This is a genomic window from Allokutzneria sp. A3M-2-11 16 (genome assembly GCF_024213555.1).
Classification (GTDB): Bacteria; Actinomycetota; Actinomycetes; order Mycobacteriales; family Pseudonocardiaceae; genus Allokutzneria.
This window is the reverse complement of sequence record NZ_JANAVO010000008.1, coordinates 54,678-249,391: the sequence shown is the minus strand read 5'-3', so window position 1 is coordinate 249,391 and position 194,714 is coordinate 54,678. Positions and strand designations below refer to the sequence as shown.

Sequence of the window (194,714 nt, the reverse complement as noted above, 5' to 3'; positions counted from 1 at the left end):
GGCCCAAGGGCACGCGCAAGGGGCCCCCAGGTCAAGCCGACCCCCACGCTGGAAGCCCAGCGCCCCCCGCTGGAAGCTCAGCCAACTCCGCTGGAAGCCCAGCCCACGCAAGCAGGAAGCCCAGCCGACCCCGCTGGAAGCCCCAGCCCGCACAAGCTGGAAGCCCAGCCCCCTCACGCCGGAAGCCCACACAAGCCGGAACCCCACCAACACCCCCCCACACCCCCAAAGCGATAAAATGCCCCGACCCCAACCCCGAGGAAGTCGGTGGAAGACACAGAAGACGGCTACCTGGACGACGTCGCCTGGGACCGCCTCCCCGCTTACCGCCGCCGTGCCGCGCTCTCCGAGACCAACATGAGCACGGTCTACCTCGCCGAGGACCGCACGCACCACGACCGCCTCGTCGCGCTCAAGGTGCAGGCGTCCTCCCCCGGGCTCAGTGAACGCTTCGAGCGCGAGTCCCGCATCGCGGTGACCCTCAAGCACCCCAACGTGGTCCCGGTGTACGCGGCCGGGGAGATCGGCGAGCTGCGCTATCTCGCGATGCGCTACGTCCAGGGCCGGAATCTGCGGCAGTTGCTCAACGAGCGCGACGGTGTCCTGAGCTTCCAGGAGACTCTGCGGATCGTCGGCCAGGTCGCCGCCGCGCTGGACAGCACGCACGCGCTCGGCCTGATCCACCGCGACGTGAAGCCCGCGAACATCATGATCGAGGAGGGCACCGGGCATGTGTACCTCTGCGACTTCGGCATCGCGAAGGACGTCGGGCTGACGGGGCTGACCGCGGCGGGGGTGTTCGTCGGCACTCCGGACTACTCGTCCCCGGAACAGGTTCGGGGCGGCACGATCGACCACCGGACCGATGTGTACTCGCTCGCGGTGGTGATCCAGCACTGCCTGACCGGCTCGCCCTCCACCCGGCTCAGCGCGACACCGGCCGTCAACCGCGTGCTGGCGAAGGCGTTCGCGCCGAATCCGGCTGACCGCTACGACTCCTGCGCGGAGCTGGTCAACGCGCTGGCCACCGCGAGAGCACGCCGCACCAGGGCGGTCACCATCACCGCGGTCGGCGTCGTCGCGGTGGTGACCGCGGCGTCGGTGTTGTTCGGCAGCAACAAGACCCCGGTCCCAGTGGAACGCATCCCGGAAGCGCTGCGTGGCGACTGCACGGCGACGACACCAACGACAATCGCTTGCCACACCGGCGAAGGACAGGAAGCCGTAACGGACCTGTTCGCCGATCAAGCCGGAGTCGATCAGGCTTACACGCGAGCAGTACAGGCAGCCGGTGTCACCAAGGGCGGTGACTGCACGAGCGGGAGCGGCGGCGAACACCGCTATCCGTTGACAGGCAAGGCGAAGGGGCGCGTTCTCTGCTACACGCGGGACGGCGTGACCAACGTCGTCTGGACCGACGCCGCCGCGCGCACGGTGACCCGCATGGAATCGCGGCAGGACGAGCCGCTCCTGCGGGCGTGGACCACGTGGACCGGTGCCGCTGCGGCGTTTCCGACTGAGGAGGAGCGAGCCACGATCGCGGTGGCCTCTGGCGCGAACTGCGCGCGGGCGAACCTGGACGCGTTCCCCACCGCCGTCGCCGCAGTCACCTGCACACCGCTCGGCATGGGGCCGCAGCAGGTCAGCTACTACCGCTTCGCGTCGCTGCCGGAGCTGCGCGGCCAGTTCACCGGCATGGTCGACGAAGCCAAGGCGCCCGTAGGCGTCTCGTGCGCGTCCGCCCCGGGTTTCCTTGGCACGCAACGACATGACTGGCTCGGCACGGACATCGGCCAGCTGTTGTGCCGCCCGGCTCCCAACGGCGCGTTGAGCATCGCCTGGACGACGGAGCCGCTGTCGATCATCGGCGTGGTGACCGGTGCCGATCCGCGCGCGGTGCACGGCTGGTGGTCGCAGTGGCACCTCGCGCCGCTGGACCGGATCGTCGCGGCGACCAACGCGCAGTCGAGCCCGCCGTTCCCGACCGCCGAAGAACGGAAGCTGCTCGACCACGTCCCGCCAGCGTCGCGGAAACACTGCGTGCGCACGGCACCCGGCCTCAAGTGGCAGGACGTCGCGGCGGTTCCGGCGGTCGGCATCGCGTGCGGCCGGACGAGCGGCGCCGAACTCGTCGCGTACTACCAGTTCCAGGACGTCGCGGCCATGCGCACGTCGCAAGGCCCCGGCGGTTCGGGCGACAAGGACTGCCGGAACTTCCCCGAGGGCTTCAACGGCGAGAGCAGTTACTCGCGCGGGGGCAGCACCGGGAGCCTGCGGTGCTACACCTACAAGGAAACCGGCGAACGCGGCATGTCGTGGACCGACGAGCGGCTCGCGATCCGCGTCGTCGCGCACCGCGGCACCTCACCGGTCGCGATGATCGACTGGTGGACCCACGACGCAGGGCCCATCTAGCCCCTCTCCTGCAAGTCCTCCAAGCACTCCGCACACCAAGTAGACTGTGCTCATGCCCCACACCCGCCCGCACATCCAACGCGAGGCGGCCTCAACCTAGAGAACCCCGTTTCGTACTCATAACGGGAAAAAGAGCGCTCCAAAAACCCGTTAAGAGTACGAAACGGGTTGTTCAGGCTGCGCTGGCTGATGTTGGGGGCGAGCGCGAGGGGCGTTACGGTCGTTGGCGACCACTTGCAGGACGCAGGACCCGGCCTAGCCGTTCACCCTGCCGCCGATCGACGCGCCGCCCGTCATCTTCGTGTTGCCGGTGCCGCCGCCCCCGCCCGCGGTGCGGCCCATCTCCTTGCCGTCGTAGAGCGCGAAGACGTCCAGCTTGGCGCTGCGACCGGCCGTGTAGGTGATCGACAGCTCCCAGGAGTGCGGCAGGCCATCAGCGGGCACGCTGAGCGACTTGCGCCAGGGCAGCTGTGTCGCCCCCTCCTCCTGGACCTGGCCGTCCAGGCTGTACTTGATCTTGTTCAGCATCGCGTCGCCGCTCCCGGTGGCGTTGAGCACCAGCGTGTGCGGCTGGCGGTCCGGGATCGGCGGCGTGGTGGTCACCGCGACCGTGGTCGTGACGACCGGCGGCGCGGGTGGCTGCGGCGGCGGTGGCGTGCCGCACGCGACGACGGTGAACAGCAGCAACGGCAAAGCCGACAATCGCATGCGCACAAGCTATCCCTGGGTTCGTAGGATCATGAAGGTGAACGTCGCACGCATGGAGGGTCCGGGCGAGCTGCCCCGGGCCAAGCCGTGGACCCTGCCCGGCGCGCTCGTCGTCCGGACCGTCGCGGGCGCAGCGGCCGCGGCACCCGTCGAGGGCGCTCGGGTGCGGTTCGGCCGCGGCCGCCCCGACGACCCGGACAAGCCCGCCGACGTCACGGTCGGCGCGGACGACAAGAAGATCAGCAGGCAGCACGGGTTGCTCGTGCACCGCCAGGGCTGGTGGTACCTGAGCAACACCGGCAAGCTGCCCGTCGAGGTCGGCGAGTACGTGCTGCGCGGCGACGGCGAGTCGGTGCCGCTGCGCGCCGGGGTGACCTCGGTGTTGATCACCACTCCCGCGGGCCGCCACCACGTGGTGGAGCTGTACGTCAACGGCGGCGACGGCGCGCTGCCCCCGCCGCTGTTCGGCCAGCACACCGCGCCGGGGCACGTCTGGTCGTTGAGCGAGCGGGAACGGCTCGTGCTGGCCGTGCTCGGCCAGGAGTACCTGAGGAACAACCCGCGCGCCCAGCCGATCGGCCGCAACCAGGCCGCGACCCAGCTCGCCGAGCTGCGGCCGGAGGACGACTGGAACGTGCGGAAGATGGACCGCGTGGTGGAGGCCGTGCGCCTGCGGCTGTCCCGCAAGGGCGTGTTCGGGCTGGTCGAGGCCGACCTGCCGCAGCCGATCGGCAACCTGCTCAGCCACAACCTGCTCTCCGAGCTGATCGTGCGCACGCCGAGCATCACCCACTCCGACCTCATGGTGCTGGAGGATGACGACTAGTCCCGGGACCCCTCCCGGGCGTCGACGGTAAGGGGCATCTCCGCGAGCAGCCGCGCGAACCCGTCCTCCACCACCACGGGAACGCGGTAGTCCCGCGCCTTGCGGGCCTTGGTGGACAAGGAGTCCGGGTCGGCCGCGACGAGCACCCTGGTCCACTTGCAGATGTTCGGCGGGGACACCACGAGCCCGGCGGCGCGCGCCTCGTCCTGCCACAGCTCGCGTGGCTTGACGGTCTCGCCGGTGAACGCGATCCGATCGCCCGGCCGGAGCGCGAAGGTCCCCCACACGGCACCCTCGGCAGGACGGTCGGCCAGTTCCGCGGGAAGGCCGAGCAGGTCGGCGACGGCCGCGCGGTCGGCCGGGCTCGGCGGCGCGAACTCGGCGAGATACCTGCGGTGCAGCGCATCGGCCGTGGTGCGGTCGATTCCCCGCAGTACCGCCGCTTCCACCAGCTCGTCCTGTTCGCTGGCGCTCAGCACGCGGTCAATCAGCGTGCGGTCCAACACTTCCAAGTAACCGTCCACATCGGACAGTCCACTCGCGACGTGCGGTATGCGCTCGACGAACAGCCCTGTCTCAGCCGCTCCCCTGCGCACGGTCGGCACGGCCGGACCATCGGGACTCAACGGCCAGGGCCGGAGCACCGCGCCGTCCACCAGGTCCGCCCACGGCTCTGGGCGCGCGGCCTCCAAACCGAGATAGGTCACCATCAGCCCGGCGGCCGCGTAGGCGTCGTCAAGCGCGGAATGCGCGCGCTGCAAGGGAATCCCGGCCACCGCGCAGCACGCCGCGAGCGAGCGGGACGAGGTCTTCAAGTAGCTCTTCGACAGCTCCATCGTGCACAGGCCGAGGTCCGAGCGCACCGGCACCGCCATGCCCGCCCTGGCGAACTCGGCGGCGACGAAACGCGCGTCGAAGGCGAGGTTGTGCGCGACGATCACCCGCCCGGCGAGCAGCCCGGCCAGCTCGGCGGCGATCTCCGGGAAGGCGGGTGCCCCGCGCACCTCCGCGGCCGTGATGCCGTGGATGTGCTGCGGCCCCAGGTCGCGGCCTGGATTGACGAGCGTGCACCAATCCCCCGTGACCGCGCCGTCGCGGTCGAGCAGCACCACGCCGATCTCCACGACGCGGTCGTGCCACCCCGAGGACAGGCCCGTGGTCTCCACGTCGAGCACCGCGTAACCGCCCGCCATGCCCCTCCCCGCTCGCCGTGGTGATCCACTTATCAATACCGGGCGCTGCTGCGACCGTCGCACTCCGGGTGGCGCAGCGGGGCTTACGGCGGACGGCCCGAGTTGGCGATTCCGGGCCGCCACAGCGTTTTCGCAGGTAGTGTCCGCACGTGCGCCTCCCTTGGACCCGTGCTCCCCGCGCCGCGCTGGCCAGCGTCTCGACCGTGCTCGTCGCCGCGCTGGCCGGACTCGTGCTCGCGTTCGTGGTGACGGCCGCGATCAGCCACACGGTGGCGAGCGGTTCGGCCGCGGTCGCCTACCAGACCGGCCGCGGCTGCCCGATGATCGTCACGCCCACGGTCGACGGCGACCGGCTGCGCCCGGCGCAGGTGGAGCGGGCGGTGCGGATCGGCGCGGGCGCCGCGGCGCGCAACGGCTTCGATGGCGTGCTCACCGGCCGCTACACGGCGGTGGCGCGGATGGACTTCAACGGCAAGACCCCGTGGCTGCGGCTCGGCCACCGCGACGGCGCGGCCGACCACGTCAAGATCATCTCCGGTGGTGAGCGCTCCGGGGTGTGGCTGCCGAGGAGCGTGGCCGAGGCCGGTGCGGTGAAGCTCGGCGACCGGGGCCTCGGCGGCCTGCTCCCGCCGGTGACGACGATCTTCGAGGACATCGCGGCGCCGAGCGGGAACTGGTGGTGCAGCGAGGAACGCTACGTCGTGGCCAATCCCCTCGCGGGCGAGGGCACGACGGCCGCACTGGGATTCCTGCCCGATCGTGCGGAGTTCGACCGGCTCATGGCGAGGATGCCCGTCCAGTACACGCTCACGATGCGCTTCCCGCACCAGCTACCGGCGACGCTCAGCGAAGCTCACGAGCTGTCCGGGCGATCGACCGCGCTGCTGAACGAGATCAACGAGGCCGGGCTCACCAAGACCGATTCGCTGCGCCGGGGCATCGAGCTCTCCGAGCAGGCCCGGACGAGCGTGCTGCTCGCGGTGCTGCCGCTGACGGCCGTCACCGTCCTGGTCGGCATGGTCGCGGTCGGCGCGGTCGCCGTGCAGTGGTGTCAGCGCCGACGCGCCGAGGTACGGCTGCTGTGGGTGCGCGGGGTCTCTCCCGCCGCACTGGGCGGCAAAGCCGTGTTGGAGCTGATCGTGCCGTTCGTGCTCGGCGGCGCGGCCGGTGTCGGGCTCGGCAGGCTCGCGCTGCCGTTGTTCGCGCCCAGCACCGCGTTGGAGCCCGGCACGCTCGGCCTCGTCATCGCGATCGTCGCGGGAGTGCTCGGCGTCGCGGTGCTCGTCGTCGGAGCGACCACGGCCGTCCACGTGCGCCACACTTTCCAGGCCAAGCCCCGGAATCGCCGCGTTCTGCGTTGGATTCCTTGGGAGCTGGGCACTTCCGCGCTCGCGGTGTGGTCGTGGACGCGGCTCCTGGACGGCGCGCTCACCGTGCAGCGCGGCGAGGTGCTGCCGCGAATCGACCCGATCGCGCTGGCCTTCCCGCTGCTCGTGGTGCTGACCGCCGCCGGGCTGATCTCGCGCGTGCTCGGCGTCTCCCTAGGCGCTTCGCACCGGCTCGACGCGTGGTCCTGGCCCGCGGTGCAGCTCGCGGTGCGGCGGCTGGCGATCTCCAGGACGACCGCGACCGGAGTGCTGACCGTGGCCGCGCTGGCGGTGGGCACGGTCGCGGTCGGCTACGGCGTCGCGAGCGCGCAGCAGAACGCCCTCAACGACAAGTCCGGCATGATCGTCGGCGCGAACACCGCCGTGCAGCTGCCGCTCGCGGTCGCGGAGGGCAAGGTCCGGATTCCCCAGGAACTGAGTTCCACCACCACGTTGGTCGGTGACGCGCCCGGTCTGGTCAACGGCAACCAGGTCCGCGTGCTCGTGGTCGACCGCGCGAGCTTCAAGCGGATCTCCTCGGTGGACATCGGCGACGCGCTCACCAAGCTCGGTCCACGCGACGCGTCCGGCACCGCGCCCGCGCTCCGGGTCGGCAAAACGCCTGAGGGCCAATGGGAACCGGTGAGCGGGGTCAAACTCCGCACAGTCGCGTCGGTGCCGCAGTTCCCCGGTTTCGGCGTCGACAAGGGCTACGTGATCGCGCGCGAGGCACTGCCGAACGCCTATGACGCCGCGGCATGGCGGCTGTGGAGCACATCCACCGACATCAACGAGTTCACCGCACAGCTCACCGCGGGCGGGGTTCGCTACTTCAACCCGCAGAGCCGGACCAAGGTGATCGACGCCCTGCCGTTCTACGTGGTGAGCTGGACGTTCTCGTTCATCACCGCGCTCGGTGCGGTCCTCGCGGTGCTGGCGGCCTGCTCGCTGCTGCTCTCCGTCGAAGTGCGCAGGCGGCAGAACGCCTTGTTCAGCGCGTTGGCGACGCGGATGGGGCTGCGGCGGCGAACCCTGGTGTCCAGCCACCTCGTGGAGCTCGGCGTGATCGCGGCGCTGGCCACCGCGGTCGGCACGGCGGCCGGGGTGATCAGCGCGGCCCTGTCGGCGGCCCGGCTCGATCCCGCGCCACGGCTGGCCCCGCTCCCCGCTGTCCCGAACCCGGTCCCGTTCGTGCTGCTGACCACGCTCGCCGCCGCTGCGGTCGTGGTGCTGGCGGGCGCGATCGCCGTCCGGGCGGCCCGAACCGCACGAGCCGGGGAGCTGCTGCGTGGCTGAGCAATACGCTGGGAACGTTCTGGAACTGCGCGGAGTCCGCGTGGACTACCCGACACCGTCCGGCCCGGTCACGGCCGTGGACGACGTGCACCTGACGGTGCCAAGGCGCGGGCTGACCGTGCTCGCCGGACCGTCGGGTTCGGGGAAGTCCACGCTGCTGCGCATGCTCGGCCTGGTGGAGCAGCCGACCGCGGGCACCGTGTTCTACGGCGGCGAGGCGGTGACCGGGCTGCCCCACCGCAGGCTGCGGCGGCTGCGCAGGGACCGCGTCGTGATGATCTTCCAGAATCCGGCGGAGAACCTGTTCGACTACCTCACCGTCGGCGAGAACCTGCTCGCGGCCGCGCAGCTGGCCGGGCGCTCGTCGGCACCGCCGGACCTGTTGGCGCGCTTGGGTTTGCCGGGCACCGAGGACTGGCGGACCAGCGCGCTCTCCGGTGGCCAGCAGCAGCGGCTGGCCTTCGCGTGCGCGCTGGCGACGGGGGCGGAGGTGCTGCTGGCCGACGAACCGACCTCCCAGCTAGACGCCCGTTCGGCCACGCTGGTGCTGGAAACCCTTGCCGAGCTGGCAACCTGGGACGTGACCGTAGTGACCGCCTCGCACGACGACCGGCTGATCGAGCTGGGCGAGCCGGTGGTGCGCCTGCGCGACGGGAGGATCCACCGATGAGCACTGTCCTGAGCGCGCACGAGATCCGTCGATCGTTCGGCACCGTCGAGGTGCTCAGCGGCGTGGACCTGGAGGTGGCCGCGGGCGAGTTCGTGACGCTGGCCGGTCCGTCCGGCTCCGGCAAGAGCGCGCTTTTCGCCGTGCTGAGCGGATTCGACACCGCGGACTCCGGCGAGGTGCTGTTGCTCGGCGAGCGGATGACCGCGCCGCCCGCCTGGACGGACTGCGCGGTGCTGCCGCAGGTGATGGGCCTCGCCGACGAGCTGACGGTCGCGGAGAACGTGGCGCTGCCGTTGCGCCTGCGCGGCGAGGAGCACGCGGCCCGCGTCACGGAACTGCTCGACGAGCTGGGGATCGGCGCGCTCGGCGACCGCTACCCCACCGAGCTGTCGTTCGGGCAGCGGCAGCGCGCGGCGCTCGCCCGAGCGCTCGCGCCCCGTCCGCGCCTCCTGCTCGCTGACGAGCCGACCGCGCACCTCGACCACGCGACCGTGCCCCTGGTGCTCGGCCTCCTGCGCCGCGCCGCCGAAGAGGGCGCCGCGGTGCTCGTGGCCACCCACGACAAGGAAGTCCACGAGGCGGCGCACCGGCAGCTCCGCCTGGTCGAGGGGCGTGTTTCCTAGGCGAAGGTCCAGACGGCGCGAGCACCTGGGCCGACGACGAGCTTCGACCGGCCGACCCGCTCCTCGTGGCGGTCCACCGCCCTGTTCAGCACGAAGTCGATCTGGCGCAGGCCAGCTCGCGCGCGCGGAACTGTGTCGAGTCGCATCGTGGTCGCACCGCACCGCGCGACAACACCGGTCGGCACGGACTGGAGCGCACAGCCGCCCGCCCGGAACAACGGCGTCGAGATGGCCAGGTCTTCCTTGGTGACGGCCATGTGGATGCCACTCACGTCGCGCATCAGGCGATTCTGGTAGCCGTCGGACAGGTAGCGCTCCCGGCCGACATCGCCGGGGCGGCTGGCCGGTTCGGTCTTGCTGCGAGGGTCGGCGAAGTACTCGGGCAGGTACTCCATAACCCAGGCGTCGAAGGCCGTGTACTTGTCGGCCGCGCGGGTGGTGTCGAACCACGGAACCGGGACGCCGTCACCGAAATCCCGTGTCTGGCGGTACTTGACGGGCTTCGTCAAGCGCGCGTCGACCTTGGCCAGCTCGCCCGCGTTCTCGGTCGAGACCGCCAGCCCGGCCGAGCCGAGCTCGCCGTCCTTGCCGGGCAGGTCGCCGACCCCGAACAGCTCGAAGTAGGTCTCGCGCCCGTACAGGTAGCGCCCCGTCCAGGTCAGGCCACCGCCGCTGCTCGTGCGGACCTCGACGTTGGCGAAGTCGCGCAGGTAACGCGAGTGCTCGACCGCGTCGGCGGTCTCCCGGTCCACCACCGCGTACGCGTGGTTGTAGAAGGACACCTGCTTCGGCGCTTCCGCGCCGGCCACCCCGGTGAGGGAGACGGTGAGGACAGCGGCCAGCGCCGTGGCCGTTCGGCGGATCAGCATGCGGGCGATCCTAGGGATCATCCGGCCACGTCCCCCGGCACTTCGCCTCGCACCGAAGTCCACAGTGGACAGTCCTCGGGCCGGGCTGCTCGACCCGCTCCACGAGCACGGGAGCACGACCCACCGTCCTCACTGTGAGGGACGACGCAATTCGCGGTCGGCTCATTGATCCAAGCCTTTCCCCTTGCCCCAGTCGAACAGCCAGGAGTCGGCCAAGGAATAGGCCGTCGTGATGTGCGTTCCTGTTTCGCGGACCCTCGCGAAGCAGGTCTCCCGCAAGCCGGAACCCGCCGCTCGACTGCGGCGTTATCCCCGGCACAGCCCCGATAACAGCCTTATCCAGGCCCCTTGGAGCAGCCCAGCGGAAAGAGGTGCGGATCGTTTCTCTGCGTGATTGCGCATAAGCGGGCGACACGCGCCGTGGCGACCCGGTCACGGCCCGCCCATATCCGTTCGTGACGAAGATCGCATCGACATCAAGGACATGCGATCGCCGGAACTCTGAGTTAGCCTGCCCAGGTTCCGATTAGACCAATAGGGGGACCTCATGGAGCAGTCAGCAGCCACACCGATCTACGACGAGCTGGTCGACGAGATCTTCAAGGGCATCACCGCGACCACCGACGAGCCCGCCGAGGCCGAGGCGGAGACCACGGGCCACCGGCACCGCGAAGCGTCCTGAACCAGCCTGAGAAGCACTCGAAACGCCCAGTCTCCGCGCCGCACGCCTCGATAGACTCGACGCGATGCGCGCCCGAGACCGTTTTCGCCCGCTGCGGCTGGTCCTGTTCACGCTCGCGGTGCCGGTCATCGGGGCGAGCGTGCTGGTGGCGGACGGCCGCGGCCCCCTGACCCCCGGCCCGCCCGCCGAGGCCCCGCACGCGGTGGTGGCCCTCGGCGACAGCTCGATGTCCGGCGAGGGCGTCGGCGACTACGAGCCCGGCACCGATGGCGAGGGCGGCAACTGGTGCCACCGCTCCAACCGCGCCCTGGTGCACCACACCGCGCTGACCAAGCCGATCACCACGATCAACCTCGCCTGCTCCGGTGCGGTCGCGCGCGATGTCGGCCTGACCGACACCGCCCACCACACCGAGCGCTCGCAGGCGCAGCGCCTGGCCGAGGTGGCCCGCCGGTTCCGGGTCACCACCGTGGTGGTGCAGATGGGCGCCAACGACGATCCCGGCTTCGCCCGGACGGTGACCGACTGCGCCGGGGCCTGGCTGCTGGGCCGCGCGGCCGGGTGCGCGGCGAACCTGACCGAGGACTGGCCGAAGCGGGTCGAGCGGATGGTGCCCAAGGTCGGCAAGGCCCTCAGCGACATCCGCGCGGTGATGCGCAAGGCGGGCTACCAGGACTCGGCCTACTCCCTGGTCGTGCAGTCCTACGCCGCCCCGGTCGGCCCCAACGTGATGTCCAGCCTCCAGAGCCTGGCGGGCTGCCCGTTCCGCGTCGAGGACCTGCAGTGGGTCCGCACCAAGGCGGTCTACCAGCTCGCCGACGGCCTGCGCCGCGCCGCCGACAGCGTGGGCGCGCGCTTCCTCGACCTCGCCGAGGCCGGGGTGGGCCACGAGGCGTGCACCTCGGTGGCGGAGGGGAAGTCGGAGTGGTTCACCCGGCTGACGGTGAACTGGGGCGACCTCCGCCACGACGACCGCGCGCGGCACGCGATGCAGGAGTCCTTCCACCCCAACGGCAACGGCCACGAGCAGATCGGCCGCTGCCTGGGCCGCTTCCTCCGCACCCCCGAGCGCATCGGCGCGTGCGTGCCCTCCCCCACCGGCGATCTCGACCTCGTCACCGGAGAGGCCGCCCTCAAACGCGCCTCAGGCTGAGGGGAGGTTCGGCGGTCTTCAAGTACCCCCAACCCCCACCCCAGAAGTCTCCAACCGCCCCCAACCCCCGCCGCGTCCGAGGGTTGGGGGCGGTTTGCGACCGTGGGGGGCGGGGTCGGTGGTACTTGAAGACGCCTCAACCCGGGGGTGCCGGGGGATGAGTATCGGGCTTCGGGTTTTGCCTTACGGAACGAGGCGCGGGCGGGGTTCTGGACGCCCGGCCCGCGCACTACGGTCGTGATCATGGAACCGCTGGTGAGCGTGATCGTGCCGACGAAGGACCGCGCGGAGCAGCTGGCCGCGGCGCTGGAAAGCGTTGCGGCGCAGACGTTGTGTGATCCCGGCTCCGGCCACCGCGTCGAGGTGGTGGTGGTCAACGACGGCGGCGCGAGCGTCGAGGACGTCGTGGAGAAGGCCGGGCTGGACGAGGTCAAGCTGGTCGAGTCGCCCGGCTCGCACGGGCACGCCACCGCGCGCAACACCGGCATCGAGGCCGCGGACGGCCGCTACCTGGCGTTCCTCGACGACGACGATCTCTACCTGCCGGAGCACCTGGAGACCGCCGTCGCCGCGCTGCGCGAGGCCGACCTCGTCTACGCCTTCTGCCGGACCAGTGACCACCGCGTCCAGCCCGGCGAGGAACCCTTGCACGCCAAGGCGTTCTTCGACGTGGAGTTCGACGCCGGACTGCTGCTCGTCGGCAACTACATCCCCACCTCGGCCATCGTGTGCCGCAACGACCGCGCCGCGCGCTTCGACCCGTCGATCCCGGTGCTCGTGGACTGGGAACTGTTGCTGCGCTTGGTGCACGGCCACGGTTGGCGGGCCGCGGCGACCGGACGGCCGACCGTGGTCTACCACCGCATCGCCGACCAGCGCAGCGACACCGTCGACTCCACGCAGATCGTCGCCGGGCACGACCGGTACCGCCAGGGGTACCCGGCGCTGCTGGACCGGTGGCCGGTCGCCAAGGGCTCGCCGATCGAGGTGCTGCGCGAGCACATGACGACCTTCAACGACGAGTGCCACGAGCGCCTGGTGCGCGGCGAACCGCTGCCGCACTTGTTGTACGAGCAGGCTTTCCAGGTGCTGCACGCCGCCTACACGGGCCGGATCACCCCCGCCGACGTCCCCGCCCGCCTGACCGCCACGCTCACCTAGCCCCCATCCCGCGCTGAGGCCGCCAAAGATCTTCCGTTTCGTACTCTTGCCGGGATTTGGGAGCGCTCTCTTCCCCGCTATGAGTACGAAACGGGAGATCTCTAGGTTGCGGCCGCCTCGCGTTGGGTGCGGGGGCGGTTGGGGCGCATAGGCACAGTTTACGTGGTGTGGGGCTAGACGGCTGGGGGTCGGGCCTCGTAGGGGGTGGAGAGCACCACGGTGGTCTTGGTGGAGACGTTGGCCGACTCGCGGATGCGGCGCAGCAGGTCCTCAAGTGCCGTGGCGCGGGCGACGCGCACCAGCAGGATGTAGGAGTAGTCCCCGGCGACGGAGTAGCACGCCTCGATCTCCCGCAGGTGCTCCAGCCGCTGCGGGTAGTCGTCGGGCGCCGAGGGGTCGATCGGCGTCACGGAGATGAAGGCCGTCAGCGGCAGGCCGACCTGCTCGTAGTCCAGCTTGCCCTGGTAGCCGCGCAGCACCCCACGCTGCTCCAGCCGCCGGACCCGTTGGTGCACGGCGGAAACGCTCAGCCCGACGCGCTCGGCGAGGTCGGTGAAGCTGCACCGGCCGTCCTCGCTCAGCTCGCGCAGGATGGCGCGGTCGATGGCCTCCAGCGAGGTACTCATAGCTCCACCAGTTCGTGCGGCTGGTTGTTCAGCGACCGGGCGCCGTGCTCGGTGACCACCACGATGTCCTCGATCCGCGCGCCCCACCGGCCGGGCAGGTAGATGCCGGGCTCGACGCTGAACGCCATGCCCGGCTCCAGCGAAATCTCGTTGCCCGCCACCACGTACGGCTCCTCGTGCACGTCGAGCCCGATGCCGTGGCCGGTGCGGTGGACGAAGTACTCGCCGAACCCGACGGCGGCGATCACGGAGCGGGCCGCGGCGTCGACGGACTCGGCGGTGGCGCCGGGGTGGACCGCGCGCACGGCGGCCGCCTGGGCCAGCTGGAGCACCTCGTAGACGTCGGCGACATCGCTCTGCCGCGGCGCGCCGATCGAGTAAGTCCTTGTGCAGTCGGAGTTGTAGCCGCTGGGCATCGGCCCGCCGATGTCGATCACCACGACGTCGCCGGGCTCGATGACCCGGTCGGAGACCTCGTGGTGCGGGCTCGCGCCGTTGGGGCCGGAGCCGACGATCACGAACTCGGCCCAGGCGTGCCCCTCGGCGACGATCGCCGCGGCGATGTCCGCCCGGACCTCCGCCTCGGTGCGCCCGGCGCGCAGCCACTCGCCCATCCGCGCGTGCACCCGGTCGATCGCCGCGCCCGCCTCGGCCAGCGCCTCGATCTCCGCGGTGTCCTTGCGCATCCGCAGTTCCCGCACGATCGGTCCGGCCAGCTCCTGCCGCGCCGAGCCGATCGCGTCGCGCAGCCCCAACGCGTGCAGCGCGGGCATCATGTCCGAGACCGCGAAGGCCGCCGCGCCCGTGATGTGGTCGGCGACCATCCGGAACGGGTCCTCCCCGTCCACCCACGTGCGCAGCTCGACACCGAGGCCGTCCAGCGGCAGGTGGGCGTAGCCGGGCGCCTCCAGCGCGGGCAGCAGCAGCACGGGCGCGCCGCCGGTGGGCAGCACCAGGCAGCTCAGCCGCTCGTGCGAGCCGCCGCCGACGCCGAGCAGGTAGCGCAGGTCCGATCCCGGGGAGATCACCAGGGCGTCGGTCCCGGCCTTCCCGGCGGCCTCCGCGGCCCGGCCCAGGCGGGCCCGAAACGCTGGGACGTCAAGCGTCCCGGTGGTTGTGGACATGCGTACCAGACTAGTCGAAGTCAACCAAAGTTGACGCGGCTTTCAAGTCAACCTAGATTGACGACAGGACGAGGACGTAGGTTGGGCGGATGGAGGTCGACAGGTTGGCAACGCTGGTCGGGCAGGCGGGCGACGACGACCCGCTCAAGGCCCTGCACGCCGCCGCCGAGATCCGGCACGAGGCCGAGCGCATCGAGGCCGTCCAGGTCCGGCGCGCCCGCACCAGGGGTGTGCCGTGGGCGCTGATCGCCGAGGCGCTCGGCGTGTCGAAACAGGCCGTGCACAAGAAGTACGGCGGCAGCCGCTTCACCAAGCGCGGCTGACCGCCGTACGTCCACTGTGGACTACTGGCGCGCGTCCATCTGCCGCCAGATCGGGAACACCAGCGGGCACAGCGTCGCGACGAGGTAGATCACCCCGCCCGCGGCGAAGGTCAGGTGCACCTCCCAGGTCTCCACGGCCAGCCCGCCCAGCAGCGAGCCCAGCGGCATGCCCACCAGGGCGCAGGCCCCGATCGCGCCGATCACCGTGCTGCGGATGTGCACCGGGATGCGCCCGTACTCCACCACCGCGAGCAGCGGGTTGATCGAACCCGCAGCGAACCCGGCGACCGCGACCACGAGCAGGATCGCGGGCAGCCCCGGGTCCACCGTGTAGATCAGCAGCCGCACGGGGCCGACGAGGATGAACGCCGTGGTGAACAACAGCCTGCGGTGGTGGATGCGGTGCCCGATCCAGCCGTACACCAGGGTTCCGGTGAGCGCGCAGGCGCCGAAGACGCCGATGATCATCCCGAGCGCCACGCTGCTGTGCAGCACATCGCGGGCGTAGGAGGGCATGAGCACCGTGATCGTGGCGCTGTCCAGCGCGTTGGTCACCGCGATCATCCCGGCGATGGCCGCGATCAACCGGTCCGAGCGCAGGTACGACAGGCCCTCGCGCAGCTCGCCGAAGTAGTGCCTGCGCAGTCCGGGCTCCGCGTCGAGGTGCCGCACCCCGACGGCGATCACCATGGTGGAGAACAGGAACGTCACCGCGTCGATCACCAGCACCTGCGGCGGCCCGGTCAGCGCGATCAGCGATCCGGCGAGCGGCCCGCCCAGCATCCTGGTCGCCCGGCCCGCGCCGTCGTAGCCGCTGGCCGCGCGCTCCATCGTGGTCCCGGCGAGCTCGGTCAGCCGCGGCAGCATGCTGTAGCGCGCGGTGTCCCCGGGCGCGCGGCTCAGGCCGAGCACCATGGCCAGCACCACCAGCTGCCAGAACGGCAGCCCGGTCGTGCTGTGCAGCAACGGGATCAGCCCCACCGCGACGGCGGCGACCAGGTCGGAGAGCATGCTCACCCGCCTGGCGCCGAACCGGCCGACCAGGGGGCCGCCCAGCACCGAGGACAGCACGAGGCCGACCGCCTCGATCGCCCCGACCAGGCCGGTCTGGGTGGCGCTGCCGGTCGTCTGGAGCACGAACCACGGGATGGCCATCAGGGTCATGGTCGTCCCGCACCCGGACACCGCGTTGGCGACGAGCACCGCGGCGAGCGGCCCCCTGGTCCGCACGGGGGCCCGCGCCGGGAACGCCCCGACGGCGGCTCGCGGTAGCGGGGCGGGTTCGGCAAGGGTCAAGGCTGCTGCTCCTCATGGCGGTTGCGGGGAAACGCCTGCAGCTGCACCCGGACCGCCTCGTCCCCCTCGGCCCGTGGCCTGCGGTAGCGCTCGATGACGGCACCGAGCTCCTCGACGAGCTCGGCGAGTTCCGGTGCGGTGAGCCGCAGGTCCCAGTCGGACAGGGTCGAGGCGCACACCCATTCGCGGCGCCAGGACTCCACGGCGGCGACGAACGCGGCGGCGTGGCCGAAGTCGCGGTTGACCACCTCGTGCATCAGCACCTGCAACGCGCACCACGAATCGGGGTCGTCGAGGAACTGGGCTTTGTCGAAGACGGTCACTTCGTGGCGGGCCCGCCACCAGCGGTCGCGCCGGTTGCCGCGGTCCGGGTCCTCCTCGATGAACCCGTACTCGGCCAGCTGGCGCAGATGCCAGCTGGTGCTGCCGGAGCTCTCGCCGAGACGGGCGGCGAGCCCCGAGGCGGTGGCCGGGCCGTCCTCGCGGAGCAGCCCCAGGATGCGCAGGCGCAGCGGATGCGCCAGCCCCCGGAGGCTGCGGGCGTCGAGTGGCTGCCCCTGCCGCGTGGGATCGGTCGTTGTCGGCACCCGCGGAAAGTTAGTTCGCCAAGGACGCTTTGCAATGGGTTCTTGGCAAATCAGTTACCGAAAGCGATCGGTAGTCGTAACCGAAGTAATCCGATCGGAGTAGTTGCCAACCCGCCAGACGACGCTCGCCCGCCCCGTGGTTACGCGGAGCGGGCGAGTGAACACGACCGAGTGGCGCAGTCGAACCCTCATGACCACCGACCATCACGACGGCCGACCATCACGACCACCGGCCACGTCGGGGCGTCTTCAAGTACCCCCTACCCCCTTCCCAGCGATCGCCAACCGCCCCCAACCCCCGGGAGCTCCGGGGGTTGGGGGCGGTTGAAGACGATCGTGGGCGGGGTTCGCGGTACTTGAAGACCGGCCTACGTCGGCGTCAGCGACGCGAGTAGGAGACCTCGCGGCGGTGCGGCTCGGGCTTGGGCTTGAAGGTGAAGGACAGCGAGTACGCGCCGTCGGCGAGCATGATGATCGTCCAGAGCCTGCCGACCTCGACCAGCTCCTCGGCCCGGGCCATGTCCCAGTCGGCCAGCCAGAAACCACCGACGAGCAGGCTGCACCCGAGCGCCCAGGCCCCCAGGTGCTGGAACCACCCGCGACGCAGGTACCGCGCGTGCTCGCGGCCGTACTCCGGCTTCGGGCGCGGCGGCGGGCCCCCGGCGAAGCGGTGGTTCATCCGCTCGTCGGCCCAGCGGATCATCCGGTGCCCGAACACCACCGAGATGCCGAGGTAGATCGCGGCGATCGCGTGGTGGAACTCGGCCCTGCCGCCCGCCGAGAGGTCGTAGCCCGCGACCGCCAGCAGGAACAGGTCCGTCAGCGGGGTGCAGATCAGGAAGAAGACGCCGAGCTTCGGCTTCTTGAGGATGTAGCGGGACAGCAGGCCCAGTGCGATGAATAACCAGAACCCGATCTCGGCTCCGATGATGGCCGCGTAGATCATGCGTTCTCCCCTGTGACTGACGACAGAAACACGCGACCGAGCTGCACGTCGACGGCGTCGACGACCACCTCGGTCGCGATGTGCCCGGCGGCGAGCAACGCCTGCTGGGCCAGCCCCTCGGCGAAGGCGAGCAACTGCAGCGCCTCCCCGGAGGGGTCGAGGCCCGCTGGGATCTCCCCGGCCTCCTGTCCGCGCCGCACGGCGTCGGACATCTGTTCCAGGCGCCGCAGCATGGCCGTCTCGTAGACCTTGGCCAGCTGCGGCGTGCCCACGCTGCGCGCGCAGAAGGCCAGCCAGACCCGGACCTCGTCGGCCCGCTCCTGGTCCAGCGGCATCAGCTGCAGCAGCACCTCGCGGACCAGCGAGCGCACCGGCACGTCCTCCGGCCCGCCGCCGGTGGTCTCCAGCCACGCCCGCAGGCGCTCGTCGAAGCGCTCGTCGATGGTGTGGAAGGCCAGCAGCAGCATCTCGTCCTTGTTCGCGAAGTAGTGCTGCACCAGTCCCACCGACACCCCGGCGGCCGCGGCCACCTTGGCGACACTGACCTCGTCCAGCCCGCGCTCGGCGGTGAGCCGCAGCAGGGCGTCCACCACCTGCCTGCGCCGGAGTTCGTGGTCGATCACCTTGGGCATGTTTTTACAATATGACCATATTGCAAAACGCGCAAGGAGGTGGCCCTCACGCGGTTGTCGGGGTGCGGTGGCAGGCTGTGCCGCGTGACGAAGCTGGTACTGCTCGACTCCGCGAGCCTGTGGTTCCGTGCCTTCTACGCGCTGCCCGAGTCGATGACGGCGCCGGACGGCACCCCGGTCAACGCCGTGCGCGGCTTCGCCGACATGGTCGCCAAGATCATCACCGAGCGGCGCCCGTCCCGGCTGGTCGCCTGCCTGGACGCGGACTGGCGGCCCGCGTTCCGGGTGGAGGCGCTGCCCTCCTACAAGGCGCACCGCGTCGCCGAACCGGACATCAACGCCGAGGAGGTGCCGGACACCCTCACCCCGCAGGTCCCGGTGATCCTGGAGCTGCTGGACGCGCTCGGCATCGCCACCGCGGAGGCGGCGGGCTACGAGGCCGACGACGTGATCGGCGCGCTGGCCACGGCCGAGGACCGCGACCCGGTGGAGGTGGTGACCGGCGACCGCGACCTGTTCCAGCTCGTGCGCGAGGAGCCGACCGCGGTGCGCGTGATGTACACCGGCAAGGGCATCGCGAAGGCGGAGTTCTTCGGCCCGGTGGAGCTCGCCGAGCGCTACAGCCTGCCGGTGGACCGGGCGGGCCCCGCGTACGCGGACATGGCGGCGCTGCGCGGCGATCCCTCCGACGGCCTGCCCGGCGTCGCGGGGATCGGCGAGAAGACGGCGGCGGGCCTGATCACCGCAGTCGGCTCGGTGGAGGACCTGCTCGCCGCGCTCGACGATCCGGCCGACACCCGCATCCCGGCGCGCTCGCGCGGCAAGCTGGAGGCGGCCCGCGACTACCTCACCGTGGCCCCGAAGGTGGTCCGCGTGGCCGTTGACGCCCCGGTCAGCCTGGACCGCGACGACGTGCTGCCGAACGCCCCCGTCGACCTCGACCGCGTGCGCGCGCTCCAGGAGCAGTGGGGCCTCAGCCGCTCGGTGGACCGCATCGTCGCCGCCCTGTCCTAGCCCTGGATGGACAGGATCGACCTGCGGCCAACGAGCTGACCCGTTGATCACCGCGGCGTTCGTGGACCGTCAGAAGAACGTCCCCGAGTTCGGCGAGCGGTCGGCGGCGAAGAGGCGGTCGGCCCGGGTGAGAGCGGACGGCTCGTGCACGGTGAGCCGACCCGTCGCGGCCAGCGCGGAGGCGGACACATCGCCCAGGTAGAGCATGGCCAGCGAGTCGACCGGCAGCTCCAGGTCCGCGGAAGCGTCCGAGCGCTCCACCCCGTCCGGCCCGACTCGGTAGCGCCCGGAGTTCTCCGGCAGGAGGCGGTCGTGCACCTCGACCACGACCGGCTCGGCCGCACCGTACGTGCGCGCGGCGAGCGCGGCGCGCACGTCGACCAGCCGCAGCCAGGTCTCGTCGCCCAGCTCGACCGTCCGGCAGTCTCCCCGGTTCGGCAGGATCAGCTCGACGTGCTCGTCCAGCGGCCGCCCCCACGCCCGCACCCAGCGGACCAGGTCGGCGGCGAGCAGGAAGCGCCACAGGCCGAGCACCACCCCGAGGGACGCGCCGTGCATGTCGTGCACGTCGAGGCGGCGGTCCCGCTCATCCGGCGAGATGTTCACCATCGTGGGCTCGTAGAGCGCGTACCCGTCGTCCCCGTCCGGTCCACTGTGGACGGCCGCGACGAGGTGGTCCTTCAGCGCGATCCTGCGCTCCAGCTGCATCCGCCACCACCCGCGCGGACGGCTCATCATGCCGGGGCGGTGCAGCCCGATCCGCTCGTAGATCCTCGGCAGCTCCGCCGCCAGCTCATCGGTCTCCAGCAACCGGATCTCGCCGTCACCGGGCAGCGGGGGCACCGCGCGGCCCCTGGTCGTGCCCACCTCCACGGTGCGACCCCGGCAGGCGACGCCGTAGCCGAACCGGCCGTAGATCACCGGCTCGGTCGCGTGCAGCGACGCCAGCGGCTCTCCCAGCTCACGCACCTGCCGCAGCTGCGCGCGCATCAGCTCGGTCAGCACGCCGCGGCGGGTGTGGTCGGCGCGCACGCCCACCCGGCTCACCGCGGCGAGCGGGAGCACCGCGCCGCCGGGCACGGCCATGGACGAGGCGAAGGACTGGGCGGTGCCCACGATCCGGCCCTCGCGGAAGGCGCCGAAGCAGCGCTGCGCGGGGTAGCCGTCACCGCTGTACTCCCACGATTCGTCGGTGGCTGGGCCGACGTGCAGGCTGCCGAGGAACACGCTCTGCGCGGCGCGCTTCTCGTCCTCCTCCAGCACCCGGATCAGGTAGTCGCTCACGCGGTGATCCTCTCCGGAAAAGGCGAACGGGGCGACCGGATAACCGATCGCCCCGCGCTGGCTGTCCGAGCGCTACTTCGGGTAGCCGACCTCGTAGCGGCCCTCAGCGGTCTTCACCGTGATCGGGATGACCTTGTCCTTGCCGTCGATCTTGGCCTTGCACTCGAAGGCGGCGTTGACCGCGACCTTCTGGCCCGCCGGGCAGCTCACCGACTCGGTCTTGGTCTGGCCGTACCGCTCGGTGAGCATCTTCTTCACGTCGTTCTGCATCGCCGTGTTGTCGAAGACCTTGCTCACGAAGAAGCCCGGGGTGACGAACCCGGTGACGCCGACCGCGGCCAGCACCACGATCGCGACCACGCCGATGATCAGCGGCGTCTTGGACTTCTTCTTCTCCGGCTGCGGCGCGCCGTAGGGGTTCTGGCCGAACTGCCCCGGCTGACCGGGCTGGCCGAACTGACCGGGCTGCTGTCCGGGCTGCGGCTGACCGGGGTACTGGCCGGGCTGGGGCTGACCGGGCTGCTGGCCGAACTGACCCGGCTGCCCCGGCTGCTGCGGGTAGCCGGGCGGCGGGTAGCCACCGGGCTGCTGCGGCTGGCCGGGCTGGCCCGGGAACTGGCCGGGCTGGGGCTGGCCGGGCTGCTGGCCGAACTGGCCCTGGTTCGGGTCGTACGGGGGCTGCTGGCCGGGCTGCTGGGGGAAACCGCCGGACGGGGTGCCCTGCTGGCCGTACCCCCCGCCGTAGGGCTGCTGACCCCACTGCTGCTGGTTGGGGTCGTTCCCTCCGGGCGGGCCGTAGGGGCTGGTCATTCTCTGTTCGCCTCCGGAATCGAGGTCGCGCCATGGACGACTTCGCGCGCCCGGCACAGCTGGTCGGACTGGCCTCTAGTCGGCTGAGCGTCGCTTCGCGCGATCCAACCACAGCTCCGCCGTCATTTCGCAGCGGACCGACGAATTGGGTCTGTATTGCCGTTCACCACGGTATCCGTGTCCCGCTCACAGCGTGCCCATCGCCACCACGCCCCTGCGCAGGGAGAGGGCCGCCTTGGCCGCGGTGGCGCCGACCGGATCGGCCCGGCCGACCACGTCCCGCACCTGGTCGAGCAGGTCGATCACCTGGCGGCACCAGCGGACGAAGTCACCGGCGGAGAGCTCCTGGCCGTTGGCCTCCGCCGCGGTGAGCACCTTCTCCAGCGACTCCCCCCTGGCCCAGCGGAAGATCGGCCAGGCGAAGCCGATGTCGGGTTCCCTGGTGCGGTTGTGCAACCGGAACCGGCCCTCGTCGTCCTCCAGTTCGGCCCACAGCCGCACGGTCGCGGCCAGCGCCTCGGTGACCGGTCCCGCCGGGACGCGGGGAGCGCCCAGCGGGTCCCGCCGCGCCTCGAAGACCAGCGCGGAGATGACCGCGGCCAGCTCCGGCGCGTCCAGGCCGCGCCACACCCCGTGCCGCAGGCACTCCGCCGCGAGCAGGTCCGACTCGCTGTAGAGCCGGGTCAGCCTGCGGCCGTGCTCGGTGACCTGCTCGTGCTCGCCGTCGCCGTCGAGGTAGCCGCGCTCCCGCAGCAGCGCCCTGATCCGGTCGAAGGCGCGGGCCAGGGAGTGCGTGGTCCCGGCGACCTTGCGTTCCAACTGCTCGGTCTCCGCAGTCAACCGCTGGTGCCGTTCGCCCCAGCGGGCGTGCTCCTCGCGCTTGTCGCAGCCGTGGCAGGGGTGCGCGCGCAGGGCCCGGCGCAGCGCCGACAGCTCGCCGTCCTCGTCCAGCCCGGACCGCTTGCGCCCCGGCCGCGTCGGCACGCTGATCCCGCTGGCGCGCAGGGTGGAGGCGAGATCGCGGCGCGACTTGGGCGAGCGCACGTCGACCTGCTTCGGCAGCCGCACCTGGCCCAGCGCCTCCACCGGCGCGGGGAAGTCGGCCGCGGAGAGCCGACCGGCCCAGCGGTCCTCGTTGACCACCAGCGGCCGGGTCTCCCCGCGCTGGTCCAGCCCGGGGTCGATGACGATGGCCAGCCCGCTGCGCCGCCCGGTCGGCACGGCGATCACATCGCCCTTGCGCAGCCGCTCCAGCGAGGTCTCCACCTCCGCGCGCTTGGCCGAGCTGTTCTGCTTGGCCAGCGCCTTCTCCCTGGTGGAGATCTGCTTGCGCAGCCCCGCGTACTCGACGAAGTCACCGAGGTGGCACCGCATCGACTCGGCGTAGCCGTCCAGCGCCTCGCGGTTGCGCTCGATCTTGCGGGCCACGCCCACCACCGAGCGGTCGGCCTGGAACTGCGCGAAGGACTGCTCCAGCATCTCCCGGGACTGCACCACGCCCAGGCGCTGCACCAGGTTCACGGCCATGTTGTAGGCGGGCCGGAACGACGAGCGCAGCGGGTAGGTGCGGGTGGAGGCGAGGCCGCCGACCTGCTTCGGGTCGATGCCCGGCTGCCACACCACGACCGCGTGGCCCTCGATGTCGATGCCCCGCCGCCCGGCGCGCCCGGTGAGCTGGGTGTACTCCCCCGGCGTCAGGTCCACGTGGGCCTCGCCGTTGTACTTGACCAGCTTCTCCAGCACCACCGTGCGGGCGGGCATGTTGATGCCCAGCGCCAGCGTCTCGGTGGCGAAGACCGCCTTGCACAGGCCGCGGACGAAGAGCTCCTCGACGGTCTCCTTGAACGCGGGCAGCAGCCCGGCGTGGTGCGCGGCCACGCCGCGCTCCAGCGCCTCCCGCCACTCCCAGAAGCCGAGCACCGTCAGGTCGCCCTCGGGCAGCTCGGCCGTCTTCTCCTTGATGATCTCGCGGATCTGCTCGACCTCGGACTCCACCGTCAGCCGCACCCCGGCGCGCAGGCACTGGCGGACCGACTCGTCGCAGCCCGCGCGGCTGAAGATGAACAGGATCGCGGGCAGCAGCCCGGCACCGTCCAGCCGCTCAACCACGTCGGGCCGCGACGGCGGGCGGTAGCGCTGCCCGCGCCCGCCCCCGCCCCCGCGGGGCCCCCTGGCTCGGGAGAACGGGGTGTAGTGCCGGTCCAGCTCGCCGACCTGCCGAGCCAGCTCGGGGTTGATCCGGGTGTCACCGGAGTTGGCCGCGTCCTCCGCCGCGAACAGGTCGTACATGCGGTTGCCGACCAGCATGTGCTGCCACAGCGGTACCGGGCGGACCTCGTCGACGACGATGGCGGTGTCCCCGCGCACGGTCTTGAGCCACTCGCCGAACTCCTCGGCGTTGCTCACCGTCGCCGACAGGCTGACCAGCCGCACGTGGTCGGGCAGGCTGAGGATGACCTCCTCCCAGACCGCGCCGCGGAAGCGGTCGGCCAGGTAGTGCACCTCGTCCATCACCACGTAGCCCAGGTTGTCCACAGTGGACGAACCGGAGTAGAGCATGTTGCGCAGCACCTCGGTGGTCATCACCACCACGGGCGCGCCGCCGTTGACGGAGGTGTCCCCGGTCAGCAGGCCGACGTTGTCCGCGCCGTAGCGGGCGACCAGGTCGGCGTGCTTCTGGTTGGACAGCGCCTTGATCGGCGTGGTGTAGAAGCACTTGCGGCCCTCACCGAGCGCCATGTGCACGGCGAACTCGCCGACGACCGTCTTCCCGGCGCCGGTGGGCGCGCAGACCAGGACGCCGTGCCCCTCTTCGAGCGCCTCGCAGGAGGAGCGCTGGAACGGGTCGAGCTCGAAGGAGACCAGCTGTTCGAAGTCGGTGAGCCGGGGGAACCTGGCGCGTCGCTTCGCCGCTGTGTAGGCCTCTGACGGGGAAGAACCACTTGCTGACACCCGTCCAGGTTGTCACACACCCCCGACAGGACCGCGTCCGCTGCCGCAGCGCGCCGCAATCTTGATCATTCCGGCACCAGGACCCGCAGCGCGCCCGGCACGGAGGTCACCGCCAGCGGCAGCTCCGCCTGGCGCTCCCCGTCCGCGTAGGCCACCCAGTCGTTGTCCCCGCCCAGCCGCACCGACCGCGCCCGCAGCGTCCGCACCTCGGGCAACTCCACGTGCCTGCCGGACCGCAGCCTCGGCAGCATCTTCACCATCAACGCTCTGGGCGCCGCGGTGACCACGGTCAGGTCGAAGAGCCCGTCACCGGCGTCCGCATCCGGACAGACCGGGATTCCGCCGCCGTAGCAAGCAGTGTTGCCGACCGCGACGAGCGTGGCGTCCAGCTCCAGGCGCTCGTGCTCGGTCTCCACGACCAGCGGCCGGGCGCGCAGGTGCGCCAGCTCGGCCAGGATCGCCAGGTCGTAGCGCTTCGGCCCGCGCGGCCAGCGCATCCGGTTGGCGCGCTCGTTGACCGCGGAGTCGAAGCCCGCGCACAGCACCGTGGCGAACCACGCGCCGCCCTCGACCCGGCCCAGGTCGAGCCGCCCCCACGAGCCCCTGGTCAGCGCCGCGGCGAAGGCGTCGGCCGCCGCGAGCGAGGTCTTCGGCCAGCCCAGCGCCGTCGCGAGGTCGTTGCCCGTGCCCGCCGGGATCACCGCGAACGCGGTCGCGGACTCCGCGCACGCCTGCAAACCCGCGTGCGCCGCGCCGTCCCCGCCGAGCATCGCCAGCACGTCCACACCGGACTCCACCGCGCGGTGGGCCAGCTCGATCGCGTGCTCCCCGCTGCTCGCCACGGACTGCACGAGCTCCCCGGCCGCGGGCCTGATCCGGGCGACGACGCTGCCCGCCACCCGCGCCGCGGCACCGGCTCCGGAGGCAGGACTGACGACCAGAGAGACTTTGAGCCCGTCCCTGTGCCGAATGGGTTCGCTCGTAAACTCGCTCACGTCGCGTCGTCGTAGCGGTTTCGCGGCGGCTCGACCGAAGCCACCGGCTCCGGCGTCGCCTGTTCAGGAGCACTGGGGCCGAGGTCCAGCGGCGCGGCCTCGTCGGGCGAGATGTTCGCCCACTTCGAGGTCTCGTCCCGCTTCGCCTTGCGCTTGTCGTGCACCCGGCACAGCTGCAACGCGAACTCGAAGAGGATGGTCAGCGCGAGCGCCAGCACCACCATGCCGACCGGGTCGGTGCCCGGCGTGGCCACGGCCGCGAAGACGAACAGGCCGAAGATGATGCCGCGGCGCCACTTCTTCAGCTTCTCGTAGGTGACCGCGCCGATCCGGTTGAGCATCACGATGATCAGCGGCATCTCGAAGCTCACGCCGAACACGATCAGCATGGTCAGCACGAAGCTGATGTAGGACGAACCGGTCAGCGCCGTCACGAAGAAGTCACCGGAGAAGCTGACCAGCACCGACAAGCCCGCCGGGATCACCAGGTAGGCCAGCGCCGTGCCCAGGACGAACAGGAAGCTCGCGGAGAAGACGAAGATCCGCGCGAACTTGCGCTCACGCGCGTAGAGACCCGGGGTGATGAACGCCCACAACTGGTACAGCCACACCGGGCTGACCAGTGCCGCGCCCGCGCCGAGACCGACCTTGAGCTGGATCATGAACGCCTCGAACGGCTGCTGCTGGATCAGCACGCACTTGTCGTTCGGGAACCGCTGCGCCGCCGGGATCGCGCAGTAGGGCTCCCGCAGCAACGACTCCAGCGTGGGCATGCCGCCGATCCTGGTGGTGAACCAGATCCAGCCGATGATGCCGCCGACGGTCAGCGCGAAGGAGATGACCGCCACCCGGTGCCGCAGCTCGTAGAGGTGCTCCAGGAGCGTCATGGTGCCGTCCGGGTTGTGCTTCCGGCTCCACGGCTTGCGCTTGCGGCCGCTCGGGATCAGGCGGCGGAGCGGGTTGCTCGCCACCGTGTCGCCCCGACCTCTCTCAGCGGGTGTCGGTGCGCGGCTGCTGCTGCTCCAGCGGCGGCGCCACCTGCGGGGCGGGCTGCTGCTGGACCGGCTGGGCCGGCGGCAGCGGCGCGGGCTGCTGCTGGTAGGCCTGCTGCTGCGGCTGGGCGGTCTCCTCGGCCTGACCGTCCTTGTTCATGGCCTTGGTCTCGGCCTTGAAGATGCGCATCGACTGCCCGATGGATCGCGCCATCGTCGGCAGCTTGGCAGCGCCGAAGAGCAGCACCACCACGAGCGCGATGATGATGATCTCGAAGCCTCCGAGATTGGGCACGGTGTCCTCCTCGTCTCTCCGCTAGATGGTACGTGCGGAAGAGTCGTCGCTGTCGGTGCTCTTGGTGGACCTGCGTTCCGCGATGGCCACCTTCAGGGCGGCGGACCGGGCGCGGAGCAGGCCCGCGCGGTCGTCGACGTGCCTGCCCGCGGCCGCGTACGCCGCGCCGAAACGGCTCAGCGAACGGAAGACCTTGACCGCGACGACCACCAGGACCACGAGTCCCGCGACGACCAGCAGCAGGCTCAGCAGGTACGGCACTGGCACACCGTAACCGCCCGGGGCCCCGGTGAGAACACCGGTCCTACCCGGTTGGCCCAACGTTCGTCCCAGGTTGTCCGGCCTGCCGGAATCCCAGTCCTGATCTTCACAAGCACCTCACACGCGGGCCTCCGCGGCGGCGGCCCGGCGCAGCGCGGTGGCCGCCCGGTCGGCCACCAGCCGGGCCAGCGAGGCGGGCTCCTCCACCCGCACCCGCCCGCCCTGGCCGAGCAGCAGCCGCACCATCCACGACTCGTCGCCGTAGCGCATGACGACCCGCATCCGCCCGTCCGGCAGGTCCGCGGCGTCCTCGACGGGGTAGTACTCGGCGATCCACCGCGCGTCCGGGTCCAGCAGCAGCACCGCCGTCCCCTGTCCCTCCCTGGCGCGGAAGACGCCCTCGGAGAGGTCGGTGGGCCGGGCGTGCGGCGGCGGGGCGGTGCGCTCGTCCAGCGCGGTCACCTCGTCGACGCGGTCCAGCCGGAACAGCCGGACCCCCTCGGCCCGGCGGCACCACGCCTCCAGGTAGCTGCGCCCGTCCACCAGCAGCAGCCGCATCGGGTCGACCACGCGCTCGGTGATCTCGTCCCGGGAGACGGTGTAGTAGCGGATGCGGATCGCCACGCCCCGGTGCAGCGCCTCCTGGATCGGCTCGCGCATCTCCGCGGTGGCCTGGGCCTCCCGCCCGGCGAGGCCGACCGCGACCCCGGCGGGCTTGGCGTTGCCGACCGCGGACTCGACCTTGGCCAGCGCCCGCTGCACCGCGTCGGTGTCCGCGACGCCCGGGGTCTCGCCGACCGCGCGCAGGGCCACCAGCAGCGCCGTCGCCTCCTCCGCGGTCAGCCGCAGCGGCCTGCGCATGCCCGCGTCGAAGGCGACGGTGATGGTCTCGCCCTCGAAGGAGATGTCGATCAGGTCGCCCGGTCCGTAGCCCGGCAGCCCGCACATCCACAGCAGCTCCAGGTCGCGGCGCAGCTGCTTCTCGGTGACGCCGAAGTCCTCGGCGGCGTCGACGACCGGGATGCCCGGCCTGGCCAGCAGGTACGGCACCAGCGCGAGCAGCCTGGGCAGCCGGTTCTGCGCCGAATCCATGATCAGTGCACTCCCTCGGCGAAGCCCGACATCAGCATCCGGACGTGCGCGCGCAGCGAGTCCGGCTCCAGCACCACCACGTCCGGCCCGTACCCGGCGATCCAGCTGGCCGCCGAGTCCGGGTAGATCAGGTCGATCTCCACGACCTCGCCGGGCTCGCCGTCCAGCTCCAGCGCCTCGATCGGCTTGGCCCGCCTGCGCAGCCCCTGGGCGCGGCCCGAGGCCACCCACAGCCGCGCGGTCGCCGAGGCGGGCGGCTGGTCGTTCTGCTTGGCCACCATGCCCAGCAGGTCCACCTCGGGCGGGCGGTGCACCACGCCGTCCTTGCCGCTCGCGCGGACCGTGCCGACGATCCGGGAGAGCCGGAAGCAGCGCGGCGCGTCCCGCACGCGGTCGTGGCCGACCAGGTACCACCGGCCGCGCCAGGACACCACGCCCCAGGGCTCCACCGTGCGGCGCGCCGGTCGCGGCGAGGACTGCTTGCGGTAGTCGAACTCCACCACCCGCCCCCGGTTCACCGCGGTGAGCAGCGGCGCGAACGCGGGCTCGGAGGTGCGGACCTTGGGTTCCACCACGGCCGGGGTGTCCGGGTCCACGTCCACCCCGGCCGCGCGCAGCTTGATCAGCGCGCCGTGCGCGGCGCCGGTCAGGTCCGGGGAGTCCCACAGCCGCACCGCGAGCGCCACCGCGGCCGCCTCGTCCGGCTCCAGGTCGATCTCGCCCAGCTCGTAGTCGCGGCGCGCGATCCGGTAGCCGTCAACGGAGTCGAACACGGAGTTGCGCCCGGTCTCCAGCGGGATGCCCAGGTCGCGCAGCTCGGCCTTGTCCCGCTCGAACATCCGGAAGAACGCGTCGTCGCTGGGCGCGTCGGTGTAACCGGGGACGATCCCCCTGATCCGTTCCGCGGTGAGGTACTGGCGCGTGGCCAGCAGGCACAGCACCAGGTTCACCAGGCGTTCGGCACGTACGGTCGGCACCCCGCGAACCTTAGCCCCTCATCACCCAGCGTGTGTCGAACACCTGTGCTAACGATCTCCACCCCAGGTCCGGCCCCCGTCACTGGCCCGGTAGAGGTCGCGCAGCGTGGCCACCTCGGCCCCGTGGTGGATCACCTCGCGGTTGATGTGCAGCACGAGCGCGGCGAAGGGCTGGTCTCCGTAGGGGCCCTCCTTCTCACCGATCTCCCTGGCCAGCGCCTCCTCGTCGAGCGCGGCCACGCCCGCCGACCACGCCCGGTAGCCCTCCTCGACGTAGGAGATCGCGGCCGCCGCGCTCCCCGGCCAGGCGATCGCGCCGATGTCGAAGGAGCCGTCGCCGAAGTGGTTGGACGCCCGCATGCCGAGCACCACGCTGCCGATGTGCGCCAGCCGCCACGCGATCGTGGTGAACGGCGGCGGCTCCGGCGCGGGGAAGGCCCACTCGCAGGCCATCCGCCCGTCCGGCCCGGGGCGCACCGACCAGCAGCCGGGGACGGGCTCCCAGAAGTACTCCTCGTCGGTCAGCCCCGCCAGCCGCGGCCGGAACATCTCCGTCCAGTACCAGTCGAGCTGTTCACCGAGTTGGTTGTGCCAGGGTTGGTTGTGCCAGGTCGCTTGCCCTGAAGTCGCTGCCATGAGCTGAGCGTATGGTCGATTCCCGACAGGGCTGTGACGGGAATAGCGATGACCTACGAACAGGTGCACCTGGGCGCGCCGCTGGTGGAACGCCAGCACCGGCTCATCGAGGAACTGCGCGCGAGCGCCGCGCGCCGCCTCTCCGGCGAGACGCTGGCCCGCCGCCTCGGCGTCAGCGTGCGCACCGTCGAACGCGATGTCGCGCGCCTGGTCGAGGCGGGCGTGCCCATCCGCGTCCGCCGTGGCCCGCGCGGCGGCTACGCCTTCGACGGCCGCAACACCGTCGACCCCGTCGCCCTGACCCCGGGCGAGATCGCCGCCCTCGTCGCCGCCGTGGTCGCGGTGGGCCCGTACTCCTCCGCCACCGCCCGCTCCGCCCTGGACAAACTCCTCGCCGCGTTGAGCCCGAACGAGGGACAAACGAGGGACATCAGCCGCAGACCCAGGCGCGGAAGTCGCACTCGTTCGAGTGAGTGATCGTGCTCTGGCGAGTGGACCGGCGCCGGGCCGCGCGGGGTTCAGGGCACGCTGCCCGCCATGTGGTTCATGATCACCATCGTCGGTGCCGGACTCGGCGCGGTCTTCTTACTGCTACTCGCCGTCCGGTTCGTGCCCGCGCTGTGGGAGGGCGACCTGCCGCCCGCCGCGAACGCGCTCAACCAGCTCATCCGGACGCTGTTCTCCTTCGTGCTCGCGCTGTCCATCGTCTCGGCGTGGACGAGCCTGAACTCGGCGCGGGACAACGCCGTCGACGAGGCGGTCGCGCTGCACGGGGTCTACTTCGCCGCGCACGGCATGCCCGAACCCGCGCACAGCAGGATCCAGGACCTGACCGAGGACTACACGAAGAGCGTCATCGCCGTCGACTGGCCGCTGATGGCCCAGGGCCGGATCGGCGACGAGACCTTCGACAAGCTGATCGCCCTGCGCGATGAGATCCAGCGGCTGGAACCGGCCAACGCGAAGGAGGCCGCGCTGCAGAAGGAGGCGACCGACCGGGCTCGGGAGGTCTCCGAGGCGCGGCGGAAGCGATCGGCGAAGCTCAGCGACGAGATCCCGGTCTTCCTCTGGATCGGCCTGATCCTCTGCGGCGCGCTGGTGGTGCTGATCCCGGTCCTGGAGTACCGGAAGGTCACCGGCGGAGCGGTCGCGATGGTCTTCCTGCTCGGCGCGGTCGTGACGGCGCCGCTGGTGCTGGTCTCGGAGCTGAACCACCCGTACTCGGGGATCAGCGTGGCCCCCGACTCGTTCGTCCTGCAGCTCGAACGCTTCGCCAGGATCAGCTGACCCCCGCACGCGGGTAGGGCCGCCGCGACCACGCGACGGCCCTACCCGGCGAACACCGGTCAGAGTGAGGAGATCAGGCGTTCGACGCGTTCGTCGACCGCGCGGAACGGGTCCTTGCAGAGCACGGTGCGCTGGGCCTGGTCGTTGAGCTTGAGGTGGACCCAGTCGACGGTGAAGTCGCGGCCCGCCTCCTGCGCGGCGGCGATGAAGTCCCCGCGCAGCTTGGCCCTGGTCGTCTGCGGCGGGGTGTCCTTGGCCGCCTCGATCTCGCTGTCGTCGGTCACCCGCAGCACCTGGTCCTTGCGCTGCAGCAGGTCAAAGATGCCGCGGCCGCGCCGGATGTCGTGGTAGGCCAGGTCCAGCTGCGCGACGCGGGGGCTGGAGAGCTCCATGTCGTGCTTGGCCCGGTACCGCTCGATCAGCCGGTGCTTGATCGCCCAGTCGATCTCCCGGTCGATCAGCGTCAGGTCCTGCCGCTCGACCGCGTCCAGCGTGCGGCCCCACAGCTCGATCACCCGGTCGGCGACCGGGTCGGCCTGCCGCTGGGCGACGTGCTCGACCGCCTTGGAGTAGTACTCCCGCTGGATGTCCAGCGCCGAGGCCTCGCGCCCGCCCGCCAGCCGGACCAGCCGGGTGCCGGTCAGGTCGTGGCTGATCTCGCGGATGGCCCGTATCGGGTTGTCCAGGGTGAAGTCCTTGAACTGCACCCCCGCCTCGATCATCTCCAGCACGAGGTTGGCGCTGCCCACCTTGAGCAGCGTGGTCACCTCGGACATGTTCGAGTCGCCGACGATCACGTGCAGCCGCCGGTAGCGCTCGGCGTCGGCGTGCGGCTCGTCGCGGGTGTTGATGATCGGGCGCGAGCGCGTGGTGGCGCTGGAGACGCCCTCCCAGATGTGCTCGGCCCGCTGCGACAGGCAGTAGACCGCGCCGCGCGGGGTCTGCAGGACCTTGCCCGCGCCGCAGATCAGCTGCCGCGTCACCAGGAACGGCAGGAGCACGTCCGCGATCCTGGAGAACTCCCCGGCCCGCGCGACGAGGTAGTTCTCGTGGCAGCCGTAGGAGTTGCCGGCGGAGTCGGTGTTGTTCTTGAACAGGAAGATGTCGCCGCCGATGCCCTCGTCGGCCAGCCGACGCTCGGCGTCGATGAGCAGATCCTCCAGGATCCGCTCCCCCGCCTTGTCGTGGGTGACCAGCTGGGCCAGGTCGTCGCACTCGGCCGTGGCGTACTCCGGATGCGAGCCCACATCCAGGTAGAGCCGGGAACCGTTGCGCAGGAACACGTTGGACGACCTGCCCCAGGACACCACACGACGGAAGAGGTAGCGCGCCACCTCATCCGGCGAGAGCCTGCGCTGCCCGTGGAAGGTGCAGGTCACCCCGAACTCAGTCTCGATGCCGAAGATCCGCCGCTGCATATGTCCACAGTAGGGGGTCTTCGGGCGATCACCTGTGCGCCGATCGGGGAGAGAAGATCCGCGTGTCCCAAACGTCACCGCCACGGCATACAACCGGGGCCGCTGTGCACGCACACGTGACATTGCATAGCGTCGTGGCGTGATCGAGAAGCTGCACGCGGCCACCGAGGCCGTCATCGAGCTCGACCAGGCGCTGGTCCGGCGCAGTGCGAGACTGCCGCGCAGCAAGGCCGACCGCGCGCTCAAATCGCTGTCCAGGGCCGCCAACCACGGCGTGCTGTGGTTCGCCGTCGCGGGCCTGCTCGCCGTCCGCAAGGGGCCGACCCGGCGAGCCGCCGCGCGGGGTGTCGCGGCGATCGCGGGCACCAGCCCCACCGTCAACCTGGCGATGAAGCTGCTGCTGCCGCGCAGGCGCCCGGCCGCCGAGCTGATGCCCCCGCGCCGCAGGCTCTCCAGCCCGCCGACGTCCTCCTCCTTCCCCTCCGGCCACGCCGCCTCCGCCGCCGCGTTCACCACGGCCGTGGCCATGGAGTCGCCGCTGACCGGCGCGGTGATCGCGCCGCTGGCCGCCGCGGTCGCCTACTCCCGGGTGCACACCGGCGTGCACTGGGGCAGCGACGTGGTCGCGGGCGCCGCGGTCGGCACCGGCATCGCGCTGGCCACGCGGCGGTGGTGGCCGGTGCACCCGGACGAGCCCGCCGAGGTCCGCCAGGACGTCGAGGCCGCGGCGCTGGACGAGGGCCAGGGCATGCTGGTGCTGGTCAACCCGAACTCCGGGATCGACGGCGAGGACCCCTCGGAGCAGATCCGCAGCGTGTGGCCGAACGCGCGGATCGTGAACCCGAAAAAGGGGATGGACCTGATCGAGCAGATCGACAAGGAGATCTCCGACTCCACCTACGAGGTCAAGGCGCTCGGCGTGGCGGGCGGGGACGGGTCGGTCGCGGCGATGGCCTCGGTCGCCGCGCGCAAGAAGCTGCCGCTCGCGGTCATCCCGGCGGGCACGCTGAACCACTTCGCCCGCGACATCGGGGTCGAGGGCATCCTCGACGTCGACGACGCGGTGCGCGAGGGCCACGCGGTCGGCGTCGACCTGGCCACGGTGAAGGTCGACGGGCAGCCCAAGCGCTGGTTCATCAACACCGCCAGCCTCGGCGGCTACCCGGACATGGTGTCGCTGCGGGAGAAGTGGCAGGGCAAGTGGGGCAAGTGGCCCGCGGCGGCCGTCGCGCTGGTCCGCGTGCTGCACCAGGCCCAGCCGCTGGAGGTGCGGGTCAACGGCAAGCGGCACAGGGTGTGGCTGCTCTTCGTCGGCAACGGGCCCTACCGGCCGAGGGGGTTCGCGCCGACCCGCAGGCCGCGGCTGGACGACGGGCTGCTGGACATCCGCTACGTCCGCGCCGACATCAAGTGGTCGCGGATGCGGTTCGTGGCCTCCGCGCTGACCGGGACCCTGCACCGCAGCCGCACCTACGTCCAGCAGGAGCGGCCGAACCTCGTGGTGGAGGTGCTCGGCCCGCCCGTGGCCATCGCCACCGACGGGGAGGTCGGGCCGGAGGGCAACCGGTTCCGCTTCGCCGCGCACGAGGCGGCCCTGCACGCCTACCGCGAGGAGCACGGCCGGAACAACCTCACCTGATCCCGGGATGCGGTGACGACCGGTGAACCCGGCCGCGCCGCAGCACCCCCCGTTCAGTGGATTGCGGCCGGGCGTTCACGTGTTCGCAGGGTGATGTTCGGTGGCGACGAGGGAAATGCCGTCACGCGCACGGGCAATACCGAAGCCGGGATCGCCGCTCTACGTTGGGCGAGTGGCGATGAATCCCGGAGTTGTTTCCCGTTGTTCCGATCCGATTGTCCGTCCCTACACGGAGCGGTGCGCCGACCTGCTCAGCACCGGCGAGCACGCGTTGCTGGGAATCAGCTCGTTCAACAGCTACTACACCGACGAACGGGTGGAGCAGCTGCTGAGTTGGGCGTTCTGCGAGTTCTCCCGTGTCAACGTGCTGCTGCCCGGCGCCGAGGCCAGCTGGATCCCCAGCATGCGCGGCGCCAACCCGGGCCGGGCCAGGAAAAGGGCCAGGCAGGAGGTGGCCAGGGTGCGCAGGCGGGTGCAGCGCACGCTCGCCGACCTCGGCGTCGACGACCCCGACGCGGTGACGTTCACCTGGACCGAGATGGCCGACAACGCCCACTACGACCGGATTCTGGAGCAGGCGTGGGCCGGCTACCAGGACAACGAGGAATTCCGCGCCGCGTGCGAGTCGATCTCCACGCGTGTTCTCCAGACGAATTTCGGTGAGGCCAACCCGGACCCGTGGACCCGGGAGTCCTTGATCGGTTACCTGCTCGCCGAACTGCCGTTCCTGGTGGACACCCCGCACATTCTGGGCGTGCCGAACTCCGTTTTCTGCTACCACCGGGAGAGCCCGATGGTGGAGCTGCTCTCGCGCAGCTCGTTCTCCCCCAGGATCAGCCCGGACCAGGGCCACGTCGTGGTCTCGATCGAGGCCGAGCCGATCGTGCCCGCCCCCCGCGCGGCGGCCGACTCGGTGCGGGAGGGGTTCGCGGTGCGATGACCGCCGCACCGGCCACCCCGGCCCAACCGGCGTGGCCGAGGGTGGACTACCCCTTCGCCAGGGACCCGCGCGGCGGGCCGCCGCCGATCTTCGACGACCTGCGCGAGCGGTGGCCGGTGTGCCCGATGCGGATGCCGGACGGGGAGCGGGTGTGGCTGGTCACCCGCTACCGCGATGTGGCGACCGTGCTCTCCGACAACCGCTTCTCCCGGGCCCTGACCTGCGCCGGTGACGCGAAGGTGCTGCGCGTCGGGGTGTTCGGCGACCCGGCGAACATGTTCAACATGGACCCGCCCGACCACACCAGGCTGCGCCGCATCCTCGCCCCCGTCTTCGCCCCGGGGGCGGTGCGCGGCCTGCGGCCGTTCGTGGCGCGGGCGGCGGGCGCGCTGATCGAGCACCTCGCGCAGCTGACGCCGCCGGTGGACCTGATGACGCAGCTGGCGATCCCGCTGCCCACCTCGGTCAACTGCGATCTGTTCGGCATCGCCGAGAAGGACTGGGCCGAGGCGGCGATGCTCGCCTCCGGTTTCAACGCCACCACCACGGCCGCCGCCGACCTGCGGCGGCAGTACCGGCGGTTGCGCGCGCTGCTGGAGCGGCTGGTGGCCGAACAGCGCGCGCGGCCCGGGATCGGCGTGCTGTCGATGATGATCGCCGCCCGGGACGAGGAGGACCGGCTCAGCGACGACGAGCTGCTGGCCACCGCCGCGGTGCTGCTGGTCGGGGGCACCGAGACGGTGTCGTCGGTGGTCGGGCTCGGCGTGCAGGCGCTGCTCAGCCACCCCGAGCAGCTGGCGGCCTGCGTGGCCAACCCCGGGCTGTGGAAGACCGCGGTCGAGGAGATCATGCGCTACCGCCCCGGCTTCGACCTCAGCGCGCTGCGCGTGGCCCGCGAGCCGGTGGAGCTGTCCGGCACGGTGATCCCCCGGGGAGCCTCGGTGTGCGCCCCGGTGCTCGCCGCCGCCTACGACCCCTCGGTGTTCCCGGACCCGCACCGCTTCGACATCCACCGGGACAACGCGTCGCCGATCCACTTCGGGCACGGGCCGCACTACTGCATCGGCGCGGGGCTGTCCCGGCTCGAACTGGAAGTGACGTTCTCGACGCTCTTCGAGCGCCTGCCCGGGCTGCGCCTGGCCACCACCCCGGAGCAGATCCCGTTCCAGCGCGGCTCCGCGCATATGCGACCGACCCGCCTGATGGTCGCGTGGTGACGAGGTCTTCAAGTCCCCCCGACCCCGCCCCGGCACATCGCAAACCGCCCCCAACCTCGGCGTGGTCGCCGGGGTTGGGGGCGGTTTGAGACCGTGGCAGCGGGGGTTGGGGGTACTTGAAGACCGTCCTACCGCGGCTGGGTCAGGACTTGGCGTCGTCGCCGCTGGGCTTGGTGTCGTCGCTTTCGGGCTTCTTGTCGTCGGGCTTCGCCTTGGGCTTCTTCTCCTTGGCGGGGGCGGGGAACAGGGCCTCCAGGTCCGCGCCGACGATGCGGCGGAAGGCGCGCTGCGGCCGGGTGCGGTCCAGGATCGCGACCTCCAGCTTGCCGCCGGAGCCGCCACCGCCCTTGGCCGCGGGCGCGGCGGGCGCCGCCTGCTTGGCGTTGGCCGGGGTGCTGGGCGTGCCCGCGGCCAGCGCCGCGGCGGCGACCTGGACCGCGTCGGCCAGCTCCATGTTCTCCCGGTAGGACTCCTTGAGCGCGGTGCTGATCACCTCGGCGTGCCCGCCCATGACCACGAACTGCGGCTCGTCGAAGATCGAACCGTCGTAGGTGAGCCGGTAGAGCTGGTCCTCCGCGGCCGAGGCGCCGACCTCGGCGAGGCAGATCTCCACCTCGAACGGCTTGACCTGCTCGGTGAAGATCGAGCCGAGGCTCTGCGCGAACACGTTGGCCAGCGCGCGGGCGTTGACGTCGCGCGGGTGGTAGGAGTAGCCGCGCACGTCCACCCAGCGGATGCCCGCGGTGCGCAGGTTCTCGAACTCGCTGTAGCGGCCGACGGCGGCGAAGCCGATCCGGTCGTAGATCTCGGAGACCTTGTGCAGCGTGGTGGACATGTTCTCGGCGACGAAGAGCACTCCGCCGGCGTAGCTGAGCACGACGACGCTGCGGCCCTTGGCGATGCCCTTGCGGGCCAGCTCCGAGCGGTCCCGCATCACCTGCTCGGCTGAGGCGTACAACGGCATGGTCATGGCGAGCTCCAGGCGTGAAGAGAACGGTCAGGGCCAGGGGTGGTCGGGGCTCAGCCGCCGGGGCGTTCGTGGCGCCCGCGCACCACTGCCTCCGCGACCTCGGCGACCTCGTCCGCGCCGAGCCGTACCGAACCGTTCGCGTCGACGGTCGCGATCACCGGGAAGATCCGCCTGGTCAGGTCGGGCCCGCTGGTGGCGGAGTCGTCGTCGGCGGCGTCGTAGAGCGCCTCGACCGCGGTGCGCACGGCCGTGTCCCGGTCCGCGGTCACCTCGTGCCGCTTCTTCAGCGCGCCCTTGGCGAACACCGAGCCCGAGCCGACCGCGTGGTAGCCGCCGTGCTCGTCGTAGCGCCCGCCGGTGACGTCGTAGGAGACGATCCGACCCACCTGGGCGTCCACGTCGTAGCCGACGAACAGCGGCAGCACCGCCAGTCCGGCCATGGCCGCCTCCAGGTTGCCGCGCAACATGGTGGCCAGCTTGTTCGCCTTGCCGTCCAGGGACAGCGGGACGCCTTCGAGCTTCTCGTAGTGCCGCAGCTCGACGGTGAACAGCCGGACCATCTCCACCGCGAGGCCCGCGGCGCCCGCGATGCCCACGGCCGAGTACTCGTCGGTGAGGAAGACCTTCTCCATGTCGCGCTGGGCGATCACGTTGCCCATGGTGGCCCTGCGGTCGCCCGCGATGAGCACGCCGCCCTCGTAGACCAGCGCCACGATCGTGGTGCCGTGCGGCGCGTGCGCCCCCGGCCCGCCGTGGAGATCACCACCGGGGGCGTGCCTCCGCCCCGGTAGCAGTTCGGGCGCGGCGGCCTGCAGGAACTCGCTGAACGACGACACGCCCGGGGTGAAGAAGGCGGACGGCAGGGCTGCGCCCGGGTAGGACCGGGCCGAGGGGTTGTCCATCGGCTGTCTCTCCATGGGTTGTTCGGCGGGACGGGAGGCGTCGGGCGTGCGCCCGGTGCGGCTACTCGCCGCCCTTCTGCACGTAGGCCCGGACGAAGTCCTCGGCGTTCTCCTCGAGGACGTCGTCGATCTCGTCGAGGATCGAGTCGACGTCCTCGCCCATCTTCTCCCGGCGTTCCTGTCCGGCCGCCGCGGCGTCGTCCGACTCGTCGTCGCCGTCGCCGCCGCCCTGACGCTGCTTCTGCTCCTGTGCCATCTCGCCCTCCGGTTCGATAGGCGCCTGTGTCCAAACAGTACCGATCGGGACCGACAGTCGTCCCGCCCCGGGCATTGCTCCGTCTGATCGATCTTGTTACGGATCAGCGTCGGGTCAGGGTCGCCACCAGCTGTTCGGCGGTTTCCGAGTCCTGCAACAGCTGCTCCACGTGCGCCTTCGTCCCGCGCAGCGGTTCCAGGGTGGGGATGCGCACCAGCGACTCCCGGCCCAGGTCGAAGATCACCGAGTCCCAGGACGCGGCGGCCACCTCGCCGGGGTAGCGGGACAGGCAGCGGCCGCGGAAGTAGGCCCTGGTGTCCTGCGGCGGCTCCTGGATCGCCTCGCGGATCTCCTCCTCGGTGACCAGCCTGCGCATCGAGCCGCGCGCCACCAACCGGTTGTAGAGGCCCTTGTCCAGCCGCACGTCGGAGTACTGCAGGTCGACCAGCTGGAGGCGGGGCGAGGCCCAGTTCAGGCCGTCGCGGGCGCGGTAGCCCTCCAGCAGCCGCAGCTTGGCGGGCCAGTCCAGCCGGTCGGCGCACTCCATCGGGTCCCTGGCCAGCGCGTCCAGCGTCTCGCCCCAGACCCGCAGCACGTCGAGGGAGGACTTGTCGCCGCCGTGCCGGTGGTAGAACTCCACCGCCCGGTCGTGGTAGGCGCGCTGGATGTCCAACCCGGTGTACTTGCGCCCGCCGACCAGGTCGACCCTGACCTTCAGCGAGGGATCGCGGCTGATCGTGTGCACCGCGCGGACCGGGTCGGACAGGCGCAGGTCGTCGAAGCGCATACCGGACTCGATCATGTCGAGCACCAGCGCGGACGTGCCCACCTTGAGGTAGGTGGAGTACTCGGCGAGGTTGGCGTCGCCGATGATCACGTGCAGCCTGCGGTACTTGTCCGCGTCGGCGTGCGGCTCGTCGCGGGTGTTGATGATGCCGCGCTTGAGCGTGGTCTCCAGGCCGACCTCGACCTCGATGTAGTCCGAGCGCTGCGAGAGCTGGTACCCGGCGTCCTCGCTGGAGGCGCCGAGGCCGACCCGGCCGGAACCGGTGATCACCTGGCGGGAGACGAAGAACGGGGTCAGGCCCGCGATCACCGCGGTGAACGGGGTGGAGCGGGACATCAGGTAGTTCTCGTGGGTGCCGTAGCTGGCGCCCTTGCCGTCGATGTTGTTCTTGTAGAGCTGGATCCGGGGCTGGCCGGGCACGCTCGCCGAGCGCAGCGCCGCCTCCTCCATGATCCGCTCGCCCGCCTTGTCCCAGATCACCACGTCCCGCGCGTTGGTCAGCTCGGGGGTGGAGTACTCCGGGTGCGCGTGGTCGACGTAGAGCCGCGCGCCGTTGGTGAGGATGACGTTGGCCGCGCCGAGGTCCTCGACGTCCGGGTCGGTCGGGGGCAGACCGGGCGCGCCCAGGTCGAAGCCCCGCGCGTCCCGCAACGGTGACTCCACCTCGTAGTCCCAGCGCGCGCGTCGCGCCCTGGGGATCTCGGCCGCCGCCGCGTAGGCGAGGACGACCTGGGTGGAAGTGAGCACCGGGTTGGCCGCAGGGTCGCCCGGCACGGAGATGCCGTACTCCACCTCGGTTCCCATGATCCGCCGCATGTGTTGCACCTTACGGCCTCCGTGTGACGATCAGGGGGTGGCAGTGATCGACGAGTTGGTTGCGATCTTCGACGCGCGCGGTAACAGGGTCGGCTCACGGCCGCGATCGGTCATGCGCGCGGAGGGGTTGTGGCACGCCTCCACGGCCGTCCTGGTGCGTTCGACCGACGGCGCCCGGGTCTACGTGCACAAGCGCAGCGACACCAAGGACTTCGCGCCCGGGATGTACGACTGCTGGGCCGGTGGGGTGCTCAGCGCCGACGAGGACCCCGCCACCTGCGCGGAGCGCGAGCTGGCCGAGGAGCTGGGGATCTCCGGGGTGCCGGTGGAACCCCTGTTCACCGCCACCTACCTCCGGCCCCCGGTGCGCGCGCACATGTTCGCCTTCGAGGCGCGGTGGGACGGGCCCGTGGTGTGGCAGCCGGAGGAGGTGGTCGCGGGCGGCTGGATGGAGCTCGCCGAGCTGCGTTCCCGCCTCGCCGACCCCTGCTGGCCGTTCGTGCCCGACGGCCGCCAACTCATCGAACGCTGGTTCACCCGCCGCGACACCCCCGGCGTTTCGTGCTGAATGAGTCATTGGGGTGGTTGAGTGCCCTCAATGACTCATTCAGCACGTTCAACGGAGCGAATGGGTCATTGGGGGTGGTCAGGCGAGGAGGAGGGCGGCGAGGGTGAGGGCGCCGGGGATGACCTGGACGAAGAGGATGCGCTTGGTGGCGGTGGCCGCCCCGTAGACGCCCGCGACGATCACGCAGACGGTGAAGAAGATCTTGAACTGGAAGCCGGTGTCACCGCCCGCGACCAGTCCCCAGACCAGGCCCGCCGCCAGGAAGCCGTTGTAGAGGCCCTGGTTGGCGGCGAGCGGGGCGGAGGCGGCGGCGAACTCGGGGTCCGTGCCGAAGGCGGCCCGCGCCCGGGGGGTCTGCCAGAGGAACATCTCCAGCACCAGGATGTAGCCGTGCAGGACGGCGAGCGCGCCGACCAGGATGTCCGCCAGGAGCTGCATCGGGGCAGCCTCCTTCTCGAGTCGGAATGGTTTCGCTACGGTAGCGTAGCGGAACCGAGCGCGTGGCGCAGCTCCGCCCGCGATGTGATCCCCAGCTTGCGGTAACTGCTGGTCAGGTGCACCTCCACAGTGCGGCGGCTGACGAAGAGGGCCTGCGCGATCTCGCGGTTGCTCGCCCCGCCCGAGGCCAGCCGGGCGACGCGCAGCTCGCTCCCGGTCAACGCGGCGGGCCCGGTCAGCGCCTCGCGGCGGGGCCGGGCACCGCTGGCGACCAGCTCCTCGTTCGCCCGGTCGGTCAGCGGACGCGCGCGCTGCCGAGCGGCGAGGTCGAGCCCGCGGCGCAGGTGGTGCTGGGCCTCGCTCCGCCTGCCGAGACGACGCAGCGCCGCGCCGTGGTCGACGAGCGCCCTGGCGAGTTCGACCTCGCATCCCGTGCCGTCGAGCACGGCGACCGACTCGGCGAGGCGCGCCAGCCCGGCCGCGCCGCCCTCCACCAGCCCGAGGACCCGCAGGGCCACGCCGACCGACCGCGCGGCACCGAAGGACGAGGCGAGCGCCAGTTCCTCCGCGACCAGGGCGTGCGCGGCCTCCACCTCGCCGAGTGCGAGGTGCGCCAATGCCGCCTCGGTGCGCCACATCCCGAAGCTGGGGTTGGTGTATCCGTTGCCCGCCAACGCTTTCCCGCAGGCCAGCAGGTCGTCGAGCGCCTCGCGGTTGCGGTTCTGCCGGACGCGCAGCCGTCCGCGGCCGATCAGCGCGAAGTGGTCGATGAGCATCCGGACCGGCAGCTCGCCCTGGAGGCCGTGTTCGTCGAGGACGCGTTCCGCCTCCGCCAGTTCGCCGCGGTCGACGAGCGCGTCGATCAGCACGCCCGCCGCGAGCGCGGCCTCACCGCTGCCCGGTTCGTGCAGGTCCAGGGCGGCGCGCCCATCGGCCTCGGCCTCCAGCAGCCGCCCCGCCTGGCTCGCCGTGCGGGAGCGCAGCACCGACAGGTAGCGGAACTCGCCGAGGTGACCGCGGGAGCGGGCGCTGTCGAGCCCTTCGTCGAGCACGGCGAGCGCTTCGTCGAAGCGGTCCGAGATCACCAGCGCGGTGCTCACGAAGTTGGCCAGGATCCACTGGTCCGCCATGCCCCTCGGCCACGACCAGGCGCGGGAGGCCAGTGCGGCGACCTCTCCGGCGGGCCGGTCCGCGGCGGCGCACGCGGCGAAGGCGAGCGTGGCGAGCACGACGGCGTCGGCGGGGGTGTCCCCGCGCAGCCGCGCCGCGACCGGGTCCAGCCGGGCGATCCACTCGCGGGGCGGGTCCATCGCGACGAACCCGGCCATCGCCAGCGCGGCCTGCAGCCGCAGGGGCAGCTCGGGATCGGTGCCCGCCAGTTCGCGCCGGGCCACGTCGAAGGTGCGCCGGGCTTCGGCGGGGCGGCCGGTCTGGACCATGAGGCTGCCGAGCTCGAGCGCGAGGACGCCGCGCGCGGCCGGATCGGGCTCCAGCTCCAGTGCGGTCCCGAACGCCTCCGCGGCGGCCAGCGGGTGGTTGCCCATGCCCATCGCCCGCCCCAGGTCCGCGTGGAGGCGGCTGCGGTCCTCGGGCCGCGGGGGTTCGGCGATCGCCCGGCGCAGGTAGGCGGCGGCGGCCTCGGGTGAGCCCCGGTCCGACGCGGCGCTCGCCGCCGCGCGCAGCCACTCCACGACGAGCGGGTCGGCCTCGGGTTCGGCGAGCAGCAGGTGCGGGGCGAGCAGTTCGGTGGGTGCCCCGTCCTCGGCCAGCAGCAGCGCGGCGCGGCGGTGGTCGGCGGCCCTCGGCACCTCGCCGCGGTCGGTGTAGATCGCCGTGCGGACCAGGGGGTGGACGAAGTCCAGCGGCCGTCCCGATCCGATGATCGCCTCGTCGACCAGCGCGGCGACGGCCTCCGCGGCCCGCTCCGGGGTGAGCTCGGCCAGCCGCGCGACCCACCGCAGCTCGCTGGTCGGCCCGAGCACGGCCAGCGCCCGCGCCAGCCGGACCGCGTCCGGACCCAGGCCCGCGAGGCGGGTCAGCACCACGCGCGCGATGGTGTCCGGCCGCAGCCCGCCGATCCGGTCGGCCTCGGCGGCGACCGGGCTGATGCCGTCGGCCACGATCGCCGACAGCGCCTCGGTGAGCAGGAACGGGTTGCCGCCGGTCACGCGGGCACAGGCGCGGCAGAAGGCGTCCTCGGCGCCGGTGCCCAGATTGCGGCGGATCACCTCGCCGACCCCGGCCTCGCTCAGCGGATCGAGCACGATGCGCTGGACGCCGGTCAGTGCTCGCGCCAGCAGGTGCTCGGGTGGCACGGGCCGTCCGGCGAGCACGAGCAGCACCGGCAGGTCCGCGATCCGTCGCGCCAGGTAGGACAGGAACCGCACCGAGGACTCGTCGGCCCAGTGCACGTCGTCGACCACCAACAGCACCGGCCCGTGCTCCGACAGGTTGGAGCAGAGCCAGTAGAGGCCGTGCGCGACGGCGTCACCGTCCCCGCCGAGCCCGAACACGGGCTTGGCGAAGCGCGCGGCCCCGCTGAGGACGTCCGGCCCGGCCAAGCGGAGCACGGGTTCGAAGAGCTGCCTGACCACGGCGAAGGGCAGCTCCTGCTCCAGCTCTCCGGCGACGGCCGCGCACACCTGGAACCCCGCCTGGGCCCGAACCCTGGCCAGCAACGCCGTCTTGCCGATGCCCGCGACGCCCTCCACGCACACCGTGCGGCCGCGCCCGGCCTCGGCATCGGCGAGGGCCGCGGTGATCTCGTCCAGCTCGCGTTCGCGTTCGACCAGCATCACCCGCGGACCAATCATTTCGGTGGGCACCACGATGCCGGCGGCGTTGCCCCCGGGACACCGTTGGTCATGCCCTCCGAGCCTGCACTGCCGCTGTTACGGGTCGAACTCGATCTCGTCGCCGATTCGGAGCCGATCCGCGGCCACCTGCGCGATCCCTCCGGCGAACGGCACGGTTTCCACGGCTGGCTGGAGCTGATCGAGCTGCTGCGGCGGGCTGGGAACACCTCGCCCGGACGGAGCCCGGAACCATGATCACCTGGAACCGCGCCCAGTGGCGGAACCACTTCGCCGAGATCCTGCTCAGCGGCGACAGCGCCGAGATCGAGGCCGCCACGGCCGCCGCTTTGGCCGCCGCGGCGCGGGGTGCGGACCCCGCCTCGGCCAAGCGGGAGGGCAAGGCCGCGGCCAAGCGGCACCGCGAGCGCCCCGCCACCACCGCACTCGCGTGGCGGGAACAGCTCGCGACGCGTTTGTTCGCGCTACCGCCCCGGTGGGGTTGGCGGGCTGCCCCGCTGGCCACCCGCCCGGCCGCTCCGATCTCCCCCGCGCCACCGGCTCCGCGGCCGATCTGGGCGGAGCCGCCTCGGCCGGACACCAGCGCGCTGCACGGCGCGCGGGCCAAGGCAGCTTCGCGCCTGAGGTGGCAGGTGGCCTTCACGGTCCTCGCGGTGGTCGCGTTCTTCGCCTTCCAGACCCGGATCGAACGCGAGGTCCGGGCTCTGGGCCGGGAAACGCGCGAGGTCTACGAGGTCGGCCTGATCATCGTCGCGATCCTGCTCGGGCTCAGCGTGCTCGGCGCCCTCAGCGGGCTCCGCCGCGCTCAGCGTGACCTGCGCGCGTTCGAGCAGCCCTACCTCGCCTTCCGCGCTGAGGAACGGCGCCGTCACGAGGCGGCGCACCGGGAGTGGGAGCAGGCCGTGCGCGCGCACGCCGCGGCGGCGGAGGCCGCGCGGTGGCAGGCGGCGCAGGCAGCGGCCGGGCCGCAGTGGTTCCCGGTCCGGCCCGCCGGTGACCCGACGCGGGTGGACGTGCTCGGCGGCGATCCGCGCAGGCACGGGTGGGCGAGCCTGCTCGTCACCGTCGGCGCCTCGGTGCTGGCCGCCGGAGAACGGATCACCGTGCTGGACATGACCGGGCATGACGTGGGCGGCGGGCTCGCCGGAGTGGCTCAGGCGCGGGGATATCCGACGCACCGCGTGGATCTCGACGACGACGGCGCGGAGGTCGAGCTGCTGGCCGGGATCGACCGCCGCGACATCCCCGAATGCCTCGCTCACGCCATCGCGGGCCGGTCCGACCGCGACGATCCGAAGCAGGAACGCGCGCTGCTGACCGAGGTCCTGACCCGTGTCGTGGCCGTGCTGGCTCCCCCGCTCACCTTCGCCCGCCTCGCCGCCGGAGCCCGGGTGCTGCGCCAGGGCTCCGGCGAGGACGCCCTGCGCCCGGAGGAGGTCTCCGCGCTGGCCGGGCAGATCGGCGACATCGACCAGAACGAGTGGACCGCGCGCCAGCTCCGGTTCCTGGCCGCCAGGCTCGACCTGCTCGGCGCGCTCGCCCCGGGCACGCGGTACCCGTGTCCACTGTGGACACCCAGGGCGGTGTCGGTCGTGGCGACCGATGGCGGGCGCGGTGACCGCAAGGAGCTCGTCGACCGGTTGCTCGTCGAGCTCGCGATTCGCGCGCTGGACAGCTCGGCCCTGGGCGGTTTCCTGGTCGTTGCCGGGGCCGATCACCTCGGCGCGCACGTGCTGACCACGCTCTCCGATCACGCCCGGCGTGCGGGAGTGCGGCTGATGCTGATGATCGACCAGCCGCGGGGCGAGGTGGAGCGGACAGTCGGCACGGGCGGCGCGGTGTGCGTGATGAAGATGTACAACCACCGCGACGCCACCATGGCCGCCGAGTTCGTCGGCCGGGGACACCGGTTCGTGGTCAACCAGATCACCCGCCAGACCGGCAAGACCTTCAGCGACGGCGGCGGTGACAGCTTCGGCGCCAACACCAACCAGGGCACCAGCACCGAGCGGAAACGCCGCAACGGCAAGTCGTTGTCGGATTCGCGGGGCCATGCCTGGACCGGGACCCGCAACTGGTCGGTGGCCGACAACCTGAGCACGTCGACGTCGGAGAGCCGCGTCTACGAGTTCATCGTCGAACCGCAGGAACTGCTCGGGATGCCCGAGACCGCGTTCCTGCTCGTCGACAACTCCGGGGCGGGGCGACGCGTGACGGTGGTCGACGCCAACCCGGGGATCAGTCTGCTGCCGCGCGTCTCCACCGCTGTCATCGAGTGAGGGGCAGGCGATGTTCACCTGGCACGGTTTCCGCTTCCACGAGCTGACTGAGCTGCCCCGGCCCGCGGCGGAGGACAAGCGGCCCGAGGCCGAGCGACGGGCAGACCGACTCGCGCCGCTGCTCAGCTCGCTCGCCGGATCGCACGCGGACCTGCTCGCCGCCCCTGGAGCGCCCGCGCTGGTCACCGCGTGGATTCGGCCGCCGCACTTCACCCACCTGCGCCTGCTGCTCGGAGGTCGGCCGCACCTGCCCGCAGCGGGTCCGCGCGGCCAGGTGCTCTTCCCTCCGGGAGCGCGTGGGTCCGAGCTGGCCGACCGCGACGCGGCGGGCCTGTTCGGGCTGATCGAGTCGTGGGTTCCCTGCGCCGCCCGCCCTGACGCGTTGTGGTCACCGGCGCCGGACAAGCGGGATCTGCTCCCCGCGCGGCGCGGCTCCTTCGACCAGCACGTGGCGCACCTGCGGGAACCGTTCGCCTGGCTGGTGATCGCCGAACCGCTCGGCCCCGCGGCGGTGCAACCGGAACTGGACCGGCTCGTCACCGAGATCCTGCCGCTGACCCGGGGCGAGGTCGGCGAGGGCAAGCGAATCATGTTGGAGCGCAAGCAATCCCGGCATCGGGAGCTGAGCAGGGCCCAGGTCGGCGGCGCGTGGCGGATTCGGGTGCTCGCCGGGGGCGCCGGGCCGCGCGCCGCCGGGACGGTGGCCGGGATGCTGTGCGCGGCGGCGGATCTGGGCGAGCTGCCGTACGCGCTCGCCCCGGTGGACCGGCCCGCCCCCTTCGAGGTCGCGAGCGCCGATCGCTACGCGTTCACCGCGGGCACCGAGCTGTTGGTCGCGCTGACCCGGCCGCCGGAACGGGAGCTGCCCGGACTGCGCCTGGTCGAACCGCACACCTTCGACGTCACCCCGGAACGGCCGGACGCTGACGGGGAGGGGCCCGCGATCGGGCTGACGCTGGGCACGATCCTCGACGAATCCCGCACCGGAGTGGGAAATCTGGTGCTGGACGGGCGGTCGCTGAACCGGCACACCTTCGTCTGCGGCTCGACCGGGGCGGGCAAGTCGCAGACGGTGCGGCACCTGCTCACCGAGGCCGCGCGCGCCGGACTGCCGTGGCTCGCGGTGGAACCGGCCAAGGCCGAGTACGCGCGGATGGCCCGGCGGCTGGCCGGGATCGGCGAGGAGGTGGTGGTGATCAGACCGGGGGCGTCCGGGATCGCGCCCGCCGGGTTCAACCCGCTGCGCCCGGCCGAGGGCTTCCCGTTGCAGACCCACGCCGATCTGGTCCGTGCCCTGTTCCTGGCCGCCTTCGACGCGCAGGAACCGTTCCCGCAGATCCTCACCGCGGCGCTGACCCGCTGCTACGAGGAGCTGGGCTGGGACATGACGCTGGACTTCGCTCCTGTCCACAATGGACGGACGCCGCGCTGCCCGACGCTGGCCGACCTCCAGCGGGTGGCCGAGGCGGTGGTCGACGAGATCGGCTACAGCAAGGAGATCACAGACAACGTCCGCGGTTTCATCCGGGTCCGCCTCGGCAGCCTGCGGCTGGGCACCACCGGGCGGTTCTTCGACGGCGGTCACCCGCTGGACTTCGCGGAACTGTTGCGGCGCAACGTGGTCCTGGAGATCGAGGACGTCGGCGACGATTCGGACAAGGGCTTCCTGATGGGCGCGGTGCTGATCCAGCTGACCGAGCACCTGCGGATCTCCGCCCGCCGCCCCGGCACGCGACCGGGACTGCGCCACCTGACCGTGATCGAGGAGGCGCACCGGCTGCTGCGCCGGTCCGAGCCGGGCACCCCGGCCGCGCACGCGGTCGAGATGTTCGCCGCCCTGCTCGCAGAGGTCCGCTCCTACGGCGAGGGACTGGTGATCGCCGAGCAGATCCCCGGCAAGCTCACCCCCGAGGTGATCAAGAACACCGCAGTCAAGATCGTCCACCGGCTACCCGCGCTGGACGACCGCGAGGCCGTGGGCGCCACGATGAACCTGGACGAGGCCCAGTCGCGTTACCTGGTCACCCTCGCGCCCGGCGACTGCGCGGTCTTCGCCGACCGGATGGACCGCCCGGTGCTCGTCGACGTCCTGGACGGCTCGCGGCTCGAACGCGAGGGCTCCGCCGAGCCCGCCCCGGTCGACGGCCTGATCGCGCGCCGGAGTCGCGGCTGCGGGCGGGAATGCCTCACGCGCGCCTGCACTCTCGGCGAGATGCGGCAGGCGCAGCGGCTGATCACGACGCGCCCGTGGCTGAGCGCGTGGGCCGAGCTGACCGTGCTCGCCCACCTGACCGGCGACGAGGTGCCGGTCCCCGACGAACACCAGCTCCGGCTCATCCGCGCGCTCCCGGCGCGGGAGCTGGACTGCGCGATCTCGCACGCCGTGGACGATGCGGTCGCGATCCGGGCGGCCTTGCTCCAACCAGAAATTCCCCCTGAGGACTTCGCGGTCCACTGCACAACGGTGCTGCGCGCGGTGCTGGCCGGACAGTCCGCCTGCGCGGGCGCGGAACCGCATTTCCTTGCGGCGCACTATGTGTGGAACGACGTCCGCAAGGCGCTGCTCGACGATCTGACCGAGCCCGGCCCGCATCCCCGGACCGCCGAATGGGAACGGCGCTTCCACCGGCCGCTCCCCGGTAGTCGCATCCAGCAGTTCGACCAGGTCTCGGTGTGGTGGCGCGCTGCCCTCTTCGACGAGCCACGGCGCGACGCGGTCACCTTCGGCACGCGGCGGCCCTCCGCGTTGGAGACGGCGATCGACGCCGAACGCGGCACGCCCGCCTGGGAATCGCGCACCAACCAACTCCTCCTCGGCTTCACCGGCGCCGACTGGGCCCGGGACTACCTGATGGCGCAAGCGAACGGAGCGTGACGCCGTGCCCACCGACTTCCCCCAGCCGCCCCAACCGGAACAACGGCGCGTCGAGCAGCCACCACGGCCGCCCGTCGACACGGAGGCGGCCAACCGGGCTCTGGCCGAGGGCGCCGACAAGCGGATGCGCCCGGAAGCCGCCAAGCCCGCCGAGAAACCCACCGACAACGGCAGGGGCCTGCCGCCGATCCCCCAGGACCGTTCGAAGTACGTGGAAGCGCCCGTGTTCCGGCTCCAGGACCAGATGCAGAAGTCGGGGATGAGCGACCAGAAGATCGAGGGACTGCGCGCCGAGCTGCGCGCCAACCCCGACCTGGCCGACAAGATCGCGGGCGGCGACCGGGACAACGCCGCGCTGCTGCGTGACTTCGCCAAGATCGACACCTCGCCCCGCGAGCGGTTCATCCAGCCGACTCCCGAGGTCGACCGCCTGCTGCACCAAGCGCTGGGCAAGGACCCGGGACGCTATGTCTCCCAAGAGGATCTGAACAAGCTGACCAACGACAGGGACCTGCGCGGCAGCGGGCTGTCCCAGTCCGATGTGGCGTCGGTCCAGAAATACCTGAAGGAGACCGGTCGCCAGCTCCACGACGACGGCGGCGATCCGCTGGTGATGGCCTCCGACGGCAAGACCATGCCCAAGAGCGAGTACGGGGCGCACCAGATGAACCGCGAGATCAACGCCAACCACAACGCCCCGATCACCGACCTGGGCGCACGGGCCGCGGGTGCTCCGCTGGAGATGCGCGAACACATCACGGAGCTCTCGAAGACGATCACCGAGGCCGCCGGTGCCGCGGTCTCGCACGCGCAGACGGTGCGCGAGTCGGCCAAGCCGACGCCGCTCGACCCACCCGGGATCCCCCGGACGGTGAACGAGAAGCCGCCCGCGGCGCCCGAGGTCCGCATCCGCACCGCCGAGTCACCCGGCCCGAAGCCCGAGGGGATCGCACCCCGCGACGGCGGCGTCAAGATCGTGTCGGAGAACGCCGTCCGGATCCCGCCGGGAATGAGCTACAACGAGGTGATGGAGGACGCCTCCATCAAGCGCTACGACCCGGGCGCCACCCCGACCGTGCTCAAACAACCCGGCGTCGACTGGGTGCGCGGCGACCGCAAGATCACCACCACCCAGGACGTCAGCCCCGACGGCCAGATCCGGGTCCAGCAGAACGTCTCCGGCGGCGAGTGGGTGGCGGCGAAGCGCCTGGACCCGCAGGCCGCGCCGGGCACCGAGGCGGTACGCGGGCTCACGGCGAAGACACCGCCGGAGACGCGGGTCGCCAGCGCGGTGGACAGCGCCTGCAAGAAGTTCGAGAACCCGGTGCAGGGCAACGAGGCGCGCGCCAGCGTGACGATGGACGACGGTACGAAGCTGACGATGAGGCTGACCGACCCGACCGCGCTGGTGATCCACATCGAGGTGCCGAACCTGAGCCAGATGCCCCCGGCGCGGCAGGCCGACCTCCAGCGGATCGCCACCGAGCGGGTTCTGCACAAGACCAGCGAGACCCCAGGTTTCATCCACGGCAAGCCCATCCACGCCCGAGTGGTCGAAGCACCGTGACCACGTAACGTCTGTGCTCGTGAACGAGCTTGTCGCGGGGCGGTTCGCGCTTGTCGACCGGATCGGCGCCGGAGGCGCGGCGACGGTCTGGCGCGCCTACGACCAGCGGGAGCGGAAGTACTGCGCCGCGAAGCTGGCCAACGGGCAGAGCGCGGATGTGCTGGTCCGTGTCGTCCGCGAACAGGGCGTGCGCCTCACGCATCCGCATGTGCTGAGCCCTTATACGTGGGCAGCGGAGGACAACGGCGTCCTGGTCGCCAGTGAGCTTGTGCGCGGCGGAACGCTGCTGGCGCTCATTCGCGACCACGGCGTGCTCCCCTGGCGCTACGCGGCGGAGATCGTGCTCCAACTGCTTGACGCGCTCGATCACGTCCACAAAGCGGGACTGCTGCACCGAGACGTTAAGCCGTCCAACGTGCTGATGGAGGCGACGGGTGCCGGAGCGCCGCACGCGCGCCTGGCGGACTTCGGCATCGCTTATCCGGCTGACGGTCCGCGTCTGACCGAGGTGGGGTTCGTCGTGGGCACTCCCGGCTACCTCGCTCCGGAGATCCTGGCGGGCCACCCACCGCAACCGAGCCAGGACCTGTTCGCGCTCGGAGTGCTTGCGTGGCAACTGTTCGCGGGCGAAGAGCGACCGGAACGGCGCGCGGGAACCACATCGCCGCCGGGAGTGCCGGGTCCAGTGTGGACGGTGATGAGCCGGTTGCTGGACACCGATCCGACGCGCCGGTCCGACGCGGGCGAGCTGCACGCGCACCTGGCGCACGTGCTCGCCGGGACGCCGTTGGAGCTGCCCGCGCTGAGCCCGATCACCGAAGAGCCGATCGAGGTCTACGACGTCCTCGGCGCGCTGCCTACGGGCTGGAACGACCCCACGACGGCATCAGCACTACCAATGACCAAAGTGGACACACGTTCACAGAAGCCTCGGCGGGCCTTGCTCCTCGGCGGGATCGGCGTGCTCCTCGCCGCGGCCGCGACGGCGGGAATCCTGCTATTGCGCGAGGAAACTCCCACCACGCCGAACACGGGGACACCGCGGGCGGACATCACAGTGGACGGTCTGTGCGACTGGCAGGACGTAGCGAACCAGGAGACCTCCTCGACAGGCGTCCTGGTTCGCTGCGTCCTGCAACCCAACGGCGACTACCGTTGGAAACCCGTGGGCTGACGGCGTCTGCTCCGCACCACGAACCAGATCACGAGGAGCACCACCAGAACCGCGGCGACCGCCACGACGATCCACACAACGGCCGCGGAGCCCTGGGAAGCCGTGTTCTCCACGGTGACCGGAGTATTCCGCTCCGGAGCCGCGGCAACGCGGTACTCGGGCCCCGGTTCCTGTTCTCCGGCAACGGTCAGGTCCAGGTGCACCGGCACGGCCTTGGGCGGCTGCTGGTCCGATGCGACGGGGCGGCCGAGCTTGACCGAGATGTAGTACCAACCGGCGATGTTCGCCATCCGGTCCTTGTTGTCGTCGGCGGTGCGGTTGGCGTAGCGGACCGGCTTCGTCGCGAGCGCGCGCCCGTTGCCGGGAAGGACGGTGCCGCTGCCCGTGTAGGCCGTGCGGTCGCTCACGATCGGGCGGCGGAACGGCGTGTAGAGCGTCGTCTCGACGTTCACGATGTTCGACGTGTCGCGGCCCGGCGTCGAGTCGTAGCGGATCTGGTAAGCCAGCCCCTGACCCCAGTTCAGCCGGACCCGGTAGAAGATGAACTCCCCCTGCTGCAAGGTGTCCGTGTAGTGACCGCTGCCGTTGAGGGTGCCCGCGACGGCGAACGAACCGCCTCCGGCGACAGGCAGACCAGGACCGCCTTCGGCGCGCAGCGCGACCTTGTCCGCGGCGACGGCCGGGCCGGGGTTGCCAGCGAGCGGGGGCTCCACGCCGACGAGCAGTTCCAGCGGCAGCCGCTCGGGCTGGTCGGTGGACGCCGGGCCCCACTCGACCTGGAAGGCGTAGCGGCCCGCGCCCGCGCAGTTCCTGCCGGTCTTCTTGGCGCCTTCCCAGGTGATCGCCGCCGAGACGGTCTCGCCGTCCTTCGACATGGTCGCCTGCTCGCTCTCGAACTTGTGGCAGTCGCTGCCGTTGGCGTCGAAAACGCGCAGCCGCACCCCGTTGATGTCCTGCCGGTCGGGCACAGTGCCACGCGGGTAGGACATGGTCGCGCTGAAGTACGCCGTGGCGCCCCCAGGAACGTCGACCGCGTAGAACCGCTTCTCGTCGCGGCCGATCGTGTCCAGGTACTGCCCGGGGTTCAGCGCCGGAGCGCTCGGTGCGTCGGCCGTTCCCGCCACCGGCTGCCCGGCGTGCTCGTAGTTGCGCAGCGCGCTCGCGGTGACGCGGGGCAGCACGCGCTCCAAGGACTTCGAGTCGGGCGCGTCGGTGTAGGTGCCGCCCGTGCTCTGCGCGATGCACATGAGCTGCTTGCGCGCGGCGGCGTCGACGCCGAATCCGATGGTGTGCGCGATCAGTTCCACGCCCTGCTGCCGCAGTTCCTTGGCGACCTCGCACGGGTCCGGCGGAGCGCACGTGTCGATGCCGTCGGAGACCAGCACGATCGAGCGCGGCCCGGACTTCGGCAGCGCGTCCGCCGCGGTGCGCAACGCCGCGCCGATCGGCGTGTAGCCGCGCGGGGCGATGCCGTTGACGGCAGCCGTCAAGGCGGCCTTGTCGATCACCTCCGCCTTGCGCAGCACGCTGACGTCCTTGCAGCCCGCGGCTTTCTCCGCGTCCGAGGAGCCGGTCGAGGTGCCGTAGACGGTCAGCCCCATCCGGGCTTCGGCCGGGGCCGCGGCGACCACCGAGCGGACCGCGTTCTTGGCCGCGTCCATCCGCGTGACGCCCGCGTCCGCCTTGGTCATCGACCCGGAGGCGTCCAGGACGAGCATCGTCGGCGTGTACTCCCGGGGTTGTTCGGGCTGCTCAGCGGCGTACGCGGGAGCGGAGACGGTTGCTAGCGCCAGCACTCCCACCAGCAGCGCGGTCCTTCTCGGCATGGGTCCCTACTTCACGATCGACTGTTACGCTTGTGAACACCTCAGACGCACCTGCAAACGCATCGGTTCCACTTGAGAATAACCCGGGGGCAAGATGGACGTCGTCGCACGCAACCAGCGGTTGCAGGAGGAGTGGTACGGCGAGCAGCTGGGCGCGAAGGTGCGCAGGCTGCTGCCGCCGCTCGGGCTGTCCCAGTCGGCCTTCGCCGAGGTGCTCGGGCTGTCCGCGCCGATGCTCTCGCAGCTGATGTCCGGCCAGCGCGCGAAGATCAGCAACCCGGCCGTGCTCTCCCGGCTGCTGGCGGTGCAGGCACTGGTCACCGATCCCGGTTTCGACCGGCTGCCCCAGGGCGAGCTGCGGGAGCGGATCGCCGAGATCCGCGCCGACGCTCCCCCGACCTCCGCGACCTTGCGGCTGAGCACGGGTACCCAGCCCCTCGACCCGGTGCCCGCGATCCAGGCGCTGCTGCGGGCGCTGGCCTCCGCCGCGGAGATCGAGGCCGCCGCCGCGCGACTGGAGTCGGAGGCGCCGGGCCTGGCCGAGTTCCTCAGGGTCTACGGCAACGGCCGCACCGACCACGCCCGCGAGCACTACGCGAACACGCTGTAGCACGAAGAAAAGACGCCCACCATCCACAGTGGACGGTGGGCGTCTTCGCATCGGTCAGTCCGCTGCCAGCGCCTGCAGCGGACTGGTCCTGGCCGAACGCCGGGCCGGTCCGACCGCCGCGACCAGGGTCAGCAGCAGCAGGCCGCCGCCGACCAGGGCCAGCTGGCCGTACGGGATGCTGACGATGTCGAACTCGCCCAGCGACCGGATGCCGAGCGAGCCGTAGAGCACGCCGAGCAGCAACCCGAGCACCGCCGCGCAGGCGCCGAAGACCACCGCCTCCCACGCCAGCGTCGCCCGCATGCCGCGCCTGGTCAGGCCGAGCGCGCGGAGCAGGCCGTTCTCCTGGGTCCGCTCCACCACCGACAGCGACAGGGTCACCGCGACGCCGACCACCGCGACGAGCACGGTCATCCCGACCAGGCCGAGCGCGATCAGCGTCATCTTGTTGAACATGTCCTCCATCTCGGCCTTCTCGTCCCCGGGCGCGGTCACCGACAGGCTCGTGGTGCCCGCGAGCGCGGACTTCACCGCCGACTGGAGCTTGTCCTTGTCCGAGCCGCCCGCCGGGTCCACGAGCATGGCGCCCGCCTTGCTCCTCGGCGAGACCTTGGCGAGGTCGTCGGGGTGCAGCACGGCCGCGCCCAGTGCGGCGTTGCCCCGGTAGATCGCGATCACCTTGGCCTGCACCGGCTGCCCGCCGCCCGAGCTGTCCGGGGTGACCGGGAGCGTCTGGCCGAACTTGATCCCGAACTTCTCCGCGAAGACGCGGGAGACCGCGACGGTCCCCGGCGCCAGGTCCTTCAGCGCGCCCTCGTCCGCGTTGGTCTGGGCGACCGGCGGGTAGGAGGCCACGTCCATGCCCGTGACGGAGACGTTGGCGTTGCCGAGCTTCACCGAACCCCGGGAGACCAGCGCGAAGGAACCGGTCTCCGGCAGCGTGCGGACCTTCTCCGCCAGGCCGGGGTCGATTCCCTGGCTGCCGGTCGCGCTGACCTGGACGGCGGCCGGGTACTGCGAGGCCAGCCGGTCGGCGCTGCTGGCCTGGATCGAGCTCATCCCGACCAACACGGCGCTCACCAGCACCACCCCGAGGGTGAGCACGGTGGTGGTGTTCGCCGTGCGCTTGGGCACCCGCAGCGCGTTGCCCACGGCGAGGCGCCCGGGAGTGCCGCCGACCAGCCGGACCAGGCCGCCGAGCAGCCGGGCCAGCAACGGCATGATCACCGGACCGGCCGCGATCAGCGCGAAGAACGCCATCAGCCCGGAGACCGCGACCACCGCGAGCGAGAGCAGCTCGTCCTTGCCGCCCAGCGGCAGCATCAGCAGGCCGACCGCGGCGAGGGTGAACAGCGCGGCGAAGAACAGGCGCGTGGTGAACCGCGCCTGACCGGCGTCGGTGACCTTGGCTGCGCCGAGCGCGGCGATCGGCGGAACCCGGGTCCCGCCGATGGCCGGGGACAACGCGGCGATCATGGTCACGACGGTCGCGAGCAGCACGCACAGCAGCAGCTCCGGAACGGAGACCTGCAACGGCGGCAACGGGTCCTCGGTGAAGTTCCCGGCGATGGCCAGGCCCGCGTAGCCGAGTCCGACCGCGGCCAGCACTCCGACCACGCCCGCGGCGATCCCGGACAGCGCGGCCTCGAACATCAGCGACCGCAGCACCTGCCCCCTGGTGGCGCCGACGCAGCGCATCAGCGCGGTGCGGCGGCGGCGCTGCGCCACCACGATCCGGAAGGTCGACGCCACCACGAGCGCCGCCGCGACGAGGGCGACCCCGGTGAACACCGACAGGATCGCGAAGATCACGTCGACCACGCTGAGCGCGGCCTTGACCTCCTTGGCGCGCTGCTCGGTGCCGGTCTGCACCTTCACGTCGCTGCCCGCGACGGACCGCACGGAGCTCAGCAGCGCGCTCTCCGAGACACCGCTCGCCGCCGCGAGGTCGACCTGGTTCCAGGTCAGCTGCGCGCCCATGATCGCCTTGACCGCGGCCGGGGTCCCGACGACCGTGGCGCCGTCGTCCCGCTTGCCCTTGACGATGGCGGTCACGGTGACGTCCTGCGCGGCCTTCCTGCCGTACACGGCGATCGACAGCTTCGCGCCGACCGTCAGGCCGCTGGCCTTCGCGCTGTTCTGGGTGAGCGCGACCTGGTCGGGGGCGGACGGCGCCGTTCCGGTGACCACGGAGTAGCGCGCCAGCTGGCCCTTGCCGATGTCGGACCGGATGTCCCAGTAGCCGGGCTCGGCGGTGCCGCCCGCCCTGGCGATGGTGATCGAACGATCCGTGACGGGCGTGGCCTCGGCGACTCCGGGGACGGCGCGGAGGCTCTCCAGCAGCTCGTCGTCGATGGGCGTGCTCGATGCCGTCACCACCACGGCCGTGGCCTGCGGCGTCACGCTCGCCTGGAGTTCCAGGCCCTTGCGCAGGGTGTCGGCGAACATGAACGTGCCCGCCGTGAACAGGGTCGCGACCACGACCGCGAGACCGGTCAGCAGCAACCGGGTCGGGCGCTGCCGCGCCTCGGCGAGAACGGCCGAGGTGAGTGGGGAAGCCACCGCCGCCTCACACTCCCAGGCGGCGCAGCGCGTCCAGCACGCTGTCCTGGGTCGGGCGGAAGATCTCCCCCGCGAGCTTGCCGTCGGCCAGCAGCACCACGCGGTCGGCGAAGGTCGCCGCGACCGGGTCGTGGGTCACCATCACCACGGTCTGGCCGAACTCGTGCACCGAGCGCCGCAGCAGGGTCAGCAGCTCGTGCCCGCTGCGCGAGTCCAGGTTGCCGGTCGGCTCGTCGGCGAAGACCACCTCGGGCCGGGTGACCAGGGCGCGGGCCACCGCCACGCGCTGCTGCTGGCCACCGGAGAGCTCCGAGGGCCGGTGCCCGAGCCGGTCACCGAGGCCGAGCACGCCGACGAGCATGTCCAGCCACTGCCGGTCCGGCTGCCTGCCCGCCAGTTCCAGCGGCAGCAGGATGTTCTGCAGCGCGGTCAGCTGCGGCAGCAGGTTGAACGACTGGAAGACGAAGCCGATCCGGTCCCGGCGCAGCGTGGTCAGGTCCCGGTCGGAGAGCCGGGTCAGGTCGGTCTGGCCGAGGAACACCCCGCCGCCGCTGGCCTCGTCCAGTCCGGCCAGGCAGTGCATCATCGTCGACTTGCCGGAGCCCGACGGGCCCATGATCGCGGTGAACTTGCCCGCGTGGATGTCGAGGTCGACCCCGTCCAGCGCGCGCACCGCCGCCTCACCGCTGCCATAGACCTTGACGAGACCGGCGGTGCGCGCCGCCACGCGCAGTTCGGTCCGGCCTCCGACCGGCGGAGCTGAAGTCACTGGTTTCTCCTTGTGTTGCTGCCACATTCGACCGTCCACTTCGGACCAGACCGAAGTGTCGGGGCCCGTCCGGTGCACAGTCTCCGCACCGTAGCTGAGCCCGTCCTCAGGTGCTTCCCCGAGACAGACCCGGAATTCGCCGCCGAGGTCCCCTGACGACCCGCAACGAGACCCGTTTCACAGCCCTGCCGCGCAACAGCAACGCACCCGCGGACATCGCCAGCGCCAGCACCGCGACCCCCGTCAACCCCACCCTGAGGTCGCTGGCCTCGGCCACCACCCCGATCAGGACCGGGCCCAGCAGCAGCCCGGTGTAGCCGAGCGCGCCGACCTGGGCGATGGCCACCCCGGAGATCCGTTGCGGCACCACGGTCCCGGCGAGGGAGAAGGTCAGCGGCACCGCCACGCACACCGCCGCCCCGACCACCGCGAAACCCAGCAGCGCCAGCGCGGGCGCCTCGGCGAGCACGACCAGGACGAAAGCCCCCGCGGTGGCGATTCCGGACCACACCAGCAGGTTCCGCGCGCCGAAGCGGGCGCTGGCCCGGTCGCCGACCAACCGCCCGGCCAGCATCGCCACCTCGAAGGCCGGATAGCCAAGCGCGGCAAGGGAATCCCCGGACCCGAGCACATCGCGCAGGTACAGGCCGCTCCAGTCGGCGACCGAGCCCTCGATCAGGAAGGCGACGAAGCACAGGGCCCCGACGAGGTAGACCGCCGCGGGCAGCCGGACACCGCCGCCGGTCGCGGGCTCGACGCCCTCCGAGGAGGTCGGGTCGCACAGGTAGTCCCGGCCCAGCACCAGGGCGATCGGCACGCTCAGCGCACCGGCGAGGGCCAGCGTCGGCGTGAAGCCCAGCCCCAGCGCGGCGGCCCCGGCCCCGGTGAGCCCGCCGGACACCGCGCCCGCGCTCCACCCCGCGTGCATCCCGCTCATCACCGGCCTGCCCATGGCCAGCTCCACAGTGGACGCCTGCGCGTTCATCGCGATGTCGGTGAGGCCGAAGGCCATGCCGAACACGACGACGGCGGCGAGCAGCACCGGGTAGGAACCGGCCGCCGACACCGCGAGCACGCCCAGCCCGACCGCGGGCGCCGCCAGCCGCAGCACGGTGCGACTGCCCACTCTGGACAGCACGGAACGGGACAGCTGCATGCACAGCAGCGCGCCGGTGCCCCACGCGAAGACGGTGAACCCCACCGCGCCCTCGCCGAGCAGCAGCCGGTCGGCCAGCGCGGGAATCCGCACCGTCCACACCCCGAAGACGAAACCGACAACGGCGAACGTGGCCACGGTGGAACGCCGCGCGCGGGTCACTCCGGTGGTGGCCACCTCCGCATCACCCTTCCCCTGGGTGAGCGCCGCTGTTTGGGGACACGCGAGAAGAACACCACGGAGACCGGGAATTCGCGCCGTGAAATCGCCTGACTACGCGAAAGGGTCCAATCCGGACACGGTGAGTTCTCGCCGAAGCGGCGCTGGCACTCCCAGGCTCAGCATTTCAGGGGACGCCACTGTAACCCAGGAGTGGGACGCCCTCGGCCGACCCTCCGGGTAGCGGCGAATGGCCCCCCGACCGGCGGGTCGGGGGGCCATTCGCGTGCGGGTGACCGGTACCGGCTACAGGTACTGGCCGGTGTTGTTCGCGTTGTCGATCGCCCGGCCGGTCTCCTGGTTCTTGCCGGTGATCAGGGTGCGGATGTAGACGATGCGCTCGCCCTTCTTGCCGGAGATCCTGGCCCAGTCGTCCGGGTTGGTCGTGTTGGGCAGGTCCTCGTTCTCGGCGAACTCGTCCACGATCGCGTCCAGCAGGTGCTGCACGCGCAGACCCGACTGCTGCAGGTCCAGCACCGACTTGATCGCGTACTTCTTCGCCCGGTCCACGATGTTCTGGATCATCGCGCCGGAGTTGAAGTCCCGGAAGAACAGGACCTCCTTGTCACCGTTGGCGTAGGTGACCTCCAGGAAACGATTGTCCTCGGACTCCTCGTACATCCGCTCCACCGTGCGCTGCACCATGGCGTCGATGCAGGCGCGCTTGTCCCCGTGGAACTCGGCGAGGTCGTCCTCGTGGATGGGCAGGTTGTCGGTCAGGTACTTCGAGAAGATGTCCGTCGCCGCCTCGGCGTCCGGCCGCTCGATCTTGATCTTCACGTCGAGCCTGCCGGGTCGCAGGATCGCCGGGTCGATCATGTCCTCGCGGTTGGAGGCGCCGATGACGATGACGTTCTCCAGGCCCTCGACACCGTCGATCTCGCTGAGCAGCTGCGGCACGATCGTGGTCTCCACGTCCGAGCTGACGCCGCTGCCGCGGGTCCGGAAGATCGAGTCCATCTCGTCGAAGAACACGATCACCGGGGTGCCCTCGGAGGCCTTCTCCCTGGCCCGCTGGAAGATCAGCCGGATGTGCCGCTCGGTCTCGCCGACGAACTTGTTGAGCAGCTCCGGGCCCTTGATGTTGAGGAAGAACGACCGGGCCTGGTCGCTGTTGGTGTCGCCCCTCGCCGCCGCGACCTTCTTGGCCAGCGAGTTGGCGACCGCCTTGGCGATCAGCGTCTTGCCGCACCCGGGCGGGCCGTAGAGCAGGACGCCCTTCGGCGGCCGCAGCTCGTACTCGCGGAACAGGTCCGCGTGCAGGAACGGCAGCTCCACAGCGTCGCGGATCTGCTCGATCTGCCGGAACAGGCCACCGATGTCCTCGTAGCGGACGTCGGGCACCTCCTCCAGCACCAGGTCCTCGACCTCGGCCTTGGGCACCCGCTCGTAGGCGTAGCCCGCCTTGCTGTCCACGAGCAGGGAGTCACCGGGTTTGAGCGGCGCGTCCAGCAACGGGTGCGCCAGCAGCACCACCCGCTCCTCGTCGGCGTGCCCGACCACCAGCGCCCTGGTGATGCCCTGCACGTCGGACTCGGTGTTGAGCAGTTCGCGCAGGGTGCAGACCTCGCCGATGCGCTCGAAGTCGCCGCCCTCCACCACGGTCAGCGCCTCGTTGAGCCGGACCGACTGCCCCTGCTGGAGCGATTCGGTCTCGACCGCGGGGGACACCGCGACGCGCATGCGCCGCCCCGAGGTGAACACGTCCACGGTGTTGTCGGGATGCCTGGCCAGGAACACGCCGTAGCCGCTGGGCGGCTGGGCGAGCCGGTCCACCTCCTCTCGCAGGGCGAGGAGCTGACCCCGGGCCTCCTTGAGCGTCTCCACGAGCTTGGTGTTGCGCTCGGTGAGCTGGCTCACCCGGTTGGACGCCTCGGCCAGCCGCTGTTCCAGCAGCCGGACGTGCCGGGGCGATTCGGTCAGTTTGCGGCGCAACAGCGCCACTTCGTCCTCGAGAAAACGAATCTGCGCGCTCAACTCGGCCGCGCTGCCGCCACTCTTCCGCTCGCCGCCCTGCTCAGGGCGGCTGCCGGGATGGTCGTGCTGCATGTCGGCACCCTCCTCCCGCACTCGTGTGACCACGGTACCGGCGATCACCGACAACGGAGATGTCCGCCAGGCCACTTGGGCGTAACGAAGCCGATAAACGCCCGCTCGGCGGGATGAACTGCTCCATCTCGGTCACGGTGGGAACCAGGTACCCACTACCGTGCGTCCAGTAGCCGTTCGACAGCGTCCGATCGGGCGTTTTCCAGACAGAGCCCTTCAGGAGACCCGATGTCGACACCGCCTTGGCAGGGTGAGCACTCCGGGCGAGTGCCCGGAACCCCGCCCGAGCTGGGCAGTCAGCAGCGGCGGGGATCGGTCGGCATGCGGTGGCAACACCAGCCGCGGCAAGGGAATCCCGCGATCGGAACGCATGGAGTTGATCACGGAGCGCGACAACCGGCACCCGGTGGCGGCGACCGCCGGACCTGGCCGTGGATCGCCGTCGGCGGTGCCATCCTGGCCGCTGGAGTGGCGGTGACCTCGGTGTTCGTGCTCAATGGCTCCGAAAAGGACGATCCGAGGGCGGTCGCGGAGGCCTACGCCGCCGCACTGTCCAAGGCGGACGGCAGTGACCGGAAACTGCTGTGCGGCAAGGACAGAACCGCCCTGGAGGCGATGGATCAGGTGACGAAGGGACTGGGCGAGCTGACGAAGAGCCTCGGGCTCGGCGGCGGACCGCTCACCCCGGAGAGCGCCGCCGTGACCTCGGTGACCGCCAACGGGGACACGGGAACGGCGACGGTGGAAATGAGGGTCAGCGGCTCCTCCCGGCCGGTGACCGAGACCTACGACCTCGTCACGGAGGACGGGGGCTGGCGGATCTGCGGTGTGACCAGGGGGCTCGGCCTGCTCGGGAACCTGGGTGGCCTGGGCGGTGGCCGTTGATGGTGGCCGTTGATGGTGGCCGTTGATGGTGGCCGTTGATGGTGGCCGTTGATGGTGGCCGTTGATGGTGGCCGCTGTTGTCCGACAGTGATCGACGAGTGAAACAGGAACGGTGATGACCTACCCACCCCAGCAGCCTTACGGTGGCCAGCCCGACCCCTACAACCAGGGTGGCCAGGGGCAGCAGCCCTACGGTCAGCAGCCCCCCAACACCGGGGGCTTCAACCAGCCCCAGGACCCCTACGGCCAGCAGCCCCAGCAGCCGGGCGGCTACCCGGGCTACCAGGGACAACCCGGTCAGCCGGGGCAGACCGGGCCCTACGGCTACCCGCCGCAGGGCCAGCCCGGTCCCGGCGGACCGCAGGGTCCCTACGGCCCGCCGCCCGGCTACGACGGCTACGGCACCCCGCCCGGCGGCCCGAAGAAGCGCACCGGCCTGATCATCGGCATCATCGTCGCGGTGGTGGTGCTGATCGGCGGTGGCATCGGCGCATACTTCATCTTCTCCGGCAGCAGCCCGGACACGGTCGCGCAGCGCGCCGCGCAGCTGATGTCCGAGAGCTACGGCAAGGACGTCACGGAGTACCCCATCGACCAGTTCCGCGAGGGGCTCTGCGCGTCGGACATGGAGGCGCTGCAGAAGCGGATCGACGCCGAGAAGAAGCGCAAGGAGACCAACACCCGCACCACCTCGCCGCGCAGCACCACGGCCTCGACCGCGAAGTTCACGGTCAAGGAGGTCAAGGCCGAGGGCGAGACCGGCAAGGTCATCTTCGAGCGGACGACCTCGCGGGCGGGCAGCGAGGACAAGAAGCAGGACTTCACCTACGACCTGCTCACCGAGGACGGTGACTGGAAGGTCTGCGGCCTGTTCAAGTCCGCCTCGGGCGGTGGTAGTTCGGAGCCGAGCAGCAGCTCCGCCCCGAGGACCACGGGCTCGCGGCCGTCGTTCAGCTTCCCGTCGTTCACGATGCCGACGTTCCCGTCGTTCAGCTTCCCGTCGTTCCCGGTGCCCACCAGCTGATCCGGGCCCGACACCGCGAAGGGCGCCTCCCGAGCCGGGAGGCGCCCTTCGCGGGTTTTCTCAGCCCTTGCTGGGGCGGCGCTGCGGCTTCGGCGCGGTCACGCCCTCGGCCAGCAGGCGCGCGGTGAGCAGGAACGCGGTGTGCGCGACCATCCGGTGCTCCGGCCGCACCGCCAGCCCGACCGCGTGCCACGGGCGCATCAGCGTCTCCCAGGACTGCGGCTCGGTCCAGCAGGTCTGCTCGCGCAGCGCCTCGGTGATCCGGGAGAGCTGCGTCGTGGTGGCGACGTAGACGGTGAGCACGCCGCCGGGCACCAGGTTCTGCTTGATCATCGGCAGCATGTCCCACGGCGAGAGCATGTCCAGCACCACCCGGTCCAGCTGCGGCCCGGTGTACTCGGCGGCATCGCCAAGGCGCAGGTCCCAGTTGTGCGGGTGCTCGCCGAAGAAGCGCTGGACGTTGCGCACGGCGTGCTCGTGGTGGTCCTCGCGCACCTCGTAGGAGGTGACCTGGCCCTTCTCCCCGACCGCGCGCAGCAGTGAGCACGTCAGCGCGCCCGATCCGGCCCCGGCCTCCAGCACCCGGGCGCCGGGGAAGATGTCGCCCCACATGACGATCTGCGCGGCGTCCTTGGGGTAGATCACCTGCGCGCCGCGCGGCATCGACAGCACGTAGTCGGCCAGCAGCGGCCGCATCGCCAGGAACAGGGTGTTGCCGGCCGAGGTGACCACGCTGCCCTCGGGCTCGCCGATCAGGTCGTCGTGCGCGATCGCGCCGCGGTGGGTGTGGTAGTCCTTGCCCGCCTCCAGCACGACGGTGTACTTGCGGCCCTTCGGGTCGGTGAGCTGGACCCGATCACCGGGCTGGAACGGGCCACTGGTCCTGCTCACTGCTGTCTACCTCCGGGGGCGGTGCGTGCGTGGTTCGGCGCACGATCGTCGCATCCCCGGTCGGCCTCCCCGGTCAGCGGCCCCGCGCGGAGGCCAGCGCGGCCCGCAGGTCCTCCCGGCGCAGCACCCCGCTCGGCCTGCCGTCGGCGTCCACGACGAGGAACTGCCAGGCCGCGCCCGCGCGCACCCGCTCGGCGATCTCCTCGCCCGGCTCGGAGTCCAGCAGCACCGTGTCGGCGGTGATCGGCTCGGCCGCCTGCTCCGCCGGGGTGTTCGGCTGGGTGGCCGCCAGCCGCTCCGCGACCGCGGTGTCCAGCAGCCCGACCGCGATCCCGTCCGCCCGGACCAGCACCACGCCCCGGCCCGCCGCCGCTGCCAGCGCGTCGGCCACCGGGCTCTCCGCGGGCAGTTGCAGCACCGGTCGCAGCAGCTCGGCCAGGGTCAGCCCCTCCGGCCAGGCCGTGCGGCGCTCCGCGGCGAACTCCGCGCTCGCGCCCATCACCACGAACGCGGCCATGAGCACGCACACGCCCAGCCGCAACCACTGGTCCGGCGCGCCGTCGACGAGGCCGCGGACCGCCCACAACACCAGCCCGGCGGCGACGATCCCGGCTCCGATCACCGCGGCCCTGGTCCCGGCGCCGCGCCGCCCGGTGACCTGCCAGACCGCGGCGCGCACGATGCGACCGCCGTCCAACGGCAGACCCGGCAGCAGGTTGAACAGCGCGACCGCCCCGTTGGCGATGGTGGCCTGGAGCAGCACGACCCAGGCCACCGTCTCCGGCTCCGCCAGCAGCAGCGCGATGCCGAACACCCCGGTCAGCAGCAGCGACACCACCGGCCCCGCCGCCGCGACCACACCCTCGTGGGCGGGGGTGGACGGGGTGCGCACGACCTCCGAGACCCCGCCCAGCATCTGCAACCGCACGCGGCGCACCGGCAGGCCCAGGCGCAGCGCCGCGACGCAGTGCCCGAGTTCGTGCAGCAGCACCGAGACCGCGAGCAGGATCGCGAAGACCGCGGCGAGCAGAGCGGAGACCCACAGCGGACTGCCCGGCAGCAACAGGCCGACCAGCGGTGTGTAGAACAGCACGACCAGCACGGCGAAGACCCACCACGACGGCGCGAGCAGCACCGGGACACCGGACAACCGGCCGAGGAGCAACCCTCCTCCGCCGTGCCCGCTCCACCGTCCCGCGGTCGTCACGCACAGCAGCGTAGGGGTGACCGTGTTACCTCGCCGTATCGCCCGCCGCCCACCACCACCTCCGTCCGCCGCACCCCAACCTCGTCCACCCTCATCCGCCCCGACCCCCCTCCTCCCCCTCGCCCCTCGAATCCCGTTTCGTACTCATAGCCGGATTTGGGAGCGCTCCATTTCCCGTTATGAGTACGAAACGGGCGAGATCTGGGCTGCGCGGCCCGGGTCAGGTCCGGGCGGGCCGTGCGGAGGCGGGGTTCATGGGCCTGATTCTCCATCGGGAGACTCGTCCGGATGGTGCGCGCACGGCTGTCACGGGGGCAGGTGCGGCTAGTTGTCCACATCGGTGGGGCTTGTCCACAGCGCGGGCCTCATCGGTGCTCGGCGCCGCCGAGCGGTGGGAGGATGGTTGCGGGGTCGCCCCCCAGGGCGGGTGGGGGCTGGGACGGGGGCGGGCCCGGTGATCTTGTCGGGGGACTGGCCTAGGGTGCGGGGCGTGGCGGAGATCGCGAACGACCCCCCAGCAGGCGCACCGGACAGCCCTCGGGCGGACGAGCCTGCGGGTTCGGCTGACGAGCGCGGGGCCCGGCGGCCGATCCGACGGCCCGCGTTGTCGCCCTCCCGGGCCAGCGACTTCAAGCAGTGCCCGCTGCTCTACCGGTTCCGCGCGGTCGACCGGTTGCCGGAGAAAGCGACCAGGGCGCAGGTGCGCGGCACCGTCGTGCACTCCGTGCTGGAGCGGCTGTTCGGCATGCCCGCGGGCGAGCGCGTGCCGGAGACGGCGAAGAACCTGGTCGAACCGTCCTGGTCGGACCTGCTCGCCGAGCGCCCCGAACTGCTCGCGGAGATGTTCGACGGCGCCGACGACCCGGACCTCGCGCACTGGCTGGACTCGGCGAAGTCGCTTGTGGACGGTTACTTCCTGCTCGAGGACCCGCGCAGGCTGGAACCCGAGGCGTGCGAACAGCTCGTCGAGACCGAACTCCCGTCCGGGGTGCTGCTGCGCGGCTACATCGACCGGATCGACGTCGCGCCCACCGGCGAGATCCGCGTCGTCGACTACAAGACCGGCGCCGCGCCCCGGGAAATCGGCGAAGCCAAGGCGCTGTTCCAGATGAAGTTCTACGCGCTGGTGCTGTGGCGGCTGCGCGGAGTGGTGCCGAGGCAATTGCTGCTCATGTATCTCGCCGACCGGCAGAACCTGGCCTACACCCCCGACGAGGGCGAGCTGCTGCGCTTCGAACGCACCCTCGACGCGATCTGGCAGGCGATCCTGCGGGCCGGTCGCACCGGCGATTTCCGGCCCAATCCCGGCAAACTCTGCGCCTTCTGCGACCACCAGGCGCTCTGCCCGTCCTTCGGCGGCACTCCCCCCGCCTACCCCGGCTGGCCGGAACCGGACGCCGGAACCGAGACGATGGCCGATCGCGCGGATTAAGAAGACCTAACAGTCGCGCGAAAGTGCGGGGTTTCCCCTCGGTAGGCGGTATTCGGCGACGGTGGTGCCAAGGTATCCATTAATGGCACCCCAAAAGCCGGTTGCCACTGTCTCGGGGGAGGGGCAATGAGCTCTGGTATCGACGTCTCGCGACATCAGGACGTGAACTGGTACGGCGTGCGCGACGCCGGATACGAGTGGGCCTACATCAAGGCCACCGAGGGAATCGGTTATGTGGACCCGGTTTTCGACGCGCACGTGAACGCGGCCCGCTCGGTCGGCTTCACCATCGGCGGCTACCACTTCGCCCGGCCCGACACCAACCCGCCGGAGGCCGACGCCGAGCACTTCGCCACCGAGCTGAACGCGCGCGGTCTCGGCGGCGAGGGGAACCTGCCGCCGTGCCTGGACATCGAGCGCGACAACGGCGGCGACCTCGCGGAGTGGGTGCGGGTCTTCATCGCCGAGACCCGCCGGATCACCGGCAGGCACCAGATCATGGTCTACGCCAGCACCAGCTGGTTCCGCGACAAGCTCAACCCCGAGCACTGGCTCGACGACGGGGTCCGGCTCTGGGTCGCGCACTACGGGCGGACGCCGGGCAAACCGGGTTACCTCACCGACAAGGTCTGCGCGCACCAGTACACCGACAAGGGCCGCCTGCCGGGCATCGACGGCCACGTCGACCTCAACCTGTGCATGGTCGAGCTGGACGAGCTCACCGCGCACTAGGGCGGAAGCGGTAACGGCACAACGGGAGAAAGGACACTCCTATGTGGACGAAACTGTTCTGGCTCGGGACGTTCGAGCGCGCGATCAAGACCTTCGCGCAGGCAGCGGTCGCGGTGCTCGCGGCCAACTCCGTCGGGTTGCTGGACGCGCCGTGGGGCGCGGCCGCGTCGGCGGCGGGCATGGCCGCGGTGCTGTCCGTGCTGACCTCCATCGGGTCGGCGACGATCGGTGAGCACAACAGCCCCAGCCTGGTCCGCACCGCGGCACCGGCCGGCTCGGCGACGCTGACCAGCACGCCACCGGCCACCCCGACGGTGCCACCGGGACCGATGCCCTGAGTCGGTCGACCCTGAGTCAGGGAATGACGCCCTTCGAGTCCAGAGCGTCCTGAATGGACGTTCGGAGCCGGGTCGCCGCGGCGGCCGGATCGAGGCTCGCGGGGTCCGCCAGGAACGTGGAGACGTTTGACGACACGGTCTGGTAGGACGGGACCTTCGGGCGCACGCGCGACGTGCGCAGCGTGTCCAGGATCGCGTCCTTCATCGGCACCGCCCCGGCGAAGCCAGGATCGTCGTAGACCGACTCCAGGGTCGGCGGCACCCCGCCCTCGATCGCTCCGATGCGCTGGTCTCCTTGTTGCGCAAGCACAGCACGGCGTCGATGCCGCCGACTGTGACCTTCGCGGGCGTGTCGGCGGTGATCCTCGGGTACGGCGCCCAGGCCAGGTGCGGGAACAGACCCGGGTTCTCCGAGCGCATCGACTGGTAGACGAACGGCCAGTTCACCATGAACGCCGACCGGCCGGACTGCATGCTCCGCCTGCCGCCGTCCTCGGCGCTGCTCGCGAAGGCCGGGTTGGTCGCGGGCGCCGACGCGATCTCCTTCAGCTGCTTGATGGCTGCGACCGCTCCGCCGTCCACAGTGGTCTCCTGCCCGTCTGCGCTGACCAGGCTGCCGTTGGCAGAGTTCACCAGCGTGTTGACGAGCACGGTCAGTCCTTCGTAGGACTTCCCCTGGGCTTCTACCCGCGCTCGACCTCCTCGCGCACTCCCGGTAGCACCTTGCGAATCCAGCGCGCCTCGGCCATCTCCGCGACGAGACCGGTGAGGCGAACGGACATCTGCGCTCCCTTCTGTCAGGATCGCGGCGGCGCCGTGGTCCCCCGGACGACGAGCCGGACCGGCAGCACGACCCGCTCCGGTTCCGTCGCGCGCTGGCCGCCGATCTGGCGCAGCACCAGTGACGCGGCGGTGCTGCCCTGTTCCGCGACGGGCTGGGCGACCGTGGTCAGGTCCAGCACCTCGGCCATCTCGTGGTCGTCGAACCCGATCACCGATACGGCACCGCCGGGGTCAATGCGGTGCCTGCGCAAGGCTTTCAGCGCGCCGACCGCCATTTCGTCGGACATGGCGAACACGGCGGTCGGCGGGTCCTCGCGAGCCAGCAGCTCCGTCATCGCACGTTCCCCGCCCGCGTACGTGAAGTCGCCGACCACCTCCCCCGCGTCGCGCAATCCGTTGGCGCGCAACACTTCCTGGAACGCGGCACGCCGCATCCCCGGGACGGTGAAGCCCAGCGGATCGCCGTCCCCGGAGATCAGCGCGATGCGCTTGTGGCCGAGGTTCACCAGGTGCCGCGTCGCGACGCGCGCCCCGGCTGCGTCGTCGATGCCCACCGAGTGCAGCCCGGCCACGTCGTGCCCGACCAGTCCGATCGGGACACCGAGCCCTTCGAGCAGCCCGACCTCCGCCTCCGTGACCGGCAACGCGAGCACGAGCACCGCGTCGGCCCGCCCGCGCAGGGGGAGTCGCGCGAAGAACCGCTCGCGCGACTCCGTGTCGCCGATCGAGTAGAGCAGCACGTCGTAGCCCGCCGCGCGCAGGACGGCCTCGGCGCCGCTGATCACCTTGGCGAAGAACCACCCGGTGACGTGCGGGACCACGATCGCCACGGTGTCGGTGCGGCCGGAGGCGAGGCTGGACGCGGACCGCGAGACGGCGAAGTTCAGCTCGGCCGCGACCCGGCGCACGTGCTCGCGCGTCGGCTCGGCGACGTTGGGCAGGCCACGCAGCGCCCGCGAGACCGTGGCGGTGGAAACCCCGGCTCGCCTGGCGACATCGTCGATGGTGGCCATGGCGGCACGCTAACCGCCATGACGCTCGACTGCAAGCGCTTGCATCTTTGAGTGCAACGTAATCGACCGCTAGGCGGGCGCGGTTGTGCAAGCGTTTACGGCGAGCTACGCACGGACCTGACCGGCGGTACTTGTAGCGTGTGGACTGTGAGCCGCCGCGTCGTGACCTTGGTGTTGAGTGCGTTCCTGGCCGCGGGGCTGGCCCTCGGTTCGACCGCCGTGACGGTGCCTTACGTGGCGCTGGGCCCCGGCGAGATCCGGGACACCCTCGCCTCGGTGGACGGCAGACCGGTCGTGGACGTCACCGGCGCGCCGACCTACCCGACCACGGGCTCGCTGTACCTGCCGACCGTCTCGGTCACCGACGAGCTGACCCTCTTCGACGCCGCGCGGATGTGGGCGTCGTCGCGGTACGCGCTCGCCCCGCGGGAGCAGATCTTCCCGCCGGACAAGACTTTCCAGCAGGTCCAGCAGGACAACACCAAGGCGTTCACCGGCTCCCAGTCGGTTGCCGAGGACGCGGTGCGCACCTACCTCAAGCCCGCTTCGCCGCTGAAGGTCACCATCGACCTCAAGAACATCGGCGGCCCGTCCGCCGGGCTGGTCTTCGCGCTGACCATCGTGGACAAGCTGACTCCCGGCGACCTGCTCCGCGGCAAGTCCGTCGCGGGCACCGGCGAGATCAGGCCGGACGGCGTCGTGGGCGGGATCGGCGGCATCCGGATGAAGATGATCGCCGCCAAGGAGGTCGGCGCGACCGCGTTCCTCTCCCCCGCCGAGAACTGCAAGGAGGCGCTGCAGACGGTCCCGGACGGGTTGCGCCTGGTCAAGGTGAGCACGCTGACAGAGGCGGTGAACGCGCTCGCTGCACTCGGCGAGGGCCGCGACGCCCCTTCGTGCTAGCCGGGTCGGACCGTCTTCAAGACCACCACACCCCCCTCCGCCACGGTCTTCAACAGCAGCGCACCTCGCGCGCACTGCGAGGTTTGTGGTGGTTGGCGACCGCTGAGGCGGGGGTTGGGGGTACTTGAAGACCGGCGAACCACGGTGGCGGGGGTTGCCTGCAGTGGGGTGGAGGCTTACCGTGCGCTCACTGGACATCCCACGTCCTATGTCTGGAGGCGGCATGGTCGGGTTCAGCAGGCGCGCGTTCGCGGCGGCCTCACTCCTGCCGCTCGTTCCCGCGACCGCGCGGGCGAGCACGAGTCCCGGCGCGGGCTGGTCGCGGCTCGCCCCGCTGCCGCCGAACCCGACCGCCTGGCACCCCGCGATCCCCGTCGGGAAGCCGTACTGGCGCCAGCTCGGCCTCGCCGGTCCGGTCGCCGGAGTGCACGCGGGACACCTGATCGTCGCGGGCGGCGCCAACTTCCCCGAGCCCGCGAAGACCTCGAACCGGCAGAACGCGCTCGGCAAGGTCTACTGGAACGACGTGTTCGTCATGGCTCCCAACGGTTCTTGGTCACCGACGACGTTCACCTTGCCCAACAGCCTCGCTTACTCCGCCTGCGTGAGCACCTCGCGTGGTGTCCTGGTCATCGGCGGCGAAGGATTCCCCCACGGCGCAGGAGGCTCCGCGCTCACGCCGGTGCGGAAGTCCGCCGAGGTCTTCTACCTGCGTTACGACGCGCGGCGGCGCATGATCGAACAGGAACAACTACCGCCGTTGCCTCGTCCCATGTCCTACGGGGTGGCCGGGATCGTCGACGATGTCGTGTACGTGGCGGAGGGAGCGGACTTCTACTCGCTCGACCTCGCTCGTCCTGGCGACGGGTGGCGAACTCTGCCGTCCTGGCCGGGTGATCCGCGTTCAGTCGCGGTCGGAGCGGTCCACAATGGACGGTTCTACCTGCTCAGCGGGCGCGCGCAGACGCCGGAGGGCTGGCGGTTCCATCGCGACGCCTACGCCTATTCACCTCGCCGGAAGTCGTGGCGGCGCATCGCCGATCTGCCGTGGTGCGTGACTGCGGGGCTGGCCTACCCCACGGCGGACGGGCTGCTGGTGCTCGGCGGGGACCGCGACCTGGAGCGGTGGAACCTCATCCAGGAGCAGACCGCGTCGCGCGACCGCGAGCCGAAGAACTCCCCTCGCTGGCACGAGCACAACGATGTGATCACCTGGATCTACGACCACCACACCGGGTTCACCACGGAGGTGCTGCGCTACGACCCGGCGCGCGACTCCTGGCGCACCACGGGGCACTTCCCCGGCCCGCCGCCCGCGACCACGCCCGCGGTGCTGTGGCGGGAGCACCCCGTCGTGGTCAGCGGCGAGATCAGGCCGGGGGTGCGCACCCCGGTGGTGTGGAAGCTGTCCTAGAGGCGGCAGGAGCGGATGTCGGAGACCAGGATCGCCTTGGCGCCCAACGCGATCAGCCGGTCCATCACCAGGTTCGCCTCCTTGCGGGCGACCATGGCGCGCACCGCGACCCACTGCGGGTCGGCCAGCGGGGACATCGTCGGCGAGTCCAGGCCCGGGGTGATCTCCACCGCCGCGTCGAGCAGGTCCTGCGGGCAGTTGTAGTCCAGCATCATGTACTGCTGGGCGAAGACCACGCCCTGCAGGCGCCCGGCCAGTTGCGCTTTCTCCGGTGAGACCGGGGAATCCGCGCGCTCGATCAGCACTCCCTCGGAGCGGCAGATCTCGTCGCCGAAGGCGGCCAGCCCGTGCTGGCGCAGCGTGCGACCGGAACCGACCACGTCCGCGACCGCGTCGGCGACGCCGAGCTGGATGGAGATCTCCACCGCGCCGTCGAGCCGGATCACCTCGGCCGCGGTGACCCCGTGCCGGGCCAGGTCGGTGCGGACCAGCCGGGGGTAGGCGGTGGCGATCCGCTTGCCCTCCAGGTCGCCGACCTTCCACTCGCGCCCGCTCGGCGCCGCGTAGCGGAAGGTGGAGAAGCCGAAGCCCAGCGACAACGTCTCGGCCACCGGCGCCCCGGACTCCTGGGCGAGGTCCCGGCCGGTGATGCCCAGGTCCAGCTCGCCGGAGCCGACGTAGATGGCGATGTCCTTGGGGCGCAGGAAGAAGAACTCGACCTCGTTGACCGGGTCGAGCACGGTCAGGTCGCGCTGCTCATGCCGCTGCCGGTAGCCCGCCTCGGTGAGCATCTCGGAGGCGGCACCGGCCAGTGTGCCCTTGTTGGGCACAGCGACGCGCAACATCGTTTCTTCTCCCGGGTCTCAGAGGTAGTGCCGTGCTAGAGGTAACGGTAGACGTCGTCGAGGCTGATGCCGCGGCCGATCATCAGCACCTGCAGGCGGTAGAGCAGCTGCGAGATCTCCTCGGCCAGCTGCTCGTCGGACTGGTACTCGGCGGCGATCCACACCTCGCCCGCCTCCTCCAGCACCTTCTTGCCCTGCGCGTGCACTCCGGCGTCCAGCGCGGCCACTGTGCCGGACCCCTCCGGGCGAGAGGCGGCCCGTTCCGTCAGCTCTGCGAACAGCCCGTCGAACGTCTTCACGCCCTGAATCCTTTCATCTCACTGGACCGAACGGATGCCTTGGGTGGCCCGCCTCACCCGGGTTATTCTGGCCGACTGCCCTCAGGAAGGAACACGACCATGACGAGCCCGTTGACCGAGGCCGAGATCCTGGCCGCGCACGTCGGTGACGACCCCGCCCACAACTCCACGATCACCCTCGCCGAGTACGACCCCGAGTGGCCGAGGCTGTTCGAGCGGGAGGCGAGACGCCTGCGTTCGCTGCTCGGCGACACCCTGGTGCTGGCCGAGCACGCCGGTTCCACCTCCGTGCCCGGCCTGGCCGCGAAGCCGATCATCGACATGGTGGTCGCGGTGGCCGACTCCGCCGACGAGGCCGCCTACGTGCCTCGGCTGGAGGCGGCCGGGTACCGGCTCTCGGTGCGCGAACCGGAGTGGTTCGAGCACCGGCTGTTCAAGGGTCCCGACACCAACATCAACCTGCACGTGTTCTCGCCGGGCTGTTCCGAGATCGACCGGATGGTCCGCTTCCGCGACCACCTGCGCACCCATGACGAGGACCGGGAGCTCTACGAGCGGACCAAGCGCGAGCTGGCCCGGCGCACCTGGAAGTACGTGCAGAACTACGCCGACGCCAAGACCGAGGTGATCCAGGAGATCATGCGGCGCGCAGGCGGCTGACCAGGTCGCTCGCCGCGGCGGGCCCGACGACCAGCCAGGGTTCGCCGCCGGCGTCGGCCCGCCGCACGCACAGGTACCGGCCGCCGCCGGTGTCGAAGTAGTGCACGGCGGTCCCGATTCCGCCGGGGGTCGCGGAGAAGATGAGGCCCGCGCCCGTCCTGGGCCGTTCGAGCAACGACCGGCACCGCCGCAGCTCGGCCTCGTCGGGGTGCACCTGGACGAGCAGGGAATCGCGTGCCCGCGGTCTTTCGGGCATCGAGAAGACCGCGCCGCGCCCCGGCGGCATCGGCGGCAACGCGGAGATCAACGCCTCGGCGGCGCGCGCGGCGGGCACGGTCTCCAGCGTGACCTGGTCGCGGTCGACCACCACGCACAGCGCCGCCCGGTGCCCCGCCGCGACGTGCGCGGACCAGCTCCGGTCGATGCCGCCGAACCACCCGAAGTACTCCACGGACGGCGCGCGCAGCAACGACATCGCCGCCGCCATGTCCCCGTGCGGCGTGAGTTCCCGCCAGGCCAGCCGTTCGAACTCGTGCCGTTCCCGGGCGGTTCGGCCCGGCGAGGGTCCCGTGGCCAGCGCGGGTGGCTTCGAGCCGAGGGCGTGGTGCCGCCACAGCACGTCGAACGCGAGCGTGGAGATCCTCACTCGCATGCTCAGGGCTCTTCGCCGATGACGGGCGGGGCGACCCTCTGCATGTCGTTGGTGAACACGTCGTCGACCTCCACCAACCACGACGGCCGCTGGTGCTCCTCGTCCTCGGCCCTGTTGGGCTGTCCCGCCATCGGTCCGGCCATCGGTGTGGCCCCGGGCTTCGCGCTGCCCCGAGCGTTGGGGGCCGTTCCCGCGCCGCCACCTTGCTGCGCGCCACGGCCGCCTTGTCCGGTTCCGCCGCGCGCGCTGTCTCCGGCGCCGAGTCCGACGCCTGCCCCGAGAGCGCCCAAGCCGCCGATCGCACCGTTGAGGCCGCTCTGGTCCGTGCCGCTCTGACCGCCCTGCTCCGGGCGCCACGGCTGTGGCCCGCTGTGCTGCGGCGGAGGCGGAACGAACGAGGCGTTCTCCGATCCGCCCTGCTGTTGTCCGGTTCCGCCCTGTCCGGTTCCGCCTTGCTCGGCGTTGCCCTGTCCGGCGTTTCCTTGGGTCACGCCGCCTTGCCAGGCGCCTCCGCCGAGGCCGCCGCCGCGCGGGTCGTTGCCACCGGGCGGGATCGATGGCGGACTGGGATCACGCGGTGGCGTCTCCGGTGGCTTCACCTCGCCGCCGCCTCCTACGGGTTGGGCGAACTCCGCCATGGCCTGGACGGCGGTGGTGCTGCTCGTCCCGTAGCCCTCGGCGACGCGGACGTTGTGCTCCTGGTTCGCCTGCCACTGCTTCACCGCGTTGACGAAGTCGGTGGCGCCGGAGCCGCTGAAGCCCATGAACCCGAGGGTGATCTTCCGCGGGTCGGGCTCGGGCTGTGGCGGCTCCACGCTGTTCTTGGCGCGGAAGAAGGCGTCCCGCAACAGGGTGACCTGCTTCTGCGCTCCGTCGGCCACCTGCTTGATCTGGTCCGCCCACGCCACTATCGGGCTCATCCCACCGCGCGCGGCGTCGGCGGCCCCACCGGTCCAGAACGCCCGCGACTCCTCGATCCCCCGCTTGAGGATGCCGTGGACGTCCGCGTGGATCTCGGTGATCTGCTTCAGCATCGCCTCGGCTGCCGAGCAGGCGGGCTGCGGCCCCTGGTGCTTGTGGAACCAGTCGTAGATCGTCGCCGCGTCGTAGCCCGCCGGTCGAGGCTCGCCCACGATCGTCTTGGTGAACACCGCTCAGCTCCCCGCCTTCAGCTTCTCCAGCACCCACAACGCCACCCGGTCCGCGGGCTTGCACGGCTGCTCGTAGTCCGGGTGTGGCTTATGCGCGTACGCCTGCACCTGGTAGGCCAACAGAGGGGCGATGCCCACCGTGGTGTAACAGCTGGCCACCGGTGTCGTCCGCCCGATGGGCTGGGCGTTGTCGGTGTTGAGCGCCGGGTAGCCACCGATCGTGGTCTCCGCGAAGTAGCCGTCACGATCCTCGTAGGCCGGTCCCAGACCAGCGCCGTTGGCGAACAGGGTGACCGCGATGCTGGTGTCCATCGACTTGTCTGCCTGCCACCTGCATCCAGGACCTAGGGGATACGAAGTCATCCTGCCCGGGTCCGTGAGGACGCCGATCATCGCCAACTGCTCACGGGTGAGGACATCGCACGGCTTGGCGAGGAATTTCTCGAACGACAAGACGGGCTGGGTGAACGGCGGCGGGCCGTCTGACCTGCGGGCCACCTCCGTCGGCTGCCCTACCGCGGCCTGACTGCATCCTGACGCCACCAACACGACCGCACAGCACAACCAGTGAAGCCGCATCACACCCCCCGACCGAACTTGCGACGGTTCCGCTCCTCGACATCCCGATAGATCTTCAGCGACGCCTCCAGCTTCACGATCAACGCATCCAACTGCGCGATCGCTGCCTTGTTCGCCCAAACATAGCCACCGGGCTCGGAGCCCAGTCTCCGCTCGATCGCCTCGACAGCGGCGATGCTGTACGGATCTCCATCAGGCTTAGGCACATGCCTGAAATGCTCGTCGATGTCACTGAGTTCGACGAGCTTTTCTCGCGCCTCGCGCAACGCCTTGAGCAATCGCGGGGCGCCGTCCGGGTCGACGGTATAGCCGCCGCCCGCGCCCGTCCCACCGACGCTGACCTGCGGAATCTTCGAACTCACATAGCCTGCGTCGCCCTGCCCGGAACTCGATCCCGACACGGTCCAGCCCTCCCCCGTTTGCATCTCCCGCAAACAGGAAAGCAGAAACGGCGAATCAGCGGGACAGGACTACAGACAATTCGGCGAGGTCCACTCCGACAAGCGATTCGCGGAAAATCCGGCGTTCGCCTGAATCGACGGCGACCTCACAGGGAATTACCAGAACAGTTGCCCCGGATGCGACTCCGGCGGCCACTCCGGTCGGGGAATCCTCGACCACCACGCATCGGGTGATGTCGACGCCGAGCCGGGCGGCGGCGGTGAGGTAGGGCTCCGGATCGGGCTTGGGGTTGGTGACCTCGTCGCCGCAGAGGGTGATGTCGAAGTGCTCGCGGCCGATGGAGTCCAGGGCCACCTCGGTCAGTTCGCGGACCGTGGAGGTGACCAGCGCGGTGGGGACGCCGCTCGCGCGGATCGCCCGGAGCGCCTCGGGGGCGCCGGGCCGCCAGGGCAGTCCGGCCGCGAACAGCTCGGCGGTGCGCGCGACGAGCCAGTCGCCCGCGTCGGCCAGCGCCGGGGGGTCGGCGGGCAGGCCGAGCGAGGCGAAGAGCAGCCGCAGGGTGCGCTCCTGGTTGGAGCCGACCATCTCCGCCCTGGTCTCCGCCGACAGCTCACCGCCGAGGCGGACCGCCAGTTCGGCCAGCGGGATGTCCCAGATCTTCTCCGAGTCCACCAGCGTGCCGTCCATGTCCCACAGAACGGCCGCCGGGCCGTCCACAGAGGACGGTCTGGTCACAGGGGTCTCCTCACGCGTTGAAGTACTTGGCTTCGTGGTGGTGCAGCACGAAGGCGTCGGTGGACTGCTCGGGGTGCAGCTGCAGCTCCTCGGACAGCTCGACGCCGATGCGGCCGGGCTCCAGCAGGTCCACGAGCTTCGTGCGGTCCTCCAGGTTCGGGCAGGCGCCGTAGCCCAGCGAGTAGCGGGCGCCGCGGTAGCCGAGCTTGAAGAACTCCTCCACGCTGTCGGGGTCCTCCCCCGCCACCGTGCCACCGCCGGGCCAGACCAGCTCCTCGCGGATCCGCTTGTGCCAGTACTCCGCCAGCGCCTCGGTCAGCTGCACGCCGAGGCCGTGCACCTCCAGGTAGTCGCGGTAGGCGTCCTTGGCGAACAGTTCGTTGGCGAAGTCGGCGATCGGCTGGCCCATGGTGACGAGGTGGAACGGCAGCACGTCCACCTCGCCCGCGGCCAGCGCCCGCTCGCGGGGGCGAATGAAGTCGGCGACGCACAGCCTGCGGTCGCGCCGCTGGCGGGGGAACTCGAAGGTGTGCCGCACCGGCGCGTCGGGTCGCGGCTCGGTCAGCACGTGCACGGAGTTGCCCTCGGCGACCGCGGGGAAGTAGCCGTAGACCACCGCGGCGTGCTGGAGGATGTTCTCCGTCGCCAGCCGCTCCAGCCAGTAGCGCAGCCGCGGGCGGCCCTCGGTCTCCACCAGCTCCTCGTAGCTCGGGCCGTCGCCGCGGCCGCCGCGCAGGCCCCACTGGCCGAGGAAGGTGGCGCGCTCGTCCAGCAGCGCCGAGTAGTCGGCCAGCGGGACGCCCTTGACCACGCGCGTTCCCCAGAAGGGCGGGGTCGGCAGCGGCAGGTCCACGGCGACGTCGGAACGACCGAGATCGACCGACGGCTCGGGTTCCGCCTGGGCCTTGCGCTGTTCGGCGATGCGGCGCGAGCGTTCGTGGCGGGCCTTGCGCTCGGCGGCCTTGGCCTGGTCCTCCGGCGAGAGCGCGGGGTGCCCGCCGCCGCGCTTGGTCGCCATGATCGCGTCCATCAGCCGCAGGCCCTTGAAGGCGTCCCTGGCGTAGCGGACCTCGCCCTCGTAGACCTCGGAGAGGTCGTTCTCCACGTAGGACCTGGTCAACGCGGCGCCGCCGAGCATGACCGGCCACCGCCCGGCCACCCCGCGGGAGTTCATCTCCTGCAGGTTCTCCTTCATGATCACCGTGGACTTGACCAGCAGGCCGGACATGCCGATCACGTCGGCGCTGTGCTCGGCGGCGGCGTCCAGGATGGTGCTGATCGGCTGCTTGATGCCGATGTTGACGACGTCGTAGCCGTTGTTGGACAGGATGATGTCGACCAGGTTCTTGCCGATGTCGTGCACGTCGCCCTTGACGGTGGCCAGCAGCAGCCTGCCCTTGCCGTCGTCGTCGGTGCGCTCCATGTGCGGTTCCAGGTGGGCCACCGAGGACTTCATCACCTCGGCGGACTGGAGCACGAACGGCAGCTGCATCTGCCCGGAGCCGAACAGCTCGCCGACGGTCTTCATCCCGCCGAGCAACGTGTCGTTGATGATCTGCAAGGCCGGGCGCTGCTCCAGCGCCGCGTCGAGGTCGGCCTCCAGGCCCTTGCGCTCGCCGTCGACGATGCGCCGCTCCAGCCGTTCGAACAGCGGCAGCGCGGCCAATTCCTGGGCGCGGGTCTCCTTGGAGGAGGAGGCGGTCACGCCCTCGAACAGCTCCATGAAGCGCTGCAACGGGTCGTAACCCTCGCGGCGGCGGTCGTAGACCAGGTCCAGGGCGACCGCGCGTTGCTCGTCGGGGATGCGCGCCATCGGCAGGATCTTCGACGAGTGCGCGATCGCGGTGGTCAGCCCGGCCTGCACGCACTCGTGCAGGAACACCGAGTTGAGCACCTGACGCGCGGCCGGGTTGAGGCCGAAGGAGATGTTGGACAGGCCGAGGGTGGTCTGCACCTCGGGGAAGCGGCGGTTCAGCTTGCGGATCGCCTCGATGGTCTCGACGCCGTCGCGGCGGACCTCCTCCTGGCCGGTGGAGATCGGGAAGGTCAGCGTGTCCACCACGATGTCGCTGACCCGCATGCCCCAGTTGGCGGTCAGGTCCTCGATCAGCCGCGTGGCGACCCGGACCTTCCACTCCGCGGTGCGGGCCTGGCCCTCCTCGTCGATGCACAGCGCGACGACGGCCGCCCCGTGCTCCTGGACGTGCCGCATGATCCGCTGGAAACGCGAGTCGGGGCCGGCGCCGTCCTCGTAGTTGACGGAGTTGACGATGCTGCGCCCGCCGAGCCGTTCCAGGCCCGCGCGCAGCACGTCGGGCTCGGTCGAGTCGAGCATGATCGGCAGGGTCGACGCGGTGGCCAGCCTGCCCGCCAGCTCGGACATGTCCTCGGTGCCGTCCCGGCCGACGTAGTCCACGCAGAGGTCGAGCATGTGCGCGCCGTCGCGGGTCTGGCCGCGGGCGATCTCCACGCAGTCCTCGACCTTGCCGGAGAGCATGGCCTCGCGGAAGGCCTTGGAGCCGTTGGCGTTCGTCCGCTCGCCGATCATCAGCACGGACGCGTCCTGCTGGAAGGGCACGGCCTGGTAGACCGAGGAGGCGCCCGGCTCCGGCCGCGGCCTGCGGCGCGCCGGGGTGAGGTCCTTCGCGATCTCGGCGATCGCGCGGACGTGGTCGGGGGTGGTGCCGCAACAGCCGCCGAGCAGGCGGACCCCGAACTCGGTGGCGAAACCCGCGAGCGCCTCGGCCAGCTCGTCCGCGCCGAGCGGGTACACCGCGCCGTTGGGGCCCAGCTGCGGCAGACCCGCGTTGGGCATCACCGACAGCGGGACGCGGGAGTGCTTGGACAGCTGGCGCAGGTGCTCGCTCATCTCGGCGGGGCCGGTGGCGCAGTTCAGGCCGATCAGGTCGATGCCGAGCGGTTCGAGCGCGTTGAGCGCGGCGCCGATCTCGCTGCCGACCAGCATGGTGCCGGTGGTCTCCACGGTGACGTGGGCGATGATCGGGACGCGCCCGCCCTCCTCGGCCATGGCCCGCTTGCAGCCGATGATCGCCGCCTTGGCCTGCAACAGGTCCTGGCAGGTCTCCACCAGCATCACGTCGACGCCGCCCGCGAGCATGCCCCTGGCCTGCTCCTGGTAGGCGTCGCGGAGCTTGGCGAAGTGCACGTGGCCGAGGGTGGGCAGCTTCGTGCCGGGCCCGATCGAACCGAACACGAACCGCGGCCGGTCGGCGGTGGCGAACTCGTCGGCGACCCCGCGGGCGATCCTGGCGCCCGCCTCGGCCAGCTCGAAGATCCGCTCCGGGCAGTCGTACTCGGCCAGGTTCGCCCAGTTCGCGCCGAAGGTGTTGGTCTCGACCGCGTCGGCGCCCGCCTCGAAGTAGGCGCGGTGCACCGAGGCGACGACCTCGGGCCGGGTCACGTTGAGCACCTCGTTGCAGCCCTCCAGCCCCTGGAAGTCGTCCAGGGTCAGCGGCCACGACTGCAACATGGTGCCCATCGCCCCGTCTGCGACCAGAATGCGCTGGTCAAGGACGTCGAGCAGCGGCGATGCGAGGCGATCAGCCATGCCGCCAGCGTAGTGGGAGCGCTCCGCCGCGGCCCACGGCGCGGACCAACGCGTCCGCAGGGTGGGATTTCCGGCTGAATGAGTCATTCGGTGCGCTCAAGTACCTCAATGACTCATTCAGCCCGCTCAAGTACCCCAATGACTCGTTCAGAGTGGTTGGGGAGTGCGGTGTGGGGGTCCACGAGCACCTCGACCTGCCCGTTTTGTCACGTTTGCCCCCAGTTTGCGGGCGGAGCCAATGACGCGTTTGGTGCGTTGAACGTGCTGAATGAGTCATTGAGGGCGTTCAAGTACCTCAATGACTCATTCAGGGCACAACGGCGGGTGGGGTGTCCGGGTGGGGTGTGGTGGCGGCGGTGGCGAAAGCGGTCGGTGCGGGGTCGTAGGCTGACGCGGTGACAGATCCAGACCTCACGCGCGACGCACACGGGGCCTCCGGCGACCCGGGTGGTCTGCCGAAGCTGAACAACCCGGTGATGGTGGCGGCGTTCGAGGGGTGGAACGACGCCGGCGACGCGGCGAGCACCGCGATCGAGCACCTGCTGCTGATCTGGGACGCCGCCCCGCTCGCCGAGATCGACCCGGACGAGTACTACGACTTCCAGGTCAGCAGGCCGTCGGTGAAGAACGTCGACGGCGTGACCAGGCGCATCGAGTGGCCGACGACGCGGCTGTCGGTGTGCCGCCCGCCCGGCTCGGACCGGGACATCGTGCTGGTGCACGGCATCGAGCCGAACATGCGCTGGCGGGCCTTCTGCGCCGAGCTGCTGCACTACGTCAACGAGCTGGAGATCACCACGGTGATCACGCTCGGCGCGCTGCTGATGGACAACCCGCACACCCGGCCGGTGCCGGTGACCGGGACGGCCTACGACGCGGAGTCCGCGGCCAGGTACTCGCTGGAGCGCTCGCGCTACGAGGGGCCGACCGGGATCGTCGGGGTGTTCCAGGACGCGTGCGTGCAGTCGGGGGTGCCCGCGATCTCCTTCTGGGCGGCCGTTCCGCACTACGTCTCGCAGCCGCCCGCGCCCAAGACCACGCTGGCCCTGCTGCACCGGGTCGAGGACGTGCTGGACGTGGAGGTCCCGCTCGGCGCGCTGCCGGAGCAGGCGGAGGAGTGGGAGCAGGCGGTCAGCGAGATGGCCGAGGAGGACGAGGACGTGCGCGACTACGTCCGGTCCCTCGAGGAGCGCGGTGACCAGGACAACAAGCTGACCGAGCTGGGTGAGACCAGCGGTGAGGCGATCGCCGCCGAGTTCGAGCGCTACCTGCGCAGGCGGTGGGGCGGGGACGGGCCGCCGAGACCCAGTCTGTGAGGCGGGCCTGGCTGACGGCCGGGCTGTACGCGGGCGGGTTCCTCGGGCCCTTCGGCGGCGGTGTGGTCACCGCGATGCTGCCCGAGCTGGGCGTGGCGTTCGGCGTCTCGGCGGGCGCGGCCTCGGCGTCGCTGACCGTCTACATGATCCCCTTCGCCGCGCTCATGCTGGTGTCGGGGACTTACGGCGAGCGCTGGGGTGCCCGGCGCACCGTCGTGCTCGCGTACGTGGTGTACACGGCGGCGTCGCTGTGCTGCGCGTTCGCCGACTCCGAGGCGCTTTTCCTTGCGGGGCGGGCGCTTCAGGGCGCGGCGAACGCGTTCACCACCCCGTTGCTGTTGTCGGCGGTCGCGGCGGTCACCCCGAGGGAGCGGCTCGGCCGGGCGCTCGGGTGGTTCGCCTCGCTGCAGGCGGCGGGGCAGACGTTCTCGCCGTTGGTGGGTGGGCTAGCGGCTGAGCTGTCGTGGCGCTGGGCCTTCGCCGGGGTCGCGATCGTCTCCGCCGCGCTCGCGGTTCTCGGTGTGCCGCAAGGGGAACCGGCGACCCGGCCGAGCCTGCGCAGCGCGTGGCGGCCACGGGTGCTGCGATCCGGCTTGGTCGCGATGGTGTGCTGGGGTTGTCTCGGCGGACTGTCCTTTTTGGTCTCATTGCGGCTGACCGACGCTTTCGAGCTGGGCGCGGGAGCCCGGGGCGCGCTGCTGACCGGCTTCGGCGTGTGCGGGTTGCTGACGGCGCGAGCCGCGGGCCGGGCCGTCGACCGCTTCGGCTCTACGCGGTGCGTGCTGGTGGGCGCGTTCGTCGGCGGTGCGCTCGTGGTGTCGGCCGGGCTGCTGCCGTGGCTGCCGACGGTCGCGCTGGCGTGGGCGCTCGCGGGGGCGGCGACGCAGTTGATGCTGGTCGGCCTCAACGCGCTCGTGCTGACCTCGCACGGCGGGAACCGGGGCGGAGCGGTGTCGGTGTTGCAGTCACTGCGTTTCCTCGGCGGCGCGCTCTCCCCCGCCGCCCTCGTCCCGGTCTACCACCTCAGTCATGGGGCGGCGTTCGTGCTGCCCGCCGTGGTGCTCGCGATCAGCGCGCCTGTCGTTCTACCGCGTAGTCCTTGACGACCATCGAGTCGTGCATGCGCACGCCCTGGGTGTTCAGTTTCGCGATGGCCCGTGCCGCGCTCGCGGGCAGCGCCGTGAGCATCCGCGCCCCGGTGGTCAACCCCCACATCCCCAGGCGGGATTTCGGGATCAGCGTCTTCGCCGCTCGCAGGGCGAACACACGGCTCTTCCTGACCAGTTCGGCCATTTCGCGTTCGTAGGCGGCGAAAGCGCGCTCGTGGTCACCGCCCGCCGCGGCGAGTTCGCCCGCGAGCACGTACGCGCCGAGGACGGCCAGGCTCGTGCTCCCGCCGACCGCGGGCCCGGGGCAGTACCCGGCGTCGCCGACGAGCGTGACGCGCCCCCGCGACCAGGCGCCCATGCGCAGCTGGGTGATCGAGTCGAAGTAGAAGGCCGGAGTGCGCTCCAGCTCGTCCAGCCAGCCGTCCACCTCCGGGTGCACGCCCGAGAACGCTTGGCGCAGAAGCTCTTTCTGCCTCGGCACGTCCCGGTGGTGGTAGTCGAGCGGCGGGCTGTGGAACAGGAAGATCGCCCTCGCGTCGTCGAGGTGCCGCGCGCCGTAGAGCCCGCTCATCCGCCCCCGCCCGAGGTGGCCGCGGAACTCGCCGTCCCCGGCGAGGCCCTTGGGCACGGAGACCACCGCCAGGTAGGCGCCGATGTGCACCTCGGGCACGTCGCCGAAGACGAGCCGCCGCACGTTCGAGTGCAGGCCGTCCGCGCCCACGACCACGTCGAAGCGGCGCGGCGGCGCGTGCTCGAAGCGCACTTCGCCGTCGTCGGCGATCGCGGTGATCGAGTCGCCGAAGACGTACTCCGCGTCGGCGCGGCTCGCGTCGTAGTAGATCTCGCTCAGGTCGTCTCGCATGATCTCGACGTGCCGGTCCGACATGGCGCCGAAGAGCTTGCCGAGATCGATGGACGTCGGCCGCCGGACGCCTTCGCGGTGCACCGTCATCCACTGCGTGCCGGTCGCGCGCTCCTCGATCGACGGCAGCACGCCCATCCGCTCCGAGATGTCCATGGCCGGGCGGAACAGGTCGACCGCGTGGCCGCCGGTCTTGCGCAGCGCGGGCGCGCGCTCCACCACAGTCACCTCGAACCCGAACCTGGTCAACCAGTGCGCCAGCACCGGCCCGGCGATGCTCGCCCCGGAGATCAGCACCCGCATCGGAGCCCTCCTTACTTAACGGTCAGTAAGCCGTCATGCTGCCACTTACCGACCGTTAAGTAAACACGTCGAGGGCGTCCGAACCGATCAGCGGGATCACGGCCGGCGTCAGGCAGCGCGAGCCACCGCTCGTGCTGGACGACCTCCCGGACGTGCTCGCAGTCCGCGACCTCATCTCCAGCGGACGTCCCGCGGCGGAGCCCGGCGCCCGTTCCTCGACTCGGCGGACATCGTCATCGTCCCGTTCACGGCGGCGCTGTTCGGCATCCGCCGCGAGAGCTCGGCCTGCCTCCGCGACCTCGGTTCGCCGGTCCTGAAGAAGCGCGACGACGCCCGCGTCCTGGCGCCGGTCCGGCGGTGAGGCGGGGCGAAAGTACGCTTGGCGGGTGGCGAGGGCTTCGGACACCAGACAGCGCATCCAGGCGGTCGCGCGCGATCTCTTCCGCAGGCACGGCGTGCAGAAGACCAGCCTCCAGGCCATCGCCGCCGAGCTGGGCATCACCAAACCCGCGCTGTACTACCACTTCGCCTCGCGCGAGGAGCTGGTGCGCAGCATCGTGCTGCCGCTGATCGAGGACGGCGAGGCGTTCCTGCTGCGGCAGGAGAAGCTGGCCGAGGTCGACCAGCGCGCGCTGCTGGAGGGGTACTTCGACTTCCACTTCGAGCACCGCGACCTGATCGTGCTCGTGCTGACGGAGCTGACCACGCTCTCCGAGCTCGGCCTGATCGAGATCGTGCTGAACTGGCGGCAGCGGCTGGCGGAGCTGCTGTTCCCGCCGACGCCGACCCTGGCCCAGTCGGCGAGGGCGGTGGTGGCGCTCGGCGGGTTGCAGGACTGCACCATCCAGTTCCCGCACGTGCCCAGGGAAGAGCTGCGCGAGGTGGCCGTCGACGCCGCCTACGCTGCCCTCACTCAGTAGGCCTTCCGCAGCGCCTTGGTGAACGCCTTGAGCGGGTCGCCCTTGTAGTACCACGGGTACTCGTAGGCCCGGTTTCCTATGCGGGAGAACAACTCCCGCGCCTCGGGCCACCGCTCGGCCTGGGCTAGGGCGTAACCGACCACGGTGAGGTCGTGCAGTGCCATGGCGTGCCCGGGTTCCGGACCGCTGAGCCAGGTGAGCGCGGTGTCCAGGTCCGCCTTCGCCTCGGGCGAGTCCTTCCAGAAGTCCGCGACCTTGTAGGCGTGCTTGAACCCCTTGCCCTCTTCGATGAGGACGTACTCGATGTGCGCCTGCAAGGGCAGCACCGCGGCCCACGGCGCCGTCGCCTTCCGCGCGAAGGCGTACATCTGCTCGTGCGAGCCGTGCCACTTCTCGGCGAGGTACTGGAGCGCGGCGATGTGCCCGAGGCGGTTGTGCGGGTCGCGCGCGGCGAGCTCATTCCAGCGGCGGTGGAACTCGTCGGGCCGCTCGTCCTGGCCGATCGCCAGCCAGAGCATCGCCGCCCACGGCGTCGGGTCGTCCTGCCCGAGCTCGATCGCCCGCTCGCACAGGCCACGCGCCAGGGTCAGCCGCTCGAAGAAGCCCTGGAACGCCTCGTCGCCGGTGTTGTCCGCCCAGTCCGCGCCGCGCACCGCCCACGCGCGGTGCACCTCGCCCCAGCCGCGCACGGCGGCCGCGCCCGCGTCGGCCGGGCGTTCGGCGCACCACCGGTCCGCCCACCCGGCGTCGGCGACGGTGGCCTGGGCGAGCACGTCGATCGCGTGCCCCCTGCGGTCCCAGTCGTCACCGGCGTCGCGGAGCAGCTCCTCCGCCGGGTGCCAGTCGCCCCGGTTGGCGTGGTCCCGCGCCACGCGGAGCCCTTCGTCGTCCAGGGCGGGATCGTTGACGATCACGCCCGCGGGGGCCGCTGAACGGCGGCGGAAGAATGTCACGCGAGCATCATGCGAGCGCGGACGACCTCGCGCACGGCGGAGGCCACCACATCGGGGCGGTCGACGCCGAGCAGGTGTCCCGCCCCGCCGACGATCTCGTGCCCACCGATCGGGCTCACCGCCGCGAGATCGGCGTGCGCGGCGAGCAACCGGGCCGCGGACCGGCCTCCGCCCATGGCCGAGGCGGCGGTGAGGACTGTCCACGGAATCGGGGGCACGGTCCTTGATCTCGCACGCATCTTTTCCAGTTCCCGAATCCGGTCGGGATAGCTGGCGAACTCGGCGAGGATTTCGGTAAGGAGGCCGGAATCGGCAAAACGGGCGCGCGTGGCCACCGGGTCGGGATCGGGCTCCGAGAGGGTGCCGAAAGTCATCATCAGCGAACGCAGCGCCGGGCCCAGCCGCCGAGCCAGCCCCGGGGGCACCGCGCCCCGCCGCAGCAGCACGCGCACCGCCTTGGTCAACGGGTCATCGACGGCCGTGCTGCCGGGCGGTTCCGGGCTCGGGTCGACCAGCACGGCACCGGCGAGCAGCGTCGGGTGCGTCCGGGCGTAGGCCTCGACCGTCATCCCCGCCATCGAGTGCCCTACCAGCACAAACGGCAGCCCGGCGGAGTAGCGGAGGCGGATGTCCTCCACCGCGGCGACGCACTCGGCGAGCGGACGGCCGCCCGGGGTGAGCTCGAACGCGACACCGGCGATGCCCGGCTCCAGCAACCGCGTCACCGGGCGCCAGTCCGACGCGAGCCCGCCGAGCCCGGAGCACAGCGCGACCACCGCGCGCACCGGCTCCCCGGTGACCTCGACGTGGACGGCACGGAGATCCTCGGAATGTGCGGGGGCGCTGCTTCCCATTCGGCTAGTCTCGCCCAGAAGGTGACCGCGTGACGAGCTGGAGAAGTCGGAACATGGGCAGTAATTCCGCCGACGCCGGGAATCGGACGGCCACCAATACCGCCGCTGATACCGCCGGGAAGCCGAAACGCGGCAGCCGCCCGCGGCGCCACGAGGTGCCCGCGTGGAAGCACAGCGCGGCGGCGATCGTGGCCACGGTCGTGGAGCTGGGCGCGCTCTGCTCGCTGGTGCTCGTGCTGCTCGGCGACGACTACGCCGACTTCTCCGACGCCATCCGGACGGTCTTCGACTACACCGGTCTCCCGGTGGACAGCAACATCTTCATGGTCCTGGTGCTCGCGGTGCTCGGTGCCGCGCTGCGCAGGCGCAAGCGGGCGGCGCTGTGGGTGCTGGTGCTGTTCCAGGTGCTCTACGTCGTGGTCTACAACGCGATCGTGGCGCTGATCTGGCTGTACCTGCTGGCCGTCGGCGACACCACGGTGTCCGAGGACGACCTGCGCGAGCTGGCCGTCTCGGACACCCTGTGGGACCTGGTGATGGCGAACCTCGTCGGCATCGGGCTGATCGTGGTGCTGCTGATCCTGCGGCCCGCGTTCCCGGCCCGGCTCAACGAGGGCGCGGGGTGGCGGGCGCTGGGCTCGCTGGCCATCGGCATGGTGCTGATGACGCTGATCGGCTGGGGTCTGGCGCCGTTCTCGGCGAGCACCCCGGCGGGCACGCTGGAGCAGCTGCTCTGGTCCTTCAGCCAGGTCACCGGCAACTGGATCCCGATCGACCAGATCGGCATCGACCAGGCGGCCAGCTCGTGGCTGACCTTCCTGCTGGACCTCGGCGGCACCCTGGTCGGCGCCTACGCGCTGGCCCGGTTCTTCCGGTCGGCGCGCAGCAAGCGGATGCTCTCCCAGGAGGAGGAGCTGGCGCTGCGGGAGCTGCTGGCCGAGCACGGCGACGGCGACTCGCTGGGCTACTTCGCCACCCGCAGGGACAAGTCCGTGGTGTTCGCCCCCTCCGGCCGCGCCGCGGTGACCTACCGCGTCATCGGCGGCACCTGCCTGGCCAGTGGCGACCCGATCGGCGACGAGGACGCGTGGCCCGCCGCGATCGGCGCGTGGCTGGCCGAGGCCTACAGCTACGGCTGGGTGCCCGGTGTGCTCGGCGCGAGCGAGGAGGGCGCGCACGCCTACACCGAGGCCGGGCTGAAAGCACTGGAGATCGGTGACGAGGCGATCCTCGACGTCCGCGACTTCACCCTCACCGGCCGGGAGCGCCGGGGCGTGCGGCAGGCGGTCAGCCGGGTCGAGCGCGCCGGGTACCGCTCGCGGGTGCGCAGGCACGGCGAGATCCCGGACGAGGAGATGGACCAGCTGATCGCGGCGGCGCGGGCGTGGCGCGGGGAGGCGACCGAACGCGGCTTCTCGATGGCGCTCGGCAGGCTCGGCGATCCCTCCGACGCGCGCTGCGTGATGGTCGAGGCCTACGACGCCGACGACACGCTGCGCGGGCTGCTCTCGTTCGTGCCGTGGGGCCGCACGGGTCTGTCGATGGACCTCATGCGCCGCGACCGCACCGCCGAGAACGGGCTCAACGAGTTCATGATCTGCGAGCTGGTCGAGGCCGGTGGACGGCTCGGGGTGCAGCACATCTCGCTGAACTTCGCGATGTTCCGCGCGGTCTTCGAGGAGGGCGCGCGCATCGGCGCCGGACCGGTGCTGCGGTTGTGGCGGTGGGCGCTGAGCTTCGCGTCCCGGTTCTTCCAGCTGGAGTCGCTGTACCGGTCGAACGCGAAGTACGGGCCGAAGTGGGACCCGCGCTTCCTGTGCTACCGGAGCACCCGGCAGCTCGCGCGGGTCAGCCTGATCGCCGGTGTGGCCGAGGGATTCGTGCCGAGCAGGCGCGCGTTGCTGCGGCCGAGCGCGGCGCGGCGGGAGCTGCTCACACCCGAGGTGGCCGAGGAGTTCGTGCGGCAGGTCCACGCGATCGAGGACCGCGTGCGTTCGCCGAAAGCCTTGCGGCGCTTGCCGGAACAGGTGCGGGTGCGGCGGGACAAGCTCGACCGGCTGCGCGCGGAGGGCGTCGACGCCTACCCCGTCGGTTTCACCCGCGGCTGCTCGCTCAGCGAGGCGCGCGAGGCGGCGGGTGAGCTGCCGCCGGACACCAGGACGGGCACCCGGGTCAGCGTCGCGGGCCGGGTCGTGGCCAAACGCGAGGTCGGCAGGCTGTGCTTCGCGGTGCTGCGCGACTTCACCGGCGAGCTGCAGCTGATGCTCTCCGAGGACCAGCTCGGCCGGGAGCGGCTGACGGCGTGGAAGGCCGCGATCGACCTCGGCGACCAGGTCGGCGTCGAGGGCGAGGTGATCACCTCCAAGCGCGGCGAGCTGTCGGTCTCGGTTACCGAGTGGATGATCACCGCGAAGTGCCTGCACCCCTTGCCGGACAAGCGCAAGGGGCTCGCCGACGCCGAGGCGCGGGTGCGCAGGCGGTACCTGGACCTGGTGGTCAACGCGGAGTCGCGGACCATGCTGCGCGCACGGTCCACAGTGGTCAGGACGCTACGGGAGTCCTTGCACTCCAGGGGTTTCCTCGAAGTCGAGACGCCGATGTTGCAGGCCGTGCACGGCGGGGCGACCGCGCGGCCGTTCATCACCCACATCAACGCCTACGACATGCGGATGTACCTGCGGATCGCCCCGGAGCTGTACCTGAAGCGGCTCTGCGTCGCCGGGGTGGACCGGGTCTTCGAGCTGAACCGCAACTTCCGCAACGAGGGCGCGGACGCCACGCACAACCCCGAGTTCACGATGCTGGAGGCGTACCAGTCCTACGCCGACTACAACACCATGCTGCACACCGTCCGCGAGCTGATCCAGGAGGCGGCGGTCGCGGCGCACGGCGCTCAGGTGGCGCGGCACGTCGACCCGGACGGCACGGTCACCGAGCACGACATCAGCGGCGAGTGGCCGGTCGTCGGCGTGCACGAGGCGTTGGCGGAGCGGCTCGGCGAGGAGATCACCCCGGACACGTCGCTGGAGGACCTGCGCAAGTACTTCGACGCCGCCGGGGTGCCGTTCCAGGACGGGTGGAGCCGCGGCAAGTACGTGGTGGAGGCGTTCGAGCACCTGGTCGAGGGGCAGACCATGCGGCCGACCTTCTACCGCGACTACCCCACCGACGTGTCCCCGCTGACCCGCCAGCACCGCGAGGACCCGAGGCTGGCCGAGCGGTGGGACCTGATCGCGTTCGGCGCGGAGATCGCCACCGCCTACTCCGAGCTGACCGATCCGGTGGAGCAGCGCGAGCGGCTGCTGTCCCAGTCGATGAAGGCGGCCAGCGGTGACGTCGAGGCGATGGAGCTGGACGAGGACTTCCTGCGGGCGCTGGAGTACGGCATGCCGCCGACCGGCGGGCTCGGCCTCGGCGTGGACCGGCTGCTGATGATGCTGTGCGGCGGCACGATCCGGCAGAGTGTGCTGTTCCCGTTCGTGCGCCCCGAGGGCTCGTCGGTATGACGCGCTGGTTGTTGCTGCTCGGCACGCTCGTGTATTCGGCGTGGCTGCTGGAGTTCGTGCTGCCCACCGATCTGAGTCTGTTGCACAGCTACGTTTCCGAGCACATGGCGAGCGACCAGCCGTACCGCTTCCTGTTCCGCACCACCGACGTCATCGCGGGCACGCTCTTCGTCGCCGCCGCTTTTTCCTTGCGCGACAAGCTCGTCGGCATCGGGCTCGCGGTGTTCGGCGGGGTGACGGTACTGGACGCGCTCGTGCCCATGGACTGCGCGCCGAGCATCGACCGCGCGTGCCGCCAGCGGGAGATCGACAACACCGTGTCGCTGTCCCACGAGATCCACCAGGCGTCGAGCGTGCTGGTGTTCTGCGGGATCTTCACCGCCGTGATCGGCCTGCTCGTCCTGCGCGAAACCCTCGGCCCACAAGGACGTTTCGTTCTGTGGACGTGCTTCGCGGTGTTGGCCTTGTCCGGACTGCTGTCAGCACTGCTGGTCGGCGGCCCGTGGGTCGGATTGGTGCAACGAGCCCAGCTCGTGGCCACCGACGCCTCCCTCGTGCTCACGATCGTGATACTCACGCGAACGCCGCGTTTGGGGCGTTAGATTCCCTGAACGGGTCGTTCAGGGCGTTAGATTCCCTGAACGACCCGTTCAGGGCGCTCAACGCCCCGAACGGGTCGTTCGGGGCATGTGTGTGGGATCAGGAACTGGCGTCGTGGGGGCGGCACGCCTCTGCCGGGTTCCGGGGTTGTGGTGGGGTCTTGCCCAGCGTCAGCAGCGACTCCCGCACGGCCCGGGTGGTCGAATCGCCCAGCTCCCCGAAGATCTCCTCGGCACCGCGCAGGTGCCTCTGCGCCGCCTCGGTGTCGCCGAGCGCCGCGTACGCCTGTCCCAGGTGGAACAGCACGTTCGCGGTCTCCCACGGATCACCGACCTCTTCGAGCAGCGCGAGGAAACCCCGTCCGCGCGAGACGGCTTCAGCGGGGTTTCCCTGGCGCAGCAACACTTCGGTCAGCCTGCCACCGGCCCGGCCCTCCGCGTAGATGTCGTGCAGGGCGTGCGCCAGCAGGATCGCCTGGTTCAGGTACGCGGAGGCGTCGGTCAGCTCGCCGCGCGCCAGGGTCGCGTCACCGAGCCCGAGCAACGCGAGCGCCTCGCCCCACGGGTAGCCCTCCGCGCGGAAGGCACCGAGGGCGCGCCGGTTGCACTCGATCGCCTCGTCCATCCGCCCGAGGCCCGCGTAGGCGTCGGCGAGCCCGATGAGGGCCATCGCCTCCTCTGCCGCCATCCCTTCGGCGCGCTGCACCGCCAGCGCGAGGTCGCAGGCGGCGATGGACTCGTCGAACCGGCCGAGCTGCCGCCACACGATGCCGAGCGCGTAGTTCATCCTGCTCTGCGCGAGGCGGTCCCCGCTGCGCCAGGTCGCGGCCAGCGCGGCCTCGTAGACCGCGATCGAGTCGGACCAGTGGCTGCGCAGGTACAGGTAACCGCCGAGCGACCACGCCAGCTGCCAGGAGTAGGGGTGCACGTTCTCCGCGGCGGCCGTGCGCGCTGAGGCGACCAGGTTGACCCGCTCGGTCTCACACCACTCCAGAGCCTCTTCCGGAGTCGCGAACGGATATGGCCCGGCCTCCTCGTTGGGCTCGGGCAGCGCCAACGGCAAGCGGTTCGGGTTGAACAGCCGCTCGGCGCGCACGGCGCCCTGCACGCAGAACTCGAACATCCGCCGGAGCGCCTGTTCCCGTTCTGCCACGGGGATCTCCTCGCGGGCGCGGTCGGCCGCGTACGCGCGGACCAGGTCGTGGAACTGGTAGCGGCCGGGCGCGGGCTGCTGCAACAGGTGCGCGTCGACCAACGATTCCAGCAGGTCCTCCGCCACCGTGTCGGGAACCCGCGCGAGCGCCGCCGCCCGGAGCACGTCGATGTCGTCGCCGGGAGCGAGGCCCAGCAGCTGGAACATCCACTGCTGCTCGGTCGTGAGCAGCTTGTAGGACAAGGAAAAGGTCGCGGCGACGCTGCGGTCACCGACCTGGAGTTCGGCCAGCCTGCGGTGCTCGTTCCCCAGGCGCCGCACCAGGTGTTCTACTGTCCACGATGGACGGCTGCGCAGACGCGCCGCGGCGATCCGGATGGCCAGCGGCAGGTATCCGCACAGTCGCACCGCCTCGCGCACGGGGTCCCCGTCCGGCACCGCGGCGACCGTGGTGAACAGCGCCGTGGCCTCCTCCGGCGTGAGGACGTCCAGCGTCAGCGTGCGCACGCCTTCGAGGTCGAGCAGCCTGCGCCGGCTTGTGATCAGCACGAAGCACGTGGGGCTGCCCGGCAGCAGCGGCCGGACCTGCGCGGAGTCGATCGCGTTGTCCAGCACCACGAGCGCCCGGCGGCCCGCCATCGCCGCCCGCCAGGCCCCGGCCCGCTCGTCGATGTCCTCGGGGATGGCTTCGCCGGGCGTGCCGACCGCGCGCAGCAACCGGTCCAGAGCGGCACCCGCGCTCAGCGGCTGCTGTCCCTCGGTGTGCGCGTGCAGGTCGATGAACAGGTGCCCGTCGGGGAAACGCTCGCGCATCCGGTGCGCCGCGAGCACGGCCAGGGTGGTCTTGCCGATGCCGCCCATCCCGTCCAGCGCGCTGATCACCAACCCGCCCAGCGGCGCGGACTCCCCCGGCAGCGCGGCCAGCAGCCGCTTCAGCTCGGTCTCGCGCCCGGTGAAGTCCTCGACCACGCGCGGCACGTCGAACTGCGGCTGGGCGAGAACCGGTTCCGGGTCCGCCGGGATCTCCCCGCTGGCCCGCACCCACATCCGGTGCAGCTCGATCAGCTCGTCCCGGTCGGCGCCGCAGACCTTGGCGAAGCGCTCGGCGAAGCCGAACTCCGTGGGCACGGCCGCGCCGGAGCAGTAGCGGTGCAGCACCGAACGGCTGATCCCGGCCCGCTTCGCCAGCACGTCGTAGCTGCGCCCGGACCGCTGCTTCAGCTCGCTGAACCGCTCGGCCAGCCGCACGGCCCACGCCCGCGAATCCACCCGTGTCCCTCCGTCTCCCCGGCGTCCCCAAGAACGGTGTTATCGCAGGCCAGAGGCACCTTTTTATCCCGCTGTCCCAGTTTAGCGCCACGGCTTGGCACGCACTCCGGCCACGCTGGAAGCTGGTGGAGCCGGTCGCGGACGAGGGGACGGGGCGCAGGGGGTGTCCCGCACCGCGGCCGAGAGCTCATCGGCGTGAGCCGGTGGCACTGGGGGGCGACAGGGGTGGCCGATATTCCCGCATCGGCCACCCCTGTCCCAGACAACCACCGGAACCCCGCAGCAGAACCCCACCGCAGAACCACACAGCCTGGGGTTCCGCAGTCTTCAAGTACCCCCCACCCCACCGAAAAACGTCGCTAACCGCTACCAACCCCCGAGCAGCGGCCGGGGTTTGCCGTGGTTAGCGACTTCCAGGGGCCGGGTTGGTGGTACTTGAAGACTGCGGAACCTCGGCGAGGCGTCGGCGCAGGAGCTGGGCGAGGTGCAGCGGTCGCCGGTCCCCGAACTGCTCGATCTGCAAGCGGCACGAGAAGCCGTCCGCGAGGACCAGCTCCGAGTTTCCGAGGTGCGGCAGGAAGGACTGCTCAGCGCACGTCTTCGACACCTCGAAGTGCCCCTTCTCGAAGCCGAAGTTCCCTGCCAGGCCGCAACACCCCTCCTCCACGCTGTCGAGCGACACCCCGGCCCGCGAGAGCACTTCGCGATCGGCCTCGGTGCCGAGCACGGCTCGTTGGTGGCAGTGGAACTGCGTGACGGCAGTGATCGGTTCCTGTTCAGCGAACGGCAGGCCGCGCACCATCTCGGCCAGGGTGCGGATGCGGGAAGCCACGCGCCGAGCCCCTTGCCCCGCAACGAGTTCGGGCAGATCCGCACGCAGGGCCACGGCACAACTGGGCTCCAGAGCGACGATCGGGCGAGCGTCCGAAAGACCATCGAGCTTGCGGACAGTCCTTCGCAGAACCCGCTTCGCGACACCGAGCTGCCCGGTGGAGATCCACGTGAGACCACAGCACAACCCGGGCGCGGAGGGCCGCACGCGATAACCGGCTGCCTCCAGCACGGCGATCGCGTCGATCACGACCTCCGGAGAGAACGACGACGTGAAGGAATCGATCCACAGCACGATCTCCTCCCCGTCACGCGACGCCGTACGCCGACGCAGCCATGGGCGCAACCGCAGCGTCGACAGCCTGGGCAGCGCGCGCTGCTTGTCGATGCCTCCCAACCACTTGAGGCCCGGCAAAGCCAGCAAAGCGTTCGCGACGCGAGGCATCAGCCGACCGGCGGCGAGCCACAACGGAAGCCACCCCATGCTGTAGTGGCTGGCGGGGCGGATTCGGCCGCGATGGTGCTGGTGCAGGAACTCCGCCTTGTACGTCGCCATGTCGACGGTGACGGGGCACTCCGACCTACATGCCTTGCAGCCCAAGCACATATCGAGCGCTTCGGCGACATCGGCGGACTTCCACCCGGACTCGATGTGCCCGTTCAGCATCTCGAAAAGGATGCGCGCACGCCCACGGGTGCTGTGCCGCTCGTCGCGGGTTGCGCGGAAGGACGGGCACATCCCGCCTCCCTCGGTGCGACGACACGCGCCGACCCCCACACATCGGCGCAGCGCCTTGCCGAGATCGCCACCATCGCTCTCGTAGGCGAAGCCCAGATCAATGGTGTGCGGGCGGCTCAACGCGACACGGAGATCCGCGTCGAGCGGAGCGGGATCGACGAGCACACCGGGATTGAAGAGCCCCGAGGGGTCGAACGCGTGCTTGAAGGCGGCGAACGCGGACAGCATTGGCGCGCTGTACATCCGCGCCAGCAACTCCGATCGGGCCCGGCCGTCCCCGTGCTCTCCGGAGAGCGAACCTTCATGTGCCACAACGAGATCCGCGGCGTCGGTCTGGAACGAACGATAGTCGGCCCGACCCGAAGGACTGAGCAGGTCGTGGTCGATGCGGACGTGCACGCATCCCTCGCCGAAGTGCCCGTACACAACTCCAGCTCGGCCGTATCGCCCCAGCAGCTCACGGAAATCGCCGAGGTAAGCGGCCAGGTGTTCGGGTGGGACAGCCGAATCCTCCCAACCCGGCCAGGTCTCCCGCCCGTCCGCCGTGCGCGTGGCCAGGCCCGCGCCCTGCTCCCGGATACGCCAGAACGCCGCCTGATCCGACACATCCGTGACGACGGTTGTCGCTCCGCCCGCGACGTCGGAAACCTGCCGGGCCCGATCCATCGCCTCGTCGAGGTCGTCACCGCCGACCTCGACCAGCAGCCATGCTCGCCCTGGCGGCAACGCCGGTCGACCGCCAGGGCGCGGGCGGCTGTCGAAGGCACGCACAAGCTCGTCGTCCATGCCTTCGACCGTCAAAGTCCCCATGCCAGCCAGGCGTGGTGCCGCAGCCGCAGCCGCTACGGCATCGGGAAAGCCCACAGTGACAAGCACACGCGCCTTCGGCGGCACCACAAGCCCGACCGTGGCACTGGTGACGACAGCACATGTACCTTCGCTGCCGACCACGGCGCGAGCGAGGTCAAATCCCTTCTCCGGCAACAAGTACTGCAAGCCGTAGCCCGAGATCTGCCGCGGAAAACGACCGAGTTCGGTACGGATCAACGCCAACGACGAATCCCTCAGCGCCGTCAAGCGCTCCGCCAGAGGCCCAGCAGAGGACATTGTCAGCGAAGTCCCATCGGCCAGCACCACGTCCAGCGACTCGACGTTGTCCGCAGTGGTCCCCCACGCCACGGAGTGCGAGCCGCACGCATTGGTACCGATCATCCCGCCGAGCGTGCATCGGCTGTGCGTAGAGGGATCGACACCGAACGTCAGCCCGTGCACGGCCGCCTGCCGCCGCAGGTCGTCGAGCACAACGCCGGGCTGGACGACCGCGGTGCGCGCATCAGGATCGATCCGTTGCACCGCACGCAAATGGCGGCTGAAGTCCATCACCACGCCGGGACCGATTGCGTTGCCCGCGATGTTGGTGCCCGCGCCGCGCGATGTCAGAGGAACACCAGCCTCGGCACAACGCTGGACAACACGAACAACGTCCTCGGTATCCCGCGGCAGCACCACACAGCGCGGAAGAACGCGATGGTTGGAGGCATCGCAGGCATACGCGGCGCGGGTGCCGTCGTCGTCGAGCACGTCACCCGCGAGCTCAGCCCGCAGTGTGCGGACGAACGAGTCCGTGGACACGAATTCTCCTGCCTCAGTTGAGAAACAGCTCGGCGGGCACGGTCGAAGCAGCCTCCGCGAGCGTCCGCCGGTCGACTCCCGCACGCGCGAGCGCGTCGATGAGTTGGCCAAGCGCCTCCGGCGGCGGAGGCGAGTCCGGCTGGCCCGCATCGGAGGACAACACCAGCCGTGACCCGGCCGCACGCGCCACCTCGGCAAGCATCTCGGCCGAACAGCCGGGCTGATGCAGCAGTTGGTACGCCGTGATCTCGACGAAGCCCCCGGCATCGGCCAGCTCCCTGACCTGTGCGGGATTGAGACCGGGAACCGTGTAGGACGGGTGGGTGAGCAGAACGCGCCGAATACCGTAGTACTTCGCCCGATCCAGCAGCCACGCGCACTCCGCGCCGCTGAGGTGACCGGTGGCCAGAACCGCGTCGTGATCAGCGATGAGCGCGAGAACCTGTTCTGCCGCAGTAGCCGCAGCGGGCTCCACAGGCGGCACCGCGAACACTGTCCTTTCGAGACGGTCCTCGCGATCGCACAACCGGGGCAGCCCAGCGGTCTCCTGCGTGTGCGCGTCGGCAGTCGGCATCCACACCACTCGTCCACCAGCGATCAGCGCAGCGGCCGCGCTCGCGGGGTTGATCCCTCCTGCCGCCTGGTTGAGCGTGACACCGCCGACGACGTTCATCCCGGACATCCTGGCCAGCGCCCGCGCACGGCCCACCGTGGACTCGTAGTGCCCCTTGAGCACGAAGCCGTCAAACTCGGATTTCCAGTAGTGGTCAAGGACATCGACGTCTTCGCCGATGCGGTCGAGCACATCGGGGGCCGCGTGCACATGGCAGTCGAACACGCGATCACCCGACCACGGTGACGCGACGCGCGGTCTCCGTCGCGATCAGGTCGAAGCCGGAATCCCTCAGCAGCGGCCATTCCCGGCGAAGCTCCCGGAGCCCTTCCAGGTCGATCTCGGCCACTGCGATCCCCGGCTCGGCACCGAGCTCGGCGATCACCTCACCGTCCGGCCCGACCACCCGCGAACCACCCCAGAAGCTCTGTCCGAGCTCCGTTCCACAGCGGTTGACGAACACCACGTAGGACTGGAGGGCAACGGCCGCATGGGTGATCAACACATCCCAGACCCGTTGCGCGGGCGGGGAAGCATCGCTGTGCATGCTGTTGGCGATCACGACCAGGACCTCCGCGCCGGAGTGCGCGGCCAGCCAGGGCAACGCGGGCTGCCACAGGTCGTTGCAGACCAGCACGGCGATCTTGGCGCCGCGAACCTCGTGGCAGTCAAGGCGATCGCCCGGCCGGAACTGGTCGCGCTCGCGCCAGCCCCGGTACTGCACGAGGTAAAGCTTGCGCTGCACGACCACGTCGGTGCGATCGATGACGGCCGCGCTGTTGTAGGGCTGACCGCCTTCACTGGCCTCAGCGAACCCGACAACGACAGCGGGTCCGTGCTCGCCGAGATCGACAAGCTCTTTGGCGGACAAGGGATTCGAGTCGATGTGGTAGCCGTGGACGGCGAGTTCGGCCGCAACGGCGAGATCGACATCCGGCACTCGGCGCAGGCCCGCGTGCAGCTCGGCCACGTTGTGCTCGACCATCCCGAGCACGGGATCGGTCTGGAGCAGCGCGACGCGGAACCCTGTCATCGGATGAAACCCTTCCGCACCAACCAGTCGTGGGCCACCTCTTCCTCCGTCAGCCCCTCGACGTCCACACCCGCGTTGAGCTTGCGCATGGTCGCGTCGTCGACAGCCTGGGTGATCGGCGCCATGATCGCGGCCAACGCCGGGTGCTTCTCAGCGACCTGACGGCGGACGGTCAGCGACGGGTTGAACGGGGTGAAGTGCTTCTTGTCGTCGTCGAGCACGGTGAGCCCGAGCGCTTCGATCCGGCCGTCCGTGGCGAAAACCTCGCCGAAAGTGCAAGGGTTGGCGGTGTCGATGGAGTTCGGCACGGCTCCCAGCGCGAGTTCGGCTTTCTGCGCCCTGGGCAGTACGAAACCGTAGCTGCGCTCCAATCCGGGCCACCCGTCGTCCCGGCCGAAGAACTCCGCCGCGGCACAGAAGGACACCTTGGCCGGGTCGGCCCTGGCGAGCGCCGCGTAGTCGCTAATGGTCCGCACCCTCAGCTCCGCCGCCTTCTCCTTGCTCACGGCGATGGCGTAGGTGTTGTTGGCGGGCGCGGGATCGAGCCACCGCACACCGTTGGCTTCGAGGTCACCGCGTGCGACGGCTTCGAACTGCGCACGCGGGTCGGCGATCGGCGTCGTCTTCCCGAGATGGGTCACCCAGCCGGTTCCGGTGTACTCCCAGTACATGTCGATGTCACCGCTGAGCAATGCGGAGCGCACGCTGCCCGTCCCCGACATGCCGCAGGACCGTGTCACCTTGGCACCAACGGATTCCAGCGCCTTGGCGGTGATCTCGCACAGCACGAGCTGCTCGGTGAACTCCTTCGAGCCCACGGTGATACTCGCCCCCGCCAGGGAACCCCGCTCGGCGAGGGAGCCAGGGTGGGCGACGCTGCCGGGAGCCTGGCCGAGGACGCAGCCGCTGAGCACCGACGCGGCCAGCACGACCACGATCGACAGCCGAAGTCGTTGACGCATAAGGGTTCCTCTCAGATTCCGCGTGGGCGGAGGCCGCGTTCGCACACCCCGGCGAGCCAGTCGACGGACAGGGCGAGCGCCACGGTGAGGATGCTGCCCGCCAGCACGACGGGCATGCGGTTGAAGACGATGCCGCTCTCGATGAGCGAGCCCAGCCCGCCCGCGTTGGTGTAGGTCGCGAGGGTGGCGACGCCGACGTTGAGGATCAGGGCGACCCGGATGCCCGCGAGCATCACGGGAACCGCCAGTGGCAGTTCGATCGTCACCAGGACCTGGCGCGCGCTCATCCCCATGCCGCGCCCCGCGTCGATGAGCGCCCGGTCCACCTGTTTGAGGCCGACCATCGTGTTGCGCAGCACGGGAAGCAGCGCGTACAGCACGAGCGAGATGACCGCCATCCAGATGCCGACGCCGAACAGGATGGCGAGCAGCACGAGGATTCCGATCGACGGGATCGCCTGCCCCGCGTTGGCCACGGCCAGCACGGGCGCTCCGAGCAGCCGCATGCCGGGTCTGCTCAGCAGCACGCCGAGCGGGACCGCGAGGAGGATGACGGCGACAGTGGAGATCGCGACGAGCCGGAGGTGTTCACCGACCCGCGCGAGGATCTCCTCTCCGGAGAGCAGCCGCGCCTCGATCGAGTCCAGCTCGCGGGCGTTGATGGAGGCGAACACGATGACGACGAGCGCTGCCGCGATCACCGGCAGCACCCAGCTCTTCGCCTCCCCGGTGGCGTTCGCGACCTCGTCCCTGGTGCTCACCGGGCGCTTCCCGCCATCAGCAGCTCCCGCAGGGTCAGCTCGCGATCGTCCTCTGTGGACTCTCCCTCGATGATCACGCGGTCGGCGCCGTCGCGCAGCATGCGCTCCAGCACCGAGTGCACGGAGTCGCCACTGGAAACCCGCAACGGCAGACGGTCGGCAGGTTCGGGCTTCCGCAGATCACCGACGTTGAGCAGGCCGAGGCGGCGCACCGCGGCCCCCGAGCCGAGGAAGTCGCGCACGTAGTCGTCGGCGGGGTTGGTGAGGATGCCCAGCGGGGTGTCGAACTGCACCAGTCGGGAGCCCTCACCGAACACCGCGACCCGGTCGCCGAGCCGCAGCGCCTCGTCGACGTCGTGCGTGACGAACACGATCGTCTTGCGAATTCTCCGTTGCAGGGCGAGGAACTCCTCCTGCAACCGGGCCCGGGTGATCGGGTCGATCGCGCCGAAGGGCTCGTCCATGAGCATCACCGGCGGGTCGGCCGCGAGGGCGCGGGCCACCCCGACCCGCTGCTGCTGGCCGCCGGAGAGCTGCTTGGGGTAGCGCCCGCCGAACGCGGCCGGGTCGAGACCGACCAGGTCCAGCAGCTCGGCGGTCCTGGCCTCGATCCGATCCCGTTGCCAGCCGAGCAGTTTCGGCACCAGGCCGACGTTCGCGGCGACGGTGAGGTGCGGGATCAGGCCGACCTGCTGGATCACGTAACCGATGTGCTTGCGCAGCTCGTCCGGGTCGACGTCGGTGACGTCCCTGCCGTCGATCCAGATCCGCCCGCCGCTGGGCTCGACCATCCGGTTGATCATCCGCAGCGTGGTGGTCTTGCCGCAGCCGGAGGGGCCGACGAACACGACGAACTCGCCCTCGCGGATCTCCATCGACAGCGGGGCGACGGCATCGCCCGCCTGCCCGTCGTAGCGCTTGTGCACTTCGTCCAGCCGGATCATGACGTCAGACATGGAGACCTCGCGGGGTGGTCAGGCGTCCGATGAGGACGAAGGACAGGTCGAGCAGGAGCGCGACGACGACGATGCCGAGCACCCCGCTCAGCGCCTCGTTGAGCGCGTTGGCCCCGCCGATCCGGGCGAGACCGCGGAAGATCAGCTCTCCGAGGCCGGGGCCGCGCACGGCCGCGCCGATCGCCGCGATGGCCACCAGCATGATCGTGGAGACCCGGATGCCGTTGAGGATCACCGGCCACGCCAGGGGAAGCCGGACCATGCGCAGCCGCTGCCCGGAGCGCATGCCCATCCCCTTGGCCGCGTCGACGACCGCGGGCGTCACGGTCTCCAGCCCGGTCACGGTGTTGCGCAGGATCGGGAAGATCGCGTACACCGTCAGCGCCACCACGGCGGGCCCCAGCCCGAGCCCGAGCACTGGCACGAGCAGGCCGAACAGCGCGAAGGACGGCATCGTGAGCAGGACACCGGTGGTGGACAACAGCCAGGACCTCAGGCGGGGCGCGCGTTCGGTGGCCAGTGCGAGGCCCACGCCGATCGCCGTGGCGACCGCGACGCTCAGCAACACCAGCTGAACGTGTTGTGCCGCAAGGAACATGATCCGGTGCGCGTTGCGCAGGACGTACTCGTGGAAGGGCATCAGCCGAGTCCAGCCCGGAAGAACTCCTCGATGAGGTCCACAACGGACTTGAAGGTCGGGTGGTCGTCGAACATCCACTCGGTGTGCCCCTGCCCCGGCAGCAGCTCCAGCCGCTTGCCCGCACCGGCCCTGGCGAACAGGTCCTGCGCCTCCTCCGGCCGGTGCAGTCCGTTGCGGTCGCCGTGCACGATCAGCAGCGGGCGCGGCGCGATCCGGTCGACCACCTCGGCCGGGCGGAACCGGAGCAGGTAGTCGGCCGACTCCAGCGACACCCCGGAACCGAAACCCGGTGCCTGGTAGAGCTGTTCGTCGACGTAGCCATCGGTGGCGCCGTCCAGGTCGAGCCGGACGATGTCCCAGGGCGAGGTGATCTCGGAGCGCCCCGTCCGTGAGCGGACCGACCGATCCGCCTCGATCCGGTCCACCAGGCCGTCCCAGGACGTGGCGTCGTGCATGGCCTTCGTCGAACGGTACCCATCTGCGATCCCGTTGCAGGACACCACGGCCCGCACGCGGGGATCGTCGGCGGCCTCGGCGATCACGACGCCGCCGCCGAGCCCCCAGCCGAGCAGCGCGATCCGGTTCGCGTCCAGCATCGGGTGCGAGCTGACGCGGTCCACCGCGGCGCGGACGTCCTCGGCCCACTCCTGCGGGACGAGCCGGCCGCGTTCGCCGTCGCTGTAGCCGAACCCGCGGTAGTCGAAGGCGAGGACCGCGTAACCCCTGGGCGCCAACGCCCTCGCGAAGCGCTCCGGGTGGATGACCTTCAGCCCCTGGTAGCCGCTCGCGGGCACGACGACCGGGTAGGGCGCGCCCGCCCCGTCGTCGTCCGGCAGGTGCAGGTCCGCGTCGATGCGCAGCCCGCTGCTGAAAAAGGGCAGGGGAATACTCGGCATGGCGATGCTCCGAACGTTTCTGCTCAGTGGTCGGCTTGCGAGGAAATGGCCTTGGAGAGGTGAGCGGCGGCGGAAGCGACCTGCCGCCCGGTGTGCCAGAGGCGTTCTTTGAGCCGGTAGGCGGGCGCGGAGACGTTGATCGAGGCCACGATGCGGCCGCTGAAGTCGCGCACCGGGGCCGCGGCCGCGACGAGGTCGACGTCGAACTCCCCGTCCACCAACGCGTATCCGAGCTTGCGCGCCTCGCAGAGGCGGCGCAGGAAGTCCTCGGCGGTCGCCGGGGCGGCCGAGGACCGGACGGCCAGCCGCTCGTCGCCGAGCAGGCAGCGGACGTCGTCGTCGCGGTGGTCGAACAGCAGCACCCGGCCCGAGGAGGTGCAGTGCACCGGCGCGGTGCGGCCGACCCAGTCGACCGCCTCGATCATCTGGCGCGAGCTCTCCGAGAGGATCGTGAGCACTTCCCGGCCGTGCAGCACGCTGAGGTGCACGCGCTCCCCGGAGAGGTCGGAGAGCCTGCGCATCACCGGCGGCGCCAGCAACAGCAGGCGCTGGTCACCCGCCCGCGCCGCGAGGGTGAACAGCCGCCAGCCGAGCCGGTGCCTGCCGTCGGGACCGCGCTCCAGCACGCCGAGGTCCACCAGCGGCCGCAGCTGGCGCGACGCGATCGACTTGTCCCGCCCGAGCGCGCGGGCGAACTCCGCGACGGTCAGCCCGTCCCGGGAGTTGCTGATCGCCTCCAACGCCGCCAGCAACCGGGCGGCGGTGGAACGCGCTCCTTCGGACATGCCGTGCATCGTGTGCGCCCGGACGCGTCAGAGCAACGCCGCGTTGCAATAAATGCAACCCGCTTTTCCTTGTACGCTCAGCCATTCCCCGCTACAAAACCTGCCCCGCACAAACTGCCCACTCGAACACTCCACGCCCACCGCGCAGTGGTTCCCCCGTCTTCAAGTACAACGAACCCCGCCCAAAACCGTCGCAAACCGCCCCCAACCCTCGGCGGGGTCAGTAGCGGTTAACGACAGTTGGAGCGGGGGTCGGTGGTACTTGAAGACGCCCGAACCGGGCTACGCGAACAGGTTGTAGAAGCCGAACAGCCAACCCGAGCCGACGATGAGCCCGGCCAGCAGCAGTCCGCCGACGATGCCGAACAGCACGTCGCCCGCGCTGGTGGGGCGGTAGCACTCCGGGCAGTAGCAGCTCTCCGCCGGGTGCGTGATGTGGGTGGGACGGGCGCGGAGCGCCGCGCGCTGGGCCTGCGCGGCCCGCCTGCGGCGCTGCGGGACGCGCGCGGTGGGGCCGTACCGGTAAGCGTGAACCGGAGCGCTCATCGTGTGTCCTCCCCCTGAAGTCCCCATCAAGTGATCACCAGTAAGACGTGGACTTCCTCGGAGCGGTTGCGTGGCAAGCGTCTCGTAACAAGATCGTTGCTGCGCGCAACCCAGACGCACCAACGGCGCCCGTCGCAGGAGAAAACGACGGGCGCCGCGGCGGGGTCAGAGCGCGATGCCGAGCAGCGCGTCGACGGCGTCCCGGACGAGCGCCGGGGCACCCGCGTCCGTGCCGCGCCGGGTCAGCGCCTCCGCCGCCCAGCCGTCCACCGCCGCGAGCGCGCGCGGGGTGTCAAGGTCGTCGCCGAGGTGATCGCGCAGCCGCTCCACAAGGGACTCCGCGGACGGCCCGGCAGGCAGCGACACGGCCTCGCGCCACCGCCCGAGCCGGTTCTCCGCCGAGGCCAGCAGCGCGGCGGTCCACGACCGGTCCGAGCGGTAGTGGTCGGCCAGCAGCGCCAGGCGCACCGCCATCGAGTCGACCTCGTCGGCCCGCAGCTTGGACACGAAGACCAGGTTCCCCTTGGACTTCGACATCTTCTCGCCGTCCAGGCCGATCATGCCGCTGTGGCTGTAGTGCCGGGCGAACGGCGCCTGGCCGGTCAGCTGCTCCGCGTGCGCGGCGCTGAACTCGTGGTGCGGGAAGATCAGGTCCGAGCCGCCGCCCTGCACGTCCACCGTGGCGCCGAGGCGGTTGACCGCGATCGCCGTGCACTCGATGTGCCAGCCGGGGCGGCCAGGACCCAGCTCGCCGTCCCACGAGGGCTCCCCGTCCCGGGCCGCGCGCCACAGCAGCGCGTCCAGCGGGTGCCGCTTGCCCGGCCGGTCCGGGTCCCCGCCGCGCTCGGCGAAGTACTTCAGCATCGTCGGCTCGTCGTAGCCGGACTCGTAGCCGAAGCGCCCGGTGGCGGCGTGGTCGAAGTAGACGTCCGGGTGCTCGTCGTCGATCCGGTAGGCGGCACCGGAGGCGAGCAGCTTGCCGACCGCCTCGATGATCTCCGGGATGGCCGCGACCGCGCCGACGTACTCGCGCGGCGGCACCACCCGCAGCGCCTCCATGTCCTCCCGGAACAGCGCGGTCTCGCGCAGCCCGAGCACGACCCAGTCCTGGTTGTCCCGCCGCGCCCGCTCCAGCAGCGGGTCGTCGATGTCGGTGACGTTCTGCACGTAGTGCACCTCGTGGCCGTTGTCCAGCCAGATCCGGTGCACCAGGTCGAAGGCCAGGTAGGTCGACGCGTGCCCGAGGTGCGTGGCGTCGTAGGGGGTGATCCCGCAGACGTAGAGCTTGGCCACCTGACCCGGCGAGGTCGGCCTGACCTCGGCGGATGCGGTGTCGTAGAGCCGAAGCGGGCGGGGCGTGCCGGGCACGCGCGGGACCGGGACGGATGACCAGGGTTGCATGGTTACGACCCTAGACAGTTACCTGGCTCATTAACCACCTGGCTCATTAACCACCTGGCTCGTCGTCATCCCGCCGCCGAGGTGGTTCGGCCCGCCACAGCCGCCCCGGCCACCACACCGACCGGCCGATGTGGATGGTCAGCGCGGGCACCAGCAGCGAGCGCACCACCAGCGTGTCCAGCAGCACACCGAAGGCCACCAGGAACGCCAGCTGCGCCAGGAACAGCAGCGGCAGCACGGCCAGCGCCGCGAAGGTAGCCGCGAGCACCACCCCGGCGGAGGTGATCACGCCGCCGGTCACGGTGAGCCCGCGCAGCGTGCCGGTGACCGTGCCGTGCTTGACCGTCTCCTCGCGGACACGCGTCATCAGGAAGATGTTGTAGTCGATGCCGAGCGCGACCAGGAACACGAAGGCGAACAGCGGCACGCTCGGATCGGCGCCGCCCCAGCCCAGCAGGTGCTCGAAGATCAGCCCGCTGACGCCGAGGGTGGCGGCGAAGGACAGCACCACCGTCGCGGTCAGCAGCAACGGCGCCAGCAACGAACGCAGCAGCAGCGCGAGCACGAGGACGATCACCACGAGCACCGCCGGGATGATCACCCACCGGTCCCGCGAGGACGCCTCCTGCACGTCGTACTGCAGCGCCGTGAAGCCGCCGACCTTGGCCTCCGCGCCGGGCACCCTGTGCACCGCCTCGCGCAGCGTGCGCACCGTCGCGACCGACTCCGGCGAGTCCGCGGGCGCGGCGAAGGTGGCGAAGATCTGCACCTTGCCGTTGACGACCTTGGGCTTGAGCTGGCTCACGTCCGCGGGCGGCGGGGCACCGGGCGGCAGGTCGAACCCGAGCGTGACGTCGGCGATGCCGGGCACCCTGGCCGCCGCCATCACCGCGGGCGCGGCCTGGGCGTTGGCGATGATCGCCGCCGGGCTGCCGATACCGCCCGGGAAGTGCGCCGACAGCGCCTCCTGGCCGGTGACCGACTCGACCTTGGTGAGGAACAGGTCGGTCTGCGAGGTGCCCGCCGACTTGAACTGCGGCAGCAGCGCGGCCCCGCCGAGCAGCACCAGCGCGGTGAGCATCCAGGTCAGCCGGGGCCGGTTGCCCACGCCCGCGGCCACCCTGGCCCAGGAGCCGTGCTGCTCGACGTCGCTGGGCACCTTGGCGTGCTTGCCGGTCACCGCCATCGGCCGGAACGGCCAGAACGCCACCCGGCCGAAGATCACCAGCACGGCGGGCAGGAAGGTCAGGGAGGCCAGCAGCGACATCACGATGCCGGTGGCCGCGACCGGGCCGAGGCCGCGGTTGGAGTTCAGCTCGGAGAGCAGCAGGCACATCAGGCCGAGCACGACCGTGCCCGCCGAGGCCAGGATCGGTTCGAAGGACGCCCGGTAGGCCCTGCCCATCGCCACGTAGGGCGACGCGTGCCTGCGCAGCTCCTCGCGGTAGCGCGCGACCAGCAGCAGGGCGTAGTCGGTGGCGGCACCGAAGACCAGGATGAACAGGATGCCCTGGCTGGAGCCGGAGAGCGTGAGGACCTCGTTCGCGGCCAGCTCGTAGACCACGAACGTGGAGCTGGCCAGCGCGAGCCCGGCGGAGGCCAGCACCAGGATCGGCAGCAGGGGGCTGCGGTAGACCACGACGAGGATCAGCGCGACCACCGCGGCGGTCACCCCGAGCAGGAGCTCGTCGATGCCCTTGAAGATGTCGGCGAGGTCGCCGAGCAGACCGGCCGGGCCGGTGATGTAGGCGTTGAGCCCGGCGGGCAGGTTCTTGCCGATCACCTCGCGCAGCTCGGCGATGGTCCTGGCCAGCTTCGCCCCGTCCTGGGCGTCCAGCGCGGCCACGGCCTGCACCGCCTTGCCGTCCTTGGCCAGGTCGGGCGGGGTGATCTGGCCGTTCACGCCGGGCAGCGCGCCGAGCTGGACCAGTCGCTCCTGCAACGCGTTCTGGTCGGTCATGGTCAGCCCGGTCGGGCGCTCGAAGACCAGCACCGCGGGCAGCACGCGCTTGTCGGAGAACGTCGCCTGCAGGTTCGTCGCCTCGGTGGACTCCGCGCTCGCGGGCAGGAAGGAGGCGTTGTCGTTCTTCTGCACCTCGGCGAGGCGGCTCTGGAACTGGCTGCTGAACCCCCCGAAAACCAGCCACGCCAGCACCATCAGCGTTGGCAGCACCCACCGCCACCGCGGTCTTCGCCGCTGTTCGACCTCCACTGGGGAAGTCCTCCCCTCCGGTGTCGCCGATCTCCTCCGGACCCTCATCATGCCGTGTGATCAACTGTTCTGCGCAACGACACAGCGATCTTTCGAGTTGTCCTAGTTGGACAGTCGGTCATCCCCGCCGGTTGCGCAGGTAGTCCGCGACCACCGCGGCGCCGAGCCCGTCCGTCGTCGGTGCGAGCACCCGGCCGCCGGTCCGCCGCGCCACGGTGTCGACGAAAGCCGCCAACCTGGGGTTCTCGCCCAGCATGAACACCGTGATGCCCACGCCCCTGCGGGCCAGCGCGTCCACCTCGACCATGGTCTTCGCGATGGTCTCGCGCCGCGGCGGGTAGTCGAAAACGGCTTCGCCGTCGGGTTCGAGGTGCGCGGTCGGCTCGCCGTCTGTCACAACGAGTACCACCGGATGCGCGTCCGGGTGCCGCCGAAGGTGGCGTCCCGCCAGCATCAGCGCGTGGTGCAGGTTCGTCCCCTGCTCGTAGGTTCCTTCCAGGGCGGTGAGTTCGCCGATATCCACGCTCATCGCGTGCCTGCCGAAGGTGATCAGTTGCAGCTCGTCGGTGCGGAAACGCGTGCGCACCAAGTGGTGCAGCGCGAGCGCGGTCCGCTTCATCGGCACCCAGCGGCCGTCCTGGATCATCGACCACGAGGTGTCGACGCACAGCGCCACCACGGCCCGCGAACGCTGCTCCGTCTCGGCGATCTCCACGTCGCCGACGTCGATCGACAGCGCCTCACCGGTTCCCGCCGTGCGCAGAACCGCGTTCCCGACCGTGCGCGCCGCGTCCCACGGCTCGGTGTCACCGAAGCGCCACGGCCTCGTGGAGCCGGTCCGCTCCCCCGCCGCGCCCGCGCGGTTGGCATCGCGCTCACCCCGCACGCCGCGCAGCTTGCCGAGCACATCGCGCAACGTGTCTTCCCCCAGACGGCGCAACGCCTTGGGGCTCAACCGGAGGTCACCGTCCGGACCGCGCTCCAGCATTCCCTGGGCGCGCAACTGTCGTTCCAGGTCAGCGAGCGCTCGTGCGTCCACAGTGGACTGCTCGCCGAGGTGGCGCTCCAGCAGCTCGGCGTCGATGTCCTCCAGCCGCGCGCCCGGATGCGCCTGCGCCAGCTGTTCGGCGAGCTGGTCCAGCTCGCCCAGCTCCTGCAACGCCGCCGTCGCCTCGGCCATCCCCATCGGCTGGTCACCGCGGAACCGGCCGCGCCCCGCCCAGTCCTCGCCCGGCCGCAGCGCACGCAGCTTGTCGTCCACTTTGGACAGTGCTTCGGCCAGCCTAGGGTCGCCGAACGCCTGCCGCGACAGCTCCGCGAGTTCGGCGCGCTGCTGCGGGGTCATCGAGTTCAGCATCCGCTGCGCCGCCGCCGACCGGGCCGCGAGCGAATCGATGAGTTCGTCGGTGGTGCGCGGGTTCTCCGGGAAGAACTCGCCGTGCTTGCGCATGAACTCCTCGAAGCGCTGCTGCGTGTCGGCGCGCCCCTGCGCGTGCGCGGACAGCAGGTCGTCGAGGTCGGCCAGCATCTCGCGCACGCGCTCGGCGTCCTCCGGCCGCGCCTGCTTCAGTGCCTCGGTCATGCCCTTGAACCGCTGCTCCACCATCTGCTGGCCGAGCAACTGCTGGATCTCCTGGTAAGCCTCGGCCGCATCGGCGGAGCGCCAGTCGTAGTCCGCCAGCTCGCGCACGGCCCCGCCGACGTTGTTCGGCACCATGTCCAGCCGCATCTGCCGGAACTGGGCGTCCTCGCTGCTGTCCGAGTCCAGCTCGCGGCGCTCCGCGGCCATAGCGCGATCCAGCAGCCGCCGAGCTTCCTGCAAAGTCCCGTCGAGCCGGTGCCTGCGCTGCAACGCCGCACGTCGCTGCCACACCTGCCGCGTCAGCTCGTCCAGCCCCCGGGTACCCGGCACGCCCTGCCGCAGCAGCTCGCGCAACGCGGACTCCGGTGAGGTCCCCGCCATCACCTCGCGCCCGATCTCGTCCAGCGCCGCCCGCAGGTCCGGCGGCGGCGCGAGCGGGTCGCGCCCGCCCTCCCACGGTCCGTACCGGTAGCTACCGGGCTCAGCCATGGCCACCTCCCTGCCCCAGGCTGCCACGCCCGACCAGCGCGGGACCACGTGCATTCCCGGCTGCGCCGTTCGGCAACCCCGGGGTGCCGATCAAGAACCAACCGGGTGATGATGGGCAGCGTATGCACAGCCTCACCTGCCCCCTCACCGGAACCGAGGAGCGCCAGTGACCAACTGCGCCGTCCTCGCCGCCGCCGAACCCCTCGCCGGGACCGCCCCGGTCGCGGCCACCTGGCTCTGCCTCGAACAGCCGGGCCCGTGGGGCAACGACGCCCTGGTCGACAGCCACCTCGACCGGCGAGTCGGCGCCGAGCTCGCGCGCCGCATGAAGGAGACCGGCATCCGGATCGTGCTGATCCGGCGGCCCGGCCGCCACCCCGACCTGCACCACCCCCGCCCGCGCCGGGTCTACCTCGCCTCCACGCGCCCGGGCACGAGCTGGCTGCGGCGGCACACCATCGAGGACCCCGAGGAACTCCTCGACCTCGACTTCACCACCCCCTTCGGCACACTGACCACTGATCCGCTGCTGTTGGTGTGCACCAACGGAAAACGCGACCGCTGCTGCGCCCTCCTCGGCCGCCCCATCGCCGCGGAACTCGCCGCCGAACACGGCGAGGCGATCTGGGAGAGCACCCACACCGGCGGGCACCGCTTCGCCCCCGCCGTCGTCGCCCTGCCGACTGGTTATGTGCACGGAAGGCTCGATGGCCCGCAAACCCGGGAACTGCTGAAAGCGACGGCTGCGGGGGAAATGATGCTTCAAGGCTGTCGCGGCCGGGCGACGTGGAGTCGGGAGGGTCAGGCCGCCGAGCTAGCTGTTCGCGGGATTATTCGGGAGGTGGGCGCGGACTCGCTGTCGGTTGTTTCCGCGACGTCGGATTTGGTTTCTGTTCGGCATGTTGATGGGCGGGAGTGGGTGGTGCGGCTTGCCGCTACGCCGTTGCCCGCTTGGCCGAATAGTTGTGGCAAGGCGGCGGTGGAGGGGCTTTCTTTTTCTGTTTCTGATGTTCGGTTGGTTTAGGCTGGGCTTTCAGATCGCGTCGGTACCAGCGTGGGGTCGGCTTGACCTGGGGGCCCCTTGCGCGTGCCCTTGGGCCTCACAGGGGCACGGGATGAAACCCCGGCCCTCGCGACAAGCGTATGGCACGCGCACCCCAGGTAAAGCCGACCCATTCTCGTTCGCGGCCTGCTGTTTCGTGGGGGTTGCGTTTCGGGCTTTTCGGGCGCCTGGCAATTCATCCTTTAGAGCCATGATCGACTATTATTGTGCGATAAAATGGGGACATGATCCTCGATACTACTGACGCGCGAGTCAAATCAACCTTCACCGGCATCGGCACAGCGGTCGTTGCATTTCTGGTGGCGTTGATGGAGTATGTCGCTCAGCTCCGGCCCGCTGAACGTGAGTACGCCGAAGAGCTACTGATGCCACTGTTGCGGATCTCCAAGGAGAAAGCATCACGACTCCTGGCCAAAGCCGCCGATCTCACCGCGCGCCCCGTGGTCTTGCAGGCGCTGGCCGAAGGCCGCGTGGACGAGGGGAAGGCGTTGATGATCGTCGAACTCCTTCAGGGTCTCTCGGCGGTGCAGGCCGCCACCGCTGAGGAAGCTCTGTTGGCGCATGCGGAGAAGAACGCCTACTCCGCCACTCGCCAGTACGCGCGCCGCTACATCGACCGGCTCGACCCCAAGGCGGTCGAACACCGTCATGAGGAGAAGCGCAAGCAGCGCAGGGTGGAGAAGACCAACCTTGACGACGGCATGGCATCACTGCGGCTGATCCTGCCCGCCCTCGACACCGCCCTGGCCTTCGATCACATCGACGCCATCGCACGCGGTCTGCCCAAAGACGGCCGCACATTGGACCAGAAGCGCGTCGATGTGGCCCTGGACTTGTTGTTGGGTAAGGAAACCGGTGCCGCGCAGGGTCAGGTGACGGTGAACCTCACCATGGCGATCAGCTCCCTGATCGGCATGGACGACGATCCGGCCATCCTGCAAGGGCACGGGCCGCTGCCGATCAAGATCGCCCGGGATGTCGCCGCAGGAGGGATCTGGAAGCGCATCCTGACCGACCCGGTCACCGGGATCGCCGAGGACGTCACCACCTACCGGCCCACCGCGAAGCAGCGGGAACTGATTGCCGCCCGCTACCCCCACTGCACGATGATCGGATGCCGACAGCCGGTGCACCGCTGCGACCTCGACCACTGCTGCCCCTTTGACGGAAGCAACACGTCAGTCGACAACCTCCGGCCGAAGTGTCGGCGGCACCACCGGATGAAGCACGAAACCAGCTGGCAGTGCCAGAACCTCGAAGACGGACGCCACGTGTGGACCACGCCAGATGGCACGGTCTACGAATCAGAAATCGAGCCCATCGGAGAACCCGCGCCCTTCTAACATGATCCTCCGAGGGGGATCACGATGACGAAGACCGGCAGAACAGTGCTCCTGGGCGGGATCGCGGTGTACGCGGCGGCGCTGCTGGGGGTGTTCCTCAGCGGACACACGGCGTTGCGGTACACAGCGGACCACGATGGGACGCGGCCGTTGTGGCTGATGTGGACACCGGTAGTCGCCGGACTGGTGGCGGCGATGCTGCTGGCACCGAAAAAACCGGCGGCCGATCCGTTCACAGGGACGGAACCGCGTCGGATCGCCTGGCAGGCATGGGCGTTGGCGGGGTTGGCCGCCGCGTTCGCGGTGGGCTACTACCTGTCGCCGCGTGGCGATCTGTGGTTCCTGGGATTGAAGCTCGCGTTGCTGTTGGTGATCCCGCTCGCCGTTGTGCGGGTGGGCTGGCGGGAATGGTCCACTGTGGACCTCCAAGGGCGGTGGCTGCGGCCGATCGCGGTCGTGACCGTCTACATCGGACTGATCACCGTGCTGATGCCGTGGAGCGGGCCGTCCGCGCCGATCGTGGTGATGGTGACGGTGTTCCTGGCGAACTCCTTGCTGGAAGAGGTGTTCTACCGGTTCTGGTTGCAGACGCGGTTGGAATCCCTCTACGGGCGGTGGCCCGCGATCATCGTGTCCGCGCTGCTGTGGGCCGCCTGGCACGTGGCGATCCAGGGCGGCGGCAACGGCCTGCCGCTGGACCTGGCCTCAGTCGTGGCCAACCAGGGGGTCACCGGGATCTTCCTCGGCTACCTCTGGTCCCGGCACCGCAACCCCTGGGCGCTGATCCTGGCTCACGGGCTGGTCAACGCCCCGATCGCCATGATCATCGCAGCGGTCTGAGACACCGGGGACGGCGGCGGCGAACAGGCCGCGGCCGAGGTCGTGCGGGTCGTCGAGGCCGAGCTTGCCGAGCGCGTCATCGGGCAGGGCCAGCAGGGAAATGGAGACACCGAGGAAGTACGCGTCCAGCAGCGCCGCGTCGCGCGGAGTGGTGTCCAGCCCGGCGGAGCGGTGCACGGCGATCACGCCCTCGGCGTTGGCGCGGACCATCTCCCCCAGGGCCTCGCGCACCTCGGGGCGGCGCACGCCCTCCAGGTACAGCTCGAACAACGCCAACGTTTGGGTGCGGTCACCGGAAACGGCCCTGGCCAGCATCGCCGGGTACAGCTCGCGGACCTGGTCCGGGCGCACCCCGACGGGCGTGGTCTCGCGGAGCACCTGCACGGCGGCGCCGTGCTCGTCGGCCATCCGCCGCGCGGCGGCGACGAGCAGCGCGTTGCGTGTGGGAAAGTAGTTCTTGGCGGTACCAAGGGGAACTTCGGCCTCGCGATCCACCGCGCGATGGGTGAGACCGCGGCCGCCCTCCCTGGCCAGCACCTCGATCGCCGCGTCCGCCAGCAGCTCGCGGCGCGAGTGTGCCCGTACTCCAGAAGCCATATCCGTCCCCGCCCAACTACCACAACAGGGGTACCCTAACTGTGGTGCCGCGGGTTCGGCCACTCGGGCCCCGCCGAAACCAGGTCGTGCGTCCTTCCGCGCTGTGCCAAGGTCTGCGCCATGTCCGTTTCCCGTTGTGCCCTGCTGCGCTGGCAGTTCGACTTCACGTGGTCGCTGTTCGAGTACCACCTCGACCGCGTCGAACCCGAGGATTTCCTGTGGGAGCCCGGAAAGCTCTGCTGGACCGTGCACCGCGGCGAGGACGGCGTGTGGCGCCCGGACTGGGACGAGACCGAACCGGACCCGATCCCGGTACCCACGATCGCGTGGATCACCTGGCACATCGGCTGGTGGTGGAGCACCGCGATCGACCACGCGCGCGGCCGGACCCCGCGCGAGCGCGTCGAGATCACGTGGCCGGGTGACGGCGCGTCCGCGGTGGCGTGGCTGCGCGATCTGCGCGCGGAGTGGGTGACCGTGCTGGACGGGCTCTCCGAGGCCGATCTCGACGTCGAGGCGCGGTTCCCGTGGCCGCCCGGCCCCGAGCACCAGGTCGCGCACATGATCGCCTGGCTGAACGCGGAGCTGATGAAGAACGTCGCCGAGATCGGCGAGCTCTGCCTGCTCCGCCGAGCGTCCTAAGTAGACGATCAGCCCGCCATCGCCGCGTCCGGCGCGCCCGCCGTGCCGATCAGGGTCTCGCCGAGCAACACAAGGCGCAGCCCGCAGACGCAGTGCGCGTAGCGGACCGCGCCGGTCGAGGTGTGGTGGGCGGAGGTCACCGCGTCCCCGGCGGGCCATCCGCAGTTCGGGCAGGTCACCGCGTCCGGAATCTCATTGCGCTGCATGCCCCCAGCCTGCTGTCATGGGCTAGTGCAGATCAACCCTTACGGCAGCGACAAGGCGTCGTTGGCGGTCGGCCTGGTCAACGCCGACCCGGACATCGACCCGCGCGGGATGAACGAGCTGCTGCTGGCGTACAAGACCACCAAGCCCTCCGTCGACGCCGAGGAGACCGCGGATCTCCTTGTGTGGGCGGCAAAACTGCGCGTGGTCTTCGAGACCACCGACCTCGACGAGCGCATCGCCGTGCTGAACCGGCTGCTCGACGAGGCCGCGATCCGGCCGACTATCGCGCGGCACGAGGGCGAGATGACGCCGCACCTGCACTACTCGCTGGACACCGACAGCACGGTGAAGCGGGTGAAGGCGCGCACCGCCACCGGACTGGCGCACGTGATCTGCGCCTCCGGTGGCGGGCGCCTCGGCTGCTGCGACCGCGAGGGCTGCACGGTGGTGTTCATCGACACCTCGCGCAACGGGCGCAGGCGGTTCTGCTCGACGCAGTGCGCCAATCGCATCTACGTCGCCGACCACCGCGCCCGCTCGCGGTCTAGCGGCGGCCACGGAGGATGAGGCGGGCGCCGAGCCCGATCGCCAGGCACAACACCGGCAGCAGGATGAGCGCGAAGGGCAGCGTCACCGCCTCCGACAACCCGCCGATCGCCGTGGGGCCCAACAGGAAACCGGGCCAGGCGATCGCCGAGACCGCCGCGATCGACTGGGCGGCGTGCCGACCGGGCAGCTCCGCCGCGCTGGAGAACACCACCGGAACGCCGCACGCGACTCCCAGGCCCAGCGCGGCGAAGCCGAGCAGCGCCGCCCACGGCTGGGCAACGGCGAGGCCCGCCGCGAACACGACCGCGGCCAGCACCGAGAGGCCGCCGACCACCAGGCGCGGGCCGTACCGGGCGACCCACCGGTCCCCCAGCCCCCGACCGACGAACATCGCGATCGCGAACACCGAGTAGCCCGCCCCGGCGAAGGACGCCGTGGTGCCGAGCCAGTCGCGGAGGTAGATCGCCGCCCAGTCCGCCGCGGCGCCCTCGCACAGCAGCGCGGCGAACATGAGCGCTCCCAAGGCGAGCAGCCGTCCGTCGCGCAGCACGTCGCGGGTGCGGACCTTCGCGTCGGCCTCGGTGTCCCCGGCGTGGTCGCCGGTCAGCAGCACCCGGTTCACCCCGAAGACGACAACGACCAGCAGCACGCCCAGCACGAGCATCTGCACCGTCAAGCCGACGTTTGCACCCACTGCGAGCGCTCCCACGCCGGCCCCGACGAAACCGCCGAGGCTCCAGAACCCGTGGAAACTGGACATGACCGGGCGGTCGTAGTGCCGCTCGACCAGCACCGCCTGGGCGTTCATCGCCACGTCGAGCGCGCTCTGGAACGCGCCCCACACCATCAGCGCGAGGAACAGCGCCACTCCGGAACCGGCGAGGCCGAGCAGGAACGACACCCCGCCGTAGCCGACCGCGGTGATCATCATCATCGGTCTGCTGCCCCAGCGGGCGATCATCGGGCCCGCCGCCAGGATGGCCAGCAGCGCGCCGATCGGGGCGCCGAGCAGCAGCAGGCCGAGCACCCCGTCACCCACCGCGAGGCGCTCCTTGACCAGCGGGATGTGCGGCGTCCACGCGGCGAACAGGCCCGCGTGCATGCCGAAGACGAGCGAGGTCGCGCGCCGGGCCGTCCGCACTGCGGCGGGAACAGCGACTGTGGCGTCAGGCAAGGTGAACCTCCACACCGGCCTCGCGGAACCGGTCGAGTTGATCTGCGGGCGCGTCCCGGTCGGTGACCAGGACGTCGAGGTCGGTGATCGGGCAGACGCGGCCGAAGGCGACCCGGCCGAGCTTGGTCGAGTCGGTCACGGCGATCACCCTCGCGGAGGCGCGGATCGCGGCCTGCTTGGTCTCGGCGTCGCACAGGTCGAACGAGCTGACCCCGTCCGTCACGGTCAGCCCGCACACGCCGAGCACGACCGTGTCGAACCGCATCCGGTCGAAGGCGCCGCGGGTCAGCTGGCCGTAGAAGGCCATCTCGCGCGGGCTCACCTCGCCGCCGGGCAGGACCAGGCGCATCCCCGACCCCTCGGCGAGGACGTTGGCCACGTGCAGGGACAGCGGCAGCACGGTCAGCCTGCGGCCCACGACCACGCGCGCGACCTCCAGCGTCGTCGTGCCCGCGTCGATCACCACGCTCTCGCCGTCGTCCAGCAGTTCGGCGGCGAGCTTGCCGATGCGCTGCTTGACCTCCACCCGCTGCCGGGCGCGCACGCCGTAGGGCGAGCCTTCGCCGCTGAGCGTGCTGACCGCGCCGCCGCGCACCCGGCGCAGCAGCCCGTCGCGCTCCAGCACGTCCAGGTCCCGCCGGATGGTCATCTCCGAGCAGCCGGTCAGCTCGGCCAGCTCGGCGACCTCGACGCGGTCCCGCTCACGCAACGTGCTCGCGATCAGGTCATAGCGTTCCGCACTCTCCACATGTTCATACGAACACACTCCCTGTTCGATCCGCAACCAGATTCCAGCGCAGCTCCGGCCGCTCGTACGGAACCTTCGGCGGCTTGGCGGGCACCACGCCGACCCGGCGCGCGCCCGTGCGCAGGTAGAAGCCCTCGGCGGGCGGGTGCGACACCACGCGCACCTCGCGCAACCCGAGGTCCCGAGCGCGCTCCAACATGTGCTGGACGAGCCGCGCGCCCAGCCCGGTGCCCTGCGCCGCGTCGGCGACGAACAGCAGGTCCAGCTCGGCGTTGCCGGGCACCAGGCTGTAGCACCCGACGACCGCACCGACGTCGTCCTCGGCGACGAACGTCACCGTCGCCTCCACCTGCGCGCCCGAGACCGCATAACCGTCCAAAATGGACGCATAACTGCCCTGGTAGGCCGAGGAGGCGTGCACCAGCTCGGTGATCGCCTCCGCGTCCGCCGCCCGCGCCGGGCGGATCCGCGTCTCCCGCATGCCCCGAAGCTACGGCCGACCCCTGACAAGATCAGCGGAGTCGCGGCCTCCGCAGGAACCAGCCGACGATGAGCCCACCGGCCACGGCCAGCACGAACCACCACGCGGACGCACCGGCGGGGCGGGCCCGGTAGTCCGGCACGTCGGCCGGGTTCCCGTAGCTGCCCCTCCGGGCCAGCGTGCCTCCCTCGGCCCAGCCGCCGCCGAGGTCGCAGTTGATCCGATCACGCGCGGAAACCTTGCCGCGCAAGGACATGTCCGGGATGTCGGCGGAGGGGCTGCGGAGCCCGCCGTCGGCCCTGCTCTCGGCGAGCTGCCGGGCGAGGAGGTACCCGCCGAGCGCGAGGCCGTCGGCGGCCCAGCCGTCGCTCGCTGAGGTGAGAATCCGCCGGGCCTCCTCCCGCGCACCGGAGGCGTACGCCGTGGCCGCGCGTCGCTCCACCGCGCTCAGTTCCCCGAGGATTCGCGCCTCGAACCCCTCCAACGCCCGGGTGACCTGCCCGAGGTACTTCCGCGGTCGCGCGCAGGTCGCGTAGAACAGGCGCTTGTAGGTCTGTGTGGCGTACTCGGTCGCCTCCTGCTCGGCGAACTCCGGGTCGAGGTACGTCCTCGCCGAGTTGTGGGTCAGGTACCGGTGCTGGCGGTACTCCGGCGGCACAGACCGCGTGCCGATGTGCACCGGGAGGTAGGGCGCGGTGACCGCGGAGGTGACTGCCACCCACAGCGTCGCCAGCTCCGGGTCGCGGACCGACGCGTCCAGCTCGGCGACGTGGCCGTATCCCGCGCGGTCGTCGGCCCAGCGCGGATCGCGCACGATGCGCATGACGTCCTGGAGCGTGACCGGTGCCAGCCGCCGGAACTCGGCCTCCAACGAAGGCGGGTGGCGGTAGGGCCCTTCGTCATCGGGCGAGATCTTGGCCCCGACCGCGAAGGGCGCGCCCGGGAACGGCGTGCCGTACACGGCCCGCAGGTCGAACGGCTGCCCCGAGTCGGGCCGCCACCAGCCGCGGTCGACCGCGTAGCCGACCAGGTTCGGGGACGACAGGTGATCCGCGCCGGGCGTGGTCGGGAACGCGCCGATGTAGCCGGGATAGGAGACGCGCACCTCGTCCGGGCCGAGCCGCTGCGCGGCCCACAACCCTCGGCCGCCCGCGAACTCGATCAGGACCCAGCCCTCGTTCGCGTCGGCGAACAGGTGGGAGTTGCCGCCGTAGGTGGTGTAGCCGTACCGGTCGATCAGCCCGCCGACGATCTCCACCGCCTCGCGGGCGGTGCGGGCGCGCTCCATCGCGATCCGCGAGAGGTCGCTGTAGTTCGGGCCGCGCTGCGGCGTCGGTGTCTGTTTGACCGGCTCGGGCCGCGAGGGCGACCAGACGTCGCGGGCCGCGACGCCGTGCTCGTTGAGGCCGCCGTTGGTCAGCGGGGCGGGGAACCCGGCGAACTCCGAGTAGTTCGACGTGATGTAGCGGGCCGTCTCCGGAACCTGGGGGATGCGCGTCAGCTCACCGGGGATGTTCGCCTCCGCGGTGGCCCCGACCTCGATGGTGGAGCCCTCGGGATGCCGCTTCCTCGGCACGATGTCGATCCAGTGGCTCGACGGCTCGTGGCCGAACCCACCGAGGAACGGACGGCCGTTCCGGGTGAGGTTCTTGCCGACGTAGACCGCGAAACTCTTGTCCGGGGCCGTCTTCTCCCGCGCTCGGGCCCCGGCGGGCGGACCGGAGGTCATCAGCACCGCGAGGCAGAGGGGAAGAATCAGGGCGGCCCACCGCATGCGCGCTCCTCGAAGGTCGACGGCGCGGCAGGCTAACCCCTCGCGACCGGGCGCGGCACGCTGTTCAGACGAACACCTCCCCCGGCCCCGGGTTGACACCGGTGCGCCGAGTGGTTTAGACCACATGCATGGGATACGCGGGCACGGTGCACGAGCACCTCGACAGGCTGGAACGGCACAACGCCGAGGCGGTCGAGCGCGCCGTCGACGCGCTGACCACGGCGATCACCAAGGACGGGCTGATCGTCACCGCGGGCGCGGGCCACTCGCTGGCCGCGGTCGCCGAGACCTTCTACCGCGCGGGCGGGCTGTCCTGCGTGCGCCCGCTCTACCACCCCGACCTGCTGCCGATGCACGGCGCGAAGTCCAGCACCGACGCCGAGCGGCGCTCCGGCCTGGCCGCCGAGGTGCTGACGGCCGACCCGCTCGGGCCGAACGACGTGCTGATCGTCTTCTCCACCTCGGGCGTGAACCCCTACCCGGTGGAGCTGGCCAGCGCCGGGCGCGCCGCCGGGCTGCCGGTGATCGGGGTGACCTCCGGGCCCGCCAGCTCCGCGGCGCCGAAGCGGTCGGGCACCACCCTGGCCGCCGAGTCGAGCATCGTGCTGGACACCCTGGTGCCGCCCGGCGACGCCGCGCACCCGGCCGCCGCGCCGGTCACCGCGCCGCTGTCCTCGCTGGCCACCATGTTCGTGTGGAACCTGCTGCTGGTCTCGCTGCACGCGCGGGCCGAGCGCGACGGCCTGGACCTGCCGCTGTGGCGCAGCGCCAACACCGAGGGCGGTGACCAGGCGAACAAGGACCTACTCGCCCACTACGGCAAGCGGGTCCCCCGGCTCTCGTGAGCGCAGCGCCGCGGTCGCCATCTCGTCGAGGACGACGGCCGCGGTCTCCGGCACGTCGGTGTCCAGCACGAGCCGGTCGCCCTCGCGCGTCACCGTGAAGGCGAAGAACGGGCAGCACACCTCTTCCGCACGGACCAGCTCGCGCAGTCGCGCCTCGGTTCCCTTGTCGCCGTCGAGCACCATCCGCAGCCGCGTCGGGAACAGCCGCTGCACCTGCACCAGGCTCTGCCGCCACAGCGCGCCGAAGTCGTCGAGCGCGTGCGGCAGCGCCACCGGCGCGGCGGGCTCGGCTTGGCGGAACTGCGTCCGGTACAGGTCGGCGTAACGTCCTTCTGCGGCAAGGAGTTCGTCGTGAGTGCCGCGCTCGACGATCTCGCCCGCCTCGACGACCAGGATCTGGTCGGCGGCGCGGATCGTGGACAGCCGGTGCGCGATCACCAGAGCGGTCCGCCCCGCCAACGCCTCGGCGAGGGCTTCCTGCACCGCCGCCTCCGACTCGGAGTCCAGGTGCGCGGTGGCCTCGTCCAGGATCACCACGCGCTGCCGCGCCAGCAGCAGGCGGGCGATGGTCAGCCGCTGCCGCTCACCCCCGGAGAGCCGGTAACCCCGTTCTCCCACAACGGTTTCCAAGCCGTCCGGGAGTGAGCGCACCAGGTCGGCGAGCCTGGCTCCGCGCAGCGCGTCCCAGATCTCCTCCTCGGTGGCGGCGGGGCGCGCGTAGAGCAGGTTCGCGCCGATCGTGTCGTGGAAGAGGTGCCCGTCCTGGGTCACCACGCCCACCGTCTGCCTGATCGAGTCGAACGACAGCTCCCGAACGTCCACATCGGACAGCCGGACGGCTCCGGAGTCCACGTCGTAGAGCCGCGGCACCAGGCTGGCGATGGTCGACTTGCCCGCACCCGAGGAGCCGACGAGCGCGACGAGCTGACCGGGCTCGGCGCGGAAGCTCAAGCCGTGCAACACCTCCTCGCCGCCACGGGTGTCCAGGGTCTTGACTTCCTCAAGGGAGGCAAGGGAAACCTTGTTCGCCGCAGGGTAGGCGAAGCGCACGTCGTCGAACTCCACCGCCACCGGGCCGTCCGGAACCGTTGCGGCGTCGGGCTTCTCGGTGATCGCGGGTGGGAGGTCGAGCACCTCGAACACGCGCTCGAAGGAGACCAGCGCGCTCATCACGTCCACGCGCGCGTTGGCCAGCGCGGTCAGCGGCGTGTAGAGCCGGGTCAGCAGCAGCGCGAGCGAGACGACCGTGCCCGCGGCGAGCTGTCCCTCCAGGGCGAGCCACCCGCCGAGGCCGTACACCAGCGCCAGCGCCAAGCTCGACACCAGGGTCAGCGCGGTGATGAACACGCGCGTGGTCATGGCGGTGCGGATGCCGATGTCGCGCACCCGCGCGGCCCGCGCGCCGAACTCGTCGGCCTCGTCCTTGGGGCGGCCGAAGAGCTTGACGAGGGTCGCGCCCGGCGCGGAGAACCGCTCGGTCATCTGGGTGGTCATGGTCGCGTTGTGCCCGGCCGCCTCCCGTTGCAGCGCGGCCATCCTGCGGCCCATCCGCCGCGCGGGCAGCACGAACACCGGCAGCAGCGCCAGCGCGATCACCGTGACCTGCCAGGACAACGTCAGCATCACCGCAAGCGCCAGCGCGAGCTGGATGACGTTGGCGACCACACCGGACAGGGTCGAGGTGAACGCCCGCTGCGCGCCGATCACGTCGTTGTTGAGGCGGCTGACCAGCGCGCCCGTGCGCGTGCGGGAGAAGAAGGCGACCGGCATCTGCTGCACGTGGCCGACGACGGCGCGGCGCAGGTCGTAGATCAGCCCCTCGCCGATGCGCGCGGACAACCAGCGCTCGAACAGCCCGACCCCGGCCTCCACCACGGCGAGCCCGGCGATCAGCAACGCGATGCCGACCACGACGCCGGAGTCCCCGCCGCCGCTGATCTCGTTGACCACCCGGCCCGCGAGCACCGGCGTCGCGACCGCCAGCACCGCGGTGACCACGGTGATCGCCAGGAACGCGATCAGCGTGCGCCGGTGCGGCCGGGCGAAGGAGAGGACGCGTTTCAGCGTGCCCTTGCGAATCTTGTTCGGTACGTCAGCGCTCTCCATCGCGCTGCGCATCAGCATCCACGTTCCGTCCACGGCGGTCCTCTCCCCAGGTTGCGTCGAGCACAACAGCAGGAGGTCCCGATATCTTCCCGCCCGAGAGACTTCCACGTCCCGCCCGGGGTAAGCCGGTCTTCAAGTACCCCCGACCCCACCCCGAACGGTCTCAAACCGCCCCCAACCCCCACCCCACACCCACCGCCAATGCCGCATTTGGTGCGTTGGAAGGCCCTGAATGAGTCATTGGGGGAGTTCAAGGCCCTCAATGACTCATTCAGGGCATACAGGCGGGGGGGTGGGGGCGGTTTGAGACCGCGGGGAGGGGGGTTCGCGGTACTTGAAGACCGGGGAACCCCGCAGGTCGGGTGGGGTTCGGGTCAGGAGGGGTTGAGGAGGGCGCGAAGGTCGGCCAGGCGGCGGATCTGCGCGGCGCGCTCGGCGGAGAGCTGGAGTTCGGGAACGGGGTTGTCGGCCGCGGAGTGCAGCAGCGCCAACGTTTCCCGCGTGGCGCCGGGCTGCGGGACGAGCAGCGCGCGGACCAGGTTGTCCACCGCGTCGTCGAGCTCCTCGACCGGTGTGACGGAGTTGACCAGGCCGATCCGCTCGGCCTCCTCCGCGCCGACGCGACGGCCGGTCAGGCAGATCTCCACCGCCCGCGCGTAGCCGACGCAGCGGACCAGCGGCAGCGTGCCGCCGAGGTCGGGGACCAGGCCGAGCCCGGTCTCGGCCATGGCGAACTTGGCGTCGGTCGCCGCGACCCGCAGGTCGCAGGCGAGGGCGAGCTGGAAGCCCGCCCCGATCGCGTGGCCCTGCACCCCGGCGACGGTCACCCGCGCCGGATCGCGGAGCCAGCTGAACGCGCGCTGGAACTCGGCGATGACCGCGTCCGCGCGCTCGGTGGGCATCGTCGCGATCGACATGAGCCCCGGGCCGCCCTCGCCATCACCGGCCGTGAACAGACCGCGGTCGAGTCCGGCCGAGAAAGCCCGGCCGGACCCGCGCACCACGACCACCCGCACCTCGGGGGAGAGCGCCTCCCCGATCCCGCGCAGCGCCGCCCACATCGCGGGGGTCTGCGCGTTGAGCACCTCCGGACGGTGCAGGGTGATGGTTGCCAGGGGGCCGTCCAGCGCGAGCTGGACGCCCCCGGCGTCGAGCAGGCCAGCGTCGACGATCGACACTCGGGCTCCTGTCCGTAACAGTGAGAAAGGTTGCGCTGCCTCGCCGGGTCTACTTCTTCTTGCTCCGCGTGGCGCCGCCACGGCCGCGGAGAGTCACCCCCGATTCACTGAGGACCCGGTGCACGAAGCCGTACGAGCGGCCGGTAGATTCAGCGAGGGAGCGAATGCTCGCCCCCTTCTCGTACTTCTTCTTGAGGTCAGCGGCAAGCTTGTCCCGGGCCGTCCCCGTGATCCGGGCGCCCTTCTTCAGGTCAGCCACCTTGTCCCGCCTTCCGATTGACCAGTGGGGCCGATCATGGCCCCCGTCGCCGCAATGATCGAACACGGAAGCCGCAAACGCCAGGCGATCATGAAAAATCATCGCCACGTGATCGGCGAGTCACGCCCTGTGGATCATCCGGACGCGCTAAAGGCGGTGCCTGGCCTCGGCAGTGGTGGCCGGCCTGGCTGATCAGGCCAGCTGCACCAGCTCTAGGTAATCGGCCGACCAGTGGTCCTCGGTGCCATCGGGCAAAAGGATGACGCGCTCGGGCTCCAGCGCCTCCACCGCGCCCGGATCGTGCGTGACCAGCACGACCGCGCCCTGGTAGCTGCGCAGCGCGTCGAGCACCTGCTCCCGGCTGGCCGGGTCGAGGTTGTTCGTCGGCTCGTCCAGCAGCAGCACGTTCGCCGCGCTGGAGACCAGGCCGGCCAGCGCCAGCCGGGTCTTCTCACCGCCGGAGAGCGTGCCCGCGGGCTGGTCCAGCTGCTCGCCGGTGAACAGGAACGCGCCGAGCAGCGAGCGCAGCTGCTGGGCGTCGGTGTCCGGGGCGGCGTGCCGGATGTTCTCCCAGACCGACGCGTCGTGGTCCAGGGTCTCGTGCTCCTGCGCGTAGTAGCCCAGGCGCAGGCCGTGACCGGGCACGACCTCCCCGGCGTCGAAGGTCTCCGAGCCGCCGAGCAGCCGCAGCAGCGTGGTCTTGCCCGCGCCGTTGAGGCCGAGCACCACCACGCGGGAGCCGCGGTCGATCGCCAGGTCCACCCCGGCGAAGATCTCCAGCGAGCCGTAGGACTTGGACAGGCCCTCGGCCATCAGCGGCGTCTTGCCGCACGGGGCGGGCTGCGGGAAGCGGATCTTGGCGACCTTGTCCGAGACGCGCACCTCGTCCAGCCCGGCGAGCAGCTTGTCCGCGCGGCGGGCCATGTTCTGCGCGGCGACGGCCTTGGTGGCCTTGGCGCGCATCTTGTCGGCCTGCGCCTTGAGCACGCCCGCCTTCTTCTCGGCGTTGGCGCGCTCGCGCTTGCGGCGCTTCTCGTCGGCGGCGCGCGCCTCCTGGTAGCGCTTCCACCCCATGTTGTAGATGTCGACCTCGGCGCGCACGGCGTCGAGGAACCACACCTTGTTGACGACGTCGGCCAGCAGGTCGACGTCGTGGCTGATCACGATCAGGCCGCCGCTGTGGCCCTTGAGGAACCCGCGCAGCCAGGTGATCGAGTCGGCGTCGAGGTGGTTGGTCGGCTCGTCCAGCAGCAGGATCGTGTCGGACTTGCCCGAGCCCGCCTCGGTCGCGGCGAACAGGATGCGGGCCAGTTCGACGCGGCGGCGCTGACCACCGGAGAGCGTGCCGGTCTCCTGCGCGAGCACGCGGTCGGCCAGGCCGAGGTTGGCGCAGATGCGGGCCGCCTCGCTCTCGGCGGCGTACCCGCCCAGCGCGGCGAAGCGGTCCTCCAGGCGACCGTACTTGCGCACGGCGGCGTCGCGGGCCTTCTCGTCGACCAGTTCGGCCATGATGGCCTGCGACTTCTCCATCTCGCGCAGGATCTCGTCCAACCCGCGCGCCGACAGCACCCGGTCCTTCGCGGTCATCGACAGGTCGCCCTCGCGCGGGTCCTGCGGGAGGTAGCCCAGCTCGCCGGAGCGCAGGACGGTGCCCGCGTAGGGCTCGCCCTCGCCCGCGAGCACGCGCAGCGTGGTGGTCTTGCCCGCGCCGTTGCGGCCGACGAGGCCGATCCGGTCACCGGGCTGGACGCGAAGGGTGGTGTCGGACAGCAGGATGCGGGAGCCCGCGCGCAGCTCCAGGTCCGTGACAGTGATCAAGGGAAGAACTCCAGACGAATCGCGTGGCGGAAGACAGGGGGCATCCGCCCACCTCCCTCACGAAAGTCGGGGGTGGGCCACGCGCGCCGCTAATCCATCAAGACCACGCTGCCAGTTTACGCGACGCGTTCGACCGGTTTTGCCACGCGCCCTGGCTACTGGCCGGTAACCGGCCCTAGAGTGCTGGCATGACCACGCCGAACGACTTCGCCGGCCGGACCGCGCTGATCACCAGCGGCAGCCGGGGCATCGGGTTCGCCATCGCCGAGGAACTGCTCTCCAGGGGCGCCTCGGTGACCATCACCGCGCGCAAGGCCGAGGAGCTGGACGCGGCCGCCGCCAAGCTCGCCGGGACCGTCGACGGTGGCGCGGACCGGGTGCTCGCGGTGGTCGCCAACACCGGTTCCGACGAGGCGCGCGCCGAGGCCGTCGGGCGCACCGTGGAGCGTTTCGGCTCGCTGGACGTGCTGATCAACAACACCGGGATCAACCCGGTCTTCGGCTTCCTGATGGACGCCGACCTCAACGCGGTCCGCAAGATCTTCGACACCAACGTGGTGGGCGCGCTCGGCTTCGTGCAGCAGGCGTGGAAGGCGTGGATGGGCGAGCACGGCGGCGCGGTCGTCAACGTCGCCTCGGTCGCCGGGCTGCGCTCCAGCGGCGTGATCGCGGCGTACGGCGCGAGCAAGGCGGCGATCATCCGGCTGACCGAGGAGCTGGCCTGGCAGCTCGGCCCGAAGGTCCGGGTCAACGCGGTGGCCCCGGCGGTGGTGAAGACCAAGTTCGCCGAGCACCTCTACACCGGCCGCGAGGACGAAGCGGCCTCGGCGTACCCGCTGAAGCGGCTCGGCGCCCCGGAGGACGTCGCGGGCCTGGTGGCGTTCCTGGCCTCGGACGCCGCGGCGTGGATCAGCGGCGAGACCGTGCGCGTGGACGGCGGCCTGCTGGCCACCGGCACCCTGTGACGAGTTGACAGGTCACCGAACTCCCGACATTGTATCGAGTACTCGGTACAAAGTCGGGAGTTCGTGATGAGTCTGTTCTTGGCCATTCTGGTCCTGTTGGTGCTCGCCCCGCTCGCACTGCTCGTCGTGCGCGTCCCGGTCGGCCCGCAGAAGCTGCTGACCACCTGGGGCGCGCACGAGGCGGACGAGGGCGACCTCGCGCTCGCCGGCGCCTACCTCAAGCGGCGCCGCCTGCTCTACCTGGCGGCGGTGGCGCTCAGCCTGGTGGTGTTCCTGCTGACCGGCAGCAAGCTCGACGGCGTCGGTCCGTTCCTGCTCTGGGTGCTGCTGCCGCTGTCCCTGGCGCTGCTCGCCTCCGAGCTGACCCTCGTCGGGCACCGGCCGGGCGAGGCGACCACCCGGCGCGCCTCGCTGGTCCCGCGGTCCCGCCGCGACTACGTCCCGCGCTGGGCGACCCGCACGGTGCTGGCGTTGCTCGTACTCTCACTGCCCTCGGTGTTCGTCATGGCCCCGTTCCGCGAGAGCTTCTCGCTGCACCTGGACTTCTGGATCGCCACGGCCTTCCTCGTCGGCCTCGGCGCGGTCGCGGAGACCACCATCCGCCTGGCGGTGGCGCGGCGGCCGGTCGTCGAGTCCGCGGCGGACACGGCGATGCGGGTCCGCAGCGCGCGGGCGATGGCCGGGCTGGAGCTGGGGATCACCGGTTTCACGTTCCTGATCACCTGGGCGGGCTGGGGGTTCGCGATGGGCTTCTTCGCGGGGAGGGAGCCGCTGGCGTGGATCATGATCACGTTCGCGGTGGCCGGGTTCGTCACGGCGCTGACGGGCTGGGGCTTTCTCGCGTCACCGCCGAGGACCGTCCGTCGGCCCGTGACGCCAACAGGGACGGCAACGGAGACGGAGACGGCGTGAACCTGCTGATCGAGGTCGACACGACGAACGGGCAGCCGCCGTGGCGGCAGGTGCACGACCAGCTCCGCGGGCTGATCACCTCCTCCGCCCTGGCCGCGGGGACCCGGCTGCCCACCGTTCGCCAGCTCGCCCGCGATCTCGGGGTGTCTGCGGGCACGGTGGCGCGGGCCTACCGGGAGCTGGAGACGACGGGGATGCTCAGCACGGCGGGCCGCAGGGGCACGGTGGTGGCGGAGATCACCGAGGAGTACACCCCCGCCGAGCTGACCGCGCTGGCCAGGGACTTCGTCGCGGCCGCTCGGCTGATCGGTGTAGACCGAGCGGACGCACTCTCCGCCGTGACCGCCGCTTGGCAGGCCGGCGCGGACTGATCTCTGGGTAGCCTCGAACGGGACTAGCCATGGGGGTGTGCGTGTCCCGACGGTTCGACGCTGTGCTCTTCGATTTCTCGGGGACCCTGTTCGACGACGGCAACGTGCTGACACCGTGCGGTTTACAGCTCCAGGCAGCAGAACGCGGGGTCTTACTCGGGTTCGACGAGGCCGCGACGCTGATCCACCGCACGAGGCAACGGGTGGACGGCCCGCGCGGGCTCGCCGAACGCGAAGGTTGTGACCGCTCCGCCGAGCGGCACCGCGCGGTGTGGACCCGGATGATGACCGAGTCCGCCGACGGTTTCCGCGCCGACGCGGACCCCGAGGTGCTCGGCGAGTCGCTGTACGCGTGCCTGGCCGATCCCGGCTCCTGGCCCGCCTACCCCGACACCGCCTCGGTGTTGAAGACCCTGCACGCGGAGGGCTTGAAGCTCGGCGTGGTGAGCAACATCGGCTGGGACATCCGGCCCACCTTCGACGAGCTGGGCGTGACGGACCTGATCGACTCGTTCGTGCTGTCCTGCGAGCACGACTCGGTCAAGCCCGAGCCCGACCTGTTCCGCATCGCCTGCGCCGAACTGGGCGTTGAGGAGTCCCGCGCCCTGTTCGTCGGCGATGACCCGGTCAAGGACGGCGCGGCGGCGCGGGTGGGGCTGGCGGTCTACGTCCTGCCCAGCACCCGGCACCGAGATCAGCCCCGCGGCCTGGAGGCCGTCCTCTCCCTAGCTGCCTGAGACGAGTGCCTGCTCCAGCCTGGCGAGGATGCTGGTGAGGGTTTCGCGTTCGGCGGCCGTGAGCGTGCCGATCAGGTCTGCTTCGTGCTCGAGTAGTTGGCGCACAGTGGGTTCGATGAGGTTGTGACCGGCTTCGGTGAGCCGGACGGCGACCGCGCGATGGCAGCTCGCGATCCCACGACGCGGCGATGTCGGCCGCGGGCCACGCGGAGCTCGATCCCAGCGGATAACCCTCGTCACGTGAACCCATCCACCGCTCCCTGCACGTCAACGGCGGCGCGTACACCACCCGCTAGGGGTGGATGAGGGTCTTGCCGAGGGGGCGCGTCACGAGCTGCGTGCGAATGGTGCCGGGCAGCGCGGTCAGCGGGATCTCCTCGGTGATCATCCGCTCGACCGGCAGCGCCGACGGGTCCAGCTCGACGAGGGCGCGGATCGCGGCGCCGAAGTCGTCCTGGACCGTGCCGTAGCTCCCGCCGACGCGCACCGGTTTGCCGTCCCAGGACGCCGAGGTGACCAGTTCGCCGCGGCGCACTCCGTCGAGGTCGCAGTCCAGGCCGGGTAGCGCGTCGCCGGGCGCGGTCCCGCCGTAGAGCAGGACCAGGCCACCGGGCACGACCGTGCGCAGCGCCTCGCGCAGCACTTCGGGCAGCACGAAGCTGGTCGCCACGATCGCGATGTCCAGGCCGTCAGAGGGCATCTCCTCCAGCGGACCGATCGGGGCGTCCAGTACCGCGCGGTCGCGGAGGAAGTCGGTGCGGTCCTGGCTGCGGTTGCCCAGGACGACCTCCGCGCCGAGGGCGTGCGCCAGCCCGGCGATCAGCGCGCCCGCGGTCCCCGCACCCAGGACGCCGACGCGTTGTCCCGCGAGGTCTTCGCCGATGTGCCGGGCCGCGGCGCCGAGGCAGTGCTGCGCGCAGGCGAGCGGCTCGGTGAAGATCAGGCGGCGGGCGTCGACGTCGGCGGGCACCACGGGCAGCGCCGCGCGGAGCTTCCCGGCCGGGCCCGCCGCCCACATCGAGGTGGCGAAGCCGGTCCCCCGCTCCAGCGGCACGTTCGGGTCGAGGGTGACGCGGTCGCCGGGCCCGAGTCCGTCCACAGTGGACTCCTCGACGACGCCGACCAGTTCGTGGCCGAACTGGCTGACGCCGTGCCGGTTGCCCGCCACCTCCTTGAGGTCCGACCGGCACAGCCCGGCCAGCTCGACGCGCACCAGGACCGCGTTCTCCCCCTTGGGGCGCAACGGTTCCGCGTCGACCAACGCCGGGCCGCCCGGACCGAGTTCGACCCTCACGACACCACTTCCAGCGCCTCGCCGAAGCGGTCGGCGATGAGGTGCGCGTCCTCCGGCGTCAGTACCAGCGGCGGCCGCAGCTCGATGACGTTGCCGAGGCCGTGCTCGGAGACCCGGGTGATCGCGCCGCGGTCGTGCAGCGCGCGCTGGAACTCGTGGGTCTTCTTCGTCGCCTTGCCGCCGTCCGGTTCGACCAGCTCGACACCGAGCATGAGCCCGACCCCGCGCACGTCGCCGATCACCGGGTTGTCCTTCTGGAGGTCGAGCAGGCGCTCCATGAGCACCTTGCCCGAGGCGCGCACGTTCTCCAGGAAACCGGGCCGCTGCACGATCTCCAGGGTCTTGACCGCCGCGGCGGAGGACAGGGTGTGGCCGCCGTAGGTGAATCCGTGCAGCGAGCGGTCGAAGTTCGACATGCGCTCCTCGGTGAGGATCGCCGCGAGGGGAAGGCCGCTGCCGGTCAGTCCTTTTGAGACGGTCATCATGTGCGGCTGCACGCCGAAGTGGTCCGCGGCGAACATCTCCCCGGTGCGGCCGAAGGACGTCTGGTTCTCGTCGAAGATCAGGACGATGTCCCGTTCCTCGCAGAAGGACTTCAGGTCCTCGAAGTAGCCGGGCGGCGGGACGATGTTGCCGCCCACGCCGCTGATCGGCTCGATGAGCACGCACGCGACGCTGCCGGAGCTGGCGTAGCTGATGAAGTCCGCGATCCGGTCCACGCACAACTTGGCGCAGCTGTCGGGTTTCTGCGCGTAGAAGCAGCGGTAGCAGTACGCGTCCGGCACGTGCGTGACGCCGGGGAACTGGTACGGGAACGGGGCGCGCATCCGGCTGCTGCCGTTGAAGCTGGTCGCCGCCATGGACTGGCCGACCTGACCGCGGAACGGCACGATCACGTCGCGCTTGCCGGTCTGCAGCTGGGCGATCTTGATCGCGCCCTCGTTCGCCGTGGAGCCGCCGGAGCTGCGTAGGTTCACCCTGGTCAGGTTGGCCGGGCTGATCTTGACCAGCTCCTGCATGACGACGTTGGTCGGCTCGGTCTGGAACGAGGAGCTGGCGAAGACCAGGCTCTCGGTCTGTTCCCGCACCGCCGCCATCACCTCGGGGTGGTTGTGCCCCAGGATGAGGTTGAAGGTGCCGGACACGCAGTCCAGGTACTCGCGGCCGTCGCTGTCCCACGACCGCACGCCCTCGCCGCGGACCAGCTTCGCGTCGCCGATCGCGTACTGCGCCACCAGGTGGGGATCACTCATCGCGGGCCTCGTGATCGGCGGTCAGGCCGTCGAGCTGCATGCGCACCCACGCTTCCAGGGTCCACGGCTCGGCCACCTCGCGACGGCGCTTGGCCGCCTCCGCGCGCTCCTCCTCCGGCGCGGTCAGACCGTCCACAATGGCCTGTGCCTGCTCGACGAGGTCGAACGGGTTGACCGTGTCGCACACCGGCGCGAGCACCTCGGCAGCCCCGCACATCTCCGACAGGATCACCGGTGCGTTGCGCTCGTTGACCAAGGGGGCCTCGAAGGTGCTCAGGTTCTGACCGTCCACTGTGGAGTTGAACATGAGCAGGTCGGCGCGCTGGAAGCAGGCGACGCTGTGGTCGACCTCGTTGTCGCAGTGCGAGCGCACGGTGTCCGCGCCCAGCTCGGCGTTGGCCTCGGCGACCGCGGCCTCGACGCGGCGCACGTACTCCGCGTTGGCCTCCACGTAGAGCCGGTTGGGGTTCATCCGCACCAGCATCTTCACGCCGCGCAGCCGCTCGTCGGAGCGCACCGCGAGCACGAACGCCCGCACCGCGCGCTCGGCGTTCTTCATCGGATCGGTCCGTCCACTGTGGACGACGAGCTGGCCGTCGCCCGCCCATTCCGCGACGCCCTCCGGCAGCCGGGGGTTGCGGCCGTGCAGCGTCAACGGGCTGTAGCCCAGCGGCATGGTGCGCACGTGGGTGCGCCGTCCGCGCCAGTGCACTACACCGGACTCGCGGTCGACATTCGCCTCGGGCAGGAGATCCGCGACGCAGTCGAGGAAGTTGCGGGTCCAGCGGTCGGCGAAGAAACCGATCGTCGTGGCGGGCAGCATGCCTTCGAGCAGCCTGACGCGCATCTCCTTCGGCAGGATGCGCCAGTAGTCCGGCGACGGCCACGGGATGTGCACGAACAGCAGGATCGGCGCGTCGGGGCGCTGCGCGCGCAGCTTCGCCGGGACACCGACGAGCTGGTAGTCGTGCACCAGGTACACCGGGTCGTCCACACCCGCAGAGCTCTTCAGCATGGCGTCGGCGAAGTCGTCGGTGAACTCGCCGAAGCGGCGCATCGCCTCGTAGGTCTCCGCGCCGAAGGTCGGCGTCCTCCACCGGTCCCAGCCGTAGTTGTTGGCCGCCCACAACAGTTCCGCGGTCAGGAAGTTCTGCACCACGTCGAAGGTCGTGCGGTCGTGCTGGATCAGCCGGACGTTGATCTCGCGGCCGGAGTGCAGGCTCAGCATCAGGCCGTCGGGGTTCTCCTGCGCCGCCCTGCGGTCGTCGTCGGTGTCGGCGCTGGCGATCCAGGACACGTTGAGCACCCCGGCCTGCTCCGCGACCACGTTGCCGGTGCCGCCGGGCGCCAGCCACGGGCGCAGCTCCCCCGTCTCCGGGTCCGGCGCGTAGGTGACTGCGGCCCGCTTGCTGGCCAGGAAGAGATGGGTCACTGCGAATCCTCCCCTGTAGCGATGAGTGTGCTGCTGGCCTCGAAAACGTCGACAGGGTCGAGGCCCTTCAGTTCGGCGATGCCCGCGGCCCGTTCGCTGTGCAGGCAGGCGTTGCGCGGGCGGCAGGCGTAGGCGGTGCTGCTCTGCGGCGCGGCGCTGACCAGGTCCGGGTCCACGCCGTAGCCGGTGGCGATGTGCCGCGCCCACTCCACCCTGGTCAGCCTGCGCGGACCGCCGAGGTGCACGACGCCGGTGTACTCGGAGTGCAGCAGCGCCGCCGCCCACGCGGCCACGTCGTCGACGAGCACCGGGCTGTTCCAGTGATCGCCCGGCACCGCGACCGGTTGTCCCGCACCGAGTTTCTGCGCGCAGGTGGTGAAGAAGTTCGGCCGCAGCCCGGCCCGGTCCCAGCCGTAGACCAGGCTGACCCGCAGCGCGACGGCGTTCCCGGTGGCCAGCAACGTGTCCTCGGCGGCGAGCTTGACCCGGCCGTAGACGTTGGCGGGCTCGACCGGCTCGGACTCCGCGCAGCTGTCCCGGCGGCCGGGGAAGACGTTGTCGGTGGAGATCATCAGCGCCCGCCGCCCGCCGAGCGCCTCCGCGAGGTGCAGCGCGCCGCCCTGGTGCGCTGCCATGGCCCCGGCGGGGTTCGCCTCGCACCAGGTGATGTCCGAGGGCCCGTGCACGGTGACGACCGAGTCCGGCTCCGCCTCCGCGAGCGCGGCGCGGATCGTCTCCGGCGCGGACACGTCCACCGGCAGCCAGCCCAGGTCCCGGGCCTCCGGCGTCGCGGGGCGCCGCCGCGAGCTGAGCACCGCCGTGTGCCCCAGTGCCCGCAACCGCTGGCCGATGTGCCCGGCGAGGTAGCCCGCCCCGACGATCAGAACGCGTTCCACAGATCCTCCCCCAGTCACGCGGTGCGGGCCGGTGTCGGCAGCAGGCGCAACGCCGCCGCGCCCGCCATGACGACGAGGCCGAACAGCGCGACGATCATCAGCACCGTCGGCAGGCCCAGCCACCCCGCCAGTGTGCCCACAAGTGGCGGGCTCGACAGAAAGCCCGCGTAGCCGACGGTTGTCACCAGCGAGATCGCCTTGGAGCGCTGGTCGTGCGCGACCGCCCGGCCCACCGCGCCCATCAGCGTCGGCACCACCGGGGCCAGCCCGATGCCCGCGACCGCGAACCCGATCAGCGTCGTGGCCGGGCTCCAGGCCGCGGCGCCGACGACGAGCCCGACCAGCCCCAGCGCTCCGCCGGAGATCACCAGCGTGCGGTCGCCGAGCGCCGCGCCCTGCCACTGCGCCAGCAGCCGTCCCGCGGACAGCCCGGCCATGTACGCCGCCGGGCCGAAGCTCGCCAGCAGCGGCCCCGCGGCCAGTTCCTGCTCCAGGTGGATCGCGCCCCACTGCTCGACCGCGTTCTCCATCAGCAGCACCATCGCGGCGACGGCACCCACCAGCAGCAACGGCGTGTAGAACTGCCGGGGACCGGCCTGCGAACCCGTGTGCCCGGCCTTCTCTCTCCAGCCCGCCGGATCGATCGCCATGATCGCGCTGAGCCCGACCAGCACGGCGATCACGACGAGCACTGCCAGCGACGAGGCACCCAACTGCCTGGCCAGGCCGACGCACGGCGCCGCCACCACCATGGCCAGCGGGGTCGCCGCGTGGACCTTGTTGAACAGTCGCTCACCGTCGCGGGCCTCGCGCGCGGCCATGGTGGCGTTGAGCGCGACCTCGATGGCTCCGCTGGCCGCGCCGACGAGCAGCAGCGACGCGGTGAAGGCCAGCTGCGACCCGGACAGGCCCACCAGCAGCACGCCTAGGGCGAAGACGCCGGTCACCACCGGGAGCGTGTGCTGGGCGAGGCGCTGCGCCAGTCTGCCGGTCAGCACCATCGACGGCACCGCCGCGACCGGGACGGCGAACAGCGCCAGTCCCAACTGCTGGTCGGTCAGCACGAGATCGGCCTTGATCTCCGGGATGAGCGCGGCCCAGCCGCCCCAGAACAAGCCCCAGCTCGCGGCCACCGCGAGGAGTCCGAAGACTCCGTTCCCTTGCCGCACAAACACTCCGTCTCACGGGTCCCACTCATGTGATCCAGCTCGCTCCACGATACTGCGCAAACGATGGCCGGGCCGGGCCCGCACCTCCGGTAGCGTTGTCCGGGCAGAGATCGGGATGGTGCGGGGGTGCGGTGACCTACTGGGCGATCGACGCGGGCGGCAGCAGCACAACCGCCCTGCTGGAGAACGGAACCCGCTGGCGGCGGGGCTCGGTCAACCCGGCGTCGGTGGGGGCCAGGGCGGCCGACGACGACCTGCGGGAGCTGTTCCGGGCGATCTGCTCGGCGTCCGGCGATCGGATGACAACCGGGTGGCTGGCCACCGCGACTGTGGACGCGGGAACGGTGGACGCGAACGCACCCGAACGCGAGCTGGACCGGTTGACCCGGCTAGCCCGCGAGGCCGGGCTGACCGGGACCGTGGTGATCTCCCGCGACATCGTTCCGCTGCTGGTGGCGCCGCCGTTGCGCGGGCGCGGTGTGGCCGTGGTGTGCGGGACCGGCTCCGGGTTCATCGCCAGTGACGGGGAGCGGGAGCCGATCTCCGTCGGCGGCTGCGAGTACCTGGGCAGCGATGAGGGAAGTGCTTTCGCCATCGGCCTTTCCGGCCTACGGGCAGGTGTCCGCGGTACGGACGGGCGTGGTCCGGCGACGGCGCTGAGCACGGCGTTCGGCGGCACGTCCGTTCAGGACCTCGCGCGCTCGCTCGCGGCCGAGGCGTTCCCCAAATCCACTGTCGCCGCATTGTCTTCGGTGGTCTGCCGGTGTTGGCTGGACGGCGACGCGGTCGCGGGCGAGGTCGTGACCGGGGCGTTGACGGACATGGTCGACGGAGTGCGCGCGGCACGTGATCGCGCGAGCCTCACGGGATCGTGGTCGGCGACGTTGACCGGGGGCGTGTTCCAGGGCTGTCCTGAGTACGCCAAGGAACTGGGCGCTCGCCTCGTCGACGAGCTGGGCGCGGATGAGCCCACGCTGGTGACCGATCCGACCGCGATGGTGCTGGCATCGTTGCGCTCGTACGGCTCTGCGGTCCCGGCCTCGTTGAACGGGTGGGCGTGGACGCGATCTTTGGGAGGGAACGGCTGATGGCTCATGGACCGATCCGGCTGGGCCTGTGCTTGGCGGCGTTCGCGCCCGCCGGGCTCGACGGGGCGTTGCGCTCCGCGGGACAGGCCGGGGTGGACGTGGTGGATCTGCCAACCGACAGCACGTTCAAGCTCGTCGACCCGCAACGGCTCGACGATCCCGCGCATCACGCGGAACTGCGCGCGGCCCTTGATTCGGCGCACATCCGTGTCGGTTGTGTGAGCAACAGCAGGGACACCCAGCTCGTGCTCGGCCCGCACGGCCCGCACACCGATCCGGTGCTCGCGGGGACCGCCGAGGAGAAGCGCGAGTACGGGATGCGCGCGGCGCTCGGCACGGTGCGGCTCGCTGCCGGGCTCGGCGCGCCGTTGGTGCGGCTCATGCTCGGAGTGCCCGATCTGGGCCGGTGGTTGTCCTGGTGGGGCAGCGATGTCAGCTGGGCGGACAACGTGCAGGCGTGGTGCTCCGCGGCGAAGCCCGCGTTGGAGCTTGCATCGGAGTTGGGCGTTCGCGTTGTGGTTGAGCCACATCCGAAGCAGGTGGCCTACGATCCGGCGAGCGCACGCGCGTTGCTCGCCGTAGCCGAGAGTGTCGGCCTCTGCGTCGATCCGGCGAACCTCGCGGCGGTCGGGCACGACCCGGTGAACGCGGTGCGCGGCTGGGGAGCCGATCTGGCGGCCGTGCACGCGAAGGACCTCCAGGTCTGGCAGGAGCCGTTCGAGCCGCGTGGCGCCGGGTGGTCGCGCTACGGCCCCGGCCCGGCGATCCGCTTCCGCGCCCTGGGTTCCGGTTCGCTGCCGTGGGCCGAGATCGTGGCGGCGCTGCTCGACGAGGACTACCGGGGAGTGATCTACGTGGAGCACGAGGACGCGTTGCTGCCGACCGATCAGGGGGCGACGAACTCGCTCGCGGTGCTGCGGCGGCTGCTGCCCTCGGCGGGAGCGCAGGGGAGGACCTGGTGAGCCTCGACGGTGTGCGCGCGGGACTGCTCGCGGGCGGCCTCGGGGAACGGATGGGCCCGCTGACCTCCCGGGTGTGCAAACCCCTTGTGCCGTATGCGGCCTCGTGCCGCCTGGTGGACTTCAGCATGATCAACTCCGTGCGCTCGGGCATGCCCGAGGTGGTGCTGCTGTCGCTGCACCGCGAGGCCGATCTGGTCCGCCATCTGTTGGAGCACTGGGACTCCTCGCCGACCCGTGTCCACTTCGGACCGCACGACTCCTGGGTGCGGACCTCCGACTTCGACATGCTCCCGGAACGACCCGCCGAGCGGGGTACGGCCGACGCGCTGCTGTCCAACGCCGAGTACCTGTTCGCACCGGGTGCTTCGGATGTCCTTGTGCAGCACGCTGATCACGTCTACCTGTTCGACTACGCGCCGATGGTCGCCGCGCACCGCGCGTCCGGCGCGCACTGCACCATCGGAGTGCAGCGCATCGAGCTGAAGTACGTGAAGCTGTTCGGCATGGTCGACGTGGACTCCGACCTGCGCGTCCGCGCCCTGGTGGAGAAACCGCAGAACCCGACCTCCGATCTGATCTTCACCGCCTTCTGCCTGTTCCGCATCGACGCGCTCCAGGAGGTGCTCTCCGATCTGGTCGCGCGCGGCGAGGACGGTTGGCAGCACGACATCAGCCGCGACGTCCTGCCCGAGATGATCCGCCAGGGCCGTCCCGTGACGGCGTTCCCGATCGAGGGCTACTGGGCCGATATCGGGACCGTGGACCGCTACCACTCCGAGCAGCTGAAGCTGTTGTCCGGCGCCATGGACCCCGCCCTGCTCCCCCGCACCCTGTCCCCTTCCGCACCGACCTATCTGTCCGATGTGGACACTCTGTCCGGCGCTCCGGTCCCGCCGGGCGCGGTGGTGGAGTCCAGCGTCCTGCACCCCGGCTGCGTGATCGAACCGGGTGCCAAGGTCCTGCGTTCGGTCGTGCTCCCGGGCGCAGTCGTCCCCGCCGGGGTCACCGTGCGCGACAGCATCGTCCTGGCCGATGAGCACCTGCGCTCCGACCGAGACGGTCTCGCTTTGTGAGCCCGTGATCGGGACGGTGAGAACCTGAAGGATCTCCGGGACGCCAGCGGGGTCGACGCCAACGACGCGGAGAGCTACCGGATATCCTGTTGAGCGCCCGTATTCCGCTATTCCACGGAGCGACATCCACAATGCTCAAGTCGATTCACGTTCTCGGTTCCGCCGCTCTGTTGACGTTCACCGGCGCCACTCCCGCCGTAGCCGCGGCCGTCGACTGCGCGCAGGACCACGTGTGCATGTGGGAGGACCCCACGTGGTCCGGTAGCCGCTACGTCCACCAGGTGGGCGTGACCGGCGACTACGGCATCGGTGGCTGGAACGGCGACAACGAGATCAGCTCGGTCGTGAACTACTCGGCGTGCACGATCACGCTCTACAACAACGACAGCCCAGGGTCGAGCACGCGCCAGTGGACCATTCGCCGCAAGTCGGAGATCCGCAATCTGAAGACACTCAAGGATCGTGACGGGGTCAACGCCAACGACGACGCGGAGAGCTACCGGATCTCCTGTTGACCTGACGGCGAAAGCACTCGGCGGCGGCCGGGAATCCAGCCGCCGCCGAGTGCTTCACGGTGTGCCGATCAGCTGCCGGAGATGTAGAGGCGCCAGGGGCGGGGCTTCCCCTTCTTGTACTCGCACCAGGCGCCGTTCGCGGTGTCGCGGATCTCGGCGGCCCGCTTCTCGCACGCCGACTTGGTCTTGAACCACTCATTGGTGGGACCGGCGAACGCGCTCAGCGGAGTTCCCGCGAGAAGCCCGGCGACGGCAGCGCCCACGAGAAGAGACTTTCCCACTCTTGCCACGGATTTCCCCTACGGTGGAGTTCAGGTCGGACAAGGGGTGGACGCACGGCCCGGCAAGCAGGTTCCCGCGCCTCGCGGTTCCGGCTGTCACGGAAAACAGGGACTGGCCTCACAACCCCAACTCAGCAGCCGAAATGAACGACGTGTGCGTCCCAGCGGAACGAACCGCGTGCGCACCCGCCGCCGCCCCAGCACGAGCACACGCCCCCCACTCGCGCCCCATCAGAAACGCGTACAAGAACCCGGCCACATAGCTGTCCCCAGCCCCATTGGTGTCGACAACGCACTCCACCGGGACAGGAGGAACATGAAGCGGAGCAGAATCAGGCAAGCACAGGTGGCTCCCCCGCCCTCCGTCCATCACCACGACCACTTTCGCGCGCCCGCGGCGAAAGATGTCGTCGACGACGGCGGGCATTCGGTCGCCGAGCTTCCCCGCTGACAAGAAGACCAGATCGGCCCCGTAGGCGAAGTCCTGCCGGAACTCGCTCACCCCGTCCCAGTTGTGCAGGTCGGTCGACGTCGACACCCCCTCGGTGGCGGCCAGCGCATCCCGAGCCCAGTCCACAATGGACACGTGCACGTGCCGGGTCCGGCGCAACAGGGGCCGGTACAGCGACGGGTCGACGGTCATGCCGTCGGGGTGGCGGCCGTCGTAGAGCGAGGTCCGTTGGCCGTTGCGATCGACGAGGTTCACGGCACAGCGGGTGCCACTGGGGTGAACGTGGTGGGAGAACGGCAGCCCGACGCGGCGGTAGTGCTCCAGGACGAGAGCGCCATCGGGGTCGTCGCCGATCACGTCGGCGAAGTGCGTGCGCAGCCCGAGGGCGTGGCAGCCCATCGCGACGCCGTTGCCGGTGTGCCCGACGTAGCGGCGGATCGGCGGGACCTTGATGGTGTCCTCGACCGGCAGGGGCAGATCGCCCACTCGCACGATCGTGTCCACACCGACCCCGCCGACCACGACCACGTCCAGTTCCGCCACCCGGTGATCATCCCACGATGGCGGTGCGGCTACAGGTCCCGGACCTGCCGGAGGAAGTCCGCGGCGAACGCCTCGAACGCGTCGGGCAGCTCGTCGAGCGGGACCTGCGGCGGGTAGACCAGCACGCGCGTGACCCCGATGGCGCGCAACTGTTCCACGCGCTCCGGCGTCACCGGCGACGCCTCGGCGATCAGGTCGATCGACGAGGGGTCGCGGCCCGCCTCGGCCGCCGCGGCGCGGCACTCCTCGAACAGGGGAACCGGATCACCCACCGCGGGGAAGAAACCGTCCGCCAGCCGACCGGCCCGTCGCGCGGCGGCGACGCTGTGACCGCCCATGATCAGCGGGATCGAACCGGCGGGCTTCGGGTAGCAGCGCGCCGCGGCGAACGAGTGGTAGGCGCCGGAGAAGGTCTCGTCGCCGCTCCACAGAGCCCGCAGCACACCGACGTACTCCTCGAACCGCGCGGCCCGGTCCGCGAAGTCCACGCCGACCGCGGCGAACTCCTCCCGGAACCAACCGAGGCCCAGTCCCAGTTCGAGCCGCCCGCCGGAGAGGTGGTCGATCGTCGCCGTCTCCTTGGCCAGCACCACCGGGTTGCGTTGCGGCAGAACCAGCATTCCGGTGACCAGACGAACCGACGACGTCACTCCGGCGACGAAGCTCAGCCACGCCAACGGATCCGGGTACGGCCAGTCGGCGGCCACCGGCATGCGCCCGTCATCGGAGTACGGGTAGCGCGTCGTGTAGTTCTCCGGCAGCACAACGTGTTCCGGCACCCACAGCGAGTCGACGCCGTGCGTGTCGGCGAGCCGCGCCAGGGTCTTCGCCGCCTCCGGGTCGGTGAACGGCGGCATGCTCGGCGAGAGCAGCCCGATCCTCATCGCAGTGCTCCTTCCAGCAGCAGCGCGGACAGTCGGTCCGCGACGGCCACCGTCGTGAGGTGGGTGTTCGCCCGGGGGATGACCGGCATCAGGGAGGCGTCTCCGATGTACACATTGGACAGACCGTGCACCTTGCCGTCTCCGCCCGCGACCGCCATCGGGTCGTCCGCGGGCCCCATCGCGCAGGTGCCGACCGGGTGCCAGTAACCACTGGCCGCGGCGAGGATCGAGGTCTGCTCGCGTTCCTTCTCCGCCCACGGGGTCAGCCCCGTCAGCCCGGCGAGCCGCTGGGTGCGGGCGAAGTCGTGGGCCAGCTCGACGCCCTCAAGGATGATCTTCGTGTCGTAGCCCTCGGCGTCGGTGAAGAAGCCGTGGTCGATCTTGGGCGAGGCGGCCGGGTCGAGCGAGGCCGCGCGCACGGTTCCCCTGGAGCGCGGCGACATCACGAACACGTACAGCCCGGCCGAGAGCGGGCCGGTGTAGAAGCCCTGCGCGTCCTCGGCGGGGCCCGCCGACGGCACGATGTGGATGTCCCAGAACTCGTCGGACTCGCTGGAGCGCGCCTTCACCACGGTCTGCGCGAAGTAGGACTCCGCCGCGTTGGGCATCTCCCCGGCGAGCGTGTCCAGCGGGTCGAGCATGAGGCCGAGGGAGCTGTGGTCGACCAGGTTCTCCCCCACTCCGTCCAGCCGCAGCGTGACCGGCGCGCCGAGCTCGGTGAGCACGTGCTCCGGCCCGATTCCGCTGCGCATCAACAAAGGCGGGGTGCCGTAGGTACCCGACGCGAGGACCACGTGGTCGGCCGTGACGGTGTATTCCTTGCCGTCCCGGACAGCGACGACGCCGGTCGCGCGGTCGCCCTCGATGATCAGGCGAGCCGCGAGCGAGTCCGGCAGGATCTTCAGGTTCGGCCGCCCGCGCGCCGGGTCGAGGTAAGCGAAGCCGGTGTGCCAGCGGGTCGCTCCGACCGCGTTGAGCGGCACCCAGCCGATGCCCTCGCGGGCGTCCTCGGCGTTGATGTCGTCGAGGAACGGCATGCCCAGCTCACCCGCGGCGTCGATGACCGCGTGGTGCCAACGAGTCTGGTCCTCCTCCGGCACCGGCCGCACGCGCAGCGTCTCGATCGCGCTCTTCAGGTACGGGCGAAGCTGCGAGTAGTCCCAGGCTCCGTCGGAGTACTTGCTCCACGCGTCGTAGTCCGCGGGCGCGCCGAGCGTTGCCCAGCAACCGTTGTGCGCCGAGGAACCACCGATCACCCTGGCCCGCGCGCAACACGGCGGGGCTTCGAGGTCCCAGTCGTGCCCACGCGCGGCGGAACGGGCGTTGAGCAGTTCGGCGGGCCAGCGCCGCGGGTCGAAGGGACCGTAGTCCGGCCCGGCTTCGAGAAGCCCCACGGTGATCCGCTCGTCCTCGCTGAGCCGGGCGGCCAGCACGCAGCCCGCCCCACCCCCGCCGACGATCAAGACATCCACATGCACGAGATTCCCCAGTCGTTGTGCCCTGAACGGGTCGTTCGGGCGTTGGATTCCCTGAACGACCCGTTCAGGGAATCTAACGCCCCAAATGCGGCGTTGGTGCGGGGTCAGGTGGTGAGCGCCATGTCGAGGTCGGCGGCGGTGATGAACGACGTGTGGGTGCCCGCGGTGCGGACGGCGTGCGCTCCGGCGAGTGAACCCGCGCGCACCGCCTCGTCCCACGATCGACCGGCCAGGTGCGCGTAGAGGAAACCCGCCACGTAGCTGTCACCGGCGCCGTTGGTGTCCACGACCTCCTCCGGCGCGAGCGGCACCGGCGGCACGTGCTTGAGCGGCCGGTCCGGCAGGTGGAGGTAGCTGCCTTCGCCACCGGCCATCGCGATCACGGCGCGCGCCCGGCCGCGGTCGAGGATGTCCGAGGTGACCTCCTCGACCCGGTCACCGAGCGCGGAGGTCGACACGAACACCAGGTCCGCGCCGTACGCGAAGTCCTGGTGGTAGTCGTTCTTCCCGTCCCAGTCGTGCAGGTCGGTCGACGTGGTGACACCGGCCGCGACCGCGTCGGCCAGCGCGTGCCGGGCCCAGTTCATGATCGAGACGTGCACGTGCCGGGTGCGGGCGATCGCCGGGCGGTACAGCGACGGGTCGACCTCCATCTCGAACGGGTGCCTGCCGTCGTAGAGCGAGAGCCGGTTCCCCTGCCTGTCCACCAGGTTCACGCTGCGCCTGGTGCCGCTGGCATGCGTGACGTGCGCGAAGGAGAGCCCGACCGAGGCGTAGTTCTCCAGCACCTTCGCGCCCTCGGCGTCCTCGCCGATCACGTCGGCGAAGTGGGTGCGCAGCCCGAGGTGGTGGCAGCCGAGCGCGACGCCGTTGCCGGTGTGCGCCAGGTACTGCTCGATCGGCGGCACCATGATCGAGTCCCGCATCGGCAGCGGCAGCTCCGGCACTCGCACGATCGTGTCCACCCCGACCCCGCCGACCACGAGGACGTCCAGCTCAGACATTGGTCTCCTTCACCTCTAGTTCGTCCCACACGACCCTGCCGTTGGTCAACGTCAGCAGCAGCACCGCCGATCGCTCCGCCGACGCGGGCACCGTACCGCCGAACCCGCCGTCCCCGGTGGGGTAGAGCGGCCACGCCCTGCCTTCCCGCACGAGGTCGGCGGTGCGGACGGGACCGAAGCGGTAGCTCACGCGCCACTGTCCGATCTCGTCGACGACGGAGCCACGCGAGGCCAGTTCGGTTTCGTACTCCGGGAAAAGCGCGCAACCCGCGACGTCACCGCGCTCCCGAGCGGCCTCGAACAGGGCCCGGTCGTCGGCGATCCCCAACCTCCGCGCCAGCTCGACGTCGCCGGTGCTCAGCGCCTGGTCGCGAGCTTCGACGGCGTGCCGGGCCAGCGCCTCGTCGTCCAGCAGATCGCCCCAGCCCCGGCGCAGCAACGCCACCGGGTCCGCCGAGAGTCCACTGTGGAGTGTCGAGTCGAAGATCGCGTGGAAGTCGGCCGCCACCTTCTCCCAGGTGAACGAGCGCGCGACCCGGACGGCGTTGGCGCGGAGCGAATCCAGCTCCATGGCCAGCAAACGGCGCAGCTGGGACTTGATCTCGTCGACCAGCGCCCGGTCGTCCGCACGGAAGGAACGTGGTACTGAGGCCCCGGTGGTACCGAGTACGTGTTCGAAGTGCTCCATGCCGCGTTGCGCGGTCGCCACCGGGACGGCCCCGCAGGCCATCGCCTCGCCCATCGCCAGCAGGAACGTGTCCATCTCGAACTTCGACGGGAACAGGCAGAGCTCCGACGCGCACGCCAGCTCGATGAGCTCCGGCTCGGGCATCGGCCCGGTTTCGAGCCACACCACGTCGGGATGCGCCGCCGCGAGCGGGTTCAGCTCCGGATCGTCCATAGGGGACGGTGACAGGACGTGCAGCACCGCGTTGAACCGCAGCCCCTCGTCGAGCAGTTCGCGCAGCGCCCGCGCGAGCTCCCGCTGTCCCTTGTGGTGGATCGCGTACCGCGCGTTGTGGAAGATCGTCGGCAGCGCGGGGTCGAGTCCCCGGCGCCGCAGCACGGCCGCTCTGTCCACTGTGGATCGATCGGCCTCGCGCCACGTGCTGCCGACCGCGCACCCGCCGACCACGAGCTTGTCCGCCGCCGCCCGCAGTTCCCGCCGCACGGCCAAGCACTGGAAGAGCGCCTCGGCTGGCGTGTCCCCTTGGGTCACAACGTGTTCGAGCTGGCCGGGCGAGAGGAAGTCCAGCGCGGAAGCGGTCCTCGCCACCAGCGCGAGCCCGCTGACGTAGTCGTGGCCCGGACGTTCGGGGTACTCGTTGTACAGGTGGGTCGTCGGCAGGTAGGCCCGCATCTCCCGCTCCACCGCGCTGTCCAGCGGCGGGTCCTCCAGGCCGTCCGCGGCCGACGCGTCACCGCCCAGGAACGACACCAGCTCCCGGACCTCGCGGCCGTAGACCTTCTTGTTCACCGGCATGTTGCTCTGCACGGTGCACACGACCTCGGCACCGGCGGCACGGAGTGGCTGCGGCATCAGATAGTGGTAGTACGGCTCGTGCAGGTGCACAACCGTGCGCGGAGCCATCGTGCGGACCAGGTACCGGGTCGCCGCGAGCTGGAAGACCAGCGGTTTGAGGAAGGCCAGGTCGCGGCCCTTGGTCTCGTACGGCGGGTAGAACGTTTCCGGGTAGGCGTCAAGGATTCCGCCCGCGAGGACCACCACGTCGACGCCGCGCACGCTGACCCGGTGCGCGGTGATCCGGGCGGAGATCTTCGCCGACTCGCCGAAGTCCTTCCACACCAACGGGTCCAGCGGCACGTCGACGGTCAGGTCGTCCACGTAGTCCAGGTCGGTGACGTCGTAGTCCTGACGCAGCAGGGGTAAGGCACCGTGCGCCGCCGTCAGACCGCTCACCCCGACACCGCGCGCGGACAGCGCCTGGCTCAGGTTCCACAGGTAGACGGAGATGCCACCCTTGACGAGCCGGTGGTCGAACCCACCGAACTCATAGTGGCACTCAACGACGTTCACAAGGTCCCCTTCAGGAAATCAGCGAGTGAAGCCCACATCAGATCGGCGTAGTAGTCCGCGTCGGGATCACCCGCACGCTCACCGTGATAGCGCAACTCGTGCAAGGTGCGCAGCAGATACGGCACAGCGAGCGCGCTCGGCTCGATGCCCGCGGTCAGTTCGCGGTTGACCTCCGCGGCCCACTCCGCACCGGGTGCCGAGCGCAGCTCGCTGGCGTAGCGGAACTTGTCCACGCCCAGTTCACCGGCGGTGCGCGCGACCTCCTCGTCCGCCGCGAAGCACTCCACCGCACGGCACAGCGCGGCGAAGTCGTCGAGTGGACTGCTGGCCTCCACCGGCTGACCGTCTGGATCGACGAACCGGACGCGGAGCGAGTCGTCGATCAACACGTGCGCCAAGTGCAGGTCACCATGGCGTGGCCCAGCCGGGTAATCCGCCTCCAAAGCGAAGGCAGCACACCGGTCGAGCAGCTCGCGACGACGCTCAGCGCTGCGGGGCAGCGTGTTCCGCACCTGGCTCACCAGGCATTCCAGGTCGGCCAGGCGATCGGTCAACGGCATCGTCTTGGCGTCCGCCCCGTCGGCGAGCCGATCGTGCAGGGCGGAGAGCGCCTCGCGAACCGCGCGCAAGAGGGCGCTGGGCGGACTCGTCCCGCTCCGCAGGGCCGCCCGGAGCGCGCGGTCGAGCGGAGCCCCTTCCACAGCGTGCGTGATCAGGGCGAGGCAGCCGCTGGACAGACCCTCGTACTCCAAGTACCCCAATGGTTTCGGCAGCAGGTCACACCCGTCCATTGTGGACAGTAGCGTCGGTTCCCCGCGATCGTCGCCGAGCATCCGGTAAACCTTGATCACCAGGTTGCCGGCGGCTCTCCCGACCGCGTTCGTCGCGGTGGTGTCCAGGACCTCGTCCAGCCGCAGTCCGGGCCGCACCGGCCCTCTCCATCGGACGACTCCCCCGGCCCTGGTCGGCCAGGACTCGCGCCCGGCCAGGGCCAGCATCGCCCGGAGCAACGCGGTGTCGTTGTCCCCGAGGACAAGGGTCGCGGTTCGGTGCTCACCTCGGACCTCCACCCAGTGCAGTGTCGTTCCCTCGACCTCAAGCTCGTCCAGCACTCGGAGGCTGTCCGGGTCCAGGGTGGTGCGGGAGAACCAGGGCGCTCGTCGCAGCGCGTCGTGCAGGCTCACGGGCCCACCGCCTCGAACCGGCGCACCCCACGGGACCACGCCAGCAGCGCCAGCGCGGTCAGCACTCCGGCGATCACCGGAGCCAGCCAGGTCAACACACCGGCACCGTGCAGCAGGTAGTCCGCGGGCACGAAGCCGGTGAGCGCGAACGGGATCACGCTCGTCAGCACCACCCGGATCGGCACGGGGAACACGTCCAGCGGGTAGCGCGCGGTGTCGGCCACCTCGTAGACCGCCGTCATGACCTGCAAGCTCGTCGTCGTCCAGAACGCGAGCGCCGCGAGCAGCAGCTTCACCGCAGCGAACACCAGCGCGCCCACGAGGAGCAACAGTCCGAAAAGGACGATCCTGCCCGCGCCCAGGTCCAGCTCGAGCCCACCGGCCGCGTAGAAGATCACCGCGAGCCCGGCCAGGACCTCGCCGATCCCCTCCGGGTAGCAGAACCGCTCCGACAGCAGGCTGAACAACGGGTGCACCGGACGGACCAGGTAGCGCACCAGTTCTCCGCGCTGCACGAGCTTGCGGCCCAGTTCCCAGAGCTGGTCGGTGAACGCGTGGTCCAGCCCGCGCACGAGCATCGCGACGCCCAGCAGCAACAGGGCCTCGTCGAACGTCCAGCCCGCGATGTCCGAGACGTACTGGTAGATCACGCCGAGCAGCAACGCGTGCATGACCACGCGCAACGCGAACGCGCCGATCCCAACGAAGAAGTCCGACCGGTAAGCCAAGATCCGGCGCAGCCCCACGCCGGTCAGCAGCAGGGACAACGAGAGGTAGCGCCTCATCCTCCGCTCACCTCGCCCCGCTTCAACGCGCCACGCCACGCGAACACGCACACCAGCAGTCCCAGGCCGACCCACAACAGTTGCACCCCAACGGCGTGCAGCGCCGCGAGCCCTTCGAGCCTGCCGAGGAGCAGGCGCACGGGTGTGTTCACCATCGCCGCGAACGGCAGCCACTCCATCACTCCGCGAACCGCCGCGGGCATCAGCTCCAACGGCACGAGCTGGCCGGAGCAGAACGCGACCACGGTGCCTTTCAGATACCGCAGGCCCCACGTGCTCGTGGTGATGAAACCCGCCAAGCCCACCAACAGGTTCAGCAAGATCCCCAGTGTGGTGGCCAGCACCGCTGAGACCGCGAACCACGTGAACCCGGCAACGGTAGGTGTGGCGAGCGGAACGAAGACCAGCGCGAAACCCAACAGCGGCAACACAACCAGGGTCAGCCGCACTGCCAGGTAGGGCAAGGCGACCGCCGCGTGCGAGCCGAGGAAGCCGATCGGCCGCAACAACCCGACCACGTGATCACCGCGGTAGATGTCACCGGAGAGCGTGTCGTCGATCTGATTGGACAGCAGCACCGCCAACAGGTTCCCGGCGAGCAGATACGTGGTCATCGTCGTCGCGTCGTAGCCCTGAATACCCGACCGACCGTCGTATACCGCGTTCCACACCGAAAGCTGCACGGCAAGGGAGAGCGCCGTCGTCAGCGCGGTCAGCATCAGCGCGCCGCGATACGCGAGTGCAGTCCGCCAACCAGCTCCGAGAATCGCCCCGTAGCCGCGCGCCTGCACGCGAAGCGTCGTCACCGTGCACCACGAGCGGGCTCGGCGGTACGGACGTACAGAGCGCGCAGCACTTCGCCGAGCGTGGGTTCCGGCGCCACCAAGTCCGTCACCGTGACCAAGCCCGAGACCGCGTTCAGCACCGCCTGCGGTGTCGCGAGATCCGGCGGGCCCTCCACCTTGATCCGCCGCCGTCCCACGATTTCGACCTGAACCAAACCGATGTAGTGCCGTACATGCGAAACGAGCGATTCAGGAGAGATGTCACCGGAGTAGTCCAAGCGCACGGTCCGCGTCGGTGCCTGGCGCAGGAGGTCGTCCAGGTCGCCGGTGTACACGTCACGCCCGGAGTCGACCACGACCACGCGCTCGCAGATCGCGGTGATGTCCGCGACGTCGTGACTGGTCAGCAGCACCGTGGTGCCGCGGTCGGCCACGACCCGGTTGACCAGCTCGTGCACCGCTTCCTTCAACAGCAGGTCCAGTCCGATCGTGGGCTCGTCCAGCAGCAGCACGCGCGGGTTGTGGAACAGCGCCGCGGCGACCTCGGCGCGCATCCGCTGGCCGAGGCTGAGTGTCCTAACAGGACGGTGAGCGATCTCGCCGAGGTCCAGCACCTCGTCGAAGAGCTTGCGGTTGAGCGCAGCGTCCTCTTTGGACATGTCGTGCAGTCGCGCCAGAATCCGGAACGACTCCTCGACCGGCAGGTCCCACCACAGCTGCGTGCGGTGGCCGAACACCACGCCGATCGTGCGCGCGTGCGCGTAGCGGTCGGCGCGCGGGTCCCGACCGGCCACCCGGCAGTGCCCGGAGGTCGGGGTGAGCACCCCGGCCAGCGCCTTGATCGTGGTGGACTTGCCCGCGCCGTTCACGCCGAGGTACGCGGTGCGTTCACCGGCGGGCACGGAGAAGCTGACCCCGTCGAGCGCGCGCACCTCCTCCACGTCGGCGGAGACGAGCCCGCGCACCGCGCCCCACAGGCCGGGGCGCATCTTGCGGACCTTGAACACCTTGCTGAGTTCGTGTGCCTCGATCATGAGGCGTCCTCCCGGTACACCTGGTCGATCGCGCGGCCGAGACGGCGCACCGCGTCCACCAGCTCGTCGGGCTCGATGAGAAACGGCGGGGCGATGCGCAGCACCGAGCCCCCAGGCATGACGCGCACCCCCATGTCGAGCGCGCGCTGGAAAACCCGTTCCACAGCGGAGGGATTCGGCGCGCGCCCAGGACCGACCAGCTCGATCGCGTGCAGCAGACCGAGCCCCCGCACCTCACCGACGAGCGGGTGTTCGGCCACAGTGGACAGTTCGTCGGCCAGCAGCAGACCGAGCTTGCGCACCTTGTCGACCAGTGCGTCCCGGTGCAGCACGGTGAGCGTGGCCGTCGCCGCGGTGAGCCCGACCGGACCACCGCCGAAGGTGCTGCTGTAGCCGCCCACCGCGCCCCACGTGGCTTCGGTGAGCAGGTCCGGTCGCCCCGCGAGCACCGCGACGGGGTGCCCCGAGCCCAGGCCCTTCGCCAGGGTCACCAGGTCGGGTGCAAGCCCGTAGTGTTGTGACGCAAGGAACTCGCCCGTGCGACCGCCGCCGGTGAGCACCTCGTCGGCGATCAGCAGCACGCCGTGGTCGGCGCACGCTTTGCCGACCACCTCCCAGTACTCGCGCGGCGGGACGATCACTCCGGCGGCGCCCTGGATCGGCTCGGCGAGCAACGCGGCCACGTCCGGGCGCGCGATCGCTTGCTTCACCGTCAACCGTGCGCACAGCATGTCGCAGGCCGGATAGGTCAGTTCGAACGGGCACCGATAGCAGTACGCCGGGTACCCGAGCAACGTCGGTCCGGGTGGCTCGGTACCGATGTCCCACTGCACCGCCGCACGAGAACCCCGTGTCTTGCCGTGGAATCCCCGGCGCAGTGCGGCAATTCGCGTCCGGCCGGGCTCCGCGGTGGCGTGCGCGACCCGCAGCGCTGCTTCGACGACCTCGGTGCCGGTGGTGAAGAACCCCATCGCACCAAGGTGTTCCGGCAGCAGCCGGGCGAGCGCACGCGCCGCGTCGAGCCGTTGCGGCGTCGGGTTGTCGTGCACGTTGGTGAGCGCGCCGACCTGTGCGGTGACCGCCTCGACGACCTCGGGGTGGCTGTGCCCCAAGGACTGCGTCATCGTCCCCGCGGCCAGGTCGACGTACTCGCGGCCGTCGACGTCCACCAGCACGCAGCCGCGCCCGTACGCGAAGACCCGGCGGCCGAGGTCCGCCTCCTGGCTGGCCCCCAGTGCGACGAACTCCCGCTCCCCCTCCAGGTGCCGCTCCCCCCGCGTGGTCACTCGGCCAGTTCCAGTTCCAGGAGGTGGCGCTCCACCGGGATCTCCGGATCGTGGGCGAGTTTCCAACGGCGGACGGCATGACGAAGGGCCGTGGTGTCCGCGCAGCACAGCTCCGCGACGAAGCGGGCGAGGTGGGCACCGGCGCGCGCTTCCTCCGGCGTCGGGACCGGCTCGTCACTGTCCACAGTGGGCACTTCAAGCGACGAGAACAGGTCCCTCGCCTCAGCCCTGCGCGCGGGCGAGAGCAGCTTGCGCACCAGCAGCTCGTCCGCGTGCCCGGCGACGGAGGGGATCTCCGCGACCGGGAGCGAGGAGAACAACGCCAGCAAACCGGCCGCACGATTCGACGGCAACACCGAGAGAACGCGGGAACACCACGACGCCAGGCGATCGGCCGCCTCCGCGTCGCGGAACCACATGGCCTCCCAGCAGTCGATCTGCACGTCCAATGCTTCGGCGCACAACGAAGATCCGTCCAAAGCAGGCAGGGTCTCCGAGTACAGCAGCCGAACCAGGCGGTGCGGACTGCGGTGCACCCGCCAGCAGTCGTCGTGCGAGTGGTCGGCCAGCAGCTCCGCCACGCTGATCACTCCGAAATCGGTGCGCACCAAGCCACCCACGGCTTCGAAGTGGTACAGCTCGTCGAGGTGGGTTCCCGGGCGCATCGACGCGGTGCGCGCTTCAAGATCGGCCAGCAACGCCTCGCTGCGCTCCAGCAGCCGCTGCTCGTGCTCGGGGGCGAGCGCGCCCGCGAACCGCTTGAGCTTGATCAGCTCCTCGGAGAACGCCTGCACCAGGAACGGCGTGGTGAACCGGTAGCTCATCGGCAGGCCGAGGTAGGGGAACACCGCGCAGGTGCGGCAGCCCGGCCGCGAGCCGACCTCCTCGTCGCGGACGCGGATCAGCTCGGGGTCGTTGACGATCTCCCGGTACGGCCGGTCCCAGGCGATCGAGCCGTCCCACTCGTGGTAGCACGGCAGCATCACCTGCCCGGACGGGCCGATGGTGAGCACGCGCGAGTTCGCCCCGCACGCGGTCACCGTTGTCGGGTCCATCGTCCGCAGGTGGTGCAGGAACGCCAGACTGACCACAGTGGACGGTTTGTAGCGCTTCTCGGCGACCCGCTCGATCAGCACGGACGCCGGAACCGAGGTTTGCACCGGGGCGGCGGCGGCCGAGCGCCCGTTCACCGCGGCCAGCTTCAGCTGCTTGATGGAGCCCGCCGGGCGCACCTCGCTCTGCGTGGAGAAGTAGCTGAACATCGGCGAGAGGTAGACCGGGACGTCCTGCCGCTGGGCGAAGGCGACGACCTCGTCGAGCTCGTCCACGTTCTGCCCGGAGACCACGCAGATCAGCTTCAGGTTGCGCGCGCCGTCCGAGCGCAGCGCGCCGACCAGCTCGATCGTGCGGTCGAGCGTGTCCGTGCCCCGGATGTCGTGGTAGCGCTGGGCGTCGAGGGTGTCGATGGAGATGTTCATCGTGCTCACCAGCGGCACGATCTCCCGCGCCTGCTGCGGGAAGCGGATCGCGTTGGTGGTCACGTCCACGGCCATGCCCAGCGAGTGGGCGTGGGTGACCGCGGCGACCATCTCCTTGTGCAGCGCGGGTTCTCCACCGGTGATGTCCACATAGGACACACCGAGCGCCGCCAGTTCGTCCAGGCAGCGGCGCAGCCCGTCCGCGGTCAGCTCCTGGTGCCCGTCGAAAACCGGGTCCTGCCAGACGTTGCAGTACCCGCAGCGCGCGTTGCACCGGAAGGTGATGTACAGCCGGCCGTGCCGGAACCGGGTGGGGGCGGTCGCCACCGCGTCCTCCAGAATCAGTGTGGGCAAGGGCAGTCGGTGGTCAGCGACGAGCGGATCTCGTCGTCGGTGACGTCGTCGGCGATCACCGTCTCGCCCAGTTCCACGGGTAGGACGAACCGGATCAGCCCGTCGCGGATCTTGCGGATCTGTCCCATCGCGGCGATCGTGCGCTCCGCGTCCAGCCGCGCGGGCAGCTCAGCGAGCGTGGTCGGCAGCCCCACCGCGGTCAGCAGGCCGATGATCCGGTCCAGCGCGCTGACGCTGAGCAGGCCGCGCCGTTCGGCGATGCGCGCGGCGCAGGCCATGCCGAAGGCCACCGCCTCGCCGTGCAGCACCGGTCCGTAGCCGGTGACCGTCTCCACCGCGTGCCCGATGGTGTGGCCGAAGTTCAGCGGCCGCCGCAGGTCCTCCTCGTAGGGGTCCTTGGCGATCAGACGGCACTTGATGGCGCTGGCCCCGTGCACCAGCCGGGCCAGCGTGTCGGGATCGGCGGCCAGGATGTCGGTGTGCTTGAGCTCGATCAGCTCGAAGAGCTCGGGGGAGGCGATGACGCCCTTCTTGATCGCCTCGGCCAGCCCGGCGCGCAGCTGCCGCCGGTCCAGCGTCGCCAGGTAGCCGACGTTGGTGACCACGGCCTTGGGCTGGTAGAAGGCGCCGATCAGGTTCTTGGCGGTGGGGTGGTCCACGGCGACCTTGCCGCCGAGCGCGGCGTCGACGTCGGCGAGCAGCGTGGTCGGCACGTTGATGTAGGGGACCCCGCGCATGTAGGCGCTGGCCACCCATCCGACGGTGTCGATCACCACCCCGCCGCCCACCGCGACCACCACGTCCCGGCGCACCAGCCTGGTCCCGGCGAGCCAGTCCAGCAGCCCGGTCGCGGTGTCGACGCTCTTGTGGGCCTCACCGGCGGGGAAGGAGGTCAGCGAGACGTCCACACCGGCCGCGCGCAGCCGCCGCGCCAACCCGTCCCCGTGCAGCCGGGCGACGGTGTGGTCGGTGATCACGGCGACGCGCCTGCCGTCGAGCTCGGCGAGCAACCTGGCGACCGCATCCCGCTCGGAGCGGCAGACGTGCACCGGGTACCGGTCACGCCGATCGGCGGTTCCGATCACCGCCGCGTCCGGGTCCTGTGGCAGTGTCAGCCTCTCGGACACGCGGACATACGAACTCATCGCTCCCCCAACCCCGTCGCAACTCGGCCAGTCGCCCTCCCCCAGTTGTAATGACTGTTCAGGTTCGCTCAAAGCCCGTTGATTCCGCATTCTTGTGCCAGCGGACGGGCTGGAACGCGTGGCGGCTCCGTATAATGACGAAACTCGCGGGTGGGGGGTCAGGCAATTGACTTACACCCACCACTACTCCACTTGGCCCACGATGATCTTGGCAACCGTGGGCTGTGCGCTTAAGCGTTTCTCATGCGCGATTGACAATCGCCGTTCGGGCAAAAGGTGAAGGACCACCGGTAGAGATCTCAAAGCACCTACCGGTCAAACAGGACGATCTCCACGGCACGCGCCGACTCCGCGGCCTCGTCCAGCACCCGCCTGCGCGGTTCGGCGACCGGGAGCACCCTCGGCTCGGCCCTCGCGAACAGCCCGCCCAGCCGCCGGTCGGCGCGCAGCGCGTCCAGCGCCTGCCGGTCCCCGCCGAGCACCACGGCGTCCACCGAGCCCAGCTCCGGCAGCAGCACCCGGGCCACGGTGTCGGCGGCGTCGGCCAGCGACTGCCGGGCCTGCCCCTCGCGCCGCCGGGCGAACCGCTGCTGCGACCAGCCGCCCGCCTTGTTCCTGCCGTGCACCTGCCTGCGGTCGGTGCTGGAGGAGACGACGCGGCCGTTCTCCGCGACGCCGACGCTGTGCCCGCCGAGGCGCACCAGGACCAGCGCGATCCGGCGCGGTCGCGACGCGTGCTCCAGCAGCTCCGCCACGGCCAGCCCCTCGCGGCGCACCGGCTCGGGCAGGTCCAGCCCGCCGAAGCCGACCTCGACCTCCGCCCGCGCGCCGTCGCCCGCGGTGACGATCACCTTGTCCGCGCTCAGTTCCGAGGTGGCCGCGCCCTCGTGCCGCGCCGCGAAGCGCTCGAACCACCCGGCGAGCCGTTCCGGGGAGACCTCCACCGCGCGGCCGCCGCCCGCGACCTCCCGGGCCCTCATCGAGGTGCGGCCGCCACCCACAGCGGCAGCGGGTGGCCGGTGTCCTTGGGGGCCAGGCGTTGCACCGCGACGAACCCCGCCTCGGCCAGCACGCGCTCCATGTCCTCGGCGCCCAGGACCTGGTGCCGGGTGGAGACGGAGCTGGCGACCTCCCAGCCCGACTGGCCGCGCACCAGCTGCACGACCTCCAGGCCGTAGCTGGAGCCGTCGTCGGCCCAGTCCCACAGCTGCACGGTGACCTGGCGGTCCGGCCCCTGGCCGGTCACCCTCGGCGGCGGCGCGGTCGGCCGCAGCGGGCCGAGCCGGTCCAGCTCCGGAACGGCGGCGATGAGCAGCCCGCCCGGCGTCAGCGAACGGCAGGCCCTGGTCAGCGCTCCGGTGAGGGCGTTCTCGTGCGCGAGCCTCGGCAACAGGTCGTCGCCGGAGCGCACCACGTCGACCGGGACGGGGACCAGGCCGTCGAGCAGGTCCACCAGGTCCACCGTGCGGTGCCTGCCCGGCCCGAGCACCGCGGCGGCGACCTCACCGAACACCTCGGTCGCGCCCGGTTGAAACGCGAGTCCATCCCGCACGCTGGTCACGGCGAAGAGAGTAGGGCCACCGGGCGGTTCAGCCCAGCCCCACCCCGCGGTTCCAGCACAGGTTGTCCCGTCTTCAAGTACACCCGACCCCCGCCCCAGCGGTCTTCAACCGCCCCCAACCGGTGTGCTGCTGTTAGCGACGTTTGCAAGCCGGGTCCGTGGTACTTGAAGACGCCCGAACCGCGCCCGCCCAGGTGGAGCGCACCGGGGCGGGCGCGGTCGGTCACGCGGGTGGTGCTAGTTCACGTAACCGTTGAGCCGCAAGGAAACCGTGCGGATGGAGCCCTTGTCGGAGGACACCGTGTCGACGGCCTTGAACGTCCAGGTGCCGTCCGCGGAGGACTTCGCCAGCTGGCCCAGCGCGGTGGTCGGCCGCCACGTCCCGGTGAACGGCGCCTGGGTCTGGGTGACCGACGAGAACGGCTGCGCGGCCGTGTCGTCGAAGACCACCTGGCACAGGTTGTTGCCGTTGCCGCCGTTGCGCTGGAACAGCGTCGCAGTCACCCCACCGGGTGAAGTCAGCGTGCCGACCAGATCGCTGGCGTAGGTGTGGTCGATGCCCACCGTCGTCGACCCCTCGGTCGCCGAGCAGGTCGCCCCGTCCACCGAGAACGCGAGCTTCGAGGGCAGGCCGACACCCGAGACCGGCAGCTGCACGCTGACGCCCTCGGTGTTGCCGTCCGGGATCGCCACCGGGGCGCCGGTGTAGCTGAAGGTCTTGGTCTCGCTGGAGGGCTGGCCGACCGGGATGGCGAAGCGCTGCGTGGTCGGGGACAGCGATCCGGCGAAGCTGACCTTGGCCTCCAACGTGACCGGGACGCCGACCTGGTGGCTGGCGGGCACGGTCAGGGTGAAGGAGTTCAGCGCGGTCTGGCCGGGCTCGATGGTGCCGTAGGACTTCGAGCGCGGCCCCACCGTCACACCGGGTGTGGGACTGGTCAGCACGACGCTGACCGACGCGGCCGTGCCGTCGCCACCGTTGCGCACGGGGAGCTTGACGTCGGCGGTGTTGCCCGGCTTCAGGTACGGGTTGCCGGTGGTGGGCACCACGGTCGGCGACTCTGCCTTGGCCAGCGGCTGCGGGCTGGCACCGGTGTAGGCGAGCACCTTGTCCGCCATGACGATGCCCGCGCCGGCGCGGTTGTCCACGCCCGGCGCCGCGATGTCCAGCGCCGTCCTGGTCAGCGCGTCGCGCACGTCGGCGCCGCGCATCCCGGGGTTGCCGGAGAGCACGAGGCCCGCGATCGCCGCGGCGTGCGGAGCGGCGGCCGAGGTGCCGAAGAACGGCGAGAAACCGGGCGTCTTGGTGGCGACGCCGTCCGCCGCGGTGATGTCCGGCTTCTGGCGCACCTCACCGGCTGGCGAGGCGACCGGGCTGCCGTCGGCGTTGAAGAACACCCGGCGCGGACCGTCGGAGCTGAAGCGCTCCAGCTTCGAGGAGCCGCTGAAGGTGTCCGGGTACGGGCCCGCCGGGTTGGCCGGGTCGCCCGGCTCCTGGGTGCCGGTCCACGCGCCCGCCGCCGGGGTCGCCGCAACGCTGAACGCGTCCTTCGCGGCGGAGTGGCCACGCGTCACGCCCGGCGTGTTGTAGCCCTTGAGGTCGCCGTTGTCGCGGAAACGCCCGCGCAGCGCGGAAAGCGATAGGTACTTGTCGTCGCCGCGGAACTTCACGACCGCCACGTTGAGCCCACCGGCGGAGGGGTTGACCCGCTCGTACGGGTCGGCCTGGCCGGTCTGCACGTTCTGGCTGAAGCCGACCACGTTGCCGGAACCGTCGAGCAGGTACAGGTCGTAGTCGTTGGTGGAGCGGGCGAGCGCGTCGTTCCACCACAGCAGCACGGGAATCCCGCGCGAGCTGGCCGACAGCGGGTTGACGATCTGCGTGCCCGCCGGGGTCGCGTCGAAGTCGTGCGCGGAGCCGGCGTAGCGGCCGACGCTCTTGCCCGAGTCGACGAAGTTGCCCTCCCAGTGGCCCGCGCTGCCGTCTGCGACGTTGCCCTCGTTGCCCGCGGAGGAGAAGAACAGCGCGCCGTCCTTGGTGACGTCGTTGACGGCCTGCGCGATGATGCCGTCCTGGAACGGCGACTCGTTGAAGTACAGGACGTCGTCCACGATCACGTCGCACTTCTTCTCGAAGCGCAGCGCGCGGATGTTGTCGGCGAAGCTGGCGTCACCGTTGAACGCGGTGGCGAAGCCCAGCTCGGCGCCGGGGGCGACGTCGTGCAGGATCTCCAGCATCGCCGAGCCCTCGTCGCCGCTGCCCTCCTGACCGGCGAGCACGTCGACCTCGGGCAGCTCACCCGCGGCCTGGAGCGCGACGAGGGAGTCCACGCCGTCGGAGAGCGCGCAGAGCTTCACGCCGAGACCGCTGATCTTGAACTGCGAACGCGCGGTGTCCGAGGCGTGCGCGCGGTCGCCCTGCGAGGTGAGCGCGGCGGAGCGCTGGCGCACCGCGGCCTTGGCCTGCTCGGCCAGCCGGTTCGCCCTGGCCTCCTTGGACTCGCCCTTGGTGGTGCTGGTCTTCAGCTCGCCCGGCGAGGTGGCGCGCGAGGTCATCGCCTCGCTGGCCGCGTCGATCAGCAGCACGTCCTCGCGGGCCGCGATGCCGTTGACCGCCCCCAACGGCAGCTCCGCGCGCACGGTCCCGGTCTTCGGCGAGGTGTGCCGGACCGCGCCGCCCGCCTTGCGGATCGCGCCGGTGAGCAGGTCGGTGACCTTGTCGGCGCGGATGTCGACGAGCACCGTCTCCGCGTCGGTCACGGCGACGCCGGTGTTCAGATGCGGCAGATTCGCGGTCAGCGCGCCGCGCCGGATGCGGTTCTCCACCACCAGCCGGCTGTCCACTTTGGACTCTGCCTTGGACAGCGAACCCTTGATCCGCTGCAACTCGGCGATCTGGGCGGCACTGGTGTCGTTGAGCCGCCCGGGATCGGCCTTTCCCTGCGCCTGTGCGGGACTCACCACGCCGATCGCCAACAACAGCGCGGCCGCACCGGCCGTCACCATTCCGATGGAACGTGACGGTCGTAAAGCTCGTGCCACGGGCCCTCCCCCGTGTCGTGCGTGCCCCGACTCACGCGAATCCAAGCGGGCCGGTGATCCGGCCGAGGGCTAAAACTAAGCACCGGACAACCGCAGGTCAGCGGCCTTTCGGGTGACATGCCACAAACCGCAACAGTGAACTGTCAAGCATTGACAAGCGCGATTTACGCCATTTGGCGCCACTCCCGGGGAAATGACCGCAGGGAATGACACCGAATGGCGGTCACGAGTGTTGGCCGGGTTCGGCGGTCTTCAAGTACCCCCGACCCCCTCCTCAGCCGTCTTTAACCACCCCCAACCCCGGCCGGGGTTGGGGGTGGTTAACAGTGATCATCGGCGGGGTTCGTCGTACTTGAAGACACCCCGACCACCGCGGCGGTGCGCGCTAGAGGACGAACGCGTCCGTCCACAGTTGCCCCGTGCGCCCGGAGAGCGCGTCGAGCATGGCCACCGCCTGGGTGTCGGTGAGCGAGCACACGAAGTCCACGATGGCGCGTCCCCGGGCCAGCGCCCGGATGGCGTCGCGCCCGCTGGGCTGTTCACCGGTCGCCCCGACGAGCGCGTCCGGGACGTGCTCGGACAGCGCGGTGTACTCCGCGTCGGCCAGCTCGACCAGGTCGTGCAGCCGCCTCGGCAGCCGCGCCGCCTCGTGCCGATCGGTCAGCCACTGGTCCAGCGCCTCGACCAGCGTGGTCAGCAACCGGGCCTGACCCCGTTGGTGCAGCGCGAGATCCGGCCGTTCCAGGACGAAGCGGTGGTGCACGAACTTGAGCACCTGGACCTCGTGCCATTGCTGTGGCGCGAGCGCGACGTGCCCGGAGCGCGCGGACGGATCGGCCAGCACGGTCAGCCCGTCCACCAGCCGCCCGGTCCACCGCGCGGAGAACTCCGCGACGCTCTGCTCGGCCTCGGCGGAGCCGTCGAAGGGCACCGCGAGCAACCCGTCCACCAGCTCGTGCCGCACCCGCGCCACCGCGAGCGTGAAGGCTTCGTCATCGACGATCCACGCGTCCTTCAGGTGCAGCCTGCGCCGCAGTTTCTCCAGCGACCGCCCGGGTTTGCGGATCTCCGCGGTCAGCTCCGCCGGGGTCAGCGCGGCGAGTTCCGGTGCTTGGTTCAACCAGGTACTCAGTTCCGCGGACACCGTGGCGTGCTGGAGCACCCCGACGCGGTGGAAGTCCTCGACGTCGTGGATGGCGTAGGCGATGTCGTCGGCGTTGTCCATCACCGACGCCTCGACCGTCTGCTGCCAGGAGTCGATCCGCCCGGCGAACGGCATCCGCGACTGGATCATGTCGTCCAGCTCGGTGACGTAGACGGAGAACTTCGCCGACCCGGCGCCCTTGGCGTCGGCGGGTTCCGCGGCGCCGCGCGGCGGGACGGGCATCCGGCGGGGGTGCTCGCGCGGGTGCGAGAGGCGGGTCCACGGGTACTTGAGCATGGCCGCGCGCACCGCGACCGTCAGGTCCAGCCCGACCGCGGACGGGCCGCGCACGTCGGTCGTGGTGACGATGCGGAAGGACTGCGCGTTGCCCTCGAAACCGTCCGGCAGGCCGAACCGGTGCCGTGCGACGCGGTCGAGCACCTGCTCGCCGAGGTGCCCGAAAGGCGGGTGGCCCAGGTCGTGCGCGAGGGCGGCGGCCTCGACGACGTCCGGATCGCAGCCGCCGAGCTGCGCGATGAGCTCGGCGTGCGCGGGATCGGCGACGAGGCGCTCCGCGACCGCGCGCGCGACCTGGGCGACCTTGATGCTGTGGGTGAGCCGGTTGTGCACGAGCAACCCGGAACCGGACGGGCTGATCACCTGGGTGACGCCGCCGAGCCTGCTGAAGAACGGCGAACTGGCCACGCGGTCGCGGTCGGCGCGGAACGGGCTGGCCGCGAGGTCCACGGCGGGCGGCTTCTCACCCTCCGCCTCGGAGCGGCGCAGTTCCCTCGGGTCCTGGCTTGGATCGTGCATGCCGCCACGTTATCCCGGCGGGCCCGGTTCAGTGCTCGTTGACGTACTCCTTGCCCTTGTACTTGATCAGCACTCGGTCGAGGTTGGCCTTGAGGGGCTGGTACCCCCACGAGGTCTTCTTGTCCTTGGCCACGTCGCGCCAGTCCGAGTCGAAGTCGTTGTTGATCACGAACTTGACGCTGACGGTGCCCGCGCAGGTGTTCTCGGCGTGCGCCCTGCGGCCGAGGAACTCGCTGGAGTCCTTGGTCTTGACGCAGTTCAGCCGCGATGCGGCGGAGGCCGGGGACCCGGCGAGCAGCAGGCCGAGCGTGGCGGCGACGGCGACGGTGATCCGAGCGGTCCTCATCGGTTGACGTACTCCTTGCCCTTGTACTTGATCAGCACCTTCTCCAGTCCGGCGAAGGGGGAACCGTAGGGACAGGACAGCTTCACGTCCTTGCCCGCCTTCCGGTACGGGCAGTCGGTGTCGTTGTTGATCACGAACTTGAACTCGGCTGGCCCCGCGCACTCGTTCCTGGCGTGGGCCCGCCCACCGATGGCGGCGTTGTCGTCCCACACCTTCACGCAGTCCAGCTTCTTCTCCGCCGCACTGGCCGACGGACAGAGCAGGAGGGAGCCCATGATCGTCAGCACACTGATGATCTTCACCCGATCAGGGATAGCAGACCGCTCGGCGCGGGCGACAGCATTGCGCTCTCGACCGAAAGGCGAAAGTCCTTCTGGGCGCCCGAAAAACCGGTCGCACTCCGGCGCACCCACGGCTACGGTGCGCGCGTGTTCTTCTTCATGCACCGACGCTGAGCTGCCGCCGGTAGCGCGCGGATCTCCCGCCACCGGCGATGCGGGACGGCCACGTTTGGGCCGCCCCGAGCCTCAGCGTGGGAGAAGAACCTGTGCGCCTTGTGGCGCGGACACTGCGGGGGATCGAGGACGTGCTCGCCGAGGAGATCGGCGGCACCGTTGAGCGAGTCGGGCACCGCGAGGTGTGGTTCCGCGACTACCTCAACCCGCTCGCCCTCCGCACCGCGGATGACGTGTTCGTCGTCGCCACCGTCGCGAAGGGGATCGGCAGGACGCGTGCCGACCTCACCGCGTTCACGGCGGCGGTCGACCTGATCGACCTCGACCAGACGCTGCGCGACAGAATCCTGTGCGGCGGAAAGGAAACTCACACCGGCGTCGATGTCTCGGCGTCGGCGCTCGGCAAGCGGAACTACTCGCGCTTCGACATCGAGGACGCGGTGGGAGCCCGTCTCGCGCGGCGGTTGCGGCTGCCCTATTGGGCACGCAGAACCGGGGCGCCACCGGCGAACTGCCTGTCGTGGCGGGTGACCGTGACGGGCGACGAAGCCACGATCGCGGTCCGGATCGCCGAGCGGCCGCTGCACCGGCGGGAGTACCGCACGACGAGCGTCCCCGGCTCGCTGCACCCGCCGCTGGCCGCCGCGATGATCCGGCTCGCCGGGCTCAGGCCGGGCGACGTGCTCTTCGACCCGTGCTGTGGGGCGGGCACCATCCCGATCGAAGCGGCTTCCGTCCCGGGAGTGATCGCGGTCGGTGCGGACATCGACCCCCGCGCGGTCGCGGTGGCCAGGAGCAACGACCCGGCGGGGCGCGTGCACTGGGCGATCGCGGACGCCGGGCGCTCGCCGCTGCGCAGGCCCGACGTGATCGTCAGCAACCCGCCGTGGGACCGGCAGGTCGCGACACGGGGAACGCTTCGGTTCTCCGCGCCGCGCATGGTCCTGTTGCTGCCGGAGCACATCGACCTGGGCGGCGAGCGGCGGCAGGTCAGCCTGTTCGGTCAGCGGCCGGTGATCACGGTGCTGGACCGGTAGGCGGCGGGGGTGATGCCGTAGTAGCGGGAGAACCAGCGGGTGAGGTGGGGTTGGTCGGCGAACCCCACCTCGGCCGCGACCTCGGCGGGCGGGCGGCCCCGCTCCAGCAGCCGCCTGGCCGCCCGCAACCGCACCTGACGCTGGTAGTCACTGGCCGCCATCCCATACGTGGCAAGGAAACCACGGTGCAAGGCGTGCCTGCTGCACCCCGCGACGGCGGCCAGCTCGGCGGCTCCGATGTTGCGGTGGAACTCGGCGTGCAGCAACTCCCGCGCCCGGTCCACCGGCGCCGACTCCGGTCGCACCACGGGCGGGCTCGTGTTGCCCCGCCTGGCCATCGCGAGCACGGCGGCGGTCACCGCCTCATCCTGTTCCAAGCGGCCCCTGTTCTCCACCAGCGCCGCGCTCAGCCTGCGCAGCGCCGCGCCCAGCACGGGATCTTCCAGCACCGGCGCGGAGAACAACGGCGCGTCGCGGTGCCCGGTCGCGTCCGCGAGCACATCGGCGACGAGCTCCGGTCCAATGTGGACGATCCGGTAGGTGAACCCCGGCTCCGTCGCCGAGCGCCCGTCGTGCGGGTCGTCGGGGTTGAACGCCATCACCATGCCCTCGGCGCTGACGTGACCGCCACCCCGGCAGGTGAAACCCTGCGCCCCGCGTTCGGTGATCCCGAAGGAGTACCCGTCGTGGCTGTGCCGGTGGTAGACGTGCCGGTCGAAGCGGGCACGCATGACCTCGATCGGCCGGTCCGCCGCGCGCCAGTAACAGCTCCACTCCTTGGGCACCCCTACATTGTGCGCGCCAGCGTTCAAGACGGCATGCACAGGATGGACGGCATGGGAACGAAGACCAAGATCGCCGTCGTGGTGCGCGAGGACCTGGCCGTCTGGCAGAAGCTGAACGTGACCGCGTTCCTCAGCAGCGGCGTGGCCGTCGGCTGCCCGGAAACCGTCGGCGAGCCCTACGAGGACGCCTCCGGCGTGAAGTACCTGCCCATGTTCGGCCTGCCCGTGCTCGTGTACGCGGCGGACTCGGATGGGATCAAGGAAGCACATCGGCGGGCCTTGGAACGCGATCTCGCGGTGGCGGTGTACACGGAGGAGCTGTTCGCGACGAGCAACGACTCGGACAACCGGGCGCAGGTGCGGGCGGTGGAGACTGCGGAGCTGAACTTGGTCGGGTTCGCGGTGTTCGGGTCGCGGAACGCGGTGGACAAGGCTTTGAAGGGGTTGTCTTTGCAGGGTGAGGTTCTTGGGGCTTTTGGCTTGGCTTCCGGCTTGCGAGGCTGGGCTTCCAGCTCGCACCGGTACCAGCGGGGGTCGGCTTGACCTGGGGCCCCTTGCGCGTGCCCTTGGGCCTCTCGGGGGCACGGGATGGAACCCCGGCCCTCGCGGGGGAGCGTATGGCACGCGCTCCCCAGGTAAAGCCGACCGGTTTCGTTGGCGGCTTTCTGTTGCTGGGGCTTGCTTTTTTTCGGTGTTGGTTTCTGAAACCGTTGGGGTGCTTGGGAAGTTCACTCCTTAGAGCCATGATCACCTATTCTGACCAGCTAAAATAGAAGCATGCCCCCTGCTGATATCGAAGACCACATCCTCGCCTCCTACATCGGAATCGGGGCCGCGATCGCGAAATTCGACGAACTCGTGGCCGCCTTCTTCCACCAACTCAGTCCGCATGATCAGCAGTACGCGGCCGATATCTTGATGCCGCTGTTGCATGTCACGCAGGTGAAGGGCAACCGGTTGCTGGGGCGGGCCCTTGACCTCGTCGCGCGCCCGGGTGTGCTGGAAGCGTTGGCGGATGGTCGGATTGATGAGGGCAAGGCGTTGATGATCGTCGACCAACTCAGCGTCCTCACCGCAGTCGACGCCACCACCGCCGAACCCGCCCTGATCACCCACGCCGCCGTCAACAACCACCCCGCCACCCAACGGTATGCCAAACGCTACATCCACAAACTCGACGCCGAAGCCGCCCTCCGCCGCCACCAGGAGAAGCGCAAGCAGCGGTTGGTGGAGAAATTCGTCCTGGATGACGGCATGTGCTCACTGCGTCTGGTCATGTCCGCCGTTGACGCAGCGTTGGCCTTCGACCGTATCGACCGCATCGCGCGGGCGTTGCCTAAAGACGACCGCACCCTCGACCAGAAACGCGCCGACGTCGCCACCGACCTGTTTCTAGGCAACGAGACCGCCGCACCGCAAGGCGAGGTGCGTGTCCACATCACCATGCCCCTCACCACAGCCTTGGGCTTGACCAACGACCCCGCCGAACTCGCCGGATACGGACCCATCCCCGCCGAACTCGCACGCACCACCGCCGCCAACGGCATCTGGAAATGGATCAAAACCGACCCGATGACCGGCATCGCCGAACAGATCGGCAAAACCACCTACAAGCCCACCGCGCAGATGCGGGAACTGCTCCAGGCTCGCTACCCCACCTGCACCGCCATCGGCTGCAACCAACCCTCCCACCGCTGCGACATCGACCACTGCTGCCCCTTCAACGGGACCAACACCACCATCGACAACCTCCGGCCGAAGTGCCGCCACCACCACCGCATGAAGCACGAATCCAACTGGCGATGCGACAATCTTCCCGACGGCACGCACACCTGGACCACACCCAGAGGCAAGACCTACAAGACGGAAATGGAGCCGATCGCCGAACCCGCACCCTTCTGAGCGCGCTCGGGCGAGGAGAAGCAAATGTTGGACGTGCTAGTGGCGGGAGCAGGCCCTGCCGGAAGCGCCCTCGCCAACGCAACCGCGCGCCTCGGGCTCCGCACGGCCATCGTTGACCCTGCGGCGGGGAAGCCGTGGCGGGCGACGTACGCGTCCTGGGCTGACGAGCTGCCGCAAGGCGTGCCGCTGGCCTTCCGCAGCGAACGCACACGCGCGGGGGCGCTCACCGAACACATCGTCGACCGGCAGTACGCGGTGATCGACAACGAAGCCCTCCGCGCGGACATGGACGACGACAGGATCGCGGTTCAGCAGGCGCGCGCGCTGAAGGCGCATCACGACCGAGAAGCGACAACAGTGTTGCTGGACAACGGAAACCGGATCAGAGCCCGAATCGTTGTCGACGCGACCGGGAGCCAGCAGGCGCTCCTCGGCACAACGCGGCGTCGCCCGCCCGCCGAGCAGTCAGCGGTGGGAGTCGTGATTCCCTTGCGGGAACAGGGGTTCGTCCAGAAGGACGAAGCACTGTTCATGGACTGGCGCGAAAAGCACGAAGGCGCGCCGAGCTTCCTGTACGCGGTGCCGCTCAACGCCGACGAAGTACTGCTCGAAGAGACCTCGCTCGCCGACCGCCCCGCGATGAGTCACCGGGAACTGCACGACCGGCTGATGAATCGGTTGCGGCGCAACGACATAACCTTGTGCGGGGACGAGCGGTGGGAGCGGGTTCGCTTCCCGATGGACGATCCGCTCCCCCGGCCGCAGCGCGTCGTGCCCTTCGGCGCTGCGGCGCCCTTCGTGCACCCGGCGACGGGTTACAGCGTCGCGGGCTCGCTGACGCTCGCTCCTCGCTTGGCGCAGGCGCTCGCGCTGGGACTCGACAAAGGGGAAGCGTCGCGCGTTGGTTGGCGGACGGTGTGGCCTGCGCGTGCGCTCGCGGTGCACGGGTTGCGGCGGGTGGGGTTGCGAGTGTTGCTGGGGTTGTCGGCGGCCGAGGTTCCGCAGTTCTTCGAGGCGTTCTTCCGCACTTCTTCCCACTTGCAGAACCGTTACCTGGCAGGGCGTTGCGACCTTCCAGGCACCCTGCGCGCGATGACCGCGGTGATCAGCGCCGCACCGGCCCCGTTGCGCGCGAGGGTCGCCGCCCTGGCCATCGGAATGACGTCTGCGTGAACAAGCGATGAATGCCCTCGTGGGTTTCGGCGAGACCCGGCATCATCGGCCCCGTGCCTGCGTCGCTGGAGAACCCGCGGTGTGCCTTCCAGCCCTTGGTCAACCTCAACACCGGTGGCGTCGTCGCCATCGAGGTGCTGGTCCACCCGACCCCCGACGACCAGCCCGCCGAGCGGTCACCCGAACTCGACATCGAACTCGCGGTGTTCGCCGCGCGCGCCAGCGCCGAGCACGAGACGCTGCTTCCCTTGCACCTCAACCTGCTCGCCCGGACCGTGGCGACCTACCCGGCCGGGGTCGAGCGGTTGCACCACGTTCTGTGCGAGCTGGGACGGCGCCCGCACGAGCTGGTGATCGAGGTCGGCGGACAGCTGCGCGAAACCGACTACGGGGAACTGCTCGACGAACTGCGGCGATTACGGGCGGCCGGGTACAGGGTCGCGTGGGACGGCGGTGACGTGTCGCTGTCACTGCTGCTGGCCGCCGAAGTGGACATCGTCAAGCTCGACCCGCGCACCATCGCGGGACTGCCGGACCAGCAGCGCGGGCTCGCGTTCGTGGAAGCGATGGCGCTCTTCTGCCGCCGCACCCGAACCACCCTCGCCGCCACCGGCGTGCACACGGCGGCTCAGCTCAAAGCGTTACGGGGCAACAGGATTCAGCTCGTCCAAGGCGATCTCGTCGCACCTGCCGCGAGGCGCCCGACGACCCGGGTCTCGCTCGCCGCCGAGGTCTCCGACGTCGCCGAGCTGCCGATCGCGGCCGGACCGGTGGTGACCGAGTTCCTGCACCCGGCGACGATGCTCTCCGTCGAGGCGACCGCGGACGAGGTGCGCTCGGTGCTGGTGAACCGGCCCGAGGTGACCAGCGTGGTCCTGGTCGACGAGAACCGCAGTCCACAGTGGAGCATCGATCGGAACCGCTTCCTGCTCGCGGTGACCGGGCCGTACGGGCACGCGCTGCACGCCAAACGGCACGCGTCGCGACTGGCCGACCACCCGGTGCTGGTGGCGACCAACAGCACCGCGATGGACGCGCTGCACCTCAGCATGAGCGGTTCCGAGCGGCGCTACGACGATATCGTCGTGGTGGACAACTCCTTGCGCTGCATGGGAATCGTGCGGCTGTCGGACCTGTTCCGGGGGCTTGCGGAGATGAAGGTCGAGGAGGCCGCCGCGCTGAGCCCGCTGACCCGGCTGCCCGGCAGCGACGCCGTGGCGCGCGAGGTGGACCGCCGGATCGTCGCCGGGCAGATCTTCGCGATGTGCTGGCTGGACGTCGACGGGTTCAAGTTCGTCAACGACGCCGCGGGGTTCGCGGCGGGCGATGACCTGATCCGCTTGGTGGGCAGGCGTTTGGCCGATTCGGCCGCGGCGCTGCGATCGGCCTACGTCGGCCACGTCGGCGGGGACGACTTCCTCGCGGTGGTCGACGTCGACGACCTGGTCGGCTTCGCGCGGGCCATGCTGGACGGGCACTACCAGGTGGAGGGGCGCGCGGTGACGGTGTCGCTGGCGACGCTGGTGTGCGCGGGCGGGACCGTGCCGGGCTACCGCGAGGTGTCCCGGCTGCTCGCCCCGTTGAAGCGGCAGGCGAAAGCGCTGACCGGATCGAGCTGGGTGCTCGGCCGCCCCGGCTCCGACCGGGTCGACGTCCTGCGCGGCACCGTCGCTCAACCGCGCAGGAGCAGCGCCTCCGCCCCCACCGGGCGGTAGCCGGAGGCCAACACGGCCCGCGCCGAGGCCGCGTTGCCCGGCGCGACCTGCGCCCACACCGGCTCACCCGGCGGGACGAGCATCCGCGCCGCGGTGAACAGCGCCCGGCCGAGGCCCCTCACCCTGGCGCTCTCGTCGACCTCGGCCGCGACCTCCCACCGGCCGCCGAGCCCGCGCCCGATCAGCACCATGCCGCCGGGGCACGTCCAGACCCGGACATCGGTCCGCAGGCCGTAGGCGCGGACCGCGCGTTCGTGCGAGGAGTCGATCGCGGGCGCCAGGTCGAGGTCCGGGGTGCCGTCGAGGGAGTCCGCGACCAGGACCTGGTCGATGTTGTTGACCACCCGCCCGGTCTTCGCGCACAGCTCGGTGAGGAACGGCGGGTTCAGCGGAGCCGAGAGATCGGCCGGGAGTACCGAAGCGACCCAGTCCGGATCGGCGTCGGTGACGATCACGTGGTGCGCGCTGAACGCGATCACCGCGGACAGCGCGTCCGGTCCCGGCGGTACCACGCGGAACGAGCCGTCCGGCGCCGGGTACTCACCGCGAGCGGCACGGGAGAACAGGTCTGCGAGCACTCCGATTGGGTACCACATCAGGGCAACCGCCGAATGGGGAAAACACTGATGGGCTCCGCAAGTGCGCTTTGAGGAAAGTGCTGGCAGATCTAAACATTCACCGGCCGGGTTCCGTCCAACGCGCCTCGCCAACATCATTTGTCACTCCTAGCATCGGATTGGTCACGCACCGCACTCGCACCCGAGGGCGGGCGGGCAACCTTGGGGAGGGCAATGTGACCCAGGTCGAAGTTCCCCACGCTCCCGATGGCCAGGCCAAGGCACGGACCGCGACGACGGTCGCGGGCGGCCTGGTGACCGTGGGTGTGGAGGAGGAGTTCCTGCTGGTGGACGAGCTGAGCCGGAGCGTGGTCCCCGGGGCCGCCGCGGTGCTCGCCGGAGCGGCCCACCTGGGCTCGACGGTGCAGCAGGAGATGACGTTGTTCCAGGTCGAGACGACCTCGTCGGTGTGCTCGACGATGAGCGCGCTGCACGACGAGCTGACCGCGCTGCGCCGCACCATCGACGGGATGGCCAGGCGCGACGGCATGCGCATCAACGCGACGGGCACGGCCGTGCTCGGGCACCCGGCGACCCCGCCCATCACCGACGCTCCGCGCTACCGCCGGATCGCGGAGCGCTACGGCGCCCTCATCGACGGGCAGAGCATCTGCGGCTGCCACGTGCACCTCGGCGTCGCCGACCCGGAGAGCGCGCTGCGGGTGATGAACCACCTGCGGCCGTGGCTGCCGACGCTGCTGGCGATGAGCGCGAACTCGCCGTTCTGGCACGGCAGGGACACCCGGCACGCCAGCTGGCGTTACCTGATCTTCGGGCGCTGGCCGACCGCCGGGCCGCCGCCGCACTTCGACTCCGTGGACGACTACGACGCCGCGGTGCGCACGCTGCTGCGCTCCGGGGCCGCGCTGGACCGCGGCATGATCTATTGGGACGTCCGGCGCTCGTGCCGCCATCCCACGATCGAACTGCGCGTCTGCGATGTCGCGGCGACCGTGGACGACGCGGTGCTCATCGCCGCGCTGACCAGGGCGCTGGGCACGCAGGCACTGCTCGGCGGTGGCAGGCGCAGGACGGTGCCGCAGTCGGAGCTGCGCGCCGCGTTGTGGCGGGCGGCGCACGACGGCCTGGAGGGGCGCGGCGTCGACGTCTTCAGCGGCCGCACCGTGCGGGCGTTCTCGCTGGTGGAGCGATTGGTGCAGCAGGTACGCGGTGAGCTGGCCGACAGCGGTGACCTGGATCTGGTGATCGACCTGGTGGCGCGGCTGCGGGCCCGCCGGTCCGGTGCGCACCGGCAGCGGGTCGCCTTCGCCGAGCGCGGCAGCCTGGTCGACGTGGTGGATCTGCTCTCCGCGCAGACCGTGGCGTGAGCGCCCGGTGCCCACCCTCAACGTCGCGGGTGGGCATCGTCTCGCCGTCGTTACCGCCGAATGGATTGTGACTGACAACCGTTTCCATTAACTTGCCGGTGGTGAGCACGCAGCCAGCCGGGTTCGGCCCGGTCTTCGACGCGACGCGGCGGCACTTCGTCCACTGGACCCCGCCGCTGTGGGGGCCGCTCGGCGCCGCCACCACCGAAGTCTCCGCCCCGCTGCCCGGGGAACGCGTGCTCGACGTGTGCTGTGGCGCGGGCTCGTCGGCGCTGCCCGCCGCGGCCAAGGTCGGCCCGACTGGCGCGGTGGTGGGAGTCGATCTCTCGACCTCGCTCCTCGACCACGCGAGAACCGTTGCGGCGGAACAGGGTCTGGCCAACGTCGAGTTCGTCGAGGCCGACATCACGCAGTACTCCGCTGACGAGCCCTACGACGTCGTGCAATCGGTGTTCGGCGTCTTTTTCCTGCAACCAGACATGAACGGCGCGGTCGCGCGCCTACTCGAACTGCTGCGGCCCGGCGGCCGGTTCGCCGCCACCGTGTGGGCGCGGGACTCGGTCGCCGCGGTCGGCGGAGCGATCTTCGACGCGGTCCGCGAGCTGCGCCCGAACCTGCCGACCACCTCGCCGGTGACCGAGTCCGCGAAGGGATTGGATACCGAATCGAAGCTGCGGTCGTGGCTTGAGTCGTTCGGGCTCACGGACGTCGAGGTCACCGAGATCCCGTTGCGGGTGCCGCTGCCCGCCGAGGAGGCGTGGTCGTTCGTCCTCGGCACAGGTCTGCACGCGCTGATCCTCGGTCTGAGCGACGACGAGCGTGAGCGCGCCCGCGCCCGGTACCTGGAGTTCCTCGCGGAACGCGGTATCACCGAGGTCAAGGCGGATGCTCTCGTCGGACTGGGGCGGCGCGCGTGAGGACTCTGTTCGCACTGGTACTGAGTGCCGCGTTGCTCACCGGCTGCGCGAGCGCGCCGACCGCGCCGCCGGACACGCTGCGGATCGTCACGCCGTACAAGGTCAAGAGCCTCGATCCGATCAAGCAGGGCCTGTGGTCCCCGGAGTGGGGCTACGGCGAACTCCTCATGCGCGGCACGGAGAACGGCGGTGTCGAGCCCTGGCTGCTGCAACGCCTTGAGCCGGTGAACGCCATGCAGTGGCGATTGGTACTGCGGCCCGGCGTGACGTTCTCCAACGGCCGCGCGCTCGACGCCGCCGTGCTCAAGACCGTGCTGGAGCGGCATCTCGCGGAGAACACGCTCGTCAAGGCGAACCTCCCCGGAGCCAAGATCGAGACGCCGGACGCGAGCACGGTGCTGCTCACCACGAGCGCCCCGGTGGTGAACCTGCCGAACCTGCTCGCCGACGAACAGTCCGTGACGGTATTCGACCCGCAAGCACAGGGTGTCTACACAGGACCATTCACAGTGTCCAAATTGGACGACAACGAACTGTTGCTCGCCAGGAACCCGAAGTACTGGGACGGCCAGGCGAAGCTCGCCGAAGTGCGCGTGCGCTTCGTCCCGGACGGCCAAGCACGCCTGCTCGCCGTGCGCACGGGCGAGGCCGACATCGCGCTGTACCCGCCGACGGACACCCTGGGATCGGTGAAGGACGCGACGACCGGTCCACGCATGGCGACCGCTTCCCAACCACTGCAACAACTTCGGGCCATCCCGAACCTTCGTCGAGCACCGATGAACGACGTGGCGGTGCGCCGGGCCTTCGCGCTCGCGATCGACTACGACCAGATCGCCAAGCAGGTGCTCGACGGGCTTTACCGCACTCCGAAGGGGATCTACCCCGACGTCGTCCCCTACGCCCTGGAGACGCAGCGCACCAACATCGCCGAAGCCAGGCGACTGCTGGACGACGCGGGATGGATGCACAGCTCCGCCGGGGCCCGGGTCAAGGACGGGAAGCTCCTGCGGCTCACCGTGCTCACCTATCCGCAGCAGCCCGACACGAAGGCAGTCGCCGTCGCGATGCAGGCGCAGCTCTCCGCGGTGGGCATCGGTGTTCAGGTCACCGAGGTGCAGGACAACTACGAGGCCCTCAAGGGCGACGCGTGGGACGTCGGGCTCTCCTTCGACGGAACCCTTGGCTACACCTACGATCCGATCGGCCCGCTGCGTGACTTCTTGACGTCACAGGGCTCGAAGAACTTCGGCCACATCGCAGATCCGGAACTGGACACCCTGGTCTCCACCCTGCGCAACACCCCCGACGCGACCGCCAGAACCCCAGTCCTGCACCAAATCCAACGCGTCATCGCAGATCGCGCATACCTCACAGTCGTAGCCCAACGCAGCTCCGCAGCCGTAGTAGGCGGCGCGTTCACCAACTACCGCCCCTCCTCGGTCCTGCACCACGTCACCGCGACCACTCAGGCAGGCTAGGTGCTCCTAGCTCTCCTGCGACGGGCAGGCCAGGCGGTGCTCACGTTGTTCGTCGGCGCGGTCGTGGTGTGGTCGCTGCAACTCGTGGCGCCCGGTGATCCGGCGCGGCGCGTGCTCGGGGCGCTCGGGTTCGCCAATCCGAGCGATGATCAGATCGCCGCGACGCGCCACGAACTCGGCGTCGACATGCCTGCACCGCAACGGTTTCTCCAGTGGCTGCTGGATGCGATGACGGGCGGCTTCGGCACGTCGTGGCGCACCGGAAGACCTGTCACCAATGAGCTGGCCGACCGACTCCCGGCAACGCTGCGGCTCGCTGCCGTCGCGTTGCTCTTCGCGCTCGTGCTGGCGATCCCGCTCGCTTTGATCGCCGCACGGTGGCGCGGCCGGGCTCCCGACCTAGGAGCGCGGGCGGTGATGTTCCTCGGCGCAGCTACCCCGAGTTTTGTTGTGGGCACAGTGGTTCTGGAACTGATCGTGCTACGCGGCGGCATGGGCCGAGTCCTCGCTGACGGCTCGTGGGGCGGTGCGGTGCTGCCCGCGATCCCACTGGCGCTCGGGGCCGGAGCAGGATGGGCGCGCGTGTTGCGGACCTCGCTGGTCGAAGTCTCCGACGCGTCGTTCATCCAAGTCTCCCAAGCACGTGGGGCCACTGCCCTGCGCAGGCTGCTCGTGCACGCGGTGCCCAGCGCACTGCCCGCGTTGCTGGCGGCGATCGGGCTCACGGTCGGTTCGCTGCTGGCGGGAGCCGCTGTGGTGGAGACGGTGTTCACCTGGCCCGGCATCGGCCGTTACCTCATCGAGGCGATCGGCGCGCGGGACGTTCCCGTGGTGCAGGCGACAGTTTTGCTTGGCGTGCTTGGCTATGTGGTCGTTAGCACCATTGTGGACGGTGTGACGATCGCGATCACCGGAAAGGCGAAGCGGTGAACCGCGCGCTCGGGATCGGACTAACCGCGCTGCTCGGCCTGCTCGCGTTCGTGGTGCCGCTGCTGACGCCCGAGCCGAACGCGACGGACTACGGCGCCAAGCTCGCGGCGCCGAGCTGGGCCCACCTGTTCGGCACCGACCAGGCGGGGCGCGACGTCCTCGCCAGGATCGCCGCGGGGACATGGGTTTCGCTCGGCACAGCACTGCTGGTCGCGGCGATCACGTTCGCCGTGGGGCTCGTGGTCGGGCTGCTCGCGGCGGTGGCCGGTGGCGCGGTCGACGCGGTGATCTCGCGGGTCATCGACGTGACGCTGGCCGTTCCGCAGCTCGTGCTCGCGCTGGCGATCGTCGGCGTTCTCGGACCCGGCCACGCGAACCTGGTGCTGGCGATGTCCGTCGCGGGCTGGGCGCACCTCGCCCGCTTCGCCCGCGCTTTCGCCGCCCGGCAAACGGAACGGCCGTTCGTGCTCGCGTCGCGGATGGCCGGGGTCGGCAGGTGGCGCAGCGCGGCCCGGCACGTCATGCCCGCCACCGCGACCGGGGTTCTCTCCGTGGCGACACTGCACATCGGCGAGATCGTGCTGAGCCTCGCGGGCCTGTCCTTCCTCGGCCTCGGCGTGTCCCCGCCCACCGCCGAGTGGGGCCAGATGGTGGCTGAAGCGCGCGGATACGTGGACCGCGCGCCATGGCTCGTGATCGCGCCCGCGGTGGTGCTGCTGATCAGCGTGGCGGCGGCGTCGCTGCTCGGAGACGCGGTGCAGGACAAGGGGAAGCGATGACTCTGATCGTGCGCGACCTGACTGTCTCCTATGGACCGCGTGGCGTCTCGTTCTCCGTCGCGGATGGCGAGACCGTTGCCCTGGTGGGCGAGTCCGGCTCGGGCAAGAGCACGCTCATCCGAGCCGTTCTGGGCGCTCTCCCCCGCTCCGCCGAGGTCGAAGGCGCGGTCGAACTGGCCGGCCGGAACCTGATCGGCCTGCCGGAGAAAGAGCTGCGCGCGTTGCGAGGGCGCGAGATCGGCTATGTCGCGCAAGACCCCTTCGGCTCCGCTGATCCACTGTGGACAGTCGGCCACCACGTGCGGGAAGCCTGGCGCGTCCACGGCGAACGTCCCCCCGCAGTGGAAACAAGGCTGAAAATCCTTGGGGTAGCGGACAAGTGGCTCAAGCGTCGACCGCAGGCGTGGTCCGGCGGGATGCTGCAACGCGCTGACATCGTCGCCGCGACCGCGCACGCCCCGACGATCGTGCTCGCGGACGAGCCGACCTCGGCACTGGACGCGGAGATCGCCGAAACCGCGCTCGCCACGCTCGTCGCACAAACCAGGTCGCTGCTCATCGCCAGCCACGACCTCGCGTTGGTCTGCCGTCACGCCGATCGAGTCCTGGTGCTGCACAAGGGAGAACTCGTCGAGGACATCACCGTGGAGCGCGGCGGAGTCGAGGTCCTCAAGGCGCGGGCCCGGCATCCGCACACCCGAGCACTGGTCGACGCCTTGCCCACCGAGGCGCCCAGGCGGCCACGCCCAACGGGCGAAGTGGTGGTGCGGCTGGACAACGTCACCCTCGGGTACCGGGGAACGGAACTGATCACGGGGTTGGACTGGGAGATCCGCGCGGGCGAAGCGGTCGGCATCTGCGGCCCGTCCGGCTCGGGGAAAACCACGCTGCTGCACGCGATCGCCGGACTGGTCGAGCCGATGCGCGGTGCGATCAGCCGTAGCGGCAGGGTGATGCCGGTCTTCCAGGACGCGACCGCGAGCCTCAACCCGCGCTGGCCGGTGTGGCGCACGATCACAGAACCTATGAAGGGCGCGGACGCACGCGAGCTGATGGACCGCGTCGGGCTGACCGGCGTGGAACTCGACCGCAAACCGGCGCAGCTCTCCGGTGGGCAACGGCAACGCGTCGCGATCGCCAGGGCCCTCGCTGGCTCCCCCGCGCTGATCATCGCCGACGAGCCGACCGCGTCGCTCGATCCGACCGTCGCGGCGAGCGTCGCGGAAACGCTGCGCGCGGTGACGGACTCCGGCTGCGCACTGGTCGTCGTCAGCCACGACGAGGCGAGACTCAACCAGATCGTGGACCGCGTGCACCGGTTGGACGCGGTAACTTCAGGCTCGTGAAGGAGTCGCCGAACCCGTCCCCACCGTCAACTCCCATGATCATCGACACGGACGCGGGCGGTGACCCTGACGACGCCTTCGCGCTCATCGTCGCCGCCGCCGAACCGGCACTGGCCCTTGTCGTCACGAGCGACGAACTGAGCGGGGAACGCGCGCGCTTTGTGCGGCACCTGCTCGATCTCCTCGGCCGCCCGGAGGTTCCGGTGGTCGCCGGGGCCGATCTGGGCAACACCCGCCTCAACTGCATCCACGGGCTGACGCCGCCCGAAGTGCCTCGCCAGCCGACGAACGTGCTCGCGGCCGTCACGGAGGTTTGTTCGTCCACAAAGGATTCTGTGCGCTGGGTGGGCATCGGAACGGCATCCAACCTGGCCGTGCTGTTGACGGAACGCCCCGAACTGGCGGAGCGACTGGTCGTGACCCAGGTGGGCGGTGCGCTGCGCTACCGCGACCCCGAGCGCGCCGACCACAACTTCCGCACCGACATCGAAGCGGCGACCACGCTGCTGGCCAGGTCGCGGACCCCGCGGCTGCAGCTCTCCGAGATCACTTTCACCCCCGAGGTGGAGATCGGGAAGGGATCACCGCTGCACCTACTGCTGAGCGAACCGGCCGGTCCGCCGTGGGCCCGCCTCGTCGCCGCGCACCTGGACCAGTGGTACGAGCGCTTCCACCACGCGACCATGCAGCACGACGCGCTCGCGCTCGCCGACGCGCTGGGCCTGCCCTTCACCGACTACCACCGCGAGCGCATCGTGATCGACGAACGCGGTCGCACGAACGTTGCCACCGAGGGTGGAACCGAAGTGCTGCTGTCGGGCCAAGCCAGGCTGGAGCCGTACATGCGCTGGCTCACCGCCAAGGTCGAGGCCGCGCACGGGTTGGAGCGAACAGCATGATCGAGGGAACAGCATGATCGAGGGAACAGTCGCCGCGGGCTTCGAACCGGTGCGCGAGGAGTTCGCGCGCAACTTCGCCGAGCGCGGCGAACTCGGGGCGGCGTGCGCGATCCAGGTCGACGGTGAACTCGTCGTCGACCTGTGGGGCGGCTACCGCGACCGCGCGGGAACCCAGCCGTGGCAACGGGACACGCTGGCCACGGTGTACTCCTCGACCAAGGGCGTCGCGTCGATGGCGGTCGCCGTAGCGCACTCGCGGGGACTGTTCGACTACGACGCGCTGGTCACGAAGTACTGGCCGGAGTTCGGCCAGGCGGGCAAGGAGAACGTGACCGTCCGGCAGCTGCTGGGCTTCCAGGCCGGGCTGCCCACAGTGGACACTCCGCTGACGCCGGAGCTGCTCGCCGACCCCGACCGGCTCGGCGAGGTCCTGGCCCGGCAGGCGCCCGCGTGGGCACCCGGTACCGCGCAGGGCTACCACCCGCTGGTCGGCGGGCTCTACGTGAGCCAGCTGCTGCGCCGCGTGGACCCGAAGGGCAGGCTGATCGGCCGCTACCTGGCCGACGAGGTGCTGGTACCACTTGGTATCGAGTTCTACATCGGCACCCCGCCGACCATCCCGGAGGAGCGGATCGCGGAGCTGGTGCCCGCCAAGCCCGCGCTGCGGGACTTCACGACTCCCGGCGGGGTGCCCACGCGGATGCTGCTGGAGTTCATGCTGCCGTGGACGCTCACCGCGAAGTCCTTCAGCAACCCCAGGTTGCGCGACATCACCGCCCTGAGCCGCCCGCCGTGGCGAGAACTGGACCTGCCCGCGGGCAACGGCGTCGGCACCGCCCGCTCGCTCGCCGCGCTGTACGGCGAGTTCGCCACCGGCGGCAGTCGGCTCGGCGTCGACCGCGCCACGCTGCGGGCCATCGAGGCGGACCCGGTTCCGCTTGGTACCGGGTCCCGCGATCGCGTCATGCACCTCGCCGAGGCCCGGTTCTCCCTGGGCTTCTGGAAACCGTTCGCGGCGTGGCGCTTCGGCACCGACTCCCGCGCCTACGGCACACCGGGCGCGGGCGGCTCCTTCGGCATGGCCGACCCCGCGACGCGGAGCGGCTTCGGCTACGTCCCCAACCGCCTCGGCAGGCGCCTGTGGAACGACCCGCGCGAAGCCGCACTCCGCGAGGCTTTCCAGCGCTGTCTCTAGTTCTGGTGGACCGCTATCCCTGGTGCACGCGGACCCAGTCGACGAGCAGCTGCTGCGGGAAGCGCGTTGAGCCGTCCGGGCTGCCCGGCCAGTCACCGCCGACGGCGAGGTTGAGGATCATGTAGAAGGGGTGGTTGAAGACCCACTGGCGGCCACCGAGATCGGCCGGGGTCCTGGTCTGGTAGACGCGGCCGTCCATGGACCAGACGATCCGGTTCGGCGACCAGTCCACGGCGAAGGTGTGGAAGTCCTCGTGGAACGGGCGGCCGTTCTGCACGGTCGCGCCGATGCCGCCCGCGCCGGAGTAACCGGGGCCGTGCAGGGTGCCGTGCACGGTGTTCGGCACGCTGCCGATGTTCTCCATGATGTCGATCTCGCCGCACTGCGGCCAGCCGACCTGGCCGATGTCCGTGCCGAGCATCCAGAACGCGGGCCAGATGCCCTTGCCGGTGGGCAGCTTCATCCGCGCCTCGATCTTTCCGTAGGTGAAGGCGCGGGTGTTCTTGGTGATGAGCTTGCCGGAGGTGTACTGGCAGGGTTGTCCATTCCAGCACTGCACGCCGGAGTTCTCCCTGCGCGCGGTGATGACGAGCTGGCCAGCACCATTTGTGGAAACGTTTTCCCGGCGGGTCGTGTACGCCTGGAGTTCGTGGTTTCCCCAGCCGTTGTTGCCGTTGCCCGGTTCGTAGGACCACTTGCCCTGGTCCGGGGCGCCCCCGGCCGGGCCGTTGAACTCGTCCGACCACACCACGGCCGCCTGAGCCGGGGCGGGAGCGAGCGGAAGGGCGGCGAGAACGGCGGCGAGAACGAGTAGCGCACGACGTGATGACACGCTCGACTCCATTCGTCACGAGCGCGAGAGAGCGCTCCCACAGAGGCGGCGGACCACCATTTGACAAGGCCGAGGGGCGCCCGTCAACGGGCGGAGGAGCACATTAGCCCGAATGCCGAGCGTTTATCCGTAAATCACGGATGTGAACCTCCGGTCGGCTTGAACCGTATGGAGGGTTCGTAGCTGCACGAATGCCGTTAGTTTCCTCATCACCACGGGGCGCGCAAACGGTGACGGCGAGAACGAGGGAGATCCTCCAGTGTCAAAGTCGATCAATACCGTGGTCCTGTCCCTGTCCAGGGCGGTCGTCGGCCTGCTGTTCGCCTGCCACGGCGCGGCGTCGCTGTTCGGCGTGCTCGGCGGGGCGGGTGGCAAGGGCGGCACGGTCGCCTTCGGGGTCTGGCCGAGCTGGTTCGCCGCGGTCATCCAGTTCGCGGGCGGCCTGCTCGTGCTGGTCGGCCTGTTCACCAGGCCCGCGGCGATCATCTGCTCCGGCTCCATGGCATACGCCTACTTCGTGGTGCACCAGCCGCAGGACCTCTTCCCGATCCAGAACGGCGGCGTCTCCTCGGCGCTCTACAGCTGGTTCTTCCTGCTCATCGCGGTACTCGGTCCCGGGAGGTACGCGGTCGACTCCCTGCTGGCCAAGCGCGGGAGAACAACGGCGGAGGCCGTCCCCGTGTCCGCGTGAGCTCGGTGCCGCCTGCCGGTTCCTGCCACGCGGTCGTTCTGCGTGGCAGGATCGGCGTGGTCGTCGGGCTCGGGGAAGGAACGCGATGAGCCGCTTGTCGGTGCTGGACGAGGAATCCCTCCGCGTGCGCCTCCCGATGGGCACGGCGATCGAGGCGATCCACTTGGCACTGCGTTCCGGCCTCGACCCCGCGGCCGATCCGGCGCGCACGGTGCTGCCCGCCGACCACGGTCAGATCCTGTTGATGCCCTCGCTCACTCCGGCCCACGCCGGGGTCAAGCTGGTCACGGTCACCCCGGACAACCCCGAGCGCGGCCTGCCCCGCGTCCAGGGCGTGTACCTGTTGCTGGACGCGCTGACGCTGACCCCGCAACTGCTGCTCGACGGCGCGGCGCTGACCGCGATCCGCACTCCCGCGGTCAGCGCGGCCGCCGCCGACCTGATCGCGGTGAACGAGGCGTCCCGCCTGGTGGTCTTCGGCACCGGCCCGCAGGCGTGGGGGCACATTGAGGCGCTGCGCGTGGTCCGCCCGATCAGCGACGTGACAGTGGTGGGGCGCAACGAAAATCGGGTCGCCGAGCTCGTCGCCCGGTGCGCCGCGGCCGGTCTGCGCGCCACCTCGGGAACCGCCGACGCGGTGGCGGACGCGGACCTGGTGGCCTGCTGCACGACGGCTCGCACCCCGCTGTTCGACGGCGGCAAGCTCGCCCCGCACGCGACGGTGCTCGCGATCGGCTCCCACGAGGCGGACGCCCGCGAGGTGGACACCGCCACCGTCACCCGGTGCGAGGTCGTTGTCGAGGACGTCGCGACGGCCCTGCGCGAAGCGGGCGACGTGGTCCTCCCGATCACCGAAGGCGCGCTCCGCCCCGACGACCTGATCCCGCTCACCGCCCTGGCGCGCGGAGAACGCCGCCTGGACCCGAGCACCCCGAAGCTCTTCAAGTCCGTCGGCATGGCCTGGCAGGACCTCGCCGTGGCCGCCACCCTCGGCTGAGCCAAGGCACACCACATCCCCGTTTCGTACTCCTAGCGGGAAAAAGAGCGCTCCCAAAGCCCGCTATGAGTACGAAACGGGGATCTCCGGCACGCTGGGGCTAGACGGTGAAGCCCAGGGCGCGGAGTTGTTCGCGGCCGTCGTCGGTGATCTTGTCGGGGCCCCACGGCGGCATCCACACCCAGTTGATGCGGACGTCGTTGACCAGGCCGCCGCCCGGACCGCCCGACAGCGCGGCGCGGGTCTGGTCCTCGATCACGTCGGTCAGCGGGCAGGCCGCCGACGTCAGCGTCATGTCCACGATCGCGATATCGCCGGACTCCTCCGACTCCACGCGGATGTCGTAGACCAGGCCCAGGTCCACCACGTTGATGCCCAGCTCGGGGTCGACCACGTCGCGCATGGCCTCCTCCAGGTCAGCCAGCTCCGGCTGGTCCGCCTTGGGCGCGGGGTCCGGCATCCCGGCAGCTCCCCGGATCACGTCCTCGGTCATGACTCAGTCCCTTCAACGCGTGCCACGGCGTCCTTGAAAGCCATCCAGCCCAGCAGCGCGCACTTCACGCGCGCCGGGTACTTCGCGACACCGGCGAAGGCGATCCCGTCCTCCAGGACGTCCTCGTCCGGCTCGACCTTGCCACGCCCCTGCATCAGCCGCAGGAACTCCTCGTGCTTGGCGAAGGACTCGCCGACGGTGCCGTCCACCACGAGGTCGGTCAGCACCGAGGTCGCCGCCTGGCTGATCGAACAGCCCTGCGCGTCGTAGGAGACGTCGACGACCTTCGCCTCGGCGCCGGAGCCCTCCAGCTTGACCCGCAGCGTGACCTCGTCGCCGCACGTCGGGTTCACGTGGTGCACCTCGGCGTCGTACGGGTCGCGCAGGCCGCGGCGGTGCGGGTTCTTGTAGTGGTCCAGGATGATCTCCTGGTACATCTGTTCCAGTTGCATCAGCGCATTCCCCTCACGCCACGCCGAAGAAGCGCTTCGCCTCGCGCACGGCCTCGACCAGCACGTCCACCTCTTCGAGGGTGTTGTACAGGTAGAACGAGGCGCGCACCGACGCCGCGACGCCGAGCTTGCGGTGCAGCGGCCACGCGCAGTGGTGGCCGACCCTGATCTCCACGCCGAGGCTGTCCAGCACCTGGCCCGCGTCGTGCGCGTGCACGCCGTCGATCACGAAGGACACCGCGCCACCGCGCTCGGTGAGATCGGTCGGGCCGACGATGTGCACACCGTCCACTTCGGACAGTCCGCGCAGCGCCGCCGCGGTCAGCGCCATCTCGTGCGCGTGCACCCGCTCCAAGCCGACCACGGACAGGTAGTCCACCGCGGCGGCAAGGCCGATCGCCTGCGAGGTCATCGGAACGCCCGCCTCGAAGCGCTGCGGCGGCGGCGCGAAGGTGGAGCCCTCCATCCGGACCAGCTCGATCATCGAGCCGCCGGTGATGAACGGGGGCATGGCCGAGAGCAGCTCGAAACGCCCGTACAGCACGCCGATCCCGGACGGGCCCAGCATCTTGTGCCCGGAGAACACCGCGAAGTCCACGTCCAGCGCCCGGAAGTCCACCGGCATGTGCGGGACCGACTGGCACGCGTCCAGCACCGTCAGCGCGCCGACCTCCTTGGCGCGCTTGACGATCCGCGCCACCGGGGTGATCGCACCGGACACGTTGGACTGGTGGGTGAACGCGACGACCTTGGTGCGCTCGTTCACCAACGAGTCCAGTTCGGACAGATCAACGCGACCGTCCGAGGTCACCCCGAACCAGCGCAGCGTGGCGCCGGTCCGCTCGCAGACCTGTTGCCACGGAACGAGGTTCGCGTGGTGCTCGACCTCGGTGATCACGACCTCGTCGCCGGGCCCCAGCCGGAAACGCGCGGCTGAAGGACCCGACGTCGAGGAGTTGCTCATCGCGTAGGCGACCAGGTTGATGCCCTCGGTGGCGTTCTTGGTGAACACCACCTCCTCCTGGTCGACGCCGACGAAGGACGCGATGCGCGCACGCGCGCCCTCGTAGGCGTCGGTGGCCTCCTCCGACAGCTGGTGCGCACCGCGGTGCACCGCCGCGTTGGAGGTCTCCAGGAACGTCCGCTCCGCGTCGAGCACCTGGCGCGGGCGTTGCGAGGTCGCTCCGGAGTCCAAGTAGACCAAGGGCTTTCCGTCGCGCACGGTCCGGCCGAGGATCGCGAAATCCCCGCGGATCGCCGCCACGTCAAGCGGGAGCGGGCCAGCTGCGACAGTCATGTCGGCCCTCCTCTCAACGAATCAACGAACGCTCGTGGTGGTGGGAAGAACAGTCAGGCGGAAGCGGTGTAGCGCACGTAACCGTCGCGCTCCAGCACCTCGGCCAGCTCGGCGCCGCCGGACTCCACGATCCGCCCGCCCGCGAAGACGTGCACGAAGTCCGGGGTGATGTGCTTGAGGATGCGGGTGTAGTGCGTGATCAGCAGGACCCCGGTCTCGCCGTTGGCCCGGTAGCGGTTCACGCCCTCGGAGACCACCCGCAGCGCGTCGACGTCCAGGCCGGAGTCGGTCTCGTCGAGCACGGCGAACTTCGGCTGGAGCAGCGCCAGCTGGAGGATCTCGTGGCGCTTCTTCTCACCGCCGGAGAAGCCCTCGTTGACGCTGCGCTCGGCGAAGGACGGGTCGATGTCCAGCTCGGCCATGGCCTGCTTGACCTCCTTGACCCAGTGCCGCAGGGCCGGGGCCTCCTCACGCACGGCCGTTGCCGCGGTGCGCAGGAAGTTCGACATCGACACGCCCGGCACCTCGACCGGGTACTGCATGGCGAGGAACAGGCCCGCGCGGGCGCGCTCGTCCACGCTCATCTCCAGCACGTCCTCGCCGTCCAGCAGCACGGAACCGCCGGTGACGTCGTACTTGGGGTGTCCGGCGATCGCGTAGGCCAGGGTGGACTTGCCCGAGCCGTTGGGGCCCATGATCGCGTGGGTCTCGCCCGCCCTGATGGTCAGGTCGACGCCCTTGAGGATCTCCTTGGCGCCGTCCTCGGTCGCGACCGTGACGTGCAGGTCCTTGATCTCCAGCGTGGCCATTGTTTCGTTCTCCTGATGTGGCAAAAGAAAGTCAGCGGTTGGTCGGTGTGGTGACGTCCACGTGGACATCGCCGTCGTGCACGGAGGTCGCGTAGACGTCCACCGGGTCGAACGCGGGCGGGCTGAGCGCTTCGCCGGTCTCCAGGTCGAAGCAGGCACCGTGCAGCCAGCACTCGATGCCGTCGCGGCCCACCTCGCCCTCGCTCAGCGCGACCTCGGCGTGCGAGCACTCGTCGCGCAGCGCGTGCACCCGCTCGCCCCGGCGGACCAGGACCACGGGGGTGCCCGCGACCTCGAAGCCGACGGGCTTGCCGTCGGTCAGCTCGGCCAGCGGGCAGACCCTCACAGTCACGGCTGCGCCTCCGCGGAGAAGATCACGTCGGCGCGCATCAGACGCCCACGGCTTCCAGCTCGGCCTCGATGGCGGCCTCGAGCCGCTCGCGGACCTCGGGCACGGCGATCTTGGCGATGATCTCGTGGAAGAAGCCGCGCACGACCAGCCTGCGCGCCTGCTCCACCGGGATGCCCCTGGCCTGGAGGTAGAACAGCTGCTCGTCGTCGAAGCGGCCGGTGGCGCTGGCGTGGCCCGCGCCCTCGATCTCGCCGGTCTCGATCTCCAGGTTCGGCACCGAGTCGGCGCGCGCGCCGTCGGTCAGCAGCAGGTTGCGGTTGAGCTCGAAGGTGTTCGTGGCCTCGGCCGCCGCCCGGATCAGCACGTCGCCGATCCACACGGTGTGCGCGTCCTCGCCCTGCAGCGCGCCCTTGTAGACCACGTTGCTGCGGCAGTTCGGCACGCCGTGGTCGACGAACAGGCGGTGCTCCAGGTGCTGGCCCGCGTCGGCGAAGTACACGCCGAGCAGCTCCGCGTCGCCGCCGGGACCGTCGTAGGCCACGGTCGGGCTGATCCGCACCAGGTTCCCGCCGAGGGTGACCACGGTGTGCCGCAGCGTCGCGTCGCGGCCGACCTTGCCGTGGTGCGAGGTCACGTGGACCGCGTCGTCGGCCCAGTCGATGACGGTGACCACGGTCAGCTTCGCGCCGTCGCCGAGGACGACCTCGACGTTGTCCGCGAGCACGCCGCTGCCCCGGTAGTCCAGGACCACGACGGCCTCGGCGAACTGCTCCGCGCGCAGCTGGATGTGGCCGTAGGCGGTGACGTCCTTGCCCGCGCCGGTCACGGTGACCAGCACCGGCTCGGTCGCGACGACCTCCTTGCCCACGGTGACCAGGGTGGCCCCGGTGAAGGAGTTCCACGCCTGCGCGGCGACCCGGTCGCCCGGGGTGCCCGCGACACCGAGGCGGGCGTCGCCGCGCTCGACGGTCTCCACCGTGACGCCGTCACCGGCGACGACCTCGACGGTGGTGCGGCCCTTGTTCGCCGCCTCGCCCAGGTGCAGTCCCGCGATCCGCTTGAGCGGGGTGAAGCGCCAGTTCTCCTCGCGGCCGCCGGGCACCTCGAAGGCGTCGACGTCGAAGGAGGTGAACCACTCCGACCGGGTCATGCCGGGGGCGATCCGGCTGGCCGGGGCGGTGCTGTTGGTGTCGGTCGAAACGGCCATGTCAGCCGACGGCCCCTTCCATCTGAAGCTCGATGAGCCGGTTCAGCTCGAGCGCGTATTCCATCGGCAGTTCGCGGGCGATCGGCTCGACGAAGCCGCGCACGATCATCGCCATGGCCTCGTCCTCGGTCAGGCCGCGGGACATCAGGTAGAACAGCTGGTCCTCGCTGACCTTGGACACGGTGGCCTCGTGGCCCATGGCCACGTCGTCCTCGCGGATGTCCACGTACGGGTAGGTGTCGGAGCGGCTGATGGTGTCCACCAGCAGCGCGTCGCACTTCACCGTCGACTTCGAGTGGTGGGCGCCCTTGTTCACCCGGACCAGGCCGCGGTAGGAGGTGCGGCCGCCGCCGCGCGCCACCGACTTCGAGATGATCGTCGAGGAGGTGTGCGGCGCGAGGTGGGTCATCTTGGCGCCCGCGTCCTGGTGCTGGCCCTCGCCCGCGAAGGCGATGGAGAGCACCTCGCCCTTGGCGTGCGGGCCCATCAGCATCACGGCCGGGTACTTCATGGTCACCTTGGAGCCGATGTTGCCGTCGACCCACTCCATGGTCGCGCCCTCTTCGGCCTTGGCGCGCTTGGTGACCAGGTTGTAGACGTTGTTCGACCAGTTCTGGATCGTGGTGTAGCGGCAGCGGCCGCCCTTCTTCACGACGATCTCCACGACCGCGGAGTGCAGCGAGTCCGAGGAGTAGATCGGGGCGGTGCAGCCCTCGACGTAGTGGACGTAGGCGTCCTCGTCGACGATGATCAGCGTCCGCTCGAACTGGCCCATGTTCTCGGTGTTGATCCGGAAGTAGGCCTGCAGCGGGATCTCCACGTGCACGCCCTTGGGCACGTAGATGAACGAGCCGCCGGACCACACGGCGCCGTTGAGCGCGGAGAACTTGTTGTCACCGTGCGGGATCACCGAGCCGTAGTACTCGCGGAAGAGCTCCGGGTGCTCCTTCAGCGCGGTGTCGGTGTCCAGGAAGATGACGCCCTGGGCCTCCAACTCCTTGTTGATCTGGTGGTAGACCACCTCGGACTCGTACTGCGCGGCGACACCGGCGACCAGGCGCTGCTTCTCCGCCTCGGGGATGCCCAGCCGGTCGTAGGTGTTCTTGATGTCCTCGGGCAGGTCCTCCCAGCTCTGGGCCTGCCGCTCGGTGGAGCGCACGAAGTACTTGATCGAGTCGAAGTCGATCCCGCTCAGGTCGCTGCCCCAGCTCGGCATCGGCTTGCGGTCGAACAGCCGCAGGCCCTTCAGCCGCGACTCCAGCATCCACTCCGGCTCGTCCTTCTTCGCGGAGATGTCGCGGACGACCTCCTCGCTCAGACCGCGGCGCGCGCTCGCTCCAGCGTCGTTGGCGTCCGCCCAGCCGTACTCGTAACGACCGAGGCTGGCGATCGTCTCTTCCTGAGTGAGCGGCTCGGTCACCGTGGTGGGTGTGCGCTGTTCGGCAGCGGCAGTCATACGGGCTCCCTGAAGGAATCGGGGCAGGTCTCATCCGCGTCCGGTGCGGCTTCCGGACCCTGTGTCTTCTGGTGCTGGGTCTTGTGGTGCTGGTCCCGCGACGGGGCGGGAAGGTGGGTGGTGCACGCCGCGTCGCCCCTGGCGATCGTGGCCAGTCGCTGCACGTGGGTGCCGAGCAGGTCGGCGAACGCCGCCGTCTCGGCCTCGCAGAGTTGCGGGAACTCCGCGGCCACGTGGGCGACCGGGCAGTGGTGCTGGCACAGCTGCTCGCCGGCGCCGACCTGGCGGGTCGAGGCAGCGTAGCCCTCGTGCGTCAGCGCCAGCGCGAGCGCCCTCGCCCTGGCGTTGGGGTCCGGGTTGGCCAGCACCGACGCGCGGTGCCGCTCCACCAGGGTGGCCATCCGCTGCTCGGCGAAGGCGCGCACGGCCTGCTCCCCGCCCGCGTCGGCGAGGAAGCGCAGCGCGGCGACCGCGAGGTCGTCGTAGGCGTGCCCGAACCGGCCGCGGCCGGCCTCGGTGAGCAGGAAGAGCTTCGCCGGGCGGCCCCGTCCCCGCTGCACCTTGGTCGAGGCGTCGCGGGTGCGGACCTCGCCGTCGGCGAGCAGCGCGTCGAGGTGGCGCCGCACGGCGGCCGGGCTCAGGCCCAGCTCGTCGGCGATCACCGCGGCGGTCAGCGGGCCCCGCTCCAGGAGCAGCCGGGCCACGCCCTGGCGGGTGCGGCCGTCAGCGTGCTCCCGCTGCGCGGGCTGCGCAGGCTGCGGAGTGGGCCCGACGTTTTTCACAACACAAGTCTTGCTTATTTCCTCCGGCGGGGCAAAGCGCCCCCCTCCCAGCGTGACCCGACTCACCCCCGGCCCCGCTCCCAGCCCAGGTGGGGGCGTCTTCAAGTCCCCCCAACCCCACCCAAAACGGTCGCAAACCACAGCGAACCCCCGCGGCTCCTCCGGCGGCGGCGGGGGTGTGCCGTCGTTCGCGGTCGCGGCGGCCGGGGTTGGCTGTACTTGAAGACCGGCATACCCCGGAGCCTGCTCACCCGGTCCGGGATCGATAGTGTTCAGCGGCGTGAGGGCGGGCGAGAGAACACCACCGGCGGTTGACACCGGCGGGCTGGACGCTGGACCTCTGGACACCGCCGAGCTTCGTCAGCTCGACTGGGTCCGGCGGCTCGGGACCCTCGGCGCGCTGCTCATGGCGGTCGGGGCGGCGGGCGCGGGCGCGGCGCCGGTGTTCAACCCGGTGCCCAGGGTGCCGCTGATCGGCCTGCTGCCGAGGGTGCCGACGGTCTCGATGGCGATCGTCTACACCGGCATGTTCCTGGTGATCGTCTCCTGGCTGTGGCTGGGCAGGCTCACCGCGTCCGGGCGGCCGAGGGTGATCTCCCGCTCGCAGATGGACCGCACGCTGGTCATGTGGATGATCCCGCTGGCCGTCGCCCCGCCGATGTTCTCCCGCGACGTCTACAGCTACCTGGCCCAGAGCAAGATCGCCTTCCTCGGCCTCGACCCGTACGAGGTCGGCCCCGCCCAGGCGCTCGGCGTGGACGACCCGCTGACCAGGGGCGTGCCCAACGTCTGGCGGGACACGCCTGCGCCCTACGGCCCGTTCTTCCTCACCCTGGGCAAGCTGATCAGCTGGATCGCCGGGGACCACGTGGTCACCAGCGTGCTGCTGCACCGGGTGATCGCGCTGGCGGGCATCGCGATGATGCTCTGGGCGGTCCCCCGCCTCGCCCGCCGCTGCGGGGTCCGGCCGGTGACCGCGCTCTGGCTCGGCCCCGCCAACCCGCTGGTGCTGTTCCACCTGGTCAGCGGCGTGCACAACGAGGCGCTGATGGTCGGCCTGATGCTCGCCGGGCTGGAGATCGCGCTGCGCCCGGGGCTGCGCTGGATCCTGATCGGCGCCACGTTGATGACCTGCGCCGCCGCGGTGAAGGTCAGCGCCGCGCCCGCGCTGGGCTTCCTCGGCGTCGCGCTGGCGCTGCGCTGGGGCGGCACCTTCAAGGACCTCTTCCGCGCGGCCGGGTTGCTGATCGCGGTGTTCGCGGGCGTGCTGGCGGTCATCGTCCTCGGCAGCGGCCTCGCGCTGGGCTGGGAGGACTCGCTCGTCGCGCTGGAGAAGATCCAGTCCTGGAAGTCGCCGATGACCTGGCTCGGCGGCCTCGGCGGCTCGCTCGGCGTGCTGCTGGGCTTCGGCGACCACACCGTGGCGGTGACCGAGGCGTGGCGCGTCGCGGGCGCGATCGGCGCCGTGGCGGTGCTGGTGTGGCTGCTGTGGACGTGCTTCCGCCGGGGCGAGAAGTACCTGCACCCGATCACCGGCCTGGGCATCGCGCTGGGCACGATGGTGGTACTCGGTCCCATCGTGCACCCGTGGTACCTGGTGTGGGCGGTGGTCCCGCTGGCCGCGTCCACGAACTCGCTGCGGTTCCGGGTGGTCGCGGTGGTACTGAGTATCGCGATGTCCGTGGTGGACACCCCGCCGGGCGCGAACTACGGCGGCCGGGAGTTCGTGGTGCCGTGGGCGATCCTCGCCGGGCTCGCGATCGCCGGGCCGCTGCTGCTGGCCGTGCGCAAGCGGATGCCGGGGCGGGTGCGGGCAACCCGGTCCCAGTAGCGAGTGCGCCAGCTCACCCGCTTAGGCTCTGCTTTCGTGGATCCCAGAGCCGACTCCGCCGCGCTGGACGTCAGCGGGCTGGTCAAGCGCTTCGGCTCGACCACCGCCGTCGACGGGCTCGACCTGCGGGTGGCCCGCGGCACCGTGTTCGCCCTGCTCGGCCCGAACGGCGCGGGCAAGACGACCACCGTGGAGATCTGCGAGGGCTTCCAGCGCCCCGACTCCGGCACGGTGCGCGTGCTCGGCCTGGACCCGGTCGCCGACTCCGCGCGGCTGCGCCCCCGGATCGGTGTGATGCCGCAGGGCGGCGGCGCCTACCCTGGCCTGCGCGCCCAGGAGATGCTGGAGCTGGCCGCCTCCTACGCCGCCAGTCCGCTCGGCGTCGACTGGCTGCTGCACGAGCTGGGGTTGTGGGACGCGCGGCGGACGATCTTCAAGCGGCTCTCCGGTGGCCAGCAGCAGCGGTTGTCCCTGGCCTGCGCGCTCGTCGGCCGCCCGGAGCTGGTGTTCCTGGACGAGCCGACCGCGGGGATGGACCCGCAGGCGCGTCGCCTGGTCTGGGAGCTGATCGGGGCGCTGCGCGCCGACGGGGTGACGGTGCTGCTGACCACGCACCTGATGGACGAGGCGGAGCAGCTGGCCGACCGGGTCATGATCATCGACAGCGGCCGGGTGCTGACCGAGGGCAGCCCGAACGAGCTGACCAGCCGCGACGCCAGCTGCCGGACGCTGACCTTCCGCTCCCGCGCCGGGCTGAGCCTGGAGCTGCTCTCCGGCGCGCTGCCGGAGTCCTGCACGGCGGTGGAACCGAGTCCCGGCAACTACCTGGTGGAGGGCGAGATCGACCCGCAGGTGGTGTCCACGGTGACCTCCTGGTGCGCGCAGCAGGGAGTGCTCGCCGACGAGCTGCGCGTGGGCAGGCGCGGCCTTGAGGACGTGTTCCTGGAGCTGACCGGACGGGAGCTGCGGTCATGAGCGGCAGGTTCGCGGAGGGCGCGTTCCGCCCCGCCCCCGGCCGTGCGCCGCTGGGCTCGATGCTGCTGGCGCAGACCCGCGCGGAGACCCGCCTGGTGCTGCGGCACCCGGAACAGCTGCTGCTCAACCTGTTGATCCCGATGGCGCTGCTGGTGGGCCTGAGCCTGCTGCCGCTGCTGTCCCTGCCCGAGCCCAGGGTCGACTCGGTCGCCCCGCGCATCCTGGCGCTGGCGGTGATGTCCTCGGCGTTCACCGGGCAGGCGATCTCGCTGGGCTTCGACCGCCGCTACGGCGTGATCAAGCGCCTCGCGGCGACCGCGCTGCCGCGCTGGCTGCTCGTGGTGGGCCGGGTGGCGGCGGCGTTGATCGTCGTCGCGGCGCAGCTGGTGGTGCTCGGCGTGCTCGCGCTCCTGCTCGGGTGGCAGCCCGCGGCCTCCGGCCTGGTCGCCGCCGTCGTGCTGGTGGTGCTGGGCACGTTGGCCTTCGGCGCGCTCGGGGTGCTGCTCGGCGGCGCGCTGCGCGCGGAGGTCGTGCTGGCGCTGGCCAACGTGGTGTGGTTCGTGCTGCTGCTCGCGGGCGGCATCATCGTGCCGCTGGACCAGCTCCCCGCCGGGCTGAGCGCCGTGGTGAGCTGGCTGCCCTCCGGCGCGCTGGCCCAGGGGCTCCAGTCCGCGCTGGCGGCGGGCGGCTGGCCGGGCTGGCACCCCGTCGCCGTGCTCGCCGCCTGGGGCGCCGCAGCGGGTCTGCTCGCCAGCCGCACCACCAAGCTCGCCTAGGGGTCCAGGCGGGCGACGAGGGTTCTCGGGGCGACCATGCGGTAGGCCTCCTCGACGATCTCGCCGATCTCCACCCACTCCACCTCCACGTCGAGGTAGACGCCGAGCCAGCCGCGGTGGCCGACGTAGGGCGGCCGGAAGAAGCGTTCGGGCTCCTCGGCGACCATCTCCTCCTGCACCCCGGGCGGCGCCGCGCACCAGAAGCCGAGGCGGTCGTCGTGGTGGTGGTTCGCGTACATGACGAAGGTCTTGCGGTCGCGGACGAACCAGGTCGGCTCGCCGTGGCTGAGGCGCTCGGTGGTCTCGGGGAGGGCGAGGCACAGCTTGCGCAGCTGCTCCAGCGGGTCGGCTGTCATCGACCGATAGTGCACCCAAACCGTCAAGATCAGCAGTGCAACCTCGGCGGCAACCCGGCACGATCCGGTACTCGGTCCCGATAGGTGCTCACCGACCAGTCGACGAAGCGGCGGACGTCGGCGAAGGTGCTCGCCAGCCCGAGCGAGACCCGGACGCCGCCGCCGTTGGGCACGCCCATCGCGTCCAGGTAGTCGTCCACGGTGGACATCCTGCTCTCGGTCAGCGTGGCGAGCTGGTTCACCGAGAGCGACAGCGCCGCCTCGCCCGCCCCGGGATTGCAGAAACACCCGGTGCGCAAGGAGATCCCGGCCGCGGCCGATTCCCGGCTGACCAGTCGCTCGTCGACGAGTTCGCCGTCCGGGGTGAGGAAGTTGAAGGCGATCGTGCCGCCGCGCCCCTCGGTCGTGCGGGGTCCGTAGACGAGCACCATCGGCGCGCCGTTGCCGTGGCGCAGCTCGCCGAGCGCGTCGAGCAGCCACCCGGTCAGGCAGCGGACGCGGGTGTGGATGGTGCCCATGCCGATCTGGCTGATCCACCGCAGCCCGACCGAGACGTCGGGCAGTTGCAGGAAGTTCAGCGTGCCGTCCTCGAAGGCGCCGGGGGCGGGGTCGAGCCGGTGCCAGTCGCCGAGCGTGCTCGCGCCCCAGATGGTGCCGCCGGAGAACCACGGGCGGATCAGCTCCTCCACCGCGTCCCTGCGGGCGACCAGCGCGCCGACGCCGGTGGGGTAGCCGAAGACCTTGTACCAGCTGACCGGGACGAAGTCCGGCTTGTGCACCGAGAGGTCCAGCGGGTTGGTCGGCGCGAAGGCCGCCGCGTCCAGCAGCACCCGCCAGCCGAGGCGCTGCGCCTGCTGGGCCCATTCGAGCGGGTGCCGCACGCCGGTGAAGTTGCTCTGCGCGGGGTAGGCGAACAGCCGCGGGCCCCTCCGCTCGCTGTCGAGCGCGGCGAGCACGGCCTCGTCCGGGATGCGCATCTCCGGCCCGGCGAGGTGCACCAGGCCCAGCGCGGCGCCGCGGTTGCGGGCGTACTCGCGGATGCCCACCACCGAGTTGTGGTTGTCCTGGGTCAGCAGCAGCCGCCCGTTCGGGCCGAACGGGAACGCCTCGCCGACCAGGCGGCACGCGCCGGTGGCGTTCGAGGTGAAGATCACCACGTATTCGTCCGGGTCGGCGCGGAAGAACCGCAGCACGTCGCCGCGGACGGCCTCGACCAGCTCGGTGGAGCGGGTGGAGGACGGGCTGTCGGAGTGCGGGTTGCCGTAGACGCTGGAGCGCAGCCGGGTCAGCTGCGCCCGTAACTGCGCGTCGGAGACCAGCCCCGAGCCGGTGTAGTCGAGGTAGCAGTGCTCCTCGGCGTCCAGGTGCCGGTACTCGGTACCACGCAGCCGGTCCAGGACGGCGGTACCGGAATAGGCCGGATAGCGCCGCAGGAAGGCTTTCTCGGCGCGCCGACCAACGCGAAACGAGGACATTTTACGAATCATGTTCCACATTCGCACCAGCCGCCTTTCCCGCGTACTCGCAGAACAGAGGGGGTCAGGGCCAGGATAGGGAAATATCACCGACGAGATGATCACGATCAGGCTTGCCAATAAAGCAAACGTTTGACGGTGACTCCTGGAATGCAATGCGGATATCTGCACGTTGCACTCGGCCGGGCCGGGCGGGGCCGCCCGCGCGCGCCGACCTACCATCGGGGGGTGCCGGGTTCGGGTTCAGCAACGCCTCTGCTCCGCGTCGCCGCGATCGTCAACGTGGTGATGCAGTCGATCATCGCGGTGACCGGCTCGGTGGTCCGGGTGACCGGCTCCGGTCTCGGCTGCCCGACGTGGCCGAACTGCCAGCCCGGCAGCCTGGTCCCGGTGCCGCACCCCGAGTTCGACCAGGTGCAGCAGTGGATCGAGTTCGGCAACCGGCTGCTCTCCGGCCTGGTCGGCGTGGTCGCGCTGGCCTGCCTCTACCTGGCGTGGAAGCGCCGGCCGCGGGGCACCAGGCAAGTCCGCCTCGCCGTGATCGTCCTCGTCGGCGTGCTCGCGCAGGGCGTGGTCGGCGGCATCGTGGTGCTGCTCGGCCTGGTCTGGTGGACGGTCGCGTTCCACCTGCTCGTGTCCATGGCGCTGGTGTGGGCCTCCGTGCTGTTCCTGCACTCCGTGGTCGAGGGCGTCGAGGGCGAGTACCGCTCGCTGGTGCCGGGTTCGCTGCGCAAGCTGCTGATCGTCGCCACCGCGGCGCTGGCCGTGGTCCTGGTGCTGGGCACCATGGTCACCGGGGCCGGTCCGCACGCGGGCGACCCGGAGACGCCGCGGCTGAACCTGCCGATCGCCCCGCTCGCGCAGTTCCACGCTGACGCGTTGTTCCTGTTCCTGGGCATGCTGATCGCGCTCGGTTTCGCCCTGCACTCCACGGGCTGGACCCGGCTGATGCGCCGCTGGTACTGGGTTCTCGTGGCGACGGTCCTTGCTCAGGGCTCGCTGGGGATGGTGCAGTACTGGACCGGCGTTCCGGAGACGCTGGTGTCCTTCCACGTCCTCGGCGCCGCGGCGGTCACGGCCGTGATGGCGGGGTTGTGGACGATGTGCGGGGAACGCGTACCAGTTCAGCGAGATCAAGCAGCAGAGCTTCCGAACGAGCCTCGTCGTAAGACTCCCGCGACGACGCTGTGACCGCTCCGCGGTCGAGGTAGCTCCCGGACTCGCCCGGTCGCGGACCGGCGACGGCGGCGGCGAGCAGCTCTCCGGCGGTCCTGGGGTCGGACGCGAACGGTGTCGCCCGCAGCAGCGGCAGGACTGAGCGGAAAACGAAGCGCCCCAAGGCGTTCGCGTCCCGCGCCAAGCCGGTGCCGGGCACCAGACCGGGGTTGTGGGTGTAGATGTCCACACCCGGCGGCAGGCGCCGTGCGAGCGCGTGGACCAGGTAGATCACGGCCAGCTTGCTCGTGGCGTACGCCCTTCGCCCCTTGCCCTGGGTCCCCGGCGTCGCGAGTCGTTCGACACGGTCCCATTTGGGCCCCGGTACCAGGCCCAGGTTGTGCCGGAGGTCGCCGAAGTGCGTATCGCTGCCCGTGATTACGATCCGGGCGGGCGCGGCGAACTCCAGTTCGGTGAGCAGCACGTAGTTGGCGAGCACGTTGACGGCGAAGGTGGTCTCGAACCCGTCGACCGTCGCGGTGTCCGCCCTGGTCAGCTGCACGCCCGCATTGCCGAGGAAACCGTGCAGCGGCGGGATGTCCCCGCGGCCGACCTGCTCGTTGACCCTCCTCGCGGCGCGGCGGACCTCGTCGAGCGAGGTGAGGTCGCAGTCCTCGCGGGTCAGCAGCACCAGGTGCAGGCCGGGGTGGTCCCGGCGCAGGCTCCGCACCGCGTGCGCGCCCAGACCGCGACTGCCCCCGGTGATCAGCAACGTGCGTTCCATGCCCAGCTCCTTCTTGGAACTCGATTCCTTTTGGTACTTAGTACCACAGCGAACCAGGTTCCGGTCGTCTAGGCTGGTGACGTGGCTGACCTCCGGGACCGCAAGCGCCAGCGCGCACGGGAGAAGATCGTGGAAGCCGCCTTCGCGCTGTTCGCGGAGCGCGGTTTCGCCGACGTGACGGTGACCGAGATCGCCGAGCGCGCCGAAGTGGGCAGGACGACGTTCTTCCGCTACTTCGGCGACAAGCAGGAGGTCGTCTTCGCCGATGAGCAGGGCTTGCTGGAGGAGATGACCGAGCACCAACGCTCGCTCGGCATGATCTCCGCCCAGGACGTGATCACCGCGCTGCGCCAGCTCCGCGGAACCGTGCTCGCGCTGTGCACGGCGATCACCAAGGACGAGAAGCACTACGTGGTGCACGAACAGCTGCTTGAGCGGACCCCGGAGCTGCACGACCGCAGCGTCCGCAAGCTCCAGCGCTACACCGAGACCATCGAGGGTGTCCTGATCGACCGGGGGACGCCGCGTGAGGTGGCGGTGCTCGCGGCGCAGTTGGCACTCGGCTGCTTCCACGCGGGACGCAGGCTCGCGGGCTTCGACCCCACCCAGCTCGTCGGCGAGGTCGATGCCGCCTTCGAGCGCCTGGTGGGGAAGCAACGGCGATGAGCACGCGGACCCGCATCCTGGAGGCCACGGCTGAACTGCTGGCGAGCTCGCCGTCCGGTGAGGTGTCCACGCGGGCGATCTGCCAGGCGGCCGGGGTCGGGCAACCGGTGCTGTACCGCCAGTTCGGCGACAAGGCCGGCCTGCTCGCCGCGGTGGTCGACTACGGATTCGAGCAGTACCTGGAGGCGAAGCGGGCGCGCGTGCCCTCCGAGGACCCGGTCGGCGACCTCCGCGACGGGTGGGACGGCCACATCGAGTTCGCCTTGGCGCACAAGAGCTTCTACCGCCTGATGTACTCCACGTCGGCCACGTCCTCGCCCACCGCGGGCGCCGAGGCGTTCCGCCTCCTTGAGCGAACCCTGGAGCGCTGCGCGGCGGCCGGTCGCCTGCGGGTGCCCCCCGTGGTCGCGGCGCGGATGGTGATGTCGGCGAACGTCGGCGTGGCCCTGATGTTGATCACGCGCCCGGAGAACTTCGACGATCCCGAGCTGTCCCACCGGGTCCGCGACGCCGTGCACGCCCGCATCCTCTCCGGCCCCGCCCCGGTGCTCTCCGCCGTCGCCCCGGTGGCCGCCCACCTCAACGCGCTCCTGGCCGACTCGTCCACGACCGCGCTCACCGAGGCCGAGACCGCGCTCCTCCGCGACTGGCTGACCCGCCTCTCCCGCTAGGCCGCGTCCCGCAAGCGGTCCGGAACGACCGCGACGCCACCGTGCTCTCCCCCAGAACATCACCAGCGCAGCCCAAATCCCCGTTTCGTACTCTTGTCGGGATTTTGGAGCGCTCTTTTTCCCGTTATGAGTACGAAACGGGGTTCTCTAGACGGCGTCCGCCGAGGATGGGGTGAGCGGGCGGGTGCGGGGCATGGGACAGAGTTTACTTGGTGGGCGGAGTGCGGGCGGGGGCTTGCAGGACCCGGGCTAGACCGGCGGGCGGCGGTAGCCGACGAGGAGGCGGCCTCCGACGGTGTCGAGGACGTCGGAGTTGGTGCGGTGGAAGGGTTCCGGGGCGTTGGTGGTGACGAGGGTGCGGTAGGTGGACAGGAGCGCGGAGCAGACGGCCGGGTCGGCCTCGCGGAGCCTGCGCAGGAGCCATTTGCCGTTGCCCAGCCACTTTCCGCGCACGCTGAGCACCAGCTCCGCGGTGCTCGTGAGCAGGCGGTCGGCGATGAACAACAGCTCGTCGGGGTCGGTCGCGCCAGCGAGGTCGTCGAGGAGGTCGGTGACGCGGTACCGGATGTCCTCCAGCTCGGTCGGGCTCAGCGGCGGCGGACCGGCGGCAAGGCGGTCCCGCGCGGTCGAACACGCCCACTCGCCGACACCGGAGTGGTCGAAGAGCAGCGTTCCCTTGGCGCACATGTGCAACAGCGGCGACCGACGCAGCGCCACTTCACGGTCCACATAGGACTCGAAGGTCTCCGGAGTGTGCGCGAACAGCTCGACCGGCCACCCGTCGTGTTCGG

Annotated in this window: 179 protein-coding genes and 2 pseudogenes (1 of these 181 only partly in view); 70 read left to right on the top strand and 111 right to left on the bottom strand. The window is 70.7% G+C overall.

Annotated features, from left to right (window positions below):
* The first annotated feature begins 267 nt into the window (after window positions 1-267).
* The gene (locus NLX83_RS31145; RefSeq protein WP_254238793.1) at window positions 268-2,415 is read left to right on the top strand and encodes a serine/threonine-protein kinase; all 2,148 of its coding nucleotides are present in this window, start codon (window positions 268-270) and stop codon (window positions 2,413-2,415) included.
* Window positions 2,416-2,670: 255 nt separating this feature from the next.
* Here the strand turns inward: NLX83_RS31145 and NLX83_RS31140 are convergent, their stop codons facing one another.
* Window positions 2,671-3,123: a hypothetical protein gene (locus NLX83_RS31140; protein ID WP_254238792.1), complete on the bottom strand. Its 453-nt coding sequence runs from the start codon at window positions 3,121-3,123 to the stop codon at window positions 2,671-2,673.
* A gap of 37 nt (window positions 3,124-3,160) precedes the next feature.
* Here NLX83_RS31140 and NLX83_RS31135 point away from each other — a divergent pair, with 37 nt between their 5' ends.
* Window positions 3,161-3,949, top strand: coding sequence for an FHA domain-containing protein (locus NLX83_RS31135; protein WP_254238791.1), 789 nt, complete (start codon window positions 3,161-3,163; stop codon window positions 3,947-3,949).
* Here the strand turns inward: NLX83_RS31135 and NLX83_RS31130 are convergent.
* On the bottom strand, window positions 3,946-5,142 hold the full coding sequence (locus NLX83_RS31130) for an exonuclease domain-containing protein (protein WP_254238790.1): 1,197 nt from the start codon (window positions 5,140-5,142) through the stop codon (window positions 3,946-3,948). The two genes, NLX83_RS31135 and NLX83_RS31130, sit on opposite strands and share 4 nt — an antisense overlap.
* A 149-nt stretch (window positions 5,143-5,291) precedes the next feature.
* On the opposite strand from NLX83_RS31130, the gene NLX83_RS31125 reads away from it, so the two are divergent.
* Genes NLX83_RS31125 through NLX83_RS31115 form a run of 3 tightly spaced genes read left to right on the top strand, consistent with a single transcriptional unit; the run spans window position 5,292 to window position 9,098 of the window.
* Window positions 5,292-7,805 (top strand): FtsX-like permease family protein, encoded by a 2,514-nt coding sequence (locus NLX83_RS31125; protein ID WP_254238789.1) that lies wholly within the window; start codon window positions 5,292-5,294, stop codon window positions 7,803-7,805.
* Window positions 7,798-8,475, top strand: coding sequence for an ABC transporter ATP-binding protein (locus NLX83_RS31120; protein WP_254238788.1), 678 nt, complete (start codon window positions 7,798-7,800; stop codon window positions 8,473-8,475). The genes NLX83_RS31125 and NLX83_RS31120 overlap by 8 nt, the downstream gene beginning before the upstream one ends.
* Window positions 8,472-9,098: an ABC transporter ATP-binding protein gene (locus tag NLX83_RS31115; RefSeq protein WP_254238787.1), complete on the top strand. Its 627-nt coding sequence runs from the start codon at window positions 8,472-8,474 to the stop codon at window positions 9,096-9,098. The genes NLX83_RS31120 and NLX83_RS31115 overlap by 4 nt, the downstream gene beginning before the upstream one ends.
* Here NLX83_RS31115 and NLX83_RS31110 read toward each other — a convergent pair.
* On the bottom strand, window positions 9,095-9,967 hold the full coding sequence (locus NLX83_RS31110) for a DUF5829 family protein (protein WP_254238786.1): 873 nt from the start codon (window positions 9,965-9,967) through the stop codon (window positions 9,095-9,097). The genes NLX83_RS31115 and NLX83_RS31110 overlap by 4 nt on opposite strands.
* A gap of 547 nt (window positions 9,968-10,514) precedes the next feature.
* On the opposite strand from NLX83_RS31110, the gene NLX83_RS41385 reads away from it, so the two are divergent.
* From NLX83_RS41385 to NLX83_RS31100, 3 genes are all read left to right on the top strand, one after another.
* Window positions 10,515-10,649 (top strand): hypothetical protein, encoded by a 135-nt coding sequence (locus NLX83_RS41385; protein ID WP_256564665.1) that lies wholly within the window; start codon window positions 10,515-10,517, stop codon window positions 10,647-10,649.
* A 64-nt stretch (window positions 10,650-10,713) separates the two neighbouring features.
* On the top strand, window positions 10,714-11,802 hold the full coding sequence (locus NLX83_RS31105) for a GDSL-type esterase/lipase family protein (protein WP_254238785.1): 1,089 nt from the start codon (window positions 10,714-10,716) through the stop codon (window positions 11,800-11,802).
* A gap of 243 nt (window positions 11,803-12,045) precedes the next feature.
* Complete coding sequence (locus NLX83_RS31100; protein WP_254238784.1) at window positions 12,046-12,963, top strand: glycosyltransferase family 2 protein; 918 nt, start codon at window positions 12,046-12,048, stop codon at window positions 12,961-12,963.
* A 173-nt stretch (window positions 12,964-13,136) separates the two neighbouring features.
* On the opposite strand, the gene NLX83_RS31095 is transcribed toward NLX83_RS31100, so the two are convergent.
* Together NLX83_RS31095 and NLX83_RS31090 are read right to left on the bottom strand one after the other, a co-directional pair.
* A complete protein-coding gene (locus tag NLX83_RS31095) occupies window positions 13,137-13,589 on the bottom strand; it encodes an Lrp/AsnC family transcriptional regulator (RefSeq protein ID WP_030429185.1) in 453 nt (150 codons plus the stop codon).
* Window positions 13,586-14,713 carry a M24 family metallopeptidase gene (locus NLX83_RS31090; RefSeq protein WP_254238783.1) on the bottom strand — a complete coding sequence of 376 codons (1,128 nt, stop codon included), beginning with the start codon at window positions 14,711-14,713 and terminating at the stop codon, window positions 13,586-13,588. Before NLX83_RS31090 ends, NLX83_RS31095 begins: the two co-directional genes overlap by 4 nt.
* Before the next feature lie 89 nt (window positions 14,714-14,802).
* Between NLX83_RS31090 and NLX83_RS31085 the strand changes: the two genes are divergently transcribed.
* Entirely contained in the window at window positions 14,803-15,036 is a 234-nt protein-coding gene (locus tag NLX83_RS31085; RefSeq protein ID WP_254238782.1) for a hypothetical protein, read from the top strand.
* Window positions 15,037-15,057: 21 nt separating this feature from the next.
* On the opposite strand, the gene NLX83_RS31080 is transcribed toward NLX83_RS31085, so the two are convergent.
* The 4 genes from NLX83_RS31080 to NLX83_RS31065 form a co-directional block, all read right to left on the bottom strand.
* Window positions 15,058-16,332, bottom strand: coding sequence for an MFS transporter (locus NLX83_RS31080; protein WP_254238781.1), 1,275 nt, complete (start codon window positions 16,330-16,332; stop codon window positions 15,058-15,060).
* A complete protein-coding gene (locus NLX83_RS31075; protein WP_254238780.1) occupies window positions 16,329-16,919 on the bottom strand; it encodes a winged helix-turn-helix domain-containing protein in 591 nt (196 codons plus the stop codon). Before NLX83_RS31075 ends, NLX83_RS31080 begins: the two co-directional genes overlap by 4 nt.
* A 379-nt stretch (window positions 16,920-17,298) precedes the next feature.
* Window positions 17,299-17,865 carry a hypothetical protein gene (locus NLX83_RS31070; protein WP_254238779.1) on the bottom strand — a complete coding sequence of 189 codons (567 nt, stop codon included), beginning with the start codon at window positions 17,863-17,865 and terminating at the stop codon, window positions 17,299-17,301.
* Complete coding sequence (locus NLX83_RS31065) at window positions 17,862-18,497, bottom strand: TetR/AcrR family transcriptional regulator (protein WP_254238778.1); 636 nt, start codon at window positions 18,495-18,497, stop codon at window positions 17,862-17,864. Before NLX83_RS31065 ends, NLX83_RS31070 begins: the two co-directional genes overlap by 4 nt.
* Before the next feature lie 84 nt (window positions 18,498-18,581).
* Between NLX83_RS31065 and NLX83_RS31060 the strand changes: the two genes are divergently transcribed.
* Complete coding sequence (locus tag NLX83_RS31060) at window positions 18,582-19,511, top strand: 5'-3' exonuclease (RefSeq protein ID WP_254238777.1); 930 nt, start codon at window positions 18,582-18,584, stop codon at window positions 19,509-19,511.
* Window positions 19,512-19,580: 69 nt separating this feature from the next.
* Here NLX83_RS31060 and NLX83_RS31055 read toward each other — a convergent pair whose 3' ends face one another.
* The 10 genes from NLX83_RS31055 to NLX83_RS31010 form a co-directional block, all read right to left on the bottom strand.
* Window positions 19,581-20,795, bottom strand: a complete 1,215-nt coding sequence (locus NLX83_RS31055) for a GNAT family N-acetyltransferase (protein ID WP_254238776.1) — start codon at window positions 20,793-20,795, stop codon at window positions 19,581-19,583.
* Window positions 20,796-20,867: 72 nt separating this feature from the next.
* Entirely contained in the window at window positions 20,868-21,605 is a 738-nt protein-coding gene (locus tag NLX83_RS31050) for a DUF4333 domain-containing protein (protein ID WP_254238775.1), read from the bottom strand.
* Window positions 21,606-21,791: 186 nt separating this feature from the next.
* Complete coding sequence (locus tag NLX83_RS31045; protein WP_254238774.1) at window positions 21,792-24,557, bottom strand: DEAD/DEAH box helicase; 2,766 nt, start codon at window positions 24,555-24,557, stop codon at window positions 21,792-21,794.
* 65 nt (window positions 24,558-24,622) lie between these two features.
* On the bottom strand, window positions 24,623-25,552 hold the full coding sequence (locus NLX83_RS31040; protein ID WP_254238773.1) for a diacylglycerol kinase family protein: 930 nt from the start codon (window positions 25,550-25,552) through the stop codon (window positions 24,623-24,625).
* Complete coding sequence (gene tatC, locus NLX83_RS31035; RefSeq protein WP_254238772.1) at window positions 25,549-26,523, bottom strand: twin-arginine translocase subunit TatC; 975 nt, start codon at window positions 26,521-26,523, stop codon at window positions 25,549-25,551. Before tatC ends, NLX83_RS31040 begins: the two co-directional genes overlap by 4 nt.
* Window positions 26,524-26,542: 19 nt before the next feature.
* Window positions 26,543-26,839: a Sec-independent protein translocase subunit TatA gene (tatA, locus tag NLX83_RS31030; RefSeq protein ID WP_254238771.1), complete on the bottom strand. Its 297-nt coding sequence runs from the start codon at window positions 26,837-26,839 to the stop codon at window positions 26,543-26,545.
* Window positions 26,840-26,860: 21 nt separating this feature from the next.
* The gene (locus tag NLX83_RS31025) at window positions 26,861-27,100 is read right to left on the bottom strand and encodes a bacteriophage holin (protein ID WP_254238770.1); all 240 of its coding nucleotides are present in this window, start codon (window positions 27,098-27,100) and stop codon (window positions 26,861-26,863) included.
* A gap of 117 nt (window positions 27,101-27,217) precedes the next feature.
* Window positions 27,218-28,192 carry a helix-turn-helix transcriptional regulator gene (locus NLX83_RS31020; RefSeq protein WP_254238769.1) on the bottom strand — a complete coding sequence of 325 codons (975 nt, stop codon included), beginning with the start codon at window positions 28,190-28,192 and terminating at the stop codon, window positions 27,218-27,220.
* Between the two features lie 2 nt (window positions 28,193-28,194).
* Window positions 28,195-29,169: a helix-turn-helix transcriptional regulator gene (locus tag NLX83_RS31015; RefSeq protein ID WP_254238768.1), complete on the bottom strand. Its 975-nt coding sequence runs from the start codon at window positions 29,167-29,169 to the stop codon at window positions 28,195-28,197.
* Window positions 29,170-29,217: 48 nt separating this feature from the next.
* On the bottom strand, window positions 29,218-29,805 hold the full coding sequence (locus NLX83_RS31010; protein ID WP_254238767.1) for a DinB family protein: 588 nt from the start codon (window positions 29,803-29,805) through the stop codon (window positions 29,218-29,220).
* A gap of 48 nt (window positions 29,806-29,853) precedes the next feature.
* Here NLX83_RS31010 and NLX83_RS31005 point away from each other — a divergent pair, with 48 nt between their 5' ends.
* Together NLX83_RS31005 and NLX83_RS31000 are read left to right on the top strand one after the other, a co-directional pair.
* Entirely contained in the window at window positions 29,854-30,282 is a 429-nt protein-coding gene (locus NLX83_RS31005; protein WP_254238766.1) for a helix-turn-helix transcriptional regulator, read from the top strand.
* 60 nt (window positions 30,283-30,342) lie between these two features.
* Window positions 30,343-31,092 (top strand): bestrophin-like domain, encoded by a 750-nt coding sequence (locus NLX83_RS31000; RefSeq protein WP_254238765.1) that lies wholly within the window; start codon window positions 30,343-30,345, stop codon window positions 31,090-31,092.
* Window positions 31,093-31,151: 59 nt separating this feature from the next.
* Here NLX83_RS31000 and pafA read toward each other — a convergent pair whose 3' ends face one another.
* Window positions 31,152-32,510, bottom strand: coding sequence for a Pup--protein ligase (gene pafA, locus NLX83_RS30995; protein ID WP_254238764.1), 1,359 nt, complete (start codon window positions 32,508-32,510; stop codon window positions 31,152-31,154).
* A gap of 139 nt (window positions 32,511-32,649) precedes the next feature.
* On the opposite strand from pafA, the gene NLX83_RS30990 reads away from it, so the two are divergent.
* From NLX83_RS30990 to NLX83_RS30980, 3 genes are all read left to right on the top strand, one after another.
* The gene (locus NLX83_RS30990; RefSeq protein WP_254238763.1) at window positions 32,650-34,149 is read left to right on the top strand and encodes a bifunctional phosphatase PAP2/diacylglycerol kinase family protein; all 1,500 of its coding nucleotides are present in this window, start codon (window positions 32,650-32,652) and stop codon (window positions 34,147-34,149) included.
* A 178-nt stretch (window positions 34,150-34,327) separates the two neighbouring features.
* Complete coding sequence (locus NLX83_RS30985) at window positions 34,328-35,089, top strand: tRNA-dependent cyclodipeptide synthase (RefSeq protein WP_254238800.1); 762 nt, start codon at window positions 34,328-34,330, stop codon at window positions 35,087-35,089.
* Window positions 35,086-36,306 carry a cytochrome P450 gene (locus NLX83_RS30980; RefSeq protein ID WP_254238762.1) on the top strand — a complete coding sequence of 407 codons (1,221 nt, stop codon included), beginning with the start codon at window positions 35,086-35,088 and terminating at the stop codon, window positions 36,304-36,306. The genes NLX83_RS30985 and NLX83_RS30980 overlap by 4 nt, the downstream gene beginning before the upstream one ends.
* A gap of 142 nt (window positions 36,307-36,448) precedes the next feature.
* Here NLX83_RS30980 and prcA read toward each other — a convergent pair whose 3' ends face one another.
* From prcA to dop, 4 genes are all read right to left on the bottom strand, one after another.
* On the bottom strand, window positions 36,449-37,276 hold the full coding sequence (prcA, locus tag NLX83_RS30975) for a proteasome subunit alpha (RefSeq protein ID WP_254238761.1): 828 nt from the start codon (window positions 37,274-37,276) through the stop codon (window positions 36,449-36,451).
* Window positions 37,277-37,326: 50 nt separating this feature from the next.
* The gene (gene prcB / locus NLX83_RS30970; RefSeq protein WP_254238760.1) at window positions 37,327-38,178 is read right to left on the bottom strand and encodes a proteasome subunit beta; all 852 of its coding nucleotides are present in this window, start codon (window positions 38,176-38,178) and stop codon (window positions 37,327-37,329) included.
* A 61-nt stretch (window positions 38,179-38,239) separates the two neighbouring features.
* Window positions 38,240-38,434, bottom strand: a complete 195-nt coding sequence (locus NLX83_RS30965) for a ubiquitin-like protein Pup (protein WP_254238759.1) — start codon at window positions 38,432-38,434, stop codon at window positions 38,240-38,242.
* 103 nt (window positions 38,435-38,537) lie between these two features.
* Complete coding sequence (gene dop, locus NLX83_RS30960; protein WP_254238758.1) at window positions 38,538-40,037, bottom strand: depupylase/deamidase Dop; 1,500 nt, start codon at window positions 40,035-40,037, stop codon at window positions 38,538-38,540.
* Between the two features lie 37 nt (window positions 40,038-40,074).
* Here dop and NLX83_RS30955 point away from each other — a divergent pair, with 37 nt between their 5' ends.
* The gene (locus NLX83_RS30955; protein ID WP_254238757.1) at window positions 40,075-40,605 is read left to right on the top strand and encodes an NUDIX hydrolase; all 531 of its coding nucleotides are present in this window, start codon (window positions 40,075-40,077) and stop codon (window positions 40,603-40,605) included.
* Window positions 40,606-40,683: 78 nt separating this feature from the next.
* Here NLX83_RS30955 and NLX83_RS30950 read toward each other — a convergent pair whose 3' ends face one another.
* Both NLX83_RS30950 and NLX83_RS30945 read right to left on the bottom strand, forming a co-directional pair.
* Window positions 40,684-41,043, bottom strand: a complete 360-nt coding sequence (locus NLX83_RS30950; RefSeq protein ID WP_254238756.1) for a DUF1304 domain-containing protein — start codon at window positions 41,041-41,043, stop codon at window positions 40,684-40,686.
* A 35-nt stretch (window positions 41,044-41,078) separates the two neighbouring features.
* Window positions 41,079-43,856 (bottom strand): ATP-binding protein, encoded by a 2,778-nt coding sequence (locus NLX83_RS30945; protein ID WP_254238755.1) that lies wholly within the window; start codon window positions 43,854-43,856, stop codon window positions 41,079-41,081.
* Window positions 43,857-43,907: 51 nt separating this feature from the next.
* Between NLX83_RS30945 and NLX83_RS30940 the strand changes: the two genes are divergently transcribed.
* The 5 genes from NLX83_RS30940 to NLX83_RS30920 are packed head-to-tail and all read left to right on the top strand — an operon-like array spanning window position 43,908 to window position 51,751.
* On the top strand, window positions 43,908-44,093 hold the full coding sequence (locus NLX83_RS30940; protein ID WP_254238754.1) for a hypothetical protein: 186 nt from the start codon (window positions 43,908-43,910) through the stop codon (window positions 44,091-44,093).
* Entirely contained in the window at window positions 44,090-46,135 is a 2,046-nt protein-coding gene (locus NLX83_RS30935) for a hypothetical protein (RefSeq protein ID WP_254238753.1), read from the top strand. Before NLX83_RS30940 ends, NLX83_RS30935 begins: the two co-directional genes overlap by 4 nt.
* Window positions 46,136-46,145: 10 nt before the next feature.
* Window positions 46,146-49,010: an ATP-binding protein gene (locus NLX83_RS30930; RefSeq protein WP_254238752.1), complete on the top strand. Its 2,865-nt coding sequence runs from the start codon at window positions 46,146-46,148 to the stop codon at window positions 49,008-49,010.
* 4 nt (window positions 49,011-49,014) lie between these two features.
* Window positions 49,015-50,577, top strand: a complete 1,563-nt coding sequence (locus NLX83_RS30925; RefSeq protein WP_254238751.1) for a hypothetical protein — start codon at window positions 49,015-49,017, stop codon at window positions 50,575-50,577.
* A 19-nt stretch (window positions 50,578-50,596) separates the two neighbouring features.
* Window positions 50,597-51,751 carry a serine/threonine-protein kinase gene (locus tag NLX83_RS30920; protein WP_254238750.1) on the top strand — a complete coding sequence of 385 codons (1,155 nt, stop codon included), beginning with the start codon at window positions 50,597-50,599 and terminating at the stop codon, window positions 51,749-51,751.
* Here NLX83_RS30920 and NLX83_RS30915 read toward each other — a convergent pair.
* The gene (locus tag NLX83_RS30915) at window positions 51,727-53,577 is read right to left on the bottom strand and encodes a vWA domain-containing protein (protein ID WP_254238749.1); all 1,851 of its coding nucleotides are present in this window, start codon (window positions 53,575-53,577) and stop codon (window positions 51,727-51,729) included. The genes NLX83_RS30920 and NLX83_RS30915 overlap by 25 nt on opposite strands.
* A gap of 94 nt (window positions 53,578-53,671) precedes the next feature.
* On the opposite strand from NLX83_RS30915, the gene NLX83_RS30910 reads away from it, so the two are divergent.
* Window positions 53,672-54,187 (top strand): helix-turn-helix domain-containing protein, encoded by a 516-nt coding sequence (locus NLX83_RS30910; protein WP_254238748.1) that lies wholly within the window; start codon window positions 53,672-53,674, stop codon window positions 54,185-54,187.
* 54 nt (window positions 54,188-54,241) lie between these two features.
* Here the strand turns inward: NLX83_RS30910 and NLX83_RS30905 are convergent, their stop codons facing one another.
* From NLX83_RS30905 to arc, 4 genes are all read right to left on the bottom strand, one after another.
* Window positions 54,242-56,749, bottom strand: a complete 2,508-nt coding sequence (locus NLX83_RS30905) for an FtsX-like permease family protein (RefSeq protein WP_254238747.1) — start codon at window positions 56,747-56,749, stop codon at window positions 54,242-54,244.
* A 7-nt stretch (window positions 56,750-56,756) separates the two neighbouring features.
* Window positions 56,757-57,482 carry an ABC transporter ATP-binding protein gene (locus NLX83_RS30900; protein WP_254238799.1) on the bottom strand — a complete coding sequence of 242 codons (726 nt, stop codon included), beginning with the start codon at window positions 57,480-57,482 and terminating at the stop codon, window positions 56,757-56,759.
* A gap of 142 nt (window positions 57,483-57,624) precedes the next feature.
* Window positions 57,625-58,851: an MFS transporter gene (locus NLX83_RS30895; protein WP_254238746.1), complete on the bottom strand. Its 1,227-nt coding sequence runs from the start codon at window positions 58,849-58,851 to the stop codon at window positions 57,625-57,627.
* 288 nt (window positions 58,852-59,139) lie between these two features.
* The gene (gene arc, locus NLX83_RS30890) at window positions 59,140-60,942 is read right to left on the bottom strand and encodes a proteasome ATPase (RefSeq protein WP_254238745.1); all 1,803 of its coding nucleotides are present in this window, start codon (window positions 60,940-60,942) and stop codon (window positions 59,140-59,142) included.
* A 228-nt stretch (window positions 60,943-61,170) separates the two neighbouring features.
* Here arc and NLX83_RS30885 point away from each other — a divergent pair, with 228 nt between their 5' ends.
* Together NLX83_RS30885 and NLX83_RS30880 are read left to right on the top strand one after the other, a co-directional pair.
* Complete coding sequence (locus NLX83_RS30885; protein ID WP_254238744.1) at window positions 61,171-61,827, top strand: Rv0361 family membrane protein; 657 nt, start codon at window positions 61,171-61,173, stop codon at window positions 61,825-61,827.
* A 115-nt stretch (window positions 61,828-61,942) separates the two neighbouring features.
* Window positions 61,943-62,851 (top strand): Rv0361 family membrane protein, encoded by a 909-nt coding sequence (locus NLX83_RS30880; protein WP_254238743.1) that lies wholly within the window; start codon window positions 61,943-61,945, stop codon window positions 62,849-62,851.
* A 60-nt stretch (window positions 62,852-62,911) separates the two neighbouring features.
* On the opposite strand, the gene NLX83_RS30875 is transcribed toward NLX83_RS30880, so the two are convergent.
* Both NLX83_RS30875 and NLX83_RS30870 read right to left on the bottom strand, forming a co-directional pair.
* Window positions 62,912-63,742 (bottom strand): tRNA (adenine-N1)-methyltransferase, encoded by an 831-nt coding sequence (locus NLX83_RS30875; protein ID WP_254238742.1) that lies wholly within the window; start codon window positions 63,740-63,742, stop codon window positions 62,912-62,914.
* Between the two features lie 73 nt (window positions 63,743-63,815).
* Complete coding sequence (locus NLX83_RS30870; protein WP_254238741.1) at window positions 63,816-64,949, bottom strand: site-2 protease family protein; 1,134 nt, start codon at window positions 64,947-64,949, stop codon at window positions 63,816-63,818.
* 589 nt (window positions 64,950-65,538) lie between these two features.
* Here NLX83_RS30870 and NLX83_RS30865 point away from each other — a divergent pair.
* The 3 genes from NLX83_RS30865 to NLX83_RS30855 all read left to right on the top strand — a co-directional run bounded on the left by NLX83_RS30865 (window position 65,539) and on the right by NLX83_RS30855 (window position 67,451).
* Complete coding sequence (locus tag NLX83_RS30865; RefSeq protein ID WP_254238798.1) at window positions 65,539-66,381, top strand: RecB family exonuclease; 843 nt, start codon at window positions 65,539-65,541, stop codon at window positions 66,379-66,381.
* Between the two features lie 126 nt (window positions 66,382-66,507).
* Window positions 66,508-67,113 (top strand): glycoside hydrolase family 25 protein, encoded by a 606-nt coding sequence (locus NLX83_RS30860; protein ID WP_254238740.1) that lies wholly within the window; start codon window positions 66,508-66,510, stop codon window positions 67,111-67,113.
* A 41-nt stretch (window positions 67,114-67,154) separates the two neighbouring features.
* A complete protein-coding gene (locus NLX83_RS30855; RefSeq protein ID WP_254238739.1) occupies window positions 67,155-67,451 on the top strand; it encodes a holin in 297 nt (98 codons plus the stop codon).
* A 16-nt stretch (window positions 67,452-67,467) separates the two neighbouring features.
* Here the strand turns inward: NLX83_RS30855 and NLX83_RS30850 are convergent, their stop codons facing one another.
* The 3 genes from NLX83_RS30850 to NLX83_RS30840 form a co-directional block, all read right to left on the bottom strand.
* Window positions 67,468-67,656 (bottom strand): hypothetical protein, encoded by a 189-nt coding sequence (locus NLX83_RS30850; RefSeq protein ID WP_254238738.1) that lies wholly within the window; start codon window positions 67,654-67,656, stop codon window positions 67,468-67,470.
* The gene (locus NLX83_RS30845) at window positions 67,653-68,102 is read right to left on the bottom strand and encodes a hypothetical protein (RefSeq protein ID WP_254238737.1); all 450 of its coding nucleotides are present in this window, start codon (window positions 68,100-68,102) and stop codon (window positions 67,653-67,655) included. Before NLX83_RS30845 ends, NLX83_RS30850 begins: the two co-directional genes overlap by 4 nt.
* Window positions 68,103-68,248: 146 nt before the next feature.
* Complete coding sequence (locus tag NLX83_RS30840) at window positions 68,249-69,247, bottom strand: LacI family DNA-binding transcriptional regulator (RefSeq protein WP_254238736.1); 999 nt, start codon at window positions 69,245-69,247, stop codon at window positions 68,249-68,251.
* A gap of 147 nt (window positions 69,248-69,394) precedes the next feature.
* Here NLX83_RS30840 and NLX83_RS30835 point away from each other — a divergent pair, with 147 nt between their 5' ends.
* Window positions 69,395-70,150: a YlbL family protein gene (locus tag NLX83_RS30835; protein ID WP_254238735.1), complete on the top strand. Its 756-nt coding sequence runs from the start codon at window positions 69,395-69,397 to the stop codon at window positions 70,148-70,150.
* A gap of 223 nt (window positions 70,151-70,373) precedes the next feature.
* Window positions 70,374-71,564 carry a galactose oxidase gene (locus NLX83_RS30830; RefSeq protein ID WP_254238734.1) on the top strand — a complete coding sequence of 397 codons (1,191 nt, stop codon included), beginning with the start codon at window positions 70,374-70,376 and terminating at the stop codon, window positions 71,562-71,564.
* Here the strand turns inward: NLX83_RS30830 and hisG are convergent.
* Window positions 71,561-72,409 (bottom strand): ATP phosphoribosyltransferase, encoded by an 849-nt coding sequence (hisG, locus tag NLX83_RS30825; protein ID WP_254238733.1) that lies wholly within the window; start codon window positions 72,407-72,409, stop codon window positions 71,561-71,563. The two genes, NLX83_RS30830 and hisG, sit on opposite strands and share 4 nt — an antisense overlap.
* A gap of 35 nt (window positions 72,410-72,444) precedes the next feature.
* Window positions 72,445-72,708 (bottom strand): phosphoribosyl-ATP diphosphatase, encoded by a 264-nt coding sequence (locus tag NLX83_RS30820; protein ID WP_254238732.1) that lies wholly within the window; start codon window positions 72,706-72,708, stop codon window positions 72,445-72,447.
* A gap of 99 nt (window positions 72,709-72,807) precedes the next feature.
* Between NLX83_RS30820 and NLX83_RS30815 the strand changes: the two genes are divergently transcribed.
* Entirely contained in the window at window positions 72,808-73,368 is a 561-nt protein-coding gene (locus NLX83_RS30815) for a GrpB family protein (protein ID WP_254238731.1), read from the top strand.
* On the opposite strand, the gene NLX83_RS30810 is transcribed toward NLX83_RS30815, so the two are convergent.
* The 6 genes from NLX83_RS30810 to metH are packed head-to-tail and all read right to left on the bottom strand — an operon-like array spanning window position 73,346 to window position 80,455.
* Entirely contained in the window at window positions 73,346-74,020 is a 675-nt protein-coding gene (locus tag NLX83_RS30810; protein WP_254238730.1) for an ESX secretion-associated protein EspG, read from the bottom strand. The two genes, NLX83_RS30815 and NLX83_RS30810, sit on opposite strands and share 23 nt — an antisense overlap.
* Before the next feature lie 2 nt (window positions 74,021-74,022).
* A complete protein-coding gene (locus tag NLX83_RS30805; RefSeq protein ID WP_254238729.1) occupies window positions 74,023-75,171 on the bottom strand; it encodes a hypothetical protein in 1,149 nt (382 codons plus the stop codon).
* A 3-nt stretch (window positions 75,172-75,174) separates the two neighbouring features.
* Window positions 75,175-75,750, bottom strand: coding sequence for a DUF3558 domain-containing protein (locus NLX83_RS30800; protein ID WP_254238728.1), 576 nt, complete (start codon window positions 75,748-75,750; stop codon window positions 75,175-75,177).
* The gene (locus NLX83_RS30795) at window positions 75,750-76,184 is read right to left on the bottom strand and encodes a hypothetical protein (RefSeq protein ID WP_254238727.1); all 435 of its coding nucleotides are present in this window, start codon (window positions 76,182-76,184) and stop codon (window positions 75,750-75,752) included. Before NLX83_RS30795 ends, NLX83_RS30800 begins: the two co-directional genes overlap by 1 nt.
* Window positions 76,185-76,206: 22 nt before the next feature.
* A complete protein-coding gene (locus NLX83_RS30790) occupies window positions 76,207-76,887 on the bottom strand; it encodes an HAD family hydrolase (RefSeq protein WP_254238726.1) in 681 nt (226 codons plus the stop codon).
* 10 nt (window positions 76,888-76,897) lie between these two features.
* Window positions 76,898-80,455, bottom strand: coding sequence for a methionine synthase (metH, locus tag NLX83_RS30785; RefSeq protein WP_254238725.1), 3,558 nt, complete (start codon window positions 80,453-80,455; stop codon window positions 76,898-76,900).
* 395 nt (window positions 80,456-80,850) lie between these two features.
* On the opposite strand from metH, the gene NLX83_RS30780 reads away from it, so the two are divergent.
* Together NLX83_RS30780 and NLX83_RS30775 are read left to right on the top strand one after the other, a co-directional pair.
* Window positions 80,851-81,771 carry a PAC2 family protein gene (locus NLX83_RS30780; protein ID WP_374118829.1) on the top strand — a complete coding sequence of 307 codons (921 nt, stop codon included), beginning with the start codon at window positions 80,851-80,853 and terminating at the stop codon, window positions 81,769-81,771.
* Window positions 81,768-82,874, top strand: coding sequence for an MFS transporter (locus NLX83_RS30775; RefSeq protein WP_254238724.1), 1,107 nt, complete (start codon window positions 81,768-81,770; stop codon window positions 82,872-82,874). The genes NLX83_RS30780 and NLX83_RS30775 overlap by 4 nt, the downstream gene beginning before the upstream one ends.
* On the opposite strand, the gene NLX83_RS30770 is transcribed toward NLX83_RS30775, so the two are convergent.
* The gene (locus tag NLX83_RS30770) at window positions 82,840-84,045 is read right to left on the bottom strand and encodes an FAD-dependent monooxygenase (RefSeq protein ID WP_254238723.1); all 1,206 of its coding nucleotides are present in this window, start codon (window positions 84,043-84,045) and stop codon (window positions 82,840-82,842) included. The genes NLX83_RS30775 and NLX83_RS30770 overlap by 35 nt on opposite strands.
* Window positions 84,046-84,431: 386 nt before the next feature.
* Between NLX83_RS30770 and NLX83_RS30765 the strand changes: the two genes are divergently transcribed.
* Window positions 84,432-84,965, top strand: coding sequence for a TetR/AcrR family transcriptional regulator (locus NLX83_RS30765; protein WP_254238722.1), 534 nt, complete (start codon window positions 84,432-84,434; stop codon window positions 84,963-84,965).
* Here the strand turns inward: NLX83_RS30765 and NLX83_RS30760 are convergent.
* Window positions 84,959-85,918: a DUF4034 domain-containing protein gene (locus tag NLX83_RS30760; RefSeq protein WP_254238721.1), complete on the bottom strand. Its 960-nt coding sequence runs from the start codon at window positions 85,916-85,918 to the stop codon at window positions 84,959-84,961. The genes NLX83_RS30765 and NLX83_RS30760 overlap by 7 nt on opposite strands.
* Window positions 85,915-86,772: an alpha/beta hydrolase gene (locus NLX83_RS30755; RefSeq protein ID WP_254238720.1), complete on the bottom strand. Its 858-nt coding sequence runs from the start codon at window positions 86,770-86,772 to the stop codon at window positions 85,915-85,917. Before NLX83_RS30755 ends, NLX83_RS30760 begins: the two co-directional genes overlap by 4 nt.
* A gap of 53 nt (window positions 86,773-86,825) precedes the next feature.
* On the opposite strand from NLX83_RS30755, the gene lysX reads away from it, so the two are divergent.
* Together lysX and NLX83_RS30745 are read left to right on the top strand one after the other, a co-directional pair.
* Window positions 86,826-90,278, top strand: coding sequence for a bifunctional lysylphosphatidylglycerol synthetase/lysine--tRNA ligase LysX (lysX, locus tag NLX83_RS30750; RefSeq protein ID WP_254238719.1), 3,453 nt, complete (start codon window positions 86,826-86,828; stop codon window positions 90,276-90,278).
* Entirely contained in the window at window positions 90,275-90,880 is a 606-nt protein-coding gene (locus NLX83_RS30745) for a DUF998 domain-containing protein (protein WP_254238718.1), read from the top strand. The genes lysX and NLX83_RS30745 overlap by 4 nt, the downstream gene beginning before the upstream one ends.
* 97 nt (window positions 90,881-90,977) lie before the next feature.
* On the opposite strand, the gene NLX83_RS30740 is transcribed toward NLX83_RS30745, so the two are convergent.
* From NLX83_RS30740 to NLX83_RS30675, 14 genes are all read right to left on the bottom strand, one after another.
* On the bottom strand, window positions 90,978-93,299 hold the full coding sequence (locus NLX83_RS30740) for an ATP-binding protein (RefSeq protein ID WP_254238717.1): 2,322 nt from the start codon (window positions 93,297-93,299) through the stop codon (window positions 90,978-90,980).
* 403 nt (window positions 93,300-93,702) lie between these two features.
* A complete protein-coding gene (locus tag NLX83_RS30735) occupies window positions 93,703-96,501 on the bottom strand; it encodes an FAD-binding and (Fe-S)-binding domain-containing protein (protein ID WP_254238716.1) in 2,799 nt (932 codons plus the stop codon).
* 13 nt (window positions 96,502-96,514) lie between these two features.
* Complete coding sequence (locus NLX83_RS30730) at window positions 96,515-97,339, bottom strand: DUF6282 family protein (RefSeq protein WP_254238715.1); 825 nt, start codon at window positions 97,337-97,339, stop codon at window positions 96,515-96,517.
* A gap of 4 nt (window positions 97,340-97,343) precedes the next feature.
* Window positions 97,344-98,147 carry a carbon-nitrogen hydrolase family protein gene (locus NLX83_RS30725; RefSeq protein ID WP_254238714.1) on the bottom strand — a complete coding sequence of 268 codons (804 nt, stop codon included), beginning with the start codon at window positions 98,145-98,147 and terminating at the stop codon, window positions 97,344-97,346.
* On the bottom strand, window positions 98,144-99,109 hold the full coding sequence (locus NLX83_RS30720) for a glycine betaine ABC transporter substrate-binding protein (RefSeq protein WP_254238713.1): 966 nt from the start codon (window positions 99,107-99,109) through the stop codon (window positions 98,144-98,146). The genes NLX83_RS30725 and NLX83_RS30720 overlap by 4 nt, the downstream gene beginning before the upstream one ends.
* Before the next feature lie 11 nt (window positions 99,110-99,120).
* The gene (locus NLX83_RS30715; protein WP_254238712.1) at window positions 99,121-99,870 is read right to left on the bottom strand and encodes an ABC transporter permease; all 750 of its coding nucleotides are present in this window, start codon (window positions 99,868-99,870) and stop codon (window positions 99,121-99,123) included.
* Complete coding sequence (locus tag NLX83_RS30710) at window positions 99,867-100,826, bottom strand: ABC transporter ATP-binding protein (protein ID WP_254238711.1); 960 nt, start codon at window positions 100,824-100,826, stop codon at window positions 99,867-99,869. Before NLX83_RS30710 ends, NLX83_RS30715 begins: the two co-directional genes overlap by 4 nt.
* Window positions 100,819-101,466, bottom strand: coding sequence for an ABC transporter permease (locus NLX83_RS30705; RefSeq protein WP_254238710.1), 648 nt, complete (start codon window positions 101,464-101,466; stop codon window positions 100,819-100,821). Before NLX83_RS30705 ends, NLX83_RS30710 begins: the two co-directional genes overlap by 8 nt.
* A complete protein-coding gene (locus tag NLX83_RS30700) occupies window positions 101,466-102,362 on the bottom strand; it encodes an alpha/beta hydrolase (protein WP_254238709.1) in 897 nt (298 codons plus the stop codon). The genes NLX83_RS30705 and NLX83_RS30700 overlap by 1 nt, the downstream gene beginning before the upstream one ends.
* Before the next feature lie 23 nt (window positions 102,363-102,385).
* Entirely contained in the window at window positions 102,386-103,147 is a 762-nt protein-coding gene (locus tag NLX83_RS30695) for an IclR family transcriptional regulator (RefSeq protein ID WP_254238708.1), read from the bottom strand.
* Window positions 103,148-103,429: 282 nt separating this feature from the next.
* Window positions 103,430-103,693 (bottom strand): hypothetical protein, encoded by a 264-nt coding sequence (locus tag NLX83_RS30690; RefSeq protein ID WP_254238707.1) that lies wholly within the window; start codon window positions 103,691-103,693, stop codon window positions 103,430-103,432.
* 165 nt (window positions 103,694-103,858) lie between these two features.
* A complete protein-coding gene (mshC, locus tag NLX83_RS30685; protein ID WP_254238706.1) occupies window positions 103,859-105,094 on the bottom strand; it encodes a cysteine--1-D-myo-inosityl 2-amino-2-deoxy-alpha-D-glucopyranoside ligase in 1,236 nt (411 codons plus the stop codon).
* A 46-nt stretch (window positions 105,095-105,140) separates the two neighbouring features.
* Window positions 105,141-107,252, bottom strand: coding sequence for an MMPL family transporter (locus NLX83_RS30680; protein WP_254238796.1), 2,112 nt, complete (start codon window positions 107,250-107,252; stop codon window positions 105,141-105,143).
* A 172-nt stretch (window positions 107,253-107,424) separates the two neighbouring features.
* Window positions 107,425-109,377 (bottom strand): vWA domain-containing protein, encoded by a 1,953-nt coding sequence (locus NLX83_RS30675; RefSeq protein WP_254238705.1) that lies wholly within the window; start codon window positions 109,375-109,377, stop codon window positions 107,425-107,427.
* A 166-nt stretch (window positions 109,378-109,543) separates the two neighbouring features.
* Here NLX83_RS30675 and NLX83_RS30670 point away from each other — a divergent pair, with 166 nt between their 5' ends.
* The 3 genes and pseudogenes from NLX83_RS30670 to NLX83_RS42085 form a co-directional block, all read left to right on the top strand.
* Window positions 109,544-110,401, top strand: a complete 858-nt coding sequence (locus NLX83_RS30670; protein WP_254238704.1) for a sucrase ferredoxin — start codon at window positions 109,544-109,546, stop codon at window positions 110,399-110,401.
* Window positions 110,402-110,664: 263 nt separating this feature from the next.
* Window positions 110,665-111,783, top strand: coding sequence for an HNH endonuclease signature motif containing protein (locus tag NLX83_RS30665; protein ID WP_254238703.1), 1,119 nt, complete (start codon window positions 110,665-110,667; stop codon window positions 111,781-111,783).
* A 24-nt stretch (window positions 111,784-111,807) separates the two neighbouring features.
* Window positions 111,808-112,533: pseudogene (locus tag NLX83_RS42085) on the top strand (CPBP family intramembrane glutamic endopeptidase); the annotation flags it as partial.
* On the opposite strand, the gene NLX83_RS30655 reads toward NLX83_RS42085, so the two are convergent.
* Window positions 112,489-113,220, bottom strand: coding sequence for a TetR/AcrR family transcriptional regulator (locus tag NLX83_RS30655; protein ID WP_254238702.1), 732 nt, complete (start codon window positions 113,218-113,220; stop codon window positions 112,489-112,491). The pseudogene NLX83_RS42085 and the gene NLX83_RS30655 overlap by 45 nt on opposite strands.
* A 120-nt stretch (window positions 113,221-113,340) precedes the next feature.
* Between NLX83_RS30655 and NLX83_RS30650 the strand changes: the two genes are divergently transcribed.
* On the top strand, window positions 113,341-113,862 hold the full coding sequence (locus NLX83_RS30650; RefSeq protein WP_254238701.1) for a DinB family protein: 522 nt from the start codon (window positions 113,341-113,343) through the stop codon (window positions 113,860-113,862).
* 8 nt (window positions 113,863-113,870) lie between these two features.
* Here the strand turns inward: NLX83_RS30650 and NLX83_RS30645 are convergent, their stop codons facing one another.
* Entirely contained in the window at window positions 113,871-114,068 is a 198-nt protein-coding gene (locus NLX83_RS30645) for a hypothetical protein (RefSeq protein WP_254238700.1), read from the bottom strand.
* 25 nt (window positions 114,069-114,093) lie between these two features.
* On the opposite strand from NLX83_RS30645, the gene NLX83_RS30640 reads away from it, so the two are divergent.
* Window positions 114,094-114,636: a CGNR zinc finger domain-containing protein gene (locus NLX83_RS30640; protein ID WP_254238699.1), complete on the top strand. Its 543-nt coding sequence runs from the start codon at window positions 114,094-114,096 to the stop codon at window positions 114,634-114,636.
* Here the strand turns inward: NLX83_RS30640 and NLX83_RS30635 are convergent.
* Genes NLX83_RS30635 through NLX83_RS30620 form a run of 4 tightly spaced genes read right to left on the bottom strand, consistent with a single transcriptional unit; the run spans window position 114,614 to window position 118,795 of the window.
* Complete coding sequence (locus tag NLX83_RS30635) at window positions 114,614-115,792, bottom strand: MFS transporter (RefSeq protein ID WP_254238698.1); 1,179 nt, start codon at window positions 115,790-115,792, stop codon at window positions 114,614-114,616. The genes NLX83_RS30640 and NLX83_RS30635 overlap by 23 nt on opposite strands.
* Window positions 115,785-116,540: a DeoR/GlpR family DNA-binding transcription regulator gene (locus tag NLX83_RS30630; RefSeq protein WP_254238697.1), complete on the bottom strand. Its 756-nt coding sequence runs from the start codon at window positions 116,538-116,540 to the stop codon at window positions 115,785-115,787. Before NLX83_RS30630 ends, NLX83_RS30635 begins: the two co-directional genes overlap by 8 nt.
* Window positions 116,541-116,544: 4 nt before the next feature.
* Window positions 116,545-117,021 carry a GNAT family N-acetyltransferase gene (locus tag NLX83_RS30625; protein WP_254238696.1) on the bottom strand — a complete coding sequence of 159 codons (477 nt, stop codon included), beginning with the start codon at window positions 117,019-117,021 and terminating at the stop codon, window positions 116,545-116,547.
* A 31-nt stretch (window positions 117,022-117,052) separates the two neighbouring features.
* Window positions 117,053-118,795, bottom strand: a complete 1,743-nt coding sequence (locus NLX83_RS30620) for a C69 family dipeptidase (RefSeq protein WP_254238695.1) — start codon at window positions 118,793-118,795, stop codon at window positions 117,053-117,055.
* Between the two features lie 128 nt (window positions 118,796-118,923).
* On the opposite strand from NLX83_RS30620, the gene NLX83_RS30615 reads away from it, so the two are divergent.
* Entirely contained in the window at window positions 118,924-119,640 is a 717-nt protein-coding gene (locus NLX83_RS30615) for a sugar isomerase domain-containing protein (RefSeq protein ID WP_254238694.1), read from the top strand.
* Between the two features lie 276 nt (window positions 119,641-119,916).
* Here the strand turns inward: NLX83_RS30615 and NLX83_RS30610 are convergent.
* The 4 genes and pseudogenes from NLX83_RS30610 to NLX83_RS30595 form a co-directional block, all read right to left on the bottom strand.
* A pseudogene (locus NLX83_RS30610) lies at window positions 119,917-121,779 on the bottom strand (ABC transporter ATP-binding protein); the annotation flags it as partial.
* Between the two features lie 341 nt (window positions 121,780-122,120).
* Entirely contained in the window at window positions 122,121-122,924 is an 804-nt protein-coding gene (locus NLX83_RS30605; protein WP_254238693.1) for an enoyl-CoA hydratase/isomerase family protein, read from the bottom strand.
* 49 nt (window positions 122,925-122,973) lie between these two features.
* Window positions 122,974-123,183: a helix-turn-helix domain-containing protein gene (locus NLX83_RS30600; protein WP_030429267.1), complete on the bottom strand. Its 210-nt coding sequence runs from the start codon at window positions 123,181-123,183 to the stop codon at window positions 122,974-122,976.
* 192 nt (window positions 123,184-123,375) lie between these two features.
* Window positions 123,376-125,001, bottom strand: coding sequence for an ABC-F family ATP-binding cassette domain-containing protein (locus NLX83_RS30595; RefSeq protein ID WP_254238692.1), 1,626 nt, complete (start codon window positions 124,999-125,001; stop codon window positions 123,376-123,378).
* Between the two features lie 188 nt (window positions 125,002-125,189).
* Between NLX83_RS30595 and NLX83_RS30590 the strand changes: the two genes are divergently transcribed.
* The 4 genes from NLX83_RS30590 (at window position 125,190) to NLX83_RS30575 (ending at window position 127,986) form a co-directional block, all read left to right on the top strand.
* A complete protein-coding gene (locus NLX83_RS30590; protein ID WP_254238691.1) occupies window positions 125,190-125,966 on the top strand; it encodes an SDR family oxidoreductase in 777 nt (258 codons plus the stop codon).
* A 66-nt stretch (window positions 125,967-126,032) separates the two neighbouring features.
* Window positions 126,033-126,878 (top strand): hypothetical protein, encoded by an 846-nt coding sequence (locus tag NLX83_RS30585; protein WP_254238690.1) that lies wholly within the window; start codon window positions 126,033-126,035, stop codon window positions 126,876-126,878.
* Window positions 126,875-127,249 (top strand): GntR family transcriptional regulator, encoded by a 375-nt coding sequence (locus NLX83_RS30580; protein ID WP_308209409.1) that lies wholly within the window; start codon window positions 126,875-126,877, stop codon window positions 127,247-127,249. The genes NLX83_RS30585 and NLX83_RS30580 overlap by 4 nt, the downstream gene beginning before the upstream one ends.
* A gap of 41 nt (window positions 127,250-127,290) precedes the next feature.
* Complete coding sequence (locus NLX83_RS30575) at window positions 127,291-127,986, top strand: HAD family hydrolase (protein WP_254238689.1); 696 nt, start codon at window positions 127,291-127,293, stop codon at window positions 127,984-127,986.
* Here the strand turns inward: NLX83_RS30575 and NLX83_RS30570 are convergent.
* The 6 genes from NLX83_RS30570 to NLX83_RS42080 are packed head-to-tail and all read right to left on the bottom strand — an operon-like array spanning window position 127,975 to window position 134,030.
* Window positions 127,975-128,226, bottom strand: a complete 252-nt coding sequence (locus NLX83_RS30570) for a hypothetical protein (RefSeq protein ID WP_254238688.1) — start codon at window positions 128,224-128,226, stop codon at window positions 127,975-127,977. The two genes, NLX83_RS30575 and NLX83_RS30570, sit on opposite strands and share 12 nt — an antisense overlap.
* 52 nt (window positions 128,227-128,278) lie before the next feature.
* Entirely contained in the window at window positions 128,279-129,280 is a 1,002-nt protein-coding gene (locus tag NLX83_RS30565) for an alcohol dehydrogenase catalytic domain-containing protein (protein WP_254238687.1), read from the bottom strand.
* A complete protein-coding gene (locus tag NLX83_RS30560) occupies window positions 129,277-130,533 on the bottom strand; it encodes an aspartate aminotransferase family protein (RefSeq protein ID WP_254238686.1) in 1,257 nt (418 codons plus the stop codon). Before NLX83_RS30560 ends, NLX83_RS30565 begins: the two co-directional genes overlap by 4 nt.
* On the bottom strand, window positions 130,526-131,965 hold the full coding sequence (locus NLX83_RS30555; protein WP_254238685.1) for a trehalose-6-phosphate synthase: 1,440 nt from the start codon (window positions 131,963-131,965) through the stop codon (window positions 130,526-130,528). Before NLX83_RS30555 ends, NLX83_RS30560 begins: the two co-directional genes overlap by 8 nt.
* Window positions 131,962-132,861 (bottom strand): SDR family oxidoreductase, encoded by a 900-nt coding sequence (locus NLX83_RS30550; protein WP_254238684.1) that lies wholly within the window; start codon window positions 132,859-132,861, stop codon window positions 131,962-131,964. Before NLX83_RS30550 ends, NLX83_RS30555 begins: the two co-directional genes overlap by 4 nt.
* Before the next feature lie 14 nt (window positions 132,862-132,875).
* Window positions 132,876-134,030 carry an MFS transporter gene (locus NLX83_RS42080; RefSeq protein ID WP_254238683.1) on the bottom strand — a complete coding sequence of 385 codons (1,155 nt, stop codon included), beginning with the start codon at window positions 134,028-134,030 and terminating at the stop codon, window positions 132,876-132,878.
* Window positions 134,031-134,161: 131 nt separating this feature from the next.
* On the opposite strand from NLX83_RS42080, the gene NLX83_RS30540 reads away from it, so the two are divergent.
* The 4 genes from NLX83_RS30540 (at window position 134,162) to NLX83_RS30525 (ending at window position 137,668) form a co-directional block, all read left to right on the top strand.
* On the top strand, window positions 134,162-135,118 hold the full coding sequence (locus NLX83_RS30540; RefSeq protein WP_254238682.1) for a BadF/BadG/BcrA/BcrD ATPase family protein: 957 nt from the start codon (window positions 134,162-134,164) through the stop codon (window positions 135,116-135,118).
* Entirely contained in the window at window positions 135,118-136,080 is a 963-nt protein-coding gene (locus NLX83_RS30535) for a sugar phosphate isomerase/epimerase family protein (RefSeq protein ID WP_254238681.1), read from the top strand. The genes NLX83_RS30540 and NLX83_RS30535 overlap by 1 nt, the downstream gene beginning before the upstream one ends.
* On the top strand, window positions 136,077-137,153 hold the full coding sequence (locus tag NLX83_RS30530) for a sugar phosphate nucleotidyltransferase (protein WP_254238680.1): 1,077 nt from the start codon (window positions 136,077-136,079) through the stop codon (window positions 137,151-137,153). Before NLX83_RS30535 ends, NLX83_RS30530 begins: the two co-directional genes overlap by 4 nt.
* A 131-nt stretch (window positions 137,154-137,284) precedes the next feature.
* Complete coding sequence (locus NLX83_RS30525; RefSeq protein WP_254238679.1) at window positions 137,285-137,668, top strand: peptidase inhibitor family I36 protein; 384 nt, start codon at window positions 137,285-137,287, stop codon at window positions 137,666-137,668.
* A 68-nt stretch (window positions 137,669-137,736) separates the two neighbouring features.
* Here NLX83_RS30525 and NLX83_RS30520 read toward each other — a convergent pair whose 3' ends face one another.
* From NLX83_RS30520 to NLX83_RS30430, 19 genes are all read right to left on the bottom strand, one after another.
* Window positions 137,737-137,931 (bottom strand): hypothetical protein, encoded by a 195-nt coding sequence (locus NLX83_RS30520; protein ID WP_254238678.1) that lies wholly within the window; start codon window positions 137,929-137,931, stop codon window positions 137,737-137,739.
* Between the two features lie 136 nt (window positions 137,932-138,067).
* On the bottom strand, window positions 138,068-138,943 hold the full coding sequence (locus NLX83_RS30515; protein ID WP_254238677.1) for a carbohydrate kinase family protein: 876 nt from the start codon (window positions 138,941-138,943) through the stop codon (window positions 138,068-138,070).
* A 29-nt stretch (window positions 138,944-138,972) separates the two neighbouring features.
* Complete coding sequence (locus NLX83_RS30510) at window positions 138,973-139,827, bottom strand: TIGR03619 family F420-dependent LLM class oxidoreductase (protein WP_254238676.1); 855 nt, start codon at window positions 139,825-139,827, stop codon at window positions 138,973-138,975.
* Complete coding sequence (locus NLX83_RS30505) at window positions 139,824-141,299, bottom strand: GMC family oxidoreductase (protein WP_254238675.1); 1,476 nt, start codon at window positions 141,297-141,299, stop codon at window positions 139,824-139,826. The genes NLX83_RS30510 and NLX83_RS30505 overlap by 4 nt, the downstream gene beginning before the upstream one ends.
* Before the next feature lie 110 nt (window positions 141,300-141,409).
* Window positions 141,410-142,309, bottom strand: a complete 900-nt coding sequence (locus tag NLX83_RS30500) for a carbohydrate kinase family protein (protein WP_254238674.1) — start codon at window positions 142,307-142,309, stop codon at window positions 141,410-141,412.
* Window positions 142,302-144,347 (bottom strand): glycosyltransferase, encoded by a 2,046-nt coding sequence (locus NLX83_RS30495; protein ID WP_254238673.1) that lies wholly within the window; start codon window positions 144,345-144,347, stop codon window positions 142,302-142,304. Before NLX83_RS30495 ends, NLX83_RS30500 begins: the two co-directional genes overlap by 8 nt.
* Window positions 144,344-145,531, bottom strand: a complete 1,188-nt coding sequence (locus NLX83_RS30490) for a phosphotransferase (protein ID WP_254238672.1) — start codon at window positions 145,529-145,531, stop codon at window positions 144,344-144,346. The genes NLX83_RS30495 and NLX83_RS30490 overlap by 4 nt, the downstream gene beginning before the upstream one ends.
* Window positions 145,528-146,316 carry an ABC transporter permease gene (locus NLX83_RS30485; RefSeq protein WP_254238671.1) on the bottom strand — a complete coding sequence of 263 codons (789 nt, stop codon included), beginning with the start codon at window positions 146,314-146,316 and terminating at the stop codon, window positions 145,528-145,530. Before NLX83_RS30485 ends, NLX83_RS30490 begins: the two co-directional genes overlap by 4 nt.
* On the bottom strand, window positions 146,313-147,122 hold the full coding sequence (locus tag NLX83_RS30480; RefSeq protein ID WP_254238670.1) for an ABC transporter permease: 810 nt from the start codon (window positions 147,120-147,122) through the stop codon (window positions 146,313-146,315). Before NLX83_RS30480 ends, NLX83_RS30485 begins: the two co-directional genes overlap by 4 nt.
* Window positions 147,119-148,135, bottom strand: coding sequence for an ABC transporter ATP-binding protein (locus tag NLX83_RS30475; RefSeq protein WP_254238669.1), 1,017 nt, complete (start codon window positions 148,133-148,135; stop codon window positions 147,119-147,121). Before NLX83_RS30475 ends, NLX83_RS30480 begins: the two co-directional genes overlap by 4 nt.
* Entirely contained in the window at window positions 148,132-149,421 is a 1,290-nt protein-coding gene (locus tag NLX83_RS30470; RefSeq protein ID WP_254238668.1) for an aspartate aminotransferase family protein, read from the bottom strand. The genes NLX83_RS30475 and NLX83_RS30470 overlap by 4 nt, the downstream gene beginning before the upstream one ends.
* Window positions 149,418-151,253, bottom strand: a complete 1,836-nt coding sequence (locus NLX83_RS30465) for a radical SAM protein (RefSeq protein WP_254238667.1) — start codon at window positions 151,251-151,253, stop codon at window positions 149,418-149,420. The genes NLX83_RS30470 and NLX83_RS30465 overlap by 4 nt, the downstream gene beginning before the upstream one ends.
* Window positions 151,241-152,380, bottom strand: coding sequence for a 3-dehydroquinate synthase (gene aroB / locus NLX83_RS30460; protein ID WP_254238666.1), 1,140 nt, complete (start codon window positions 152,378-152,380; stop codon window positions 151,241-151,243). Before aroB ends, NLX83_RS30465 begins: the two co-directional genes overlap by 13 nt.
* A gap of 326 nt (window positions 152,381-152,706) precedes the next feature.
* Window positions 152,707-153,378, bottom strand: coding sequence for an acVLRF1 family peptidyl-tRNA hydrolase (locus NLX83_RS30455; protein WP_254238665.1), 672 nt, complete (start codon window positions 153,376-153,378; stop codon window positions 152,707-152,709).
* Window positions 153,375-153,959 (bottom strand): hypothetical protein, encoded by a 585-nt coding sequence (locus tag NLX83_RS30450; protein ID WP_254238664.1) that lies wholly within the window; start codon window positions 153,957-153,959, stop codon window positions 153,375-153,377. The genes NLX83_RS30455 and NLX83_RS30450 overlap by 4 nt, the downstream gene beginning before the upstream one ends.
* 237 nt (window positions 153,960-154,196) lie before the next feature.
* A complete protein-coding gene (locus tag NLX83_RS30445) occupies window positions 154,197-156,965 on the bottom strand; it encodes a S8 family serine peptidase (RefSeq protein ID WP_254238663.1) in 2,769 nt (922 codons plus the stop codon).
* A gap of 421 nt (window positions 156,966-157,386) precedes the next feature.
* Window positions 157,387-158,961: a deoxyguanosinetriphosphate triphosphohydrolase family protein gene (locus NLX83_RS30440; RefSeq protein ID WP_254238662.1), complete on the bottom strand. Its 1,575-nt coding sequence runs from the start codon at window positions 158,959-158,961 to the stop codon at window positions 157,387-157,389.
* Window positions 158,962-158,989: 28 nt separating this feature from the next.
* Window positions 158,990-159,307: a hypothetical protein gene (locus tag NLX83_RS30435; protein WP_254238661.1), complete on the bottom strand. Its 318-nt coding sequence runs from the start codon at window positions 159,305-159,307 to the stop codon at window positions 158,990-158,992.
* A complete protein-coding gene (locus NLX83_RS30430; protein WP_254238660.1) occupies window positions 159,304-159,609 on the bottom strand; it encodes a hypothetical protein in 306 nt (101 codons plus the stop codon). The genes NLX83_RS30435 and NLX83_RS30430 overlap by 4 nt, the downstream gene beginning before the upstream one ends.
* Before the next feature lie 245 nt (window positions 159,610-159,854).
* Here NLX83_RS30430 and NLX83_RS30425 point away from each other — a divergent pair, with 245 nt between their 5' ends.
* On the top strand, window positions 159,855-160,799 hold the full coding sequence (locus tag NLX83_RS30425; protein ID WP_254238659.1) for a methyltransferase: 945 nt from the start codon (window positions 159,855-159,857) through the stop codon (window positions 160,797-160,799).
* Here NLX83_RS30425 and NLX83_RS30420 read toward each other — a convergent pair.
* Complete coding sequence (locus tag NLX83_RS30420) at window positions 160,766-161,584, bottom strand: AraC family transcriptional regulator (protein WP_254238658.1); 819 nt, start codon at window positions 161,582-161,584, stop codon at window positions 160,766-160,768. The two genes, NLX83_RS30425 and NLX83_RS30420, sit on opposite strands and share 34 nt — an antisense overlap.
* Before the next feature lie 51 nt (window positions 161,585-161,635).
* Here NLX83_RS30420 and NLX83_RS30415 point away from each other — a divergent pair, with 51 nt between their 5' ends.
* The 4 genes from NLX83_RS30415 (at window position 161,636) to NLX83_RS30400 (ending at window position 166,374) form a co-directional block, all read left to right on the top strand.
* Window positions 161,636-162,127, top strand: a complete 492-nt coding sequence (locus NLX83_RS30415) for a DUF2000 family protein (protein WP_374118828.1) — start codon at window positions 161,636-161,638, stop codon at window positions 162,125-162,127.
* A gap of 234 nt (window positions 162,128-162,361) precedes the next feature.
* Window positions 162,362-163,486 (top strand): HNH endonuclease signature motif containing protein, encoded by a 1,125-nt coding sequence (locus tag NLX83_RS30410; protein ID WP_254238657.1) that lies wholly within the window; start codon window positions 162,362-162,364, stop codon window positions 163,484-163,486.
* A 24-nt stretch (window positions 163,487-163,510) separates the two neighbouring features.
* Complete coding sequence (locus NLX83_RS30405; protein ID WP_254238656.1) at window positions 163,511-164,659, top strand: lycopene cyclase family protein; 1,149 nt, start codon at window positions 163,511-163,513, stop codon at window positions 164,657-164,659.
* Between the two features lie 53 nt (window positions 164,660-164,712).
* Window positions 164,713-166,374, top strand: a complete 1,662-nt coding sequence (locus NLX83_RS30400; RefSeq protein ID WP_254238655.1) for an EAL domain-containing protein — start codon at window positions 164,713-164,715, stop codon at window positions 166,372-166,374.
* Here NLX83_RS30400 and NLX83_RS30395 read toward each other — a convergent pair.
* Window positions 166,332-166,970, bottom strand: a complete 639-nt coding sequence (locus NLX83_RS30395; RefSeq protein WP_254238654.1) for an N-acetyltransferase — start codon at window positions 166,968-166,970, stop codon at window positions 166,332-166,334. The two genes, NLX83_RS30400 and NLX83_RS30395, sit on opposite strands and share 43 nt — an antisense overlap.
* Window positions 166,971-167,167: 197 nt before the next feature.
* On the opposite strand from NLX83_RS30395, the gene NLX83_RS30390 reads away from it, so the two are divergent.
* The 8 genes from NLX83_RS30390 (at window position 167,168) to NLX83_RS30355 (ending at window position 175,866) form a co-directional block, all read left to right on the top strand.
* On the top strand, window positions 167,168-168,319 hold the full coding sequence (locus NLX83_RS30390; RefSeq protein WP_254238653.1) for a carboxylate-amine ligase: 1,152 nt from the start codon (window positions 167,168-167,170) through the stop codon (window positions 168,317-168,319).
* A gap of 101 nt (window positions 168,320-168,420) precedes the next feature.
* Window positions 168,421-169,236, top strand: a complete 816-nt coding sequence (locus NLX83_RS30385; RefSeq protein ID WP_254238652.1) for an SAM-dependent methyltransferase — start codon at window positions 168,421-168,423, stop codon at window positions 169,234-169,236.
* Window positions 169,233-170,717, top strand: a complete 1,485-nt coding sequence (locus NLX83_RS30380; RefSeq protein ID WP_254238651.1) for an ABC transporter substrate-binding protein — start codon at window positions 169,233-169,235, stop codon at window positions 170,715-170,717. The genes NLX83_RS30385 and NLX83_RS30380 overlap by 4 nt, the downstream gene beginning before the upstream one ends.
* On the top strand, window positions 170,718-171,647 hold the full coding sequence (locus tag NLX83_RS30375; protein WP_254238650.1) for an ABC transporter permease: 930 nt from the start codon (window positions 170,718-170,720) through the stop codon (window positions 171,645-171,647). It abuts the gene before it with no gap.
* The gene (locus NLX83_RS30370) at window positions 171,644-172,426 is read left to right on the top strand and encodes an ABC transporter permease (RefSeq protein WP_254238649.1); all 783 of its coding nucleotides are present in this window, start codon (window positions 171,644-171,646) and stop codon (window positions 172,424-172,426) included. Before NLX83_RS30375 ends, NLX83_RS30370 begins: the two co-directional genes overlap by 4 nt.
* Entirely contained in the window at window positions 172,423-173,772 is a 1,350-nt protein-coding gene (locus NLX83_RS30365; protein ID WP_254238648.1) for an ABC transporter ATP-binding protein, read from the top strand. The genes NLX83_RS30370 and NLX83_RS30365 overlap by 4 nt, the downstream gene beginning before the upstream one ends.
* Before the next feature lie 35 nt (window positions 173,773-173,807).
* On the top strand, window positions 173,808-174,671 hold the full coding sequence (locus tag NLX83_RS30360) for a nucleoside hydrolase (RefSeq protein ID WP_254238647.1): 864 nt from the start codon (window positions 173,808-173,810) through the stop codon (window positions 174,669-174,671).
* A 13-nt stretch (window positions 174,672-174,684) separates the two neighbouring features.
* Window positions 174,685-175,866: a serine hydrolase domain-containing protein gene (locus tag NLX83_RS30355; protein ID WP_254238646.1), complete on the top strand. Its 1,182-nt coding sequence runs from the start codon at window positions 174,685-174,687 to the stop codon at window positions 175,864-175,866.
* Window positions 175,867-175,879: 13 nt separating this feature from the next.
* Here the strand turns inward: NLX83_RS30355 and NLX83_RS30350 are convergent, their stop codons facing one another.
* Window positions 175,880-176,698, bottom strand: a complete 819-nt coding sequence (locus tag NLX83_RS30350; protein WP_254238645.1) for a glycoside hydrolase family 16 protein — start codon at window positions 176,696-176,698, stop codon at window positions 175,880-175,882.
* Window positions 176,699-176,957: 259 nt separating this feature from the next.
* Between NLX83_RS30350 and NLX83_RS30345 the strand changes: the two genes are divergently transcribed.
* Both NLX83_RS30345 and NLX83_RS30340 read left to right on the top strand, forming a co-directional pair.
* Window positions 176,958-177,389 carry a DoxX family protein gene (locus tag NLX83_RS30345; protein WP_254238644.1) on the top strand — a complete coding sequence of 144 codons (432 nt, stop codon included), beginning with the start codon at window positions 176,958-176,960 and terminating at the stop codon, window positions 177,387-177,389.
* An 85-nt stretch (window positions 177,390-177,474) separates the two neighbouring features.
* A complete protein-coding gene (locus tag NLX83_RS30340) occupies window positions 177,475-178,386 on the top strand; it encodes an ornithine cyclodeaminase family protein (RefSeq protein ID WP_254238643.1) in 912 nt (303 codons plus the stop codon).
* A 100-nt stretch (window positions 178,387-178,486) separates the two neighbouring features.
* Here NLX83_RS30340 and NLX83_RS30335 read toward each other — a convergent pair whose 3' ends face one another.
* The 8 genes from NLX83_RS30335 to NLX83_RS30300 are packed head-to-tail and all read right to left on the bottom strand — an operon-like array spanning window position 178,487 to window position 185,234.
* The gene (locus NLX83_RS30335) at window positions 178,487-178,879 is read right to left on the bottom strand and encodes a metal-sulfur cluster assembly factor (RefSeq protein ID WP_254238642.1); all 393 of its coding nucleotides are present in this window, start codon (window positions 178,877-178,879) and stop codon (window positions 178,487-178,489) included.
* Window positions 178,876-179,331, bottom strand: coding sequence for a Fe-S cluster assembly sulfur transfer protein SufU (gene sufU, locus NLX83_RS30330; RefSeq protein ID WP_254238641.1), 456 nt, complete (start codon window positions 179,329-179,331; stop codon window positions 178,876-178,878). The genes NLX83_RS30335 and sufU overlap by 4 nt, the downstream gene beginning before the upstream one ends.
* A 13-nt stretch (window positions 179,332-179,344) precedes the next feature.
* Window positions 179,345-180,628, bottom strand: a complete 1,284-nt coding sequence (locus NLX83_RS30325; RefSeq protein ID WP_254238640.1) for a cysteine desulfurase — start codon at window positions 180,626-180,628, stop codon at window positions 179,345-179,347.
* Window positions 180,629-180,681: 53 nt separating this feature from the next.
* Entirely contained in the window at window positions 180,682-181,437 is a 756-nt protein-coding gene (gene sufC / locus NLX83_RS30320; RefSeq protein ID WP_254238639.1) for a Fe-S cluster assembly ATPase SufC, read from the bottom strand.
* 31 nt (window positions 181,438-181,468) lie between these two features.
* On the bottom strand, window positions 181,469-181,789 hold the full coding sequence (locus NLX83_RS30315; RefSeq protein WP_254238638.1) for a non-heme iron oxygenase ferredoxin subunit: 321 nt from the start codon (window positions 181,787-181,789) through the stop codon (window positions 181,469-181,471).
* Between the two features lie 37 nt (window positions 181,790-181,826).
* Window positions 181,827-182,939, bottom strand: coding sequence for a Fe-S cluster assembly protein SufD (gene sufD / locus NLX83_RS30310; RefSeq protein WP_374118830.1), 1,113 nt, complete (start codon window positions 182,937-182,939; stop codon window positions 181,827-181,829).
* Between the two features lie 58 nt (window positions 182,940-182,997).
* Window positions 182,998-184,452: a Fe-S cluster assembly protein SufB gene (gene sufB, locus NLX83_RS30305; protein ID WP_254238636.1), complete on the bottom strand. Its 1,455-nt coding sequence runs from the start codon at window positions 184,450-184,452 to the stop codon at window positions 182,998-183,000.
* Window positions 184,449-185,234 carry a helix-turn-helix transcriptional regulator gene (locus NLX83_RS30300; protein ID WP_254238635.1) on the bottom strand — a complete coding sequence of 262 codons (786 nt, stop codon included), beginning with the start codon at window positions 185,232-185,234 and terminating at the stop codon, window positions 184,449-184,451. Before NLX83_RS30300 ends, sufB begins: the two co-directional genes overlap by 4 nt.
* A gap of 280 nt (window positions 185,235-185,514) precedes the next feature.
* Here NLX83_RS30300 and mptB point away from each other — a divergent pair, with 280 nt between their 5' ends.
* The 3 genes from mptB to NLX83_RS30285 all read left to right on the top strand — a co-directional run bounded on the left by mptB (window position 185,515) and on the right by NLX83_RS30285 (window position 188,816).
* Window positions 185,515-187,065: a polyprenol phosphomannose-dependent alpha 1,6 mannosyltransferase MptB gene (mptB, locus tag NLX83_RS30295; RefSeq protein ID WP_254238634.1), complete on the top strand. Its 1,551-nt coding sequence runs from the start codon at window positions 185,515-185,517 to the stop codon at window positions 187,063-187,065.
* A gap of 63 nt (window positions 187,066-187,128) precedes the next feature.
* On the top strand, window positions 187,129-188,040 hold the full coding sequence (locus NLX83_RS30290; RefSeq protein WP_256564684.1) for an ABC transporter ATP-binding protein: 912 nt from the start codon (window positions 187,129-187,131) through the stop codon (window positions 188,038-188,040).
* Window positions 188,037-188,816, top strand: a complete 780-nt coding sequence (locus NLX83_RS30285; protein WP_254238632.1) for an ABC transporter permease — start codon at window positions 188,037-188,039, stop codon at window positions 188,814-188,816. Before NLX83_RS30290 ends, NLX83_RS30285 begins: the two co-directional genes overlap by 4 nt.
* Here NLX83_RS30285 and NLX83_RS30280 read toward each other — a convergent pair.
* Both NLX83_RS30280 and NLX83_RS30275 read right to left on the bottom strand, forming a co-directional pair.
* On the bottom strand, window positions 188,813-189,172 hold the full coding sequence (locus NLX83_RS30280; RefSeq protein WP_254238631.1) for an MmcQ/YjbR family DNA-binding protein: 360 nt from the start codon (window positions 189,170-189,172) through the stop codon (window positions 188,813-188,815). The genes NLX83_RS30285 and NLX83_RS30280 overlap by 4 nt on opposite strands.
* 29 nt (window positions 189,173-189,201) lie before the next feature.
* Window positions 189,202-190,647: an aminotransferase class V-fold PLP-dependent enzyme gene (locus NLX83_RS30275; protein WP_254238630.1), complete on the bottom strand. Its 1,446-nt coding sequence runs from the start codon at window positions 190,645-190,647 to the stop codon at window positions 189,202-189,204.
* Between the two features lie 228 nt (window positions 190,648-190,875).
* On the opposite strand from NLX83_RS30275, the gene NLX83_RS30270 reads away from it, so the two are divergent.
* The gene (locus tag NLX83_RS30270; RefSeq protein WP_254238629.1) at window positions 190,876-191,838 is read left to right on the top strand and encodes a COX15/CtaA family protein; all 963 of its coding nucleotides are present in this window, start codon (window positions 190,876-190,878) and stop codon (window positions 191,836-191,838) included.
* Here NLX83_RS30270 and NLX83_RS30265 read toward each other — a convergent pair.
* Window positions 191,720-192,586: a short-chain dehydrogenase gene (locus tag NLX83_RS30265; RefSeq protein WP_254238628.1), complete on the bottom strand. Its 867-nt coding sequence runs from the start codon at window positions 192,584-192,586 to the stop codon at window positions 191,720-191,722. The two genes, NLX83_RS30270 and NLX83_RS30265, sit on opposite strands and share 119 nt — an antisense overlap.
* A gap of 81 nt (window positions 192,587-192,667) precedes the next feature.
* Between NLX83_RS30265 and NLX83_RS30260 the strand changes: the two genes are divergently transcribed.
* Both NLX83_RS30260 and NLX83_RS30255 read left to right on the top strand, forming a co-directional pair.
* On the top strand, window positions 192,668-193,252 hold the full coding sequence (locus NLX83_RS30260; RefSeq protein ID WP_254238627.1) for a TetR/AcrR family transcriptional regulator: 585 nt from the start codon (window positions 192,668-192,670) through the stop codon (window positions 193,250-193,252).
* Window positions 193,249-193,923 carry a TetR/AcrR family transcriptional regulator gene (locus NLX83_RS30255; RefSeq protein WP_254238626.1) on the top strand — a complete coding sequence of 225 codons (675 nt, stop codon included), beginning with the start codon at window positions 193,249-193,251 and terminating at the stop codon, window positions 193,921-193,923. The genes NLX83_RS30260 and NLX83_RS30255 overlap by 4 nt, the downstream gene beginning before the upstream one ends.
* A 249-nt stretch (window positions 193,924-194,172) precedes the next feature.
* On the opposite strand, the gene NLX83_RS30250 is transcribed toward NLX83_RS30255, so the two are convergent.
* On the bottom strand, window positions 194,173-194,714 hold the 3' portion of the coding sequence (locus tag NLX83_RS30250) for a nucleotidyltransferase domain-containing protein (RefSeq protein WP_254238625.1). It continues 166 nt past the right edge of the window; 542 of the gene's 708 nt are visible here — the last part of the coding sequence; its start codon lies beyond the right edge, outside the window — the gene reads right to left on this strand; the stop codon is at window positions 194,173-194,175.

What these genes read in the sequence shown, in the direction of transcription:
- NLX83_RS30650 (WP_254238701.1), top strand. Translation starts at nt 113,341, where the DNA reads ATGTCCGTTTCCCGTTGTGCCCTGCTGCGCTGGCAGTTCGACTTCACG.
- NLX83_RS30445 (WP_254238663.1), bottom strand. Translation starts at nt 156,965, where the DNA reads ATGGTGACGGCCGGTGCGGCCGCGCTGTTGTTGGCGATCGGCGTGGTG.
- NLX83_RS41385 (WP_256564665.1), top strand. Translation starts at nt 10,515, where the DNA reads ATGGAGCAGTCAGCAGCCACACCGATCTACGACGAGCTGGTCGACGAG.
- NLX83_RS30690 (WP_254238707.1), bottom strand. Translation starts at nt 103,693, where the DNA reads ATGAGCGCTCCGGTTCACGCTTACCGGTACGGCCCCACCGCGCGCGTC.
- NLX83_RS30830 (WP_254238734.1), top strand. Translation starts at nt 70,374, where the DNA reads ATGGTCGGGTTCAGCAGGCGCGCGTTCGCGGCGGCCTCACTCCTGCCG.
- NLX83_RS30815 (WP_254238731.1), top strand. Translation starts at nt 72,808, where the DNA reads ATGACGAGCCCGTTGACCGAGGCCGAGATCCTGGCCGCGCACGTCGGT.
- NLX83_RS31105 (WP_254238785.1), top strand. Translation starts at nt 10,714, where the DNA reads ATGCGCGCCCGAGACCGTTTTCGCCCGCTGCGGCTGGTCCTGTTCACG.
- NLX83_RS30665 (WP_254238703.1), top strand. Translation starts at nt 110,665, where the DNA reads ATGATCCTCGATACTACTGACGCGCGAGTCAAATCAACCTTCACCGGC.
- NLX83_RS30335 (WP_254238642.1), bottom strand. Translation starts at nt 178,879, where the DNA reads ATGACCGAGGACGTGATCCGGGGAGCTGCCGGGATGCCGGACCCCGCG.
- NLX83_RS30620 (WP_254238695.1), bottom strand. Translation starts at nt 118,795, where the DNA reads ATGCGGTGGGCCGCCCTGATTCTTCCCCTCTGCCTCGCGGTGCTGATG.
- NLX83_RS30365 (WP_254238648.1), top strand. Translation starts at nt 172,423, where the DNA reads ATGACTCTGATCGTGCGCGACCTGACTGTCTCCTATGGACCGCGTGGC.
- NLX83_RS30405 (WP_254238656.1), top strand. Translation starts at nt 163,511, where the DNA reads ATGTTGGACGTGCTAGTGGCGGGAGCAGGCCCTGCCGGAAGCGCCCTC.
- NLX83_RS30355 (WP_254238646.1), top strand. Translation starts at nt 174,685, where the DNA reads ATGATCGAGGGAACAGTCGCCGCGGGCTTCGAACCGGTGCGCGAGGAG.
- sufU (WP_254238641.1), bottom strand. Translation starts at nt 179,331, where the DNA reads ATGCAACTGGAACAGATGTACCAGGAGATCATCCTGGACCACTACAAG.
- NLX83_RS30745 (WP_254238718.1), top strand. Translation starts at nt 90,275, where the DNA reads ATGACGCGCTGGTTGTTGCTGCTCGGCACGCTCGTGTATTCGGCGTGG.
- prcB (WP_254238760.1), bottom strand. Translation starts at nt 38,178, where the DNA reads ATGGACAACCCCTCGGCCCGGTCCTACCCGGGCGCAGCCCTGCCGTCC.
- NLX83_RS31065 (WP_254238778.1), bottom strand. Translation starts at nt 18,497, where the DNA reads ATGCCCAAGGTGATCGACCACGAACTCCGGCGCAGGCAGGTGGTGGAC.
- metH (WP_254238725.1), bottom strand. Translation starts at nt 80,455, where the DNA reads ATGGCTGATCGCCTCGCATCGCCGCTGCTCGACGTCCTTGACCAGCGC.
- NLX83_RS30255 (WP_254238626.1), top strand. Translation starts at nt 193,249, where the DNA reads ATGAGCACGCGGACCCGCATCCTGGAGGCCACGGCTGAACTGCTGGCG.
- sufB (WP_254238636.1), bottom strand. Translation starts at nt 184,452, where the DNA reads ATGACTGCCGCTGCCGAACAGCGCACACCCACCACGGTGACCGAGCCG.
- NLX83_RS30510 (WP_254238676.1), bottom strand. Translation starts at nt 139,827, where the DNA reads ATGAGGATCGGGCTGCTCTCGCCGAGCATGCCGCCGTTCACCGACCCG.
- NLX83_RS30695 (WP_254238708.1), bottom strand. Translation starts at nt 103,147, where the DNA reads ATGTCCGAAGGAGCGCGTTCCACCGCCGCCCGGTTGCTGGCGGCGTTG.
- NLX83_RS30535 (WP_254238681.1), top strand. Translation starts at nt 135,118, where the DNA reads ATGGCTCATGGACCGATCCGGCTGGGCCTGTGCTTGGCGGCGTTCGCG.
- NLX83_RS30560 (WP_254238686.1), bottom strand. Translation starts at nt 130,533, where the DNA reads ATGAGTGATCCCCACCTGGTGGCGCAGTACGCGATCGGCGACGCGAAG.
- NLX83_RS30950 (WP_254238756.1), bottom strand. Translation starts at nt 41,043, where the DNA reads ATGCAGCTCCTGGCGGACATCCTGGTCGGCGCGCTCGCCGTCCTGCAC.
- NLX83_RS30965 (WP_254238759.1), bottom strand. Translation starts at nt 38,434, where the DNA reads ATGGCACAGGAGCAGAAGCAGCGTCAGGGCGGCGGCGACGGCGACGAC.
- NLX83_RS30725 (WP_254238714.1), bottom strand. Translation starts at nt 98,147, where the DNA reads ATGACAGGGTTCCGCGTCGCGCTGCTCCAGACCGATCCCGTGCTCGGG.
- NLX83_RS30910 (WP_254238748.1), top strand. Translation starts at nt 53,672, where the DNA reads ATGGACGTCGTCGCACGCAACCAGCGGTTGCAGGAGGAGTGGTACGGC.
- NLX83_RS30985 (WP_254238800.1), top strand. Translation starts at nt 34,328, where the DNA reads ATGAATCCCGGAGTTGTTTCCCGTTGTTCCGATCCGATTGTCCGTCCC.
- NLX83_RS30285 (WP_254238632.1), top strand. Translation starts at nt 188,037, where the DNA reads ATGAGCGGCAGGTTCGCGGAGGGCGCGTTCCGCCCCGCCCCCGGCCGT.
- NLX83_RS30615 (WP_254238694.1), top strand. Translation starts at nt 118,924, where the DNA reads ATGGGATACGCGGGCACGGTGCACGAGCACCTCGACAGGCTGGAACGG.
- NLX83_RS30850 (WP_254238738.1), bottom strand. Translation starts at nt 67,656, where the DNA reads ATGAAGGACGCGATCCTGGACACGCTGCGCACGTCGCGCGTGCGCCCG.
- NLX83_RS30840 (WP_254238736.1), bottom strand. Translation starts at nt 69,247, where the DNA reads ATGGCCACCATCGACGATGTCGCCAGGCGAGCCGGGGTTTCCACCGCC.
- NLX83_RS30720 (WP_254238713.1), bottom strand. Translation starts at nt 99,109, where the DNA reads ATGCGTCAACGACTTCGGCTGTCGATCGTGGTCGTGCTGGCCGCGTCG.
- prcA (WP_254238761.1), bottom strand. Translation starts at nt 37,276, where the DNA reads ATGACCATGCCGTTGTACGCCTCAGCCGAGCAGGTGATGCGGGACCGC.
- NLX83_RS30705 (WP_254238710.1), bottom strand. Translation starts at nt 101,466, where the DNA reads ATGCCCTTCCACGAGTACGTCCTGCGCAACGCGCACCGGATCATGTTC.
- mshC (WP_254238706.1), bottom strand. Translation starts at nt 105,094, where the DNA reads ATGCAACCCTGGTCATCCGTCCCGGTCCCGCGCGTGCCCGGCACGCCC.
- lysX (WP_254238719.1), top strand. Translation starts at nt 86,826, where the DNA reads ATGGGCAGTAATTCCGCCGACGCCGGGAATCGGACGGCCACCAATACC.
- sufD (WP_374118830.1), bottom strand. Translation starts at nt 182,939, where the DNA reads ATGACCCGGTCGGAGTGGTTCACCTCCTTCGACGTCGACGCCTTCGAG.
- NLX83_RS31050 (WP_254238775.1), bottom strand. Translation starts at nt 21,605, where the DNA reads ATGACCAGCCCCTACGGCCCGCCCGGAGGGAACGACCCCAACCAGCAG.
- NLX83_RS31005 (WP_254238766.1), top strand. Translation starts at nt 29,854, where the DNA reads ATGACCTACGAACAGGTGCACCTGGGCGCGCCGCTGGTGGAACGCCAG.
- NLX83_RS30455 (WP_254238665.1), bottom strand. Translation starts at nt 153,378, where the DNA reads ATGAGGGCCCGGGAGGTCGCGGGCGGCGGCCGCGCGGTGGAGGTCTCC.
- NLX83_RS31020 (WP_254238769.1), bottom strand. Translation starts at nt 28,192, where the DNA reads ATGGATTCGGCGCAGAACCGGCTGCCCAGGCTGCTCGCGCTGGTGCCG.
- NLX83_RS30710 (WP_254238711.1), bottom strand. Translation starts at nt 100,826, where the DNA reads ATGTCTGACGTCATGATCCGGCTGGACGAAGTGCACAAGCGCTACGAC.
- NLX83_RS31000 (WP_254238765.1), top strand. Translation starts at nt 30,343, where the DNA reads ATGTGGTTCATGATCACCATCGTCGGTGCCGGACTCGGCGCGGTCTTC.
- NLX83_RS30625 (WP_254238696.1), bottom strand. Translation starts at nt 117,021, where the DNA reads ATGCGGGAGACGCGGATCCGCCCGGCGCGGGCGGCGGACGCGGAGGCG.
- NLX83_RS30585 (WP_254238690.1), top strand. Translation starts at nt 126,033, where the DNA reads ATGAGTCTGTTCTTGGCCATTCTGGTCCTGTTGGTGCTCGCCCCGCTC.
- NLX83_RS30770 (WP_254238723.1), bottom strand. Translation starts at nt 84,045, where the DNA reads ATGCGGGTGCTGATCTCCGGGGCGAGCATCGCCGGGCCGGTGCTGGCG.
- NLX83_RS31010 (WP_254238767.1), bottom strand. Translation starts at nt 29,805, where the DNA reads ATGGCAGCGACTTCAGGGCAAGCGACCTGGCACAACCAACCCTGGCAC.
- NLX83_RS30500 (WP_254238674.1), bottom strand. Translation starts at nt 142,309, where the DNA reads ATGTCTGAGCTGGACGTCCTCGTGGTCGGCGGGGTCGGGGTGGACACG.
- NLX83_RS30980 (WP_254238762.1), top strand. Translation starts at nt 35,086, where the DNA reads ATGACCGCCGCACCGGCCACCCCGGCCCAACCGGCGTGGCCGAGGGTG.
- NLX83_RS31085 (WP_254238782.1), top strand. Translation starts at nt 14,803, where the DNA reads ATGGAGGTCGACAGGTTGGCAACGCTGGTCGGGCAGGCGGGCGACGAC.
- NLX83_RS30675 (WP_254238705.1), bottom strand. Translation starts at nt 109,377, where the DNA reads ATGGCTGAGCCCGGTAGCTACCGGTACGGACCGTGGGAGGGCGGGCGC.
- NLX83_RS30280 (WP_254238631.1), bottom strand. Translation starts at nt 189,172, where the DNA reads ATGACAGCCGACCCGCTGGAGCAGCTGCGCAAGCTGTGCCTCGCCCTC.
- NLX83_RS30935 (WP_254238753.1), top strand. Translation starts at nt 44,090, where the DNA reads ATGATCACCTGGAACCGCGCCCAGTGGCGGAACCACTTCGCCGAGATC.
- NLX83_RS30590 (WP_254238691.1), top strand. Translation starts at nt 125,190, where the DNA reads ATGACCACGCCGAACGACTTCGCCGGCCGGACCGCGCTGATCACCAGC.
- NLX83_RS30860 (WP_254238740.1), top strand. Translation starts at nt 66,508, where the DNA reads ATGAGCTCTGGTATCGACGTCTCGCGACATCAGGACGTGAACTGGTAC.
- NLX83_RS31110 (WP_254238786.1), bottom strand. Translation starts at nt 9,967, where the DNA reads ATGCTGATCCGCCGAACGGCCACGGCGCTGGCCGCTGTCCTCACCGTC.
- NLX83_RS30810 (WP_254238730.1), bottom strand. Translation starts at nt 74,020, where the DNA reads ATGCGAGTGAGGATCTCCACGCTCGCGTTCGACGTGCTGTGGCGGCAC.
- NLX83_RS30645 (WP_254238700.1), bottom strand. Translation starts at nt 114,068, where the DNA reads ATGCAGCGCAATGAGATTCCGGACGCGGTGACCTGCCCGAACTGCGGA.
- NLX83_RS30855 (WP_254238739.1), top strand. Translation starts at nt 67,155, where the DNA reads ATGTGGACGAAACTGTTCTGGCTCGGGACGTTCGAGCGCGCGATCAAG.
- NLX83_RS30435 (WP_254238661.1), bottom strand. Translation starts at nt 159,307, where the DNA reads ATGAGGACCGCTCGGATCACCGTCGCCGTCGCCGCCACGCTCGGCCTG.
- NLX83_RS30930 (WP_254238752.1), top strand. Translation starts at nt 46,146, where the DNA reads ATGTTCACCTGGCACGGTTTCCGCTTCCACGAGCTGACTGAGCTGCCC.
- hisG (WP_254238733.1), bottom strand. Translation starts at nt 72,409, where the DNA reads ATGTTGCGCGTCGCTGTGCCCAACAAGGGCACACTGGCCGGTGCCGCC.
- NLX83_RS31140 (WP_254238792.1), bottom strand. Translation starts at nt 3,123, where the DNA reads ATGCGATTGTCGGCTTTGCCGTTGCTGCTGTTCACCGTCGTCGCGTGC.
- NLX83_RS31130 (WP_254238790.1), bottom strand. Translation starts at nt 5,142, where the DNA reads ATGGCGGGCGGTTACGCGGTGCTCGACGTGGAGACCACGGGCCTGTCC.
- NLX83_RS30700 (WP_254238709.1), bottom strand. Translation starts at nt 102,362, where the DNA reads ATGCCGAGTATTCCCCTGCCCTTTTTCAGCAGCGGGCTGCGCATCGAC.
- NLX83_RS30755 (WP_254238720.1), bottom strand. Translation starts at nt 86,772, where the DNA reads ATGGGAAGCAGCGCCCCCGCACATTCCGAGGATCTCCGTGCCGTCCAC.
- NLX83_RS30525 (WP_254238679.1), top strand. Translation starts at nt 137,285, where the DNA reads ATGCTCAAGTCGATTCACGTTCTCGGTTCCGCCGCTCTGTTGACGTTC.
- NLX83_RS30415 (WP_374118828.1), top strand. Translation starts at nt 161,636, where the DNA reads ATGGGAACGAAGACCAAGATCGCCGTCGTGGTGCGCGAGGACCTGGCC.
- NLX83_RS31070 (WP_254238779.1), bottom strand. Translation starts at nt 17,865, where the DNA reads ATGATCTACGCGGCCATCATCGGAGCCGAGATCGGGTTCTGGTTATTC.
- NLX83_RS30885 (WP_254238744.1), top strand. Translation starts at nt 61,171, where the DNA reads ATGTCGACACCGCCTTGGCAGGGTGAGCACTCCGGGCGAGTGCCCGGA.
- NLX83_RS30395 (WP_254238654.1), bottom strand. Translation starts at nt 166,970, where the DNA reads ATGTGGTACCCAATCGGAGTGCTCGCAGACCTGTTCTCCCGTGCCGCT.
- NLX83_RS30680 (WP_254238796.1), bottom strand. Translation starts at nt 107,252, where the DNA reads ATGGTGCTGGCGTGGCTGGTTTTCGGGGGGTTCAGCAGCCAGTTCCAG.
- dop (WP_254238758.1), bottom strand. Translation starts at nt 40,037, where the DNA reads ATGCGGCGGATCATGGGAACCGAGGTGGAGTACGGCATCTCCGTGCCG.
- pafA (WP_254238764.1), bottom strand. Translation starts at nt 32,510, where the DNA reads ATGCAGCGGCGGATCTTCGGCATCGAGACTGAGTTCGGGGTGACCTGC.
- NLX83_RS30940 (WP_254238754.1), top strand. Translation starts at nt 43,908, where the DNA reads ATGCCCTCCGAGCCTGCACTGCCGCTGTTACGGGTCGAACTCGATCTC.
- NLX83_RS30880 (WP_254238743.1), top strand. Translation starts at nt 61,943, where the DNA reads ATGACCTACCCACCCCAGCAGCCTTACGGTGGCCAGCCCGACCCCTAC.
- NLX83_RS30440 (WP_254238662.1), bottom strand. Translation starts at nt 158,961, where the DNA reads ATGCACGATCCAAGCCAGGACCCGAGGGAACTGCGCCGCTCCGAGGCG.
- arc (WP_254238745.1), bottom strand. Translation starts at nt 60,942, where the DNA reads ATGCAGCACGACCATCCCGGCAGCCGCCCTGAGCAGGGCGGCGAGCGG.
- NLX83_RS30325 (WP_254238640.1), bottom strand. Translation starts at nt 180,628, where the DNA reads ATGACTGTCGCAGCTGGCCCGCTCCCGCTTGACGTGGCGGCGATCCGC.
- NLX83_RS31100 (WP_254238784.1), top strand. Translation starts at nt 12,046, where the DNA reads ATGGAACCGCTGGTGAGCGTGATCGTGCCGACGAAGGACCGCGCGGAG.
- NLX83_RS30265 (WP_254238628.1), bottom strand. Translation starts at nt 192,586, where the DNA reads ATGGAACGCACGTTGCTGATCACCGGGGGCAGTCGCGGTCTGGGCGCG.
- NLX83_RS30275 (WP_254238630.1), bottom strand. Translation starts at nt 190,647, where the DNA reads ATGTCCTCGTTTCGCGTTGGTCGGCGCGCCGAGAAAGCCTTCCTGCGG.
- NLX83_RS30360 (WP_254238647.1), top strand. Translation starts at nt 173,808, where the DNA reads ATGATCATCGACACGGACGCGGGCGGTGACCCTGACGACGCCTTCGCG.
- NLX83_RS30475 (WP_254238669.1), bottom strand. Translation starts at nt 148,135, where the DNA reads ATGATCGAGGCACACGAACTCAGCAAGGTGTTCAAGGTCCGCAAGATG.
- NLX83_RS30945 (WP_254238755.1), bottom strand. Translation starts at nt 43,856, where the DNA reads ATGATTGGTCCGCGGGTGATGCTGGTCGAACGCGAACGCGAGCTGGAC.
- NLX83_RS31095 (WP_030429185.1), bottom strand. Translation starts at nt 13,589, where the DNA reads ATGAGTACCTCGCTGGAGGCCATCGACCGCGCCATCCTGCGCGAGCTG.
- NLX83_RS30655 (WP_254238702.1), bottom strand. Translation starts at nt 113,220, where the DNA reads ATGGCTTCTGGAGTACGGGCACACTCGCGCCGCGAGCTGCTGGCGGAC.
- NLX83_RS30800 (WP_254238728.1), bottom strand. Translation starts at nt 75,750, where the DNA reads ATGCGGCTTCACTGGTTGTGCTGTGCGGTCGTGTTGGTGGCGTCAGGA.
- NLX83_RS31090 (WP_254238783.1), bottom strand. Translation starts at nt 14,713, where the DNA reads ATGTCCACAACCACCGGGACGCTTGACGTCCCAGCGTTTCGGGCCCGC.
- NLX83_RS30410 (WP_254238657.1), top strand. Translation starts at nt 162,362, where the DNA reads ATGCCCCCTGCTGATATCGAAGACCACATCCTCGCCTCCTACATCGGA.
- NLX83_RS30485 (WP_254238671.1), bottom strand. Translation starts at nt 146,316, where the DNA reads ATGAGGCGCTACCTCTCGTTGTCCCTGCTGCTGACCGGCGTGGGGCTG.
- NLX83_RS30340 (WP_254238643.1), top strand. Translation starts at nt 177,475, where the DNA reads ATGAGCCGCTTGTCGGTGCTGGACGAGGAATCCCTCCGCGTGCGCCTC.
- NLX83_RS30915 (WP_254238749.1), bottom strand. Translation starts at nt 53,577, where the DNA reads ATGCCGAGAAGGACCGCGCTGCTGGTGGGAGTGCTGGCGCTAGCAACC.
- NLX83_RS31115 (WP_254238787.1), top strand. Translation starts at nt 8,472, where the DNA reads ATGAGCACTGTCCTGAGCGCGCACGAGATCCGTCGATCGTTCGGCACC.
- sufC (WP_254238639.1), bottom strand. Translation starts at nt 181,437, where the DNA reads ATGGCCACGCTGGAGATCAAGGACCTGCACGTCACGGTCGCGACCGAG.